The 230,686-nt window shown below is 32.0% G+C and carries 184 protein-coding genes, 23 tRNA genes and 3 riboswitches (2 of these 210 running past the window's edge); of the genes, 178 read left to right on the plus strand and 29 right to left on the minus strand.

Annotated features, from left to right (window positions below; all coding sequences use genetic code 11):
* On the plus strand, positions 1–221 hold the 3' end of the coding sequence (locus CLMAG_RS01710; protein WP_066617043.1) for an ECF transporter S component. 346 nt of this gene lie to the left of the window's left edge; 221 of the gene's 567 nt are visible here — the last part of the coding sequence; the start codon falls outside the window, past its left edge; the stop codon is at positions 219–221.
* A gap of 33 nt (positions 222–254) precedes the next feature.
* Here CLMAG_RS01710 and CLMAG_RS01715 read toward each other — a convergent pair whose 3' ends face one another.
* A complete protein-coding gene (locus tag CLMAG_RS01715) occupies positions 255–419 on the minus strand; it encodes a zinc-ribbon domain-containing protein (RefSeq protein ID WP_066617045.1) in 165 nt (54 codons plus the stop codon).
* Positions 420–857: 438 nt separating this feature from the next.
* Here CLMAG_RS01715 and CLMAG_RS01720 point away from each other — a divergent pair, with 438 nt between their 5' ends.
* The 3 genes from CLMAG_RS01720 (at position 858) to tyrS (ending at position 4,098) form a co-directional block, all read left to right on the plus strand.
* Complete coding sequence (locus tag CLMAG_RS01720; RefSeq protein WP_066617052.1) at positions 858–2,003, plus strand: AlbA family DNA-binding domain-containing protein; 1,146 nt, start codon at positions 858–860, stop codon at positions 2,001–2,003.
* Positions 2,004–2,174: 171 nt separating this feature from the next.
* Entirely contained in the window at positions 2,175–2,582 is a 408-nt protein-coding gene (locus CLMAG_RS01725) for a hypothetical protein (protein ID WP_066617053.1), read from the plus strand.
* Between the two features lie 295 nt (positions 2,583–2,877).
* Positions 2,878–4,098, plus strand: a complete 1,221-nt coding sequence (gene tyrS, locus CLMAG_RS01730; RefSeq protein ID WP_066617058.1) for a tyrosine--tRNA ligase — start codon at positions 2,878–2,880, stop codon at positions 4,096–4,098.
* 33 nt (positions 4,099–4,131) lie between these two features.
* Here the strand turns inward: tyrS and rimI are convergent, their stop codons facing one another.
* Genes rimI through tsaE form a run of 3 tightly spaced genes read right to left on the minus strand, consistent with a single transcriptional unit; the run spans position 4,132 to position 5,746 of the window.
* Positions 4,132–4,581, minus strand: a complete 450-nt coding sequence (gene rimI / locus CLMAG_RS01735; protein ID WP_066617061.1) for a ribosomal protein S18-alanine N-acetyltransferase — start codon at positions 4,579–4,581, stop codon at positions 4,132–4,134.
* Positions 4,574–5,287 (minus strand): tRNA (adenosine(37)-N6)-threonylcarbamoyltransferase complex dimerization subunit type 1 TsaB, encoded by a 714-nt coding sequence (gene tsaB / locus CLMAG_RS01740; RefSeq protein ID WP_066617065.1) that lies wholly within the window; start codon positions 5,285–5,287, stop codon positions 4,574–4,576. Before tsaB ends, rimI begins: the two co-directional genes overlap by 8 nt.
* A 3-nt stretch (positions 5,288–5,290) precedes the next feature.
* The gene (tsaE, locus tag CLMAG_RS01745; protein ID WP_066617068.1) at positions 5,291–5,746 is read right to left on the minus strand and encodes a tRNA (adenosine(37)-N6)-threonylcarbamoyltransferase complex ATPase subunit type 1 TsaE; all 456 of its coding nucleotides are present in this window, start codon (positions 5,744–5,746) and stop codon (positions 5,291–5,293) included.
* 142 nt (positions 5,747–5,888) lie between these two features.
* Between tsaE and CLMAG_RS01750 the strand changes: the two genes are divergently transcribed.
* The 25 genes from CLMAG_RS01750 to CLMAG_RS01870 all read left to right on the plus strand — a co-directional run bounded on the left by CLMAG_RS01750 (position 5,889) and on the right by CLMAG_RS01870 (position 32,844).
* Complete coding sequence (locus tag CLMAG_RS01750) at positions 5,889–6,845, plus strand: metal ABC transporter substrate-binding protein (protein WP_066617069.1); 957 nt, start codon at positions 5,889–5,891, stop codon at positions 6,843–6,845.
* Between the two features lie 69 nt (positions 6,846–6,914).
* Positions 6,915–6,989, plus strand: a tRNA-Trp gene (locus tag CLMAG_RS01755).
* 835 nt (positions 6,990–7,824) lie between these two features.
* On the plus strand, positions 7,825–9,720 hold the full coding sequence (gene cooS / locus CLMAG_RS01760) for an anaerobic carbon-monoxide dehydrogenase catalytic subunit (RefSeq protein ID WP_066617070.1): 1,896 nt from the start codon (positions 7,825–7,827) through the stop codon (positions 9,718–9,720).
* Between the two features lie 241 nt (positions 9,721–9,961).
* A complete protein-coding gene (locus tag CLMAG_RS01765) occupies positions 9,962–10,738 on the plus strand; it encodes an ATP-binding protein (RefSeq protein WP_175562191.1) in 777 nt (258 codons plus the stop codon).
* A 1-nt stretch (position 10,739) separates the two neighbouring features.
* Positions 10,740–12,416 carry a formate--tetrahydrofolate ligase gene (locus CLMAG_RS01770; protein ID WP_066617075.1) on the plus strand — a complete coding sequence of 559 codons (1,677 nt, stop codon included), beginning with the start codon at positions 10,740–10,742 and terminating at the stop codon, positions 12,414–12,416.
* A 22-nt stretch (positions 12,417–12,438) separates the two neighbouring features.
* Entirely contained in the window at positions 12,439–13,071 is a 633-nt protein-coding gene (locus tag CLMAG_RS01775; protein ID WP_066617077.1) for a cyclodeaminase/cyclohydrolase family protein, read from the plus strand.
* A 107-nt stretch (positions 13,072–13,178) separates the two neighbouring features.
* Positions 13,179–14,033 (plus strand): bifunctional 5,10-methylenetetrahydrofolate dehydrogenase/5,10-methenyltetrahydrofolate cyclohydrolase, encoded by an 855-nt coding sequence (locus CLMAG_RS01780; protein WP_066617079.1) that lies wholly within the window; start codon positions 13,179–13,181, stop codon positions 14,031–14,033.
* 25 nt (positions 14,034–14,058) lie between these two features.
* Positions 14,059–14,712 carry a methylenetetrahydrofolate reductase C-terminal domain-containing protein gene (locus CLMAG_RS01785; protein ID WP_066617084.1) on the plus strand — a complete coding sequence of 218 codons (654 nt, stop codon included), beginning with the start codon at positions 14,059–14,061 and terminating at the stop codon, positions 14,710–14,712.
* A gap of 18 nt (positions 14,713–14,730) precedes the next feature.
* Entirely contained in the window at positions 14,731–15,606 is an 876-nt protein-coding gene (locus CLMAG_RS01790; protein WP_066617085.1) for a methylenetetrahydrofolate reductase, read from the plus strand.
* 19 nt (positions 15,607–15,625) lie between these two features.
* Positions 15,626–17,005 (plus strand): dihydrolipoyl dehydrogenase, encoded by a 1,380-nt coding sequence (gene lpdA / locus CLMAG_RS01795; protein ID WP_066617087.1) that lies wholly within the window; start codon positions 15,626–15,628, stop codon positions 17,003–17,005.
* 48 nt (positions 17,006–17,053) lie between these two features.
* On the plus strand, positions 17,054–17,830 hold the full coding sequence (locus CLMAG_RS01800) for an ATP-binding protein (protein WP_066617090.1): 777 nt from the start codon (positions 17,054–17,056) through the stop codon (positions 17,828–17,830).
* Positions 17,831–17,849: 19 nt separating this feature from the next.
* Positions 17,850–18,794, plus strand: coding sequence for an acetyl-CoA decarbonylase/synthase complex subunit delta (gene acsD / locus CLMAG_RS01805; RefSeq protein WP_066617092.1), 945 nt, complete (start codon positions 17,850–17,852; stop codon positions 18,792–18,794).
* A 45-nt stretch (positions 18,795–18,839) separates the two neighbouring features.
* Entirely contained in the window at positions 18,840–20,192 is a 1,353-nt protein-coding gene (gene acsC / locus CLMAG_RS01810) for an acetyl-CoA decarbonylase/synthase complex subunit gamma (RefSeq protein WP_066617095.1), read from the plus strand.
* Between the two features lie 122 nt (positions 20,193–20,314).
* Positions 20,315–21,100 (plus strand): carbon monoxide dehydrogenase/acetyl-CoA synthase methytransferase subunit, encoded by a 786-nt coding sequence (gene acsE / locus CLMAG_RS01815; RefSeq protein ID WP_066617097.1) that lies wholly within the window; start codon positions 20,315–20,317, stop codon positions 21,098–21,100.
* 48 nt (positions 21,101–21,148) lie between these two features.
* Complete coding sequence (gene acsB, locus CLMAG_RS01820) at positions 21,149–23,275, plus strand: acetyl-CoA decarbonylase/synthase complex subunit alpha/beta (protein WP_066617099.1); 2,127 nt, start codon at positions 21,149–21,151, stop codon at positions 23,273–23,275.
* 109 nt (positions 23,276–23,384) lie between these two features.
* The gene (gcvH, locus tag CLMAG_RS01825; protein WP_066617102.1) at positions 23,385–23,759 is read left to right on the plus strand and encodes a glycine cleavage system protein GcvH; all 375 of its coding nucleotides are present in this window, start codon (positions 23,385–23,387) and stop codon (positions 23,757–23,759) included.
* A gap of 58 nt (positions 23,760–23,817) precedes the next feature.
* Positions 23,818–25,749 (plus strand): corrinoid activation/regeneration protein AcsV, encoded by a 1,932-nt coding sequence (gene acsV, locus CLMAG_RS01830; RefSeq protein WP_066617110.1) that lies wholly within the window; start codon positions 23,818–23,820, stop codon positions 25,747–25,749.
* A 195-nt stretch (positions 25,750–25,944) separates the two neighbouring features.
* Positions 25,945–26,139 carry a CooT family nickel-binding protein gene (locus CLMAG_RS01835; RefSeq protein WP_066617112.1) on the plus strand — a complete coding sequence of 65 codons (195 nt, stop codon included), beginning with the start codon at positions 25,945–25,947 and terminating at the stop codon, positions 26,137–26,139.
* A 30-nt stretch (positions 26,140–26,169) separates the two neighbouring features.
* Positions 26,170–26,622 (plus strand): DUF8180 domain-containing protein, encoded by a 453-nt coding sequence (locus CLMAG_RS01840; protein ID WP_066617115.1) that lies wholly within the window; start codon positions 26,170–26,172, stop codon positions 26,620–26,622.
* A 326-nt stretch (positions 26,623–26,948) separates the two neighbouring features.
* On the plus strand, positions 26,949–27,584 hold the full coding sequence (locus CLMAG_RS01845) for a DUF3786 domain-containing protein (RefSeq protein WP_066617120.1): 636 nt from the start codon (positions 26,949–26,951) through the stop codon (positions 27,582–27,584).
* Between the two features lie 251 nt (positions 27,585–27,835).
* Entirely contained in the window at positions 27,836–28,699 is an 864-nt protein-coding gene (locus CLMAG_RS01850; protein ID WP_066617125.1) for a formate/nitrite transporter family protein, read from the plus strand.
* Between the two features lie 244 nt (positions 28,700–28,943).
* Positions 28,944–30,380: an NAD(P)/FAD-dependent oxidoreductase gene (locus CLMAG_RS01855; RefSeq protein WP_066617127.1), complete on the plus strand. Its 1,437-nt coding sequence runs from the start codon at positions 28,944–28,946 to the stop codon at positions 30,378–30,380.
* A 42-nt stretch (positions 30,381–30,422) separates the two neighbouring features.
* Positions 30,423–31,682 carry an NAD(P)/FAD-dependent oxidoreductase gene (locus CLMAG_RS01860; RefSeq protein ID WP_066617130.1) on the plus strand — a complete coding sequence of 420 codons (1,260 nt, stop codon included), beginning with the start codon at positions 30,423–30,425 and terminating at the stop codon, positions 31,680–31,682.
* 3 nt (positions 31,683–31,685) lie between these two features.
* On the plus strand, positions 31,686–32,075 hold the full coding sequence (locus CLMAG_RS01865) for a DUF1667 domain-containing protein (RefSeq protein WP_066617134.1): 390 nt from the start codon (positions 31,686–31,688) through the stop codon (positions 32,073–32,075).
* A gap of 172 nt (positions 32,076–32,247) precedes the next feature.
* The gene (locus CLMAG_RS01870) at positions 32,248–32,844 is read left to right on the plus strand and encodes a DUF1836 domain-containing protein (RefSeq protein WP_066617138.1); all 597 of its coding nucleotides are present in this window, start codon (positions 32,248–32,250) and stop codon (positions 32,842–32,844) included.
* 31 nt (positions 32,845–32,875) lie between these two features.
* On the opposite strand, the gene CLMAG_RS01875 is transcribed toward CLMAG_RS01870, so the two are convergent.
* On the minus strand, positions 32,876–33,505 hold the full coding sequence (locus tag CLMAG_RS01875; protein ID WP_066617141.1) for a RusA family crossover junction endodeoxyribonuclease: 630 nt from the start codon (positions 33,503–33,505) through the stop codon (positions 32,876–32,878).
* A 317-nt stretch (positions 33,506–33,822) separates the two neighbouring features.
* On the opposite strand from CLMAG_RS01875, the gene tsaD reads away from it, so the two are divergent.
* The 11 genes from tsaD (at position 33,823) to CLMAG_RS01930 (ending at position 51,944) form a co-directional block, all read left to right on the plus strand.
* Entirely contained in the window at positions 33,823–34,848 is a 1,026-nt protein-coding gene (gene tsaD, locus CLMAG_RS01880; protein WP_066617144.1) for a tRNA (adenosine(37)-N6)-threonylcarbamoyltransferase complex transferase subunit TsaD, read from the plus strand.
* A 645-nt stretch (positions 34,849–35,493) separates the two neighbouring features.
* On the plus strand, positions 35,494–38,931 hold the full coding sequence (locus CLMAG_RS01885) for a pyruvate carboxylase (protein ID WP_066617146.1): 3,438 nt from the start codon (positions 35,494–35,496) through the stop codon (positions 38,929–38,931).
* Between the two features lie 177 nt (positions 38,932–39,108).
* Complete coding sequence (locus CLMAG_RS01890; protein WP_066617151.1) at positions 39,109–40,317, plus strand: response regulator transcription factor; 1,209 nt, start codon at positions 39,109–39,111, stop codon at positions 40,315–40,317.
* On the plus strand, positions 40,314–41,291 hold the full coding sequence (locus tag CLMAG_RS01895; RefSeq protein WP_082831762.1) for a substrate-binding domain-containing protein: 978 nt from the start codon (positions 40,314–40,316) through the stop codon (positions 41,289–41,291). The genes CLMAG_RS01890 and CLMAG_RS01895 overlap by 4 nt, the downstream gene beginning before the upstream one ends.
* Before the next feature lie 155 nt (positions 41,292–41,446).
* Positions 41,447–42,451 carry an ABC transporter substrate-binding protein gene (locus CLMAG_RS01900; protein ID WP_066617155.1) on the plus strand — a complete coding sequence of 335 codons (1,005 nt, stop codon included), beginning with the start codon at positions 41,447–41,449 and terminating at the stop codon, positions 42,449–42,451.
* Positions 42,452–42,577: 126 nt separating this feature from the next.
* Positions 42,578–44,101 (plus strand): sugar ABC transporter ATP-binding protein, encoded by a 1,524-nt coding sequence (locus CLMAG_RS01905; protein ID WP_066617158.1) that lies wholly within the window; start codon positions 42,578–42,580, stop codon positions 44,099–44,101.
* Positions 44,101–45,144, plus strand: coding sequence for an ABC transporter permease (locus tag CLMAG_RS01910; protein WP_066617165.1), 1,044 nt, complete (start codon positions 44,101–44,103; stop codon positions 45,142–45,144). Before CLMAG_RS01905 ends, CLMAG_RS01910 begins: the two co-directional genes overlap by 1 nt.
* Positions 45,141–46,148, plus strand: a complete 1,008-nt coding sequence (yjfF, locus tag CLMAG_RS01915; protein WP_066617167.1) for a galactofuranose ABC transporter, permease protein YjfF — start codon at positions 45,141–45,143, stop codon at positions 46,146–46,148. Before CLMAG_RS01910 ends, yjfF begins: the two co-directional genes overlap by 4 nt.
* Positions 46,149–46,293: 145 nt before the next feature.
* The gene (locus CLMAG_RS01920) at positions 46,294–48,063 is read left to right on the plus strand and encodes a histidine kinase (RefSeq protein WP_066617169.1); all 1,770 of its coding nucleotides are present in this window, start codon (positions 46,294–46,296) and stop codon (positions 48,061–48,063) included.
* Between the two features lie 74 nt (positions 48,064–48,137).
* Entirely contained in the window at positions 48,138–48,983 is an 846-nt protein-coding gene (locus CLMAG_RS01925; protein WP_066617173.1) for a patatin-like phospholipase family protein, read from the plus strand.
* Positions 48,984–49,019: 36 nt separating this feature from the next.
* Positions 49,020–51,944, plus strand: coding sequence for an insulinase family protein (locus tag CLMAG_RS01930; protein WP_066617180.1), 2,925 nt, complete (start codon positions 49,020–49,022; stop codon positions 51,942–51,944).
* A 109-nt stretch (positions 51,945–52,053) separates the two neighbouring features.
* Here the strand turns inward: CLMAG_RS01930 and CLMAG_RS01935 are convergent, their stop codons facing one another.
* Complete coding sequence (locus tag CLMAG_RS01935; protein ID WP_066617182.1) at positions 52,054–53,835, minus strand: carbon starvation CstA family protein; 1,782 nt, start codon at positions 53,833–53,835, stop codon at positions 52,054–52,056.
* 297 nt (positions 53,836–54,132) lie between these two features.
* Complete coding sequence (locus CLMAG_RS01940) at positions 54,133–55,926, minus strand: carbon starvation CstA family protein (protein WP_066617183.1); 1,794 nt, start codon at positions 55,924–55,926, stop codon at positions 54,133–54,135.
* Between the two features lie 345 nt (positions 55,927–56,271).
* Here CLMAG_RS01940 and CLMAG_RS01945 point away from each other — a divergent pair, with 345 nt between their 5' ends.
* From CLMAG_RS01945 to CLMAG_RS01960, 4 genes are all read left to right on the plus strand, one after another.
* The gene (locus CLMAG_RS01945) at positions 56,272–57,915 is read left to right on the plus strand and encodes a LytS/YhcK type 5TM receptor domain-containing protein (RefSeq protein ID WP_066617184.1); all 1,644 of its coding nucleotides are present in this window, start codon (positions 56,272–56,274) and stop codon (positions 57,913–57,915) included.
* Positions 57,908–58,678, plus strand: coding sequence for a LytR/AlgR family response regulator transcription factor (locus CLMAG_RS01950; RefSeq protein WP_066617186.1), 771 nt, complete (start codon positions 57,908–57,910; stop codon positions 58,676–58,678). Before CLMAG_RS01945 ends, CLMAG_RS01950 begins: the two co-directional genes overlap by 8 nt.
* Positions 58,679–58,761: 83 nt before the next feature.
* Entirely contained in the window at positions 58,762–59,166 is a 405-nt protein-coding gene (locus CLMAG_RS01955) for a bacteriohemerythrin (RefSeq protein WP_066617191.1), read from the plus strand.
* Positions 59,167–59,259: 93 nt separating this feature from the next.
* Positions 59,260–59,823 carry a response regulator gene (locus tag CLMAG_RS01960; protein ID WP_066617193.1) on the plus strand — a complete coding sequence of 188 codons (564 nt, stop codon included), beginning with the start codon at positions 59,260–59,262 and terminating at the stop codon, positions 59,821–59,823.
* A gap of 97 nt (positions 59,824–59,920) precedes the next feature.
* Here the strand turns inward: CLMAG_RS01960 and abc-f are convergent, their stop codons facing one another.
* Positions 59,921–61,834, minus strand: coding sequence for a ribosomal protection-like ABC-F family protein (abc-f, locus tag CLMAG_RS01965; RefSeq protein ID WP_066617195.1), 1,914 nt, complete (start codon positions 61,832–61,834; stop codon positions 59,921–59,923).
* 255 nt (positions 61,835–62,089) lie between these two features.
* On the opposite strand from abc-f, the gene CLMAG_RS01970 reads away from it, so the two are divergent.
* The 8 genes from CLMAG_RS01970 to CLMAG_RS02005 all read left to right on the plus strand — a co-directional run bounded on the left by CLMAG_RS01970 (position 62,090) and on the right by CLMAG_RS02005 (position 71,671).
* Positions 62,090–62,719, plus strand: coding sequence for a redox-sensing transcriptional repressor Rex (locus CLMAG_RS01970; RefSeq protein WP_066617196.1), 630 nt, complete (start codon positions 62,090–62,092; stop codon positions 62,717–62,719).
* A 453-nt stretch (positions 62,720–63,172) separates the two neighbouring features.
* On the plus strand, positions 63,173–64,054 hold the full coding sequence (locus tag CLMAG_RS01975; protein ID WP_066617197.1) for a sulfide/dihydroorotate dehydrogenase-like FAD/NAD-binding protein: 882 nt from the start codon (positions 63,173–63,175) through the stop codon (positions 64,052–64,054).
* The gene (gene gltA / locus CLMAG_RS01980) at positions 64,054–65,451 is read left to right on the plus strand and encodes an NADPH-dependent glutamate synthase (RefSeq protein WP_066617199.1); all 1,398 of its coding nucleotides are present in this window, start codon (positions 64,054–64,056) and stop codon (positions 65,449–65,451) included. Before CLMAG_RS01975 ends, gltA begins: the two co-directional genes overlap by 1 nt.
* A 135-nt stretch (positions 65,452–65,586) precedes the next feature.
* Positions 65,587–67,521, plus strand: coding sequence for a sigma-54-dependent Fis family transcriptional regulator (locus CLMAG_RS01985; RefSeq protein WP_066617200.1), 1,935 nt, complete (start codon positions 65,587–65,589; stop codon positions 67,519–67,521).
* A 186-nt stretch (positions 67,522–67,707) separates the two neighbouring features.
* On the plus strand, positions 67,708–68,781 hold the full coding sequence (locus CLMAG_RS01990; RefSeq protein WP_066617201.1) for a 2,3-butanediol dehydrogenase: 1,074 nt from the start codon (positions 67,708–67,710) through the stop codon (positions 68,779–68,781).
* A gap of 508 nt (positions 68,782–69,289) precedes the next feature.
* Positions 69,290–69,703: a C-GCAxxG-C-C family (seleno)protein gene (locus CLMAG_RS01995; RefSeq protein WP_066617202.1), complete on the plus strand. Its 414-nt coding sequence runs from the start codon at positions 69,290–69,292 to the stop codon at positions 69,701–69,703.
* Between the two features lie 15 nt (positions 69,704–69,718).
* A complete protein-coding gene (locus CLMAG_RS02000) occupies positions 69,719–70,630 on the plus strand; it encodes a DNA-3-methyladenine glycosylase family protein (RefSeq protein ID WP_066617203.1) in 912 nt (303 codons plus the stop codon).
* A gap of 318 nt (positions 70,631–70,948) precedes the next feature.
* Entirely contained in the window at positions 70,949–71,671 is a 723-nt protein-coding gene (locus tag CLMAG_RS02005; RefSeq protein ID WP_066617204.1) for a TVP38/TMEM64 family protein, read from the plus strand.
* Here the strand turns inward: CLMAG_RS02005 and CLMAG_RS02010 are convergent.
* Complete coding sequence (locus CLMAG_RS02010) at positions 71,668–72,327, minus strand: TIGR01906 family membrane protein (RefSeq protein ID WP_066617205.1); 660 nt, start codon at positions 72,325–72,327, stop codon at positions 71,668–71,670. The genes CLMAG_RS02005 and CLMAG_RS02010 overlap by 4 nt on opposite strands.
* Positions 72,328–72,669: 342 nt before the next feature.
* On the opposite strand from CLMAG_RS02010, the gene groES reads away from it, so the two are divergent.
* The 34 genes from groES (at position 72,670) to CLMAG_RS02185 (ending at position 129,627) form a co-directional block, all read left to right on the plus strand.
* Positions 72,670–72,954 (plus strand): co-chaperone GroES, encoded by a 285-nt coding sequence (gene groES / locus CLMAG_RS02015; protein WP_066617206.1) that lies wholly within the window; start codon positions 72,670–72,672, stop codon positions 72,952–72,954.
* A gap of 54 nt (positions 72,955–73,008) precedes the next feature.
* The gene (groL, locus tag CLMAG_RS02020; RefSeq protein WP_066617209.1) at positions 73,009–74,637 is read left to right on the plus strand and encodes a chaperonin GroEL; all 1,629 of its coding nucleotides are present in this window, start codon (positions 73,009–73,011) and stop codon (positions 74,635–74,637) included.
* A 140-nt stretch (positions 74,638–74,777) separates the two neighbouring features.
* Positions 74,778–75,275: a prepilin-type N-terminal cleavage/methylation domain-containing protein gene (locus CLMAG_RS02025; protein ID WP_066617212.1), complete on the plus strand. Its 498-nt coding sequence runs from the start codon at positions 74,778–74,780 to the stop codon at positions 75,273–75,275.
* A gap of 206 nt (positions 75,276–75,481) precedes the next feature.
* Positions 75,482–77,161: a GspE/PulE family protein gene (locus CLMAG_RS02030; protein ID WP_066617214.1), complete on the plus strand. Its 1,680-nt coding sequence runs from the start codon at positions 75,482–75,484 to the stop codon at positions 77,159–77,161.
* A 30-nt stretch (positions 77,162–77,191) separates the two neighbouring features.
* Positions 77,192–78,385 (plus strand): type II secretion system F family protein, encoded by a 1,194-nt coding sequence (locus tag CLMAG_RS02035; RefSeq protein ID WP_066617225.1) that lies wholly within the window; start codon positions 77,192–77,194, stop codon positions 78,383–78,385.
* Positions 78,386–78,493: 108 nt separating this feature from the next.
* Complete coding sequence (gene pilM / locus CLMAG_RS02040) at positions 78,494–79,939, plus strand: pilus assembly protein PilM (protein WP_066617228.1); 1,446 nt, start codon at positions 78,494–78,496, stop codon at positions 79,937–79,939.
* Between the two features lie 16 nt (positions 79,940–79,955).
* Positions 79,956–80,675, plus strand: coding sequence for a hypothetical protein (locus CLMAG_RS02045; protein ID WP_066617231.1), 720 nt, complete (start codon positions 79,956–79,958; stop codon positions 80,673–80,675).
* A gap of 104 nt (positions 80,676–80,779) precedes the next feature.
* Positions 80,780–82,210: a prepilin-type N-terminal cleavage/methylation domain-containing protein gene (locus CLMAG_RS02050; RefSeq protein ID WP_066617234.1), complete on the plus strand. Its 1,431-nt coding sequence runs from the start codon at positions 80,780–80,782 to the stop codon at positions 82,208–82,210.
* 84 nt (positions 82,211–82,294) lie between these two features.
* Positions 82,295–82,675, plus strand: coding sequence for a type II secretion system protein (locus CLMAG_RS02055; protein WP_066617241.1), 381 nt, complete (start codon positions 82,295–82,297; stop codon positions 82,673–82,675).
* Positions 82,676–82,685: 10 nt separating this feature from the next.
* Positions 82,686–83,168, plus strand: a complete 483-nt coding sequence (locus tag CLMAG_RS02060; protein ID WP_066617244.1) for a PulJ/GspJ family protein — start codon at positions 82,686–82,688, stop codon at positions 83,166–83,168.
* A gap of 24 nt (positions 83,169–83,192) precedes the next feature.
* The gene (locus CLMAG_RS02065; RefSeq protein WP_066617249.1) at positions 83,193–83,666 is read left to right on the plus strand and encodes a pilus assembly PilX N-terminal domain-containing protein; all 474 of its coding nucleotides are present in this window, start codon (positions 83,193–83,195) and stop codon (positions 83,664–83,666) included.
* Between the two features lie 546 nt (positions 83,667–84,212).
* Positions 84,213–84,878, plus strand: coding sequence for a hypothetical protein (locus tag CLMAG_RS02075; RefSeq protein ID WP_066617261.1), 666 nt, complete (start codon positions 84,213–84,215; stop codon positions 84,876–84,878).
* Between the two features lie 94 nt (positions 84,879–84,972).
* On the plus strand, positions 84,973–86,343 hold the full coding sequence (locus CLMAG_RS02080; protein ID WP_066617263.1) for a VanW family protein: 1,371 nt from the start codon (positions 84,973–84,975) through the stop codon (positions 86,341–86,343).
* A 301-nt stretch (positions 86,344–86,644) separates the two neighbouring features.
* Entirely contained in the window at positions 86,645–87,403 is a 759-nt protein-coding gene (locus CLMAG_RS02085; RefSeq protein WP_066617265.1) for a prepilin peptidase, read from the plus strand.
* A gap of 48 nt (positions 87,404–87,451) precedes the next feature.
* Positions 87,452–88,759, plus strand: coding sequence for an O-antigen ligase family protein (locus tag CLMAG_RS02090; RefSeq protein WP_066617268.1), 1,308 nt, complete (start codon positions 87,452–87,454; stop codon positions 88,757–88,759).
* A 32-nt stretch (positions 88,760–88,791) separates the two neighbouring features.
* A complete protein-coding gene (locus CLMAG_RS02095) occupies positions 88,792–90,483 on the plus strand; it encodes a GspE/PulE family protein (RefSeq protein ID WP_066617275.1) in 1,692 nt (563 codons plus the stop codon).
* Between the two features lie 39 nt (positions 90,484–90,522).
* A complete protein-coding gene (locus CLMAG_RS02100; protein ID WP_066617277.1) occupies positions 90,523–91,728 on the plus strand; it encodes a type II secretion system F family protein in 1,206 nt (401 codons plus the stop codon).
* Positions 91,729–91,757: 29 nt separating this feature from the next.
* Positions 91,758–92,231, plus strand: a complete 474-nt coding sequence (locus tag CLMAG_RS34125; protein ID WP_066617279.1) for a prepilin-type N-terminal cleavage/methylation domain-containing protein — start codon at positions 91,758–91,760, stop codon at positions 92,229–92,231.
* Between the two features lie 151 nt (positions 92,232–92,382).
* A complete protein-coding gene (pilM, locus tag CLMAG_RS02110) occupies positions 92,383–93,450 on the plus strand; it encodes a type IV pilus assembly protein PilM (RefSeq protein ID WP_161486911.1) in 1,068 nt (355 codons plus the stop codon).
* 15 nt (positions 93,451–93,465) lie between these two features.
* A complete protein-coding gene (locus CLMAG_RS02115) occupies positions 93,466–94,170 on the plus strand; it encodes a PilN domain-containing protein (RefSeq protein ID WP_066617280.1) in 705 nt (234 codons plus the stop codon).
* Complete coding sequence (locus tag CLMAG_RS02120; protein ID WP_066617282.1) at positions 94,157–95,398, plus strand: hypothetical protein; 1,242 nt, start codon at positions 94,157–94,159, stop codon at positions 95,396–95,398. The genes CLMAG_RS02115 and CLMAG_RS02120 overlap by 14 nt, the downstream gene beginning before the upstream one ends.
* A gap of 13 nt (positions 95,399–95,411) precedes the next feature.
* Positions 95,412–96,437 carry a type IV pilus modification PilV family protein gene (locus tag CLMAG_RS02125; RefSeq protein WP_066617283.1) on the plus strand — a complete coding sequence of 342 codons (1,026 nt, stop codon included), beginning with the start codon at positions 95,412–95,414 and terminating at the stop codon, positions 96,435–96,437.
* A 12-nt stretch (positions 96,438–96,449) separates the two neighbouring features.
* Positions 96,450–98,828 (plus strand): hypothetical protein, encoded by a 2,379-nt coding sequence (locus CLMAG_RS02130; RefSeq protein ID WP_066617284.1) that lies wholly within the window; start codon positions 96,450–96,452, stop codon positions 98,826–98,828.
* Positions 98,829–98,860: 32 nt separating this feature from the next.
* Entirely contained in the window at positions 98,861–99,448 is a 588-nt protein-coding gene (locus CLMAG_RS02135) for a type II secretion system protein (RefSeq protein WP_066617289.1), read from the plus strand.
* 23 nt (positions 99,449–99,471) lie between these two features.
* Entirely contained in the window at positions 99,472–100,053 is a 582-nt protein-coding gene (locus CLMAG_RS02140; protein ID WP_066617291.1) for a hypothetical protein, read from the plus strand.
* A 79-nt stretch (positions 100,054–100,132) separates the two neighbouring features.
* Positions 100,133–105,301 (plus strand): Ig-like domain-containing protein, encoded by a 5,169-nt coding sequence (locus CLMAG_RS02145; protein ID WP_066617294.1) that lies wholly within the window; start codon positions 100,133–100,135, stop codon positions 105,299–105,301.
* Between the two features lie 211 nt (positions 105,302–105,512).
* Positions 105,513–106,517, plus strand: coding sequence for a winged helix-turn-helix domain-containing protein (locus CLMAG_RS02150; protein ID WP_242872949.1), 1,005 nt, complete (start codon positions 105,513–105,515; stop codon positions 106,515–106,517).
* Between the two features lie 89 nt (positions 106,518–106,606).
* Positions 106,607–106,688: riboswitch (cyclic di-GMP riboswitch) on the plus strand.
* A 58-nt stretch (positions 106,689–106,746) separates the two neighbouring features.
* Positions 106,747–108,378, plus strand: a complete 1,632-nt coding sequence (locus CLMAG_RS02155; protein ID WP_066617298.1) for an Ig-like domain-containing protein — start codon at positions 106,747–106,749, stop codon at positions 108,376–108,378.
* Positions 108,379–108,470: 92 nt separating this feature from the next.
* Positions 108,471–123,026, plus strand: a complete 14,556-nt coding sequence (locus CLMAG_RS31440) for an Ig-like domain-containing protein (RefSeq protein WP_066617300.1) — start codon at positions 108,471–108,473, stop codon at positions 123,024–123,026.
* Between the two features lie 77 nt (positions 123,027–123,103).
* Positions 123,104–123,688, plus strand: coding sequence for a class D sortase (locus CLMAG_RS02165; protein ID WP_066617303.1), 585 nt, complete (start codon positions 123,104–123,106; stop codon positions 123,686–123,688).
* Between the two features lie 136 nt (positions 123,689–123,824).
* Positions 123,825–123,922: riboswitch (purine riboswitch) on the plus strand.
* 175 nt (positions 123,923–124,097) lie between these two features.
* Positions 124,098–125,555 carry an IMP dehydrogenase gene (gene guaB / locus CLMAG_RS02170; protein WP_066617306.1) on the plus strand — a complete coding sequence of 486 codons (1,458 nt, stop codon included), beginning with the start codon at positions 124,098–124,100 and terminating at the stop codon, positions 125,553–125,555.
* A 29-nt stretch (positions 125,556–125,584) separates the two neighbouring features.
* Positions 125,585–127,117 carry a glutamine-hydrolyzing GMP synthase gene (gene guaA, locus CLMAG_RS02175; RefSeq protein WP_066617309.1) on the plus strand — a complete coding sequence of 511 codons (1,533 nt, stop codon included), beginning with the start codon at positions 125,585–125,587 and terminating at the stop codon, positions 127,115–127,117.
* A 570-nt stretch (positions 127,118–127,687) separates the two neighbouring features.
* On the plus strand, positions 127,688–129,043 hold the full coding sequence (locus CLMAG_RS02180; protein ID WP_066617312.1) for a glucose-6-phosphate isomerase: 1,356 nt from the start codon (positions 127,688–127,690) through the stop codon (positions 129,041–129,043).
* A gap of 125 nt (positions 129,044–129,168) precedes the next feature.
* Positions 129,169–129,627, plus strand: coding sequence for a YaiI/YqxD family protein (locus tag CLMAG_RS02185; protein WP_066620284.1), 459 nt, complete (start codon positions 129,169–129,171; stop codon positions 129,625–129,627).
* 102 nt (positions 129,628–129,729) lie between these two features.
* On the opposite strand, the gene pulA is transcribed toward CLMAG_RS02185, so the two are convergent.
* On the minus strand, positions 129,730–131,835 hold the full coding sequence (gene pulA / locus CLMAG_RS02190; protein WP_066617315.1) for a type I pullulanase: 2,106 nt from the start codon (positions 131,833–131,835) through the stop codon (positions 129,730–129,732).
* Between the two features lie 157 nt (positions 131,836–131,992).
* On the opposite strand from pulA, the gene CLMAG_RS02195 reads away from it, so the two are divergent.
* The 7 genes from CLMAG_RS02195 (at position 131,993) to CLMAG_RS02225 (ending at position 141,339) form a co-directional block, all read left to right on the plus strand.
* On the plus strand, positions 131,993–133,996 hold the full coding sequence (locus CLMAG_RS02195) for a triple tyrosine motif-containing protein (RefSeq protein WP_066617318.1): 2,004 nt from the start codon (positions 131,993–131,995) through the stop codon (positions 133,994–133,996).
* Positions 133,997–134,098: 102 nt separating this feature from the next.
* On the plus strand, positions 134,099–134,755 hold the full coding sequence (locus tag CLMAG_RS02200; protein WP_066617321.1) for a lytic transglycosylase domain-containing protein: 657 nt from the start codon (positions 134,099–134,101) through the stop codon (positions 134,753–134,755).
* Positions 134,756–134,839: 84 nt separating this feature from the next.
* Complete coding sequence (locus CLMAG_RS02205) at positions 134,840–135,556, plus strand: 16S rRNA pseudouridine(516) synthase (RefSeq protein WP_066617324.1); 717 nt, start codon at positions 134,840–134,842, stop codon at positions 135,554–135,556.
* A 333-nt stretch (positions 135,557–135,889) separates the two neighbouring features.
* On the plus strand, positions 135,890–136,192 hold the full coding sequence (locus CLMAG_RS02210) for a YerC/YecD family TrpR-related protein (RefSeq protein WP_066617329.1): 303 nt from the start codon (positions 135,890–135,892) through the stop codon (positions 136,190–136,192).
* A gap of 237 nt (positions 136,193–136,429) precedes the next feature.
* Positions 136,430–138,739 carry a DNA helicase PcrA gene (gene pcrA / locus CLMAG_RS02215; RefSeq protein ID WP_066617336.1) on the plus strand — a complete coding sequence of 770 codons (2,310 nt, stop codon included), beginning with the start codon at positions 136,430–136,432 and terminating at the stop codon, positions 138,737–138,739.
* Positions 138,740–138,751: 12 nt separating this feature from the next.
* Positions 138,752–140,758, plus strand: coding sequence for an NAD-dependent DNA ligase LigA (gene ligA, locus CLMAG_RS02220; protein ID WP_066617338.1), 2,007 nt, complete (start codon positions 138,752–138,754; stop codon positions 140,756–140,758).
* Positions 140,759–141,069: 311 nt separating this feature from the next.
* Complete coding sequence (locus tag CLMAG_RS02225) at positions 141,070–141,339, plus strand: hypothetical protein (RefSeq protein WP_066617341.1); 270 nt, start codon at positions 141,070–141,072, stop codon at positions 141,337–141,339.
* Positions 141,340–141,461: 122 nt separating this feature from the next.
* Here CLMAG_RS02225 and CLMAG_RS02230 read toward each other — a convergent pair whose 3' ends face one another.
* On the minus strand, positions 141,462–141,656 hold the full coding sequence (locus tag CLMAG_RS02230; RefSeq protein ID WP_066617345.1) for a hypothetical protein: 195 nt from the start codon (positions 141,654–141,656) through the stop codon (positions 141,462–141,464).
* Between the two features lie 198 nt (positions 141,657–141,854).
* On the opposite strand from CLMAG_RS02230, the gene CLMAG_RS02235 reads away from it, so the two are divergent.
* On the plus strand, positions 141,855–143,450 hold the full coding sequence (locus CLMAG_RS02235) for a peptide ABC transporter substrate-binding protein (protein ID WP_066617349.1): 1,596 nt from the start codon (positions 141,855–141,857) through the stop codon (positions 143,448–143,450).
* Positions 143,451–143,750: 300 nt separating this feature from the next.
* Here CLMAG_RS02235 and CLMAG_RS02245 read toward each other — a convergent pair whose 3' ends face one another.
* The gene (locus CLMAG_RS02245; protein WP_066617354.1) at positions 143,751–145,142 is read right to left on the minus strand and encodes a hypothetical protein; all 1,392 of its coding nucleotides are present in this window, start codon (positions 145,140–145,142) and stop codon (positions 143,751–143,753) included.
* A gap of 373 nt (positions 145,143–145,515) precedes the next feature.
* Between CLMAG_RS02245 and rph the strand changes: the two genes are divergently transcribed.
* From rph to CLMAG_RS02475, 46 genes are all read left to right on the plus strand, one after another.
* Positions 145,516–146,265, plus strand: coding sequence for a ribonuclease PH (gene rph, locus CLMAG_RS02250; RefSeq protein ID WP_066617357.1), 750 nt, complete (start codon positions 145,516–145,518; stop codon positions 146,263–146,265).
* Entirely contained in the window at positions 146,262–146,867 is a 606-nt protein-coding gene (locus tag CLMAG_RS02255) for an XTP/dITP diphosphatase (RefSeq protein ID WP_066617360.1), read from the plus strand. Before rph ends, CLMAG_RS02255 begins: the two co-directional genes overlap by 4 nt.
* A 3-nt stretch (positions 146,868–146,870) precedes the next feature.
* Entirely contained in the window at positions 146,871–147,341 is a 471-nt protein-coding gene (locus tag CLMAG_RS02260) for a metallophosphoesterase (protein ID WP_066617363.1), read from the plus strand.
* 121 nt (positions 147,342–147,462) lie between these two features.
* Positions 147,463–147,538, plus strand: a tRNA-Pro gene (locus CLMAG_RS02265).
* Positions 147,539–147,580: 42 nt separating this feature from the next.
* Positions 147,581–147,656 (plus strand) — tRNA-Pro (locus CLMAG_RS02270).
* Between the two features lie 21 nt (positions 147,657–147,677).
* A tRNA-Gly gene (locus CLMAG_RS02275) sits at positions 147,678–147,751 on the plus strand.
* Positions 147,752–147,757: 6 nt separating this feature from the next.
* Positions 147,758–147,834 (plus strand) — tRNA-Arg (locus CLMAG_RS02280).
* Between the two features lie 4 nt (positions 147,835–147,838).
* Positions 147,839–147,914 (plus strand) — tRNA-His (locus CLMAG_RS02285).
* A 5-nt stretch (positions 147,915–147,919) separates the two neighbouring features.
* A tRNA-Gln gene (locus CLMAG_RS02290) sits at positions 147,920–147,994 on the plus strand.
* A gap of 4 nt (positions 147,995–147,998) precedes the next feature.
* A tRNA-Lys gene (locus CLMAG_RS02295) sits at positions 147,999–148,074 on the plus strand.
* 59 nt (positions 148,075–148,133) lie between these two features.
* Positions 148,134–148,217: transfer RNA gene (locus CLMAG_RS02300), tRNA-Leu, on the plus strand.
* 17 nt (positions 148,218–148,234) lie between these two features.
* Positions 148,235–148,309 (plus strand) — tRNA-Gly (locus CLMAG_RS02305).
* 5 nt (positions 148,310–148,314) lie between these two features.
* Positions 148,315–148,388: transfer RNA gene (locus CLMAG_RS02310), tRNA-Gly, on the plus strand.
* Positions 148,389–148,394: 6 nt separating this feature from the next.
* A tRNA-Arg gene (locus tag CLMAG_RS02315) sits at positions 148,395–148,471 on the plus strand.
* A gap of 7 nt (positions 148,472–148,478) precedes the next feature.
* Positions 148,479–148,554: transfer RNA gene (locus CLMAG_RS02320), tRNA-Lys, on the plus strand.
* A gap of 5 nt (positions 148,555–148,559) precedes the next feature.
* Positions 148,560–148,635: transfer RNA gene (locus tag CLMAG_RS02325), tRNA-Pro, on the plus strand.
* Positions 148,636–148,656: 21 nt separating this feature from the next.
* Positions 148,657–148,730: transfer RNA gene (locus CLMAG_RS02330), tRNA-Gly, on the plus strand.
* A 6-nt stretch (positions 148,731–148,736) separates the two neighbouring features.
* Positions 148,737–148,813, plus strand: a tRNA-Arg gene (locus CLMAG_RS02335).
* A gap of 7 nt (positions 148,814–148,820) precedes the next feature.
* Positions 148,821–148,896 (plus strand) — tRNA-Lys (locus CLMAG_RS02340).
* Between the two features lie 6 nt (positions 148,897–148,902).
* Positions 148,903–148,978: transfer RNA gene (locus CLMAG_RS02345), tRNA-His, on the plus strand.
* A 7-nt stretch (positions 148,979–148,985) separates the two neighbouring features.
* A tRNA-Lys gene (locus CLMAG_RS02350) sits at positions 148,986–149,061 on the plus strand.
* Positions 149,062–149,119: 58 nt separating this feature from the next.
* Positions 149,120–149,203, plus strand: a tRNA-Leu gene (locus CLMAG_RS02355).
* 17 nt (positions 149,204–149,220) lie between these two features.
* A tRNA-Gly gene (locus tag CLMAG_RS02360) sits at positions 149,221–149,295 on the plus strand.
* A gap of 5 nt (positions 149,296–149,300) precedes the next feature.
* Positions 149,301–149,374 (plus strand) — tRNA-Gly (locus CLMAG_RS02365).
* A gap of 79 nt (positions 149,375–149,453) precedes the next feature.
* Positions 149,454–149,530: transfer RNA gene (locus CLMAG_RS02370), tRNA-Arg, on the plus strand.
* A gap of 263 nt (positions 149,531–149,793) precedes the next feature.
* Positions 149,794–149,895, plus strand: a riboswitch (purine riboswitch).
* 120 nt (positions 149,896–150,015) lie between these two features.
* A complete protein-coding gene (locus CLMAG_RS02375) occupies positions 150,016–151,128 on the plus strand; it encodes a BMP family ABC transporter substrate-binding protein (RefSeq protein ID WP_066617366.1) in 1,113 nt (370 codons plus the stop codon).
* A 170-nt stretch (positions 151,129–151,298) separates the two neighbouring features.
* The gene (locus CLMAG_RS02380) at positions 151,299–152,831 is read left to right on the plus strand and encodes an ABC transporter ATP-binding protein (RefSeq protein ID WP_066617371.1); all 1,533 of its coding nucleotides are present in this window, start codon (positions 151,299–151,301) and stop codon (positions 152,829–152,831) included.
* Positions 152,824–153,894, plus strand: coding sequence for an ABC transporter permease (locus tag CLMAG_RS02385; RefSeq protein WP_066617374.1), 1,071 nt, complete (start codon positions 152,824–152,826; stop codon positions 153,892–153,894). The genes CLMAG_RS02380 and CLMAG_RS02385 overlap by 8 nt, the downstream gene beginning before the upstream one ends.
* Entirely contained in the window at positions 153,895–154,830 is a 936-nt protein-coding gene (locus tag CLMAG_RS02390; protein ID WP_066617381.1) for an ABC transporter permease, read from the plus strand.
* A 150-nt stretch (positions 154,831–154,980) separates the two neighbouring features.
* On the plus strand, positions 154,981–156,201 hold the full coding sequence (gene ilvA, locus CLMAG_RS02395) for a threonine ammonia-lyase (protein WP_066617384.1): 1,221 nt from the start codon (positions 154,981–154,983) through the stop codon (positions 156,199–156,201).
* A 398-nt stretch (positions 156,202–156,599) separates the two neighbouring features.
* Positions 156,600–157,520, plus strand: a complete 921-nt coding sequence (gene pyrB, locus CLMAG_RS02400) for an aspartate carbamoyltransferase (RefSeq protein WP_066617387.1) — start codon at positions 156,600–156,602, stop codon at positions 157,518–157,520.
* A gap of 27 nt (positions 157,521–157,547) precedes the next feature.
* Complete coding sequence (locus CLMAG_RS02405; RefSeq protein WP_066617400.1) at positions 157,548–157,988, plus strand: aspartate carbamoyltransferase regulatory subunit; 441 nt, start codon at positions 157,548–157,550, stop codon at positions 157,986–157,988.
* A gap of 30 nt (positions 157,989–158,018) precedes the next feature.
* Positions 158,019–159,209: a dihydroorotase gene (locus tag CLMAG_RS02410; RefSeq protein ID WP_066617403.1), complete on the plus strand. Its 1,191-nt coding sequence runs from the start codon at positions 158,019–158,021 to the stop codon at positions 159,207–159,209.
* A 90-nt stretch (positions 159,210–159,299) separates the two neighbouring features.
* The gene (gene pyrF, locus CLMAG_RS02415) at positions 159,300–160,172 is read left to right on the plus strand and encodes an orotidine-5'-phosphate decarboxylase (protein ID WP_066617406.1); all 873 of its coding nucleotides are present in this window, start codon (positions 159,300–159,302) and stop codon (positions 160,170–160,172) included.
* A 31-nt stretch (positions 160,173–160,203) separates the two neighbouring features.
* Positions 160,204–160,962: a dihydroorotate dehydrogenase electron transfer subunit gene (locus CLMAG_RS02420; protein WP_066617409.1), complete on the plus strand. Its 759-nt coding sequence runs from the start codon at positions 160,204–160,206 to the stop codon at positions 160,960–160,962.
* Positions 160,962–161,858: a dihydroorotate dehydrogenase gene (locus CLMAG_RS02425; protein ID WP_066617412.1), complete on the plus strand. Its 897-nt coding sequence runs from the start codon at positions 160,962–160,964 to the stop codon at positions 161,856–161,858. Before CLMAG_RS02420 ends, CLMAG_RS02425 begins: the two co-directional genes overlap by 1 nt.
* Positions 161,859–161,880: 22 nt before the next feature.
* Positions 161,881–162,462 carry an orotate phosphoribosyltransferase gene (pyrE, locus tag CLMAG_RS02430; protein ID WP_066617415.1) on the plus strand — a complete coding sequence of 194 codons (582 nt, stop codon included), beginning with the start codon at positions 161,881–161,883 and terminating at the stop codon, positions 162,460–162,462.
* A gap of 255 nt (positions 162,463–162,717) precedes the next feature.
* Positions 162,718–163,497 carry a hypothetical protein gene (locus CLMAG_RS33405; protein ID WP_066617418.1) on the plus strand — a complete coding sequence of 260 codons (780 nt, stop codon included), beginning with the start codon at positions 162,718–162,720 and terminating at the stop codon, positions 163,495–163,497.
* Positions 163,498–163,535: 38 nt separating this feature from the next.
* A complete protein-coding gene (locus CLMAG_RS02440; RefSeq protein WP_066617421.1) occupies positions 163,536–164,318 on the plus strand; it encodes a sugar phosphate isomerase/epimerase family protein in 783 nt (260 codons plus the stop codon).
* A gap of 192 nt (positions 164,319–164,510) precedes the next feature.
* On the plus strand, positions 164,511–165,803 hold the full coding sequence (gene tig / locus CLMAG_RS02445) for a trigger factor (RefSeq protein ID WP_066617424.1): 1,293 nt from the start codon (positions 164,511–164,513) through the stop codon (positions 165,801–165,803).
* Positions 165,804–165,953: 150 nt separating this feature from the next.
* Positions 165,954–166,538: an ATP-dependent Clp endopeptidase proteolytic subunit ClpP gene (clpP, locus tag CLMAG_RS02450; protein WP_066617427.1), complete on the plus strand. Its 585-nt coding sequence runs from the start codon at positions 165,954–165,956 to the stop codon at positions 166,536–166,538.
* 19 nt (positions 166,539–166,557) lie between these two features.
* Positions 166,558–167,847 carry an ATP-dependent Clp protease ATP-binding subunit ClpX gene (gene clpX / locus CLMAG_RS02455; protein ID WP_066617430.1) on the plus strand — a complete coding sequence of 430 codons (1,290 nt, stop codon included), beginning with the start codon at positions 166,558–166,560 and terminating at the stop codon, positions 167,845–167,847.
* Between the two features lie 160 nt (positions 167,848–168,007).
* Positions 168,008–169,684, plus strand: a complete 1,677-nt coding sequence (gene lonB, locus CLMAG_RS02460) for an ATP-dependent protease LonB (protein ID WP_066617433.1) — start codon at positions 168,008–168,010, stop codon at positions 169,682–169,684.
* A gap of 373 nt (positions 169,685–170,057) precedes the next feature.
* Positions 170,058–172,376, plus strand: coding sequence for an endopeptidase La (lon, locus tag CLMAG_RS02465; RefSeq protein WP_066617436.1), 2,319 nt, complete (start codon positions 170,058–170,060; stop codon positions 172,374–172,376).
* A 91-nt stretch (positions 172,377–172,467) separates the two neighbouring features.
* Entirely contained in the window at positions 172,468–173,064 is a 597-nt protein-coding gene (gene yihA, locus CLMAG_RS02470) for a ribosome biogenesis GTP-binding protein YihA/YsxC (protein ID WP_066617439.1), read from the plus strand.
* A 31-nt stretch (positions 173,065–173,095) separates the two neighbouring features.
* On the plus strand, positions 173,096–173,896 hold the full coding sequence (locus CLMAG_RS02475; RefSeq protein ID WP_066617445.1) for a CPBP family intramembrane glutamic endopeptidase: 801 nt from the start codon (positions 173,096–173,098) through the stop codon (positions 173,894–173,896).
* Positions 173,897–174,056: 160 nt separating this feature from the next.
* Here the strand turns inward: CLMAG_RS02475 and CLMAG_RS02480 are convergent, their stop codons facing one another.
* The 3 genes from CLMAG_RS02480 to CLMAG_RS02485 all read right to left on the minus strand — a co-directional run bounded on the left by CLMAG_RS02480 (position 174,057) and on the right by CLMAG_RS02485 (position 175,076).
* On the minus strand, positions 174,057–174,509 hold the full coding sequence (locus CLMAG_RS02480; RefSeq protein ID WP_082831767.1) for a hypothetical protein: 453 nt from the start codon (positions 174,507–174,509) through the stop codon (positions 174,057–174,059).
* A 58-nt stretch (positions 174,510–174,567) separates the two neighbouring features.
* Positions 174,568–174,717 (minus strand): hypothetical protein, encoded by a 150-nt coding sequence (locus CLMAG_RS32185; protein WP_161486912.1) that lies wholly within the window; start codon positions 174,715–174,717, stop codon positions 174,568–174,570.
* Positions 174,718–174,893: 176 nt separating this feature from the next.
* Positions 174,894–175,076 carry a hypothetical protein gene (locus CLMAG_RS02485; protein WP_066617451.1) on the minus strand — a complete coding sequence of 61 codons (183 nt, stop codon included), beginning with the start codon at positions 175,074–175,076 and terminating at the stop codon, positions 174,894–174,896.
* A 293-nt stretch (positions 175,077–175,369) separates the two neighbouring features.
* On the opposite strand from CLMAG_RS02485, the gene CLMAG_RS02490 reads away from it, so the two are divergent.
* The gene (locus CLMAG_RS02490) at positions 175,370–176,323 is read left to right on the plus strand and encodes a helix-turn-helix transcriptional regulator (protein WP_066617453.1); all 954 of its coding nucleotides are present in this window, start codon (positions 175,370–175,372) and stop codon (positions 176,321–176,323) included.
* A gap of 164 nt (positions 176,324–176,487) precedes the next feature.
* Here CLMAG_RS02490 and CLMAG_RS02495 read toward each other — a convergent pair whose 3' ends face one another.
* Positions 176,488–177,426, minus strand: a complete 939-nt coding sequence (locus CLMAG_RS02495) for a hypothetical protein (RefSeq protein ID WP_066617465.1) — start codon at positions 177,424–177,426, stop codon at positions 176,488–176,490.
* 131 nt (positions 177,427–177,557) lie between these two features.
* Here CLMAG_RS02495 and CLMAG_RS02500 point away from each other — a divergent pair, with 131 nt between their 5' ends.
* Entirely contained in the window at positions 177,558–178,793 is a 1,236-nt protein-coding gene (locus CLMAG_RS02500; protein WP_066617468.1) for an ABC transporter substrate-binding protein, read from the plus strand.
* A 106-nt stretch (positions 178,794–178,899) separates the two neighbouring features.
* Here CLMAG_RS02500 and perR read toward each other — a convergent pair whose 3' ends face one another.
* Entirely contained in the window at positions 178,900–179,325 is a 426-nt protein-coding gene (gene perR, locus CLMAG_RS02505; RefSeq protein ID WP_066617471.1) for a transcriptional regulator PerR, read from the minus strand.
* A gap of 236 nt (positions 179,326–179,561) precedes the next feature.
* Here perR and CLMAG_RS02510 point away from each other — a divergent pair, with 236 nt between their 5' ends.
* Positions 179,562–180,899, plus strand: coding sequence for an APC family permease (locus CLMAG_RS02510; RefSeq protein WP_066617474.1), 1,338 nt, complete (start codon positions 179,562–179,564; stop codon positions 180,897–180,899).
* 106 nt (positions 180,900–181,005) lie between these two features.
* On the opposite strand, the gene CLMAG_RS02515 is transcribed toward CLMAG_RS02510, so the two are convergent.
* The gene (locus tag CLMAG_RS02515; protein WP_066617477.1) at positions 181,006–183,360 is read right to left on the minus strand and encodes a helix-turn-helix domain-containing protein; all 2,355 of its coding nucleotides are present in this window, start codon (positions 183,358–183,360) and stop codon (positions 181,006–181,008) included.
* A 599-nt stretch (positions 183,361–183,959) separates the two neighbouring features.
* Here CLMAG_RS02515 and CLMAG_RS02520 point away from each other — a divergent pair.
* The 19 genes from CLMAG_RS02520 to CLMAG_RS02610 all read left to right on the plus strand — a co-directional run bounded on the left by CLMAG_RS02520 (position 183,960) and on the right by CLMAG_RS02610 (position 204,198).
* Positions 183,960–184,949, plus strand: coding sequence for a sugar ABC transporter substrate-binding protein (locus CLMAG_RS02520; RefSeq protein WP_066617480.1), 990 nt, complete (start codon positions 183,960–183,962; stop codon positions 184,947–184,949).
* Between the two features lie 141 nt (positions 184,950–185,090).
* Positions 185,091–186,578: a sugar ABC transporter ATP-binding protein gene (locus CLMAG_RS02525; RefSeq protein WP_066617482.1), complete on the plus strand. Its 1,488-nt coding sequence runs from the start codon at positions 185,091–185,093 to the stop codon at positions 186,576–186,578.
* 3 nt (positions 186,579–186,581) lie between these two features.
* Entirely contained in the window at positions 186,582–187,619 is a 1,038-nt protein-coding gene (locus CLMAG_RS02530) for an ABC transporter permease (protein WP_066617487.1), read from the plus strand.
* Between the two features lie 60 nt (positions 187,620–187,679).
* Positions 187,680–188,906 (plus strand): NAD(P)-dependent malic enzyme, encoded by a 1,227-nt coding sequence (locus CLMAG_RS02535; protein WP_066617489.1) that lies wholly within the window; start codon positions 187,680–187,682, stop codon positions 188,904–188,906.
* Between the two features lie 76 nt (positions 188,907–188,982).
* Complete coding sequence (locus CLMAG_RS02540; RefSeq protein WP_201787640.1) at positions 188,983–190,014, plus strand: type II glyceraldehyde-3-phosphate dehydrogenase; 1,032 nt, start codon at positions 188,983–188,985, stop codon at positions 190,012–190,014.
* The gene (locus CLMAG_RS02545; protein ID WP_066617492.1) at positions 189,999–191,261 is read left to right on the plus strand and encodes a phosphoglycerate kinase; all 1,263 of its coding nucleotides are present in this window, start codon (positions 189,999–190,001) and stop codon (positions 191,259–191,261) included. The genes CLMAG_RS02540 and CLMAG_RS02545 overlap by 16 nt, the downstream gene beginning before the upstream one ends.
* A gap of 17 nt (positions 191,262–191,278) precedes the next feature.
* Entirely contained in the window at positions 191,279–192,124 is an 846-nt protein-coding gene (locus tag CLMAG_RS02550; protein WP_066617493.1) for a transketolase, read from the plus strand.
* Positions 192,124–193,095: a transketolase family protein gene (locus CLMAG_RS02555; RefSeq protein WP_066617502.1), complete on the plus strand. Its 972-nt coding sequence runs from the start codon at positions 192,124–192,126 to the stop codon at positions 193,093–193,095. Before CLMAG_RS02550 ends, CLMAG_RS02555 begins: the two co-directional genes overlap by 1 nt.
* 36 nt (positions 193,096–193,131) lie before the next feature.
* Positions 193,132–193,926 carry a 5-deoxy-glucuronate isomerase gene (locus CLMAG_RS02560; protein ID WP_066617505.1) on the plus strand — a complete coding sequence of 265 codons (795 nt, stop codon included), beginning with the start codon at positions 193,132–193,134 and terminating at the stop codon, positions 193,924–193,926.
* A gap of 26 nt (positions 193,927–193,952) precedes the next feature.
* On the plus strand, positions 193,953–195,887 hold the full coding sequence (gene iolD / locus CLMAG_RS02565) for a 3D-(3,5/4)-trihydroxycyclohexane-1,2-dione acylhydrolase (decyclizing) (RefSeq protein ID WP_066617507.1): 1,935 nt from the start codon (positions 193,953–193,955) through the stop codon (positions 195,885–195,887).
* Positions 195,888–195,947: 60 nt separating this feature from the next.
* A complete protein-coding gene (gene iolE, locus CLMAG_RS02570) occupies positions 195,948–196,844 on the plus strand; it encodes a myo-inosose-2 dehydratase (RefSeq protein ID WP_066617510.1) in 897 nt (298 codons plus the stop codon).
* A gap of 110 nt (positions 196,845–196,954) precedes the next feature.
* Complete coding sequence (gene iolG / locus CLMAG_RS02575) at positions 196,955–197,965, plus strand: inositol 2-dehydrogenase (protein ID WP_242872911.1); 1,011 nt, start codon at positions 196,955–196,957, stop codon at positions 197,963–197,965.
* A gap of 121 nt (positions 197,966–198,086) precedes the next feature.
* On the plus strand, positions 198,087–199,337 hold the full coding sequence (gene larAH6, locus CLMAG_RS02580) for a nickel-dependent malate racemase, LarAH6 family (RefSeq protein WP_066617522.1): 1,251 nt from the start codon (positions 198,087–198,089) through the stop codon (positions 199,335–199,337).
* Between the two features lie 90 nt (positions 199,338–199,427).
* Positions 199,428–200,381, plus strand: coding sequence for a 6-phosphofructokinase (gene pfkA / locus CLMAG_RS02585; RefSeq protein WP_066617524.1), 954 nt, complete (start codon positions 199,428–199,430; stop codon positions 200,379–200,381).
* 326 nt (positions 200,382–200,707) lie between these two features.
* Positions 200,708–201,295, plus strand: coding sequence for an alpha-ribazole phosphatase (cobC, locus tag CLMAG_RS02590; protein ID WP_066617525.1), 588 nt, complete (start codon positions 200,708–200,710; stop codon positions 201,293–201,295).
* 25 nt (positions 201,296–201,320) lie between these two features.
* The gene (gene cobS, locus CLMAG_RS02595) at positions 201,321–202,070 is read left to right on the plus strand and encodes an adenosylcobinamide-GDP ribazoletransferase (protein WP_066617527.1); all 750 of its coding nucleotides are present in this window, start codon (positions 201,321–201,323) and stop codon (positions 202,068–202,070) included.
* 71 nt (positions 202,071–202,141) lie between these two features.
* Positions 202,142–202,690: a bifunctional adenosylcobinamide kinase/adenosylcobinamide-phosphate guanylyltransferase gene (gene cobU, locus CLMAG_RS02600; protein ID WP_066617530.1), complete on the plus strand. Its 549-nt coding sequence runs from the start codon at positions 202,142–202,144 to the stop codon at positions 202,688–202,690.
* An 18-nt stretch (positions 202,691–202,708) separates the two neighbouring features.
* Positions 202,709–203,761 (plus strand): FAD:protein FMN transferase, encoded by a 1,053-nt coding sequence (locus CLMAG_RS02605; protein ID WP_423231056.1) that lies wholly within the window; start codon positions 202,709–202,711, stop codon positions 203,759–203,761.
* A 245-nt stretch (positions 203,762–204,006) separates the two neighbouring features.
* Positions 204,007–204,198 (plus strand): DUF1858 domain-containing protein, encoded by a 192-nt coding sequence (locus CLMAG_RS02610; protein WP_066617534.1) that lies wholly within the window; start codon positions 204,007–204,009, stop codon positions 204,196–204,198.
* Between the two features lie 68 nt (positions 204,199–204,266).
* On the opposite strand, the gene CLMAG_RS02615 is transcribed toward CLMAG_RS02610, so the two are convergent.
* Positions 204,267–205,154, minus strand: coding sequence for a cation diffusion facilitator family transporter (locus tag CLMAG_RS02615; RefSeq protein ID WP_066617537.1), 888 nt, complete (start codon positions 205,152–205,154; stop codon positions 204,267–204,269).
* Between the two features lie 353 nt (positions 205,155–205,507).
* Here CLMAG_RS02615 and nifJ point away from each other — a divergent pair, with 353 nt between their 5' ends.
* Positions 205,508–209,035, plus strand: coding sequence for a pyruvate:ferredoxin (flavodoxin) oxidoreductase (gene nifJ / locus CLMAG_RS02620; RefSeq protein ID WP_066617544.1), 3,528 nt, complete (start codon positions 205,508–205,510; stop codon positions 209,033–209,035).
* Positions 209,036–209,185: 150 nt separating this feature from the next.
* On the opposite strand, the gene CLMAG_RS02625 is transcribed toward nifJ, so the two are convergent.
* Positions 209,186–209,353, minus strand: coding sequence for a CDIF630_02480 family spore surface protein (locus CLMAG_RS02625; protein ID WP_066617547.1), 168 nt, complete (start codon positions 209,351–209,353; stop codon positions 209,186–209,188).
* A 243-nt stretch (positions 209,354–209,596) separates the two neighbouring features.
* Here CLMAG_RS02625 and CLMAG_RS02630 point away from each other — a divergent pair, with 243 nt between their 5' ends.
* Both CLMAG_RS02630 and CLMAG_RS02635 read left to right on the plus strand, forming a co-directional pair.
* On the plus strand, positions 209,597–210,076 hold the full coding sequence (locus tag CLMAG_RS02630) for a DUF3189 family protein (RefSeq protein WP_066617550.1): 480 nt from the start codon (positions 209,597–209,599) through the stop codon (positions 210,074–210,076).
* A gap of 247 nt (positions 210,077–210,323) precedes the next feature.
* On the plus strand, positions 210,324–210,677 hold the full coding sequence (locus CLMAG_RS02635; protein ID WP_066617552.1) for a cupin domain-containing protein: 354 nt from the start codon (positions 210,324–210,326) through the stop codon (positions 210,675–210,677).
* Positions 210,678–210,805: 128 nt separating this feature from the next.
* On the opposite strand, the gene CLMAG_RS02640 is transcribed toward CLMAG_RS02635, so the two are convergent.
* Positions 210,806–211,450: an undecaprenyl diphosphate synthase family protein gene (locus CLMAG_RS02640; protein ID WP_066617554.1), complete on the minus strand. Its 645-nt coding sequence runs from the start codon at positions 211,448–211,450 to the stop codon at positions 210,806–210,808.
* A 132-nt stretch (positions 211,451–211,582) separates the two neighbouring features.
* On the opposite strand from CLMAG_RS02640, the gene rd reads away from it, so the two are divergent.
* Both rd and CLMAG_RS02650 read left to right on the plus strand, forming a co-directional pair.
* On the plus strand, positions 211,583–211,744 hold the full coding sequence (gene rd / locus CLMAG_RS02645) for a rubredoxin (protein WP_066617556.1): 162 nt from the start codon (positions 211,583–211,585) through the stop codon (positions 211,742–211,744).
* Positions 211,745–212,043: 299 nt separating this feature from the next.
* Positions 212,044–212,595, plus strand: coding sequence for a hemerythrin domain-containing protein (locus tag CLMAG_RS02650; RefSeq protein WP_066617564.1), 552 nt, complete (start codon positions 212,044–212,046; stop codon positions 212,593–212,595).
* A gap of 62 nt (positions 212,596–212,657) precedes the next feature.
* Here the strand turns inward: CLMAG_RS02650 and CLMAG_RS02655 are convergent, their stop codons facing one another.
* A complete protein-coding gene (locus CLMAG_RS02655) occupies positions 212,658–213,302 on the minus strand; it encodes a hypothetical protein (RefSeq protein WP_066617567.1) in 645 nt (214 codons plus the stop codon).
* A 272-nt stretch (positions 213,303–213,574) separates the two neighbouring features.
* On the opposite strand from CLMAG_RS02655, the gene CLMAG_RS02660 reads away from it, so the two are divergent.
* Positions 213,575–214,126: a nitroreductase family protein gene (locus CLMAG_RS02660; RefSeq protein WP_066617571.1), complete on the plus strand. Its 552-nt coding sequence runs from the start codon at positions 213,575–213,577 to the stop codon at positions 214,124–214,126.
* Between the two features lie 111 nt (positions 214,127–214,237).
* Here the strand turns inward: CLMAG_RS02660 and CLMAG_RS02665 are convergent, their stop codons facing one another.
* The gene (locus CLMAG_RS02665; RefSeq protein ID WP_066617573.1) at positions 214,238–215,086 is read right to left on the minus strand and encodes a YitT family protein; all 849 of its coding nucleotides are present in this window, start codon (positions 215,084–215,086) and stop codon (positions 214,238–214,240) included.
* Between the two features lie 460 nt (positions 215,087–215,546).
* Between CLMAG_RS02665 and CLMAG_RS02670 the strand changes: the two genes are divergently transcribed.
* From CLMAG_RS02670 to CLMAG_RS34135, 5 genes are all read left to right on the plus strand, one after another.
* Complete coding sequence (locus tag CLMAG_RS02670; RefSeq protein WP_066617575.1) at positions 215,547–216,245, plus strand: TetR/AcrR family transcriptional regulator; 699 nt, start codon at positions 215,547–215,549, stop codon at positions 216,243–216,245.
* A gap of 85 nt (positions 216,246–216,330) precedes the next feature.
* Positions 216,331–217,446 (plus strand): HlyD family secretion protein, encoded by a 1,116-nt coding sequence (locus CLMAG_RS02675; RefSeq protein ID WP_242954993.1) that lies wholly within the window; start codon positions 216,331–216,333, stop codon positions 217,444–217,446.
* A gap of 13 nt (positions 217,447–217,459) precedes the next feature.
* On the plus strand, positions 217,460–218,236 hold the full coding sequence (locus CLMAG_RS02680) for an ABC transporter ATP-binding protein (RefSeq protein WP_066617579.1): 777 nt from the start codon (positions 217,460–217,462) through the stop codon (positions 218,234–218,236).
* A gap of 14 nt (positions 218,237–218,250) precedes the next feature.
* A complete protein-coding gene (locus CLMAG_RS34130; RefSeq protein WP_278329748.1) occupies positions 218,251–218,814 on the plus strand; it encodes an ABC transporter permease in 564 nt (187 codons plus the stop codon).
* On the plus strand, positions 218,781–219,383 hold the full coding sequence (locus CLMAG_RS34135; protein ID WP_278329749.1) for an ABC transporter permease: 603 nt from the start codon (positions 218,781–218,783) through the stop codon (positions 219,381–219,383). The genes CLMAG_RS34130 and CLMAG_RS34135 overlap by 34 nt, the downstream gene beginning before the upstream one ends.
* A 75-nt stretch (positions 219,384–219,458) precedes the next feature.
* Here the strand turns inward: CLMAG_RS34135 and greA are convergent, their stop codons facing one another.
* From greA to CLMAG_RS02700, 3 genes are all read right to left on the minus strand, one after another.
* A complete protein-coding gene (gene greA / locus CLMAG_RS02690) occupies positions 219,459–219,926 on the minus strand; it encodes a transcription elongation factor GreA (RefSeq protein ID WP_066617582.1) in 468 nt (155 codons plus the stop codon).
* Between the two features lie 280 nt (positions 219,927–220,206).
* Positions 220,207–220,800, minus strand: a complete 594-nt coding sequence (locus CLMAG_RS02695; RefSeq protein WP_066617584.1) for a flavin reductase family protein — start codon at positions 220,798–220,800, stop codon at positions 220,207–220,209.
* 114 nt (positions 220,801–220,914) lie between these two features.
* Entirely contained in the window at positions 220,915–222,480 is a 1,566-nt protein-coding gene (locus tag CLMAG_RS02700; RefSeq protein WP_066617591.1) for a DEAD/DEAH box helicase, read from the minus strand.
* Between the two features lie 360 nt (positions 222,481–222,840).
* On the opposite strand from CLMAG_RS02700, the gene CLMAG_RS02705 reads away from it, so the two are divergent.
* The 4 genes from CLMAG_RS02705 to CLMAG_RS02720 all read left to right on the plus strand — a co-directional run bounded on the left by CLMAG_RS02705 (position 222,841) and on the right by CLMAG_RS02720 (position 227,205).
* A complete protein-coding gene (locus CLMAG_RS02705; RefSeq protein WP_066617592.1) occupies positions 222,841–224,073 on the plus strand; it encodes a M16 family metallopeptidase in 1,233 nt (410 codons plus the stop codon).
* Between the two features lie 50 nt (positions 224,074–224,123).
* Entirely contained in the window at positions 224,124–224,972 is an 849-nt protein-coding gene (recX, locus tag CLMAG_RS02710; RefSeq protein WP_066617593.1) for a recombination regulator RecX, read from the plus strand.
* Positions 224,973–225,064: 92 nt separating this feature from the next.
* Positions 225,065–226,240 carry a transglutaminase-like domain-containing protein gene (locus CLMAG_RS02715; RefSeq protein WP_139264245.1) on the plus strand — a complete coding sequence of 392 codons (1,176 nt, stop codon included), beginning with the start codon at positions 225,065–225,067 and terminating at the stop codon, positions 226,238–226,240.
* An 83-nt stretch (positions 226,241–226,323) separates the two neighbouring features.
* On the plus strand, positions 226,324–227,205 hold the full coding sequence (locus tag CLMAG_RS02720) for a polysaccharide deacetylase family protein (protein ID WP_066617600.1): 882 nt from the start codon (positions 226,324–226,326) through the stop codon (positions 227,203–227,205).
* Between the two features lie 102 nt (positions 227,206–227,307).
* Here CLMAG_RS02720 and CLMAG_RS02725 read toward each other — a convergent pair whose 3' ends face one another.
* The 3 genes from CLMAG_RS02725 to CLMAG_RS02735 all read right to left on the minus strand — a co-directional run bounded on the left by CLMAG_RS02725 (position 227,308) and on the right by CLMAG_RS02735 (position 229,408).
* On the minus strand, positions 227,308–227,667 hold the full coding sequence (locus CLMAG_RS02725) for a tetratricopeptide repeat protein (RefSeq protein ID WP_066617602.1): 360 nt from the start codon (positions 227,665–227,667) through the stop codon (positions 227,308–227,310).
* A 209-nt stretch (positions 227,668–227,876) separates the two neighbouring features.
* Positions 227,877–228,680, minus strand: coding sequence for an ABC transporter permease (locus CLMAG_RS02730; RefSeq protein WP_066617605.1), 804 nt, complete (start codon positions 228,678–228,680; stop codon positions 227,877–227,879).
* Positions 228,680–229,408, minus strand: coding sequence for an ABC transporter ATP-binding protein (locus tag CLMAG_RS02735; protein ID WP_423231062.1), 729 nt, complete (start codon positions 229,406–229,408; stop codon positions 228,680–228,682). Before CLMAG_RS02735 ends, CLMAG_RS02730 begins: the two co-directional genes overlap by 1 nt.
* Positions 229,409–229,748: 340 nt before the next feature.
* Here CLMAG_RS02735 and CLMAG_RS02740 point away from each other — a divergent pair, with 340 nt between their 5' ends.
* Positions 229,749–230,686, plus strand: partial view of a 2-hydroxyacyl-CoA dehydratase gene (locus CLMAG_RS02740; protein WP_066617608.1) — the beginning only. 3,355 nt of this gene lie beyond the right edge of the window; the window shows 938 of its 4,293 coding nt (coding positions 1–938); the start codon lies at positions 229,749–229,751; the stop codon falls past the right edge of the window.

Here is a 230,686-nt window from a genome sequence, read left to right on the forward strand (position 1 = left end):
ATATTATTGGTTTTGCATTGGGGGGCATATGGATGATAGCTGCATATTATGTAGCAGGTGTACTTATAATGCACTTCGTAATGAATGTAGCTTTAGGTCAAGCGTTGATGCTTTCAATAGGTGAAATTCCTGGCAATATAACACAGGTGGTTGCAGGTATAATTTTAGCAATACCTTTGGGAAGGATATTAAAGAAAGCTAATGTAATAAGAAAATATTAAAAAAAGAGAGGGTAATACCTCTCTTTAACATTCTTATCTGTCTCTCATTCTATTCTTTTCTGCTTTTCTTGCTCTTCTACATTCTGGGCATCTTACTGGATCATTTTCAAATCCTTTTTCTTTGTAAAATTCTTGCTCACCCTCTGTAAATACAAATTCTTTTCCACAGTCTTTACATACAATATTCTTGTCTGCCATTGAAAAAAACCTCCTTAAAAACCATAGGACTAATATTCTTCTTGATAAATTACCTCCTATGACTAAGGAGAATAGAGTACCTTGAAAGAAATTGACCTATTAAAAATTATTTATAGAGTAAAACTCTATAAATATTATACCACGTTTTATCCAAAAAACAATATTCCAAAGGAGTATTCAAAGTAAAATGGTAAAAATGTATAATAAAACATATTAAAAAGTAGTATAAATAGTATTATAATTAAAATAAAAATATTTGCACAAAATGAGAGTATGAAGTGGAAACTTAAATCAGATGGGATTTTAAATCCCACCTGATTCTTAGTTGAACGAATCCAGGGACGTAGCCGATCTTTACTGCCGCTTTGAAGAAGATGGGAGTATTAGAGCGGCTAGTCATCGGATGAATATTTATATAATGAATTTGAGGGTGTTAATATGGATAGGAAAAAGCTTACAAACTTGCTAAAAAAAATAGAAGGCCCAAAGTTAGATTTTAAACAATATATTCAAATTGACACTGATAGTGGAAGAAAGGAACTAGCTAAAGATATATGTGCTATAGCAAATTCAAAAGGGGGAAGAGGATACCTGATAATAGGAATTGAAGATAAGACAAAGAGGATAACTGGTATAGGGGATTTAGAACTCAGTGAAGAAAAGGTTCAACAAATTATAAGCTCGAGAATCGAACCGCCGATACCAATATCTTTAGAATTTATAGAATATGAAAATAAAAAAGTGGCAATTATAAGTATATATGATGGACCACAAAAACCATATCAAATGAGAGATAACGGTGCTTTTTACATAAGAAGAGGATCTACTAATGATACAATGAGAAAGCAAGAAATAATCTCTGCTCTTCACGAAAATTTAAATTTAAATGTGGAGTTATGCCCAATACCTAATAGTGATGTAAAATGTATTGATGATAATATTGTTGATAAGTACTTTTCTAATCAAGGTATTGAAGTGAATGTAGAAAATAGAATAGACCTTATGGAAAATGCTTCAATTATATATATAGATAAAGATACGGGAAAGTATATGGTTACATTAGGTGGACTATTAGTCTTTTGTAGAAATAACAATATATACATACCACATAATATGGTCAAAATAGTTAATAAATTAAATAAAAGTGCTGAGAAAACTGTGATTGTTCAAGGGGATTTGCGTTCTATAATTAGCGAAAGTGAAAATATTCTTAAGAACTTACTACCTAAATCTTATCCTATAGAAGCAGTGTATGAAGGAATTAAGAATGCAGTAATTTACAGGGATTACACAGTGTTTTATAAAGAAATAGAAGTTATAATTGATTATAATAGTATTATTGTTACAAGTCCGGGCATATTAATAAAGAGAAGAAATACAAACTATGTAAATTATGTGAAAAGAAACATGTGGGTTTATGAAAAAGTAATTGCACTAGATAGTAAATCAAAAATTATCAATTCAGGAATGGGTTTTAAAAGAATGCAAAAAGCATTTAGAAACAAAGGTAGAGTAAATTTTATAAACTCTATTAATGATAATGAGTTTAAGGTTATATATCCTGGTGTTAAAGGTTTCAAATAAACTTCAAAATATGGCATAGCGCATATAAAAAGGATATTACATTAAAAGGTAAAAATGATATAATTATGAATATTTTTTAAATGCTTGAAAATGTATTGAAAAAATATTCTGAATATTATATAATCTAATTATAAGGATAGCACCTAAATATTAAAGTAAGGGGTGGTAAACATGATTCACGTATTTTGTAACAAAAGAGGATCAGGAAAAACAAAAGCACTTATTAACCTAGCAAATGAGAAGGCTTTGGATTCAAAAGGACATATTGTCTTTATTAATGATGACAGGAGACACTTATTTCAATTGGACACTAGAATAAGGCTCATTTCTACAAGTGAATTTAGTTTAAGAAAACAAGAAAGCTTCTACGGATTTTTGTGCGGCATACTTTCAGAAGATTATGATATTGAGACAATTTTTGTTGATGGATTGTTTAATATTATAGAAGAGAATCTTCAGAATGCGGCACATTTGTTTTACGCTCTTGAAGGTCTATCAAAGCAATACAATGTTGAGTTTTTCATAAATGTTAATGAAGAACAGGAGATTCCGGAATTTATTAGAAAATATGTAGCTTAAATTATTTGAATATTCAATTACATCGGCTATTTTTTAGAAAATAACATCAGGTTTATATACTAAGGCTGGATTTATAAAATCCAGCCTTAAATTACTTTATCCATAAAAGTAAGAATTCAAATAACCAATCTTGCATAAATTACATCATTTCAGTAAAGTATTATATGTATGTAATAAATTTTACCATAAACATATATTATGTGTATTTAAATATTGATAAAAATATACTTTATATATATACTATAACTTATAACAAGGAATGACAATTTAAAACATTAGAAAGGTAGGGATTGAAGTGGCTAGCATTTATGACACTTTATTAGACCGCGGATACATAAAGCAGGTTACTCATGAAGAGGAGTTAAGAGAGTTATTAGAAAAGGAGAAAATAACATTTTACATAGGGTTTGACCCAACAGCAGATAGTTTACATGTAGGACATTTTGTACAGATGATGGTTATGACACATATGCAAAGAGAAGGACATAGGCCTATAGCTCTATTAGGTGGCGGAACTACAATGGTTGGAGACCCAAGCGGCAAAACTGATATGAGAAAAATGCTTACTAAGGAACAGATACAACATAATGCTGAATGTTTTAAAAAGCAATTTTCTAAGCTTATAGACTTTAGTGATGACAAAGCAATAATGGACAATAATGCAAATTGGTTATTAGGGCTTAACTATGTGGAGTTTTTAAGAGAAGTTGGAGCGCTTTTTTCTGTAAATAGAATGCTTACTGCTGAATGTTATAAGCAAAGACTTGAAAAAGGATTAACTTTTCTTGAGTTTAACTATATGCTAATGCAAAGTTATGATTTCTTAGAGCTTAACAGAAGATATAACTGTGTACTCCAAATGGGCGGGGACGATCAATGGTCTAACATAATATCAGGAGTAGATTTAATAAGAAGAAAAGAGAGTAAGCCAGCATATGGTATGACATTTGCACTATTAACTAATAGTGAAGGTAAGAAAATGGGTAAAACAGAAAAAGGAGCATTATGGTTAGACCCTGAGAAAACATCTCCATATGAATTCTACCAGTACTGGAGAAACATTGCTGATGCAGATGTTGAAAAGTGTTTAGCGCTTTTAACTTTCTTGCCTATGGATGAGGTTAGAAGATTAGGAGCACTTGAAGGTGCTGAAATAAATGAAGCTAAAAAAGTTCTTGCTTATGAAGTCACTAAGCTTATTCATAGTGAGGAAGATGCACAGAATGCCAAGAATGCTGCAGAAGCTTTATTTTCAGGTGGTCAAGATATGAGTGCTGTTCCGACAGTTACTATAGACAAGGATACATTGGGATGTACTATAATAGATTTACTTGTAAGTACAAAAATATTACCATCAAAAAGTGAAGCTAGAAGATTAGTACAGCAGGGTGGACTTACAATACATGATGAAAAGATTACTGATGCAAACATGGTAGTAACAGAAGATAAATTTAAAGATGGAAGTATGTTAATAAGAAGAGGAAAAAAGAACTATAATAGAATAGTCCTTGAATAGAAGACAGTGACTTTATAGAGTCACTGTCTTTCCTTATACATTATGTTTCCACATTATTACTGCATCTTCTTTATTATCTCCATAGTACTCTTTCCTGATACCTTGCTCTAAAAATCCATATTTTTTATAAAGATTCTGAGCTACTAGATTTGACTTTCTTACTTCTAAAGTAAGGCTAGTTATTAACTCTGTATGGCATATTTCTATAAGTGCCTCTAGTAAAAGGTTTCCGGCACCTATTCCTCTGTATTCAGGGTGTACAGCTATATTAGTTATATGACCTTCGTCTAAAATGAGCCACATACCAGCATATCCAATGAGTATTCCATCTTTTTTTGCTACAACATATCGTGCAAATTTATTGATTTCAATTTCTCTCTCGAAAGATTCTCTGCTCCATGGGGTTGGAAAGCTTAAAGCATCTATTTTCAAAACGCTATCAACATGCTCAAGCTTTAATGAAAGTATTTCAATGTTATTCATTCTGGGATGACTCCATCTTTTTATCATACTCCCTTTCGGCCTGAGACTTTCTAAGATAAAATGGAGCGAAGGTATATAAGTCATCATGTATTCCAGAACTGAGGAGATTCAAGCCTAGCTCTCCTAAGGATGATGCTCTTACTAAATTTAAATGAGTAGGGGCAAAACGAACATTTTGAATACTAGAGGAAAGATCATCTTTAAATTTAGGAACTGCATCACCAATAAAACAAATGGATTGATTATGCTTGCTTAGAAGCGAAATTAAATCCTCTATGGAAATAACCATGTGCTCGCTTATCGTGTGTAGCTTGTTATCTACAAATGTATACAAGGCAGTATAAACATTACCTCTAAGAGCATCTAGAATAGGGCATATAATTCCAGAAGTATATGCTAAATTGTAAGCAAGTGCATCTAGAGAAGAAATACCGACAAAGGGCTTCCCAGTGCCTTGACTTAACCCTTTAATAACAGAAGCTCCTATTCTAAGTCCTGTAAATGATCCTGGGCCTTTGGATACCACAAAACCATCTATAGAAGCAATATCTAGTTTCAAATTTTTTAGTAAACTATCAATCATAGACATAAGCACTACTGAATGCTGCTTTTTATAATTAAAGGTTATTTCAGCAAGCAACCTATCATCTTCAAGTACAGCGCAGGTTGCTGATTCTGTAGACGAATCTAAACTTAAAATTTTCATGTTTTATTTTAACTCCTTTATATAACTATATCTGTCACCATAATATTGTATTATAATTTTCCTAAAGTTTATACCAAGTTCCGGTACCTTTTTTATCTCCACCCATATATGTTCTTTTGGAATTAGATCTTCTATGTAATTTGCCCATTCTATAATACTTACAGCATCGCTGAATATATATTCGTCAAAGCCTATAGCTTCAATTTCATCTGGATCATTAACTCTATAAACATCAAAATGATATAACTTTAAACGACCTTCATATTCATTTACAATGGTAAAGGTAGGACTAGTTATTGGGGAGGATATCTCTAATCCCTCAGCAATACCTTTGGTAAAATGAGTTTTTCCTGTTCCAAGATCACCAGTAAGACAGATTATGTCACCAGGATGGACTATATTTCCAAGCTGCTTGCCTAAATTCATAGTGTCTTCTAAGCTATCAACGATAAATTCCATTATAATTCACCTCATAGATATTTTATCCAAAATAGCACAAAAAGAAAAGAAACATTAACTTTTTATTCTTATTTATTTGCAATGTTAAAATACATTATGTAAAATATATATATTATTCATTCAATGTATAGAGGTGAAAAAGGTGCAGAAAAAATTAAGTCTACTTCTAATTATATATATAGTACTTTTAACCGGATGTAGTAAAGAGCCACAAAATACTGCTATAAATAATAATGAAGTCGTAAAAATGGAGACTAGAAAAGATATAGATTTAAATATTATAACTACGGATAAGCTGCTTTATGGCATGGTGAAAAATATAGTAGGGGATAGACATTTAGTTGAATATATGTTCAAAAATAGGGAAAGGGAATTAGGTTTTCAATTTTCAGAGGACAGTTTGAATAATATAGCGAAAAAGGACTTATTTATATATATGGGCGCTGGGCTTGAACCATGGATAAATGATTTTGTAGATAAACTTAATAAAAATAAAGTGGGCGTAATAAATGTTTCAAGGGGAGTTAAGCTTTTATCATATAGTAAGGTAGTAAAATATAAGGACTCTGTGCTTAAAGATAATCCTTATTATCTATCAAATTTAGATAACTATAAAATAGCATTGATGAATATCAAAAACTCTATTCAAGATAAAGATCCTAAAAATAGAGATATATATGAAAAAAATTTTTCTGTAGCACTAAAGAATCTGGAGAATTATCAAAAGGAGTTAAAATCCGCCTGTGATAACTTAACGGAATTTACATTTATAGTTGTTGAAGATGAACTAAGTTATTTTGTAAAATACAATAATTTTAAGATATTAGATATAAATAGAGATAAAGATACAGTTAAAATAATGCCTGTTGATAAAACTGCAAAGCTAGATCTAGAATCTAAGTTGAAAGATAATAAAAAAATAGTTATTTTATATAACAGTGATGAAGTTTTAAAAAGTAATGAAGATATAATAAAAAACTACAATATTAAAGCTATAAATATGAAGACATATAGTATAGATACTAGCTATGAAGATGTCCTTAAAGGTAACATTGAAAGACTAAAGGCCTTTTATGAAAAGGAATCTGCTGTAAAATAATTCTGTGAAAAAAATATAAAAAAATGCTTGCATTTTAAATATATGTAATGTATAATAAATATTGTTCTTAGGGGTATGGCTCAACGGTAGAGTAGTGGTCTCCAAAACCATTGGTTGTGGGTTCAAATCCTACTGCCCCTGCCAAAGAAAAAAGTCTGTGGAAATAATATTCTACAGGCTTTTTTCTTTGGCGATTTTTGTTTTTTGTAAAACCTTTAGATTTTGTCTTAGAATACACAAGATAATATTAAAAATATTTTTAAACAATAGGTATAAAAAGAAAAAAGTTTGCAATCATGTGTCGGAAAAAGAATATTAAAAATGATACTAATTATATTATTTTATAAAAATTATAAAAGTTATTTGAATTTAAATTAAAGTTTACTAAAAATTTAACAATATATAAGACGATATATACAAGTTAGTAACAGTATTTATTTCGCGAGATAAATTTTGGAAAACAAGATAACGATTACAAAGTGATAAAATTTGAAAAATGACAGTGAAATAGTTGGTAGAAAAATAATCTAGAATTATTAAAAAAATCAAAAAAAATTTTGCAATTTAGAATGGAACTATGATAATATAGGAATATAATATAAAATCTTGTAAATAAGCCCCTTTTTAGTAGTGATTTCACAGGTTTTATTACAATATTTACCAGTAAAATTAATAATTCACTGGCGGCTTAAAGTTATAATATAACATTACATGTAATATGTGTAAAATATTAATTTTGCATTGAAAAACCTTAAGCAAATAAAGATATTTTCTCAAAGTTTTGATTTTTTAAAAAATACATGTTTATTTTTTAACATTTTTTCGTTAATTATCTTTTCTTTTTAATATAAAAGCAGTATAATTATAAATGTAACTATACAATTATTCTCAAATAAAAAAAATAATAGGGTTTTAGGCAATATTATGGATTACATCCATTTAGTTCATGGATTAATCCTACAAGGAGGGAATTATTAAAATGAGTGAAGAAAAAGTAATTTCAGTCGATCAAACTACCTTACAAATGTTGGACAAGGCTAAAAATGAAGGCTTGGAAACAGCTTGGGACAGAAAAGTGGCTCAAAAAGCAGCTTGCGGATTTGGTTCTGCTGGTGTGTGCTGTAGAAACTGTACTATGGGACCTTGTAGAGTAAGTCCAGTTCCTGGAAAAGGTGCTGAAAGAGGTATCTGTGGTGCTACTGCAGATGTTATCGTAGCTAGAAACTTTGCTAGAATGGTAGCTGGTGGAGCTGCAGCTCATGCAGACCATGGTAGAAGTATAGTACTTGAATTATTACATGCAAGTCCAAATGGAGCTATACAAGTAAAAGACGAAAAGAAATTAAAGAAAGTTGCTGCAAGATTTGGCATCGAAACTGAAGGAAGAGATGTATACGATGTAGCTCATGAACTTGCTCAAGCAGGATTAAGAGATTTTGGTAGACAAGAAGGACATATTGTTTTACCACCAACAGTTCCAGCAAAAAGAAAAGAAATATGGGAAAAATTAGACATAGTTCCTAGAGGATTTGATAGAGAAGTTGTTGCAATCATGCACTCAACTCATATAGGATGTATGGCAGATGCTGAAGCTATTCTTAAAATGGGATTAAGATGTGGACTAGCAGATGGATGGTTAGGATCATATATGGCTACAGAATTCAGTGATATTATGTTTGGTACTCCTCATTCACGTCCTACTGAAGCAAGCCTAGGAGTTCTAGAACATAACCAAGTAAATATAGTTTTACATGGACATGAACCAGTGCTTTCAGAAATGATAGTTGCAGCTGCAGAAATGCCAGAAATGATTGAATTAGCTAAATCACAAGGAGCAGATGGAATAAACCTTTGCGGTATGTGCTGTACAGCTAATGAAGCTACAATGAGACATGGTGTTAAATTAGCTGGTAACTTTATGCAACAGGAATTAGCAGTTATCACTGGAGCAGTAGATGCTTTAGTAGTTGACGTACAATGTATATTCCCTGCATTAGCTAAATTATCAGAAAGCTATCATACTAAATTCATAACTACTTCACCAAAAGCACGTATTACAGGTGCGACTCATATGGAAATGGATGAAGCAGCACCACTAAAAACAGGTATTGCTGTAGTAAAAGAAGCTATAATGAACTTTAAAAACAGAGATAAGAGCAAGGTTATGATACCTGAGGCTAAGACTAAAGCAGAAGTTGGATATAGTACAGAAGAAATATTAAATAAATTAGATGGAGTTGTTAATTCACACATAGGACCAATGCAATCAACAAAACCTCTAGCAGACGTTATAGTTGCAGGAGTTATAAGAGGAGCAGCTGGTGTAGTTGGATGTAACAATCCTAAAACTGTTCATGATGAAGGTCATTTAGAAGTAATAAAAGGCTTAATCAAGAATGACATAATAGTTGTTACTACTGGTTGTGCAGCTCAAGCAGCAGCTAAAGCAGGTTTATTAACGAAAGAAGCTAAAGAACTTGCTGGTCCAGGACTTAAAAAGGTATGTGAATTAGTAGATATACCACCAGTACTTCACATGGGATCATGTGTAGATATAAGTCGTATCCTAGAATTAGTTGGAATGACAGCTAATCAATTAGGAGTGGATATAAGTGATCTACCAGTAGTTGGTATAGCTCCTGAGTACATGTCAGAAAAAGCTATATCAATAGGAAATTATGTTGTAGCATCAGGTATAGATACATGGCTTGGAGTAGTTCCTCCAGTTACAGGTGGTCCTGAAGTTGTAGACATCCTAACTAATAGAATAGAAGAGTGGGTAGGCGCTAAATTCTTTGTAGAAACAGATCCACATAAGACTGTTGAGCAAATAGTTAATAGAGTTAATGAAAAACGTAAGAAATTAGGAATATAAATTTATCTTTATATGTGATATTCTTATATAAATAGTATTAGCAAATATTATGCCAATATGAAAAAAATGCTATTATAGGTTGCAGTACCATTTAAGAGTATCATAATGAAACTGTTATTAGTCTCAAAGTGATAACGATATCACGGTCGGTGTCACTTTGAGACAAGATGCAGATAAGCGTATAGCAAATAATATAGATGAAGCAACTATTGTAGCAAAAAAGGAGGGTCTACATATGAAAATGAAAATGGCAATAACAGGAAAAGGTGGCGTAGGAAAAACTACATTTACAGCTATTATAAGTAGAATTTATGCAGAAGAAGGATATAAGGTTTTAGCTGTTGACGCAGATCCTGATCCTAACCTAGCTTTGGCATTAGGTTTCCCAGAAAAATTAATAGATGAAATTGTTCCTATATCAGAGATGAAGAAGTTAGTTGCAGAAAGAACAAGTTCTACTCCAGGATCTTTTGGTAAAATGTTCAAGATAAATCCAAAAGTAGATGACATACCTGAAAGATATTGCAAAGAGTATAATGGTGTGAGACTTTTAACTATGGGTACAGTAGATACTGGTGGGACAGGTTGTATTTGTCCTGAAAATGTTCTTCTAAAAAAGTTAACTTCGCATTTAATGCTTCAAAATAAAGACATTGTAATAATGGATATGGAAGCTGGTATAGAACATTTAGGAAGGGGTACAGCTCAAGGTGTTGACGTTTTCATAGTTGTTGTAGAACCTGGAATAAGAAGTATACAAACTTATAAACATGTAAAAAGACTTGCAGGGGATTTAGGTATTGGTAAGGTTTTCGTAGTGGCAAATAAAATAAAGAATGCAGATGATGAAAAGTACATACTAGAAAATATAGATGAAGGTGCATGCCTTGGCTTCATACATTATAAAGATACAGTAGGAAGCTCTGATAGAGTTAACCAATCTCCTTACGATTCTAATAAAGAAACCGTTGAGGAGGTAAAAAATATAAAACAAAAATTAGAGATGGGGGTATTTTAAAATGGGTTTTAAATCTGATATCGAAATAGCACAGGAGTGTAAACCACAAGACATTAGAGAGATAGCTTCAAAAATAGGTGTTTCCGAGGACGACATAGAGCTTTACGGAAAATACAAGGCTAAAGTAGATTACAACTTATTAAAGAAAACTCCAGGAAAAAATGGTAAACTTATACTTTGCACAGCAATCAATCCAACACCTGCTGGAGAAGGTAAAACTACTACATCAATAGGTGTAGCTGACGCTTTATCAAAATTAGGAAAAAATACAATAGTTGCATTAAGAGAACCATCATTAGGACCAGTATTTGGTGTAAAAGGTGGAGCAGCTGGCGGCGGATATGCACAAGTTGTTCCAATGGAAGACATTAACCTACACTTTACTGGTGATTTCCATGCAATTGGAGCAGCTAACAATTTATTAGCAGCAATGATAGATAACCATATATATCATGGAAATGCTCTAGACATCGATCCAAGAAGAATAGTTTGGAGAAGATGTGTTGACATGAACGACAGACAATTAAGATTTGTTGTTGATGGTATGGGTGGAAAAGCTAATGGAATGCCAAGAGAAGACGGATTTGACATTACAGTTGCTTCAGAAATAATGGCTATATTCTGCTTAGCAAGTGACATAACAGACTTAAAAGCAAGATTAGCTAGAATAGTTATAGGTTATACAAGAGCAGGAGCACCAGTAACAGCTGGACAAATAAATGCTCAAGGTGCTATGGCAGCATTACTTAAAGATGCATTAAAACCAAACTTAGTACAAACTCTAGAAGGAACACCAGCATTTGTACATGGTGGACCATTTGCAAACATAGCTCATGGATGTAACTCAATAATGGCTACAAGAATGGCTACTCATTTTGCAGATTATGTAGTTACAGAGGCAGGCTTCGGTGCTGACCTTGGAGCTGAAAAATTCTTAGACATCAAATGTAGAATGGCTGGATTAAAACCAGATGCAGTAGTTGTAGTTGCTACAGTTAGAGCATTAAAATACAATGGTGGAGTTGCAAAAGCTGACTTAAATAATGAAAACTTAGAAGCTCTTGAAAAAGGACTTCCAAACTTATTAAAACACGTTGAAAACATAACTAAGGTATTTAAATTACCAGCAGTTGTTGCAATAAACGCATTCCCAACTGATACAAAAGCAGAGTTAGATTTAGTTGAAGCTAGATGTAAAGCTCTTGGTGTAAATGTTAAGTTATCAGAAGTTTGGGCAAAAGGCGGAGAAGGCGGAGTAGAAGTTGCTAAAGAAGTAATAAGATTAATCGAAGCAGGAGAAAACAACTTCCAATTTGCTTACGATGCAGAACTTCCAATAAGAGAAAAAATAAGAGCTATAGCTCAAAAAGTTTACGGTGCAGATGATGTTTTATTTGCAGATCAAGCTAACAAAGAAATTGATGAGTTAGAGAAGAATGGGTTTGGAAAAACTCCAGTATGTATGGCAAAAACTCAGTATTCTTTAACTGATGACCAAACTAAACTTGGAAGACCAACAGGATTTACTATAACAGTAAGACAAGTAACAGTTTCAGCAGGAGCAGGTTTCGTTGTTGCTTTAACTGGAGCAATCATGAAAATGCCAGGACTTCCTAAAGTTCCAGCAGCTGAAAAAATTGATGTTGATCAAGATGGCGTAATAGGTGGATTATTCTAAAGAATTTTAGGGGGAAATAATAATGAAACTGGCAGATAAAACTTGTACTGAATTTATAGAAGTTCTTGCTTCTAAAGCAGCAGTTCCAGGTGGTGGTGGTGCAGCAGCTCTAACAGGTGCAATAGGAATGGCACTTGGAAGTATGGTGTGCAACTTAACTATAGGAAAGAAAAAATTTGCTGAGTATGAAGAAAAACTTAATGGTATATTAGAAAATTGTGGAAAGCTTCAAAATGAGCTCCTTAAAATGATAGATGCTGATGCAGAGTGCTTCTTACCTCTTTCAAAAGCTTATGGAATGCCTAAAGATACTGATGAACAGAAAAAGCTAAAGGATGAAACTTTAGAAAAATGCTTAAAGGAAGCTTGTCAAGTTCCAGTATCAATAGTTAAGCTATGCTTCGATTGTATTAAGTTACATGAGGACTTAGTTGATAACTGTTCAGCGCTAGCTATAAGCGACGTTGGAGTAGGAGTACAATGTTTAAGAGCTGCAATTATTAGCGCTCAATTAAATGTAATAATCAACATAAATTCAATTAAAGATACTGAGTATGTTGAGAAAGTAAAAAAAGAAACAGAACCTTTAGTTCAAGATGGAATCAAAATCTCTGATGAAGTTTATGAGAAAGTAGTAAAAGCGCTTTCTAAGTAATAGGTTGTAGTATACCATCGGAAGAAAGTAAATTTTCTTCCGAGGGTGTTTACATAGAAAGTTTTAAATCTTAAAATCTAAATTTTGAATAGAAGGAGATTGTAAGTATGGGTCAGATAATTAAAGGAAAACCAGTTGCAGATGCTATAAGCGCAGCTTTAGCTGAGGAAGTAAAAGGGTTAAAGGTAAAGGGTATTACTCCAAAACTAACAATAGTTAGAGTTGGAGCAAACGGAAGTGACCTTGCTTATGAAAGAGGAGCTTTAAAAAGATGCCAGGAAATAGGCATAGAAACAGAAGTTAAAGAGCTCCCAGTAGACATATCACAGGATGATTTTATCACAGAACTTAAAAAAGTAAACGAAGATAAAGCGACAAACGGTATATTAGTATTTAGACCCTTTCCAAAACAATTAGATGAAAGTGTTATCAAATATGTAATTGCACCAGAAAAGGATGTAGACTGCTTCAGCCCTGTAAATGTGGCTAAGGTTATGGAAAGTGATGTAACAGGTTTTGCACCATGTACTCCATCAGCAGTTATAGAAATATTAAAACATTATGAAGTACCTATGAAAGGTAAAAATGCTGTTGTTGTAGGAAGATCAATGGTAGTAGGAAAGCCTGTATCAATGTTACTTCTAAATGAAAATGCTACAGTTACAATTTGTCACTCTAGAACAGCGGACATGCCTGCAGTATGTTCAGAAGCAGACATTTTAGTTGTTGGTATTGGTAAAGCTAAAATGATTGATTCAAAATATGTTAAAGATGGTGCAGCAGTTATAGATGTAGGTATTAACGTTGATGCTGAAGGCAAGCTATGTGGGGATGTAAATACAGATGATTGTGTAGAAAAGGCTTCAATGATAACACCTGTACCAGCAGGAGTAGGTTCAGTTACTACTTCAATACTTGCGAAACATGTAGTAAAAGCATGCAAGCAACAAAACAACCTATAAGCGTTTTAATAATGGGGGAGTAAGAATGATTATTTCAGAGAAAAAACCTTTTGACGAGATACTTGAATATCTAAAAGATAGTAAAAAAGTAATTATCACAGGTTGTTCCTTATGTGCATCCACTTGTAAAGTTGGTGGGGAAGAAGAAGTTTTAGCAATGAAAGCTAAATTAGAAGAAAACGGAAAAGAAGTTCTAGGATGTAAGATACTTGATCCTTCTTGTAATTTACTAAAAACAAGAAAAGACCTAAAAGGCTTAAAGGACGAGTTAAAGGATGCTGATGCAATTCTATCATTAGCTTGTGGAGATGGAACACAAACAGTTGCAAAACTTGTTAAAAATTCCGTATATCCTGGAAACAATACATTATTCATAGGTGAAGTTGAAAGAGTTGGTCAGTATGCAGAAGCTTGTAGAGCTTGTGGAAGCTGTCAACTTGGATGGACAGCTGGAATATGTCCAGTAACAATATGTGCTAAAGGTCTTTTAAATGGACCTTGCGGCGGTGCAAGAGATGGAAAATGTGAAGTAGATCCAGAAAATGATTGTGCATGGATCTTAATATATGACAAATTGAAAGAACAAGGTAAACTAGATAACCTTTTAGAAATAAGAGAACCAAGAGATTATAAAGTTAGTTACCATCCAAGAAAAATAGATTTAAAAGATAAGGAATAAGACTAAGGGGGATTGAAAATGAGCCTATTAAAAGAAGCTTTAGAAAGAGGAGAGTTTGCAGTTACAGCAGAAATGGCACCTCCAAAAGGTATAGATCTTTCTCATTTAATAGAGTGTGCAAAGATGATAAAGGGAAGAGCCCATGGAATTAACGTTACGGACTTCCAATCTGCAACATTGAAAGCTACCTCCTTAGCAACTTGTAAAGTTTTAAAGGATGCTGGATTTGAGCCTATACTTCAAATAACAGGAAGAGATAGAAATAGAATAGCTATTCAAGGAGAACTTTTATCAGCAGGTGTATTCGGAATAGAGAATGTTTTAGGTCTAACTGGAGATTACACAATGGTAGGGGATCATCCAGGAGCAAAACCTGTTTATGATCTTGATAGCGTAGGAATACTTAAGGTGGCTAGTACAATAGCAAGCGGTAAAGATATGTCTGGTAATGATTTAAGTTCAACACCTAATTTTTACTTGGGAGCATGTGTAACACCAAAGTATGATCCTTTAGAGTTACAAATCATGAAGATGGAAAAGAAGATAAAAGCTGGAGCTAGATATTTCCAAACTCAAGCAGTGTATGATATGGATACACTAAGAATCTTCAGAGAAAAAACAAAACACTTGGATGCAAAACTATTAGTTGGTATTATACCACTTAAATCAGCAGGTATGGCAAAGTACATGAATAAAAATGTACCAGGAATATTTGTGCCAGATGAATTAATTGAGAGAATGAAAAATGCTGAAGATAAAGTTAAAGAAGGAATCCAAATAGCAGGGGAATTTATAAAACAAGCTAAGGAAGAGGGACTTTGTGACGGAGCTCACATAATGGCAATTGGGGCTGAAGAAAATGTGCCATTAGTATTAGATGCTGCAGGATTATAAAAAATAAGGGGAGATCATGATGAAAATAGTAGTTATTGGTGGGGGACCAGGCGGATATGTAGCTGCACTTAAGGCTGCGATGTTAGGTGCAGAGGTTACTATAGTTGAAAAAGGTAAAGTAGGGGGAACTTGCCTAAATGTAGGATGTATACCTACAAAAGCTCTACTTGCTTGTTCAGACGTATTAAATCATGTTAGAGAAGCTAAGAAATTTGGTGTTAACATCGAAGGTGCTATAAGTGCAGATTTTGCAACTATAGTAGAAAGAAAAGAAAAAGTTGTTACTCAGCTTGTAAAAGGAATTGAATACCTATTTGAAAGCAGAGGAGTAAAACTTGTAAGAGGCTTAGGAAGATTAGTAAGCAATAAGGAAGTTGAAGTTACAAAGGAAGATGGAACAAAAGAAAGTATACCAGCAGATAAGATAATACTTGCTACAGGTTCTGTACCGGTAGTTCCAAGATTCCTTCCTTACGATGGTAAGAATGTAATGACTTCTGATGAAGTTTTAAATCTTAAAGAACAGCCAAAATCAGTAACTATTGTTGGTGGTGGTGTAATAGGCTGTGAAATAGGACAGTTCTTAAATAGACTTGGAACTGAAGTTAAAATAGTGGAAATGTTACCACAATTATTACCACTTGAAGATGAAGATACAGCAAAAATACTACAAAGAAGCTTTAAACAAGAAAAGTTAAAGTTCTTTGTAGGTGATGGAATCTCAACTGTAGAAGTTGAAGAGGGTAAAGTAGTTGCAACTTTAGCTAGTGGCAAAAAAGTAGAATCAGAGAAGATGCTTGTAGCTATTGGTAGAAGAGCATATACAGAAGGTCTTGGATTAGAAGAATTAGGAATGCAAATGGATAGAGGTAAAGTAATAGTTAACGAGTATTTAGAAACTAATGTAGAAGGCGTTTATGCTATAGGCGATTTAACTATAAGTCCTGATTTAGCTCATGTAGCTTCAAGACAAGGTATCGTAGCTATAGAAAATGCTGTACTAGATAAAAAGAAGAAAGTTAGTTATAAAGCTATACCAGGTTGTGTATTTACAGAACCAGAAGTTGCTTCTGTTGGTATGAAAGAAAAACAAGCAAAAGATGCTGGAATCAATTATAAAGTAGGAAAATTCGATTTTAGAGGTCTTGGAAAAGCTCAAGCTATGGGTAAAATTCAAGGATTTGTAAAAGTAATTACAGATGAAAAAGATGTAATTATTGGAGCGGCTATAATCGGAGAACGTGCAGCAGATATGCTTGGTGAGTTAACAGTAGCTTGTGAACTTGGTTTAACAGCAGAACAAGTAGGAGAAGTAATTCATCCACATCCAACTTTATGTGAAGGAATTATGGAAGCACTTCATGATGTTCATAAACAATGTGTTCATTCAGTAGAGTAATAGCATAGGGCTTTTGCCCTATGCATAGCAATAAAGGGAGGTTGTACTATGGGATACAAGATAGCCGTAGCAGGTAAAGGTGGCACAGGTAAAACTACATTAACAGGACTTCTAATAGATTACTTAGTTAAAAAATCACAAGGTCCTATTCTTGCAGTTGATGCCGATGCTAATGCAAACTTAAACGAAGTATTAGGTGTAGATATAGAAGAAACTATTGGGGAAATAAGAGAAGATGTAAGTCAAAGATCACTTGCAGGTGACAATAATTTTCCAGGAGGCATGTTAAAGGCAGATTACTTAAAGTATAAATTAAGCGCTGCTATAACTGAAGCAAAAGGTTATGACATGATTGTAATGGGAAGATCTCAAGGTACAGGGTGTTATTGTTATGTAAATGGGGTACTAAAGACCCAAATAGATTCTCTGTCTGGAAATTATGAATACTTAGTTATAGATAATGAAGCCGGAATGGAGCACTTAAGCAGAAAAGTAGTTGAGAATATAGATACTTTATTTTTAATTAGTGACTGCTCAAGAAGAGGAATTCAGGCTGTAGGCAGAATAAGACGTTTAGTTGATGAACTAAAATTAAAAGTTGGACAAATATTTCTTATAGTTAATAGGGCACCAGAAGGTAAGCTAAATGAAGGAACAATGGAAGAAATAAATAACCAAGGGTTAGAATTATTAGGGGTTGTTCCTATGGACCAAATGGTGTATGAATATGATTCTAGTGGAAAACCTCTAGTAGAATTACCAGAGGATTCACTATCAAAAAAAGCATTAAATGATATTTTATCAAAAATTCAATTTAATAAGTAATTTAAGGAGGCAATAAGTTATGTTCAAAAAATCAGTACAGAACTTTTCAGGAAAAATTTGTGAAGTTGAAATTGGAACAGGAGAAAAAGCCATAAAATTAGGTGGTGAAAGTGTACTTCCATTCTATTCTTTTGATGGAAATGTAGGTAATACTCCAAAAGTTGGTATGGAAATTTCAGATATCGTTCCAGAAGATTGGTCAGACGCTTTAAAGGATCTTTATAAAGATGTAATTAGTGATCCAGTTGCGTGGGCAAAATTTGTAGAAGAAAAATACGCTCCTGACTTTATATGCTTAAAGTTAGACAGTGCTGATCCAAACGGATTAGATAAAGCTCCAGAAGAAGTTGCAAAGGGTGCAAAAGCTGTAGCAGAAGCTATAAAAACTCCACTTGTAGTAGCAGGAACTGGAAATCACGATAAAGATGCTAAATTATTTGAAAAAGTAGCTCAAGAATTAGATGGACACAATGTTCTTTTACTAGCAGCAGTAGAAGACAACTACAAAACTGTAGCAGCTGCTGGTGCAATGGCTTATAATCATAAAATTGGAGCTGAGTCTTCAGTTGATATAAACCTTGCAAAACAAATGAATATACTAGTTAACCAATTAGGAGTTGCTAATGACAAAATAGTTGATAATGCAGGTTCTGCTGCTGCAGGATACGGTTATGAATATGTTGTTTCAACTTTAGATAGAATAAGACTTGCTGCTCTTGGACAAAATGACAAAACTCTTCAAGTTCCAATAATTACACCAGTTTCTTTTGATACTTGGAAGGTAAAGGAAACAGTTGAGTTAGAAGCAGATTCACCACAATGGGGATCACAAGAAGATAGAGGAATAGCTATGGAAATAGCAACAGCTACAGGTGTTTTAGCATCTGGGTCTAACGCAGTTATTTTACGTCATCCAAAATCAGTAGAAACTATTAAAAATTTTGTAAATGCATTATTAGGTTAATATAAATTAAAATATATACTGGAATTTAGATAAGGGGGATTCAAAATGGCTTTAACAGGATTAGATATATTTAAATTAACACCAAAAAAGAATTGTAAGGATTGTGGTTTTCCAACTTGTTTGGCTTTCTCAATGAAAGTAGCAGCAGGTGGAGTAGAAATAGGTAAATGTCCACATATGAGCTCAGAAGCTATAGAAAAATTATCAGAAGCAACAGCACCACTAATGAAGACTATAACAGTAGGTACTGGTGATACAGAATATAAATTAGGTGGAGAAACTGTATTATTCCGTCATGAAAAGACTTTTGTAAACAGAAATAGATTTGCAGTATTACTATCAGATAGCATGGATGATGCTGAAGTAGATGCAAAGATTCAACATATGATAGATGTTAATTATGTAAGAATCGGTGAAGAAATGAAAGTTGAATTTGCTGCATTAAAATATGCTGGCAATAAAGACAAGTATATTGCTTTAGTTAATAAAGTAAAAGCTAGTGGATTAAAAGTAGCTTACATATTAATCGTTGAAGATGTAAATGTAGCTAAAGAAGCTTTAGAATTAGTAAAAGCTGAAAATCCAGTAGTATATGGAGCTAACAAAGAAAACTTTAAGGAAATGGTTGAGTTAGTTAAAGCTGATAACATAGCTTTAGGCTTAAAATCTGAAAGCTTAGAAGCATTATATGCTTTAGTTGAAGAAGTTCAAAAATTAGGATACAAGAATTTAGTTCTTGATCCAGGTTCAGCTTCAGTTAAGGAAGCATTTGAAAATACAGTTCAAATAAGAAGAATAAACCTTCAAGGTGGAGATAGAACATTTGGATATCCATCAATCCTATTTGTAGATGAGCTTGCAAAAGGTGATAAATTCATGGAAGTAGCATTATCTACATTATTTACAATGAAATATGGTTCAATAATAGTTTTAAGCGATATGGATTTTGCTAGAGCATTACCATTATATGGTTTAAGACAAAATGTATTCACTGATCCACAAAAACCAATGAGAGTAGAACCAGGTATATATCCAATAAATGGTGCAGATGAAAATGCTCCAATAATATGTACTGTTGACTTTGCTTTAACTTACTTCATAGTAGCAGGTGAAGTTGAAAGATCAAAAGTTCCAGTACAGATGTTAATTCCAGATGCTGGTGGATACTCAGTTCTTACTTCATGGGCAGCTGGTAAGTTTACAGCTAGCAGCATAACTAAGTTCATAAAAGAAAATGGAATAGAAGAAAAAGTTAAGACTAGAAAGCTTATACTTCCAGGAAAAGTTGCAGTTCTAAAAGGTGACTTAGAAGAAAATTTACCAGGATGGGAAATTATAGTTGGAACAGCAGAATCAATGTTCATTCCTAAGTTCTTAAAAGAATTAACAGGTAAATAATAATTCTTATACTATTTAAGTTGAGAATGGGGAATTTTCTCCATTCTCAACTAGAAATATAAAATAATAATGTATTTATGTTATTTTAAAATTTTAATGAAAAAATAGGAGGATATTTAATTATGGATAAGTTTATAGTTATTGGTGAAAGAATTCACTGTATATCACCAGCTGTTAGAAGGGCTATAGAAGAAAGAAACCCTGCAGAAATTATAAAGAGAGCAAAAGAGCAGTTAGAGGCAGGTGCTCACTATATAGATTTTAATATAGGACCAGCAGAAAAAGGTGGAGAAGATTTAATGCAATGGGGTGTTCAATTACTCCAAAAAGAATTTGATAATGTTCCAATTGCATTAGATACAACAAACAGCAAAGCTATAGAAGCAGGACTTAAAGTTTACAACAGATCAAAAGGAAAACCAATTGTAAACTCAGCTGATGCTGGTGAAAGAATTGCTAATATAGATTTAGCAGCAGAATATGATGCTATGGTTATTGCATTATGTGCAAAAGAAGGTATAACTAAAGATAATGATGAAAGAATGGCTTATTGTACAGAAATGCTTGAAAGAGGAATGGGTCTTGGAATGGAACCAACAGATTTATTATTTGACCCATTATTCCTAGTAATAAAAGGAATGCAAGATAAGCAAAAAGAAGTATTAGAAGCAATTAGAATGATAAGCGAAATGGGACTTAGAACTACTTGTGGATTAAGTAACATATCAAATGGAGCTCCAAAGGAAATAAGACCAATCATGGATGCTACATTCTGTGCAATGGCTATGCAATCAGGACTTACTTCAGCGATAATGAATCCATGTGACAAGAGATTAATGGAAACAATAAAAACTTGTGACGTTGTAAATGGAGCTGTATTATACGCTGATTCATATTTAGACTTATAATATTTAAAAAAATAGGTCCATAATTTTATTTTAGGGAGGGGTTTAAAAATGAATTTATTTCAAACTGTATTCACTGGTTCAAAACAGGCTTTAGCAGCTGCAGAAGGTCTTGTAGCAAAGGCAGTAGAAGAAAAAGGTAGAGATTGTAAGGTTGCATTTCCAGATACTGCATATTCATTACCAGTAATTTATGCTGCAACAGGAAAGAAAATCACAACTGTAGCAGAATTAGAAGGTGCTTTAGACATAGTTAGAAGTTTAATAGTTGAAGAGGAAATGCTTGATAAATTATTAAACTCAGGATTAGCTACAGCTGTTGCTGCAGAAATAGTTGAAGCAGCAAAATATGTACTTTCAGATGCTCCATATGCAGCGCCATGTGCTGGATTTGTATCTGACCCAATAATCCGTTCATTAGGAGTACCACTAGTTACAGGAGATATTCCAGGTGTAGCAGTTGTACTTGGAGAATGTCCAGATGCTGAAAGTGCAGCAAAAGTTATAAAAGACTACCAATCAAAAGGATTATTAACATTCTTAGTTGGTAAAGTAATAGATCAAGCTATAGAAGCTAATGTTAAAATGGGTCTTGAATTAAGAGTTATTCCTCTAGGATATGATGTTACTTCAGTAATTCATGTTGTAACTGTTGCTATAAGAGCAGCTTTAATATTCGGAGGAGTTAAGCCAGGTAATTTAGCTGAAGTTCTTCAATACTGTTCAGACAGAGTTCCAGCTTTCGTAAATGCATTTGGTCCATTAAGCGAACTTGTAGTTTCAGCAGGAGCTGGTGCAATAGCACTTGGATTCCCTGTAGTAACTGACCAAACTGTAACAGAAGTTCCTACATTATTATTAACTCAAAAAGATTATGATAAAGTAGTTAAAACTTCTCTTGAAGCTAGAAAGATTAAAATAAAGATAACTGAAATTCCAATACCAGTTGCATTTGCAGCAGCATTCGAAGGTGAAAGAATTAGAAAGAATGACATGTTTGCAGAGTTTGGTGGTAACAAGACTGAAGCTTGGGAATTAGTTATGAGTGCTGAGGTTGGAGAAGTTGAAGACCATAAAATAGAAATTATAGGACCAGACATAGATGTTATAACAGATGCTCCAGGAAAATTACCTCTTGGAATGCTTATAAAAGTAGCTGGTGCTAAAATGCAAAAAGACTTCGAACCAGTTCTAGAAAGAAGACTGCACTACTTCTTAAACTACATTGAAGGTGTAATGCACGTTGGACAAAGAAATATGACTTGGTTAAGAGTAGGTAAAGAAGCTTTTGAAAAGGGCTTTAGATTAAAACATTTTGGTGAAGTAGTATACGCTAAAATGTTAGACGAATTTGGTGAAGTTGTAGATAAATGTGAAATTACATTAATAACTGATCCAGAAAAAGCTGTAGAAATGAAAGAACAATTGGCTATGCCTAGATTTGCTGAAAGAGATGAAAGACTGTTATCATTAACTGATGAAAGTGTTGATACATTCTACACATGTAATCTTTGTCAATCATTTGCTCCAGCTCATATTTGTATAGTTACTCCAGAAAGACTTGGTCTTTGCGGAGCAGTTTCATGGTTAGATGCTAAAGCTACACTTCAATTAAACCCTACAGGTCCATGTCAAGAAGTTCCTAAAGAAGGTGTAATTGATGAAAAATGTGGTATTTGGGAAAAGGTAAATGAAGCTGTAGCAAATGGTTCACAAGGTGCTGTAACAGAAGTTACATTATATAGTATATTAAATAGTCCAATGACTTCTTGTGGATGTTTCGAATGTATAACAGGTATTATGCCAGAAGCAAATGGTGTTGTTATAGTAAACAGAGAATTTGCTTCAACAACTCCACTTGGAATGACATTTGGTGAACTTGCATCTATGACAGGTGGTGGGGTACAAACTCCAGGATTCATGGGTCATGGAAGAGCATTTATTCCATCAAAGAAATTCATGAAGGCAGAAGGCGGAATCGAAAGAATAGTATGGATGCCAAAAGAATTGAAAGACTTTGTAGCAGATAGATTAAATGCTACTGCTAAAGAATTATATGATATAGAAAACTTTGCAGATAGAATCTGTGATGAAACTATAGCTACAGATTCAGATGCAGTTGTAGCGTTCTTAACAGAAAAAGGACATCCAGCACTAAACTTAGATCCAATAATGTAATAATTTAAACTTTATGCCGGTGACAAGTGATTAAATTGTCACTTGTCACTGGTAATCTAAATAAAAATTACAGTGAATTATTTAAATTTATTGAGATGGGGTGTAATATATGAATTTACCAAACGATTTACATTATCATAATGAGCATACATGGGCTAAAGTTGATGGAGATGTAGCTTATGTAGGAATAACTGATTTTGCACAAAATCAACTTGGAGAAATATTATTTGTTGAACTACCAGAAGTTGGAGATGAAGTAACTCAGGGAAAACCTTTTGGAGTAGTTGAATCTTCAAAGAAAGCTTCAGATTTATTTGCTCCAATATCTGGCGAAGTTGTAGAAGTAAATGAAAAATTAGATGATGAGCCAGAATATATAAATGAAGATGCTTATGATGCATGGATAGCAAAAATAAAATTAAGCGATAAAGGTGAACTTGAAAACCTATTAGACGCTGCTGGATATGAAGCAGGCATAAAGTAAAAAGAAACTTCTCGGTGTTTTGCCGAGAAAGTTTTTTTTAAGGAGGTATTCACAAAATATGTTAAAGGTTAAATTTATTCCTCAAAACAAGGAAATTGAAGTTTCTGAAGGAGAAAGTCTATTAGAAGTGGCTAGAAAAGCAGAAGTTTTTATTGATGCGCCATGTAATGGAAATGGAACCTGTGGAAAATGTAAGGTAAAAGTAGTTAAAGGAAAAGTAGATACACAAAAAAGTAGGCACTTAAAGGATGAGGAGTGGAATGAAGGTTATATTTTAGCATGTTGTTCAAAGGTTAAGGAAGATGTTGTTATAGAAGTTCCGTCTAATGCTGGGTCTGCTATGCATGGCATGAAGATAGAAGCTTTATCTGGTGAAAGAGAAGAGAGGATATTTGAAAGAGCAAAGAAGCAGATTTTAGACAATGGAATGGAGTTCAAGACTTACATAAAAAAAGATTACATAGAGCTAGATTTACCAACTTTAGATGATAACATATCAGATTTCGAGAGAATAAAAAGACACTTGAGAAATAATTTAGGATATAACCAGGTGTTTTGCAGACTTCCTATGCTTAGAAAAATGCCTCCTATTTTAAGAGAAAAAGATTTTAAAGTAACTATAACCCACATACCAAGAGGTCAAGGGAAAACAACAATAGTTAATATGGAATCAGGGGATACTACTGATAGATTATACGGCATTGCTTTAGATATTGGAACTACTTCTGTAGCAGCTTGTTTAGTTGATCTACAAGGTGGAAAACTTATAGCGAAAGCATCCTCAGGAAATGCACAGATAAAGTATGGTGCAGATGTTATAAATAGGATAATGTATTCTACAAAGAAAGATGGCCTTAAGGTATTAAATGATGCAATAATAAAGGAAACTATAAATCCTTTGCTTAGAAAGATGTATGAGGATTCTGGTATAGATAAGGATGAAATTGTATCCTTTATAGCTGCAGGAAATACTACTATGTCTCACCTTTTTTTAGGAGTTTATCCTGATTACTTAAGAATGGAACCCTATATACCAGCTTTTGTAAAACCGCCTTTTATTAAGGCTTCTGAATTAGGCTTAGAAGTAAATCAAGAAACTTTTATTTACTTAGTTCCTTCAGTAGCTAGTTACGTAGGTGGAGATATAACTGCAGGAGTTTTGTCTTCAGGTATATGGTCATCAGATGAAAATATTCTTTTCATTGATTTGGGGACTAATGGAGAAATTGTTTTTGGAAATAAGGAATTCTTAATGACATGTGCTTGTTCCGCAGGTCCAGCTTTTGAAGGTGGAGAGATAAGCTGCGGTATGAGAGCTGCTAATGGAGCCATTGAAAAAGTAAAAATTAATAAAGATACATACGAACCGGAGATTAGTTTTATAGGAAATGATAAGCCTTTAGGGGTTTGTGGATCAGGAATTATTGATTTAATATGTGAATTGATGTTTTCAGGAATTACAGACAGAAGAGGAAAATTGATAAAAAATTTAAATACTTCAAGAGTAAGATTTGATGAAAATGGAATTGGAGAATACATAATTGTATTCAAAGAAGAATATGAATTGGAAAAAGATATTACCATAACGGAAGTTGATATAGATAATTTTATTAGAGCGAAAGCAGCAATCTATTCCGGCCTTACTACTTTGTTAACCGGTCTTGGAATGGATTGTACAATGATAGATAAGATTTATATAGCAGGCGGCATAGGAAATAGTTTAGATATTAAAAATTCTATAAAGATAGGTATGCTTCCTGATGTAGATGAAAGTAAAATTTCTTATGTAGGAAATAGTTCTCTGATGGGATGCTACTTAATATTAATGAGTGAGGATGGAAGACATAAGCTTGAAGAACTATCAAATCACATGACTTATGTGGAGCTTAGTGCAGATCCAGGTTATATGGATGAGTTTATATCTGCAAGTTTCCTACCTCATACAGATATAGAGAAATTCCCTACAGTAAAACAGTTACTAGAAAAATAACGTATATATGCTAAGAAGTCAAAATTACAGAAAAATTTATTGATATAGGAATAAAAAAGAGTATACTGAAAGTAATATAAGAAGTAATGCAGGAGGCTAAAAGATTAACAATCTTTTAGTACAGTATAAGGAATACAGGAGACTAAAAGGTTAATAATCTTTTAGGGCTTATAAGGAATACAGGAGGGAATAGTAATGTGTGAATCAACAGCATATTTAATAACAGAAGATGGCGAGCGTAAATTAATGGATTATGTAGTGGACGTAGTCCCAAAAGAAAATGGAAAGTTATCCTTAACTGATATTCTAGGAGAAGAACAGATTATTGAAGGAATCCTTAAAGAGATAAGACTTTTAGAACATAAGATAATAATTGAGAAGACAATATAACAATAGATGAATTAAATGGAGGGATTTTTTATGTGCAAGGAAAATTTACATGACCACAACCATATACACGAACATGACCATCAGCATGAACATACTCATAGTCATAATCATGACCATGATGGACATGAGCATGCTCATGAACACAATCATATTCATGCCCATGAGCACGAACATAAACATGCTCATGAACATACTCATGATGGAAGTCACACCCACTCTCATGGAGAGGGGCATGGACATAAACATGAAGGCAGCTGTGAGGTTGCTGCAGAGAATAATAACCTAAGTAAGGAAGAAAAAACTTTAAAGCTTTTACTAAATCATTGGGTTGAACATAATAAATCCCATGAAGAAGGATTTAAAGATTGGGTTGAAAAATCAAAACAGATGGGAAGAGTGGAAACATCTGACTCTATTAAAAAAGCAATAGAATTTATGGAAAAGGCAGATGAAATGCTGCTAGAAGCTCAGAAACATATATAGGAAATAGAAAGTCAAACTTGACTTAGTAGCCGGTATTTAGATGAGCATCTCTTCTGCACTATTAACAAATTTAAGTTTTCTCTAAGGCTTAACACCAAAGAAAATTAATGAACTTAAATAAACTCGCTATCGCTCAGACAATATTTAAGTCCATTAATTTTCTAAGGTGTTTCGCCAAGAGCTAACTTAAATTTGTTAAATGTGCTGTCAGATATGCTCATCTAAATACCTCTAGTTAAGTCAACTTTCGGACTTCGATACTTATACTTATGAGACAGAGTTAAGCGAGTATTTAATATATTTACGAAATAGGGGGATGAGAGTGTATGGATAGAGTAGCAGTAGAAGAAAAGAGAAAAGATAAATTACCATATGAGCATTATAAGAGTATATTAAAAAACTTTGATCCTGAGGTAATAGTAAAAAATACTGGATGTGTTTATGATAAAGAAAAAGGTGAATTTACTATAAGATTGATGGGTGAAAATGTTATTGTAAAATATCCTAGTGGCGAAGTATTAAAGGAAGATGGAACTGAAATTCAAAAGTATCCTCCTAAAACTTTGATACTGAGATATTTGATAAATGCTAGAGGTGTTGAACCTTTAGATAAGGATATAACCTATAGAGATGTAGATGGAGGAAATGTTTACTATAATAATTTCTATGGAAGATGTCTTTTGAGATTATCAAAGACCTTCGGCAATAATGTAGAGAAGTTTATAAGTGTATTTGAAAAGCTTGGAGCAGAAAGAGTAAATATGGGAGATGCGGCATATAAGTTCGAATTTCTTAATAACATATTTGTAACCTTTGCCTTGTGGAAAGGTGATGAGGAGTTTCCTGCTTCATCTCAGATTTTATTTGATGGAAACGTACCTTTTTATTTTACTGCAGAGGATTTAGCTGTTGTTGGGGATGTATCTATTGGAACAATTACTGGACTAGCTTATTCGAAATAATACTAAAAACTATGTCGTATTTTGTTAAAAAAATATCAAAAAATAATGAAGAAAATTGGGTGGGGAATGAAGCCCCATCTAATTTAAGCTTCAATTCATAAAAGACCTGAAGTTAAGAATATTTTTGGAAACATCACACTTAAATAGGTTTTAAGTTGCCTTTTTAAAAAATTATTAGTGTAGAACAGTTATTGCAACAAGTTTTGTAATAACTATTTTATAAAAAATTATTAGTAAAGGGGAAAAGCTATATGGAAAGTAGAATGTTAAAACCAAACGAATTATGTGATGCATCTATAGGAGCAGGCTGTAACAAAGCTAAGTTAACAGTGCTGCAGACAGTAGTATTAGGTATTATGGCAGGTATGTTTATAGCCTTAGGGGGAGCTGCTTCGGCCGTAGCCTCACACAGCATAGCAGACGCAGGTCTGGCTAAATTTGTCAGTGGTGCAATATTCCCAACGGGGCTTATGCTAGTTGTTATATGCGGTGCTGAATTGTTTACAGGGAATGCTCTTATGATAGTTCCACTTATGGACAAAAAAATAAACATCAAAGATATAATTAGAAACTGGATTATAGTATATTTTGCAAACTTTATTGGATCAGTACTTATAGCGTTTTTAGTTTTTAAAGCAGGGGTATTTGGTATGAGTGCAGGAAAATTAGGAGGAGTTGTAATAAAAGTTGCCTCAACAAAAGCAAGTCTTCCATTTTGGACAGCCTTTTCAAGTGCTATATTATGTAATCTATTAGTTTGTCTCGCAGTTTGGGGGATATCAGCAGCTAAAGATGTTGCTGGAAAAGTTGCTATTGCATGGTTCCCAATAATGGTCTTTGTTGTATGTGGATTCGAACACTGTGTTGCTAATATGTACTTTTTAACAGCAGGTATGTTTGCTAAATCTAATCCTGCTTTTGTTCAAGCGTCAGGTTTATCTCCAGAGAAAATAATAAACGGAGCTGGTATTATTAATAATTTAATTCCTGTAACATTAGGCAATATTGTTGGAGGTGCACTTCTAGTAGGTTTTACTTATTATGTGGCATATAAATATAATCCTTCAACTGCTAAAGAATCTGCAACTAGTGTAGAGGGTTTAAAAGCAAATTAAATGTAATTTTTAGAAAACTGAAGTAAGTTAAATGAAAAATAAGAATAATTGTCATAATAATAAAATGGAAGCGAATTTAAAAGGTTTTCATAGTTGAATAATAGAGTTAAATATGATAAACTTGTCTTAACAATTTGAAAAGCAAATATTAAGGCGGAGTTTAAGAGAGCCAATTTTTAAGGTATTAAGTTAATACCTTAGATTTTGGGTCTCTTTTTGTTTTATTAATTAAGGAGGTATATTAATGTTTGATGTAACAATTATTGGAACAGGAATTGTGGGATGTGCAATAGCTAGGGAACTATCTAGATATAAATTGAGGATATGTGTGGTAGATAAAGATACAGATGTGGCAAATGGAACAACTAAGGCTAATAGTGCGATAGTACATGCTGGTTTTGATGCTAAGACAGGTTCTTTAAAAGGCAAGTTAAATGCAATAGGAAATGCTATGTTTGATAAGTTATCTGAGGATTTAGATTTTCATTTTAAGAGAATAGGTTCTCTAGTGCTTTGCTTTGATGAGAAGGATATGGATAAGCTACAGGAATTGAAGGAGCAGGGTATAAAAAATGGAGTTCCAAACCTTGAAATATTAGATGGTAATAAGTTAAGACAAATGGAACCGAGTATTTCCAAAGACGTAGTTGCTGCTTTATATGCACCAACAGGGGGAATAGTATGTCCTTATGAAATGACTATAGCTTTAGCTGAAAATGCTAATACAAATGGTGTAGAATTTAAATTTGAAACAGAAGTAACTAATGTAGAAAAGACAGAAAACTGCTATATTATAAAGACTAATAAAGGCGATATAGAAACAAAATTAGTAATAAATGCTGCAGGTCTATTTGCAGATGAAATAAATAATATGGTAAGTGCGAATAAAATTGAGATAAAGGCTAGAAAAGGTGAGTACTGTTTATTTGATAAAGCAGTAGGAAATATGGTTTCAAAAACAATATTCCAGTTGCCAACTAAAATGGGAAAAGGGGTTTTAGTTACTCCTACAGTAGATGGAAATCTACTTATAGGACCTAATGCTGTAGATGTAGATGATAAGAAGGACTTAACAACTACAACTGAAGGAATTGATGAAATATTAAGTAAAGCAGCATTAAGTATAAACCCAATACCTATGAGACAGGTTATAACTTCTTTCTCTGGACTAAGAGCTCACAGCACAAATAATGATTTTATAATTGGAGAGCCAGCAGATGCAGAAAACTTCATAAATGCAGCAGGAATCGAATCACCAGGTTTATCAAGTGCACCTGCTATAGCAGAGATGGTAAAAGATATAGTTGTAGGTAAATTACAACCTGAGGAGAATAGCAGTTTTAATCCTATAAGAAAAGGAATACCTAAATTTAGAGAAATGGATAATGAGCAAAGAAAAGAACTTATAAAAAAGGATAGCAGATATGGTAAGATTATATGTAGGTGCGAAACTGTTACAGAGGGAGAAATCATAAGTGCGATAAGACGACCTTTAGGTGCTAAAACACTTGATGGTATAAAGAGAAGAACTAGAGCAGGAATGGGAAGATGTCAATCAGGATTCTGTGCTCCAAAGATAGTTGAAATTTTAGCAAGAGAACTTAGTTTAAAGCCTACAGAAGTAACTAAATTTGGAGGTAATTCTAATATATTAGTAGGAAAAGATAAAGAAACAATCTAAAAAATATGATAGGCTAATTACAATTATTGGAGGTTTAGAGATATGCAAGAATATGATATAGTAATAATCGGCGGAGGGCCTGCAGGTCTTGCAGCGGCAATCTCAGCTAAAGAAGAAGGAATAGATAATATTTTAGTACTAGAAAGAGATAGTCAGTTAGGTGGAATATTAAATCAATGTATTCATAATGGATTTGGGCTTCATACTTTTAAGGAAGAGTTGACAGGACCAGAATATGCACAGAGATTTATAGACAAAGCAAAAGATATGAATATTCCCTGCAAATTGAATACAATGGTATTGGATTTAAGTAGTGATAAAGTTATTACGGCAGTTAATGAAGAAGATGGAATAATTGAAATAAAGGCAAAGTCAATAATTTTAGCGATGGGATGTAGGGAAAGACCAAGGGGAGCAATAAATATACCAGGAAGCAGATGTGCAGGTATATATACAGCAGGAGCAGCTCAAAAGTTTGTAAATGTAGAAGGTTACATGCCAGGTAAAGAAGTAGTTATACTGGGCTCTGGTGATATAGGTCTTATAATGGCAAGAAGAATGACATTGGAAGGGGCGAAGGTTAAAGCAGTTGTAGAACTTATGCCTTATTCTAGTGGTCTTAAGAGAAATATTGTTCAATGTCTTGATGATTTTAATATACCATTAAAATTAAGTTATACTGTTACAAATATAAAGGGAAATGAAAGAGTTGAAGGTGTAACAATTGCTGCTGTGGATGAAAATAGAAAGCCAATAAAGGGAACAGAAGAGTTTATTCCTTGTGATACATTGCTTCTTTCTGTTGGACTTCTTCCTGAAAATGAACTTTCAAGAAATGCAAATGTTACTTTATCAAATATAACAGGTGGTCCAGAAGTAGATGATAGTCTTCAAACAAATGTAGAAGGTATTTTTGCCTGTGGAAACGTACTTCACGTTCATGACTTAGTAGATAATGTTACAGTAGAAAGCTACAGTGCCGGCGAAAATGCAGCAAAATATGTAAAAGGCAGTAGATTCAATGGAACAAAAATAGAAGTGGTTGCTACAAAGGGTGTTAGATATACTGTACCTAAATATATAAATCCTGAAAATGTGGAAAAATCAATAGATGTAAGATTCAGAGTAGGAGACACATACAAGGATAGCTTTATTTCAGTTTACTTTGACGAAAATAGAGAAATACACACAAAGAAAAGAGTGCTTGCTCCAGGTGAAATGGAGACAGTTAAGCTAACAAAAGCAATGTTTGAGAAATATCCAAATTGCAATAAAATAACTATTATGGTGGAAGGGGAATAGAAAATGAGTACTAGAGATTTAATATGTATTGGATGTCCTATTGGATGTCAACTTCAAGCTAAGTTAGAAGGCAATGAAGTTGTTGAAGTTACAGGAAACACATGCAAAAAGGGTGTTGAATATGCTGCTAAGGAATGTACTAACCCTACTAGAATAGTTACTTCTTCTGTATGTGTAAAAGATGGAGAAATTGAAATGGTTGCTGTTAAGACAGACAGTGATATACCTAAAGAGAAAATATTCGACTGTATTAAAGAACTAAAGGATGTAGTAGTAAGCGCACCTGTAAATATAGGAGATATTATAATAGAAAATGTACTTGGTACTGGTGTTAACATCGTTGCAACTAGAAAGATTGCTAAGGTTGATAAAAAGGAAGATAAAATCGCATAGAAAGAATATATTCAATGAATATGTTTATTTGTAAATGGCTATATTTATGATATTATAAGTATAGTCATTTTCTTACTTTATAGGGAATGATAAAACTAAACTGAGGATTACTTGAAAATGTAATCCACGAAATGAACATTTTCATATTCCTAAATAGGAGGTTGCAGCAAAAATGGATGAAAGTGAATTAAAAAAGATTATAGAGGAGCTTAGTTCCTTTGAGCAGTTGAAGTTCGCTGGTATACCAGATATTGATTTATATATGGATCAAGTAACTACATTTATTGATGAAAAACTATCTTATTTAAAAAGAAATAAGGAAGATAGTATACTGACAAAAACAATGATAAATAATTATACTAAAGCAGGTATTTTAATGCCGCCAAAGAAAAAGAAGTACTCTAGGCAGCATATGGTACTAATTATACTAACTTATTATTTAAAGCAAGTGCTGTCTATCGGAGATATTCAAGATTTATTTTCACCGTTTGTTAAAGCTATAAATTCAGGTGAAAGTCATGAGAAGGAATTGGAAAATATATATAATAAATTTTTAGAGATAGAGAAAAATGAAGTTGAAAATTTTAATAAGGATTTTCAACAAATATTAAATATAGAGGCAGAAGACAAAAAAAACATGATCGGGGATTCTGATGAAGACTTTAATGAATTAATAACAATTGTAATTATGCTAATTGTAAAAGCTAATATACAAAAAAGAATGGCAGAAAAAATAATTGATGAGTTTTTTAAAAAAGAAGAAAGATAAGGCTAAACGCATAAAATGCTTGTCTTTAGCCTTAAAACAGTTTTTTAAAACAGGTTTTACATATTATAGTTTTGCCTTTGTTTGCTGAAATTGAATGTTCTTTTTTTATTAACTTTCCACACATCTCGCAATACAGTTTGTTTTCAGAACAAGGGTTTTCAGTTTTTTTTGCTATAGACGTTATATCCTTTTTTCTATTAGGAGGAGGAGAATATTCAATGGGGTTATCTACTGATTCTTTTCTTACTATATTGTATTCCATTGAATAGATGCTTTCGCAAAATAGTTCTAATTCGAATCTAGGATTTTCTTCATCGTAAAATTCCTCTATTATTATTCTTCTAATCTGGGCATCATTAACTATCAATCCGCTTTTTTCAATACCATCAAAAATACTCTTAGTAATATTATTAGTATCGGGATGTCTCTTTCTGCTTTTATAATATACTTTAAGCACCGCTATTAAGGCTTCAGATAGAACTATCCCTGGATTTTGAGAGCGGGTTTCATAAGCTATTTCTTCTTCATATAGAGCATATCTATCATGATATTTACCAGAATTGTACGGCAATATAGCTCTACCATTTACGTTAAAAAGTTTAAAATTTGATTTTGATATCGGAGAGCCTTTTACTATAACTTTTGCATAATTATGTTTCATAATCACTCCTTTTAAGGTGAAAACTTAATTGTTATAAATAATTTTAGTTTATCCGATGACTACCCGCTCTAATACTCCCATCTTCTTCAAAGTGGGAGTAAAGAGCGGCTACATCCCTGGATTCGTTCAACTAAGAATCAGGTGGAGTTGAAACTCCATCTGATTCAAGTTTCACTTCATAATAATTATATCACAAACACCAGTTTGTTAAAATGGAACTTAAAAATTGTGCTATATTTTGAAATCGTTGATTATAATTTTTGTATAAAGTATAATAATTGTTGATATTTGTAATTATAGTGAAGTGAGGTTAAACTATGGATAAAGATATAAAAATACTTGCAATAGAGAGCAGTTGTGATGAAACTTCAGCAGCAGTAGTGGTTAATGGCAGAGAAGTTTTATCAAATGTAATAGCATCTCAAATTGATATACATACTAAGTTTGGTGGAGTAGTTCCAGAAGTGGCATCAAGAAAGCATGTAGAGGTTATAGCAGTTGTAGTGCAGGAAGCTTTAGATAAGGCTGGAGTAACATTGCAAGACATAGATGCTGTAGGTGTTACATATGGACCAGGATTGGTTGGGGCACTTTTAGTTGGATTACAATATGCCAAGGGATTAGCATATTCTCTGGGAAAACCTTTAATAGGTGTAAATCATATAGAAGGTCATATAAGTGCTAATTTCATACAATACAAGGATTTAAAGCCACCTTTTGTATGTCTTGTAGTGTCAGGAGGACATACTTTCATAGTACATATGAAAGATTATGGTGAATTTGAAGTTTTAGGACAGACAAGAGATGATGCTGCAGGTGAAGCTTATGATAAAGTTGCTAGAGCAATAGGACTTGGTTATCCTGGTGGTCCCAAAATCGATAAAATATCAAAAGAAGGAAATCCAGATGCAATAAAGTTTCCTAGAGCTAAATTTCATGAGAATAATTCTTTAGACTTTTCCTTTAGCGGTGTTAAATCTGCAGTATTAAATTATTTAAATCAAATGGAAATGAAGAGGGAAGAAGTAAATAGAGCTGACGTAGCAGCATCCTTTCAAAAGGCAGTAGTAAGCTTTTTAGTAGATAACTCTGTAAAAGCATGTAAACTAAAGAGAGTTAATAAAATGGCTGTAGCTGGTGGAGTTGCCTCCAATAGCTCTCTAAGGGAAACGCTAATAAAAGAAGGTAAGAAAAATGATATAGAAGTGTTATTTCCGGAATTTATATTATGCACAGATAATGCTGCAATGATAGGAAGTGCTGCTTATTTTGAATATATTAAGGGAAATATAGCACCACTGACATTGAATGCAGTACCTAATTTAAAATTAGGGGAAAGATGAAGTGAAATTGAAGCAAGATCTTAATTCATATGGAGATTCTTTTACTCCATGTGAATTTTAGAACTGCGAATGCATGGCTTACTTGGCGTTGGACTGCCACTTGAAGAAGTGGGAGTCTTACGCCAAGTTATTCAGGTTAAAATTAGAGATACCAGATACTAATATAAGAAAAGAATCTATTGGAGTTTAACTACTTGAATAGATTCTTTTTTTTTTCTTATACTAATTACATAAGGGACAAAACACTCCATATGTAGTCAAGTTTCCCTACGTAATTATGCTAGTATAATTGAAAAATATATGTGTTATACTAATACTTCATATAGCATACTATTTACAACATAAGTAATATACTATATAATAATGTACATGAAGTTATGATTTTAAACTCTGTGAAAAAATTCATTGTAATATAATGGATAAAATCATGTTGATAAATAAACACTTATTTATCAACAATTTTACGGAATTAATAATTTTTATATGAAAAGCATTTAAATAAAAATGAAAGTTGATAATATTTGATAATGCAATTGAAATAATTTTAATAGTTATATATAATATTATTATCGTTTTAAAATTTGCAGTAGATAAACTAATAAATATGCAAAAAATATAATTTTTATAAAAAAGGAGCTGGGGGATTTGGTTAAAAAATTTAAAAGAGTTCTTGTAGCAAACAGAGGCGAAATTGCTATAAGAATTTTTAGAGCATGTCAAGAATTGGGAATAAGAACAGTGGCTATATACTCTGATGAAGATAAACGTTCTTTGTTTAGAGCTAAAGCTGATGAAGCTTATTTGATAGGAAAAAATAAAGGTCCAGTAGAGGCTTATTTAAATATTGATGAAATAATAAGTCTTGCAATAAAGAAAGGTGTAGATGCTATACATCCTGGTTATGGTTTTTTGTCAGAAAATGCTGAATTTGCGAGAAAATGTCAAGAGGCTGGTATTGAGTTTATAGGACCGACATCTGAAATGATGGAGAAACTTGGGGATAAAATCAAATCTAAGATTGTAGCACATAATGCAGGGGTTGCAACTATTCCAGGTGTAGAGAAACCAATAAAATCAGAGGAAGAAGCTTTAGAGTTTGCTAGATTTTGTGGTTATCCAGTAATGGTAAAAGCAGCTGCCGGTGGTGGTGGTAGAGGTATGAGAATTGTAACAGAAGAAAGTGAACTTATACCATCCTATAGAAGCGCTAAAAATGAAGCTAAAAAAGCTTTCGGTATAGATGATATATTTATTGAGAAATATCTTGAAAAACCCAAACATATTGAAGTTCAAATAATTGGTGATAAACATGGGAATATAGTTCATTTATTTGAAAGAGATTGCTCCATACAAAGAAGACATCAGAAAGTTATAGAAATTACGCCGGCTATATCTCTATCAGATGAAAAGAGAAATGCAATATGTCAGGATGCATTAAAGATAGCTAAATCTGTAGGATATAGAAGTGCAGGAACATTAGAGTTTCTTGTAGATAAAAATGGAGATCATTATTTTATTGAAATGAACCCTAGAATACAGGTTGAACATACAGTAACTGAAATGGTTACAGGCATAGATATTGTTCAAAGCCAAATTTTAATTGCAGAAGGATATGAGTTAGGTTCTAAAGAAGTTGGAATATACTCACAAGATGAAATACAACCAAGAGGATATGCAATTCAATGCAGAGTTACAACTGAAGATCCTTCAAATAATTTTGCACCAGATACAGGAAAGATTGATGTATATAGAACAGGTTCTGGTTTTGGTATAAGACTTGATGGTGGAAATGGATTTGCAGGTGCGGTTATAAGTCCTTACTACGACAGTCTCCTTGTTAAAACTACTTCTTGGTCAAGAACATTCCAAGATGCTATAAGAAAGTCTATTAGATCAATAAAAGAAACTAATATTTCAGGTGTTAAAACAAATATTGACTTTTTAATAAATGTTTTAAATCACGAAAAGTTCCTAAAAGGTGAATGCGATACTAATTTTATAGCAGATAACCCTGAGTTATTTGATATTTCACCAAGAGCAGATGAAGAATTAAGAGTTCTTAAGTTTATCGGAGAAAAAGTTGTAAATGAAACTCGTGGACAGAAAACAGAATTTGATGTTCCAGTAGTTCCTAAAGTTAGCATCACTGAACCTCTAAGAGGTACAAAACAAATATTAGATGAACAAGGTCCAGAAGGTTTAGTTAAATGGATTAAAGAGCAAAATAAACTATTGTTAACTGATACAACAATGAGAGACGCTCATCAATCTCTTATGGCTACTAGATTAAGAACAAAAGATATGCTTAAAATAGCTAAGGCACAATCAGTAATCGGAAAAGACTTGTTTTCTATGGAAATGTGGGGAGGAGCAACTTTTGATGTTGCTTATAGATTCCTAAAAGAATCACCATGGGAAAGAGTCGCTGAATTAAGAAAAAGAGTACCTAATGTATTATTCCAGATGCTTATTAGAGGAGCAAATGCAGTAGGATACAAAAATTACCCTGATAATGTAATAAGAAAATTCATAAAGGAATCAGCAACAGCAGGAATAGATGTATTTAGAATATTTGATTCTTTAAACTGGTTAAAAGGAATGGAAGTTGCTATAGATGAAACATTAAATCAAGGTAAAGTTGCAGAAGCTTGTATGTGTTATACAGGAGATATCTTGGACACAGATAGAGATAAATATACTTTAGAGTATTATGTAAATTTAGCAAAAGAAATAGAAAAAACAGGAGCTCATATTCTTGGAATAAAAGATATGTCAGCATTATTAAAACCATATGCAGCACTTAAGCTTATAAGAGCGTTAAAAGATGAAATATCAATTCCAATTCATCTTCATACACATGACACTACAGGAAATGGGGTTGCAACAGTTCTTATGGCTGCTCATGCTGGAGTAGATATAGTAGATACTGCTTTCAACAGTTTATCAGGACTTACAAGTCAGCCAGCATTAAACTCTGTAGTTGCAGCATTAACAAATACAGAAAGAGATACAGGTATGGACGTAGATGGCCTTCAGAAGCTATCTGATTATTGGAGTGCTGTAAGACCAGTTTACAGTCAGTTTGAATCAGGATTAAAAACAGGTTCTGCAGAAATATACAAATATGAAATACCTGGAGGTCAGTATTCAAATCTTAAACCTCAAGTTGAAAGCTTTGGCTTAGGACACAGATTTGATGATATAAAAGAAACTTTCAAAAAGGTAAATGATATGGTTGGAGATATAGTAAAAGTTACTCCATCATCAAAAATGGTTGGTGACTTAGCTATATTCATGGTTAGAAATGATTTGACTCCTGAAAATATATATGAAAAGGCTCAAAATATGGCATTCCCAGATTCAGCTGTAGCTTATTTTAAAGGAATGATGGGTCAGCCAATGGGAGGGTTCCCAGAAAAGCTTCAAAAATTAGTTCTTAAAGGTGAAGAGCCTATTACTTGCAGACCAGGTGAAATGCTTCCGCCAGAAGACTTTGATAAAATAAAGAATCATTTAATAGAGAATTGCAAAATTAATCCTTCAGAGCAAGATATAATAAGTTATGCATTATATCCAGACGTATTTGAAGCATATTTAAAATATGTTAAGGAAAATGGTGACTTAAGCAGAATGGGAAGTGATATATTCTTCCATGGTCTAGCAGAAGGTGAAACATGCGAGGTAGAAATAGCAGAAGGAAAAACATTAATTGTTCAACTTCTTGAAATAGGTAAGCTTGATTCTCAAGGAAATAGAACTCTTGTATTTGAAGTTGATGGCAATAGAAGAGATATCAAAATAAAAGATAAGAGCAGTAATGCAGGAGCTGGTAGTTATGAAGAAGAAACAGTTATGGCAGATCCTGACAATAAGCTTGAAATAGGAGCTAGTATCCCAGGAACTATATTGAAGGTACTAGTAAAAGAAGGAGATACAGTAAAAGAAGGAGATAGCTTGGTTGTAATTGAAGCTATGAAGATGGAAACTAATATTGTAGCAACTTCTAATGGAGCTGTTGAATCTATATTTATTAAAGAAGCTCAACAGGTTAAAACAGGACAGTTACTAATTAAATTAAAATAGCATATAATAATTGCAAAAATACCTCTTCCTTATTATTTAGGGAAGAGGTATTTTTATACAAAAAGTTCCACTTAATTAGAATATTTAACCATTAATTAATATGTGATAGAATATATTATGAAGTGAAAGTTGAATCAGATGATAATTTTCTTCAATCTTCTATAGAGGAGGAGTTTTATGTATAAGCTTATAATTGCTGATGATGAAGCAAGAATACGTAGAGGACTAAGAAATTCAATGAACTGGAATGAATTGAATATTGAAATAATAGGTGAAGCAGAAGATGGAGAGATAGCACTTAACCTTGCTAAGGAGAAAATGCCTAATATAATGCTAGTAGATATATGCATGCCTTTTGTAAACGGTTTAGACCTTATAAAGCAGCTAAAGGATATCACCGAAAACTGTATAATTATAATAATTACAGGTTTTGATGAATTTGAATACATACATGAAGCATTAAAACTAAAGGTTTTCGACTATATTTTAAAGCCAGTAAATAGAGATAACTTAAAGGAAACAATTTTAAAGGCTGTAAATGAGTTAAACAAAATAGAAGAAAAGAAAAATTATTTAGAGTGGGCAAATAGACACTTAGATGACAACTTAAGTGCTTTAAAAGCATCTTTTTTGAGTAAGTGGTTAAATGGAAATTTGCAGCACGAAGATGTAGTAAAGGAGCTAAGTTTTTTTAATATTAAATTAGGAAAAAATATTGGAATGATAGCAATAAAGGTAATTGAAAGATTAAATTTAGATGTCTATTCAAATGGTTGGGATAAAGAATTAATTAATTTTGCAATAATAAATATAGCTGGGGACTTATTGGGTGACCCTGAATCTATTGTTTCCTTTGTTGATGAAGACAATAATATTATAATAATTACCAACATTGAAAATATTGAAGAATGGTTGAAGATTGGGAGCGAAATTGGAGACAAAGTAAATTCCTATATTCATTACACTGTATCTATAGAGCAAAAGAAGATATTAAATGATATTTTGGGTGTAAAGAATGCTTATAAAGATATAATTCATGATATAAGTAAGAAGCGTAATTATAAGCCAGTAGTGAATTTAGCAGTAAAATATATTGATAGAAATTATTTTTTAAATCATTTGAGTCTAGATAGTGTGTCGGAAAACTTAAATCTAAGTCCGTCATATTTAAGCAAGCTCCTAAAACAGGAGACAGGCCTTTCTTTTATAGATTATCTCACAAGTGTAAGGATTAAGAGAGCTATAGATATAATGAGTGATCCTACGGTGAAAATTTATCAGATAGCAGAATTAGTGGGATATAATAATCAACATTATTTTTGCAAGGCATTTAAGAAGATTACGGGCTTTTCCCCAAAGGAATATAGAGGAGGTAATAACAATTGATAATTGGATTTAAATCAAAAAGAGTTATGGCTGCATCTATATTAATTATTTTTACTATTGTAATTATATTTATTACTATAAAAACTGATATGAAAAAAAGGTCTGATGGTATAGAATTTGTTATTGGAATGTCCCAAGCAAACTTGTCTGAACCATGGCGAATTTCTATGAATAAAGAAATAATGAACGAAGCAAAAAAATATAAAAATATAAAAATTGTTTATAGAGATGCCGGTGGAGATACAGATAAGCAGAAAAAGGATATAGATGAGTTATTAAGCAGCGGAATTGATCTGTTGATTGTATCAATAAATGATTCTCAACAGCTAACACCAGTAGTAAGTAGAGCCTATAAATCAATACCAGTAATAGTTTTAGATAGAGCAGTAGAAGGATATGATTATACTTTATATATTGGAACAGATAATGAATCAATAGGTAGACAAGCGGGGACCCTTGTTGCAGATCTAATAGGTAAAAAGGAAGGAAATGTTATAGAGGTCCAGGGAGTATTAGATTCGCCGCCAGTTATAGGTAGAAGTAAAGGTTTTAGGGATATTATAAAAGAGCATAAAAATATTAAAATATCTAGAACTATAATAAGTGAATGGCAGAGGGATGAAGCAGAGGATAAAATTAAAGAAGTGCTGAAGGAAGATAAAAATATAGATGTAATTTTTGCACATAGCGATTATATGGCTTTGGGAGCATATAGAGCAGCAAATAGTCTAGGAATTAAGTATATCAAAATTGTTGGAGTTGATGGACTTGATGGTGAAGATGGAGGTCTAGACTTAGTTTCCCGTGGTGTTTTGCAAGGAACTTTTACATCTCCAACAGGAGGCAAAGAAGCAGTAAACTATGCTATAGACATTTTAAATAAAAAGAAAGGAATACCCAAAAAAATAATTTTGAGTAGTGATAGAATTACTGCAAGTAATGTAGGAGCGTATTTAAACAATTGGGTAAAGTAAATACTGTAAAGTAGTAAAGGAAGGTTAATAAAATGGGTAAACTTTGATTTAAAAGTGTAAATAATTGCTGATTAATACAAATACATACAAGACCAATGGGTATATAATAATAAATGTAAACGGTTTTAACATAATGTAAGAGGGGGATTTAAGAAATGAAATTTAAAAAACTAGCTGCAATTGCAGCAACAGTAGTTCTAGCAACGGGTATATTTGCTGGATGTGGAAGTCAGTCTACTTCTTCAAATTCATCATCATCTAGTTCAAGTTCATCAAGTAAGAAAAAGGTAATAGGATATGCTCAAGTTGGGGCAGAAAGTGGTTGGAGAACTGCAGAAACTGCTTCAATTAAAGAGATTCCTAAGTTAGATCCAAACTTTGATTTGAAATTCTCTGATGGACAACAAAAACAAGAAAATCAAATAAAAGCTATTAGATCATTTATTGCTCAAAAAGTAGATATTATTGCTCTTGCTCCAGTAGTAGAAACTGGTTGGGATACAGTATTAAAAGAAGCGAAAGATGCTAAAATACCAGTTATTATAGTTGACAGAAATGTAAAAGTAGCTGATGAATCTCTTGTTACAGCATTCCTAGGTTCAGATATGGAAGAGGAAGGTAGAAGAGCTGCTAAACTTGTAATAGATCACTTTGGTAAGGATGCAAAACTTAATATAGCTGAACTACAGGGGACTGTTGGGTCAACAGCTATGATAGGTCGTCAAAAAGGCTTTAATGAAGCTATAAAAGATTGTCCAAACTACAAAATTGTAAAATCACAAACAGGTGACTTTACTCGTGCAAAAGGTAAAGAAGTTATGGAAGCTTTCTTAAAATCAGATGGAGATAAGATCAATGTTTTATGGGCACATAACGATGACATGGCTGTTGGAGCTATACAAGCTATAGAGGAATATGGTAAAAAACCAGGAAAAGATATATTCATAGTTTCAGTTGATGGTATTAAAGATATGTTCCAATTAATGGCTGATGGAAAATCTAATGGTATAGTTGAATGTAACCCACTTTTAGGACCACAATTATTGGAGACATCAAAACAAGTATTAGAAGGTAAACTTAAATATAAAAAGGTAATATCAAAAGAGGGAGTATTTACTCAAGAGCAAGCTAAAGCAGAATTGCCTAATAGAAAATACTAAAATTATAATTTTATAACATAAGAGCGGGAATTAGTTCCAGCTCTTATGTTATAAATATCACATTTATTCATTTGGTAAATAGAATATGATATTTCTATTTTTATATGAAAAGGAGGGAGAAATTTAATGTCTGATAGCAATGTAGTTTTAAAAATGCAAGGTATATCTAAGTCATTCCCTGGAGTTAAGGCTCTTTCAAATGTTGAGTTTGAACTTAGAAAAGGTGAAATACACACTCTTATGGGACAAAATGGAGCGGGAAAATCAACTTTAATTAAAGTTCTCACAGGAGTATATGAAATAGATGAAGGCACTATAATTTTAAATGATAAAGAAGTTAAAATTACTTCTACTCACGATGCTCAAGAGAGTGGAATAAGTACTGTTTACCAAGAGGTTAATTTATGTCCAAATTTAACTGTAGCAGAAAATATCTATATAGGTCGTGAGCCTATGAAAAATAGAAGTATTGATTGGAATACAATGAATAAAAATGCTGAAAAGTTATTGGAAGAAAGGCTTAATTTAAAGGTAGATGTAAAAAAATTATTGTCAAGTTACTCTGTTGCTATTCAACAAATGATTGCAATAGCAAGAGCTGTTGATATATCCAAAGGTATATTAATATTAGATGAACCTACTTCTAGTTTAGATAGTAATGAAGTTAAACAATTGTTTAAGGTAATGAGAAAGTTAAAGTCAGAAGGCATGTCAATGGTGTTTGTAACCCACTTCATGGATCAAGTCTATGAAATCTCTGATAGAATAACTGTACTTAGAAATGGAGGTTATGTTGGAACTTATGAAGCGGATAACTTACCTGAGATGGAGCTTATTTCTAAGATGATAGGAAAAAACTATGAGGAGATGAAAAAGTCTAGTAATGTAATACGTGAATATAATATAAAAAATAGAAGTGAAGTTTTAGCGGAGACTGAAGAGTTTGGAAGAAAAGGCACTATAGAAGCTTTAAATATTGACATAAGAAAGGGCGAAGTTTTAGGATTAGCAGGATTGCTAGGATCAGGAAGAAGCGAATGTGCAAGATTGTTATTTGGTATAGATAAATCAGATCATGGAGTACTTAATATCAATGGAAAAGAATATTCCTATATTTATCCTCAAAAAGCTATACAAGAGGGATTAGCTTTTTGTCCAGAAGATAGAAAAGTTGAAGGCGTAGTTGGTCAATTAACTATAAGAGAGAATATAGTATTATCTCTTCAATCAAATAGAGGTATTTTTAAATATATTCCTATGAAAAAACAACAGGAGATAGCAAAGAAGTATATAGAATTATTGAGTATTAAAACACCTAGTACAGAGCAAAGAATTGATAACTTAAGTGGCGGTAATCAACAAAAAGTTATACTTGCCAGATGGCTAGCGACAAATCCACAACTATTAATTCTTGATGAACCTACAAGAGGTATTGATATAGGAGCTAAGGATGAAATAAAGAAACTGGTTAAAAAGCTTGCTCAGGAAGGTATGACAATTATATTTATATCTTCTGAGCTTCAGGAAATGGTTAGCTGTTGTGATAGGGTAATTATACTAAGGGATAGAAAGGTTATAGGAGAATTAGTGGGAAAAGATATAGAAGAAGCTAGTATATTACAGATAATTGCGGAAGGAGGAGTTAACTAATGGATAATACAAAATCCCAAAGTATATTTCAAAAGCTTTATAATACGCAAATATTTTGGCCTTTAGTAGCCTTAATTTTATTGCTTCTACTAAATTTTTTCGTAAGACCAAGCTTTATGAGCATAACTATCAAAGATGGACACTTGTTTGGAAATTTAATAGATATACTTAATCGTGCAGCGCCACTTATATTAATTTCTTTAGGCATGACTATAGTAATTGCTACTCAAGGTATCGATATTTCTGTTGGTTCTATAATTGCAATAAGTGCAGCTATTTCTGCCACTGTTATAGTAGGTGGAGGATCAGTTCCGGTAGCCGTATTAACTGGAATAGTAGTAGGTTTAATTTGTGGAATATGGAATGGGTTTTTGGTTGCATACATAGGAGTTCAGCCTATGGTTGGTACACTGATACTATATATTGTAGGAAGAGGTATTGCACAGCTAGTTACAGGTGGCCAAATATTAACCTTTACCAATAAGGACTTTATTTTCATTGGTACCGGATATTGGTTTTTACCAGTTGCTATATATATAGCTGCTGTAGTTACTTTTGTAATGTATTGGTTAATTAGAAAAACAGCCTTAGGGTTATTTATCGAATCTATAGGAGTTAATAATACAGCTAGTAGATATTCAGGTATAAATTCGAAAAAAGTAATTTTTTCACTTTATGTTATTTGTGGTATTCTTGCAGGAATTGCAGGTATAATACTGTGTTCTAACATTAAGAGTGCAGATGCTAATAATGTTGGTCTATGGCTTGAGTTAGATGCAATTCTAGCTACTGTTATTGGGGGAACCTCTATGGCTGGTGGTAGATTTTATTTAGGAGGAACTGTAGTAGGTGCTCTATTTATACAAACTTTAACTACTACTATTTATAGTATGGGGGTACCTCCAGAAATTACACTGGTGGTTAAGGCTATAGTAGTTATAGTAGTGTGTATTATACAGTCTGCTGAATTTAGAAAGATGTTAAAGGGTAAAAAGTCAATAAATAATAAAAAATATAAGGCAAAAGAGGTGGCTGAGATATGAGTGAAGCATTAGATCATAAAAAGAAAGGTTTTAAATTAAATTCAGCTTATATTTCAATTTATGCTACAGTTGCATTGTTCGCGTTGTTGTTCTTAATTGGTTCGGTTATGTATAGTGGATTTTTCTCAGGCCAGGTTGTATCTAATCTTTTCATTGATAATGCATATTTAATTGTAATAGCTATTGGTGAGACGCTGACTATTCTCACAGGTGGCATAGATCTTTCTGTAGGTGCTATGGTAGCTTTTGTAAGTATGATTACTGCAAGTATGCTAAAGCATGGAGCTAATCCTTTTGTAGTCATAGCTTTCGTCTTAATTGTTGGAATTGTTTTTGGAGCAGTTCAAGGAGTATTAATAGAAAAGTTTAAACTTCATCCATGGATTGTAACTTTGGCAGGCATGTTCTTTGCGAGAGGAGCAAGTTATATTATAAGTATAGATACTATTACTATTGAAAATCTAGTATTTACAAAGATATCTGCATTTAGAATACCTGTTGCACCAGATACTTTTATATCAATTAATGTAATCATAAGTTTAATAGTAGTAGCAGCATCAGTATATGTATTAAAGTATACCAAGTTTGGAAGAACAGTATATGCAATTGGTGGTAATGAAAATTCAGCCATGTTGATGGGACTTAATGTAAGAAAAACAAAAGTACTTGTTTATACATTATCAGGTTTTTGCTCTGCTCTAGGTGGATTATTATTCACTATATATACACTTTCAGGCTATGGATTACACTGTAATGGTATGGAGATGGATGCTATTGCAGCCTGTGTAATCGGAGGTATACTTTTAACAGGGGGATCGGGTTACCCTATAGGCCCAATGTTTGGTGTTTTAACTACAGGTATAATCCAAAGTATTATAATGTTTGATGGAACACTTAATTCATGGTGGACTAAGATTGCTGTAGGTATGCTCTTATTTATATTCATTGTTCTCCAGAGAATTATTGTTATTAGAGATGAAAAGAAAAAGGTTGTTATAAGTTGATAAGGCAATATATAGTTTGCCGATAATATGTTAGAAAGGTGATCATGCGGAGTATTGATCGCCTTTTTGATAATCTCATGCCTAAATGATATTATATTTAAAGATAACAATGTATATCATAACGTATGTAATTGGGGGGATAAAATTGAAGAGAGTTATCTATTATCTATTAAATAGCAGTATAGGAGTCAAGTTGATTTTTTACTTCTTCTTAGTAATTTTAATTCCAACAATTACAATAACTACCCTGGGGAACTTAATATATAAAAACTCAATGATTAATGCACAGAATGCCAACACTCAACAAATGGCAAAACAAATCAGTAACAATATTGATTTTTATATGAAGGATACAGAGAATATAATTACATATCTATCACAGGACTTACGAGTATTAAACTTTCTGAACAACAATGATGTAAAACAAAGCGATAATAGTGTACAGGATGATGTATGCAAGGCAATAACAAGTTTTACATCTGTGCATCCTGAGATAGCTGGAATAATGATAGTTAATGACAGGGATATATATGTAAGTGATGTTATGTATAGGACATCTAGAGACCTGTTTACAAATGAAAACTGGTATTATAAAGCATATCATGACCCTAAAAATATACAACTTCTTAGTAAACCTATAGGGCGTAATATTAATAATATTTTTAAGTATTCTGCAGATGATGTGGTTTCTATGTCTAAAGCAGTTATAGATAACAAAACTGGAAATGTTATTGGGGTAATCCTTATTGATATGAAATTAGATATTATTAAAAATGTTATAGAGAATGTTAAGCCTGGAAAGAATGGATTTGTATATATTGTGGACTCTACTGGGGATATAGTTTATTCACCAGTTAATAATGTAGTTTATAGAATAAAGGAAGAGTGGCTGGAAGGCTACAATGACAACGTGATGATTAAAAGATTAGAAGATAACGATTATGAAATAATGCACATGGATTCAACTTATACCGGATGGAAAACTGTAGTAGTAGCACCCCTTGAAGAAAGTTTAAAAGTTGTAACTTATATAAAATATTATTCACTTACTATTGCGGTAATAACCCTTGTATTTGCAGTAATATTAGCTGTATTTTTTACAAGATCAATAGTAAATCCAATTACAAAATTAAGAAGGCTTATGAAAAGAACAGAAGAGGGAAAGCTAGATTGTTACTTTAATAGTAAGTATAAAGATGAGATTGGTGAACTTGGCAACTCTTTCAATAATATGCTTAGAGAAATCAAGAATCTTATAAACCTGGTTCAGATTGAAGAAAAGAATAAAAGAAAAGCGGAAATAAATACTTTACAGGCACAAATTAAACCTCATTTTCTTTATAATACATTAGACACTATTCAGTGGATGGCACAGGAGCATAATGCAGAAGATATAGTGGACATGGTTGGCAATCTAACAAATCTTTTAAGGATTGGTCTAAATAATGGTAATGAGATTATAAAACTTAAAAAGGAAATAGAGTATGTTGAAAGTTATTTAATTATACAAAAAACAAGATATGAAGATAAACTTAACTATGAGATTAATATAGATGATAATATTCTGGAGTATGATGTAATAAAGCTGATATTGCAGCCTTTAGTTGAAAATGCTATTTATCATGGTATAAAAGAAAAAAGAGGCAAGGGAAAAATAACCATTACCGGAGAAATAGAAGATAATAAGATTCATATTCAGATAATTGATAATGGAATAGGAATTAAAGAAGACAAGTTAAAGGAAATCAACAAGGTGTTAAAGGAAGGACATTCTTCAAACACCAAAATTGGATATGGTATCTTTAATGTAAATGAAAGAATTAAATTAAATTATGGAGAAGAATTTACTCTTTCATACAGCAGCGAATATGGACAAGGAACCTCAGTGGATATATGGCATCCCATATTAAGCTAAAATAACATAAACATAACAATAATATGATATAATAATTAACATCGAATTATATAGAGATAGAGGTGTGAAACTAAATGGAAGATATAGGATTGGTTCTGGAAGGTGGAGGTATGAGGGGGCTTTATACTTCTGGAGTATTAGATTTTTTTATGGAAAAAAATTTATATTTTCCATACGTAATAGGAGTTTCAATGGGAGCTTGTAATGGGGCCTCATATATTTCAAGACAAAAGGGAAGAAATAAGAGAATAAACCTGAATTATATTAATGATCCAAGATACTTAAGCTATAGAAATTTAATAAGAAGAAAAGGACTTTTTAGTACTGATTTTGCATATGACGAAGTTCCAAATAAACTTGAAATTTTTGATACTAAAACCTTTCATGAGGCTAAAGAAAAATTTATTATTGGAACTACGGATTGTGATAATGGGAAACCAGTGTACTTTGAAAAGACAGATTGTCGTGATAGCATACTAGATATTATAAGAGCTTCTAGTAGTTTACCCTTTCTAGCACCTATTGTTAGGCATAAAGGATTAAGTTTATTAGATGGAGGAGTAATAGATCCTGTTCCTATAAAGAAATCTATAGAAGATGGGAATAATAAAAATGTAATAGTTTTAACTAGAAATAAAGGTTATGTAAAAAAACCTTTTAAAATGAAGTTCTTAGCTAAAACAATATATCCTAAATATAAGGGATTAGTAGAAGCTATGGTTAACCGTTATAGAATATATAATGAAACCATAAAATATATAGAGGAACTTGAGAATGAGGGAAAGGTCTTTGTAATCCGACCAAGTGAAATACTAGAAGTGAGAAGAATTGAAAAGGATACGAAAAAGCTATTAAATCTATATAACCAAGGATACGAGGAAGCTAAGCAGTGTTATGATAAGCTGAAAAAATGGATTTAACAGTAAAGTAAAATTTCTGAAAGGGGAATAAAAGTAATGAAAGTCGAATTAGGCAGTGTTTATAATGGATTTAAGTTATTGGAAATAAGAGAGATTGATGAAATTAATTCTGAGGGTATGTTATTTGAACATGAAAAAAGTGGTGCAAAATTATTTTATCTAAAAAATGATGATGATAATAAGGTTTTTTCAGTAAGCTTTAGAACTCCTCCAAAAGACAGTACAGGAGTACCACATATATTAGAACATTCAGTACTATGTGGCTCAAGAAAGTTTCCTGTAAAGGAGCCTTTTGTAGAACTGGTAAAGGGTTCATTGAACACCTTTTTAAATGCATTTACATTTCCAGATAAGACAATGTATCCTGTGGCAAGTACAAATGAAAAAGACTTTTGTAACTTAATGGATGTTTATTTAGATGCGGTTTTTTATCCCAATATATATAAATATCCTGAAATTATGATGCAAGAAGGATGGCATTATGAGTTAGATAATAAAGATGCAGAGATCATATATAAGGGTGTTGTGTACAATGAAATGAAAGGTGCATTCTCATCACCTGAATCTATACTTTTTAGAAAGATTTCTGAATCTCTTTTTCCAGATACCCAATATGGGGTTGAATCAGGAGGAGATCCAGATGTAATACCTGAATTAACTCAGCAGCAATTTGAAGCTTTTCATAAGAAATACTATCATCCTTCTAATAGTTATATATATTTATATGGTGATATGGATATAGAAGAAAAGCTAAGATTTTTAGATGAAGAATATCTCAAAGATTTTGATAGGATTGAAGTAGACTCAGAAATATTAGCTCAGAAACCTTTTGATAAACAAAATGAAGTACTTATAAAATACCCAATATCAAACACTGAAAAAGAAGAAGATAAAACATTTTTGAGTATGAATTTTGCAATTGGTAAAGCAACAGATGTTGAGGTTTATCTGGCTTTTGATATTCTTGAGCATTTACTTCTAGAAACACCATCATCACCGTTAAAAAAAGCTCTAATTGACGGAAAAATAGGTAAGGATGTTTTTGGATCCTTTGAAGCTAGTATGCTTCAACCAATGTTTAGCATAGTGGCTAAAAACTCTAATGAGAGTGAAAAGGAAAGATTCAAAGATTTAATTATACAAACTTTAACTAAGCTTGTTAAGGAAGGCATTGATAAGAAGCTAATAGAAGCATCTATCAATATAAAAGAGTTTCAATTAAGAGAAGCGGACTACCATGGTTATCCAAAGGGACTTATATATAGTATGAAGGCTATGGATAGTTGGCTTTATAATGAAAAGCCATGGATACACTTAGAATATGAGAGTGTTTTCCGAAAGATAAAAACTGCCTTAAACAGCAGATACTTTGAAGATATGATAGAAAAATATATTCTTAATAATAATCATAGTTCAGTGCTAATTGTAAAACCAGTTAAGGGACTATCAGAAGAAAAGGAAGCTTTAATTAAGAAAAAGTTAGCAGACTTGAAAAAAAGTCTTACAGATGAGCAAATAGAAAAAATAATACAGGATACTGTTAAGCTAAAAGAAAGACAAGTGACCCATGATTCACCAGAAGATTTAAAGAAAATACCATTGTTATCTATAAATGATGTTGATCCTAAGGCTAAAAAGCTTCCATTGGTAGAAAAAGAAGAAGGTATTAAAACACTTTTTCATCCGGTGTTTACAAATGGAATTGCATATGTGAATATGTATTTCACCACTGAAGGAGTTAAAGAAGAGCTTATACCTTATATATCAATACTTAGTACTGTATTAGGTAAGGTTAGTACAGAAAAATACTACTATGAAGACTTGGCAAAGGAAATCAATATCAACACAGGAGGTATTAGATATATAGCGCAAGCTTATGCTGAAAAGGGTAATTCTGAAAAGTTTTATCCTAAGTTCATAGTAAAATCTAAAGTTATCATTGATAGTGTGGATAAGTTGTCTAACTTATTGTGTGAAATTATTGGTCATACAAAGTTTGATGATCACAAGCGTTTAAAGGAAATAATCCAAGAAACTAAATCACGCATGGAAATGATAATTTTTGATAAGGGACACATAGTGGCTGCAAACCACCTATTTTCCTATTTTTCTAATATTGGTAAGTACGAAGATATATTAAGTGGTTTATCATTTTATAAATTTATTGCAGAACTAGAGAAAAATTTTGATAATAAAGCCGAAGAAATTAGCAGTAAGCTTAAAGAGGTTTCTAGCTTAATTTTTAATAAGAGTAATTTACTGCTTAGTGTTACTTTAGAAGAAAAGGATTATGACAAATTCAAGAAAAACTTTAACCCAGTTTACAATGAACTGGGAGATAAGCCTGCAGCAGTTGAAGAATACAAATTTGAATTTGGACCTAAAAATGAAGGATTAATGACATCAGCCAAGGTTCAGTATGTTGCTAAAGCCTACAATTTCATAAAGTTAGGATATTCATATAGTGGAAGTTTACAAGTATTAAAGGCTATAATAAATTACGACTATTTATGGAATCAAGTTCGTGTTCAGGGTGGAGCATATGGAAGCTTTTCTGCCTTCCAAAGAAACGGTAATATGTTCTTTACATCTTATCGTGATCCAAATTTAGATAGAACACTAAAGGTTTATGATGAGGCAGGAAGCTATTTTAAGAGCTTTAAGGTTGATGATAGACAGATGACTAAATATATTATAGGAACTGTATCTGATTTAGATTTTCCTCTAACTCCTTCAATGAAGGGTGAACGTGCAGTTGAGAATTATATTAAAAAAGTTACTTATGAGGATATTCAAAGGGAAAGAGAAGAAGTTTTAAATACAAAGGTTGAAGATATTCAGAAATACAGTGATTTAATCTCTGATTCAATGAAGCAAAATTATTTATGTGTGCTAGGAAACGAAGAAAAGATAAAAGAAAATCAAGGCATATTTAATGAAATTGTAAATATATTTGAATAATAAATAATCCACAGTGTGAACCTTTATAGATTCACACTGTGGATTTAATTTTTAAATCAAAACAAGATCTTAATTAAGATTAGGATTCTTTTACCCCAATTTAGTCAGGTTAAACTGATTCACTATGAGATTCTTTTATAGCTTTTAAGTCTTTCATCCATACTCGTACACTTTCAACTATTATAATTAATACAAGTATTATAAGAATAAAGGATACACCAGCTAACAGTATTTTCTTGTTAGGTATATAGTTACCAAAGATATTTTGAATAGCGGCAGTTAAGGTTATTATAGTTATAACTACCATTGGTATTGCAGTAATCAGTGCATACTTTGCTTTGCCAGACTTTATAATTATTGTTGTTCCAACAGCAAAGGCTATAGCTGCAAGCATCTGGTTTGCGGTACCAAACATAGGCCATATTGTAGATACATTACCTGTGTACAATAAATACCCCCAGCTAAGTGATATCAATGCACTAAAGAATACCATGTTAAATACTGAATTCTTGTCTTCAAAAGGTTTATAGAACTTTCCGCACAAGTCTTGAAGTAAGTATCTTCCTATTCTTGTTCCTGCATCAATTGTAGTTAAAATAAACAATGCTTCGAACATTATACAGAAATGATACCAGTAGGACATTAAGTGTTCAAGACCAGGAATCTTATAGAATATATAGGACATACCTACAGCTAAGGATACAGCTCCACCTGGTCTTCCTGCTAAGTTTTCACCAACCATTTGTGAGAGCATTGGAAGTTCTTCTGGAATCATTCCTAGCTTAGCAAATACTGCAGGAGCTGAGTTTATAGCAAAGTAATCTGCAGTTGGAAGGCAAGTTGCCGCAATTAAAGCCGTTAGAGCAACGAAGCATTCTAAAAGCATAGCACCAAATCCTATTGGTAGAATATCTTTTTCGCTAGATATAAGCTTAGGTGTTGTACCTGAACTTACTAGTGCATGGAAGCCTGACAAGGCTCCGCAAGCTATTGTTATAAATAAGAATGGGAACACCTTACCTGGAACTACTGGACCGCCCCCGTGAACAAATTGTGTTATGGCAGGCATTTGAACAGTTGGTCTAACTATTATTATACCAATGGCTAATAAACCGATAACTCCAAGTTTCATATATGTGCTTAAGTAATCTCTAGGAAGTAATAATAACCATACAGGAAGAGCTGCTGCGCAGAATCCATAAACAGCAAGTATTATTGACATCTGTTTTACATTAAATGTTAAATAAGGTGCTAAAGCTGTGTGTTGAATAGTTGGTCCTAATATAACCCCCAATAATACTAGAGCCATACCTATAATAGTAGCTTCACCAATTTTGCCAGGTCTTACAAATTTTAAATATAGACCTATCAATATGGCAACCGGTATAGTGAATCCAACTGTAAAAGTACCCCAAGGGCTGTTATAAAGTGAGTTAACAACAGGTAATCCTAGACCAGCCATTGCTATTATTAATATAAATAATACCGCTATAGAAGTAACAAATCCCATTCTTGTACCGAGATTTGTTCTAGCAATTTCAGCTATGGATTGACCATCATGTCTAACTGATGCAAATAACAACACCATGTCGTGTACAGCGCCAGCAAATACACCACCGATTAAAATCCAAAGAGTTCCTGGAAGATAACCGAATTGTGCCGCTAGTACCGGCCCTATAAGTGGTCCAGCACCTGCAATTGCTGCAAAATGGTGACCTAATAGTACCCACTTATTAGTAGGCATATAGTCATGTCCATCTTCATGGACTTTTGATGGAACTTCTCTGGTTTCATCAACAACTAGTACTTTTGCTGCTATAAATGCGCCATAAGTTCTGTAGGCAATAATTAAAACAAGAGCAGCGATAATGACAAGGACTATTGAATTCATAAAAAAACCCCCCTTAATTTATTTGTGTAGATGTTTACAGTAAATGTAAAAATTCATCTACTTAGTAAAAATTTAGATAATTATTAACATTAATAGTATTATGTTTAGCGTGAATAGGATATATTTAAACTGCGAATGGTCAAAAAACGGGGGTGAATGGTAGAAAAGCAAGGGTGAATGGTAGAAAATGAAAGGTCAACATACTTGCCTAATACAATTAAAATTGGAAAAAATTACACTAAAAATAAAGAGTAAGTATAAAGTTAATATACCTACTCTTCATTAAAATTTTATTTTTTAAATAGCATGGGTACTATTTTCAGCATTACTTGAAGATTGCTTTTTCCATTCCTTAATCCACACTTTAACGCTTTCAGCAAGAATTATAACCATCATTACAATTAATACAGTAGAAAGACCTGCTAATAAGTTTTGGTGTTTTGGTAAATAGTTTGAGAATATATTAGTTATAATAGCAGTTAAGGTTATTATCGCTGTTATAGTCATAGGAATTATAGTTATAGGAGCATATTTTTGCTTGCCCATTTTGATTATAACTGTTGTACCTACTGCAAAAGCTATAGTTGCAAGGGTTTGATTTGCAGTACCAAACAGCGGCCATATTGTAGATATATTTCCTGTGTATAACAGATATCCCCAAGTGAAGGACATAAGTGCACTGAAGAATATTATGTTAGCCCAAGAATCTTTTTTAGCCAGTGGTTTATATGCTTGACCAAACAGATCTTGTAGTAGATATCTTCCTATTCTTGTACCAGCATCTATAGTAGTTAAAATAAATAGTGCTTCAAACATTATACAGAAGTGATACCAGTATGCCATTAAGTGTTCGAAGCCTGGTATTTTATAAAATACGTAAGACATACCTACTGCGAGAGATACAGAACCACCAGGTCTTCCTGCAAGTTCTTCACCAACCATCTTTGAAAGCATTGGAAGCTCATTTGGAGTCATTCCCAGTTTAGCAAATACAGCTGGAGCTGAGTTTATAGCAAAATAATCTGCTGTTGGAAGACAAGTTGCAGCAATTAATGCCATTAAAGCTATAAAGGATTCTATAACCATTGAGCCATAACCTATTGGAAGTATATCTTTTTCGTTTGCAATAAGCTTTGGAGTTGTACCAGAACTTATAAGAGCATGGAACCCAGATAAAGCACCACAAGCTATTGTTATAAATAGGAATGGGAATACTTTACCAGGAATAATTGGACCACCACCATGTACAAACTGAGTAATAGCTGGCATTTGAATAACAGGTCTAACTATTAGTATACCAACTACAAGAGCTCCAATAACACCAAGTTTCATGTAGGTACTTAGGTAGTCTCTTGGAAGTAGTAGTAGCCATACAGGAAGTGCTGCAGCGCAGAAACCATATGCTGCAAGTATAAGTGACATTTGTTTAGCATTAAACGTAAAGTATGGGGCAAGTGCTGTATGTTGAATGTATGGTCCTGCAATAACACCAACCATAATAAGTGCCATACCAATAATTGTAGCTTCGCCTATTTTTCCTGGACGTATAAATTTTAAATAAACGCCTATAAGCATCGCAACAGGAATTGTAAATCCAACAGTGAAAGTACCCCAAGGGCTGTCATAAAGTGAGTTAACAACTGGTATTCCAAGGCCAGCCATAGTTATTATAAGTATGAAAATAACAGCCAGAGAAGTAATAAAACCCATTCTTTTACCTAAGTTAGCCTTAGCAACTTCAGCAATAGATTGTCCATCATGTCTAACAGAAGAAAAAAGTATTACCATGTCGTGGACAGCACCAGCAACTACACCACCGATCAAAATCCAAAGTGTTCCTGGAAGATAACCGAATTGAGCTGCTAGTACAGGCCCTATAAGTGGTCCAGCACCTGCAATTGCTGCAAAATGATGTCCGAGTAATACCCATTTGTTTGTAGGAACATAGTCACGACCATCTTCGTGAACCTTGGAAGGTACTGCTCTAGTTTCATCAAGAGCTAAAACTTTCGCTGCTATAAATGCGCCGTAGAATCTGTAACCTAAAGTTAATACAAGAGCAGCAATAATAACTAAAACAATAGAGTTCATATAAAGATCCCCTTCATATATGATTAATAAATTTAGCAAATGAAAACTGATATATTGATTATGCATTAAAAGAATGATTGCAAACGTTTCCTTTGCTATGCTTATATAATAATACTTTACTTTAAATTTACATATATAATTATCTTGAAGAGATAAAAATCGGCAATGAATAGCAGAATTTCAACCTTAATTGACATGGTAGTAATAAAGTTATTTAAATATTTTCATTTTACTATATAATATAGTATAGAGAGAATATTATAGTAATCTGAATTGATCAAATAAAACTTCAATTTATATGGAGCTGATCCAGCTGTGCTAATTACTGTTGAGAGGAGGGATAGTTTGCTTTATGTACAGTTATTAGAACGAATGGCCTTAATCGCTTTGGCTGCATATATATATAATCAATCTCATATTTTTAAAAATCTGATAAAAGATGAGCTAAAGATTACAGATAAGATTGGTATGATTGTGTTCTTTAGTGTTGTGGCTATTATAGGTACATATACTGGTGTAAACTTAGAACCGTATGCTATTGCCAATACAAGACCTATAGGCGCCATAGCTGCTGGATATGTAGGAGGACCTGTTGTAGGAATTGCTGTAGGTCTTATTTCAGGAACTCATAGATATTTTATTGGAGGTTTTACAGCATTTGCCTGCGGTATAGCTGCAATAGTAGAAGGGATAACAGGAGCTCTGGCTAGAAGATACTCTAAAGATGGAGCCTTTAGTGTGAGAAGTGGATTTATTGGAGCTGTAGTAGCAGAATGTCTTCAAATGCTTATTTTATTGATTTTCTCAAGACCATTAGATGATGCAGTAAATTTGGTAACAATCATAGGGTTACCGATGATTCTTATAAATTCTTTTGGAGTAGTTATTTTTATAAATATAATACAGAATGCTAGAAATGAATATAACATACTAAGTGCTATGCAGTCACAAAAGGCTCTTAATATTGCAAAAAGAACTATAGGGCATATGAGAAAAGGTTTAAATAAAGATACTGCAAAAAGTGTGGCTGAGATTATACATGAAATGTCCAATAATTCAGGAGTATTTATAGGAGGAAAAGATGGCTTTCTCACTTATTGTGGAGATGAAATAGATCAAGAAACTCTAAGTAAAAGTGTACAGGCTTATTATAAATCACCGAAATATGTAGTAATTAAATTTATAAGCAATAATAAAGAAATATTTTTTATATGTGCGCCTCTTTTTACATCTACAAATAGTTTTGAAGGGGTAATTGGGTTAAAGGTGAAGTCAGAAAAAAATATTAATTCTTACTTTTGGGAATTTGCAAAAGACTTAAGCGAATTTTTATCTACTCAAATAGAGTTGTACAGGTTGAATAATCTAGCACAAGAAGCATTCACTGCGGAATTTAGAGCCTTAAGAGCTCAAATAGAACCTCACTTTCTGTTCAATGCTTTAAATACTATATCATCCTTTTGTAGAACAAACCCTATTAGAGCAAGAGAACTTATCATCGATCTTTCAAATTATTTTAGACAAACATTAAAAAGACAAGAAGATTTTCTCTCTTTAAAGGATGAACTTGATTTTTTACAATCTTATTTATCCATTGAAGAAGCCAGATTTGGCGATAGACTTAAATTCATAGTTGATATACCACAGAATATGCTGAATATGAAAGTACCTGCTTTTATACTTCAACCAATAGTAGAAAATTCTATCAAACACGGCATACTTCCCAAGTTATCTGGAGGTAGTGTATTGCTTAAAGCATCTTGTTCTCAGGGAGGAATATTATTTAGCGTAGAGGATACAGGAGTAGGTATGAAAGAGGAGAGATTTAAGGAAGTTGTAAATAAGTGGCCGGGAATAGGGCTTAAAAATGTAAGTGAAAGACTAAAGTTATTATATGGAGATCAGTATAAATTAAACATAACAACTTCTTTTAACGAAGGTACTAGGGTAAGTTTTCTAATACCAAAGGGAGGACTAATAAATGAATAAATTAAGATGTATTATTGTAGAAGATGAAATACCAGCATCTGAAGAGCTTAGTTATATAATATCAAAGTATGACTCTATAAAAGTAGAAGGAATAGCTCATGATGGTGAAAGTGGCATGGAGCTTATTAAACACAAAAAGCCTGATGCTGTATTTATGGATATAAATATGCCACTTGAAAATGGTATAAAGCTTGCAAGTAAAGTTAAAGAATTAGATAGCTCTATAGAAATAATTTTTGTTACCGCATATGAGGAGTATGCAATAAAAGCATTTGAAGTTAATGCTTTGGACTATATTCTAAAGCCTTTTGATGAGAAAAGAATTAGTATAACCATAAGTAGATTAGAGGCTAAGTGGAAAAGCAAAAAAATGGATAACAAGGAACTGCCAAATATAATAAATGAAATAATAAATAAAATTGATAAAGAAGAAAAATTAGTTAAGAAACTACCTTGTGAGAGAAATGGAAAAATTATATTAGTAGATATCAAAGATATATATTTTTGCTATATAGAAGATGAAAAAACATATATTAAGACTAAGGATGATAGTTATTTAGTGGGGTATACCCTACATCAAATAGAGGGAAAAACTAATTTTTTTAGAGCCCATAGAAGTTATCTTGTGAATATGGATAATATAAAAGAGCTTTACTCCTGGTTTAATGGAACTTATAAACTAGTAATGAATGATTTGCAAAAGACAGAGGTGCCTATAAGTCGTAATAATGTAAGAAAGTTAAAAGAATTACTCGGAATTTAAATATATATGCATTGACATAGAATTTTAATAAAGATATTATATTTCATATCGACGGCTTTTCAATTAGGAGGATTAATAAGGTTATGTTAAATTTGTTCACTGATAGGTTACTAGTACAGGTTGAGAAGATTGACGAGCAGCATAAAATCATCTTCAGCATAATCGAAGAATTTTATAATGTCTCTATGAACGGAGGTAGTAAGGAAAATATAGTACAAGTCTTTAATAATTTAAAAAATCACCTTGAACAACATTTTGCAGATGAAGAAGGTTATATGATTAAATATAACTTCGAAAATTATGAAGAACATAAAGAAAAGCATAATATTTTTATGCGTAAGGTTTATACGTTAGAAAATGCATTTAAATGTGAACATATACCCCTTACTAAATTAGCAGAGGCAAATGAATTTTTTTCAGAAGGGCTTCTGACACATATAAGTGAGGTAGATGATAAATTAGGGGTGTTCTTAAGGGACAAGTTTTAAGCAAGTAAATTAAATATATATAAAATTGGTTGAAAAACAGTAACTTATGGGTTAAAATCAGATTAGATTAGATTGTTATATGGTGGTGAAACCATGAAAAAAATACTTTTAGTTAATGATTGTAAATTTGAAAGTCTTGTAATGAAAGATTATTTGAATGACATAGGATATAGTGTACAAGTAGCAAATGAATATGATGTGTTTGTACAAGTAAGAAAGTGTCAACCAGATATAGTTATAGCTAACCTAATCATGAGAGACACTACAGGAGATAAACTTATAGAATATATTAAGAGCACTAATCCTGGAATTATATGCTTACTCTCTTCATGTGACTTAATAAAACTAGAAGATTTTATTGAAAATAAGGTAGATGAAGTTATTCATACTCCAATTAATAAGCTAGGATTATTAGAGATTTTAAATAAAGCTTTATCTAAGACAGGAAATAGTAATGTAAAGGTAATTAAAGATAGTGTTGAAAGAGGGCTTAGTGATATAAGCTATAAACATACCGAGGTGAATCTCTTAAGTAACCCGAATGTAAGTGAAAAGAAAAGTAATTTTTCTTTTTGTCCATATTGTGGTCAGAAGCTTGCTGTATCAGACCAGAAATTTTTGTTTTGTCCATATTGTGGACAAAAGATGAAAAATTAAGTTATTAATAGGCCAGGAGCAAATATTGTAATATTTAAAGCTTAAGGAATACTTTAAGTATTATAATATCTGCCCCTAGTTCAAGGTTTACACTTTATTAAATAAGACGTTCCCATTCACCATAAAGGGCATCTAAATTATTTTGAGCCTCTAATAATTGTTTGTTTATGTTCTCGCTTTTTTTAGCGTCAGAGTAAATCTCTTCTAGACAAAGTTGGTTTTGTAGATCAACTATAAGCTTTTCTAAATTTGAAATTTCACCTTCAATATTTTTTACTTTTAGTTTTTCAGCTTTTTCAGCTTTTTCTAAATCCCTTTTTTTCTTCTTTTCATTTTGTATTTGGGTTTTAGTTTTTCCTATGATTTCTTCTTCCTCTTGAAATCTTAATGGATTTTTCTTTTTTTCTGAATAATAACTATAGTTTCCTAGGTATTCCTTAACGCCATTTTCAGCTAATTCATATATTTTGTTAATAACCTTATTTAGAAAGTATCTATCATGGGATATAACAAGCACTGTTCCATCATATCCTAAAATTGCATTTTCTAAAGCTTCACGTGACATTATATCTAAATGATTTGTAGGTTCATCTAGTAGTAGGAAATTAGATTTAGAAAGAATAAGCTTCAAAAGATTAATTCTACATTTCTCGCCTCCACTTAGTAATGAAATCTTTTTAAATACGTCATCTCCTGTAAATAAAAAGGACGCTAAAGCATTTCTAATTTCCGTAGTAGTTAATTCAGGGAAGTCATCCCATACTTCATCAATTATTGTTTTTTCAAAATTAAGGTTAGATTGTTCTTGATCATAATAACCTATAAAAACATTTTTTCCAAGAACTGAAATACCACTGTCAGGTTCTAGGTCATTCATTATTATTTTCAATAGAGTTGTTTTGCCTCTGCCATTTTCACCTATTAAGGCTATTTTCTCTTCTCTTTTAATATCAATATTTAAATTGTTGAATAGAACTTTTTCGCCAAAGGATTTACTTAGGTTTTCAACATGAAGTACATCATTTCCGCTTTTAATTTGTGTTTCAAAAGTAACCTTGCCTAATTTTTGTTCTTTATCAGGTGCCTTTATTCTATCAATCTTATCTAAAGCCTTTTGTCTGCTCTCAGCAGCCTTTACGCTTTTTTCTCTATTGAAAGATCGATATCTTTCAATTATATCTTCCTGTCTTTTGATTTCTGATTGCTGAAGATTATATGCCTTTAACTGAACTTCATAATTTTTCTCCTTTAAGTCTAAAAATTTACTATAGTTACCATTATACGTGTTAACATGACCATTTATAAGCTCAAGTGTAGTTGAAGTAATTGCATCTAAAAAATATCTATCATGAGATATAATTACAATGGACCCTTTATAGGATTTTAGATAGTCCTCAAGCCATTCTATGGCTTCTAAATCTAAGTGATTAGTAGGCTCATCTAATAGAAGAATATCTGGTTTTGTTAAAAGAAGCTTACAAAGAGCAACTCTGGTTTTCTGACCACCACTTAAAATATCAATTGGCTTAGAGTAATCTTCTTCAGTAAAACCAAGCCCCTTAAGAACTCTACTTATTTCAGCCTTGTAAGTATAACCACCTCTATTTGTATAAAGCTCAGTACAGGTAGTGTAATCTTTAATTATTTTATTGTGATAATCCTCATTATTAGGGTCATAAGGTTCATTCATTAATATTTCTAATTTAGCTAATTTATTTTCTAAGTCTACTAAATCTTGAAAAACAGTTATTAATTCTTCGTATATTGTATTTGCCGAATTTAAAGATAAATGTTGAGCTAAGTATCCTATAGATTTATTTTTATCTATATATAAATCTCCACTATCGTATTCCAGCTGGTGGGTAATAATCTTAAAAAGAGTAGATTTGCCAGCGCCATTAGGTCCTATTAGTCCTACTTTTTCACCATCATTTATATTAAAAGTTACATTCTCTAATATAACATCTATTCCATAGCTTTTTTCAATATCCTTACAACTTAAAATTATCATAGTATTCACCTTCCTTAATCATTAATATTTTACTATGTATATGGTGTTTTTTGTAGTATAATTTATTGTCAAAACAAAAAATTACAAAAATAATAAAAAAATTAAAATACATATAAAAGCATAAAAAATATGTTATTGACATATTATACACTTAAATAATACTATAAAAAGTAGGACAAAATTCAGTTAAAGTGATAAAATATAAACAAAGCTATAATATAAACATTATATTAATATATTAATAAGAGGTGCAGTATGGAAAAGAAAAAGAATATATCAATGGCCGTCATAAAGAGATTACCTAAATATCATAGATATTTAAAAGAATTAATGAAAAATGATGTAGATAGAATATCCTCAAAGGAATTAAGTGAGAAAATTGGGTTCACGGCATCACAGATAAGACAGGATTTGAATTGTTTTGGGGATTTTGGTCAGCAAGGGTATGGTTATAATGTAAATGAATTATATAATCAAATCAGCAATATACTAGGACTTACAAAACCATATAAGACAATAATAATAGGCGCAGGTAATATTGGGCAAGCCATTGCGAATTACACAGACTTTGAAAAAATTGGGTTCAACTTGGAGGCTATGTTTGATATTAATCCTAAACTCATAGGTATTAGAATAAGAGACATAGAAATAATGGATATAGATTATTTAGGTGACTATTTAAGAGAAAACCAAGTTGATATTGGGGTAATATGTACTCCAAATAATAACGGACAAAAAGTTTGTGACATTTTAGTAAGAAACGGTGTAAAGGGAATATGGAATTTTGCTCCAGTAGATCTTGTAGTACCAGAAGATGTAAAAGTTGAAAATGTTCATTTAAGTGACAGTTTACTAACACTAACTTGCTTATTAAATGATGACTAAATAGCAAAATCCTTCATTTGTTTGTAAATTTGTATGTTTATAAATTTTCACCTGTGTTAACTACTTAATGAAAAGTAAGGCATTATTTTTCAAATTTTGCCTTGAATTTCTACAATGATTAAATATCATTGTGAAAAATATATCATTTCAAACGAGAATTATGTTGTTTGGAATGATATATTTTTTTATTTTTATTTTTTATTTTCATTCACGTAAACTTTATATTCATTAATTTAAATTGTTTTAATTGCGTGAAATTTGCGGAAATATGTTAATTCCAGATTTTAAATGTTAATTTAGTATCGAATATTGCGATAGATATGATATAATATTAGCTATATTTAAAATTAATAGACAAATTACAAATTATAAACTAACAATTTTTTAAATAGTTTATATATATAAAATAAGTGTGAAAACTAATATGTTAGATGTTATTTGGAGGGGAAAAAATTGTATAAAATAGTTGAGAAAAAAGAGATAGCACCAAATATTTTTTTGATGGATATAGAGGCTCCAAGAGTTGCTAAATCAGCAAAACCAGGTCAGTTCATTATAATAAGAATAGATGAGAAGGGTGAAAGAGTCCCTCTTACTATTTGTGATTATGATTTGGAAAAAGGAACTGTAACTATAGTATTCGCAACTATAGGAAGTTCAACTAATAAATTGGCTACTTACAAAGCAGGAGACTCTGTTGCAGACTTTGTAGGACCTCTTGGACAACCTTCAGAGTTTATACATGAAGACTTAGAAGAACTAAAGAAGCAGAAAATAGTATTTGTTGCAGGGGGTGTTGGCGCAGCTCCAGTATATCCTCAAGTTAAATGGTTAAGACAAAATGGCGTAGATGTAGATGTTATTGTTGGAGGAAAGACAAAAGAATTCTTACTTCTTATTGATGAAATGAAGGAATTAGGAGCCAGTGTTTATCCTTGTACAGATGATGGATCAGCTGGCTTCAAGGGATTAGTAACAAATCAATTAAAAGAACTTATTGATAGTGGAAATAAGTATGATGTTGCAATAGCTATAGGCCCTATGATTATGATGAAATTTGTAGCTAAGCTTACAGCGGAATATAACCTAAAAACTATAGTAAGTCTAAATACATTGATGGTAGATGGAACCGGAATGTGTGGAGCTTGTAGAGTTACTGTAGGGGAGGAAACTAAATTTGCCTGTGTCGATGGTCCGGAATTTGATGGTCATTTAGTAAATTTCGATGAGGCAATGAGAAGACAAACTCTTTATAAGAGTGAAGAAGGTAGAAAACTTGTTGCTAAAGAAAAAGCGGAAGGTCATAAATGTAGTTGTATGGGGGGACAAAAGTAATGGAAACAACAGTAACAAATAGAATGAAACGAATAGCAATAAAAGAACAGGAACCAGAAGTAAGAGCAACTAATTTTGATGAAGTTTGCTTAGGATATACAGAAGAAGAGGCTATGGCAGAAGCTTCAAGATGTTTAAATTGCAAAAATCCTAAATGTGTAGGAGATTGTCCTGTAGCTATAAACATACCGGATTTTATAGGTAAAGTTAAAGAGGGAGACTTCGAAGAAGCAGCAAAAATTATAGCAAAATCCAGTGCATTGCCAGCAGTCTGTGGAAGAGTATGCCCACAGGAAAACCAATGTGAAGGTAAGTGCATATTAGGAATAAAAGGAGAAGCTGTAGCTATAGGTAAACTAGAAAGATTTGTAGCTGATTGGTCAAGAGAAAATGATATAGATCTATCAGAAAGAAAGCCAAGCAATGGCAAAAAAGTAGCAGTTATAGGAAGTGGTCCTGCAGGACTTACTTGTGCAGGAGATTTAGCTAAAGAGGGATATGATGTTACTATCTTTGAAGCACTACATGAAGCTGGAGGAGTTTTAGTTTATGGAATACCAGAATTCAGACTTCCAAAGGATACAGTAGTTAAGCATGAAGTAGAAAATGTTAAAAAGCTTGGAGTTAAGATAGAAACTAACGTAATCGTAGGAAGAACTGTTAAGATAGACGAGCTTATAGAAGAAGAAGGCTTTGATGCTGTATTTATAGGTTCTGGTGCTGGACTTCCTAAGTTTATGGGAATATCAGGAGAAAACCTAAATGGAGTGTTCTCAGCAAATGAATTCCTTACAAGAAATAATTTAATGAAAGCTTTTAAAGAAGATTTCGATACACCAATTAAAGCAGGAAAGAAGGTTGCTGTAGTAGGTGGAGGAAATGTTGCTATGGATGCGGCAAGAACTGCACTTAGACTTGGAGCAGAGGTTCACATAGTTTACAGAAGATCAGAAGCAGAGCTTCCTGCAAGAGTAGAAGAAGTACATCATGCAAAAGAAGAAGGTGTAATTCTTGATGTACTAACAAACCCAATAGAAATTATCGGAGACGAAAAGGGTTGGGTTACAGGAATGAAATGCGTAAGAATGGAACTAGGAGAACCGGATGCATCTGGCAGAAGAAAACCTGTTGTAGTAGAAGGTTCAGAATTTGTAATGGAAGTAGACACTGTGATAATGTCGCTTGGAACTTCACCAAACCCATTAATCGCATCAACTACTAAAGGATTAGAAATAAACAATCGTAAATGTATAGTGGCACAGGAAGAAACAGGTCTTACTTCAAGAGAAAGAGTATATGCTGGAGGAGATGCTGTAACAGGGGCTGCTACAGTTATACTAGCTATGGGGGCTGGAAAGAAAGCTGCTGCAGCTATTCATGAATTCTTAAGCAAATAGAGACATGCTGTTATAGTCTAAAACATAAAGAAAACCTAAGAAATTGGATAAACTTGATAGAATTCAAGCATATGAAGATTCTTAAGGTTTTCTTTATGTTTATATATTAAATGGATTAGTATGAGGGTGAAAAACGTGAAAAATTATGTAGATTTTATATCCGATGCTTGGAATGAATTTATTAAAGATGGACGTATAAATCCTGAGGTAAGAAATGAAATTGCAGAGTCTTGGCGAAGATGTAAAGGTTATAAAGTTGATCCTATGGATGGAAAAGGAAACTTTAACTATAGAGCTTCGGAAAAACTAAAAATTGAAGAAAATGCACAATTAATTTCGGTAGCACGTCCTGTAATGGAAAATGTATATAGTATTGTTGAAGGTTCTGGATTTGCTATAATGTTGGCAGATAAAGATGGATATATTATGGACATAATTGGTGATGATGATATTATGAGGATGGCAGATGAGTTAAATTTCGTAAAAGGACAACTTTGGACGGAAAACATTGTAGGAACTAATGCCATTGGGACGGCGCTATTTTTAGATAAGCCTATGCAAACTATAGGAGCAGAGCATTATGGAATAAATCAACATGGATGGACCTGTTCTGCTTCACCTATTCATGATGAAGATGGAAATATAATAGGATGTATTAATATGTCTGGAAAGTCTTCCAGTGCGCATTCTCACACACTTGGTATGGTTACCTCTGCTGCTCAGCTAATACAAAAACAAATGGCGCTAACTATCTCTAATAAGCTTATGAATATTACTTTTGACTCTATATGTGAGGGTATGATTGTTCTAGATGAGAAACTAAATATTAAAAGGGTAAATGATAGAGCAATTGAAATTCTAGAAGTAATGCACAAAGAAATAGTGAAAATGAATATTAAACAGTTAATGAATAATTTTAACTTTAGTGAAATAATAAATGGGGATAATATATCTTACAACAATATAGAGTGTGATTTTTATATAAACATGAAAAGAGTAAAATGTATAATAAATGCTGTACCAATGAAAGTAACTGATAAAGTTATAGGGATAGTTATAACCTTTAGAGAGGTACAGGATGTTCATAAACTAGTAAGTAAAGTAATTGGATATAATGCTTCTTATAGGTTTCAGGATATCATAACTGAAAATGAAAGAATGAAAGATATAATTAAGTTCGGTAAAAAGATAGCAAAAAGTCATAGTAATGTTCTTATTGAAGGGCAAAGCGGCACAGGTAAAGAACTTATTGCTCAATCTATACACAATTATAGTAAAAGAAAAGAGGGGCCTTTTGTTGCAGTAAATTGTGCATCTATACCTAGAGAATTAGTAGAAAGTGAGCTCTTTGGATATGAAAAAGGAGCCTTTACTGGAGCTTCTAAGGAAGGACATCCTGGAAAATTTGAACTTGCAAATGGTGGCACAATATTTCTAGATGAGATCGGAGAATTGCCTTTAGATATACAAAGCAAGTTATTAAGAGTATTAGATAATAATAAGATTATAAGAATTGGCGGAACCTATGAAAAACAATTGAATATAAGAGTTATATGTGCTACAAATAGAGACTTAAAGGAAGAGATAAAAAGAAAAAATTTTAGGGAAGATCTCTATTATAGACTAAATGTAATGAGCATAAAAACCATACCTTTAAATAATAGAAAAGAAGATATAGATGTATTAGTTAAGCATTTCGTAGAAATTTTAAATGCTAAAAGTGGAGAGCAGCATAAGAAAGTAGGTAAAAACTATTTAGATAAATTAAAGCAATATAATTGGCCGGGAAATGTAAGAGAGCTTAGAAATGTAGTGGAGAGAGATTATTATTTAAGTGATGAAGATTTTGTTTCCTCATATGATGAAGACACAATGATAACTATTAAGGACAAACTTACAAGTGATGAAAATGAATTAAATATTATTCCGATGCAAAGATTAGAAAAAGAAACTATTCAAAATGCACTTAAAGCTTGCGAAGGAAATATAATGAAAGTCACAAAATATTTAAATATAAGCAGATCTACCTTATACAGGAAAATAAAAAAATATAACATTAACAATAAATAGATAGAAATGTGTCAAAATGAGAAAGATATTTCTTATTGTGTCAAAATGACACAGTTAAAAGTGTATCATATTGACACCTTAGAAACAAAAAGAACCTATTGATAGGTTCTTTTTATTTTGGCATAACACTTGCTAATATATGTATGTGAATAGATTAACAACTATGTTAAATTTGGAGGGATAATTATGAAAGCAGCATTATGGTATGGTAAAAATGATGTTAGAGTTGAAGAAATTGAAGAACCAAAGGCAGTAAAGGGCACGGTAAAAATTAAAGTTGAATGGTGCGGAATTTGTGGTTCAGATTTACATGAATACTTAGGAGGACCTATATTCATTCCGGTAGGCCAACCTCATCCACTAAGTGGAAATACAGCACCTGTAGTTTTAGGGCATGAATTTTCAGGTGAGATAGTTGAAATCGGTGAAGGTGTAACTAAATTTAATGTTGGAGATAGAGTAGCTGTTGAACCAATTGTAGCTTGCGGTAAGTGTGCTGCATGTAGAGAAGGAAAGTATAATCTCTGTTCGTCTCTAGGTTTCCATGGACTTTGTGGAAGTGGCGGTGGATTTGCAGAATACACTGTGTTCCCGGAAGAATTTGTTCATAAAATTCCAGACAATATGTCCTATGAACAGGCAGCATTAATAGAACCTATGGCAGTAGCACTTCATTCAATAAGAATGGCTAATTTTAAAACTGGAGATACAGCCATAGTATTAGGTTCAGGTCCAATAGGTCTTGCAACTATAGAATGCTTAAAAGCAGCTGGTGCAAAACTTGTAGTAGTTTTACAAAGAAAATCAATAAGACAGGAGTATGCAAAAAAAGCTGGTGCAGACGTAGTACTTGATCCAAATGAGGTTAACATAATTGAAGAAGTTAAAAAGCTTACAGATGGAGTTGGTGTTGATGCAGCATTTGAAACTACAGGCGCTAAAATAGGCTTTAATACTGGGCTTGAGTGTTTAAAGTTTGAAGGAACTATGGTAGTAACAAGTATTTGGGAAGGGGAAACAAGCTTTAATCCTAATGTTTTAGTATTCACAGAAAAGAAAATAGTTGGAACAATAGCTTATAGACATGAGTTCCCGGCAACAATTGCTCAAATGAGTGATGGAAGAATTAAAGCAGAAGGATATATTACAAAAAGAATATCCTTAGATGATATAGTAGAAGAAGGATTCGGTGCTTTAACTGGACCAGAAAAGAAATCACACGTAAAAATACTTGTAACTCCAAATAAATCACTTCTATAATTATAGATAAATTTGTTCAGTTGTTGACTTATTCATTATCCAGAAACATTGAGATATAAGGCTTTTGATAAGAGAATAAGTCAACTTTTAAGCACATCTATCTATATAGGACTCCAAGTCGGAACTTTAACTTATACTTCGGAATATGTAACCAAACCTCAGCACTGTTAAAAACTTTTAATCAATCTAAAGTTCGTGTTTCGTAAAATCTAACAATATTCGACAAACTCGCTTACGCTCAGACAATCGAATATTCTAAGATTTTATGAAACACTTCACTAAGACTGATAAAAAAGTTTTTAAATGTGCTTCAGTTTTGGTGACATATACCTACGCATAAGTTAAAGTTCAAGTTAGAAGCCCTATAATCAAAATAACCTTAATAGGCTACTAATGTAAGCGAACACGTTAATAGCCTATTAAGGTTATTTTCTATTAGCTAAATTAAGTGGAAAAAAATAGCATTATGGTGTATAATTGAAAAAAATAATGATAAGAGGTGGAGATTATGTTATTAGATAATGTGAAAAAGTATTATGGTAAGGAATATGATTTTAATTGTGCTGAAACTATGCTTTATGCTGCAAATGAAGAATATAACTTAAACTTAGATAAGAATGCATTAAAGACAATGGCAGCTTTTGGAGGCGGAATGGCAATTGAAAGCATATGTGGTGCTGTAACTGGTTCTTTAGCTGTTTTAGGAATTATGTTTACAAAGGAAAGAGCTCACGAAAGTGAAAAAATGAAACAACTTTCACAGGAATTTTTTAAAGGGTTCGAGGACAAACTAAATACAAGCAACTGTAAGGAGTTAAAGGAAAAGTATAGAAATGATGAGATAAGATGTAGTTCAATACTTTATGCTGCTGCAGAGGTTTTAGAAGATATTGTTGTAAAGGAAAGAAATAGTGTGGACTAAGAGGAGTGAACTGTAATGGACTTTAGCCATGTAGAAGGTTTTGCAGATCATGTAGTAATAAGAGATGTTAGAAACTTTGAATTAGCACATATTTTCGAATGTGGTCAATGCTTCAGATGGAATAAGCAGGAGAATGGAAATTATATTGGAGTAGCCTTTGGAAAGGTAATAGAAGTAGAAAAAAGAGAAAATGATGTGATAATCTACAATACAACAGAAGAAGACTTTAAAAATATATGGGCTGATTATTTTGACTTATATAGAGACTATGGTGACATTAAAAATATATTAAGCAAAGATCCTCTTCTAGAAAAGTCAGTGCTGTTTGGAAATGGAATAAGATTATTAAGACAGGACCCGTTCGAATTAATTGTATCTTTTATAGTATCTGCTAATAATAGAATACCTATGATAAAGAGGGCCATTGATAAGATAAGTGTTAAATGGGGAGAGGTTATTGAATATAAAGGTAAGGAATATTATGCATTCCCAAGTATTGAACAGTTAAGTGCGGCATCACAAGAAGAAATTGAAAAGTGCGGTACTGGTTTTAGGGCTAAATATATAAAAGACACAGTAAATAAGATTTATTTAAATAAAATAGAACCTAGCGGTGAGTATGACGAAAAGTACAGCATAGAGTGGATTAAAGAACAGAATGACGATGAATGCCATAAGGAATTACAAAAGTTCATGGGAATAGGACCTAAAGTAGCTGATTGTATAATGCTTTTTTCAATGCAAAAGTATTCAGCCTTTCCTGTAGATGTATGGGTAAAAAGAGCAATGCAGCATTTCTATTTGGCACCAGACGTATCTCTGAAAAAGATAAGAGAATTTGCAGTAAATAAATTTGGTGAATTATCAGGATTTGCACAGCAATATTTATTTTACTATGCTAGAGAAAATAACATAAATGTGGAATAATTCATCTAAGAATCAAGCAGAGTTTGAAACTCCATCTGATTCAAGTTTTTACTTCATAATATGTTTTTCAAGTCTAGTACAAAAAAGGATTTAGTACTGAAAACAAATTTAATTTCAGTATTAAATCCTTTTTATTATAATTTATAAAAATGTACATAATAAGATAGACGAACTGAAAATTCAATTGTATTAATAGTAGAAGTAGTAAATGTAGCACTAATCGACCACTATATTAATTATATATTGAATATTACAAGATTTGACTTATAATTAGAGATAACTTTTAAAATATACATTTTTAAGGATTAGGGTGGATATATGTACAAAAAGTTTCATAAAGAAAGTTTAAACAAACTGTCGAAAAACAAATCATACATAATTCTTGGCTTGATTTTTATCTTTTTAATTTTTATAGCCTATGAGTACTATCATAGATATTTTTTGCTATTTAAAGATCCAGCTAAATTGAAAAAAATAATAATGTCCTATGGTAAATACAGCGTACTTGCTTTTTTTATTCTTCAAGTTATTCAAGTAGTTGCATTCTTTATTCCTGGAGAAATTGTTCAAATTGCAGGTGGATATATATATGGTACCACTTTTGGAAGTGGATTATCACTTTTAGGAATAACAACAGGAAGCATGATGGTTTATTTTATTTCTAATTTTTATGGAAAACCATTAATTGATAAGATAATATCCGATAAGGATTTAAAGTTTTTTCAAAGGGTTTTAAATCTGGGAAAAATAAATTCTATAGTTTTTTTATTGTATCTGATACCAGGTATACCTAAGGATGTATTAGCATATATATGTGGGGTATCGAATATAACATTTAAGAATTTTATATTTTATTCTACTTTAGGAAGAATACCTGGCATCTTTATATCTGCTTATTTTGGAGCAAAAATTAATTCGGGAAACCGTATTACTTTAGTTGCTATAGGAATTGTAGCTGTAGTTTTATTTTTAATAGGCATATTTAAAGGAGAAAAAATAATATCAAGTATAGTTAGAAGTAATTCCTCTAAGGAAAGTTAGGAATATCCTTTAGAGGAATTAATTTTTTTATATATTACTCTCAATATTACACTCCAGCATAATACTAAGATTAATATAAGAATAGAACAGTGGAGAAAATATTCTTCAGGTAAAATATTAATTACAGGATCTGTTTGTGGACTAAGAAGCCAATAATCATTATTAAAAAATATCTCATGAAACCTATCGAAAGACTTATTAAAGTTTATGAAAAATGCTGTTAATATAAGCAAGCAGCAGAAAAAAAGAAGATTTGAGCACCACTTTAAAGGTGAAAAGTCTCTATTTTTTTTCATGAAATATGCTCCAAGTGCAATAAATAAAGTAGATATAAGGAGTATATAATCAAGGTTGGTAAATAGTTTTTTTACTTCTTCAAAGTGAATTATTCCTTCTCTGGATGAGATTAAAAGAGGAATTTTGAAGCCAGTAGGTTTAGGAGTATTGATATAGTTTATTAAATAATCATAAGTGGATTTAATTTGCTCTATATTTAAATTAGTATATTTTTCGATATTTAAATATTTTATATCGAAGTAATAAAGAGGTTTAAAGTTTAATGTAACCTTTACTGAAAATATAAAAACAAACAGAAAAAGAAAAATAGTTAATAATAGCTTGGAAAAATAATAGATGTAAGTATGTGTAGTTCTCATATATCTTTAAAATCTCCCATAAATTTTGATTTTTTTATATTATTTGTATTATATCCATATAAATAGATAATAATATAGAAGTATGCTTTTGTGTGTGAAAATTTTATGTATAAACAGTATAGTAATGTAATCAATAGAAATAAGGAGAAATATTTACTAATTTTATTATAAATCGGCCTATTTGACAATAAACAATTTAATAAGTATGAAATTGGAGTTTGAAAATATAAAAACTATTGATTATTATAATAATTGTATTAGCACTCAATCATGACGAGTGCTAACAAGATAAGTTAATAAATTATTTAAAATAAATTCTACTATTTTAAGGAGGGGTTTATAATGAATATCAGACCACTTGGAGACAGAGTTGTTATTAAAAGAATTGAAGCTGAGGAAACTACAAAAAGCGGAATAGTTTTACCAGGAACAGCAAAAGAAAAACCACAGGAAGCTGAAATTGTAGCAGTAGGTCCTGGCGGAGTAGTTGATGGAAAAGAAGTAAGAATGGAAGTTAAGGTTGGGGATAGAGTATTATTCTCAAAATACGCTGGAAATGAAATTAAAGTTGAGGGTGTAGAATACACTATACTAAGACAAGACGATATACTAGCAGTAGTTGAGTAATTAAATTCTAAGCGTGTTAAATAGAAGATAGAAGTTATAGGGAGGTTTTTTAAAATGGCAAAAAGCATTTTATTTAGTGAAGAAGCTAGAAGATCTATGCAAGCAGGTGTAGATAAGCTTGCTAATACTGTTAAAATTACACTTGGACCAAAAGGAAGAAACGTTGTTCTTGATAAGAAATTTGGTGCACCACTTATAACAAATGATGGTGTTACTATAGCAAGAGAAATAGAATTAGAAGATCCATATGAAAATATGGGAGCTCAACTTGTTAAAGAAGTTGCTACAAAGACAAACGATGTAGCAGGAGATGGAACAACTACAGCTACATTATTAGCTCAAGCTATAATAAGAGAAGGATTAAAAAATGTTACAGCTGGTAGCAATCCAATGCTTATAAGACAAGGTATAAAAATAGCTGTAGAAAAAGCTGTTGAAGAAATCAAGAAGATTTCAAGACCAGTTGAAGGAAAAGAAGACATAGCAAGAGTTGCTGCAATATCAGCTGCTGATCCAGAAATCGGTAAGCTTATAGCGGATGCTATGGAAAAAGTAGGTAACGAAGGTGTTATCACTGTAGAAGAATCAAAATCTATGGGAACTGAGCTAGATGTAGTTGAAGGTATGCAGTTCGATAGAGGATATTTAAGTCCATACATGGTAACTGATACAGAAAAAATGGAAGCTTCAATTGATGATGCGTATATCCTAATAACAGATAAGAAAATATCAAACATTCAAGATATATTACCAGTACTTGAGCAGATAGTTCAACAAGGTAAGAAATTATTAATAATCTCTGAAGATATAGAAGGAGAAGCATTAGCTACTCTAGTTGTTAACAAATTAAGAGGAACATTTACTTGCATAGGAGTAAAAGCTCCAGGATTTGGTGACAGAAGAAAAGAAATGCTTCAAGATATAGCTATACTTACTGGCGGAGAAGTAATTTCAGAAGAATTAGGAAGAGATTTAAAAGAAGCTACAATAGAAATGCTTGGAAGAGCAGAATCTGTTAAAGTTTCAAAAGAAAATACTACTATAGTAAATGGAAAAGGCGACAAAACAGCTATCCATAACAGAGTAGCACAAATAAGAAAGCAAGTTGAAGAAACTACTTCAGATTTCGATAGAGAAAAATTACAAGAAAGACTTGCAAAGCTTGCAGGTGGAGTAGCTGTAATCAAAGTTGGTGCTGCAACTGAAACAGAATTAAAAGAAAGAAAATTAAGAATAGAAGATGCTTTAGCAGCTACAAAAGCAGCTGTTGAAGAAGGAATCGTTGCTGGTGGTGGAACTGCTTATGTTAATGCAATTAATGAAGTTGCAAAATTAACTTCAGATGTTGTAGACGTTAAAGTTGGTATAGACATAATCAAAAAAGCTCTTGAAGAACCAGTAAGACAAATAGCAACTAATGCTGGAGTTGAAGGTTCAGTAATAATTGAAAAAGTTAGAAATAGTGAAGCTGGAATAGGGTACGATGCTTTACATGATACTTATGTAAACATGTTAAAGGATGGTATAGTTGACCCAACTAAGGTTACAAGATCAGCACTTCAAAATGCTGCATCTGTAGCAGCAACATTCTTAACTACTGAAGCTGCAGTAGTTGATATTCCAGAAAAAAATGCACCTGCAATGCCAGGAGCACCAGGAATGGGTATGGACGGAATGTACTAAGATTAAAATGAAACGTCATGTGTTTTCACATGGCGTTTTGTTTTTACAAAAATTATTTATATAAGAGGAATAAGATAACTTTATGTGGATAAGATAACTTTAAAGGATGGCAGCTTTAGCTTTAAGGAGGACAGTGTCTTATGAAAAGAAAGGGATTTACTCTAATCGAACTCATGATAGTAATTGCTATTATTGCAATACTTGCAGTAGTACTAATACCAAAATCTCAGCTTTTTAAGAATCAATCTAAGAATGCAGGAGTAACTACAAATGTTAATACGGTAAGAGGATACTTAGAAACAAAGGTTTCAATTAATGGCTCAGCTAATTCATATTTAAGTGGCTCTGAGTTAAATAGTGCAATGACTACAGCATTCATTTCAAATACTGATAATTCACAAAAATTAATTAATCCAATTAGCAGTAGTAGTGATGCTTTTACAGTCATTGTAGATGGAGCTACCTTTACAGGAACAGGAATTCCGACAACAAGCATTTCATCTTCATATTCTGTTCCAAGTGTAGTGAAATCAACTACTTATGCAGGACAAGTGATTGTAGATGTTCATACAGATGGGTATGTGGTATATGGCATAGATAATGCTGGATTGCCAACACAAGTATTTATAGTGAAGTAATACGGATAAAGGGGTTGTTACACTAAAAATAAATACTACAATATACTGTGCTAATTTTAAACTTGCAAAACAATATATTGTATGTAAAGTTCTTAATATAACAGCCTCTTTATCTATTTATACATGAATATTATATTAAAAAAGTATAAACTGGACTTCGATGATAGAAATTATAATTAATAATGATTTGAAGAGAGGTCTAAGATATGGCAAAGATAAAAAAGCGTTTAGGAGAAATACTTATAGATGCAGGTGTTATAACTGAAGATGTATTACAAAAGGCTCTTATTATACAAAGAGATAGCGGTGGAAAGCTTGGCGAAGTACTTGTAGATAGAGGATTCACAACAAATGAACAAATAGTAAATGCAATAAAGCATCAATTAGAAATCCCCCTAATTGATTTAGATAGTATCAACATAAAACAGGACATTATAGATATTATATCTGTAAATATTGCAAAGAAGTATGAGGTAATTCCAATAGATATTTTAAATGGATCTTTATTAATTGCAATGAGTGATCCCCTAAATTATTTTGCTATTGCAGATATTAAATTAGCCACAGGATATAATGTGAAGATAGCAATTGCACTCAGAAATAGCGTACTCGAGAATATAGAAAAGTATTATGGAAGAAGTAGAGCTCAGGAAGCAGCACATAGTTATAGTAAAAATTATATTAATAAAAATGAGGATAAGGATAATGAGATAGTAGATGAAGCTTCTACACCTATAATAAAATTTTTGAATACAATAATCGAGAATGCCACATTATATAATGCTTCTGATATCCATATAGAACCAGATGAAAGAGAAATGAGAGTCAGATTTAGAGTGGATGGGATTTTAAGAGAAATTATGAAGGCAGATATAAATATGCTTGCCGCTGTAATAAGTAGAGTTAAAATAATGGCTAACTTAAATATAGCAGAAAATAGAATTCCTCAAGACGGTAGAATTATTTATAAATCAAGGAATAGAAGTATTGATATAAGAATCTCTACTGTGCCAACAATTTCAGGAGAAAAAATTGTTATGAGATTGCTGGATAAAAATAATTTTTCAATGGATTTAGAAAAACTTCAATTAGGGCAAGTTGACTTAATTAAATTAAAGAGAATGATATCAAAGCCATATGGAATCATACTAGTAGCTGGACCAACTGGCAGTGGCAAAACAACTACAGTGTATTCAATTCTAAATGTTTTAAATGAGGTATCTAAGAATATAATAACAATCGAGGATCCAGTTGAATATAAATTAAAGAGCATAAATCAGATGCAGGTAAATACAAAAATAGGTTTTGATTTTTCAAGTGGATTAAGAAGTATACTTAGGCAGGATCCAGATATAATTTTTGTAGGAGAAATAAGAGACGGTGAAACAGCAGAAATATCTATAAGATCATCGCTTACAGGACATATGGTCCTATCTACAGTGCATACGAATAGCTCAATATCTACTATTACCAGACTTTTAGATATTGGCATAAAGCCATTTTTAATATCAGCTACTTTAATAGGAGTTATATCCCAAAGATTAGTAAGAAAAATATGTCCTAATTGTATTGAAAAATATATAAGTGATGAAAGTGAAATGAGGGTTTTAGGAATAGGTGAACCTGTTACTTTAAGTAGAGGAAAGGGTTGCAGCTTTTGTAATAATAGTGGGTACAAAGGAAGGATAGGTATATTTGAAATACTGGAAATAGATAAGGAGATAAAAAATCTTATAGATAATAATACTTCCGTTAGTATAATTGAAGAACTGGCTATAGAAAAGGGAATGAATGTTCTAAGAAAATCCTGCGTTAGTAAAGTTCTTCAAGGATTAACTACAGTTGAAGAGTTGCTTAGAGCAACCTATGGAGAAACAAGTCAATAGTAGAGTAAATAAATTTTGAAGGATGATTCTATGAAGAAATTTATATATAAGGCTTGGGATCAACAGTTCAATATAGTAAAAGGAATTGAAGAAGGGGCTGATATTGAAAGAGTTATAGAAAATATAAAAATGAGAGATTTGAAAATAATATATGTTAAAGAAAAAAATACTTTATTAAAGTTGGCACTTTTAAAGAGAACTTTGAATGATGAAGCCTTGGCTAATTTCTGTGGACAAATAGCAATGATTATAAACTCAGGTGTAAATATTTTAAATGGATTAGAGATTATGGAGCAGCAAGCTAAAAATAATAACATGAAAAAGATACTAAGTTCATTAATTGAAAGCATTAAAGGAGGAAATAGCCTGTCAGCAGCAATACAACAGACAGGAAGTTTTCCAACATTACTTATAGATATGCTTATAACAGGAGAGGTTAGTGGTAATTTGGACACAATACTTTTTAATATGGAAGGATTCTACATAATGGAGGCTAACATAAAAAGTAAGATTAAAAGTGCATCTATATATCCATTATTAATTTTAATAGTATCAATTGGCATGGTGGTTTTTTTTGATTTTTTTATATTTCCAGATTTAAAGGATATGTTTACAGATGTAAGATTACCTCTAATTACTACATGGCTGTTGCAAATAATGAATTATATAAATAGCAATTATTTATTTATTATTATATTTGTAGTTTTAATAGTTATACTTATAAAATATGCTATAACTATACCTCAAGTTAAGTATATTATTGATAAAGCTAAGTTAAATATTCCTAGTATAGGACTATTAAATAAAAATATTATTACCTCAAGATTTACAAGAAGTATGGGTATATTTCTAAAATCAGCAGTATCAATTGTAACAATAATGGACAATATGAAGGCCGTTATAAGTAATGAATTTATTTCTACAAAGATAGAGAATGCTAAGATTAAGCTTGAGGGTGGTATGAATTTTTCAGAAGCAATAGAAGATGAAAATGTTTTTGATCCTCTTGTAATACAGATGATGAAAGTTGGAGAGGAGACAGGAAGACTTGATGATATGATGCTAAAATTAGCTGATAAGTATGATGAGCGAGTAGATCTGCAGATTACCAGAATTATGGCTTTAATCGAGCCTGTTTTAACCTTAGTGATTGGAAGTATTGTAGGTATAGTAATAGTTGCAATGGCACTACCTATAATGCAAATGACTCAAAACATGAAATAATGTAAGTCTTAAAGTACCTATAGATAAGTTGCTAAAAGTTTAATAATCTAGGGTATAGTCTCTGTTGTTAAATTATTAAGTTAACTATCTGTAATAGGAGGTAGACATATGTTTTATAGAATAGTATTCAGCTTTAAAGAGAATTATGCAGATATTGCAGTTATACGGAGAGGGATTAATTCAATAAAAATAAAAAAAGCAATTAAAATACATGAGCATAGTGAAACTAATATATCATCTCCGAGCTATGCTTTTGAAGAAAGTCTAAATAAAATAAAGGAACTTAGGGAAAAAACTAAGATAAGAAACAAAGATGTAAATATAATATTAAATTGGGATAATATTATAACAAGAGTTATAGAAACCCCAATAATGAATAAAAAAGAATTAAAAAAGTTTATTGATAATAACATAGAGGACTATTTCGCAGTCAGTATGAATGATTATTGCTATGATTATGAAGTTATATGTTTAGCCAAGAAAGGTGAAAAGGGAAAAATGTCAATAATGCTAGCTGCAGTTCCTCGAAGCAAAGTGAAGGAAATATTAGATTTTATTAAATTATGTGGGCTAAGCCCTAAATCAATTGGAATATATCCTAATTATATATCAAATCTTTTTGATGATGAAAAAGATAAAAGCATAGCCGTATTAGATGTTAACAATAAGAAAAGTACTTTAACAATACTTGATAAAGGAGAAGTATTTCTTTATTCTAATATTCCTAATGAAAGCTATGATTCTGATAGGGAACAGTTTGTTGAGTTGTATGAGAATCTGGAGTATTTTTTAAATTTTTATTCTACAAGACACTTTGGAAACAGAGTTGATAGGATATATATTCTTGGTGAATTATATAATAATGAAAAACTTTTAAATTTAATAAATAGTCAAGTTTCCATGGAAGTTGTCAGTGGTCTAAGTGGTAGATTACTGGAACTAATTAAAAAGAGTCCTGTTAACGGAAATATATACTCCGATATTATAGGATCATATACTTCAATAAAAAATATATATAATAAGAAAATTGATTTTGCGGATAAATTATTCAGAAGAGATAAAAAAGAAAGGTCTGTTAATAGATTAATACTATTAGAAATAGAGGTATTTTCTATAATAACAATATTTGTTACTCTGCTATTTTTTATATATTCTAAAATAAGTATTCAAAGATATGATACAACCAGTATAGATAGAAAGATAAATCTTATTAGCAGCATAGAAAATGAAGCTAAGGAATTGGAAAGTGAAAAACAGCTTTATGAGAATAAAATTGAAAATATGAAAAAAATTCAAAAGGATGAATTTGATTATATTACAATATTTGATAGTTTAAGAAGAGGAATGCCTCAGGATATATTAATTAAAAGCATTACTGTAGATAAAGAAAATGTAAATATAACAGTTAGTATAAATAATAGTACCTTAGATGGTGCTAAGACAATCATTGCTCTAAATAAAATAAATATATTTGAACCTGTTGAACTCCCACAAATAAAACTTAATGATGATTTAAAGGAACTTAGAGTTAGTCTCAAAATTAAGAAAACTTAGAGGGATGTGAATCCAAGTGGATAAAAACAAAAAAGATTTGATGATTTTAATAGGAATAATATTTATGGGAATTAATTATTCTATATACACATATTTCATAGCAAATCAGTTAGATAGTTTGGAGAAAGCTAAAAGTAAATATTTACAAAAGCAACAAAAGTTAAATGAGCTTAACAGCAAAAAGGAAGCTATAAAGAATGAGAAAAATGAAGTAGAAAAGCTAAAAAATCAAACATCAGATTTTAATAATAAAGTACCTTCACAAATTAATACTCCCCAGCTAATATACGATTTTTATACAGGATGTAAAATTTATGATATTTCTGGAGAAAGTGTATCCTTTCAATTGTTGAATCAAGAGGAAGTTCCTAATAATCAGAACAAGGTAACCACTGGAGATGTAAATAAAAATACAAGTGAGAGCTTTTTTACACTTACAATAGAACTAAACGTAATAGGTGAGAAAGAAAAAATAGAAAATTTTATAAAAAATTTAGCTAACTTGACTACTAGACAATTAAATGTAAAAAGCATAGCTATAGCTACTGTTGAAGAAAATTTAGCAAATCAAAGTTTGATAGAAGATCTATTAACTAAAAGCAAACTTTCCGCTGATATAGTTTTTTGTCAATATATTCAAAAAAATAAAAAATATAACACGAAGGAGGATTATAACTATGAATTTTATGACAGCAAAAAGGAAGGGTTTAAAAATATTTCAGATATGTTTAAGTAAATGAGAAAGGTAAGTAATTGAGTTGGAAAACTACTTTTTCAACTTTTAATTCTATAAGATCATATTTTGTAAATATCCATATTGGACTGCAAGGTGGGATAAAGATGAGGCGAAAGAACGGGTTTACATTAATAGAAATTATGATAGTTATATCAATTATAGGATTACTTTCTATGATTATAGTACCTAAAGCAGCAGCTATAAAACAGCAATTAAAAGACACTAGTGTGGGCACTAATGTGTTACTAACCAGAAGCTATCTAGAAAATAGATCAGGTAAGGATGGAATTTCTTATCAAGTATCCATTGACTCAAATCAAACTAGCTCACAGGCGCTGGCTACTATATTAAGCAATATTGCTGCAGATATGGCATCTAGCTTTTCAGGCAGCAATAATTTAATTAATCCTTTCAATAGCAGCGCTACTATATATTCAAAGGGTAATATAGCCAATATCACAGCTTCTTCCATCTCATCAGTTTTGATATATTATAATATTGATAATTTACCTTCGGATAACAATACAGTAAATAACAGCGGTAATTTACCAAAGGGAATAGGATTAAAGGGTAATGTAGTTATTATTATTTATAGTACGGGATATGTGTTATATGGTGTTGATAGTAGTGGACAGATGAGTAATATGTATATTATTAAATTTCCACCTACTCCTCCTAGTGCCCAAAGTGGGGTGATTCCTGGAGGTAGTGACAATGGCGGAAATCAAGGCGGGAATGACACAAATCTCACGAAGAATATTGGTGATGTAGTTAGTTACATTAAAAGTATTTCTATAGAAAATATAATAAAAGGAGTGCCAAATGGGCAAATGTGGAATATAATTCAAGGACCTTTATATGATAGTTTGATGAACAAATTTACACCAGGTAATTCGGCTAAACATATTGTAAATCCGTATTTTCTAAATATTGATACAATAGGCAATGAAAATTCATGGGTGAATCCCAATTTAAATTATTCTATTATTTCAGTGCCACAACCTACGTCAGATATAGATACTAAATATTCTAACAGACCAGGAACTGTAATAGTCTATGTAAAAACCTCAAATCCTGTTGGATATATAGTATACGGAGTAGAGCAAAAGGGTAATAACGTTGGATATACTACAATTAATTTATCTACTGAAGTGACTTCACAAATGACACAAACCTTAGCAAATAATGTTTCAGCTGTATATAATGCTTTAGTAAGCCATGTTAACGCTAATGTTGCCGCTTCACCATATAATAATCAGGATACTATGAGTAGTCTGGCCCTTCAGCAGCTTCAAGGCTTAACAATAAATAATGCGTATATAACCAGCTGGAATAGTAAAAAGATAGTTAGCAGCACCACTTTTAGCAGCGGCTATGGAGTAGTAATTGGTAAATATATTACAGGAGGAGATTTCAAGGACTACAAAGGCACTGTAATTGTAGATGTATTGGATGACGGCAGTGGATATGAAATATACGGTGTGGATTATGGTGGCAATAAATATGCTTATATGAGATTAGTTAGTGGCAAATAATAATCTTAGAGCTTATTAGGGTTTGATGTATATAACAATTATAGAATTACAAAATAAAAATTTTAGGGATATAGAGGTTTAACAATGAAGAAAAAAGCCTTTACTTATATAGAAGTTATGATTGCCATTACCATATTTTTGATAATGTCTATTTTTGTAATTAGACTTAATATTGCAGCAAATAAAAAAATTAATATGCAAGTTGATAGACAAAATATGATGATGGAAGCACAAAAGCTTTTGGAAAAGTTTAAAACTACTACAACAGGCATTGGTATCTATGTAGATGATAATTATTTGCATAATAAGTATGAAAAAATCGATGGATATAATGTTATAGTTCAAGTAAAAAATCTTAATAATCAAGGTCTGCCAGAACTATTAGAAGTTACTGTAAGAATACGTAAAGATATAGCTGATAAAAATAATGAAGTTGTATTAACATCTCATTTTTTAAAAAATTAAGAGGAGTTATATGAAGAAAAAAGGATTTACTTTAATTGAATTAATGATAACTATAGCAGTATTTAGTGTTTTTTCTATGTATCTTTATCAAGTTTTTTTTTCACAGATAAGAGAGTCCTTTAGTTTTAACAATAATATTAATGTTCAATATAATGCAAACAAAGCTTTAAATATGCTCACAGATGAAATTAGAAATTACAGTTTTACCAACTTGATTTTTCAAGGCTCAAGTAGCATAGGGGTAACTCAGGTAAGCTCAAATGGCAAGGTTTTAATTGATTTGAATTCAAGCACATCTAATCCTGATATATATTATAATAGTTTAAGCAAGAGTTTAAGTGATAATAATGGTAATCAATGCTTTAATATAAATTCTATTCAGCTTGTGAAAGGAACGTCAAATGATGAGAATGAACTAATATTAATTGTTGTATCAGCTTCAAAGGGAAAAACTCAGATAACCAGTTCTACTGCAGTAAATATAAAAAGATAATGTAAAAAGTAAAGGAGGGATTTTTTGAAAAAAAAAGGTTCTGCTCTTTTAAGTGTTGTTATTATTATGATGATAACTTTTATAATGGCTTCATTTATGGTGGAGGTTAGTATTAAAAATAATAGAATAGCGATGGATAGACTTAATAAAACAAAGGCCTATTATAGTGCAGAAACAGGTATTTATGATTTTATAGATTATATTAATAAGAATAATTGCAATGTAGCTAGTGGAACTATAATAACAAATCTCTATAGTAATGGAGGACTTTATGGTGATAACCTGGCAGTGTATAAAGCAAATCTTATGAGCTCAATTACTAGAAATGATGTAGGTAATTCAAAAATCTATAATTTTTCTATTTATTCTAATGGAAGCTGTAGTTCTCAGGGATATGTTATTGTTGCCAGTGTGTCTATAGTATATACAGATAACGAAACGGGAATTTATAATTATTCATCTTATTCTATAAACTCCAAGAAGGTTTATAGGACCTAAGTTAGGTATAGATAATTAATTTTACTAAAGTGACAAATTATAATAGCGGGAAATTGAATTGATAATGGTATTATATCTTTCTATAATTACTTATGGTAGAGACATATAATTAATTGATGTAGACTATTATCAGAGGGCTAGCATAAGCTTGAATTAGACAATATAATAGTATATAATTAACTACAAATGAGAAAAAATGTTTATTGTTAGATATTTTAACAAAGTATGAAGCTAAGTAATAAGTGGATGTGATTATTTATGATGTGGAAATTATTGGCCATTCAGTTGATATCTTTTATTATATCCTTATTTTTTTATCAAGCTATTCTCAAACTGCTGAAAAGATTTATGTTTTTAAAAAATTATAAAATTACGCAGAAGTTTTCTTGTATAATAGTATGTTTTGTTATGTTTGTAGTGGGGATAGTTTTTGGGAAAGATATTATATATAATATATTATAATTGGATTTAGAAGTAACACCTTAAATTATGCTAAAAATATAAATTTTAAGTTTAAGGAGATTTATGATTAGGAGAGAGAAGAATATGTCGAAACTTATGGATGTGTTTGAAAAACTTAATTTAGTTGAAAAAGTTAACGATGAAGCAAACAATGAGGTAAATGATGAGGTAAACGACGAAGCAAATGATAATTCCAAGATAGATGATGAAATAATAGAAAAGAAAGTTGAACCTAAAGACATCGAAATAGATGTGGAAGAAAGTTATACTGAATCTTTTCAAAGTAATACTGAAAAAAAGCAAAAAAATTCAAAATTAGATTCAAACCATGAGAGGAATATGCACATTCATGAGATTTATGACTTATATGGTATAGAAAATAGTAATGTTAATACAGTTTTTATGTTAGGAAACTTTATTAACGCTCTTCCTGAAAGTTTGCCATATGAAGTAAAAAAGCAATCATTAATGGGTATTATTGCAGCTTCAAATACAAATTTGCGGAATCTTCTTTCAGATGGTGAAAAAAGGTTAAATGCACTAAGTAAGTATACAAAGGAATATAACACTTCAATTAATAATATAATAAAAGAATATAATGAAGAAATAACAAAATTAAATAATCTAATAAATACTTATAACGAGGAAATACATGTAAAAGAAGCAATGTTACAAGAACAGAGTAATACAGTACAATACGAAATAGAAAAGATAAATAGCATCATAAATTTCTTTAAAAAGGGTGATTAATCACACTATGATTTTTACATAGACAAATTCTTATGCAGTTTATAATAGTCAATGCTATATTTTATTAGCTGTTGCAGAATTAAGAGGTACATTTATGAGAAAAAGAAAATATCGTATTACTAACACTGCAAAAATTTTAATTTTAGAGTTTTTGCTCAGTTCAGTTGGTATGCTATGTGGTTTTACATGGAGAATACAAAGTGAAAGTAAAAAGTGGGACAACTTAATATATCCCGGTATAAAAGTAGCTAATATAGACTTAAGTGGTAAGACAAAAGCAGAAGCCAAAAAATTAATTCAATCACAGTACATTGATCCGCTATTAAAAAATAACACAAATGTATTAATTAATGATAAAGTTTATGTGTTAGAGAATTCGAAATTAATTACAAACTATGATATGGATAAGGTTCTTAATGCAGCTTTTAACTTGGGAAAAAATCTTAATTCATATAAAAAATGTGAGCTTTTAAAAAGAAGCACCACACATCAGTACAATGTATTCTTTGAGTATAATGAAAACTATATTAAGGCTTTTATAAATAAAGTTGAAGAAAGCGTTAACAAGGAACCACAAAATGCTACTGCTCGAAAGATAAATGATGGTACTATAAAGATTACAGACGATATCAAAGGAGAGAAGATAGAAGAAGAAAAACTTGAAGAAAATATTAAGAAAGAAATAAATAGCAGATATAGTGAAAATATAAAAATCCAAGTTCCAATTGAAAAAGTCGCAGCATCTATTTTATCAAGTGAACTTTCCAGTATAGATACTAATATTTCATCTTTTAGTACAAGCTTTGAACTATCGACAGATGAGAGAGCTCACAATATTGAATTGGCAACAAGTCTGATTAATGGCAAGATACTAATGCCGCAGGAAACCTTTAGCTTTAATGATTGTGTAGGAGAAAGAACAAAGGATAGAGGATTTGTTGAGGTACCGATTCTAGAAGGTAATGTTAGTGAATCGGGATTTAATGGAGGGATATCACAAGTATCTTCCACTCTATACAATGCTGTATTGAAAGCTGGAATAAAACCAGTGGAAAGAACACATAACATTATGCCCTTTTCATATGTGCAGCTAGGGCTAGATGCCATTGTAGATTGGAATAATATTGACTTTAAATTTAAAAATACATTGAAATATCCAATATATATAGATGCGTACACACAAAAAAAGAGTTTATATGTTAACATTTATTCTAATTCCAGCTTAACAAAAAGAAAATATGACATTATAAGTGATGTGTATGAAACAATAAAACCAGATACAAAAACTATCAATGATTCTGATTTGCCTGAAGGTCAAGTTTCTGTTGTGCAAACTGGATATTCAGGACATAAGGTAAAAGTAAAAAGAGATACATATGAGAATGGAATAGTCACTAGTTCAGACGTTATTTCCTATGACTTATATCCACCAATATCTAGTATAGTTAGACAAGGTGCAAATTAAATAATAGATTAATTAATAAAAGTGTAGTAATTTTAAAAACTGTTTAATATGCAGTTTTTTTCTTTTGTCAGAGTTTTGTAAGAGGAAGGTAATAAAATATAAATGTGATAAAAAAGTTTATTGAGTATGTTTATATAATATGCTAAAATAATAGTAATAAAAGTAAATTAGGGATACTGAGAAATACATAGCCAAAATTGGGCATCAATGGCGTGTATGGAGTGAATGATGCAACCGACCCTGTATTCATAGATATATTTATGAGTATGGGGTTTTGTTTAAAATAAAATAAGGAGTCAATATGATTATTTTATTTGGAATTATTTTTATATTTGGTGCTATAATTGGAAGTTTTCTTAATGTATGTATATATAGAATACCAAGAGAAGAATCCATTGTTTATCCGCCATCAAGTTGTACAACCTGTAAAAATGTGATTAAGGGGTATGATTTAGTTCCTATAATTAGTTATTTGTTTTTAAAAGGAAAATGTAGATACTGTGGCGAAAAGGTATCGATAAGATATCCAATTATAGAATTTACTACAGGAATATTATTTGTAATTACATTTATTAAATTTGGAATAAGTTTAGATTTCGCTAAGTATATAGTATTAATAAGTTTATTAGTAGTCGTATCAATGATTGATTTAGATACTACAGATGTTTATTTTTCAACGACTCTAACAGGTATAATTTCTTCGGCAATATTTCTAGGTATATATCTTTATATGGATATACCAATAGGTAGTTATATATATGGAGGAGTTATAGGTGGAGGACTATTGTCTTTAATAATATTGATAACAAAAGGCGGTATGGGTTGGGGAGATGCAGAGATTTGTCTTGTATGTGGATTATTCCTAGGTTTAAAGCTTACTATTATAATGTTATTTTTATCTTTTATTATAGGATCAGTAATAGGTTTGTTGCTTATATTATCAGGGAAGAAATCTAAGAAAGACTATATTCCTTTTGGGCCTTTTATAGCTATAGCTGCAATTGTAACTATATTTGTTGGAGAAAGAATTTGGGTATTATATACTTCTTTAATTTTTTAATAATAGAGAACTAGATATTGATATGACAGAGGAGGAAATAAATTCGTTATGACTGATACTAAGGTGTTTAATTTATATACTCTGCTAATAATTTGTGGGGTTCCCTTGATTATAAATCCATTTTCATCAGATTTGTATAGTCATCCAAAAATTCTCTTTGTATATGTAATAAGCGGTATATTAGCAATATTTCATTTTATTAAATACAGAAACAGAGGAATTCAAGGACAACTAGGAGAATATGCTTTAGTTACATATATATTGTTAGCAGGAATATCTACAGTATTGTCTGTAGATCCGTATCAATCAGTTTTAGGAGCACCAAAAAGGGAAGAGGGTTTTGCGGCTATATGTTGCTACATATTTATATACTTTATTTGTTCCAGATACTACAAGTTTTCAAAGGAACATCTAAAATATTTAGTGGTTTCATCCTTTATAATATCTATATATGGTATATGTCAATATTATGGATTTGAACCTTTAAGAAAAGTTCTAGGACATACAGAAGCTATTGCTACAATAGGTCATAGAAACTTTATGGGTAGTTATATAACTCTTATTATGCCTATAAGCATTTTTGCATTTGTATACAGTAAAAAATATATATACTTGTTATTAAGTTGTCTTTTGTACCTATGTATGTTATGTGGATATACTAGAAGTGCTTGGTTAGCATTTGTATTTTATGTATGTCTATTATTTTACTTTTTTTATAAGTATAAGATGAGTCTTAAAAGATTTGTTACTATAATTATAATATTTTTTGTTATTACTATAGGATTTAATTCTATAAATAATAATGCGACTCTAAATAGAATGTTAACTATAAAATCAGATGGATGGTCTATTCTGACTAATTCAAGGGATAAAGAAAGTGCAGGATCACATAGATTTTTTATATGGGAAAGAGGTGTCCAGCTACTTAAAGATAGACCACTTATAGGAAGTGGTCCAGATACATTTGGTATAGTTTTTATGGAAAAATTTACAGAGGATGTAGTGACACCAGGCAGCGGATTTATCCATATAAAGAAGGATGAGAAGGGTAATGTTAAAAGCATTAATGTAGAAAAGATTGATAAAGCACATAATGAGTACTTGCATACTGCTGTTACTATGGGCATACCTTCACTTATTTGTTATTTAATATTCATTGGAGGGATAATTTTAAAGGCAAAGAATAATATAAAAAATAATATATTTATAATCCCTATATTTTGCAGTATACTAGGGTATTTACTACAGGCATTCTTTAATATTAGTGTAGTAGGGGTTGCCCCAGTTTATTGGGCTATCTTGGGGATAACTATAAACTTTTTAAAGAATAATAGTAGTTTACAAGAGATTTCTTAAAGCTAATTAAGATATTAAAGAGGGAATGTAATATGGATCATGCTACAAAAAAAAGACTAGGAGATATGTTAGTTGAAGAAGGAAAGATAACTACAGAGCAACTTTCAGAAGCTCTAAAAAAACAAAGGGAGCAAGGGAAGCGTCTTGGAGAAATACTAATAAGTCAAGGAATTGTTTCAGAAAATGAAATTATTAATGTGCTTGAACAGCAGTTGAAAATCAAAAGAATAAAATTAGACATGATAAATGTGGATAAAAAAGCTGTAATGAGCATACCGGCGAACTTAGCATCTAAACATACTCTAATACCGGTAGCTTTTATGGAAGATAAAATACTTGTTGCAATGTGGGATCCTTTAAATATATTTGCTATAGATGATGTGAAAATTGCAACAGCATACGACGTTCAGGTGCTTATTGCTACTAAAGGGGAAATAAATAGAGCTATAGAGAGATACTATTCAGATCAATATGTTCAAAAAGCCGCTGAAGAATTATCTAAAGAGAAAAAACAGGAAGCAAAGTTAAACCAGCAGAATGAAATGGAGTTTGAGGATATAAAAAATGCTCCAGCAGTAAAAATGGTAGATCATATAATTAAAAGTGGAGTTGAAGTAAAAGCCAGTGACATACACATAGAACCCTTTGAAGAAGATGTGAGAATAAGATACAGAGTAGATGGTCAACTTCAGCAGGCATTAAAAATTCCCAAGGATACTCAGGCAGCGCTGGTTACAAGAATAAAGATTTTATCTAATTTAAATATAGCAGAAAAGAGAATTCCACAGGATGGAAGAATCATCACAAAAGTAGATGACAAAGAAATAGATTTAAGAATATCAATATTGCCTACTGTATTTGGTGAAAAAGTAGTTATTAGAATACTAAATAGGGATAATTACACTATAGGTAGACAAAAGCTTGGTATGGCAGAAAGTGAGAAGGAACAGCTAGACAGAATAATTAAAAATCCCCATGGTATTGTTCTTGTTACAGGGCCTACAGGTAGTGGTAAATCTACTACTTTATATACTATTTTAAATGATCTAAACAAAGTGGAATGCAATATAGTTACTGTAGAAGATCCAGTAGAATATATGCTTCCAGGAATAAATCAGGTTAATGTTAATGCTAAGGCAGGGCTTACCTTTGCCAGCGGTCTTCGTTCAATATTAAGACAAGACCCTGATATTGTAATGATAGGGGAGATACGAGATAGTGAGACAGCTGAAATAGCTGTAAGGGCAGCTATAACAGGGCACTTGGTTTTAAGTACAATTCATACAAATGATGCACCTTCCTCTATTGCAAGACTTATAGATATGGGAACAGAACCTTATTTAGTAGCTACTTCAGTTTGCGGGATAATATCTCAAAGATTGGTAAGGAAGATATGTCCCTATTGTAAAGTGAAATATGAAGCTAATGAATCTGAGAAAAAAATAATGGGCTTTGAAAAAGAAAAAAAATTAATTCTGCATAAAGGGAAAGGCTGTGGATATTGTAAAAATACAGGCTATTCCGGAAGAACAGGAGTCTATGAGATTATGGAGATAACTAGAAAACATAGAGAGCTTATTGCCAGTAATGCAAATAGTGATATTATAAAGGATTTGTCTGTGGAATATGGTATGAGAACTCTAAATATGGCCTGTAAAGAACTTGTACTTAAAGGAGTAACTACGGTAGATGAACTTGTAAAAGTAGCTTTTTTAAACGAATAGCTAGAATTTTCATATTAAGAAAGCAGGTGCATTTATAATATGCCTAGTTTTAAATATAAAGCAATAGGTAAAAATGGAGAAAAAATTGAGAATGTTTATACCGCTAATACCAAGGAAGATGTTGTAGCAATGATGAGAGGTAATAACTATTACCCTCTGAAGATTGAAGAAATTGTTGAAGGTACAAATATAGACTCTAAGTTATTTGTAAGGGTAAAAACAAAGGACATAGCTATTTTCTGTAGACAGTTTTATACTATGCTAAATGCAGGTGCCACCATAAGTATGTGCTTAAATATACTCGGTCAGCAGATTACAAATAAAAAGTTAAAAGATAGCATAGTATCTGTAGATGAGCAGGTAAGAAAAGGACTAACATTTTCAGAGGCATTAAAAAAACAAGGAACTATATTTCCTGATTTATTTATAAATATGGTGAACTCTGGAGAAGTCAGTGGTACTCTAGATACAGTAATGAGAAGAATGGCAGAACATTATGAAAAAGAAAGTAAAATAAATAACAAGGTGAAAGCAGCTATGGTTTATCCTACAGTACTAGGTATAATCTCCGTAGGGGTAGTTATTGCAATGTTGACCTTTGTAATGCCTATTTTTGTTGGTATGTTTAAGGATAATGGTGTAATACTCCCAGCACCAACGAAAATGCTTTTAGCAACAAGCAGCTTTCTAAAAAGTTTTTGGTACTTATTTATTGTTATAATACTTGGGATAGGTTTTGTACTAAAGTATTATTTTAAGACGGAAAATGGACAGATTTTTTCAAGTAAAATGAAGTTAACACTGCCTATATTTAAAAATATAAATGAAAAAATTATAATTTCTAGGTTTACAAGAACTTTATCAACAGTTCTCACCAGTGGAGTAAACTTAATCCAAGCACTTCAAGTTGTATCAAAGGTACTTGGAAATAAAATAATTGAAAACAAAGTGATGGAAGTGAGAGAACAGATGATGAAAGGAGGTGTACTTTCAGAGCCTTTAGCAAAAGCAGGCTTTTTTCCACCTATGCTTTGCTCCATGATTAAAATAGGGGAAGAGTCTGGTTCACTAGATGAAATATTGGACAAAACTGCTGACTTTTATGATGATGAACTGGATACTGCAATACAACAATTTACTTCCATACTAGAACCACTTATGATTTTGATCATGGGTGTAGTTATAGGGTTTATGGTAGTAGCAATGCTATTACCGATGTTTGATATGTATAATAACATACAATAAAATTTTTAAAATTGAAGGAGGAATTAAAAATGACAGAGACTTTAACAAAGAAAGTTAAAAAGAAGAAAGGTTTTACGCTTATTGAGCTTATTATAGTAGTTGCCATTATAGCAATACTAGCAGCTTTGGCTATTCCAAAGTTAATGGGGACACAGGATAATGCAAAGAAGAAGGCAGATATTGCCAATGGTAAACTAATTCATGATGCAGTGGCTACTTTAATAACTGAAGATAAAATAACATTATCAGGGACTACAGGTAGTACTACAATTGAAATAAGCTCTAGCGTAGCATCTGGAACAGATAATGATGATTTAGTAAAAAATAAATTGCAAACTATACCGGTTCCAAAATATAATCATACATCAAGTGTTAATACTCAATTTTGTGCAGTTATAGATAATGCTGATAAGAGTATAACTGTTTACGTAGATGCTGGTTCCACACATGCTTCATCAGATAAACAGGTGTATCCTACACCACATAACGATTATGCTAATTAAGAGCACTTAATTAGCATATAGTATATGAATAGGTCTTGGGACAATTAAACTAAAGTGTAAAGTTAAAATATTTTTTAACCTTACACTTAGTTTGTAGAATAAAAGAAAAAGTTATAAAAGAGTAAATCAGAACCTTAGAGAGGTGATTTTAGTGTTTCTAAAAAAAATCCTATCAATAGACATAGGAAGCCAAAACATAAAAATAGCATATGGAAAATACAACAAAAACAAAATTTATATAGATAAATTAATAATTACGTATACTCCACTTCACTGTATAGAGGACGGAAATATAACAGATAAAATAAAGCTAACAGAGGCAATAGGCCAAGTATTAGCTATCAATGGAATTAAAACAAAGGATGTCATTTTTACAACGAATAGTACTGATATTATAAGCAGAGAAGTGTTAGTACCAGATGTTGAGGATGAAGAACTAGATACTGTAGTACAATTTGAAATTCAACAGTACCTTCCTATAATTATGGAAGACTACATAGTTCAATATAACGTCTTAGAACATGTGAAAGATGAATCATCTGGGGGTATTGTAAATAAATTAAATGCCTTAACAGTTACATATCCCAAACATATGGCGGAACAATACCTTAAATTAGCAGAAGAACTTCAATTAAAGCCAGAGGCACTAGATGTAAACTTTAATGCAGTAAGTAAGCTGTTTAAAAATAGCTTTGATATAAATGGAGAAATATTCGTAAAGGAACAAACCACAGCAGTTATAGACATGGGTGCAGAAAAAATAAGTATAAATATATTTTCTGATGGGAAAATGGTTTTTAATAGAATCATATCTTCCGGTGGAAATGTTATAGATAGAAACATAGCTAGAAGCTTTGATGTTAACTTAGAAGAAGCTGAAAAAAGAAAGAAAGAGTTTTGTGATTTGTTAGGTGAAAAAGGAATAGCCCATATGGAAGAGGCTAATGCAGTAATAAGAGAAACTGTAGATAGTTGGATTGACGAAATAAGAAGAGTTCTTCAATTTTACACTAATAAAAAGGTTGGAAATAAAATAGACAAAATATTCATACATGGAGGAACGTCAAGGCTAAAAGATTTGGCAGGTTATATGGAAAATAATCTAAATATTCCTGTGTCAAATATTAATTCTATCAGTAATGTAGTGTTAGGAAAAGATGTAGTTAAGGAAAACATGGATTATTTTTTAAATGGTATAGGTGCATTAATAAGACTTTAGGTTGGGGGTAAACTTATGAAAAAAGACGAACTACTGAATAAGTTGAAAAAACTTAGTAACACAAAAATTGATTTACCCAAAAAAGAGAAAAAAAATAAACAAGATTTTAATTTCTTTGAACCATATAATGGTAAAAATAAACAAGAGAAAAATAAGCTATTACGAGCTTCTGTCGTTGTAGTATTTTTATGTGTAATTTTTATATCTAGTTTTATTTGGAATACAATTCAAATAAAGAATTCTCAAAGAGAGCTTGAGGCAATAAAAAAGGAATTAGAATCTCCACAAATCAAAGATAAATTAAGTGAAATAGATAAGCTTGATGGAAAATACAATATATTAAATAAATATTATGGTCAAGTATATATTATAAATGGTGCTCTCGAAAATAAGGATTTAGTTAATAGTGAATTAATGGGAAAAATCTGCTCATCCCTTCCAGGAAAAGTATCCTTTAAAAGTTTTTCTGTTACCCTTGGCGAGAATGGAAGTGGTGGGAGCATTGATATACAGGGGACTGCGGAGAGTAGAGTTAACGCTGCAGAACTTCAATACAATCTAAAATCTTTAGATAATATTAAAGATGTACAGGTTACCAATATTACTGACGCTGTAGGAAACATTGTTGTAGGTAACGATACTACAGGAGCTAATGTTTCAAAATATACTTTTTCTATAAAATGTACGTTAAAGGAAGCTGATGAAGATGAAGCTAAGTAAAAGAGGAAAAACACTTTTGGCAGTACTGATTTTTCTTTTAGTAACGGAAGGATATTATAACTTTGTATTTTCTCTACAAAGAGATAAACTCAATGATATTTTAAATCAAAAAGCAGAGTATGATAAAAAATTGCAGGATATACGTAGTAAGATTGCTTCTAAAAAGAAGAAAGAAGAAGACATAAAAATAATTTATGCTAAAGCAACAAGCATGACCTCAAGACTTTTTCCAGAGATAAGAGAAGAAAATTTGATTGTAGATATAGATAAGCTGTTAACTGACAACAACTTGAAGGCACTTTCTATTGCATTTTCTGATATAAAGGCTGTCACTGTACAAAAAACACAAAAAGAAACCAAAGATGATAAAGAAAGCAATATGAAGAGTATTGTGGATGAATATAATGGTATTCCAGTTAAAAAAAATAGTGATAGCAAGAATAATAGCACTAAGAATAGTAATAACAACAATAATAAAGATATGCCTTCTGTGGAAAATATGTCTGTAAGCATAAATTTTATTGGCACTTATAAAAACTTAATGGAATTTATAAAAAGTACAGAGGCTTACAGTAAGAGAATTGTTGTTTCAAATTTAAAAATATCTCAAGGGGCAACAGATCAAGTTACAGGAACTATGCAATTAGAACTTTATGCTATACCTAAAATTTCAGATGAAGATAAGGATTTCTTTAAGTGGGAGTTTAATAACGCTTATGGGAAGGTCAATCCTTTTGATGGAGCTGTGGAAGGAAATACTATATTATCAAGTATTGAAGATATTGGAAAAATTATAAAGGAACCAATATATGACTTTGTAATGTCTGTAAGGTCTGTAAGTTCAGATTTACCAACAGTTATGTTAGGAAGAGCAAAAGATAGTACTAAGAGTACATATGTTTATGCTGATAATCCACAAGTAGAAAGTGTAGAGTTACATTTAACTAAAAAAGATAACAAGTACTATTATAAATATAAAACCAGTAGAGATAAATATCCAGCTCAGTATGATGGGGATGGCGTGGAATTTACACCTAAAGAAAGTGGTATAGATTTCAAAATATATTCAAATAAAAGATCAGATGCTACAGATACTTCAGGTGTTAATATAAAAATTTATAACAAAACTGATAAAACAGTAAGTGTAAATATTGAAAGAGATGATGATGTAAAGCCAAGAGTGAGTATCTCAGGGGAAGGCGGTAATGTACAAATAACAAGAAATTAAAAGGTGAAACAAAATGTTTAATATAAAGAAAAAAGGATTAACGCTTATAGAGACACTTATAGCCTTTACTATTTTAACTTTCGTGTTAACACCTATGATGATGATCATAAATTCCAGCGTTAAAACAAACAAGTCTGGAGAAGATAAACAGCAAACCTTATATATAGCACAAAAATATGCAGAGGATTTTAAAAGTAAAGGTATAGATAAAAATAAATTAGGACAGATACAGACCTTTAAGAATAAGGACGTACCTGATGGAAATAAAGATTTAGATATACCAGATGGATATTTTGTAAATGTATTAGTAGAGCCTTTAACGGAATATAAATTTTCAGATGTAGCTACAGGAACAGCTACACAAGTAGCATCACCAAATCCTGATGAAAATACAGGTGATACCAATTATAATGGTTATGACAGCATTCAGTATGATGGGAAAATAGTAATTAGTAAGGACATGACAAACTTAGATATAGCAGCACATATGGAATTGGACATTAAGGATGGAAGCCAACATACTTATGATTTAAAGGATAGTTACACAGTAGAAATAAGTAATGGTAAAGATGATGGTAGCAACGTTTTAATAATAAATGTTAAAGATGATCATAACAACAATATTAATAAAGAGCCATGGGTAGTTAACAAAAATCCAAGTACTAGCAAAGATTCAAATGTTATTATACAAGTTGATGCTAATGAAAAAAATGAACCAACTGCAAAGTTGTATATAAATTGTTACAATAAAATAAGTGAAAGTAGTATGTGTGTGTACTTAGTAAAATCGAAGAATACTACTTTATCAGAGGAGTACAATAATGATGTTATAAATTCTTTATTAACAAATCAGCAAGGAAAAGTTAATATTTATTCTAATATTTATAATAAAACTGATACTACAAATGCTTATAGTAATACTGATACAAGAGTGTATAAAATAACTATAAAACTATTTAAAGATGGGCAAAATACTGATCCTCAAAGTGGGGATAAGCCTATAAGTCAGGTGGTAACTTATAAAACTGTTCAGCAGTAGGGAGGGATAGTTTTGAAAAAGAAAAAGGGTTCTTCTTTAATATTTGTAGTAGTAACCTTTGCTGTAATCGCTACTTTTGGATTTTCTATACTTTCCTTAACCCTTGTTTCCTATAAAAAAAGATTTGTTGAAACTACTGAAAAAAGAAATCAATATTTTTCTGAATCAGGTTTAGATATAGCCTATGGTATAATTGGTAATATTGTTGATGAAGGTATTAAGGAAGGAAATACTGCAGTAGATGTTTATATGAATACTTTAAATGGAGAGGATGGTATACTTCAACAAGAAAAAGAAAAGCTAAAAAACGGTGAGATACCAGCTTATCCTCGTCCTAATAATAATACTAAAAGTTTATATATAGAGGATGATGGAGTTACTGTAAATGAAGGTTATGTAAAAGAACAACAGAATATAACATTTAAACAAGCTTATATGGATTACGTAGAAAATAATATAAAGGATAACTGGAACTCAGAAGATAATAATTTAACTCGAACTATTCCTATGAAGGATGAAGACTATAGTTCTACAAATATTGTCAATAAACCAAGTGTAAAAATATATAATAAGGATGATGAAAATCGACCAGTTGAAGTTGAATTTAAAGATATTAATAATTACAGAAATACAAATAAGAGGCAAAGTGTATTAGCACTATATCTTAAATCTAATTTTACAGATCAAAACGTGAAAAAAATTATAAATGTAGGTTATGATATACTAACACCGGATTATAATGCCATTTATTATACTTCTACTAATAATTTTAAATTACCTATTATATCTGTTTGGAATAATAAAGCTATTTGTATAGATGGTGATCTTAAAATCGGAGGAACATTTAATGTAACTGGAGACATATATGTCAAGGGGACTGATACAGATGATGGAGGTATAAATATAAATAATAGCAATTCTGTTGTAACGTTAACAGGAAATGCTTCTACATCTCAAAATTTCAAAATTTCAAAACCTAACAATACTGTGACCGTAAATGGTAGTGGCAATGTATATGCTTCAAATGTAGAAATAGCAGAAGGGGCGGATAGTTCAAATCTTACAGTTCAAAATAGCGTATATACAAATAACGATTTAGCACTGAATGCAACCACATCGCATATAGATATAGCAAATTTTTATGGAATAAATGATATAAGTAAGTTTCAGAGCATAATTCAAACAAAGGTTTCTAGTTGTATTAGAGTTAATTCAGAGGATCTTGGGTCAGGCTCATCAATTAAAATAAGCAATGATGCGATATTGATGGGAACAGCATATATTAAAATAAGCGATGATTCGACATTAACGGAAACAACACATATCAATACTGATGATAATAGTAAATCCTTTTATCAAACTGGTGAATCTGTTGCTGTAAAAGGAAATTATAGAGCTTATACTGAGGGGTTAACCTCTGAGGAAGCTGCAAGACAGGATCAGTATTATGGGGGAGATAAAAATAAACCGAAGCAAAGTTTAAAAGAAGATAATGTTGTTTTTGATTATTTAGATCCTCTTCGACTTGTTACAAGGTTTAGAGATACTGATAATACTGATTTAAATTGGCAGGACAAAAGTGATTATTTTAGTATTTATGTGGATGAGCATAAGAATGATACTAATAATGAATTAAATTTAGGAGATGGAATAACACTTCCTATGGCTGCTGACCTCCAACCAGGAGAAAGAGCAGATAAGAATATCATTCATACAGGTGCCATAATTGCGAATGGAAATGTTTATAACGGAAATTATTATGGTGATAACGATGGTAAAGTTGCTGATAAGCAGAATAGTTTTGCTAGTATGGTTTATGAAATGGGGGATGTTAAAGATTTAGCAAATGTATATGCACAGGGAAAAGTAAAAAAAGCTGTATACTCCTCAGATCCTGAAGTTGAGAATCAAGTTGATTTTGGTGAAATTAGTAATACCCCAGGAGATGAAGTAACTAAAAATTCAAATAATGATATTATATATTTGAATAATGATAACAGTAAAGATTGTGTAATAGTCGGAAAAGATGCGACAAATATACCAAGTGGTACTCAAATAAAGTTAGATGATAATGGTGTTGGACGAGGTATTATTATAACTAAAGGAAATGTGTATTTATGTGGAAGTATTAATTTTACTGGAGTTATAATAGCAGCAGGTAATGTGGAAGTAAAAGACAGTAGTAGGAAAGAGTTTGTAAATAATAATAGTTATATACAAAAGTTAATTGCATATAATTATGAGCAATATTTTAAGGATGTATTTACAGGTACGCCTGAAACAACTCAAAATATTGAAACTAATGTACAGATTAATACAGACAATAATGTTAAAGGGGATCTTGTAAGAAAAAACTTTATTATCATGAGAAACTGGAAAATTGAAAAATGATTAAGTTAATAATGCACAATAAGAGGTATAAGGTGTTAAGTTTTAAAAAGTTTAAAATAAAAAGGGGATTTACTTTAATTGAGATAATAGTGACTATGCTAATATTGTTTATAACCTTGGCAATGGTTTCACCCTTGCTTAATTATAATTTAAAGTCTTTATATATCACAGAAAATAAAAATGATCTTCAGAGAGAAGCTAATTATTCTTTAGAAAATTTCATTAACAAGGCTATGCAAGCAACGAAAATTGAAGAAATAAGTGAAAGTAACACTGACCCTGATGATACTGGTTTTATATCTTGCAAAAGTGATAGTACCGTTAAAAGTATAAAATATATAAAATTTTGTAGAGTAGATCAAATAGCAACTGGAACAGGAGGAAACTATAACTATATTTTTATATATGACTCTAATAGTAAAACTTTAAAGTATGGCGAAACAGATGACAATGTAAATATGCAAGTAGCTCAGGATATTGATGACATAAAAGTAGAGCCATTGCCTTTAGGAAAAAGTTTTGATAAGTGTAGTGGAATTAAAGTTCAAGTTAAATTTTCAAAGCATTTAGTTGATTCATATGTGTTAACAAGTCAGGTTAAGTTTAGAAATTATCCATAGAGTGAAAAGTAAGGAGGTATAAGTTGAAAAAGAAAAAAGGTTTCTCCTTAATATTTGTATTAGTAGGGCTTGTTTTAATTATTATTTTTGGAGTGTATGTGTCTTCTTTAATATCAAAAACTTATAAAAAAACATATAATAGTGCTAAATACGATATAAAGATGATAATTCAGAAGAATACCAGTGGAAATAGTAATGAAGTAGCCACAGTGGAAGTTGTAGATAAAAATAAAAATTCAATTGCATCTACAGAAAATCCTAAATCAGAGACTAAGGTATTGTTAAAAGGTGAAAAGTATAATATTGAGGTGATTAATAAGGATAGTAATATACAATTAAATCTTAAGGACAGTTTTAATAAATTGATTGATAGTTGGCAGATTGAAAATAATATGAATACAAGTGATAGAACAATAATTTTGCAAATGGATGCTGATGTAGATGTAAATTTATATGTAAAAGGCACCAATGAAATTAGTGATAAGATTTTATATATTTATTTTACAAAGATTAAAGGTAATATGAGTACAGATGAACTTTTAAAATATTCTTTCCAGAATGAGGGTGGAGTGATTCAAACTTATTCTAATGTTTATAAAAGGTAGGGAAAGAAGTGTTTATGTGCTTAATATCTATTGATATAGATATATATTTATGTAATATCAATAAAAAGGAGGGATAAAGGTGAATGTAAACAAAAAAAATAATAACAAAATTATAAGTTGTATAACAGTATTTATGTTTCTTTTAACTCAAATTTTTTTACTGGCAATTCCAGTAAAAGCTCAAATCATAGCTAAAGCTCCTATAACATTAACAAAAACTGCAGATAAATCACAAGCAAGAGTAGGTGATGAAATTACTTTAAATTATACTATTCAGCCTAATGATGTTTCAGTGTCTGCTTCTGATGCTCCAGATAAAGAAATTGTAATGGTTATGGATACCTCTGGCAGTATGAATCAATCTTTAGGAAGCAGCAGTAGGCTTAGTGTAGCTAAAGCAGCGGCAAAAAGATTTGTAGACAAATTTAGCACAGACAGTAACACTAAAATAGGATTAATCCAATATTCAAATATAGCTAGTAAGAAGAGTAATGGGCTTGTTAGTAATACTTCTTTTGATACAATTAAAAATAGCATAGATGGGTTTCAGCCAGATGGGGGGACTAATACTGGTGATGGTCTTAGGTTGGCATATTATATGCTCACACAATCAACAAATACTAATGCAAAAAAATATATTGTATTGTTTACGGATGGCGAACCGACTTTCTATAGCTATACAAGTCGTATCTGGAGTAATTCAGCAGGAAAATATGTTTATAATTACTATACAGATAGTCAGGAAGGTTCAGGATATAGCATAAATTCATCTAATGATAGTACTAATGGATTAGCCTATGCAGATAAAATAGCAGCAATTATTCCAGCTAACTCTAATATAAACTCTTTTATGATTGGTTGTACTATGAGCGATTATGGGGAAAATACTCTACAAGAAATATCAGAAAAAGCAGAAGGAACTTGTTCCTTTGTACAAACAGCAGCAGATATTGATACAGTATATGACCAATTAGCCAATAAAATACAAAGTGAATTACCGGTAAACTCTATAAAATTTCAAGAAACATTGCCAGTAGGCATGCAAATACAAGAGGTGCCAGCAGGATTCACTGTTTCGGGACAAACTATAACAGGAGATCTTGGCAATATAACTTATAAATATTCATCTAGTACAAATAAGTACTCGTCTAGTTCAATAAATTTTCAAATAAAAGTAAAAGCTATTCAAGATGGAACTTATTCTTTAAGTAAAGATACAAATGGAGGAAGTAATTCTTTTATTACCTATAAAGATATTGATAACGCAGATGGGAAATTATTATTTCCAGTAAATGATATTAGTGTTACTAATGTTACTGCCTCAATAAAGCTTGGTAAAACTGTGGATAAACCTAATGTTACAGCAAATCAGCCCTTTAATCTTACGTATACCATACAACCAGATAAAATACCAGTTGAGGATGTGGATCCTTCTTATCAGAAAGGAAGCGATATTGTATTAGTATTAGATAATTCAGGAAGTATGGATGAGAGTCTTTCAAATAGCAATGGAAAGACTAAAATGCAGGTAGTTAAAGATACAGCTACAGATTTTATAAATAAATTTAAAGGAGATAGTAATATCAATATTGCTATTGTAAAGTTCAGTACAAAGGCTAATGTAGTAAGTTTAGATGGTTCTTCTTTAAATTTTGGTAATTTAGCCAATAGCACTCAGTATAATTGTTTAATTAATAAGGTTAATGATTCGAGTATCTTTAATACTGATGGAGGAACTAATATAGGAGATGGCTTAAGAACTGCGTATTGGTTATTAAAAAATCAGGGGAATACAGGTAGAAAAAAATATGTTATTTTACTAACGGATGGTGTACCAACAGTTTCTACAGTCAAAGATAATAGTAATTTGGTATACAATCAAGGTAGTAGAAGCTACTACACAGGCTGGATATATGATAGAAATGCACAATTTGATTATTATTTTAAAAGTATATCAAAATATGACTATAGTACAGATAATATTAATAGCAGTGTTAAGTATGTTGTAAATCCTGGAGATAATGATTATAATCAATTAGCATTGAATTATGCTTATAATATATCTGATATAATGAAGAGTGATACAGATTTAAATATTAAACCAATAATGATTGCTTTTAGTAATGGTGCAGATCCAAGTAAGCTTTCACAGATTGCAGGACGTGCTGGAGGAGAATATAAGGTAGCACTTTCTCAGTCAGATATGAGTAGTGTTTATGACGGTATTGCTGGTCAGATACAGAGTGATTTTACTATAACTGGTGTTCAGTTTGAAGAAACTTTACCACAAGGAATAAGCCTTCAACAGGCAGTACTTCCAACAGGATTTATAGTATCAGGTCAGAAAATAACTGGTGTTTTAAGTAGTATAAGCTATAAGTTAGACTCAACAGGAAAATATTACGAACCATTACCTGTTACAGGATTTACTATTGAAAAATTATGGGGATCAGTTGGGGCGAATAATACAGCGGCACAGTACGTTTTAGGTAGTAATCAAACCTCATTTATATCTTATAAAGATATAAATGGATCTATAACTAAAAATCCTTTTCCGGAAGCTACTATTAATGTTTTCCCAAATTCACCAGCAGATATTTCGGCTACATTAGTACCCAAAACAGGTCAAGCTGATGTGTATACTTTAACTATTACTTCTAATACTAATTCGCCTAATACAATTAAAAGCTTTAATATAGGTGGCACTGAGAAAGCTGTTGATTTATGGACTGATACAACAGGATTATTAAACTTAAATAGTAGCAAATCACATGATTTAAATCAAAGTGTTCTAATAGGAAATACTAGTCTATGTGTAAATGCAAAAGATAAAGACAATAATACTGTGAATGAAACAGTCCCTTTGATTTCAGTATCTAATGTAGAATTAAAGGATATTGAACAGAATAATAAGGTAAGACCAGGAGATATAACTTTTGCTACAGAACCTAATGCTACAATTACTTCTCTTAAAGTGAATGGTGAAATTATTGCTACTAACCAGAATACAGGTACAGGTATTTATAAATGTTTGGGTGTTAATTTAAAGGATGGAGACAATGTAATTGAAGTAAATTTAACAAATAAATTTAATAATACTAGTAATATGGTATTACATCAAGCAATAGATGCAACGGCACCTACCATTACTGCAAATTACACTTACAGCAATAAGAAAATAGATGCTACCTTTAGTGAGAATGTAAATTTAGTATGGTTAGAATGCGATTTGAATAATGATGGTAAAATTTCTTCTGATGAAAAAGTAACAGTTTCTACAGATACTAAAAACCAATTAAAAGATATACAGGTTCCGGATAATTTCATTAGGAAAAATATAGTAATTAAAGCAAGAGATTTATCGGGAAATATTGGCTCCGGAGTGCCGGTAGACAAAAATCCACCACAAGTACAGCCTGTTTATACAGATAACACATATAAAATTATAGATGTTACTGTAGATGAATTGGTAAATTCAATTTGGTTAGAATGCGATGTGAACAAAGATGGCAGTATTTCTTCTAATGAAAAAGTAGTAATTTCAAATACTATAGGTACTGAAGTAAGAGGAGTACAAATACCAGATGCTTTTTATGGTAAGGATATAACGGTTTGGGCCACTGACTTAGCAGGTAATTCAGGCAGTGAGGTGTTGTTGAAACCACTATTACCACCAATCATAGAAACACCAACAGATGGAACAAAGACAAGTAACACTAAACCAACCATTAGTGGAACAGGAGTGGCAGGAGCAACAGTAACAGTATATGATGGAGAAACATTAATAGGAACAGCAGTGGTAGGCAGTGATGGAAAATGGAGTTTAATACCAGAGACAGCATTAGCAAATGGAGATCATGTACTAACAGCAATGCAAAGTGATGAGGCAGGCAATGTAAGTGATAAGTCCGGTGCAGTAAATTTAAAAATAGTGCCAGGTGCTCCAGAGATAACATCACCAGTGAATGGAACAAAAACAAGTGATAATACACCAACTATCAGTGGAACAGGAATAGCAGGATTAACCGTAACAGTATATGATGGAGAAACATCAATAGGAACAGCAGTAGTAGGCAGTGATGGAAAATGGAGTTTAATACCAGAGACAGCATTAGCAAATGGAGATCATGTACTAACAGCAATGCAAAGTGATGAGGCAGGCAATGTAAGTGATAAGTCCGGTGCAGTAAATTTAAAAATAGTGCCAGGTGCTCCAGAGATAACATCACCAGTGAATGGAACAAAAACAAGTGATAATACACCAACTATCAGTGGAACAGGAATAGCAGGATTAACAGTAACAGTATATGATGGAGAAACATCAATAGGAACAGCAGTAGTAGGCAGTGACGGAAAGTGGAGTTTAACCCCATCATCAGATCTAGCAAGAGGAGCACATGTACTAACAGCAACACAAAAAGATGCCGCAGGAAATGAAAGTGACAAATCAAATATAGTAAACTTAACAATAGTGCCAGCAGCACCAGTAATAACGTCACCAGAGAATGGAATGAGAACAAGCGATAACACACCAGTTATCAGTGGAACAGGAATAGCAGGATTAACAGTGACAGTATATGATGGTACAACAGTAATAGGAACAGCAGTGGTTGGCAGTGATGGAAAGTGGAGTTTGACACCAGGAACAGCATTAACAAATGAAGCACATGCAATAACAGCAACACAAAGAGATGGAGCAGGTAATGTAAGTGACAAGTCAAATACAGTAAACTTAACAATAGACACTACTTCAGTGGTAAAAAAAGGAATATTCTTAAATGGCAAGTTGTTAGATGTAGATATTAACATAGTAAGAAGCTTAAATGTTGACATTGGTATAGGTATAAAAACAGTATTTAATGGTCAAGATGTAAAGTTACAAATTAATAAGGATAACAATAATATAAACATTGTTAATAATGCATTTGACTTATATGAAGTTACTGATGAGAATAGTTTTACACTTAATAAAATAAACACAACTCCTATTACCGGTACTGTAGTAACAAGTGGAAATGGACAGGAATTTACAATACCAATGGATACTAAAACTGTATCTACAGGATATAAATACTATTTACTTGTATTTAAAATGAAAGTAAATAGAAATGCATCACTAGGAAAAGTAACAGATAATACAATAAAAATTAATTCACAGCAACCTTTAAGTTTAGAGGTGGATAGTAATGGACACAAGAAGCCGTTTACGTTTGATTTTAATATAGTAGATTTACCACCTTTGAAATAGTATAAATACTCCAAGGAGGTCCTTGGAGTATTTATTGAAAAATTTCATTTATATTACTAAACTTTAAACAAGATAATTTAGTTTAGTAATATTAAATTCTAAGCGGAGGCTATTAAAGTATGATTAGTGCAATTGTAATAGATAATGATATTGAGGAAGGTGTAAAAATTTCCAAAATATTGGAAGAAAATTTAATGAGCAGGTAAAGGGAATATTTACAACTAATTTTGATGCTTTAGAGTTTTTAAAAAGTACAGAAGTAGATGCTGTATTTTTTAATAGTAATATTTCTAATATCAATGGAATGAAATTTGTAAGTGAAATGTTGAACCTTCATCCTGAATTAGTGGTTTTATTTGTTACTGATTATACTGAATATGAAGTAAAGGCACATGTATTGAGTGGATTTAAAATGAATGCATCAGAGTACCTTTCAAAAACTCCTTTAAAAGATAGAATTATAAACAAGTATTCTGTTTTTAGTGAAATAGAAAAGTTAAATGTATTTTGTTTTGGAAAATTTAGAGTTATGACAGATGATAAAGCAGAAATAAAATGGCGCACTGCAAAAACAGAGGAACTTTTTGCTTATTTTATAGCTAGTGAAGGAAGAACAGTTACTAAAGAAGAATTAATTGAAAATGTATTTGGGAAATTTGATGCCAATAAGGCAAGTAACAATTTGAAGGTATGTATTCATTACTTAAAAAAAAATCTTGAAGCTTTTGGAATAAGTGGTTTGATACAGAACTATAATAGAGGCTATAAATTGAATGTAGATAAAATTTATTGTGATTATTATGAGTTACAATCATTGGCTTTAAAGAATGAAAAAATAGATACTTCAAATATTGAAAAATACGAAAAAATTTCACAGCTTTATTGTGGAAATTATCTTGAGGGTAATTATTATGATTGGTCTGAACATAAAATGGATTATTTACAACATTTATATATTAAAACAATTCTCCTGATAAGTGAATTTTATTTAAATAATAAAATACATATGAAGGCATTAGAAATAATGAAAAAAGGACTAAATACAGATTTTTTAAACAAAGAAATTAATGAAAAAATTATAGAAATGTATATAAAATCTGGCGATAAAGTTTCTGCTAAGAGGCATTTTTGTGAATACAAATTAGATTATAGAAAAGAGTTCGGTGTTGAATTAGAAGAAGATTTAAGTTCATCATTTACAAAAGGAAATTTATAGTACATGTTAATAATTAGTTAAATTGTTAACTGATTGTTAACTGTTTATGATGTATAATTAGACAAGTACAAATGAAAACTAATATGTTTTACTATAGGGAAACCGTGATCCATATGCTTAATTGGGCACTTTGTATATGGTGAGTTAGTAGTGCAACCGACCTTTATTTTTATAAAGGTCGGTTTTTTATACAAAAAAATAAATTTTAAACCTAAAGGGGGAGATTTTTTTGAAAAGAAATAAGATTATTTTATCTTTAATTACAATGGCTTTTGTTAACTTTAATGTAATGCAGGTATTAGCTTGTGATGTGTCAAGTTCACGTACAGAAAAGGTAAAAACATCATGTTCAGGTACTTCTAGGTGTAACCAACCAAATAAATGTGGAACAGACTGGGATAGATATAATAGGTGTGGGTCAGACAGTGATAGATGCGGGTCAAATGAATGTAGACAAAAGAGTTGCGAATTAACAGTGCCAAATTATTGCAAAACAACAGCTTACAATACACCTATATCGGGTACTGTAGTAGCAGTAGATAAAAGTAAGCATACGTTAACCTATACAAAAGCATGTGATCCATGTCACGGGACTGTAACTGTGAATTCTGATGGAACTTGGACTTATGTACCAAGGTCTGGGTTTAGTGGATGTGACAGTTTTAAGGTAAAAGTGAGCGATGGAAGAGGAGCAACAGCAGTATCAACAGTAGGAATAACAGTAGCAAAACCAATGCCAACGGTACCGAATTATAATGTTACAACAAATGTGGACACTAAAGTAACGGGTAAGGTAGTAGGATCAAATTTTAGTGGATGTAGATTATGTTATACAGTAACAACATCACCAGCAAATGGTACAGTAAAAATAAGTTCATGCACAGGTGCTTGGGAGTATACGCCAAAGTCTGGTTTTGTAGGAGATGATAGCTTTAAGGTAACAGTAAAGGATGGATGTTGTAATAAGGCTGTATCTACTGTAAATATAACAGTAGTAAAACCAACTTCAGCAAATAATGCACCAACGATACCAGATTACAGTAAAACAATAAATGAAAATGAAGTAATAAATGATAGCGTAAAAGGAAGCGATGTTGATACAGGAGATACATTAACTTATGCAAAAGCAAGTGATCCAAGCCACGGAAGTGTAACAGTGAAAGCAGATGGAAGCTACACATACACACCAGCAACAGACTATGCTGGAACAGATAGTTTCACAGTGATAGTATCAGATGGAAAAGGTGGAAGCGCAACAGGAACAGTAAATGTAACAGTAAATTCAGTAAACCATGCACCAACAATACCAGATTATAATAAGACAACAGACAAAAATGTAGCAATAAATGATAAAGTAGTAGGCACAGATGTTGATGGAGATACATTAACTTATGTAAAAGCAAGTGGTCCAAGTAATGGAACAGTAACAGTAAATACAGACGGAAGCTACGTATATACACCAAACTCAGATTATGTAGGAAGTGACAGCTTTACAGTAACAGTATCAGATGGAAAAGGCGGAAGTGCAACAGGAACAGTAAATATAACAGTAAATTCAGTAGCCCCAGTAAATCATGCACCAGTAGTGTCAGATTACAATGAAACAACAACTACAGCGACTTTATTATCAGATAAAGTAGTTGCAACAGATTTAGATGGAGATACATTAACTTATACAGTAACAACATCACCAGCGAATGGAACTGTAAAAATAGACAGTGCAACAGGTATTTGGAAGTATAAATCTAAGACCGGTTTTAGCGGTGAAGATAGTTTTATAGTAACTGTAAGTGATGGAAAAGGTGGAACAGCAGTATCTACTATAAAGATAACAGTAAATCCTGCATCATCAGGGCTTTAATAATTAAGCTAGGAAACTAGGATGATATCCTAGTTTCTATTAATATACGGGTATTAAATATTAAACTTAATAATGAAGAGAGGATGAAAAATGTGGCTAGAAAAAAAATTATTGCCTTGTCTACACTTAGTTTAGTATTGTATGGCAGTTACGCTAATACTTCTATAGTTAAAGCAGAAGGTAGTAGGGATTTAGTGAAAAATGGAGGGTATAGGCCTTACCTGCGTTCATCAGCTATGGAACAGGCAGGAATATCTGGACGAACTATATTTAAAGTATATGTAAAGGCAGGAGAAACAATTTATTTGGGGTCAAGTGCTTATGGATATGATGAATTGGGATACGAAGTAGGAAATCAAGATATATGGGTAAAAGCTCCCGATGGAAACGGACAGTATTATGATGTTAATAGTAGCACTGGAGTCGGTTTTATTGATACAGTTCCAAAAGAATCAACAGGTCCCTCAATTTTAGGATCTGGAGGATACACACCTATAAGTATAACTGCAACGGAAACTGGGATTTATGAGGTAGAGTTTATTGGGTATGGTCGAGATAACTCAACTGATAATTTAGATCCGAAATTTAAACCAGTAGATTATGAGTTTGATCCTACTTTTGAAAACACACAAAATGGCCAGATAGCAGCTTGGGATATAACAGTAGTAGATTCATCAGGTATTGAGAAAAAAGGCAGGGTATTTACTTCTTATATTTCTTTATATATGGGAGGGAATTCTACAGATTCAAGTCATAATGAGAAAGTTCTTAATTCAGATTTTTATGTGTTAACAAAGGATGGATACCAATATAAAACTTCTATGAATGGAGTAGATCCTAATGGGTTTATGTTTTTTTCAAATAATCGGGGATTTATTGATAAAACTAATAATATGACTTTATACCATACAGTTAGTGGTGATGATGATAATCTAACAAATATACAAGGAAACGTGGCACCTCAATTACCTACTGCAGCAGATACAGCTACAGATATAACTCATAACGTTTTTTTAAACGTGCCAAGCAGCGATTTACCTCAAGATACTTTGCCAACCAATGCGATCGCACCTGCTACAGCTTCTAATTTTGTATTTAATGGAACTACTGCAGGAAATTTAAAGACTTTAATCGGAGAAGGTGGAACTTTTACTTTTGACTCAGATAAATTTTGTAGCTATAAATTAATTATTGATACAGATAAAGATGGAAAATTTGATGCATCAAAAGATAGAGTTATAGAAAACATAGCAACAGTAGGCGCTAATACAGTTTCTTGGGATGGAAAAGATGCTAGTGGAAATATAGTTGGAGCAGGTAATTATTCTGCACAGATTGTAATGAAGGGTGGAGAGTATCATTTTCCAATTATAGATGCAGAGTATAACCCGTTTGGTATAAAAGTTGACTTGATAAATGCACCTAGTTCATTTCCAAGTGGACTTAATGAACATACAGTTTATTACGATGAAAGTAATTATAAAACAGCAAATGGAACATCTGTTAATCTTGGCGCAACAGATTCTGGGAATAATATCGATCCTGTCAGCGGGCTATCAGGAATTGATAGTTCAGCTGGTGCACATTCTTTTTTTGGAAATACTTCTAATGGTGGATATGGAAATCATAAGGGAATAGACACTTGGACTTATTTTCCAGGAAATGCGGTTACTTTATCTTTTAGAATAGATACAGCACCAACAGTAGAAGATATAAGTAAAAGTGGAGCAGAAGACAAAGATATAACCTTTGAAGCAACAGATTTCACAGGAGCGTATAAAGATGCAGATACAGGAGATAGCTTAACAAAAATCAAAATAACAAACTTACCATCGGTAGCAAATGGAACATTAAGTCTAAACGGAACATCAGTAACAGTAGACCAAGAAATATCAGATTCAGACTTAGCACAATTAAAGTTTACCCCGGCTGCAAACTGGAATGGAACTACAAGCTTTGGCTGGAATGGAAGTGACGGAACAGCATATGCAACAACACCAGCGACAGCAACTATTACATTGGATGCGGTAAATGATAATCCAACGGCAGTAGAAGATACAGCAATAACAGATGAAGATAAACCAGTAATAATTTCAGTTTTAGGAAATGATAGTGATATAGATGGAGACAGTATAAGTGTAGATTCAGTAACACAACCAGAAAATGGAACAGTAGCAATAAATGGAGATGGAAAAGTAACATATATACCAAAGGCTAATTTCAATGGAACAGATACATTTACTTACACAGTAAGTGATGGCAAAGGAGGAACAAGCACAGCTACAGTAACTGTTACAGTAAACCCAGTAAAAGATAATCCAACGATATCAGAAGTAGACAGGATGGGAAATGAAGATGAAGTTATATCATTTACAGCAGGGAATTTTGAAAGTCAGTTTACAGATCCTGATGGGGATAAATTAACACAAATTAAAATAGAAAGTTTGCCAGCTAATGGAATATTAAAGCTAAATGGATTAGAGGTAAAAGTGGGACAAGAAATCTCAGCAGCAGATTTAGCAAACTTGACTTTTACCCCAAGTGAAAATTGGAATGGAACAACAAGTTTTAACTGGAAGGGAAGCGACGGAACAGCATACTCTGAAACAACAACAGTTGATATAACTGTATTACCAGTAAATGATGCACCGATAGTAGAAAATATAACTGTTCCCGCTAGACCAGAGGATGTAGCTGTAACTTTTACAGCAGAAGATTTTAGTGATAAATTTACAGATGTAGATGGGAATAGCTTGGCAAAAACCCAAGTAACCAGTTTACCGGAAAACGGAATATTAAGTCTAAATGGAGTACCAGTAAAAATAAGCCAAGAAATATCAGTAACGGAGTTAGTACATCTGACATTTACTCCTATTGCAAACTGGAATGGAAGTACAAGCTTTGGTTGGAATGGAAGTGACGGAACAGCATATTCTGCAGAACCAGCTACAGTTGGTATAACAATATCATCAGTAAATGATGCTCCAACAGCAGTAGCAGATACAGCAACAACAGAAGAAGACGCGCCAGTAAAAATATCAGTATTAGCTAATGACAGTGATATAGATGGGGATTCATTAGCAGTATCAGGTGTAGGTACACCAACAAACGGAACAGTAGTAATAAATGAAGATGGAACTGTAACTTATACACCAAATACAAACTTTAATGGAACCGATACATTTACTTATACAGTAAGTGACGGAAAAGGTGGAACGAGCACAGAAACAGTAACGGTGACAGTAAACCCAGGAAATGATGTTCCAACAGTTGCAGCAGATACAGCGACAACAGAAGAAGACGCGCCAGTAAAAATATCAGTATTAGCTAATGACAGTGATATAGATGGGGATTCATTAACAGTATCAGGTGTAGGTACACCAACAAACGGAACAGTAGTAATAAATGAAGATGGAACTGTAACTTATACACCAAATACAAACTTTAATGGAACCGATACATTTACTTATACAGTAAGTGACGGAAAAGGTGGAACGAGCACAGAAACAGTAACAGTGACAGTAAATCCAGGAAACGATGCACCAACGGTTGCAGCAGATACAGCAACAACAGAAGAAGACGCGCCAGTAAAAATATCAGTATTAGCTAATGACAGTGATATAGATGGGGATTCATTAATAGTATCAGGTGTAGGTACACCAACAAACGGAACAGTAGCAGTAAATGAAGATGGAACTGTAACTTATACACCAAATACAAACTTTAATGGAACCGATACATTTACTTATACAGTAAGTGACGGAAAAGGTGGAACGAGCACAGAAACAGTAACAGTGACAGTAAATCCAGGAAACGATGCACCAACGGTTGCAGCAGATACAGCAACAACAGAAGAAGACGCGCCAGTAAAAATATCAGTATTAGCTAATGACAGTGATATAGATGGGGATTCATTAACAGTATCAGGTGTAGGTACACCAACAAACGGAACAGTAGTAATAAATGAAGATGGAACTGTAACTTATACACCAAATACAAACTTTAATGGAACCGATACATTTACTTATACAGTAAGTGACGGAAAAGGTGGAACGAGCACAGAAACAGTAACGGTGACAGTAAACCCAGGAAATGATGTTCCAACAGTTGCAGCAGATACAGCGACAACAGAAGAAGACGCGCCAGTAAAAATATCAGTATTAGCTAATGACAGTGATATAGATGGGGATTCATTAACAGTATCAGGTGTAGGTACACCAACAAACGGAACAGTAGTAATAAATGAAGATGGAACTGTAACTTATACACCAAATACAAACTTTAATGGAACCGATACATTTACTTATACAGTAAGTGACGGAAAAGGTGGAACGAGCACAGAAACAGTAACAGTGACAGTAAATCCAGGAAACGATGCACCAACGGTTGCAGCAGATACAGCAACAACAGAAGAAGACGCGCCAGTAAAAATATCAGTATTAGCTAATGACAGTGATATAGATGGGGATTCATTAATAGTATCAGGTGTAGGTACACCAACAAACGGAACAGTAGCAGTAAATGAAGATGGAACTGTAACTTATACACCGAATGCAAACTTTAATGGAACAGATACATTTACTTATACAGTAAGTGACGGAAAAGGTGGAACGAGCACAGAAACAGTAACGGTGACAGTAAACCCAGGAAATGATGTTCCAACAGTTGCAGCAGATACAGCGACAACAGAAGAAGACGCGCCAGTAAAAATATCAGTATTAGCTAATGACAGTGATATAGATGGGGATTCATTAACAGTATCAGGTGTAGGTACACCAACAAACGGAACAGTAGTAATAAATGAAGATGGAACTGTAACTTATACACCAAATACAAACTTTAATGGAACCGATACATTTACTTATACAGTAAGTGACGGAAAAGGTGGAACGAGCACAGAAACAGTAACGGTGACAGTAAACCCAGGAAATGATGCACCAACGGTTGCAGCAGATACAGCAACAACAGAAGAAGACGCGCCAGTAAAAATATCAGTATTAGCTAATGACAGTGATATAGATGGAGATACATTAGCTGTGGATTCAGTAACAAATGGAACTAATGGAACAGTAGCAGTAAATGAAGATGGAACTGTAACTTATACACCAAATACAAACTTTAATGGAACCGATACATTTACTTATACAGTAAGTGACGGAAAAGGTGGAACGAGCACAGAAACAGTAACAGTGACAGTAAACTCAGGAAATGATAACCCAACAGCAGTGACAGATACAGCAACAACAGAAGAAGATACACCAGTAAAAATATCAGTATTAGCTAATGACAGTGATATAGATGGAGATACATTAGCTGTGGATTCAGTAACAAATGGAACTAATGGAACAGTAGTAATAAATGAAGATGGAACTGTAACTTATACACCGAATGCAAACTTTAATGGAACCGATACATTTACTTATACAGTAAATGACGGAAAAGGTGGAACGAGCACAGAAACAGTAACAGTGACAGTAAATCCAGGAAATGATGCTCCAGCAGTTGCAGCAGATACAGCAACAACAGAAGAAGATACACCGATAAAAATATCAGTATTAGCTAACGACAGTGATATAGATGGAGATACATTAGCTGTGGATTCAGTAACAAATGGAACTAATGGAACTAATGGAACAGTAGTAATAAATGAAGATGGAACTGTAACTTATACACCGAATGCAAACTTTAATGGAGTAGATACATTTACTTATACAGTAAGTGACGGAAAAGGCGGAACGAGCACAGAAACAGTAACAGTGACAGTAAATCCAGGAAACGATGCACCAACGGTTGCAGCAGATACAGCAACAACAGAAGAAGACGCGCCAGTAAAAATATCAGTATTAGCTAATGACAGTGATATAGATGGAGATACATTAGCTGTGGATTCAGTAACAAATGGAACTAATGGAACAGTAGTAATAAATGAAGATGGAACTGTAACTTATACACCGAATGCAAACTTTAATGGAACCGATACATTTACTTATACAGTAAGTGACGGAAAAGTTGGAACGAGCACAGAAACAGTAACGGTGACAGTAAACCCAGGAAATGATGTTCCAACAGTTGCAGCAGATACAGCGACAACAGAAGAAGACGCGCCAGTAAAAATATCAGTATTAGCTAATGACAGTGATATAGATGGGGATTCATTAATAGTATCAGGTGTAGGTACACCAACAAACGGAACAGTAGTAATAAATGAAGATGGAACTGTAACTTATACACCGAATGCAAACTTTAATGGAACAGATACATTTACTTATACAGTAAATGACGGAAAAGGTGGAACGAGCACAGAAACAGTAACAGTGACAGTAAATCCAGGAAATGATGTTCCAACAGTTGCAGCAGATACAGCGACAACAGAAGAAGACGCGCCAGTAAAAATATCAGTATTAGCTAATGACAGTGATATAGATGGGGATTCATTAATAGTATCAGGTGTAGGTACACCAACAAACGGAACAGTAGTAATAAATGAAGATGGAACTGTAACTTATACACCGAATGCAAACTTTAATGGAACCGATACATTTACTTATACAGTAAATGACGGAAAAGGTGGAACGAGCACAGAAACAGTAACAGTGACAGTAAATCCAGGAAATGATGCTCCAGCAGTTGCAGCAGATACAGCAACAACAGAAGAAGATACACCGATAAAAATATCAGTATTAGCTAATGACAGTGATATAGATGGGGATTCATTAACAGTATCAGGTGTAGGTACACCAACAAACGGAACAGTAGCAGTAAATGAAGATGGAACTGTAACTTATACACCGAATGCAAACTTTAATGGAACCGATACATTTACTTATACAGTAAGTGACGGAAAAGGTGGAACGAGCACAGAAACAGTAACGGTGACAGTAAACCCAGGAAATGATGCTCCAGCAGTTGCAGCAGATACAGCAACAACAGAAGAAGATACACCGATAAAAATATCAGTATTAGCTAACGACAGTGATATAGATGGAGATACGTTAGCTGTGGATTCAGTAACAAATGGAACTAATGGAACAGTAGCAGTAAATGAAGATGGAACTGTAACTTATACACCAAATGCAAACTTTAATGGAACCGATACATTTACTTATACAGTAAGTGACGGAAAAGGTGGAACGAGCACAGAAACAGTAATGGTGACAGTAAATCCAGGAAATGATGTTCCAACAGTTGCAGCAGATACAGCGACAACAGAAGAAGACGCGCCAGTAAAAATATCAGTATTAGCTAATGACAGTGATATAGATGGGGATTCATTAACAGTATCAGGTGTAGGTACACCAACAAACGGAACAGTAGTAATAAATGAAGATGGAACTGTAACTTATACACCAAATACAAACTTTAATGGAACCGATACATTTACTTATACAGTAAGTGACGGAAAAGGTGGGACGAGCACAGAAACAGTAACAGTGACAGTAAACTCAGGAAATGATAACCCAACAGTTGCAGCAGATACACAAAATATAACAACATCATATGGAATGCCAGCAACAGGAAGCTTAGGAGTAACAGATCCAGATGGAGACCCATTAACATACGAAGTAAAAGATGGGGATGAACCAGCGCATGGAACAGTAATAGTAGATGGAAGCGGAAATTATACTTATACACCAAAAACAGGATTTAGTGGAACAGACAGCTTTAAAGTAACAGTGAGTGATGGAAAAGGTGGAACTGCAGAAGTAACAGTAAATGTAACAGTAGGAAATGCAGTACCAACGGTAGGGAACTACGAAAATAACACAACAAAGAATACAGCAGTAAGTGGAAAAGTAGAAGGGACAGATGCAAACGGAGATGCATTAACTTATACCAAAGGAACAGATTCAGCACACGGAAGTGTAGAAGTAAATGCAGATGGTAGCTATACTTATACACCAGCGGCAGATTATGTAGGAGATGACAGTTTTACAGTAACAGTGTCCGATGGAAAAGGCGGAACAACAGAAGCAACTGTAACAATACATGTAGAATTAGGAAATGTGGCACCAACAGTAGGAAACTATGAAAATAACACAACAAAGAATACAGCAGTAAGTGGAAAAGTAGAAGGAACAGATGCAAATGGAGATGGACTAACTTATACAAAAGGAAGTGACCCAGTCCACGGAAGCGTAACAGTAAATGCATACGGTACCTATACCTACACACCAGAAACAAACTATGTAGGAGATGATAGCTTTAAGGTAACAGTGTCAGATGGAAAAGGCGGAATAGCAGAATCAATAGTAACAATACATGTAGAATTAGGAAATGTAGCTCCAACAGTAGGAAACTACGAAAATAGCACAACAAAGAATACTGCAGTAAGTGGAAAAGTAGAAGGAACAGATGCAAACGGAGATGAATTAACTTATACAAAAGGAACAGAACCATCACATGGAAGTGTAGAAGTAAATACAGACGGAAGCTATACTTATACGCCAGCAACAGATTATGTAGGAAGCGATAGCTTTACGGTAACTGTAAGTGACAATAATGGAGGAACAACAAGCTCGGCAATAACAATCCATGTAGTAGAAGGAAATGCGGCACCAACGATAGATAACTCAGAAAACAATACAACAAAGAATACAGCAGTAAATGGAACAGTAAAAGGAATGGATGCAAATGGAGATGCATTAACTTATACCAAAGGAACAGATCCAGCACACGGAAGTGTAGAAGTAAATACAGATGGTAGCTATACTTATACACCAGCGACAGATTATGTAGGAGATGACAGTTTTACAGTAACAGTGTCCGATGGAAAAGGCGGAACAACAGAAGCAACTGTAACAATACATGTATCAGCAGTAAATGGAGCACCAACAGCAGCAACAGATACACAAAATATAACAACATCATATGGAACACCAGCAGCAGGAGACTTAGGAGTAACAGATCCAGATGGAGATTCATTAACATACGAAGTAAAAGATGGCGAAAAGCCAGCGCATGGAACAGTAACAGTAGATGGAAGCGGAAATTATACTTATACGCCAGACCCAGGATTCAGCGGACCAGACAGCTTTAAAGTAAAAGTGAGCGATGGAAAAGGTGGAACTGCAGAAGTAACAGTAAATATAACAGTAGGAAATGCAGCACCAACAGTAGGAAACTACGAAAATAGCACAACAAAGAATACTGCAGTAAGTGGAAAAGTAGAAGGAACAGATGCAAACGGAGATGAATTAACTTATACAAAAGGAACAGAACCATCACATGGAAGTGTGGAAGTAAATGCAGATGGAGGTTATACTTATACGCCAGCAACAGATTATGTAGGAAGCGATAGCTTTACGGTAACTGTAAGTGACAATAATGGAGGAACAACAAGCTCGGCAATAACAATCCATGTAGTAGAAGGAAATGCGGCACCAACGATAGATAACTCAGAAAACAATACAACAAGGAATACGGCGGTAAATGGACAAGTAACAGGAACGGATGCAAATGGAGATGGACTAACTTATACAAAAGGAAGTGACCCAGTCCACGGAAGCGTAACAGTAAATGCAGACGGTACCTATACCTACACACCAGAAACAAACTATGTAGGAGACGACAGCTTTAAAGTAACAGTGTCCGATGGAAAAGGCGGAACAACAGAAGCAACTGTAACAATACATGTATCAGCAGTAAATGGAGCACCAACAGCAGCAACAGATACACAAAATATAACAACATCATATGGAACACCAGCAGCAGGAGACTTAGGAGTAACAGATCCAGATGGAGATTCATTAACATACGAAGTAAAAGATGGCGAAAAGCCAGCGCATGGAACAGTAACAGTAGATGGAAGCGGAAATTATACTTATACGCCAGACCCAGGATTCAGCGGACCAGACAGCTTTAAAGTAAAAGTGAGCGATGGAAAAGGTGGAACTGCAGAAGTAACAGTAAATATAACAGTAGGAAATGCAGCACCAACAGTAGGAAACTACGAAAATAGCACAACAAAGAATACTGCAGTAAGTGGAAAAGTAGAAGGAACAGATGCAAACGGAGATGAATTAACTTATACAAAAGGAACAGAACCATCACATGGAAGTGTGGAAGTAAATGCAGATGGAGGTTATACTTATACGCCAGCAACAGATTATGTAGGAAGCGATAGCTTTACGGTAACTGTAAGTGACAATAATGGAGGAACAACAAGCTCGGCAATAACAATCCATGTAGTAGAAGGAAATGCGGCACCAACGATAGATAACTCAGAAAACAATACAACAAAGAATACAGCAGTAAATGGAACAGTAAAAGGAATGGATGCAAATGGAGATGCATTAACTTATACCAAAGGAACAGATCCAGCACACGGAAGTGTAGAAGTAAATACAGATGGTAGCTATACTTATACACCAGCGACAGATTATGTAGGAGATGACAGTTTTACAGTAACAGTGTCCGATGGAAAAGGCGGAACAACAGAAGCAACTGTAACAATACATGTATCAGCAGTAAATGGAGCACCAACAGCAGCAACAGATACACAAAATATAACAACATCATATGGAACACCAGCAGCAGGAGACTTAGGAGTAACAGATCCAGATGGAGATTCATTAACATACGAAGTAAAAGATGGCGAAAAGCCAGCGCATGGAACAGTAACAGTAGATGGAAGCGGAAATTATACTTATACGCCAGACCCAGGATTCAGCGGACCAGACAGCTTTAAAGTAAAAGTGAGCGATGGAAAAGGTGGAACTGCAGAAGTAACAGTAAATATAACAGTAGGAAATGCAGCACCAACAGTAGGAAACTACGAAAATAGCACAACAAAGAATACTGCAGTAAGTGGAAAAGTAGAAGGAACAGATGCAAACGGAGATGAATTAACTTATACAAAAGGAACAGAACCATCACATGGAAGTGTGGAAGTAAATGCAGATGGAGGTTATACTTATACGCCAGCAACAGATTATGTAGGAAGCGATAGCTTTACGGTAACTGTAAGTGACAATAATGGAGGAACAACAAGCTCGGCAATAACAATCCATGTAGTAGAAGGAAATGCGGCACCAACGATAGATAACTCAGAAAACAATACAACAAGGAATACGGCGGTAAATGGACAAGTAACAGGAACGGATGCAAATGGAGATGGACTAACTTATACAAAAGGAAGTGACCCAGTCCACGGAAGCGTAACAGTAAATGCAGACGGTACCTATACCTACACACCAGAAACAAACTATGTAGGAGACGACAGCTTTAAAGTAACAGTGTCCGATGGAAAAGGCGGAACAACAGAAGCAACTGTAACAATACATGTATCAGCAGTAAATGGAGCACCAACAGCAGCAACAGATACACAAAATATAACAACATCATATGGAACACCAGCAGCAGGAGACTTAGGAGTAACAGATCCAGATGGAGATTCATTAACATACGAAGTAAAAGATGGCGAAAAGCCAGCGCATGGAACAGTAACAGTAGATGGAAGCGGAAATTATACTTATACGCCAGACCCAGGATTCAGCGGACCAGACAGCTTTAAAGTAAAAGTGAGCGATGGAAAAGGTGGAACTGCAGAAGTAACAGTAAATATAACAGTAGGAAATGCAGCACCAACAGTAGGAAACTACGAAAATAGCACAACAAAGAATACTGCAGTAAGTGGAAAAGTAGAAGGAACAGATGCAAACGGAGATGAATTAACTTATACAAAAGGAACAGAACCATCACATGGAAGTGTGGAAGTAAATGCAGATGGAGGTTATACTTATACGCCAGCAACAGATTATGTAGGAAGCGATAGCTTTACGGTAACTGTAAGTGACAATAATGGAGGAACAACAAGCTCGGCAATAACAATCCATGTAGTAGAAGGAAATGCGGCACCAACGATAGATAACTCAGAAAACAATACAACAAGGAATACGGCGGTAAATGGACAAGTAACAGGAACGGATGCAAATGGAGATGGACTAACTTATACAAAAGGAAGTGACCCAGTCCACGGAAGCGTAACAGTAAATGCAGACGGTACCTATACCTACACACCAGAAACAAACTATGTAGGAGACGACAGCTTTAAAGTAACGGTGTCAGATGGAAAAGGCGGAACAGCAGAATCAATAGTAACAATACATGTAGAATTAGGAAATGTGGCCCCAACAGTAGGAAACTATCAAAATAACACAACAAAGAATACAGCAGTAAGTGGAAAAGTAGAAGGAACAGATGCAAATGGAGATACGTTAACTTATGTAAAAGGAACAGATCCAGCGCACGGAAGTGTAACAGTAAATGCAGATGGTACCTATAATTATACATCAGAAACAGACTATGTAGGAGAAGACAGCTTTACAGTAACAATAAGTGATGGAAAAGGTGGAAGTGCAATATCTATAGTAAAAATATTAGTAAATCCACAAACTATTGGTGTAGTTGGTACAGTTACAGATCAAGAAACTGGCAATGTAATTCCAGGATGTACTGTAATAATGAATGATCTAAGTGGCAAATTAATTAAACAAACAACTACAGATAATAGTGGGAAATATGCCTTTGATAATGTAATTATCGGTAAATACGTATTAGTTGTTGAAAATACTAAGTATGCGACAAAAAACATTGAATTTAATGCACAAGTTGTAACTCCTAGTGATTCAACAATTACAGAAGATGTAAAGTTAGTTAGTTACAAAATTGGTTTAGTTGCAAACCCAAGTACAATTGTTGGAGACGGAAAATCAAAAACTGATTTAACAGCAACAGTTTTAGATAAAAACGGAGTACCGGTTGAAGGTGTTACTGTAAATTTTAGTGCTGATAATGGGATACCAGACAGTAATTTTAGCAGCAAAACAGCTATTACAGATAAAGATGGAAAAGCTACAGTAATGCTTACATCAGAGGATGTAAGTGGAGTTGATTCAAAAGTTATTACTATTAAAGCAGAGGTAGATGACTCTGTTAGAGATCTTCATGCACAATCTCAAATTTTAGTAATTTTTGAACCAGGAAGTATTACGGGTATTGTAACAGATAATCTTGGAAATCCAATTGAAGGGGCTGAAATAGTAGTATCAAAAGATTTTAATAATGATGGGATTACAGATTTCTATGATAAAGTAGTGACAGGTGCAGATGGTACGTATACTATAGCTGTTCCAAAGGGAAATGAAAAATATGATCTGATCATTAGCAAGCCTGTTGAAATTGGAGATAGTACTGTAATAAAAACTTTTGAACAGACTGCTTCGGTAGGAAATATAGCTGGTACAGGAACTGAGAACTTTAACTCGGATAAGGTTGCAACTGGATTGATTTTAGCAGAAGGATCAGATGGAAAGATGAATATACTTGATGACTATTTAGGATATAGCATGGATGTTTACTATGGGGATAGTTTAGGAAATATTGTTTCAGCACAGGTAGTCAATGGTATAAGTGCAAGCATTGATGATGAGGGGGACAACAAAGGAATTTTTAAAGTAGATGGGCTTGAAAATGGAAAAACATATGCATTGGCCGTAACTTATACGTTTCCTAATAACCAAAAAATAATTGTAGGAACATTACCTGTAACAGTAAACAGTGAAGGTCAGATTAATATAGGTACTGCACTTATAGACCCTTATGGAGTAGTTTATGATGCGTTTACCAAGCAGCCGTTAAGTGGAGCTAATGCAACTTTATATTATGCAAAAACAAATACACCAGTAACAGAACTGCCTCTTATACCAGGATTTGCGCCAAATGATAACAAATATTCTCAAAATACAAACGATAATGGAGAATATGCTTTTATGGTTTATCCTAATACAGATTACTATATAGTAGTCACAAAATCAGGATATAATTCATATAAAACAGATAATATTCACGTAGGAACAACACTTGTACACAATGATCCTATATATTTAGTTCCTATCGCACAAAGTGGAGGTGGAGGAGGAGGTACTGTAAGTGGAACAGTTAATCATAAGCCTACTACCAAAGATTATAATGTAGCATTACAAAAAGATACCTCTTTATCAGGTAAAATTGAGGCTAAGGATATCGATAATGATAAGTTAACATTTGTACAGCTATCTTCACCAAGTCATGGGTCAGTTTTAGTAAAGAGTGATGGAACATGGATATATGTTCCAAATAAAAAATATGTAGGAACAGATGGTTTCATGATTAAGGTTAATGATGGTAAAGGTGGTAGTGCTATATCTGTAGTAGATATAGTGATTAAGGATACTATTACATCAATTAATACTCCTACAGAAGTACCTAATTATAATGTGAATACAAATATTAATGAAGCTGTAAATGGCAAAGTTGATCCTAAGGGAAACAGTGCAGGGGACCTAAGCTATACTGTTGGTAGTGAACCTATTCATGGTACTGTAAAATTGAATGGAGATGGAACTTGGGATTACAAACCAAACCTTGATTATACGGGCTCAGATAGCTTTACTATTAACGTAAGTGATAGTAAAGGTCAGGTAGGAGAATCTACTATAAAGGTTGATGTAAAAGGAGATCAAAAACCAATTGTTAAAAATGCTGGAAAAGCAGAATATCAGCTTCCTAAAACAGGAGAGGTTCTAGATTCTAAAGCACTTAGTACTTTAGGTGGAGCATTAATAGGAGTAGGATATCTTTTGACAGGCAGAAGAAAAAGAAAGAAATAGATATATTAAGAATATTAAGGTTAGCTTAGCTAGCCTTAATATTTTTAGTAAATTAGGCGTTAAACCAAGGAGTATTTATGAAAAAAATCATAGGAATAATTATGATATTAGCAGGAATTTCTTTAATAGCATTTTCAGGCTTTGCAAAGTATAAAGTATATAAAAATCAGAAAGATATGATAAATGCTTTTGAAAATACTATTAAAGATGTAGATAAAGAAAAAACATATACAGATGATTCTGAAATTAAAAGTAAAGATTTAGATAATATTAAAGGTGCTATAGGTATAATAACTATTCCTAAAATTAATCTTAAAGCTGCTATTTGTGAGGGAATAGAAAGTGAAAACTTAAAGTATGCAGTTGGACATTTTCCAGGAACACCTTTACCAGGAGAAATGGGTAACTTTTGCATAGCCGGTCATAGAAGCTATACGTATGGAGAGTTTTTTAATAGATTAGACGAATTACAAGTTGATGACGAAATTATTGTAAAAACCAATATAAATGAATACAAATATAAGGTATATGAAAAAAAAGTAGTAGAACCATCTGAAATTTCTGTATTAGATAATACAAAAGAACCTATTATTACATTAGTAACTTGTACACCTATAAGAATAGCTACCCATAGATTGATAATTAAAGGAAAGTTAGAGTAGAATAACTGTAGCTTTGGAGAGAAAGTCAAACACCGTTGAAAAAAGTAATATTACAACAAATTCATTGACAAAACCGTGAAAATTGAATAAAATAGTGTAAATAGTCAATTTGATAGGAAGAAAAAAATCATAAACTGAATAATTTCTTAATTTAACTCGTATATCCCCTGAATATGGCAGGGAGTTTCTACCGGGAACCGCAAAGTCCTGACTATGAGTGAAGTTATTGTGGCACCACCATACTAATTTCACACACAGTGCAATTGGGTATGGTTCTTTGTTTTAAGCTGTGAAAATTAAAACACTCCCGGTAGATATAGATAGACGAATTTTTTGTTTTATTTATGTAGAAAATACTCAATAAATGAGCTTTTATGAATAATTAATTTTTTAAAGGGAGTGTGTGTTGATGGCAAAAATTATAAAACAAGCATATACATTTGATGACGTTCTTCTAGTGCCAAACAAATCAGAAGTTCTACCAAAAGAGGTTACCTTAGCTACAAATCTAACTAAAAAAATAAAACTAAATATTCCTCTTATGAGTGCAGGGATGGATACTGTTACTGAGTCTAAAATGGCTATAGCTATGGCTAGAGAAGGCGGAATAGGTATCATACATAAAAATATGAGCATAGAGCAGCAGGCTAATGAAGTTGACAGAGTAAAAAGACAGGAAAATGGAGTAATAACAGATCCTTTTTATCTTTCACCAGATCATACTATAAATGATGCTAATGCAGTTATGAGTAAGTATAGAATATCAGGAGTACCTATAACAGTTGATGGAAAATTAGTTGGAATAATAACAAATAGAGACATATTATTTGAAACAAATTACGACAGAAAAATATCAGAACTTATGACAAGTAAGAACTTGATAACGGCTCCAGAAAATACTACTATAGAAGAAGCAAAAGAACTGCTTAAAAATCACAAGATAGAAAAACTTCCCTTAGTAGACAAAGACAATAATCTAAAAGGACTTATAACTATTAAGGATATTGAAAAGGTGAAGATATTCCCTAACAGTGCAAAGGATGAAAAAGGCAGATTGTTATGTGGAGCTGCAGTAGGCGTTACTGGAAATATGATGGAACGTGTAGATGCTTTAGTTAAAGCAGGAGTAGATGTAATTACTTTAGATACAGCTCATGGACACTCACAAGGGGTTATGGAAGCAGTTAAGACTATTAAAGCAAAATACCCTCAACTACAAATTATTGCAGGAAATGTTGCTACAGCTGAAGCTACGAGAGACTTAATCTTTGCAGGAGCAGATTGCGTAAAGGTTGGTATAGGACCTGGATCAATTTGTACTACAAGAGTAGTAGCTGGTGTAGGTGTGCCACAGCTTACAGCAGTAATGGATTGTGTAGAAGAAGCAGAAAAATATGGAATCCCAGTAATTGCTGATGGTGGTATAAAGTATTCTGGCGATGTAGTAAAAGCTTTAGCAGCGGGAGCTAAGGTTGCAATGATGGGTTCAATGTTAGCAGGTTGTGAAGAATCACCAGGTGAATCAGAAATATATCAAGGTAGAAGTTATAAAGTTTATAGAGGAATGGGTTCCTTAGCAGCTATGGCTTGTGGAAGTAAAGACAGATACTTCCAAGAAGGAAACAAGAAGTTAGTTCCAGAAGGTATCGAAGGAAGAGTGCCTTATAAAGGATATGTAGCAGATACAATATTCCAACTTGTTGGTGGAATACGTTCAGGCATGGGATATCTTGGAGCAAGAACTTTAGTAGACCTTTATAACACAGCTAATTTTGTAGTTCAAACATCAGCTGGACTTAGAGAAAGCCATCCACATGATATATCAATGACTAAAGAAGCACCAAATTACAGTGTAAGTGCACAGTAGAAATTAAAATAAAAGTTTTGGAGGATAGAATGGAAAGAGAATTAGTTCTAGTAGTAGACTTCGGAGGGCAATACAATCAGTTAATAGCAAGAAGAGTCAGAGAAAATAATGTATACTGCGAAATAGTACCATACACATACTCAATAGATAAAATAAAAGCAAAGAATCCTAAGGGAATAATCTTTACTGGAGGACCTAACAGTGTTTATGGAGAAGGTGCTCCAAGAATAGATAAAGAAATATTTGAACTAGGTGTTCCTGTACTTGGAATATGTTACGGTGAGCAACTTATTGCCCATACTCTTGGCGGAAATGTTAAAAGTCCTGAAGTAAGAGAATATGGTAAAACTGATGTAAAATTAGATAACTCATGTCCATTATTTGATGGAGTTGAAGAAAATGAAAGCTGCTGGATGAGTCACACAGACTATGTGGAAACAGCACCAGCTGGATTTAGAATAGTTGGAACAACAAGCCAAACTCCTGTAGCTGCTATGGAAGATGCGGAAAGAAGAATATATGGAGTTCAGTTCCATCCAGAAGTTGAACATACACCTTTTGGAAAGAAAATGCTTTCAAACTTCTTGTTTAAGGTTTGCGAATTAAAAGGCGATTGGTCTATGTCTTCTTTTGCAGAAGAGCAGATTGCAGCTATAAAGAAGACTGTTGGAGATAAAAAAGTAATCTGTGCATTATCTGGTGGAGTTGATTCATCTGTTGCTGCAGTACTTGTTCATAAAGCTATTGGCAAGCAGTTAACATGTATATTTGTAGATCATGGTTTACTTAGAAAAGATGAAGGAGACCAGGTTGAAAAAATATTTAAAGAGCAGTTTGATATGAACTTGATAAGAGTAAATGCTAAAGATAGATTCTTAGGAAAGCTTGCAGGAGTATCAGACCCTGAAAGAAAGAGAAAAATAATAGGTGAAGAATTTATTAGAGTATTTGAAGCGGAATCCAATAAGCTTGGAGAAATAAGCTTTTTAGTTCAAGGAACAATATATCCTGACATAGTTGAAAGTGGTACGGACACTTCAGCTACAATAAAGAGTCATCATAACGTTGGTGGACTTCCAGAAGACATTCAATTTAAGCTTATAGAGCCTTTAAGAGAGTTATTTAAAGATGAAGTTAGAGCTGTAGGAGAAGAGCTTGGAATTCCTCACAAATTAGTTTGGAGACAGCCATTCCCAGGACCAGGACTTGCAATAAGAGTACTTGGTGAGATAAATGAAGAAAAATTAGAAATAACAAGAGAAGCAGATGCTATATTTAGAGAAGAAATAGCTAATGCTGGTCTTGATGAAGCTATATGGCAGTATTTTGCATGCCTTCCTAATATACAATCAGTAGGAGTTATGGGAGATGAAAGAACTTATTGTCACACTATAGCTTTAAGAGCAGTAACATCTTCAGATGCAATGACTTCTGATTGGGCTAGAATACCATATGAAGTTTTAGACAAAGTAAGTAGAAGAATAGTTAACGAAGTTAAAGGAGTAAATAGAATAGTTTACGATGTAACTTCAAAACCTCCTGCTACTATTGAGTGGGAATAAACCTGAAGCATTGAAAACTATTGTGATGTGTAAACTTGAATCAGCTGGAGTTTCAAACTCCAGCTGATTCTTAGTTGAACGAATCCAGGGGCGTACCCGCTCGCAACGTACACTTTGGAGAAGATGGGAGTATTAGAGCGGGTAGTCATCGGATAAATCAATGACGTAGATAATATAAAAAGTGTTTTTGATATTAATTTCTAAATAGAAATAATCAAAAACACTTTTTTGTTTTTGGATTATTCTTATGAGATGTTTTATAGTTATCCACAATTGGCTGTGGACAAATTGTGAATAATGTGTTGAAAGGTATATCCATAAAAATGGAGTAAAGTTATATAAGTGTAATATTTTTAAATTTTTTATGTTTTAAAATATTATTATATGCAAATACTAATACTTGATACAATTTTATCAATGTAAAAGATTAAATTTCAAAATAATCTTAATGTAAAAGGTTTCAACTGTTAATTTGTGTAAAAAATGTATATTAACATCTTGATTTATATGAATTAATAGAATAAAATTTCACTGAGGGCTAATTTAATATGAATGCGGAGGGTATAAAGAATGTCTAAAAAAAGTTTAACATTAGATTTAAGTAATGCTATGCCTTATTTACAGGAGCATGAAATTACAAACCTACAACCATTTGTTAACGAAGCACACAAGATGTTACATGAAGGAACTGGTGCAGGAAGCGATTTTTTAGGATGGGTAGACCTACCTGTTAACTATAATAAAGAAGAATTCACTAGAATACAAAAAGCTGCTGAAAAAATTAGAAGTAACTCAGATGCACTTATAGTTATAGGAATAGGTGGGTCATATTTAGGAGCTAGAGCTGCAATAGAAATGCTAACTCATACATTCTATGGTAGCTTATCAAAGGATAAGAGAAAAGGTCCAGCTATTTTCTATGTAGGAAATAATATAAGTTCAACTTATATGGCAGATTTATTAGAAACTATCGAGGGTATGGATATATCAGTTAATGTTATATCAAAATCAGGTACAACTACAGAGCCTGCTATAGCCTTTAGAATATTTAAAGACTTAATGGAAAAGAAATATGGAAAAGATGGAGCAAAAGAAAGAATATTTGCTACAACTGATAAAGCAAAGGGTGCATTAAAATCTTTAGCTGATGCAGAAGGATATGAAACTTTTGTAATTCCAGATAACGTTGGCGGAAGATTTTCAGTTTTAACTCCAGTAGGACTTCTTCCAATAGCAGCAGCAGGTGTTAATATAGAAGAAATGATGCAGGGTGCAGCAGATGCAAGAGAAGCATATAATAACACTGAGATTGCAAAGAATGATGCTTATAAGTATGCAGCAGCAAGAAATGCACTATATAGAAAAGGCAAGACTACAGAAATGTTAGTTAATTTTGAGCCTTGCTTACACTATTTCGGAGAGTGGTGGAAGCAATTATACGGAGAAAGTGAAGGAAAAGATAACAAGGGAATATTCCCAGCAGCAGCAGATTTTTCAACAGATCTACACTCAATGGGACAATACATACAAGAAGGTTTGAGAGTGTTATTTGAAACATTTATAAATGTTGAAAAACCAAGAAAAGATTTAACTATAGAAGCAGAAAAAGAAAATCTAGATGGATTAAATTTCTTGGCAGAAAAAACTATGGATTTTGTAAATCATCAAGCTTTAAGAGGAACTGTTTTAGCTCATAGTGATGGAAACGTTCCTTCAATAATTATAAGTATACCAGAATTAACTGCATATTATTTTGGTTACACAGTATACTTCTTTGAAAAAGCTTGTGGATTAAGTGGATACTTAATGGGATTAAATCCATTTGATCAACCAGGTGTAGAAGCATACAAGAAAAATATGTTTGCTCTTCTTGGAAAGCCAGGATTTGAAGATTTAAAGGCTGATTTAGAAGCAAGACTTAAGTAATTAACAGTTGACAGCAAAGGTTAATTTTTCTTTATTCAGAAAAGATAGGCCTTCACTGTCAACTATTAATTTATAGTAGGAAAAATTAATTACAACAAATATAAAGATGAGAGTAGGTGTTTAGTATTAAGATAATAGTAGATGCAGATGCATGCCCAGGTAAAGATTTAATAGAAAAGGCTGCTAAGGAAAATGATGTGCCAGTTATTATGTTTTGTGATATAAGCCATATACTAAATAGCAACTACAGTACTATTAAATACATGGATAAAGGATTTCAAAGTGTGGACATGGCTGTGGCTAATGAGGCGAAAAAAGGGGATATAGTTATTAGCCAGGATTTTGGTGTAGCGGCTATGGTACTTGGAAAAAAGGCTTATGCAATAAGTCCTAAAGGATATATTTATGATGATAGCAATATAGATAAGCTTCTATTTGAAAGACATATATCTGCTAAGGTTCGACGGGGTGGTGGTAAAACATCTAATCCTAAAAAAAGAAGTAAGGAAGATGATGAAAGATTATATAACAATCTACTAAAGTTAATAAAAAAGCAGAAAGAAATAGAACCTAACAAAGAGTAATGTTTTGATAGGTTCTTATTTTCGTATAACTAATGTCATATACGATAACTCCATTGAAGGCTATGAAACGGATTTGTATAAAATTACAAGTTCTGTTTTTCTTTAAAGTTTAAATAGTATATATGAAGAAATTCTATTTATAAACATAGTTGATCCTGAGATTATTTGATTATTTGTATATGAATTGCTATCCAGAGCCATTTCCCAAGGACCTTCTGGTATATTTATGTGTACGGCTTCTTTATTGGCATTAAAAATTACCAATATATCCTTCCATGTATCATTGTTAGCATGATCTTTTATAATGAATGCAACAATATTATTAGGTGTATTTTCTATAAAAATTAAATTGTTTTGTATGTCTTCAATATTTAACATTCTAAAGGCACCATGATTTTTTCTTACATGAATAAGCTTTTTGTAATAATGAAAAACATCCATGAACTCAGATTTTCTATCCCAATCTAGCCAATTTACAGAATCAGGCTTATTATAACTGTTGTGATCTCCATTTTTAGTTCTGCAAAACTCTTCTCCAGAATATATAAATGGTATTCCTTGAGAAGTTAATATAATTGAAGCACATAGTTTTACCATACTCTTTTTATCCTCAAAGCTTTCGCTAGTACAACTTAAGTCAATTTTATCCCACAATGTATAATTGTCATGACAGGACACATAATTTATAGATTGATATGGATCTAGGTAGTAGCTTGATATACACTTCTTTAGCATGTTTTCTAAGAAAAATTTTCCTGTAGCAAAACCTTTGTCCAGAGCATTAAATACACTGCCCTTTATACAGTCTCTTATTTTATCATTAAAGAAACCTATAGGGCGTAATTTTTTAGAGTTTAAATCAGTTGCTTTTATGTTTTTACCCAAAGGCGTATTTAGGTCCCAACCTTCACCATATACCATTATAGGTCTTTTAAATTCATCAAGCTTTTTTCTTACTAAATTCATTGTGTCTATATCATGTAATCCCATTAAATCAAATCTAAAACCATCAATGTGATATTCTTTGGCCCAGTACATAACAGAATCAACAATAAATTTTCTCATCATTGAATGTTCAGAAGCAGTGTCATTACCGCATCCACTTCCATTTGATAGAGTATTATCATCTGAAAATCTAAAATAATATTCAGGAAAGACCTTTTTCAAGCTGCTGCTTATGGTGTCTTCAACATGATTAAATACCACATCCATGTTCACAGAGAGATTATTTTTATGAATATAGAAAATCATTTTCTTTAGTTCATATATTCTATAGTATGGGTCATAGGGATTTGTTGAATAGCTTCCCTCTGGAACATTATAATTTTGAGGATCATAACCCCAGTTATATCTATCAGGGTTCCTTTCATCAACGCTTGTGTAGCTAAAATCGAAAATAGGCATAAATTGTATGTGTGTAACCCCTAATTCTCTTATATGATTTAAGCATGTAGATATTTGTTTATTTGATACGGTATTTTCTTCAGTCAGTGCTAAAAACTTACCTTTATAGATTGCACCGCTATTTGGGTGGATTGATATATCCCGTATGCTTGTTTCATAAATTATAGCATCTGTGTAGTTTTTTAGTTCTGGAGATTTATCATTTTTCCAACCTTCAGGATTAGTTTTTTCTATATCAATTATTGCGCCTCTCATACCATTGATACCTACAGCTTTTACATAAGGATCAACTATTTCACTTACATTATTGTATACGGTGACTTCATAGTTGTAGTAGGAACCTTGTAAATCTCCTTTTATCAGAGTAGACCATAAGCCGTTATTCTCTTTCAAAGCAAACCGTCTTACATTTTCAGAATTGGAGCTTTCTGCTGTATCATAAAGAAGTAAGTTAATACTAGATGCAGCAGGAGACCATGTTCTAAATATTGTATAGTTTTTACTGTATATAGCGCCTAGCGCTAGATCGTGATAAAACCTGTCATCAAATTCTTTTGTGGAAAATAGAGGGTAAAACCAAACTTTTTCCAATAAATATTCATAACTAAGAAAGCAGTTGTTTTTTATATTTACTTCTTCATTTAGTGTTATTACTATATCATTTTCTATAATAGAGTAGTTTTTTATAGATAACTGAGAATTACCATTTTGAACTTGAAATATATAAGGTCTAAATTGGGTAAAATCATCAACTGAAGCCTTTAATTTATTAAATTTTTCTAGAACCACTTTAAAAATCTTCATTAGATGGCCTCCGATAAAATTATCATAATATTTTAAGCTATATAATAACTATATTATAAAATTATAATATAAATGTTAATAAAAGCCTATTACAAAATATGGGATTATAGTATAATATAGTTCATGGGATATTTTAAACAGAGGATGTGTAGTACAAATGAATGAATTAGCTATAAATTTTAATTTAGAAAGTCCGCAAGAAAAAAATTCAAAGATAGTAATAAGTATAGAAGATACATTAGAGGAAGATTTGCTTTACAAATACATGATAGGCTCCAATGGAACTTGGACTACATTAAAGGATTTTACTAATGACAGATCTGTAGAATGGACTCCTAAAGAAGAGGGGAAATATATAATCATGGTTGAAGGCAAAAAAAAAGATGGCCATAGAAGCTTTGATTATATATCAAGGATAGATTACATAATAGGCAAAGTAGAAGAAAAGCTAATAAATAATCTCTCACTAGATCAATATGAGTTAAATTTAGGTGAAAAACTTAATTTATTTGTAGATGCTAATAAGGTTCCTCTTATGTTTAGATATTGGATTAGAGTAAAAGATAAATGGGAAATTATAAAAGATTATTCAGCTGATAACACTTTGACTTGGGTGGTAAAATCAGAAGGAAAAGGACAAATACTAGTTGAATGTAAAAATATAGATTCAAAGAATAGCTATGACGATTTTGAAACCATAGAATTTGAAGTTATACCTCTTAAAGAAATTCAAATTACTGACTTTAAATGCTTAAACTCTGAATTGATAGAGGATACAGAACTTATATTTAAAGTAGAATCTTCCCATAAAGAAGGAAGAACAATATTGTATAAATTCATAAAAATAAATCCTAGTGGTGAAGCTGAATGTGTACAAGATTATTCTACAAAAAAAGTTGTTAACTACGTGGAGGCCAAAAGTGGGGAATATAAGCTGTTGTGCCTAGCAAAAGATATGTATTCTACTAGTATTTTTGATACTAGAGTAGTTATAAATTTTAGAGTAAAAAAATATAACGAATTGATAATAAGAAATTTCACATCAAATTTAAATTCCCCACAGTTGACTGGAACAGAGATCGATTTGATTGCTGAAGTTATAGGAGGAAAAAAAGTTATATACAGATATATTATTACCGGAAGTTGTAGTGAAGATTCCGGATATATAAGAAATAATTCTTATGTTTGGAAGAGCAAGATCCCCGGTAACTATAAGATAACTCTTTGGGTGAAAGACAAATCCTTCGAGGGAGATTATGAGACTTCCGAGTCATTTGATTATGTTGTTGATGAGAGAAGTGAGGAACCTGTAAAGATAGATGATATATTAGTTGATAAAAAGGATAAAATTTTAATAGATGAAAAAGTACAAGCTATTGTACATGCTTCTGGAGGAACAGACTTAAGGTATTCTTTTATCATACGGAAAGATAAAGAGGAATTGGAAAGGATAGATTACGGCACATGTAATTGGATAAATTTCATACCGAAAGAACAGGGAGAATATGAGTTAGATATAAGGGTAAAGGATAAGTATTCTGATAGGGAATTTGATTCTCATTCTGTTATAACTCTAAAAGTCCTAAGATATATTCCGGCCAATATTGATTATGTTCTTTTTCCAATAAGAGAATATTACATGGTGGGAGAGAAAATTGCACTAAATGTAGTAGCGCAAAATACAAAAAATATTTTAATGAAGTATGAATTAAAAATAAATAACCATAAAGTTGAAGAGACAGATTTTGTTGATGAAAAGGGTTATGTATTTACTCCTAAGTGCAGCGGAGTCTATACTGTTGAGATCTTTGGAAAAAACATAGAAAGTGATAAGCCCTTTGATTGTAAGAGAGAAGTTAGAATAGAAGTTCATGAGACCCTTCCGGTAACTAATACTAAGATAACCTGTGATAAGGTAAAGTTTACTTGTAATGACCCGATTAATTTTACTGTTAGAAGCGAAGGAGGGAATGATGTAGTATATGAATTTTTCTTAATGGAGAAGGATGAATGGAATTTAGTTCAGAATTATAGTAAGAAGAATTATTATACTTTTATGCCATTCAGCAAGGATAAGTACAAAATATTAGTATTAGCCAAGAGTCAATATAACAAAGTTTCCTATGAAGACTACGATACTTTTATCTTTAATGTAGAATGAAAGGATTAGTAGCCACCAATTAACTTAAACAATTATATTAAAGTATTTAGAGAAAAGTACGATAACATATGAGTGTAAAGAATATAGAGGTTGGTGAAAAAAATGCAAGTAGATAATAACAAGAATGCTGAAAAACTTTTGCAGTTTCAGTTAATGACTCAAATATTCAAAGAAGCCGTAGGAAACTCAGATTCTTTTTCACTTATGATGGAAAGTTTAACTAAAGCTATGACTGATAGTGATGGAAATATAGATTTAAATATGCTTGGATTAGGAGATCAGGACTTAAGTAATCTTGGATATGGTGCAGGACAAAGATTAAGTTCCATATACAAAGATGTAAATAGTGATGTGAATAGTGGTAATACAAGTATAGATGATGCAGTGGATAGAGCATCTAGAAAATATGGAGTAGATAAAGCTCTTATAATGGCTGTTATAAAGCAGGAATCAAGCTTTAATCCAAAAGCTACTTCTGGTGCAGGGGCTATGGGATTAATGCAGCTTATGCCTGGCACTGCTAAAGAACTAGGAGTTTCTGATGCTTATAACGTAGAACAAAATGTTGATGGAGGTACCAAGTATCTAAAGGGACTGCTTGATATGTATAGTAATACTAAGGAACTAGCCTTAGCAGCATACAATGCTGGACCAGGAACACTTCAACGTAGAGGAGTAAAGGGCACAAGTGATATTACTAGATTGCCTTATGAAACGAGAGACTATGTGCAGAAAGTAATGAAATATTATGGCAAATAAGAACAGTCTTTGATTAGACTGTTTTTATTTTTTTGCTTAAAGGTTATAATACTTAATAGATTAAGATATGTAGGAGGATTTTTCATGGAAAGATTAGATAAAGTTTTGGCCAATCTTGGATATGGAACAAGAAAAGAGGTAAAGGCTATTGTAAAAGATGGAATAGTGGAAGTAGATGATGTAGTAGTTAATGATAGCGGTATGAAGATAGATCCGGAAAAGAGCAAAATTAAAGTTTTTGGTAAATTAATAAACTACAAAAAGTTTATTTATTTGTTGATGAATAAGCCAGATGGAGTAGTTTCTGCTACCTTTGATAATTATGATGAAACTGTAATAGATTTATTGGAACCAGAGCATCAGGTATTTGAACCTTTTCCAGTAGGAAGATTGGACAAAGATACCGTTGGGCTACTATTAATAACAAATGATGGAGAGTTAAATCATAGACTTATATCACCTAAGTGGCATGTAGATAAGGTATACTATGCTGAAATAGATAAAGCAGTAACTGATGAGGATGTTAAAGCTTTTGCAGAAGGTATAGTTTTAGATGATGGGTATAAGTGTTTACCAGCAAAATTAGAAATTTTAGAAGCTGATGAAAATGGTTCAAGAGTTAACGTTACTATTCAGGAGGGAAAGTTTCACCAAGTAAAAAGAATGTTTATTAGCAGGGATAAAAATGTAGTTTATTTACAACGAATAAAATTTGGACCTATTGAATTAGATAATGAACTAGAAGAGGGAACCTATAGAGAATTATCCGAAGAAGAAGTGAAAATTCTCAAGGAAATTTAGTTTAATTTTACTGAAATACAAGAATACATGTAAATTAGTAAAATATGATTTAAAACTATCAATTTAAAATATTTTTTACAATTTAATTTGCAAAAAAACTTGAAATTTCATATCATCTCTACTATAATAGTCATGCAAGGATAAATAAAAGGATAAATAGCCCCCTTTTTATTTATTGACAAGCAGCCCATGCCCCAATGGGCTGTTTTTTTATGCGTTAATACTTTAATACTTGATAGAAGTAAATTTTTATAGATTAATACTTTAATACGTGATAAAATTAAAGAATAAAAGATAATAACAAATACGTAGATTAAATAAGGAGTTGAGCTCATGGAAGAATATAAATCCAAGTTGGAAAGTGAAGCGATGGATTTTTTATGTGAGGCTATACTATCTTTAAAAACTAAAGAGGAGTGCTATAGACTTTTTGATGATATTTGCACTATAAATGAGATAAAGGCATTAGAACAAAGACTTCAAGTAGCAAAAATGCTAAAGAGTAAAAAAACATATCTTGATATCGCAGCTGCTACAGGAGCAAGTACTGCTACAATAAGCAGAGTAAATAGGTGTCTAAATTATGGTAGTGACGGTTATAAGATAATATTAGAAAGATTAAAAGATAAGAAATAGACTAAAAATATATAGAGCAGTTTGTATGGTAAAATTAAAATATTATGTGTTGGTACCACTTATAACCAGTGGATGAATCAGCACATTTTTTTATTTTTTAATGATTAAACTTATGTTGAAATGTTATAATATGAAGTGAAACTTCAATTAGATTGAGGTTAATTTAGAGATCAACGTATTAGAGAGAACAGTCATGAAATAAACATGGCAAAGTAAAAAAGCCAAGGAGTGAATACTATGGATTTGAAGAAACTTTTAAATAAGGAACAGTATGAGGCGGCTGTAACAGTAAACGGACCGCTATTAATTTTGGCTGGAGCAGGTTCAGGTAAAACAAGAGTATTAACTTATAGAATAGCACATATGATAGAGGATTTAGATATATATCCTTCTAAAATTTTGGCTATAACTTTTACAAATAAAGCAGCAGAGGAAATGAGAGAAAGAATAAGAGTTCTAGTTGGTGACCAGGTAGACTCTATGTGGGTTTCAACATTTCACTCAAGCTGTGTAAGGATTTTAAGAAGAGAAATAGATAAATTGGGATACAATAAAAACTTTGCAATATATGACAGCTATGATCAGAAAGTTCTTATGAAACAGTGTATGGAAGAGTTGAATATAAATGATAAAGATATAACAGATAGAGAGATAATAAATAAGATAGGTGAACAAAAGGATAATCTAATATCACCGGAGAAGTTTAAGAAAGAAAATGGGAATAATTTTAGATTAAATAAAATTGCGGATACGTATCTTTTATATCAGAAAAAGTTAAAAAATAACAATGCATTAGATTTTGATGATCTAATTTATAAAACTGTAGAGTTATTTAAAAAGAATCCTGATGTACTTGAATTTTATCAGAGAAAGTTTCAGTACATAATGGTAGATGAGTACCAAGATACCAATAAATCCCAATATGAGTTAGTTAGACTTTTAGCAGTAGCCCATAAAAATATTTGTGTCGTTGGAGATGATGATCAGTGTATATATGCATGGAGAGGTGCAGATATAACTAATATTTTAGATTTTGAAAAGGACTATCCTCAAGCTAAAGTTGTAAAACTAGAGCAAAATTACAGATCTAAAGCTAATATACTAAAGGCTGCAAATGATGTTATAAAAAATAATGCCCAAAGAAAAAATAAAATGCTTAGAACAGATAGTGATAGTGGGCAAAAGATAAAAATATATAGATCTCATTCAGACATTGATGAAGGTATGTATGTTTCCTCTCAAATAAAAAAAATTAAGCAGGAACAGAATAAATCTTTTAAAGATTTTACAGTACTATATAGAACTAATGCACAGTCACGTATTTTTGAAGATGTTTTTATGAAATCTAATATACCTTACAGAATTATTGGAGGATTAAAATTCTATGATAGAAAAGAAATCAAGGATATAATGGCTTACTTGAAATTTATAAATAATCCTCTTGATGATATAAGTTTAAGAAGAATAATAAATGTACCAAAAAGAAGTATAGGAGATTCCACTGTACAAAAAGTTCAAGAGTTTGCAAGCTCAATGGATGAATGCATGTATAGTGTCTTGTTAGATGTGGAACAGGTACTGAATCTTCCAACTAGAGCTGTGTCTTCTATCAAAAAATTTGTAAGCTTAATAAATAGTTTTATAAGAAGTAGAGATCAAATTTCTGTTTCTACTTTAATAAAGGAAATACTAGACAGTACTGGATACTTACAAGAGCTGAAAAGCTCAAAGGATATAGATGATCTTAGTAGAGTTGAAAATCTAAAGGAGCTTGTATCTGCAGCGGCTGAATTTGAAAGTTCATCTGAAGATAAATCATTGTCTGCCTTCTTAGAAAAGGTTACTTTAGTTTCAGATATAGATAACTTTAATGAAGATGCAGATACGGTTGTGATGATGACAGTACATAGTGCTAAAGGACTGGAGTTTCCTGTAGTATTTATGGTTGGTATGGAGAATGGTATTTTCCCAGGAAGTCAATCTTTAAATGATTTTAGCGAAATGGAAGAGTCAAGAAGACTTTGTTATGTTGGAATAACTAGAGCTAAGGAACAGCTTTATATGACTTCTGCAGAAACTAGAAGAGTGTTTGGAAGAACTGTATCCTATTCTCAATCAGATTTTATTGATGAAATATCAGTAGATTTAAAGGAATATGAAGGGGCTATAAGAAGAAGCTTTCCTAGCTTCGGAGGTAGCAATAATGTCGGCATAAATAGCAATTTAAATAGAGGAATAAGTAGTAATCAAAGTAGGGGTATAAGTGGTAATGGACCTAGAAGTAGTTTTAATTCCATAAAACCTCCAATAACTGTTCCTAGTAGTATGTCTTATACTGCCACTGATCGTAATGATAAAGAAAGTAGCACTAATTCTTTAAAACCTGAAAATGTTAAGGCTGGGGTAAAAGTAAAACATAGCAAATTTGGAGTAGGTACAATTGTAAGTGTTTCTAAGAGCGGTAGTGATATTAGATTGACTATAGCCTTCGATAAAATGGGAATAAAAAATTTAATGTATGGAGTTGCTCCACTAGAAGCAGTATAGGGAGGCTAAAGCGTGAGTGAAAATAATGATAAGTTAAAAGTAATTAAAGAGCTTATTGACGAATTAAATAGATATTCATATGAATATTATGTGTTGGACAGTGCTAGTATTTCTGATAAAGAATATGATAAAAAATATGATGAACTAGTTAAGCTAGAGAAGGAAACAAATATAGTAATGCCCTATTCGCCTACACAAAGAGTTGGAGATGTTACACTATCCGAGTTTAAAAAATATACCCATAAGGGTAGGTTGTGGAGTTTGGATAAATCCCAAAGCCTTGAAGGTATAAGAGAATGGGATACGAGAAATAGGAGGATTTTGGAGGAATATAATTCGACTCATGAAGATAAGCTTCCAAAACTTAAGTATGTATTAACTAAAAAGTTTGATGGTCTTACTGTAAACTGTACCTATGACGAAAATGGTGTACTTATTAAAGCAGCAACTAGAGGTACAGGTGTAGTTGGAGAAGACATAACAGCTCAAGCTAAAACAATAAAAACATTACCTCTAAAAATAGATAATGACTATACTATAGAAGTCCATGGTGAAGCAATAATGACCCGCACTGCTTTCGAGGAATATAATAAGAAGTCAGAAACGACCCTTAAAAATTTAAGAAACGGTGCCGCTGGAGCGTTAAGAAATTTAAACGTAAAAGAAACCGCAAAAAGAAATTTATCTGCGTTCTTTTATGATGTAGGGTATAATGAAGGACCTTCTTTCAAAACATATATAGAGATGATGGATTTTATCAGGGAAATGGGACTTCCTATAGATGATTACATAAAGGTGTGCGAAACTGTAGAGGAAATTGAAAAAGAATTAAAGTTTATTGAAAGTATAAGAAGCAATCTTGACTATGACATAGACGGAGTAGTAATTGCAGTTGATGATATTGCAACTAGGGATTTATTAGGATACACTGTAAAGTTTCCTAAGTGGGCTATAGCTTATAAATTTGAAGCTGAAGAAGTTACTACAAGACTTTTAGATGTAGAATGGAATGTTGGCAGAAGCGGAAGAGTAACTCCTACAGCTTTACTAGAACCAGTAGAACTTGCTGGGGTTACTGTTAAAAGAGCTACCCTAAATAATATGGATGATATACATAGAAAAGGTGTTAGAATAGGTTGTGATGTATTTGTTCGCCGATCTAACGATGTTATCCCTGAAATAATGGGTGTAGTGGAGCAAACCATAGAGAATAGTAGAGAAATAGAGGCACCTACAAGTTGTCCTTATTGTGGTAGTGAATTAGTTCAAGAGGGCGTACACTATTTTTGTGATAACACATTATCTTGCAAACCTCAAATGGTTAAGAGTATAGTACATTTTGGAAGTAGAGAAGCTATGAATATAGCAGGATTTAGTGAAAAGACAGCAGAGCAATTATTTGAAAAACTGCAAATAAAGTCTATAGCTGATTTGTATAGAATAGTAAAAGATGATCTCTTAGGTTTAGATAAATTTGCAGAAAAGAAAGCACAAAATCTTATAGATGCTATAGAAAATAGCAAAAATTGCGATTTACCATCCTTTATTTATTCTCTAGGTATTCCTAATGTAGGTAAAAAAACAGCAACAGATTTAGTTAAAACATTTAAAACATTAAATAATATACAAAAGGCTAAAGAAGAAGAGCTTATAGCAGTCCCGGATATAGGTGGCATTGTTGCAAAAAGCATACTAGAGTTTTTTAAAGAGGAAAAGATAATAAGCAGTATAAATGAACTTTTAGAATTAGGAGTAAAGCCTTATTATGAGGAAGAAGAAGTGTCGGAAAGTCCTCTTAGTGGAAAAACTGTAGTTGTGACAGGAACATTAAAAAATTACACCAGAACTGGAATAAAGGAAAAATTAGAATCCCTTGGAGCAAAGGTATCAGGAAGTGTAAGTAAAAAAACAGATTACCTTTTAGCAGGAGAAGCAGCCGGTTCGAAGCATGATAAAGCTTTAGAATTAGGAGTAAGAATAATAAATGAAGAAGAATTTGAAGAAATTCTAAGAAATTAACTATTATGCAAAATTACCTATGAAAAACAGACATTTACAAAATTTCGAAAAGGGTTTATCATGAAGTGGAAACTTGAATTAGATGGGTTTGCAAACCCGTCTAATTCTTAGTTGAACGAATCCAGGGACGTAGCCGCTCTTTACTCACAGTTAAGCAGAGAACCAAAATCTATGATTTTGTGTGAATCGCTTACTCCTCTGACCTGAGGAAGAGGAGTTTCATATAAAGATGGGAGTATTAGAGCGGATAGTCATCGGGTGAAAATGATTTTGTTTGTATAAAATAAAGCACTAATGGGTGGAGGAAAAAAATGAGAAGGGCTATTAATTGCTTAGGCTGGATAGGAGTTTCATTAACTATTTTTACGTTAATATTAACACTCCTTACTACATATCAATTTATATATGTAAAATATTTTAACAGCTATAACACTCTACAATGGTGTATATTTTTTACCATGGTTTTTTTAGCTGCTAGAATGTTTGACTTAAAGGCTAGTCTTAAAAATATAGTATATCCTATAACTTGCATGATAATTGCAGTGGGAACAATATTTTTCATGTATATGAATGTAAGATGAAGTGAAGTTTGAAGATATTTAGGTCTGTTTATAATAATGGACAGCATGCTCGTTAAATACATTTTATGTATTTAACGAGCATTTTTTGAAATAAGTCTTTGATAAGCTATAGATAAGTAATTTTAATTACTATCCTGTTGCAGCAAGGCATCATACTTTTGTACAAGAGTATGCACATGTTGTGTGAGTTTTTCCATGAGATAATTTTTATATTTCAATTGTCTTAATATTTGATTTAGAGTTATAAATCCCCATATTAAAATAAATATTATAGTACACATAGTTAATATACCTAATATTTCTATGGTAAGTATCATTTTAGTTTCCTCCATTTTATTCAGTTTATTTTTACTAATTTACATATGTTGAATTGGAAATGTTTCAAAATATGTAAATATTATATCATAATTCGTACCGATTTAATTTTAAGTTAGAAAATAATACTTGTTTATTTTTCAAAATAAGTGTTAATAATTTAGATAGTGTACTAAGTGAGGGAATTAATGGAGGGAACTATGAAAAGGTTCATTTGTTGTATATTAATTTTAAGTATAATGTTTTCTAGTGGATGTGTTGAAAAAAGTGTGCAGGGAAATAAAAATGAAGAACTAAAAGATTATATGGTCTATAATTTGGGAAAAGCACCAGAAGATTTAATTATGCTTGAAAGTTACGATTTAAGACAGCAGGACTTGTTAGTTAATTTGTTTGAAGGCCTTGTTAGCGAAGATGATAAGGGAAAAATAAATCCTGCAATTGCTGAGAGTTGGGTTTTAAGTAATGATGATACTTGTTATACTTTTAAAATAAGAGAAAATGCAAAGTGGAGTGATGGAAGTGATATTAATGCCGAGGACTTTGTTACATTTTTTTCTGAACTTTTAAGTAAGGATATAGATAATAGATATGCTGAGCAGCTTTATTATATATTTGGAGCAGAAGATTATAGGAAAGGGAAGTGTGACTTTAATGATGTAGCAGTTAGAGCAATTGATAAAAAAAATCTTGAAATAAGATTAAACTATCCTTGTAACTATTTTTTAAATATACTTTCTCAGCCTATATATTCTTTAAGAAAATTAAATGATAGTTTAAAGACATGGAAGAAAGACTACAAGGATATATTATATTCAGGTAGTTTTATTATAGATGACCTTTCGTATAATAATGATATAACTCTAAAGAAGAATATTAACTATTGGAATGAAGATTCAATAAAAAGTAATGAGATTTTGCTTACTTGCATTGATGGTAGTGAGGCAACCCTTGCAGCTTTTGAAAATAATAAAATTGATTTATTTACAAACCCTCCAATCAGTGAATTTAAAGATCTTGTCAATTCAGGAAAAGCACAAACAGCATCCTCCAGTGATTCTAGTTTACTAATATTTAATTTAAAGAAGGAAGGTATAGTCAGGGACATAAATCTTAGAAAAGCGATTTCTATAGGAATAGATAGAAGTAATATAGCTAATGAAATACTTAATGGCACAGTAAAAGAGGCCTTGTCATATATACCCTCTAATATTAGTGACGGTATGAGCGGTAAATTTATAAATAAGGTGTTTTTCAAGAAAGATTTAGAAAAAGAGACTGCCCAAAGTTTAATAAGTAACAGTGAATATGAAAAAAATAAGCAAACTCTAAAATTAATTTATTTAGACACATTAGAGAATAAGAAAACATGTGAAGGTATAGCAAAAAAATTAAATGAAAACTTAAAGATAAAAATAGAATGCCAAGGTTATGAACAAGAAGAATTTTCCGAGGAAATAAAGAAAAAAGATTATGATATGGCTAAGATTGATTGTGAAGGTAATTATGATTATCCATTATCTTTCTTGGAACAGTGGATATCTAGTTCAGATATTAATTTTTATGGATATAAAAATATACAATTTGATGAAAAAGTTATAAAGGCTAAAATGGAAAAAGATAAAATTAAAAAAATAGAGTTATCAAAAGAAGCAGAAAATATATTAATGGAGGATGTACCAGTAGTTCCACTATATTTTTATAATAATATAATTTGTAAAAAAGATAGTATCGAGGGGATATATACAACTAATAAAGGTAATATAAAATTAGATAAGGTATCTGAAAGAAAATAACAAGTCAAAGATGCCTAAAGTATGTGCTAAGTAAAAAACTCCCTATTTTAAGGGAGTTTTTTTGGTAGATTGCTTAGGAATAAAATAAGCACAGCCTGCTTCCAAGCTAAAAACACTTGAAAGTGGAGTAACGTGGTTAAATGTACACTTACCGTTTTTTGAATGCATACAGTTCTCAGAACAACTTATGTCCATCATAAATTTACGTACCTCCTTATCAAGCAGGTTGAAGTCTATTTGCTATAAGGTGCTTGTACTGTGGGTTATATTATTATATCCATAAACTTTAAAAATTATTTTTTAAAGTTTATTAGGAGTTAAGACTTGTATAATGAAGAAGAATATTAGCATATTTTTATAACTATCAAAGGAAAGCCTTGGGTCTTTAAAGATTTCTTTCTTTTTATTATAAGTAACATGTTTTGCAAATACAGGAGCTAATTCATAACTTTCTGGTGTTGGTATTGAGGGCATTCTAAAATGCTGTTCTTCCATCAAATCATCAGGTTTCAAAGAGTAATTTCTATATCTCTCCACATTAGTTAAATCAGGTGCATCAGGCCAGCTTAGAATAATTCCTGAATCTATAATTTGGCGCTTAAATATATCTATAATAATTTCATTACTCTTGTTTTCTTGTTCATTTATATCCGAGTTTATTATGCAAACTAAAAGATATAATATAATTTCAGTACAAGAGAAAGTAATGTCTTTACCTTCAGTATACTTTGTAAAGATTCCTTTTTCAGGGTCATATAAGTCTAAAAGTTTAGAAACTAATTTGTCTGCTTTATCTTTAAATTTAATGATACCAGTGTTCTTATAGAATAGTATATAGTTTATATATTTTAAGCAGTTAAGTTCTATATCTTTAGTTGTAAAAGAAAGCTTAGTATCAATTGAATCTTCGAATAAAAATTCAGATAAATCTAAAAGTAGAAGTTTACATTCTTCATTCTTAGAATACTTATAAAAAGTATTTAATCCTATGCATAATTTAACAAGTTCATCAGCGGGGAGATCATATAATTCTTCTCTATATTCTAAAAACATATTTAAAATGTCTAGAGAAAAATTTTTGTAACTTTCTTTTTCTTCACCTTCCATTAAGTCTGAGCATTTATAAAATGCAGCCATAAGGAGTGCTTGGGATGCAAAACTAAATTTTTTGTCTTTTTCCTCAAACTTTAATTCTTCATCATATAAGTTACCCTGAAACTTTTTATCTATAAATACGCCTTCTTGATTCCTAAAATAAGAAGCATAAAACTCTAATTGCTTATTAGATAATGAACGATAAAGCTCGCTTAAATTGTAGTTATTTGTATCTATGTCCTTAAAATTCTTATAGTAATCTGAAAGATCAAGTAAGCATAATGTCATTAAAGAATTACTATCTATGTTTATTTCCTTTTTAAATTTATCTTCGTTCCAAGTAAGCTTATTATCTAGGTTTATAAGCTTAGGACTCGCCTTTCTATATATACATAAAAGTGGAGAAAGGTCTTTAAATGTGTTAATATCAAAGTTAGAAGTATTTCTCATTTTAAGTTCTTTTGGTGAGCTATATACTCCGCATTTAGAATATAGTACAATTTGATTTAAGGATTCCTTTGCTAAATAAAAGAGTTGATGATTAATATTTTCTTTGTTTAATTTGTTGATTCTTAAAAAGGGACCGATATATTTCAAAACACATACACCACCATAAATTAATCCTTATATTAATAATATGATGGAAACTATAAAATGGTGCTAGTTTATTTTTTAGAAGAGAAAAAATTTTATTTATGTTATTCAAAAGTTTCCTTGTTAAAGCTAGAGGTGGTTAATCATTACTAAAAATACTGCAAAAAGAGAGTATTAAAGCTTTAGTTATAGGTAAAATTATTAAAGGAAAAAGTCTCTTAGTAAATAGTGACATGGAAATAGAACTAATGTATTTTCAGAGAAGTAAACCATTTCTTTTGAAAAAAAATATTTAATATGAAAATAAAAATTAAATATCGTATAATAATTTAGTGAAAAATGATAAGATTTGATATTATATCGAGGAGGTAAAAAAATGAGGGTTGACGGTAGAAAAAATGATCAAACTAGACATATAAAAATAACAAGGAATTATACAAAATATGCTGAAGGTTCAGTTTTAATAGAAACAGGGGATACAAAGGTAATTTGCACTGCATCAATAGAGGATAAAGTGCCTCCATTTTTAAAGGGTAAGGGTGAAGGATGGATAACTTGTGAATATAATATGATACCAAGAGCTACACATATCAGAAAAGTCAGAGATATAACTAAAGGCAAAATGGATGGAAGAACTATGGAAATACAAAGGTTAATAGGCAGGGCTTTAAGATCTGTAGTTGATTTAAAAGCTATTGGCGAAAAGACCATATGGATAGATTGTGATGTAATACAGGCAGACGGTGGAACAAGAACAGCATCTATTTCTGGTGCTTTTATAGCATTAGTAGATGCAGTTAATAAACTGCATAAACATTCACCATTTACTGTGTATCCAATAAGATCCTTTGTAAGTGCTGTAAGTGTTGGAATTGTAAATAATATAAAAATGCTGGATTTATGCTATGAAGAAGATTCTCATGCAAAGGTTGATATGAATATAGTAATGACTGACGCTGGAGAATTTATAGAACTACAGGGTACAGGAGAGGAAAGTCCTTTCTCAAGAAACGATTTAAATGAATTGTTAGCATTAGGAGAAAAGGGCATAAAACAAATGATTCAAGCTCAAAAGGATAGTCTGAAAATGGATTCTTTATGGATTGGAACAGGTGAGAGTAAATGAGAAAGTTAATTGTAGCAAGTAATAATTCCAAAAAAATTAAAGAAATTAAAGAGATACTATCTAAATATCCTGTAGAAGTAGTATCTCTTAAAGAAGCAGGAATAGATGTAGAAGTAGAAGAAGATGGTAATACATTTGTAGAAAATGCGTATAAGAAGGCTATAGAAATATATAAAATTATTCCTGAATGTATGGTTTTAGCAGATGACTCAGGGCTTATGGTAGATTGCCTAGGCGGGGCCCCTGGAGTTTATTCTGCCAGATTTGCAGGAGAACATGGCAATGATAAGAAGAATAATGAAAAGTTATTAAGTTTGTTAGAGAATAAAGAAGAGCATGAAAAGACAGCTAAATTTGTATGCGCTATTGTTTTAGTGTCAGATTATGATAACCTTATAAAGGTTGAAGGGGAATTAGAAGGAGTAATTTTAGACAGAGAAAGAGGTGAAAATGGGTTCGGATATGATCCAATATTTTATGTGCCTAAATATGAAATGACTTGTGCAGAGATGAATTCGGATTTAAAGAACGTTATTAGTCATAGAGCAAAAGCTTTTGAGAAGCTGGAGGAACAAATTAAGAAACATATAATGGAGGGTTAAAAATTGATAATAGGGGTAATAAGTGATACGCATAGACATACATGGGTAGTTGAAAATGCTATAAAAAAGTTAGAAGGATCGGATGTAATTATTCATTTGGGGGATAATGTTCAAGATGTTAAGGAAATATCCAAATATTATAAGGGTCCGATTATAAATGTCAAAGGTAACTGTGATTTTGCGGTAGATACCCCAAGTGAGAGAATAGAGATTATAGCAGGAAAAAAAGTCTTTATTACTCATGGACATAGATATGATGTTAAATATGATCTGTCAAGATTAAGATATAGAGCTTTAGAAGTAGAAGCTGACATTGTGTTGTTTGGACATTCACATGTATCGAAAATAGTATATGAAGATGGGATATGGTTTGTGAATCCTGGAAGCCCAGCTTTATCAAGGGATGGCTTCAATAGTGTAGCTTCTATTGAAATAGAAAAGGACAAGATAAACCCTAGTATAAAGGGGGTTTAGAGAAAAAAATAAAAAAAGTTTAAAATAAGTATTGACGAATATAAATATATCGTGTAGAATAATCTATGTCGTCGGGAGTTAGTAACAACGACGAAACGAATTCAGGAAAGTTCCTGAATGCCGGGGTGTGGCGCAGATGGGAGCGCGCGTGGTTTGGGACCATGAGGTCGCAGGTTCAATCCCTGTCACCCCGACCATAATTTAAAATACAAAATATGACATAAAGGTATATTAAATATCGGGGTGTGGCGCAGATGGGAGCGCGCGTGGTTTGGGACCATGAGGTCGCAGGTTCAATCCCTGTCACCCCGACCACTAATAAAAATATACAAACATGCGGGTGTAACTCAATGGTAGAGTGCTAGCCTTCCAAGCTAGTTACGAGGGTTCGATTCCCTTCACCCGCTCCAAAACATGCGTCTTTAGCTCAGCTGGATAGAGCAACGCCCTTCTAAGGCGTGGGCCAGGGGTTCGAATCCCTTAAGACGCACCATATGGTGGGCGTAGTTCAGTTGGTAGAGCGCCAGATTGTGATTCTGGTTGTCGTGGGTTCAAGTCCCATCGTTCACCCCATACATTGGGATATCGCCAAGCGGTAAGGCACTAGACTTTGACTCTAGTATTCGTAGGTTCAAATCCTGCTATCCCAGCCATTATGGTTTACTAGCTCAGTCGGTAGAGCACTTGACTTTTAATCAAGTTGTCCGGGGTTCGATTCCCCGGTAAGCCACCAAAATAACTTTCTCTATTATTTAAATAGATGAAAGTTAGAATAAAATATGTTTTAATTATGCAGGTGTGGCGGAATTGGCAGACGCACTAGACTTAGGATCTAGCGCCTTAGGCATGGGGGTTCGACTCCCTTCACCTGCACCATTTAAACAACAAAGTTTGCGGGAGTGGCTCAGTGGTAGAGCGTCACCTTGCCAAGGTGAACGTCGCGGGTTCGAATCCCGTCTTCCGCTCCAAACATGCGGGTGTAACTCAATGGTAGAGTGCTAGCCTTCCAAGCTAGTTACGAGGGTTCGATTCCCTTCACCCGCTCCAAAATATGCGTCTTTAGCTCAGCTGGATAGAGCAACGCCCTTCTAAGGCGTGGGCCAGGGGTTCGAATCCCTTAAGACGCACCAAATATGTGGGTTATTAGCTCAGCTGGTAGAGCACCTGACTCTTAATCAGGGTGTCCGGGGTTCGAGCCCCCGATGACCCACCAAATACCGGGGTGTGGCGCAGATGGGAGCGCGCGTGGTTTGGGACCATGAGGTCGCAGGTTCAATCCCTGTCACCCCGACCACTAATAAAAATATACAAACATGCGGGTGTAACTCAATGGTAGAGTGCTAGCCTTCCAAGCTAGTTACGAGGGTTCGATTCCCTTCACCCGCTCCAAAACATGCGTCTTTAGCTCAGCTGGATAGAGCAACGCCCTTCTAAGGCGTGGGCCAGGGGTTCGAATCCCTTAAGACGCACCAAATATATGGGTTATTAGCTCAGTTGGTAGAGCACCTGACTCTTAATCAGGGTGTCCGGGGTTCGAGCCCCCGATGACCCACCAAAAATGGTGGACGTAGTTCAGTCGGTAGAGCGCCAGATTGTGATTCTGGTTGTCGTGGGTTCAAGTCCCATCGTTCACCCCATTATTATGGTTTACTAGCTCAGTCGGTAGAGCACTTGACTTTTAATCAAGTTGTCCGGGGTTCGATTCCCCGGTAAGCCACCAAAATAATTTTCTCTATTACTTGATAGATGAAAGTTAAAATAAAATATGTTTTAATTATGCAGGTGTGGCGGAATTGGCAGACGCACTAGACTTAGGATCTAGCGCCTTAGGCATGGGGGTTCGACTCCCTTCACCTGCACCATTTAAACAACAAAGTTTGCGGGAGTGGCTCAGTGGTAGAGCGTCACCTTGCCAAGGTGAACGTCGTGGGTTCGAATCCCATCTTCCGCTCCAAACATGCGGGTGTAACTCAATGGTAGAGTGCTAGCCTTCCAAGCTAGTTACGAGGGTTCGATTCCCTTCACCCGCTCCAAAATATAGTTTTTAATGATCTTTAGGAAAGTATATATTAAGTTAACTGGAGCGAATAAAAGCGCACTGTTATCCTGTGAGCGCCCATAGCTCAGTTGGATAGAGTGATGGACTTCGAATCCAGAGGCCGCAGGTTCGAATCCTGCTGGGCGCACCAATGTATATAAAATTATAAAGAATAGTATGTAACATTGAGGAATAAAATTCTTCAGTGTTTTTTTGCTTTTAAGGCAAAAAGAAGTGAAACTTGAATCAAGTGAGTGTAAAGACAGAATAGTCATCGGATATAGTTTTCATTGTGAAGTAAAATGTAAAAAAAGCTACTAGGAAGTTTTATAGCTTTATCGACTACAACTAATTAAAAATATATTGATTTCTTGTTGAAATTAGTTTATAATAAAAACGAATATTAGATAAAAAAAAACAAATATTATTCGCACTCATATAAGTTTAGTAATAAGGACTAAACGTCTCTACCAGTTAACCGTAAATTGTCTGACTATGGGTGTTTATATTTAAGTTTATTTTTTGTATGAATTATAGGCTAAAGTATAGACTCTCAATTTTTTTGAGAGTCTATTTTTTTGAAACATAGGAAAATAAATTTAAATATGTAACAAATTATTAATGGAGGTAATAAAAATGAAAAAAATTGCTAGTTTATTTTTAGTGCTAATTTTGGCATTCGGTACATTGCTTACAGGTTGCCAAAGCTCAAGTAATCAGACAAAAAGTACTGACAAAAGTTCTGACAGTAAAAAATTAAAAATTGGTTTTTTATATGTTGGGCCGGTAGGAGATGGTGGTTGGACTTATTCCCACGATGCAGGAAGAAAATACCTAGAAAAAGAATTAGGTGTTACCACAATATATAAAGAATCAGTTAAAGAAGATACTGCTGAGGTACAAAAAGTTATCGAAGATATGATTAACCAAGGTGTTAATGTTGTAATTGGTACAAGCTTCGGTTTTATGGATGGTATGGAAAAAGCAGCAAAGAAACATCCAGATGTTAAGTTTATGCATTGCTCTGGATATAAGACAGCAGAAAATATGTCTACTTATTTCGGAAGAATGTATGAGGCAAGATACCTTTCTGGTATAGTTGCTGGAATGAAAACTAAGACAAATAAAATTGGTTTTGTTGCAGCTTATGAAATACCTGAAGTTATAGGTGGAATAGATTCTTTTGCGTTAGGAGTTCAATCTGTTAATCCTAATGCGGTAGTAAAAGTTGCATGGACTCATACTTGGTATGATCCAGCTAAAGAAAAGGAAGCTGCTAAAGCTTTATTAGATCAAGGTGCAGACGTAATAACACAGCATCAAGATACTGCTGGTCCACAACAGGCGGCAGAAGAAAGAGGTGCTTTTTCAATAGGATATAATACTGATATGAGAGATAAGGCTCCGAAAGCTTATATGACAGCACCAGTTTGGAATTGGGGACCTTACTATGTTAAGCAAATAAAAGCAATTCAAGATGGAACATGGAAATCTGAAAGTTATTTTGGAGAAATGAAGGACGGAATATTTGATCTTGCTGAGCTTACAGCTAATGCTCCTGAAGGCGCAAAAGAAGCTGTAGAAAAGGCTAAAGCAGACATATTATCAGGTAAAAATAAAGTATTCCAAGGAGAAATAAAAGATCAAACTGGAGCTGTAAAAGTACCAGCTGGTCAGGTAATGACAGATAAAGAAATATTAAACATAGATTGGCTTGTTCAAGGTGTTGAAGGACAAATAAAAAAATAACTAGAGAATAGATATAATGAAAATTGAGGATGAGTGTTCATTCTCAATTTTCATCTTATAGAGTAATTTTCAATGGCTAACTATCCGTAATATTCCATTTAGTATAAGTGTAGGTATAAGGATAGTTAGTCTTTAGCTTGATTTAAGAAAATAAATCTAGAGGTGATGGTATGAATAACAATATACCTTATATAGAGATGAAAAATATAAGGAAGGTTTTCGGTAAAGTAACAGCAAATGAAAATGTAAACTTATTGGTTAACGGTGGAGAAATTCATGCCTTGCTTGGAGAAAATGGTGCAGGAAAAAGTACACTTATGAATATGTTATCAGGGGTATACACTCCTGATGGTGGAAGTATATTTATTCACGGAAAAGAAGTAAATTTTTCATCTCCAAGTGATGCAATTAGAGCAGGTGTTGGTATGATATATCAGCATTTTAAATTAGTAGAAAATATGACAGCTGAAGAGAATGTTATGCTCGGTCAAAAGCAAGGCTTGTTTTTAAGCAGAAAAAAAGTAAGACAAAAGATAGAGGATATATGTAAAAAATTTGATTTAGATGTTCAAATTGATAAAATGGTGTATGATATGTCAGTTGGTGAAAAACAGGTTTTAGAAATATTGAAGGTTTTATATAGAGGTGCAGATATACTCATATTAGATGAACCGACTACAGTATTTACACCACAAGAGTCAGAGAAATTATTTAAGATAATGAATAAAATGAAGGAAAATGGCTGTGCCGTAATTTTTATAACTCATAAAATGGATGAAGTAATGAGTGTATCTGACAAAATAAGCGTTTTAAGAAAGGGAGAAACTGCAGGGACATTAAACAAGACAGAAACCTCTCCAGTAGAACTTGCAGAATTGATGGTAGGTCATTCTGTAGATTTATTTATAAAACGAACTAATTACGATATGAAGAAACCGGTATTAGAAATAAATAATCTTAGAGTATTAAATGAAGAAGGTATAGAAGCTATAAAAGGTGTTAACTTTACGCTAAATAAGGGTGAGATACTTGGGGTAGCTGGAATAGCTAATAGTGGACAAAAAGAGTTATGTGAGGCTATCGCAGGTATTGCGAAGATTAAGTCTGGAGAAGTTATCTTTGACGGAGAAAATCTTGTTGGAAAAAATCCAAGAGATATAATAAAAAAAGGTATAAGTATGAGCTTTATACCAGAAGATAGATTAGGTATGGGACTTGTTGGTTCTATGGATATGGTGGATAACTTACTTCTTAAATCATATCATAATCAGAAGGGTTTTATTATAAATAAGCAGCCGGTTATAGATTCTGCAAAAGAGCTGAAGGAAAAATTACAAATAAAGACGCCAGATATATTTTATCCTATTAAGAATCTATCAGGTGGAAATATACAGAAAATATTGTTAGGCAGAGAGCTTCAAGCAGGACCGCAGGTTCTTATAATGGCTTATCCAGTAAGGGGATTAGATATAAATACATGCTACACAATCTATGACTTAGTTAATGAACAAAAGAAAAAAGGTGTAGGTGTACTGTTTATTGGGGAAGACCTGGATGTATTGATACAATTATGCGATAGAATAATGGTAGTTTGTGATGGAACTATAACTGGAGTAGTTGATGCTGCTTCCGTAACAAAAGAAAAACTAGGACTTTTAATGTCCGGTAATAATATTGAAAGTGAGGGAACAGAAATTGCTTAGAATTGTAAAAAGAAGTGAAATAAGCAATAGACAAAGCATAGTTATTAGAAGTATAGCCATTATTTTAGCACTTGTTTTATCCGCTATATTTTTAACTGTAATAAAACTTAACCCTATTGATGTATATGGATCTATGCTGAAGGGTGCGTTTGGTTCAACTTATAGTGTTAAAGAAACAATAATTAAAGCTATTCCACTAATTATAACCTCACTTGGAATTGCAGTTGCTTTTAGAATGCAGTTTTGGAATATTGGTGGAGAAGGACAAATACTTATGGGAGCTTTCTTATGTTCATTCTTTGCATTAAAATTCCCGGATATGCCAAAACCATTATTACTAAGCACAATGATTCTGGCAGGAATAGTTGGTGGTGCCATTTGGGCTTTAATTCCTGCTATTTTTAAAGCTAAATGGGGAACTAATGAAACCATAGTTACACTTATGATGAATTATATTGCCATAAAGTGGATTACTTTTCTTCAATATGGCCCATGGAAAGATAAAAATGCTCAAGGATTCCCTAAGATACCCAACTTTAGTGATAACGCTATATTACCTGACATATTCGGAATACATGTAGGCTTCATAATTGCTATTATACTGGTAGTTTTTATGTATATATTTATGAAGAAAACTAAAGTAGGGTATGAAATAACCGTACTTGGCGAAAGTGAAAAAACAGCACTATATGCCGGTATCAACATTAATAAAACTATACTAAGTGCAATGGTATTAAGTGGTGGTTTATGCGGTTTAACAGGTATGATACAGGCATCTGCTATAAGTAATACTTTATCTGTAGAAGTATCAGGAGGCGTGGGTTTTACCGCTATTATAATAACATGGTTGTCATCTCTCAGTGCTCCATTTATTTTAGTTACATCTATTCTATTTGCAGCACTTGTAGAAGGTGGACAATTTATTCAAACTGCATATGGAATACCGGATGCTGCGGCACTTATGCTTCAATCAATGATACTATTTTTTGTACTTGGAAGCGAATTTTTTATAAAATATAAGATAACTAAAAAAGAGTTATCGACAACAAAGGAGGCAGCATAAATGCAAGATATAGTATCTTTTTTATCAGCAGCTATTGTTGCAGGAACGCCTTTAATTTTTGCTACTTTAGGAGAGATAATTACTGAAAGAGCAGGAAACCTGAATCTAGGTGTTGAAGGCATGATGCTTATGGGTGCAGTAATAGGGTTTATGGCTGGATTGAACACGGGAAATCCAACTATAGCTTTGGTTTCAGCTATGGCAGCAGGAGGCTTCGGGGGAGCTATTTTTGCATTTTTAACTGTAAGTCTAAGAGCTAACCAGGTAGTATCTGGCTTGACGTTAACTATTTTTGGGTCAGGATTTTCTAGTTTAGTTGGAAAAAAGCTTGTAGGACAAGTTACTCCAGACAGTATTAAGGCTTTTTTTGCTCCAAAGGATATTCCGGGATTAAGCAATATACCAGTACTAGGAGATATACTATTTAAGCATGATATGTTTGTTTATATTGGATATATAACAGCTATAATTCTTGGTATTTATCTATATAATACGTCAAAGGGTCTAAACTTAAGGGCAGTTGGTGAAAATCCAGCGGCTGCAGATGCTGCTAGTATTAATATAAATCTATATAAGTATATTCATATAATCATAGGAGGAGCTCTTTGTGGTCTTGGTGGTGCCTATTTATCATTAGTTTATGTACCAGCATGGCAAGAAAACGTGACATCTGGAAGAGGATGGATTGCTGTAGCTTTAGTAATATTTGCAGCATGGAATCCTTACAAGGCTATGGCTGGAGCATACCTTTTTGGAGGACTTGATATAATAGGATTTAGAATTCAAAATACGTCAATTCAAATATCACAATATCTTATAGATATGTTACCTTATTTAGTTACTATTATTATTTTGGTTGTTATATCATTGAAAAAAAGCAGAAAAAATAATGCTCCAAAAGGATTGAGTATTCCTTATTTCAGAGAGGATAGATAAAAATATTCCTATATTATATTTAAACAATAGCCCAAAACACCAAATGTATAGTTTGATGTTTTGGGCTATTAAAATTAAAATAAATAAAGCGGGAATAACTGATTATACTAAAATATAATGAATTATAATAAAGTGTAGGGAGAAATGGATATGGAATTAAATTTGGAAAGAATTAAAAATGCTCAAGAAAATATTAAGGAAGTATCAAGAAGAACTCCTATGTTTCATACAAGTACTTTCTCAAGATTATGTGGTTGTAACTTATATTTAAAATGCGAAAACAAACAAAAGACAGGAGCTTTTAAATTAAGAGGAGCCTATAATAAACTAGTTAACTTAACAGAAGAAGAAAAGAAAAAAGGAGTTGTAGCTTCTTCAGCAGGAAATCATGCTCAGGGTGTTGCCTATGCTGCAACAGCATTTGGAGTAAAGGCTAGAATAGTAATGCCAGTAACTGCACCACAGGCTAAGGTAAATGCCACAAAGGAATATGGTGCGGAGGTTATTCAATTTGGCCAGGTATATGATGAATGTTATGCAAAGGCTGTGGAGATACAAAAAGAAACTGGAGCAACATTCTTACATCCTTTTAATGACTTAGATGTTATGGCAGGTCAAGGAACAATAGGGATTGAAATACTAGAGGACTTACCAGAGATGGATGTAATTGTAATCCCAATTGGAGGAGGGGGGCTAATATCAGGAATAGCAACTGCAGCTAAAGCTATAAAACCTTCAATTAGAATAATTGGAGTTCAGCCAGAAATAATAGCATCAACAAAAGCTTCTATGGAAAAGGGAGAAGTGGTAACACTACCTGGTGCAAAATCACTAGCAGATGGAATATCTGTTAGTACACCAGGAACTGAATGCTTTAAATATATACAAAAGTACGTTGATGAAGTTGTTACGGTAAGCGAAGATGAAATAGCTTATGGGATGTTTTCATTAATGGAAAGAAATAAGCTAATAGTAGAAGGTGCCGGAGCTTCTGCAATAGCTGCGCTATTAGCAAAAAAGGTAAATGGAATACAAGGTAAAAATGTAGTAGCCATAGTAAGTGGTGGTAATGTAGATATAGCTACAGTGTCCAAAATAATTGAAAGAGAATTAGTACTTCAAAAAAGAAGAATAAAATTTGTAGTAGAACTTCAGGATAAGGCAGGCACATTAGGTATCCTAATAACCGAAGTAGGAGCTATGGGAGGAAATGTTGTTACAGTTAGACAAAATGATAACTGGAATGAAAAAGGATTGGATTATGCAGATGTTCAGTTAGTAGTTACTGCTCAATCAAAAGAGCATGGTGAAGAGATAGTAAAGAAACTGAGAGAAAAAGGTTATTTGGTTCAGATTTCTAAACCTGTATGATGGAAACATATTGTAACAACATAAATTTGTTAATAATAAACAGAATTATATGAGTTATTGACTTTATAATTAATTCGTGGTAATATGAGAGCAATGAAAGTGAAACTTGAATCAGTTGGGGTTTACCCCCCATCTGATTCTTAGTTGAACGAATCCAGGGACGTATCTGCTCTTTACTCCCACTTTGAAGAAGATGGGAGTATTAGAGCGGGTGGTCATCGGATAAAAATAAAATAAATTTAAAACGTAACCTTTAAATTGGTCCTGTGAGGCCGGGAAGGTAGCAAGAATATGTCGTTCCTGTTGTAAGTTTTAGTATATTCATGCCTTCCTTTAGGGGAAGGCATTTTTTATACCTTTAAATTTAGCACAGAGAGGCTAAGAAGGAGGAGTTAAGTATGTTAAAAGGAAGAAGCTTAATAGATACTATGGATTTTTCCATAGAAGAAGTAGAGGAAGTTTTAGAACTAGCAAATCAGATCATATCAAATCCAGAGGAATTTTCACATCTCTGCAAAGGTAAATTACTAGCTACATTATTTTATGAACCAAGTACAAGAACAAGACTTAGCTTTGAAGCTGCAATGCTAAGACTTGGAGGAGAAGTCCTAGGTTTTTCAGAACCAAATTCCAGCTCTGTTTCAAAGGGTGAAAGTATAGCAGATACTGTAAAAACAATAGGTTGTTATGCAGATATTATGGCTATGAGACACCCAAAGGAAGGTGCACCTCAGGTTGCAGCAGAGCATTCTCCAGTACCAGTCATTAATGCTGGTGACGGTGGTCATCAACATCCTACTCAAACACTTACAGATCTTTTAACTATAAAAGCTGCAAAGGGCAGATTGTCAAATTTAACAATAGGCTTGTGTGGAGATTTAAAATTTGGAAGAACTGTTCATTCTCTAATAAAGGCTATGTCAAGATATGAAAATAATAAATTCATACTAATATCCCCACAGGAACTTAAGATTCCAGAGTATTTAAAGAAAAAATTAGAAAAAGAACAAATATATTTTAGCGAGATAGAAAAATTGGATGAAGTCATAGGTGAGTTGGATATACTATACATGACTAGAGTTCAGAAAGAAAGATTTTTTAATGAAGAGGATTATATAAGGCTTAAAGATAGTTATATATTAGATGAAGAAAAAATGGAAAAGGCATCTAAGGACATGATAGTTCTTCACCCACTGCCAAGAGTTAATGAGATATCTTATGAAGTAGATAATGACCCGAGAGCATACTATTTTAAGCAGGTTAAATACGGAATGTATGTAAGAATGGCTTTAATTGCTAAGCTTTTAGGGGTTAAATAGCTTTAGGTGAAGGGAGAATGATGAAGAATGTTAACAATAAACAGTATTAAGAATGGAATAGTAATTGACCATATAAAATCTGGCCAAGGAATAAAAATATTTAATTATTTAGGACTTGATAAAGCTGATTATTCAGTTGCACTTATAATGAATGTAGAAAGTAATAAACTAGGAAGAAAAGACATAATAAAGATAGAAAATAATTTAGAATTGGACTTTACTGTACTAGGATTTTTAGATCCTAATATTACAATAGATAAAATACAAAATGAAACTATAATAGGAAAAGTAAAATTAAGACTTCCAGATAAGGTTGAAAATGTAGTGAATTGTAATAATCCAAGATGTATAACATCCATAGAAAGAAATATACAGCATACATTTTATCTTGTTGATGAAAAAACAGGAGAATATAGATGTAAGTATTGTGATGAAATATATAAAGTTTCAGATATACAAATTAAATAGTTTTAAAACTGAAACGAAAGGATGATATAAGTGGAATTATTAGTAAAGGGCGTAAGAATAGTTGATTGGTCACAGGATTTTATTGGTGACATTTATATAAATAAAGGTGTAATTTGTGAAATAGGTAAGGATCTACATAAGGAGTGTCAATGGATAGATGCTAAAGGGCTTACTCTTATGCCATCCTTTATAGATTTGCATGTTCATTTTAGAGATCCAGGTCTAACTTATAAGGAAGATATAGAAAGTGGAAGTTATGCTGCTGTTAGAGGTGGATATACAATGGTGAATCTTATGGCTAATACAAATCCGGTATGTAGCACTATGGACACTGTAAATTATGTTTTAAATAGAACTAAGGAAGTAGGACTTATAGATGTACATCAAGTTGTTTCGATTACAAATAATTTTGATGGGAATGATATAAGTCATTTAGATAAATTGGACTCCACTGTGAAGATGATATCAGAAGACGGAAAAGATGTTATGGATAGTAAGGTAATGATTAAGGCTATGCTTAAAGCTAAAGAAAGTGGAAGAATAGTTATGTGCCACTGTGAAGAACATACTCTTACAGATATAGATACAAGATTATCTGAAAATACTATGACATGGAGAAACATAACCTTAGCTCAATTTACAGGTTGTGCAGCTCATATGGCTCATGTAAGTACTAGGGAAGCTATGGAATATGTTATTGATGCTAAAAGAAAAGGAATTAATGTAACTTGTGAAGTTGGACCACACCATATAGCGCTTACGGATAATGATTATAGAGTTAATCCACCAATCAGATCAAAAGAAGATGTAGACTTTATAATAAAAGCAATAAAAGATGGCTATGTAGATGCTATAGCTACAGATCATGCACCACATACTGCAGAAGATAAGAAAAATGGTGCTCCAGGAATTTCAGGTATAGAAACTGCCTTTGGAATATGCTATACGAAACTAGTAAAAGAGGAAAATATAGCTTTGAGCAAGCTTTCAGAAATAATGTCTAAAAACCCTGCAGATATTTTGGGAGTTAAGAAGGGGCAAATCAAAATAGGATATGATGGAGATTTGGTTCTTATAGATATCTCCAAAGAATATGAGATAGTATCAGAGAATTTTAAATCAAAAGGAAAGAACACTCCTTTTAATGGTATGAAAGTATATGGAGAAGTATTGAAGACAATAAAAGGCGGAAAAGTTGTTTTTACTCACGAGCAAATCTAGGCTTTAATTCTAATATAGATTTATAAATTTATACAATATTTAAATGTAGTAGAATAGAAAGCGGTATTAAAGAATGGAGTGGAATTTAAAATGATTATAGATAAACTATATGAAAGTATTAATAAAAATGGACACGTATGTGTAGGATTAGATACTGGAGTTGAATATATACCTAAAGAGGTTTTAGATAAACATACATCAATAGAAGATGCTATAGTTGAATATAATAGAACAATAATTGATGCTACATTAGATGTATCATCATCTTATAAGGTTCAAATAGCATACTATGAAGCTTTGGGATTGGCTGGACTTAGCGCATATAAAAGAACGCTGCAATATATAAGAGAAAAAGAATCAATAATAATCGCAGATATAAAAAGAGGGGATATAGCTAAAACTGCTGAAATGTATGCAAAAGCACATTTTGAAGGAGATTTTGAAAGTGATTTTGTAACATTAAGTCCTTATATGGGGCTAGACGGATTAGAACCTTATTTACCATATGTAGAAAATAAGGAGAAAGGACTATTTGTTTTAGTAAGAACTTCAAATAAGGGAGCAGAAGACATACAGTATATAGATACAGATAAAAATGAAAAAGTTTATTCTGTAGTAGGAGAAAAAATACAACAACTAGGAAATGATTATTTGGGAACTTGTGGTTATAGTTCTATAGGTGGAGTAGTTGGATGTACTCATGTAGATGAAGGGATTAAGCTTAGAAAAGATTTAGATAAAATGTTCTTCTTAATACCAGGTTATGGAGCTCAAGGGGGAACTGCAGAGGATGTAGCCCTCTATCTAAAGAATGGCAATGGCGGAGTTGTTAACTCTTCAAGAGGTATACTTCTTGCATATAAAAAGCATGAAGATGGAGCAAAATGCTTTGGTGATTATGCAAGAAAAGAAGCTATAAGAATGAAAGAAGATATACTTAGTGCAGTTAGAAAACAGGGATAGTAATGATATATTAAGAAACGGAGAATGATTGATGGAGAGAGTTAAGATAAATTACAGCACTGAAAAAGTTTATGAAAATGTTCAAATAGCGAATGGAGTATTTAAGTTAACTATAAAAGGTAAGTTTGCAGGAAAGCCTGGACAATTTTATATGCTTAAGGCATGGAACAGAGAACCTCTCTTAGGTAGACCTATAAGTATACACCATCTAGATGAGGAAAAAATAGTTTTCTTGTACCAATTAGTTAGAGAAGGTACTGAAATTTTAAGTAAACTTAAAACTGGTGATGAAATAGAGCTTACAGGACCATTAGGAAATGGCTTTGATATAGATAAGATACAAGGAAAAGTAGCATTAGTAGCAGGTGGTATAGGTACTGCTCCTATGTTCTATGTAGCGGAGAGTTTGAAAAGTTGCCAAGTAGATCTTTATGCTGGATTTAGAGATGAAGCTTACATTATTGAAAAGTTTACGGATTGTGTAAAAAATGTGAATGTATCCACTGAGAGCGGAATAGTAGGGCACAAGGGATATGTAACAGAATTATTTAAGCCAGAACTTTATGATATGGTTTTATGTTGTGGCCCTGAGATAATGATGGAAAAGGTAGTTAAAATGTGTAGAGAAAAGAAGGTACCAATATATGTTTCTATGGAGAAACATATGGCTTGCGGTGTAGGTGCTTGTCTTGTCTGCACATGTAAAACTAAAAATGGCAATAAAAGAACTTGTAAAGATGGCCCGGTATTTTGGGGAGATGACATAGTAATTGAGGAGGATAGTATCTAATGCTTGATGTTAATATATGCGGTGTAAAATTAAAGAATCCAGTTATTGCTGCATCTGGTACTTTTGGATTTGGTGAAGAATATGCACAATTTTATGATGTATCAAAGCTTGGCGGTATATGTTCCAAAGGACTTACATTAAATCAAAAAGAAGGAAATGATGGGATAAGGGTTTTTGAAACAAGAGGTGGAATGTTAAACAGTGTAGGACTTCAAAACCCTGGAGTTGAGCATTTTATAAAATATGAGCTTACTGAAATGAAAAAAATAGACACTGCAATAATAGCTAATCTGGGCGGTGGAACTATTGAAGATTATATAAAGGGTGTAGAACTGCTTAATGACACAGATATAGATATGATAGAGTTAAATATATCATGTCCAAATGTTAAGCATGGTGGTATGGCTTTAGGTATAAAGTCAGAAATAGCTTATGAGGCAGTAAAGGAAGTAAAAGGTGTATGTAAAAAGCCACTCATGGTTAAACTGTCACCTAATGCAGAAGATATTGTAGATATGGCACATAAGTGTTGTGAGGCTGGAGCTGATGCACTTTCTCTAGTGAACACTTTTAAAGGAATGGCTATAGATATAAAAAAGAAAAAACCTGTATTCAATAATATTAGTGCAGGCCTTTCAGGACCAGCAATAAAACCAATAGCTCTTAGAATGGTTTATGAAGTGTCAAAAGCTGTTAACATTCCAGTAGTAGGCTTAGGAGGAATATGCTCCTGGCAGGATGCCATAGAGTTTATAATGGCAGGTGCATATGCAATTCAAGTTGGTACGGCGAATTTTATCAAACCAGATATTTGCATAGATATTATCAATGGTATTGAGGATTACATGAAAGCTGAAAATATAAAGAGTTTAGATGAAATAAGAGGAATAATATAAAAATACTAAGGAGGAATTAGATATGGAAAATACAGATATGATGGTTATAGATACATTAAAAGAAGTAGGGGCATTATTAGAAGGACACTTTTTACTTTCATCAGGAAGACACAGCGATAGATATTGCCAGTGTGCTAAGCTTCTACAGTACCCAGATAAGGCAGAGAAGGTTTTAAAAGTAGTGGCTGATAAACTTAAAGATGTTGATTTCGATATGGTAGTTGGACCAGCTATGGGTGGAGTAGTAGTATCCTATGAATTAGCAAGACAAACAGGAAAACCAGGAATATTTGCTGAAAGACAAGATGGAACTATGACAATAAGAAGAGGATTCGAAATAAAAAAGGGCCAGAAGATTATAATATCAGAAGATGTTATAACTACAGGTAAGTCTTTTCTTGAAGTTGCAGATATTATAAAGGCTCAAGGGGGAGAAATAGTAGGTATTTGCTGCATAGTTGATAGAAGAGCTGAGGGGGTAGAGATTGAGTACCCTTTATATAGTGCAGTTAAACTTGAGGTAAAAAGTTATGAAAATGAAAATTGTCCTCTTTGTAAAGAAGGAATTCCTTACGTAAAACCAGGTAGCAGAAATATCAAATAATAGAAGCTAGAACTATTTAACTTACTTTATTCATCCCAAGTCTTAAACTTAAATTCAAGACTTGGGATTATTTTTATTCATTATTATTAAGAGATAGGGATTCTGAACTCTAACAAATGAAAGAATCTTTACTTAAATTATTATTATTTTTTTCGTTTTGAGTTATAATAAGTAATGGATTAAAAGTGAATTAATGATTTGCAATGTATAGTTGCTTTTAAATGAATATAATAGTTTTGGTGGGAGGAATTATTAGTGGCAAAACCAAGTATATTTAGTAAAGACTATGAAAAACAAATGAAGAAGAGGAAAAAAAGAATAACTTTCGCAATTTTTATAGCTATTATAGCAGGTGTTTTTATAACTATATCTATATCTATGAAGGGGTTAGTAAAAAATTTAAGTACAGATCTAGAGAAATCCAAAAGTAGTAGTACTAATGATAAGAATAATACAAAAAGTACAGAAAGTAAAAAAATAGAAGTAATTGAACAGAAAGTGAAAAAAATAGAGGCGTATGATATACAATTAAGTAATGGAAAAACTATAAGTATAGCTTATGAAACAAAGGATAATGACAAAATATTTAAACCTGTGTCAACAACTGATGGTAGTTCATTATATAGTATTAGCCCTTCAGGGAAAAATGCTATATTGTTTGATGATAAATCTCAGAGTATCATATTGGTGGATATAAATGGTAACAAACAAGATGTGACAAATCCACAGTATACTGCAACAAATGGTACTGTAATAGAAAAAAATGCACAACTTTCAGCACAACCTGATTATATTTGGTGTTCATCTCCAAGATTTATAGATGACAATAATATTGCATATATAAGTCAACTACCTTGGATTGGAAAAACAACTAAATACGTATGGATAGAAAGCTTAGGTGATAGAAGTAATGTTATGGTTCAGGAAATACAAGGAGAAGAATTAAAACTTGGGGAGTTAACGGATAAAGGACTAACTGTCACTGAGGATGGAAAAACAATTTTCTTGAAATCAGATGGTAGTATTAGTGAATAGATAATATGTTTATTTATATATAGTTAGTGGAGGTTTTAATGGAGATAGGGTTATCATCAGCTAGTTTTTATCCTAATGTGAAAACAGAAGATAGTATAGGATTAATGAAAAGCTTAGGCTTTGAAGGAGGGGAAATATTTTTAAATAGTCCTAGTGAATATGAAGAGAGTTTTATAGAAGAACTTTTAGAAGAAAAGAATAAAAATAACTTCAGAATACATTCCGTACATGGCTTTTCATCTTCCTTTGAACCTTTCCTTTTTGATAGTTATCAAAGAAGAAGAGATGATATGTTTGTATACTTTAAAAAGATATGTAAAGCAGCTAAAGTGTTAGGGGCTGATTGTTATACATTTCATGGTATGAGACATCAGGGAGCAGGTTTTATCACAAACGAGCTTATATTAGAGGTATATAACAAATTAGCATATGTTGCACTAGAAGAGGGAATAAAGCTTGCACAAGAGAATGTATCATGGTGTATGTCCTCTGATATTAATTTTTTACGTATGATAAAAGAAAATTGTAAATATCCAGTGTTTTTTACTTTAGATATAAAACAAGCCTATAAAGCGGGTGTAGATCCAGAAAAATACATAGATATTATGGGAGAAAATATAATCAACTTTCATATAAACGATAGAGATAAGAATAATATTTGCCTATTACCAGGCAAGGGAGATGTAAATTACAAAAAAATATTTTGTAAATTAAAGGAAATGGGTTATAATAAAGTTGGAATTATAGAAGTTTACAGTAATAATTATACAGAATTAAAGGAAATCTCTGATTCAAAAAAATTTTTATTAAGGCAACAGTGAAATTAAAAAAATAATTGTAAAATTTATGTTTTTTGGTATATAATTATTAATACAGAAATTTCATCTATACTAAATGAAATTTTGGTATAATATAAAGGATCATATAAGATTAAGTAACATATGTTAATACTTTTAAATATATGTTATAATAATGAGGTTAATATAAGCACGGTTATTAGGAGGAAAAGTATAATGAACGCTAAAATGGAAAAGATAGAAAATAATGTAGTAAAGTTAGAAATAACAGTAGAGGTAGAGAAATTCAATGAAGCAATGAAAAAGGCATTTACAAAGAATGCTAAGCAATTTAATATACCAGGATTCAGAAAAGGTAAAGCTCCAATGAATATAATAAAGAAATATTATGGCGAAGGAGTATTCTATGAAGATGCTATAAATTTCTGTTGTGATGATACATATCCAGAAGCTTTAAAAGAACATAACATAAAGCCAGTTGATTATCCACAAATAGACATAGTTCAAGTTGGAGAAGGAAAAGATTTCATTTACACTGCAGCAGTAGTTGTTGTTCCAGAAGTAGAACTTGGAGAATATAAAGGATTAGAAGTAACTAAACCTGTATATGAAGTTAAAGAAGAAGAAGTAGAAAATGAATTAAAATCAATGCAACAAAAAAATGCTAGAGTTGAAACAAAAGAAGAAGGAACTGTGGCAAAGGGAGATATTGCTGTTATAGATTTTAAAGGATTTGTTGACGAGGTAGCTTTTGAAGGTGGAGAAGGAACAAATTATGAATTGGAAATCGGTTCAGGTTCTTTCATAGATACTTTTGAAGACCAATTAATAGGATTAAATAAAGGTGATTCAAAGGATGTTAAAGTAACTTTCCCAGCAGAGTATGGCAGAGAGGAATTAAATGGCAAAGAAGCTACTTTCAAAGTTACAGTTAATGATATAAAAATAAAAGAATTACCAGCATTAGATGATGAATTTGCAAAAGAAGTTTCAGAATTTGATACTTTAGATGAATTAAAGGCTGATGTAAGAAAGAAAATGGAAGGTGTAAATGAAGTAAGAGCTAAGAGAGAATATGAAGAAGCAGTTCTTGAAGCTGTTTGCGCAAATGCTAAAGTTGACATTCCAAGCGTTATGATAGATAAAGAAATAGATAATATGCTTAAAGACTTAGAAATGAGATTACAATATCAAGGATTAGATCTTCAAACATATTATCAATACACAAATAATACTGAAGAAAAAGTTAGAGAGTACATGAAAGAAACTGCAGATAAGAGAGTAAAGACAGATTTAGTAATTGAAGAAATAGCTAAGGTTGAAAATATAGATGCAACTGAAGAAGAACTTTTAGCTAAAGCTACAGAAATGGCAAAACAATACGGAAGCAAGGATTTAGAAAAAACAGCTAAATTAGTTCTTGATTCTCAAAAGAGCTACTTAAAATTAGATGTAGTTAATGAAAAAGTAGTAAAAATGTTAGTTGATAATAGTAAAGCAACAGCATAAGATATAAAAAAGGGTTAATTGCCAGGAGTTTTTCTGGCAATTAATTTTAAACTGAAAATATGCTGGGTTTTCATCCTTATATAGGTTGATATAAATAAATTTCAAATGGGTAAAATCACTTATATGGTGATTAAAAAGGAGGAGAGGATTATGAGTTTAGTACCAGTAGTCGTTGAGCAAACTAACAGAGGAGAAAGATCATATGATATTTATTCTAGACTTTTAAAGGACAGAATAATAATGTTAAGTGAGGAAGTTAACGATGTTACTGCTAGTCTTGTAGTAGCTCAGTTATTATTCTTAGAGGCAGAAGACCCTGATAAAGATATACATTTATACATAAATAGCCCAGGCGGATCTATAACTGCTGGAATGGCAATTTATGATACTATGCAGCATATTAAACCAGATGTGTCAACTATATGTGTAGGTATGGCAGCTTCAATGGGTGCATTTTTGCTTACCGCGGGAGCAAAAGGAAAGAGATTTGCTTTGCCAAATGCTGAAGTAATGATACATCAACCTCTTGGAGGATTTCAAGGTCAAGCGACAGATATAGGAATTCATGCAGATAGAATACTTAAAATAAAGAAAAAATTGAATACTATATTAAGTGAAAGAACAGGTCAGCCACTAGAAACAATTGAGAGGGATACAGAAAGAGACAACTTCATGTCAGCAGAGGATGCTAAAAACTATGGATTAATAGATGAAGTAATTGTAAAAAAGAAATAACCTTTAGAGAGGTGTTATAATGGCCAAAATTGATGAAAAGAAACAATTGAAATGTTCATTTTGCGGCAAAACTCAAGATCAAGTTAGAAGATTGATAGCGGGGCCAGGTGTATATATTTGTGATGAATGTATAGAACTTTGTTCTGAGATAATAAGCGATGAATTTGAAGAAGACGTTCAGGTAGATATGAGCTCTCTTCCTAAGCCTATAGATATAAAGGGTTATCTTGATCAATATGTAATTGGTCAAGATGGTGCAAAAAAATCTTTAGCAGTAGCAGTTTATAATCATTACAAAAGAATTAACTCAAATATTAATAATGATGATGTTGAATTGCAAAAAAGTAATATTCTTCTATTAGGACCTACAGGATCAGGAAAAACTCTTTTAGCTCAGACCTTAGCAAAATTTTTAAATGTACCTTTTGCTATAGCTGATGCTACTACTTTAACTGAAGCTGGTTACGTTGGAGAAGATGTTGAAAATATACTATTAAAGCTTATTCAAAATGCTGATTATGATATAGAAAGAGCTGAAAGAGGAATAGTATATATAGATGAAATAGACAAAATAGCTAGAAAATCAGAAAATCCATCTATAACTAGGGATGTATCAGGAGAAGGTGTACAGCAAGCTTTATTAAAGATACTTGAAGGTACAGTGGCATCCGTACCACCTCAGGGTGGGAGAAAACATCCTCACCAAGAATTTATACAAATAAATACATCTAATATATTATTTATTTGTGGTGGTGCTTTTGATGGAATAGATAAAATTATTGAAAATAGAACAAGAACCAGCACATTAGGTTTTGGTGCCGAAATTCAATCTAAAAAGGAAAAGGATCTTGGAACACTTTTACAGGATATAATGCCAGGGGACTTATTGAAATTTGGTCTTATTCCTGAATTTGTAGGAAGACTTCCAATAGTGGTAACACTTGATGCTTTAGATAAAAAAGCATTGATTAGCATTTTAAAGGAACCTAAAAATGCCCTTGTCAAACAGTATAAAAAGCTTTTCGAAATAGACAATGTTGAGCTTGAGTTTACTGATGAGGCTTTAGAAGCAATTGCTGATGAAGCAATGAAAAGAAGTACAGGAGCGAGAGGTCTTAGAGCAATAATAGAAGATACCATGAAGGATATAATGTTTGATATTCCTTCAAGGGAAGAAATAGCCAAAGTAATTGTGAATCAAGAAACTATTACTACAAAGCAACCTGAACTTGTTAATGCAGAGGGTGAAAAGAGAACTCCAATAAAAGTTAAAAAGTCAAGAACTAGAAAAGGTTCAGAAACAGCATAGAGAATTGAGAGTACTGTGAAAAACGGTACTCTTTTCTGTTTTTAATCCTCAATTCACCATTTTAAATTAATATTAGAATATCCTCCATAAAAGATGAGCATAATAATTACAGAGATTATTTTACAGGTAATATAGGGAATTCTGGAGGGATGTTTTAAAAATGATGTATTCTTTAATGATTATTGAATTAATAGTTACTGTTGTCATGGGAGCTTACTTTTTTAACGCACTAAAAAATCAGCAATCTAGAAAGGTAATCATAGATAGAGAGAATAAAAAGGAAATGGAGAAACTTAAAAAATTAAGAGAGATAAAGCTAACAGAACCTCTCACAGAAAAAAGTAGACCATCTTCTTTTAGTGAGATAACAGGTCAAGAAAAGGGAATAAAAGCTCTTCAAGCAGCTTTATGTGGAGCCAATCCCCAGCATGTTATAATATATGGACCACCTGGAATTGGTAAGACTGCAGCAGCTAGATTAGTGCTGGAACATGCAAAGAAAAAAGAATATTCACCTTTTGCCGAGAATGCAAAGTTTATCGAAATTGATGCCACTACGATAAGGTTTGATGATAGGGGAATAGCAGATCCCCTTATAGGATCGGTACATGACCCTATATATCAGGGAGCAGGATCCTTGGGAGTAGCTGGTATACCGCAACCTAAGGCAGGAGCCGTTACGAAAGCACATGGAGGGATACTTTTTATAGATGAAATAGGAGAATTACATCCTATTGAAATGAACAAATTATTAAAGGTTTTAGAAGATAGAAAAGTTTTTTTAGATAGTTCTTATTATAATTCATCTGATGATAATATGCCCACATATATAAAGGATATTTTTGAAAATGGTCTTCCTGCAGATTTTAGATTAGTTGGAGCTACTACAAGAAATCCGGAGGAAATTACTCCAGCATTAAGATCAAGATGTGTAGAAATATTTTTTAGGCCTCTTTTACCAGATGAAATTCAAGTTATAGCTAAAAACTCAGTTAATAAGATAGGATTTACTATAGGGGAAAAGGCATGTGATTTAGTAGGAAGATATTCGCAAAATGGAAGGGATGTTGTAAATTTAATTCAACTTGCATCAGGTATAGCATTAGATGAAGCAAGAAAGGAAATTACAGTAAGTGATGTAGAATGGGTAATAGAGAATGGTCAATATTCTCCAAGACCTGAAAAGAAAATAAGAGAATTTCCAGCAGTAGGATATGTCAATGGATTAGCAGTTTATGGAGCAAACATGGGGGCTGTAATGGAAGTAGAGGCTACAGCTAAGAAGGTAACCCTTAGAAAGGGCAATATAAGAATAACAGGCATAATAGAAGAAGAAGAGATAAGTAATCAAAACAGAAAAATGAGAAGAAAAAGCACGGCAAGATGCTCAGTAGAAAATGTAATAACTGTAATAGAAAAAATATTTAACCTAAATTGTGATGAATATGATATACATATAAACTTTTCAGGAGGAGCACCTGTAGATGGACCTTCAGCAGGCATAAGTATAGCTACAGCTATTTATAGTGCTATAAATAATATACCAATAAATAATGAAGTAGCAATGACTGGTGAAATATCTATACATGGAGATGTCAAACCTATAGGTGGAGTAAATGCAAAGATTCAAGCAGCTAAAAAAGCAGGTGCAAAGATTGTAATAATACCAATTGAAAATTGGCAGGATAGTTTTTCTCAATTAGAAGGAATAAAGGTTATTTCTGTGAAAAATATTAATGAAGTACTTGATATTTCTATATTAAAAGAAGATAAAGACAGTTCAACTGTTCAAATAGAAACAAATGTAGATGTCCTCTCTGCTGAATCAGCTACATAGAATGAGGACTTTAATCAGGTGGGCTTTTAAGCCCATCTGGCTAATAAGTTATTGAAGCAAGATCTTAATTCAGATGGGGATTCTTTTCCCCATCTGAATTTTAGAGCTGGGAATGCATGGCTTACTTGGCGTTGAACTCCCACTTAAACAGAGAACTAAAATCTATGATTTTGTGTGAATAGCTTACTCCTCTGACGTTAGGAAGAGGAGTTTCATATAAAGTGGGAGACTTACGCCAAGTTAGTCAGGTGAAAAATAGGCAAGCTTAATACAATAATTGAAAAAAAACTATTTTATGGTTATAATATATTAGTCTAACTATATATTAATTTATTAGTAGGTTATACTAAAATAAAAAAACGGGGGGAGAAATATGGATAAAGATATGAAGGTTATTCCTCTGATTCCCTTAAGAGGCATTACTATATTTCCATACATGGTTTTACATTTTGATGTAGGTAGGGAGAAATCTATACTTGCACTGGAAGAAGCAATGCTTTCAGATCAAAAAATATTTTTAGCTGCACAAAAGGAAGCTAAAATTGAAGAACCGGATGAAGATGATATTTTTAACATAGGTACAATTTGTAACATAAAACAAATATTAAAATTACCAGGAGATACTGTACGTGTACTAGTTGAAGGTGAAAGCAGAGGAAGATTAAAAGAATATATTGAGAAAGAACCTTTTTTAAAAGTTAAAATTGAAGTGCTAGAGGACAAAGAATGTGTTGAAAGTCAGAAATGTGAAGCACTTGTTCGTTCTGTTAAAAAGAGTTTTGAGCAATATACGAAGTTATCAGGAAGTATACCTGTAGAAACAGTAATTACAGATGATTTAGATAGTCCTGGAAGACTTTCAGATGTAGTAAGTTCTTATTTAATGCTAAAGCAAGAAAGTAAACAAGAGCTTCTGGAGGCCTATGATGTTGAGGAAAGACTTGAAAAACTTCTTGAGATATTAACTAATGAAGTTGATATATTAAAATTAGAAAGAAATATTGGAGCAAAAGTAAAAAATAAAATAGATAAAGTTCAAAAAGAATACTACTTAAGAGAGCAATTAAAAGCTATACAGGAAGAGCTTGGCGAAGAAGATGAAGATAAAAAAGAGATAGCGAAGTATAAAAATAAAATAAATAAGGCAAGGCTTCCAAAGCCAGTTAAAGAGAAAGCGTTATATGAATTAGATAGATTAAAGAATAGTGGAAGTTACTCAGCTGAGGGTGGAGTGATAAGAACATATTTAGATTGGATTCTTGATCTACCTTGGAATACTGAAACAAAAGATAACCTAGATATAAAGACTGCTAGAGCAGTACTAGAAAAAGAGCATTATGGTCTTGAAGATGTAAAGGACAGAATAATCGAATATTTGGCAGTTAGAAAAATGAGTAACTCACTAAGAGGTCCTATACTTTGCCTTGTTGGACCACCAGGAGTAGGTAAAACTTCTATAGCTAGATCTATAGCAAATGCATTAAATAGAAAGTTTGTAAGAATGTCTTTAGGTGGAGTAAGAGATGAGGCTGAAATAAGAGGTCATAGAAAAACTTATGTTGGAGCTATACCTGGAAGAATTATATATGGAATGAAGCAAGCAAAATCGAAAAATCCACTATTTCTATTAGATGAGATAGATAAAATGAGTAATGATTTTAGAGGAAATCCAGCAGATGCACTTTTAGAAATACTGGATGCAGAACAGAATAATACATATAGGGATCATTATCTTGAACTTGACTTTGATTTATCTAATGTTTTATTTATAACTACAGCCAATAGTCTAGAGACTATACCAAGGCCTTTGCTTGATAGAATGGAGATTATAGAAGTTTCTGGCTACACTAGTGAAGAGAAATTTCATATATGTAAAGATCATTTAATAACTAAAAAGCTAAAAGAGCATGAAATAGATGAAGAAAAAATCAAGTTCTCCGATGCATCTATTTATTATTTGATTGATCACTATACAAGAGAATCAGGCGTTAGAAGTCTTGAAAGAAAGACATCTTCTGTTATAAGAAAAGCAGTAGCAGAAATGCTAGAAAAAGATAAGAAAAATATTATTATAACAGTGAACAAAGTTAAAAGCTATCTTGGTCCTGAGATATATATTTATGATAAAGCTGATAAAGAAGATAAAGTTGGAGTTGTAATGGGAATGGCGTGGACTGGATACGGAGGAGATACCCTTCCTATAGAAGTAACTGTTATGCCTGGAACAGGAAAATTAGAGCTGACAGGACAGCTTGGTGATGTAATGAAGGAATCTGCGAAAGCAGGATATAGCTATGTTAGAGCTAATGCTTATAAATATGGAATAGATAAAGAGTTCTATAAGAATAAAGACCTTCATATACATGTTCCAGAGGGAGCTGTACCGAAGGATGGACCATCAGCAGGTGTGACAATGATTACTGCTATGGTATCTGCTTTAAGTGAAAAGAAAGTAAAACATAATGTAGCTATGACTGGGGAGATAACTTTAACTGGTAGAGTTTTACCTATAGGTGGATTAAAAGAAAAAAGTCTTGCTGCTTATAGAGCCGGTATTGATACTGTAATAATACCTAAAGATAATGAAAAAGATTTATTTAAAATACCTAAGACAATTAAAAGTAAGTTGAATTATATAATAGCAGATAATATAGATATTGTACTAAAAAGTGCTATTGTAAAAAATGACTAAACTTATTTCAACTAAGAATCAGATGGTGGTTAAAATTCTATCTGATTCAAGTTTCACTTCATGAGAAAAAAGAATATACGGAGATGAATATATGGAAATAAAACAAGCAGAATTTACGACCTCAGCGGTACTTAGATCTCAATATCCTACAGATAATAGAGTGGAGATAGCTTTTGTAGGAAGATCTAATGTGGGTAAGTCTTCTCTCATAAATACTCTGACTAATAGAAGAAAGTTAGTTAAAGTTAGTGGTACTCCTGGTAAAACTAAGTTAGTAAACTTTTTTCTAATAAATAATGAATTTTATTTTGTTGATTTACCTGGATACGGATATGCTAAAGTTTCAAAAGTAGAAAAAGAAAGCTGGGGAAAAGTAATTGAAACCTATTTGCTTAAGAGAGAGCAGTTAAAAAAGATAGTGCTTCTGGTAGATTGCAGGCATAAACCAACCGAAGATGACATAATTATGTACAAATGGATAAAATATTATAATTATGATACTGTTGTGGTTGCGACAAAAATTGATAAATTAAAAAAGTCTGAAATCCAAAGGAACTTAAAAGTAATAAAAGATACCTTAGGATTACAGCAAGATGATCAATTATTAACTTTTTCTTCTCTTAAAAAATTAGGCAAAGAGGAACTTCTACAAGTTATGGAAGAAACCTTGACTGAAGCTAAGGATTAGCTAGTGGAGAAATAAGCAGGGAGAAAATATAATGATTAAAATTGATATTATTAAAGATGCCCTTGTATTTTTGTTTGTTTATATGCCTCCATTTATACTGTTCGCAAATTTTTGGAGAGAAAAACATAAAGGAAAAGTGCCTTTGGTATTAATGGGATTTTTGTATATTATAATTTCGTTTTTTACTCAAAACCTGCTCCCTTTTATTTTTGTAATTTTAAATATTAAATACTTAAAGTCTGCTGAGAATGCTCATGATACCTTTACAAGTGAATATGTTTCATTTTACAGTATGTATTATAGTAAGAAGAGTCTAAGCAGTAAGTTTAAAGGGGATTATGAAAGGTTTAAATTTAGCTTAAAAAGTTTTAATCTTATGGTAGGGATAAAAGTAACCTTTATCTCCTATTTAATGACTATTCTTATATCAGCATTGGAAACAATTTTACTTTCTAATTTTAAGGTTGAAGCAGAACAACAAGAAATAGTTACTTGGATGACAGATATGCCCTTAGATAAATTTTTGATTATGATACCTATAGTTACAATATTTGCGCCAGTACTTGAAGAGTTTGTATTCAGGTGGATATTATTTCAAAAAACTTTTAGACCAAGAATAGGAATATATCTTGCATCTATATTAAGTAGTTTAATTTTTGCATTTATACACTTTAATTTAAGAGCATTTCCAGTGCTAGTGTGGATAGGATTATATAATTGTTATCTAATTAATAAAAAAGGTTATTGGTATTCAGTATTTAATCATTTTATGTTTAATTCGGTAACAACTACAATATTATTATTAGAAAAGTTAGGAACAATAAAACTTTAATAGAGCACCTTTTTGAAGATGCCCTGTAGACGTACATAATAAGCTATACTATGTACGTCCATTTTATTTATTATAGAGTTTAACTATATTTATAAATAAAATATTTGTACATGATACATATATTCACTTAAACTGGTAATCATACGTACTAATTTTGTCTTTATTTTCTATTCCTTTTGTTAGTGTCTTCATCAGCGCCGCTAAGATTTGATTTTATAAAATCGAGTATTGCGTCAGTGCCGCCAGGTGTATTTTGAAGATTATTCACAGCGTTTAATAACTCATCATGAACATTAGCACCTTTACCGCCGTCTACTTGGTCAAGTCTATCTGCTAAAAGTGAAAGTTGAGACTGTAGTTTATTCATATCTATTTTAGATGAACTAGTTTCTTTACTTACATCATTTAAGTCAAGATTACGAATCATGGAGCTTAATTGATCCGTATTCATATTTTTTGCGCCTACAAATGAAGAAAGTAATGAAATAACTTGATTTATATCTATATTTTTTAGCAAATCACCTATATTAAAGCCACCAAAACTACCTAATCCACTAGAGTTACTAGAAACGCTAGTTGAATTTTTAGGGGCTTTGTGATGATGTTTACCCATTATATCACTCCCTTATAGAAAGGAGAGCTGTTAAGCTCTCCCTATTTAATATTTGATTCTAGTGACGGCAGCTGCATCCACAAACTATCAATACTGCTAGAGTAATTAATACAGCGTAACGAGCACCTTTCCTTCTGTTAAATCCTAGAAGTAATAATGCTATTATAGCTGCTAGAGCTAATAATCTATTACCTTGAAAAACTTCCATATTTAGACCCCCCTTTCTGGGCTGTGGTTTTATTTAATTCTTATCACTTTATGTCTTTTGTTTTATCCATATATTACCTTGATGTTTTTAATACTTAGTTGCCATCAGTTGTTTTATAAGACATATCGTACACTTTTGTATTATTGACACAGATTAATTAATATCTTGACCTAAAATTAGCATTTAGTTTTCATGCCGCATCCACAAACTATTAGAACAGAAAGAATAACTAGCACTGCATAAATAGTACCTCTGCATCTACCAAAAGCTAGCAATATTAATCCTATTAAAGCTGCTAGCGGTAATAAGAAATTACCTCTATCTTCATGATCGTGACAACAACAATGTCTATGACTCATATTCAGACCCCCCTTTCTGGGCTATGGTTTTATTTTAATCTTATTACTTTACTTCTTTTGATTTAATTAATTTTCATCTAATGGTTACTTAATTAGCTTTTCTTTTAATTTGTTTTATAGTATATACTATTCATTCCTATACCATTTGACACAAAAAAATGTACATATTACTAAAAAATAAATATAACTATTAATATATATTTTAGGTTTATTTATAAACCCACTAAAATAAATGAATAATAAGACGATATAAATAGAGATTAGTTATAAATTTATATCGGGGGTAAAAGGTTATGTCTAAGATATCTCATTTACTTGAAATGATAATTACATTACAATACAAGGGACTTACTACTGCATCGGAACTAGCTGAAACTTTAGATGTTGACAAAAAAACTATATATAGATATATAAGTAGCTTAAATAAGGCAAGTATACCTGTACACACAAAAAAGGGCAGATATGGCGGATTTTATATAGACGAGGAATTTTATATGAAGCCATCCAAGCTTAGTGAAGATGAGATACAATCTTTGCTTATGGCAACACAAATACTTACAGAAGAAAATGGGTTTATACATCAAAAGCATTTAGAAAGTGCTGTATCTAAAATAAAGAGCTTTTCTGTGAATGACAATATGGAATTAAAGTCTTTGAATGATAATGGTGATTTTAAAATAAACGAAATAGGATCTCTACAAAATTTAGAAGATAAGATATCAAAAATTAATTATTCAATGAATAGGGGAAGAGCATTGAGTTTAAATTACTTCTCTATAAATAAGAATAGTTTAACTATAAGAAAAGTGGATCCCTATAATCTAATATTTAAATCAGGAGCATGGTATATAATTGGTTATTGTCATATGAAGGAGAAGGTAGAGACTTTTAAAGTATCGAGAATCAAGAGTTTAAAAGTAACTGATGAAATATATATGAGACCTCATAATTTTCAATTAAAAGATTACCTAGAAAATTGTTGGGGGCTATTTACAGGAGAAAAAACTAAAGTTATAATAAAATTTGATAAGGATATTCAATCCTTTATAAAAGATACAAAATGGCATGTAAATCAGGAAATAAAAAGTCTAGAAGATGGATCAGTATTATTTAGCGTTTATGTAGATGAAACCGATGGTGTTAAAAATTGGGTAATGAGCTTTGGTAAAAATGCAGAAGTAATAGAACCTTCGGAGCTTAGAGATGAAATAAAGCAGGAAGTTCAAGAAATGTATAAAAAATATTAAATATTTTTTAAAAATGGTGAATAAAATTTACGGGATGGGTTAATATAATAAATGTAATTCGGAGATATAATCTCCTAAAGCACTAAGTGATAACAAACTTTCACTTAGTGTAATAACCCCCCATCCCCCTTGGGACCGTTAAAAGCGGTCCCTTTTTGTTTCATCTATTTTAAATACATAGAATAAATCTTGAAATAGTAATTCTCTTTACTATCTGTGTCAGGAGTTAATAAAAGATTCAAAGTATAATTTTTTACTATGCTACTATCTGTATTAGAGGTACCTCTAAAATTTAAGGTCCAAAGTACTTCAGAGACGTCACCATCTTTATTACATTTATTTTCTACGAATAATCCATCTTGAAACACATAAGTATTATTCTCACTGGCTAATTTATTTACTGCAGATAAACCAGAGGTTACTATGTCTGGAGAAAATATGTCTTTAGGCATATAGGCTTGGCTATGAGGAAGGCCTTGTATAAACTTAACAAAAGTACAGACTGTATCTTTCCCCATAAATATGTTATTACTATCATAATTATAATTTTTAAATTTGTAATTCAAAAACATATAGTTTGACAATAATATGTTATCATTCTGTAATTTTCCTGAGATAACCTTTGGAGTTTTATTGTTTTTACAATCTATAAACCCCAAAATATTATTTGAATTGGAAAAAATATTTTCAAACTTACCATCGTTCCAAATAAAAAAATGCTGAACAGAGTTCTCATTGTTGGAAGACTGAATAAATATTTCGGGAATTTTATCTCTAGATACATCCATAAGAGTTACTCTCATTGGCCAGTAAGGAGAGTGTGAGCCAATTGGTGGAGCATTTTTATCCGTTTCAATAGCGTAGCTCTTATCTTTAGTTTTAACTTCAATGCTATACTTGTCTCCATCTCTTTTTACAGACATTAGCTCATCTTTTCCATCCCCATTAAAATCTGCTTTTATTGTTTTATCATCATTGATATTGCTAAAGGTTGGAGAAGGTTTCTTTGATATCATTAAAATTATTAATAATATAAATAATACTAATGCTAAAATTAAAAAATAGATAAATTTTTTCTTTAGAAATATTACCCTAAACTTCATATATTTCACCTCCATTTAATTATATGAAGTTATTATATATTTAATTATTATGTACAAAATAAGCTTATAATGCTTTTATAAGTAAAATAAATTATTAAATAGATAAACTACTGAAGTGAAAGGAGGAAACTATGTTTAATAAGAGAAAAACATTAATAATTTTCTTATTGATGGCACTGATTATTAATATAAGTGGCTGTGGTAATTCAAACAACGAGACCTCAAAAGAAAAACAGTTGAACATATATCTAGACGTTAAAGATAAGGAGTCTTTAAATATAATAAAATTTGTTACAGAAGAATATAAAAAAGCAAATCCCAAGGTTAAGGTTAGCTTAAATAACGCCATAGGAGAAAAAATAGAAGAAGATATAAGCAAGGGAAATGAAGCGGATATTGTTATTACATCAAGAAATAACATGTTAACACTAAGTAGAAAAGGACTCTTAAGTGATATGGGGAATTACTACGATGAAAACAAAATAAATGATAGATATTACAATGTAGTTAAAGCATATGGAAGATATGAGGATAAGTATTATGGAATAGGGTTAATTCCATACACAATGGAGGTTTTATATAATAAAGATACCTTTGATAAATTAGGGTTAAAAGCACCTACAACTCTAGGTGATTTAAAAGATACGCTAAAAAAACTTGGTGAAGGGTCTAAACGAATACCAGTAGTAATTTCAGAAGACTTAGATATAAATAGTGGCTTGTTTTCTATCATAGTAAACAATAGAGTTAGTATGAGAAAGTTAGAAAGCAAGTATGATAGCGGAGCTAATTCTTATAAAACTATAACTGAAATGCAGCAAGCTTTTGATACTTTAAATGATTTGATTAAATATGGAAGCATAACCAAAAATACCTTTGAAATTGGCAATGAAAGTACGGTGAATAAATTTGAAAAAGGAGATATACCAGTTATAATATGTTCATCTTACTATGCTAATACTTTTAAAGATGACAATATAAAGGCAATTGGCGAAAATATAAATGACTCCTCAGTTAAATTTAATGTACCCGTCGTATTAAATTCTATTATTTGTGTAGCTGTAAATAATAAAAATGGTGAAGAGGTAGGTAATTTTATAAAATTTGTACTAAATGATGATGCTCAAAAGAAACTAAAGGAAAAAGGATTTGTAACTGGAAATAAGAAAGTAAATGGCGATAAAGAGAAAGGTGTTAAAGGAATAGTTATACAGCATCTTTCAACTAGTACAGAGGATAGTGTAGCTTATGTTTATAATATACCACAAAAGTTAAAAAATAATATATCTTCTAAGATAGATGAAATGCTTTCTGGCAAAGAGACTAAAAAGGAATGGGAAGAAGTAGTAGATGAAGCCTATAAGTAATTTAAGAAAAAATAAGCACTAATTAAAATTAAGAATTTAAAAAGTAAAATAGAACAGCAGTTACTAAATAATTGTAACTGCTGTTAATGTTTATACTTAATAAGAGCTAGTTTTCTTTAATGCTATTCTTACAAGATTTACATATACCATAAAAGTATATTTGGTTTGCTAAAACTTCGTAATCAGTAAAGTCCTTAACTTTGTCATTTAAGTCTGAAAAACAAACACCATGGACATCATCTACTTTACTACAATTTAAACATTGTATGTGAGGATGCGGTGAGGTATTACCGTCATATCTAAAATTACCTTCACCTACATTAAGTTCTTGAACAAGATTTACTTCAACTAATGTTTTTAAAGCCTTGTAAACTGTTGCTAAGCTCATTGTAGGATACTCTGTTTGAAGTGCTTTATATATTGTCTCGGCAGATGGATGTTCATTTGTAGATTGTAAAAATTTATAAACAGCAATACGTTGAGGAGTAAGCTTTAATTTCTTTTCCCTAAAAATGTTAGCTAAATTATTCATATACACCATCCTAGTTATATAATTACTTATACTATATAATAAAAATTATTAATTGTCAAAAGCAATTTTTGAAATTAATAGTACGTTTTACCTTAAGTTCAGAAATTTAAGTTTCTAAAAACAAACTTTTATGATATATGAATAATTTTATGCAAATATTGTAAAAATATGCTTAAACTAAAATATGCGTGATGTTATTATCTTATCGAATAAACTTATAGGGAGGTAAGCAGAAAATGAGTAAGGACGAATTAAAAAAGGAAATTGGTCTTATACCCGCTCTGGCAATCGTTATTGGTATGGTTATCGGTTCTGGAGTATTTTTTAAACCTAGGGCAGTATTTAGTGCCACAGGAGCTCCGGGCTTAGGGATATCAGCATGGATTTTAGGCGGAATTATATCTATAGCAGGTGGTCTTACAGCTGCTGAGATATCTGCAGCTATACCAAGAACTGGTGGTATGGTAGCTTACTTAGAAGAAACTTATGGTGATATTTGGGGATATCTTTTAGGATGGGCTCAAATAGTCATATATTTTCCAGCAAATGTAGCTGCTCTTGCAATAATATTTGCGACTCAAGTGGTTTCATTGCTAGGTTTAGGTGATGCAATATTAATTCCAATAGCAATAATATCAACTATTTTTTTATTATTTATGAATTCGTTAGGATCAAAAACAGGGGCAGTTATTCAGACTGTTTCTACCTTTGGTAAGTTAATACCACTAGTTGCAATCATAGTTGTGGGACTTATGAATGGGGATGGTGGTGTAGTTAGATTATTTCCTATGACAGCTGCGGATCATCCAATCGGTACAAGTTTAGGTTCAGCTCTCGTAGCTACAATGTTTGCTTATGAAGGGTGGATAAACGTTGGAGCTATAGCGGGAGAAATGAAAAACCCAGCCAAAGACTTACCTAGAGCAATAGTTGGTGGTTTATCATTAGTTATGGCCGTTTACATATTGATAAATATAGCTTATTTATTTGTATTACCAGCAAGTGTCCTTGCTGCAACAAAAACACCAGCTGCTGATGTTGCAAATGTAATCTTTGGACCATCAGGTGGAAAGATTATTACAATAGGTATACTAGTATCAATATTTGGTGCATTAAATGGATATATACTAACTGGAATGAGAATTCCATATGCTATGGCAATAGAGAATAAACTACCAGGAAGTAAATGGTTAGCGAAGTTACATCCAACCTTTAAAACTCCAATAAACAGCGGTATATTAATCACAGTTATATCAATATTGTTGATATTTTCAGGTAAGTTTGATCAGTTAACTGATTTATTGGTATTTGTAATATGGATATTCTACTGTATGACGTTCTATGCAGTAATAGTACTTAGAAAGAATCAACCTAATCTACATAGACCATACAAAGTTCCTTTATACCCTATAATGCCGGCTATAGCTATAATTGGGGGATTATATATAATACTAAATACTTTATTTACTCAGCCGTTAAATGCAGGTTTAGGAATAGTTCTTACACTAATAGGTTATCCTATTTATAAAGCGAGAAAAGATAAGTTTACAAAATCAGAAGATAATATTGCTTAGAAAGTCTAAGAATGGTATTAGTCTGTTGTGTTAGGTGCTTTTACTAGTACCTAACACAACAGATTTTTTACATTAATATCCAAATACGGTTGCGGTAGCTTAATTCTTAGCTAATGATAGAGTTATTTTTATAATTAGTTCTATACTGATTTGGTGAAATACCATAGTTTTTTTTGAAAGCAGTATAAAAATAATTGCTATTACTAAATCCTACAGCTGTAGATATATCAGACACGGTAAGATCTGTTGTTTCAAGCAAAGCCTTGGATTTATTAAATCTAAATTCTGATATATAGTTAGAAAGTGATTTATTTACTGTATTTTTAAATATAGTTCTTAAATAATTAGGTGAAATATCTACGTAATCTGCAATAGATTCCGCTGATAAGCATGGATTACTATAGTTTTCCTCAATGTATTTTAATGTTGTAGTCACAATAGTGTCAGATTTATTTGATTTTTTCTCATTAAGTTGATTAATGAAATCAGTATAGAAACTCATAAACCAGAACTTAACTTCATCTAAGGTTTCTAGCTTATCTAAATTATTTAAGAAACTTTTTAAGCTCATATCTGAAGGTTCATTATTTATAAAATGTAGAGAATCTACTAATTTTTTCGAGTGTAATGCCAAATGAGATATGCTAAGTAGCATATTACTATAAGAATATGTACTGATAGTAGCTAGTATCTTATCAAGTTGAGTTTCTACACTCTTAATGTTTCCTAATTTAATAGAGTTAAAAAGTAAGGTTTCCATACCCTCGTCATAATGATAATCATTATTTATATGTTTATTTATTTCTTTATAATAAAGAATAGAATTTATTCCAAATTTTAATGTATATTTTAAACAATTTATAGCAACTTTATAGGATATCGACAATTGATTTATGTCACAAATATAGCACCCAATTCCAGCAGAAAGAGAAATTTTATAATATAGTGATACATATTCTTGAATTTCTTTTATAAGGTTAAAAATTAGGTCTAAGTTTTCCATTGAATTTTCATCTGATATATTCAAAATAAGCGCCATATAGGTACTGTTTATAAAAATACATTCATTATTATAATATTTCGATGATACATCGTGACATATATTACAAATGCCAAATCTTAATAAGTTCCTGCCGTCATGATCATATTTAGAATAAAAATCCTTAAGTCTATCTACTTTAAATACTACCACTAAATTGCCTTCATCAGGTAATTTGATATCTAGTTCATTGAGTTTTGTCCTTATATTTTTAATAGCTACACCATCATTTAATAAAAGACCTTCTAGTAACCGTTTTCTTATGAAGCTTGTATCTTCGTTAGTAAGGTTTTTTAATGTTACTGGTTCATTAAGTATATTATCAATAGCTAAAGATAACAGATCTAGTTCATTAGAATCAATGGTGTTTTCAGAATCAGAAATTATAGGTAACTTACTCTTAACTTGTTTTACTATTTTATCAATAGGAGAATAGATCTTTTTAGATACAATGTATGAGAAAATTATTCCTACAATAAATAAAAGAATAAACATTGCTATCAGCAGTTTTGTCATGACATTAATACTTTGAAGTAAGGTTTTATATGGAGTTATAGATACAAACTTTAACCCTAATCTACTAGAAGAAGAATATGTAACGACACAAGGAGTACCATCAATAGTAGATAAAAAACTACCTTTTGAGTTTTTTGATTTAAATATGTTTTGTATATAGCTATTTTCAGAAATATTTCTTAAAAACATATTTGAATTAGAATGCATAACTATATTTCCTTTTTCATCAACGGCAAATAAATCACATCCATCTTCAGATATAGTTTTAAAGTATTTTTGAATTTCTACTGCATCTAAGTTTACAATTATGGCACCATCAGGTAAAGAGTTTTTTGGATTTTTACTATTGCATAATGCAATAGTAAGAACATCTTTATCATACTTCAAATTGTTTTTTAATACTGTATTTATTTTTCTTGGAACTAGTTTTGAAGTAAATGTTTCTGAAGAATCTTTTAAAAAACTCAATATTTCATGGTCATAAAAATCTTTAATGTCTATGGAATTAGATATAGAGCTATAAATTTTGCCGTTATTATTATTATAGATATAAACAGATTGAATAGATGGAGGTAAAGAATTCAAGTACATAACTTTTGAGCTCTCATCAATTGCACTTAGTTTATCTTGTTCACCATACATAAGGTTAGAAATATCTTGGCTAAGATACAGTTGATAAGTAAAAAGCTTGGCCCAATTTAAGCTATAGTCAATATAATAACTTGCTTGGTTTAATATTTTTTCAGATGAATTAGTAGAATTTTTTATTATTTGCCGCTTATAGCCATTATATAAAATTGTAGTTGATATAAATAAAATTATGGATGTAAGTATTATATAAGATGAAAGAAGTTTTATAAAAGTGCTTTTAAAGTTGATTTTTATATTGTTTTTTAAATAGTTCATATATATCTCCCCTCAATTTTAAAACTTAGTTTTAAAAATATAACCTTATTGAAGTTAATTTTTAAATAGAAAGTTAAAAATTAAAGCTATATTTTTACTTGACTTAGAAATTTACTTTAAAACTCAGCAAATAAGTTATAGATAAATACAAAATTAACACTATTATTAAACAAAGTATTCACAATTATTCGAAGTATAATTGTGTGAAAAAAACAAAGGAATAATTAAAAATTAAAGTTTGGAATTTTTCGAATATACAGTATTATCTTAATAGAGCAACACATAAAGTGCAAGAATCACAAGACAAAAACTATGAATAATAAAAATATGGAATAAAATAGAAGGCGTATGTATAATTAATTCTATCATATTGATCCATATAAATATAGTATCAAATGCTTTCATATTAATTCATGTAAATACATAACTGATTATATTTACATAAATATAATCCATACAAATACGGAACTCAATATTTTTACATAAATATAATCTGTATCTAAATAGCTGAAAGGGGGATATTAGTAATTTTATTAAAGTAGGAAAGTATTTAAAAAAGTAAGAGAATACTTAAGAATTAAAATTGAGGGGGAAATTATATGAAAAGGTATGGAAAATTACTAAGTATATTAGCTGTAACAGCGGTAGTATCATCAGCACTTGTAGGATGTGGAAGCAAATCCACTAGCCAAAATCAACAAACATCAGATAAAAAGGATGGAAAAGCTAATGTTGCTGTTGTATTGAAAGCTGTAAATAGTGACTACTGGAAAACAGTTCAAGCTGGAGCTATGGATGCTGGCAAAGAATTAGGTGTAGATGTAAAGGTACTTGGACCTAATGATGAAACCGATATCGCTGGACAAACTTCACTAATGGAAGATCAAATAGTAAAGAAAGTATCAGTATTAGTTGTAGCGCCATCACAGCCAAGTGCTGCTTTAGCAACTTTTGACAAAGCAGATCAAGCAAGCATTCCTGTTGTATTAATAGATACAGACGCAAAATGGGATAAGAAAAAATCTTTCGTTGGAACAGGAAACTTAGCAGGTGGTAAGCTTGGCGGTAAATATTTAGCTGAAAAGGTTGGAAAAGGATCAGAGGTTGTTATTATAAGAGGCGCACTAGGAGATGCAACCCATGATGAACGTGTAAACGGTGCCAAAGAGGAGTTAGAAGCTGCTGGTGTTAAAATTGTAGAAATTCAACCAGCAAATAGCGATAGAAATAAAGCTATGTCAGTAATGGAGAATTTATTACAAACTCATCCAAATGTAAAAGGTGTTTTCTGCTCAAACGACGAGATGGCTTTAGGTGCAGAAAGAGCACTTAAACAATCAAACAAAACAGGTGTAGCTGTTGTAGGATTTGACGGTTCAGCAGATGCATTGAAATCAATAAAGGCTGGGGAACTTACAGCATCAGTTGCACAAAGTCCATATAATATTGGAAAACTAGGTGTAGAAACTGCTGTTAAGATTGCTAAAGGGGAAAAAGTTGAAAATAGAGTTGATACTGGTACAAAAGTAATAAGTAAAGAAAATGTAGATGCAGCTCAAGCTGAGTTAGATAAAATACTTAAAAAATAATTAGCATAAGAACAAAAATATGAGCCCAACAAGCCGATATAGCAATTCTTATATAAAATAATTATTCTTGTTGGGCATCATAAACTACAGAATTAATAGTGAGTGTAAGAACTTATTTTAAAAGTTGGGGTGATTTAAGTAATGAAACAGCCATTTATTGAATTAAAAGGCGTTTCCAAGATATTTCCTGGGGTTAGAGCATTAAATCAAATAGATTTGGATGTTTATCCAGGAGAGGTTCTGGGATTAGTTGGAGAAAACGGAGCAGGTAAATCTACATTAATTAAAATTCTAACAGGTGCACATAGAAATGATGAAGGAAAAATAAATATTGAAGGTAAAGAGACAGTTATATATGGACCTAAACATGCTATGGAGCTAGGAATAACAGCTATATACCAAGAATTAAATATAGTTAAACAACTTACTGTAGCAGAAAATGTTTTTTTAGGTAGAGAAGTAAAAAAAGGTACACTTCTTGATAGAGCATATATGATTCAGAAATCCTCAGAATTATTAAAAGATTTAGGACAAGAAATTAATCCAAAGTTGCCTATAAGTATGTTAGGAGTTGGGCAACAACAGATGGTTGAAATAGCAAAGGCTTTAAGTGTAAAAACTAAAGTATTAATAATGGATGAACCTACAGCTAGTTTAAGTAATAGAGAAGTTAAAGAGTTATTAAGAACTGTAAAGAGTTTAAGGGAGAAGGGAATAGGAATAGTTTATATTTCCCATAGACTTGAAGAGATAATAGAGATTTGTGACAGAGTTACAATTATGAGGGATGGAGAAAAGGTTAAAACTTTACAAAAAAATGAGATTACAACAGATACTCTAATAAAATTAATGGTTGGAAGAAATCTAGAAGAACAGTTTCCAAAAGTAGAAACTAAAAAAGGTGAGGAAGTACTAAGAGTTGAAGGATTAAGTAGAAATGGTGTGTTTGAAAATGTAACTTTTGGTGTAAAAAAAGGTGAGATTCTTGGAGTAGCAGGCCTTGTAGGGGCTGGAAGAACAGAAGTTATGAGAGTTGTTTTTGGGGCAGACTCAAAAGATGCTGGTGATGTTTACATACACGGTAAAAAAGTTAAAATAACATGTCCTAGAGATGCCATGAGAAATAAAATAGCTTTTTTGACTGAGGATAGAAAAGGACAAGGATTAATTCTAGATAATACTGTGGCATTTAATATGAATATTTCATCTTTTAATAAAATAACGAAGGGTTTTTTACTGGATAGAAAAAAATCAAAACAAAGATGTGCAGAGAATATTAAGAAATTAAATATAAATCCACCACTTGACAGTTTTATAGTAAGACAGTTTAGTGGAGGAAATCAGCAAAAAGTTGTTATAGCAAAATGGTTAAATACAGATGCAGATATATACATTTTTGATGAACCAACAAGAGGGATAGATGTAGGCGCCAAAGTTGAGGTTTATAATGTTATGAATGAGTTGGTAAGCAAGGGCGCCGCGATAATAATGATTTCATCAGAAATGCCAGAGGTGCTAGGCATGAGTGACAGAATTATTGTTATGCATGAAGGAAAGCTTACAGGAGAATTTGATAGAAAAGAGGCTAATCAAGAAAATATTATGAAAGCCGCTTCGGGAGGTATGTAATAAATGGAACAGACAACTAAAAAAGCAAGATTCGATTTGAGCACGGATAAATCTTTAAAAAGTATGTTATCCAAGTTTGGTTCTTTATTAGGTTTGTTAATACTTTGTGTCATTTTAAGTTTTGCATCAGATCAGTTTTTAACTTTTAAAAATATAATGAATATAGCAAACCAATCAGCTTTAAATAGCATAATTTCAGTAGGTATGTTGCTTACAATAATAACGGCAGGTATTGACCTTTCTGTTGGAGCAATGCTAGCGTTGTCTATATGTGTAATGGGAGTTTTAACATCAAAATATCATGTAAATCCGTTTTTAGCACTATTAATATGTTTATCAGTGGGCGCTTTTTTAGGCTTCTTGAACGGTATTATGTTAACTAAAATGAAATTGCCTCATCCATTTATATCCACATTAGCTATGAAAAATGTAGCAAGAGGATTAGCTCTTATAGTTACAGCAGCTTCTCCAATATCAGGTTTTTCTAAATCAGTCCAATTTTTAGGATCAGAGAAAATAGGATCAGTACCAGTAAGTTTCATATTAGTTATAGTGGTATTCATAGGTTTTCACATATTTTTAACTAGAACAGCTCAAGGTAGATATATATATGCAGTTGGAGGTAATCCAGAAGCAGCAAAGTTATCTGGTGTTAACGTACCAAGAACATTAGTAATGGTTTATACAATATCTGGAATAATGTCAGCGTTATGCGGAATAGTGCTAGTAGGAAGAGTTAACGCAGCATTCCCATTAGCAGGTCTAGATTATGATGCAGACGCCATTGCAGCTTGTATAATAGGTGGAGCATCCTTTATGGGGGGATCTGGTACAGTATGGGGAACATTGATAGGTGCTATGATTATGGCTGTACTTAGAAATGGATTAAATCTTCTAAGTGTACCAGCAGATTATCAAACAGTTGCAATAGGTTTAGTTATAATTGGTGCTGTTTATGTAGACGTTCTAAGAAATCAGGCTCAAAAGAAAGCCAAAGCAGTTCCAACTTCAAATACAAGTGCACAAACTACAAGTGCATAAGTTAAGTCCAGAATATTCAAAAAGTTAATTTTACGATAAAGAATAACGGAGGAAATTACATTGGAGTTAAGGGAAAAAACATTAAAATTTCATAAAGAAAATGAAGGTAAAATTGCACTAAAGTGCAAAGTGCCAGTTAGAAATAAAGAGGATATGACACTTGCATATACACCAGGAGTTGCAGAACCTTGTCTAGAAATTGAAAAGAGTCTAGAAACTATCTATGATTACACGTCAAAAGGAAATTGGGTAGCAGTTGTGACTAATGGTACAGCGGTACTAGGCCTAGGAGATATAGGAGCAGCAGCAGGCCTTCCAGTTATGGAAGGAAAAGCAGTATTATTTAAAGCTTTTGCAGGAGTAGATGCTTTTCCAATATGCTTAGAAACAAAGGATATAGATAAGATAGTAGAGACTGTAAAGCTTATGGAACCTACTTTTGGAGGGATAAATTTAGAGGATATCAAAGCTCCAGAATGTTTTGAGATAGAATCTAAGCTTAAAGAAATAAGTAATATACCAATTTTCCATGATGATCAACATGGAACCGCAGTAGTATCTTCAGCATGTCTTATAAACGCATTAAAATTAGTAAATAAAAAATTTGAAGACATAACAATTGTTATAAATGGAGCAGGAGCAGCAGGAACAGCTATTACGAAATTACTTATAAAAATGGGTGCTAAAGATGTTATCTTATGTGATACCAAAGGACCTATATACAAAGGTAGACCAGCAGGTATGAATAAATACAAAGATGAAATAGCAGAAGTAACAAATAAGAAATTAGTAAAAGGAACTCTAGCTGATGCACTAAAAGGAGCAGATGTATTCTTAGGGGTATCTGTAGCAAATTGTGTGACTCAGGAAATGGTTAAGTCTATGAATAGGGATTCAATAATAATGGCTATGGCAAATCCAAATCCAGAAATAGTTCCAGAATTGGCTTTAGAGGCAGGAGCTAAGGTAGTATGTACAGGAAGATCAGATTACCCAAATCAAGTTAATAATGTATTAGCTTTTCCAGGAATATTTAGAGGGGCTTTAGATGTAAGAGCAAGCGATATAAACGATGAAATGAAAATAGCAGCAGCGTATGCTATAGCCGAACTTGTAAGTGAAGATGAATTAAAGCCAGAGTATGTTATACCACAGGCTTTTGATTTAAGAATAGCTCCAAAGGTTGCATACTATGTGGCTAAAGCAGCCATAGAAACAGGTATTGCAAGAAGAGAAAATATTACACCTGAAATGGTCGAAAAACATACAAAAGAATTACTTAAGTAGAAGTTCACATTAAAACATAAATATAATGACTTTAATGAAAATAAATAAAATTAAACTCAAAATTTAGGAGGAATGAATGATGATAAAAGTAGGAGTTGCCGGATATGGAGTTATAGGACAAAGATTGGCAGATGGAGTTGCTGCTCAAAAGGATATGGAGTTAGTGGGAGTTGCAGACGTTGCACCTACTCTTTCAGTAAGAGCGTTAAAAGAAAAAGGAATGCCTTATGCTTTATATAATTCACTACCAGATAATCAAAAATTATTTGATGAAGCTGGAATACCAATAAGCGGAACACTTGAGGACTTGGTACAAAAAGTAGATGTAATGCTTGATGCAAGTCCTGGTGGAATAGGAGCAAAAAATAAAGTAATTTATGAAAAATACAATAAAAAAGCAATATTCCAAGGAGGAGAAAGTAATGATGTTGCTGATGTATTTTTCCATGGGTATGCAAACTATGAAAAAGGTCTTGGAAAGCAATTCTTAAAATTAACTTCCTGTAATACTACTGGATTAATAAGAGCTGTTGACTGCCTAGATAGAGAAGTTGGTATTGAAAAAGTTGCCATTACAATAATAAGACGTGTTGCTGACCCAGGTGATTACCATAGAGGACTTACAAATGCATTACAAGTTGACAAAGCACCTAGCCATCAAGCATTAGACCTTATGACAATAATGCCACATGTAGATGCAACAGGAATACTAGTTCATACACCAGTAACTCATGGACATATAATTACTGTTCTAGCTACACCTAAACAGGATATATCAAAAGAACAATTAATAGAGCTATTCAGTAAACATCCAAGAATAAGAGTTGTAAAACTTGCTGATGGGTTCCAAGGAAATGCTTCTTTATTTAGATATGCAAGAGATCTTGGAAATCCAAGAGGAGATATGTACGAAATAGCATTATTTGAAGAGTCTATTGTTAAGTCTGGCAAGGATATAATGTTTGCAATAAATATTCCACAAGAAGCTGTAGTTATACCAGAAAATATGGATGCTGTAAGAGCAGCAATGCAAATGCAAACAGACAGATTAGAAGCAGTTGCAGAAACAAATAAATATTTGGGGTTGGGAAAATGGATGGAAAAATAGAAACAGGAATAAGGTCTATGGAAGAATTTAACTATAAAGATAAGACAGTATTACTAAGACTTGATGTAAACTCACCAATTGATCCTGAAACTAAAAAGATAGTAAGTGAAAATAGAATAAATAAGAGTATCCCTACATTAACATACCTAATAGAGCAGGGAGCAAAGATTGCTATAATAGCACATCAAGGAGATACACTTGACTATCATAATCTTATATCAATGAAAGAACACGCAGAAAAATTATCACAAAGATTAGGTAGAGAAGTTAAATATATTGATGATGTTTGCGGCCTAGCAGCTCAAGAGGCAGTGAAGAATTTGAAAAGTGGTGAATTAGTTCTTTTAGGTAATCTTAGATATTTATCAGAAGAAATATCCACTTTCGAGGATGCCGTAAAACTTGAGGCTCATGAAATGCTAAACACCTACTTGGTAAGGAGTCTTGCTCCAATAGTAGATTGTTATGTAAATGACGCATTTGCAGCAGCTCACAGAAATGCTCCATCTATGGTAGCTTTTCAAGAATTGCTTCCAACTGCAGCAGGCTCACTTATGTTTAAAGAGATAAGTGCACTTACAAAAGTTATGGAAACACCAGACAAACCTTCAGTGTTTGTACTAGGAGGGCTTAAAATATCAGATGCCTTTGGAATGATGAAGCAGGTATTAGAAAATGGTTCTGCAGACAAAATATTATGCGCTGGTATAACAGGACATATAATGCTTATGGCACAAGGATATGATTTAGGAGAGGCTAATATAAAGTTCATAAAGGATAGAAAACTTGATGTATTTATAGAACCTGCAAAAGACTATCTTCAAAAGTATGGTGAGAAAATAGTGTATCCAGTGGACATAGCATATGAAGAGGATGGGGTTAGAAAAGAAGTTTGTATAGAAGACCTTCCTACAAGTCGCATGTGTATGGATATAGGACATAAAACTATAGAGATACTTGAAGAAGAACTTGCAAAAGCAGGTACTATATTTGTAAATGGACCTGCGGGAGTATATGAAAATAAAATATTTGAAGATGGTACAAAGGCTATATGGAATTCAATAGCAGAAGCTAAAGGGTATTCTGTTATCGGCGGAGGGGATACAGTTAGTGCAGCACAGCGGTTTATTGATACATCAAAAATAAACTATGTATGTACAGCTGGAGGTGCAATGGTAAGATTCCTTTCTGGAGTGAAATTGCCTTTAATAGAGGCAATGAAAAAGGCTTATAATAAAACTTTTTAAGTAATTGGAGGCGCAGTATGTTGAATTTAGATAAGAAAAAAGAGTTTGAGGAATTGGCTCTTAAGATAAGAATAGAAACTGTAAGGGCTATTGGTACCTTAGGATTTGGACATGTTGGCGGTGCTATGTCAGTAGCTGATACAATTGCAGTGCTCTACGGAGGAGTAATGAACATAGATCCTAAAAATCCTAGATGGGAAGATAGGGATTGGCTTGTATGCTCAAAAGGGCATGCAGGTCCATCCATATATTCAGCACTAGCTCTTAAAGGATATTTTGATAAAGAAGAATTACTTACTTTAAACAAACCTGGAACTCATTTCCCAAGTCACTGTGACAGAAATCTTACTACAGGTATTGATATGACTACTGGTTCACTTGGACAAGGTGCATCAACAGCATTAGGAGTAGCACTGGGAAATCGCTTAAAGGGAAAGAACAGCTATACTTATTTAATACTTGGTGATGGAGAAATACAAGAAGGACAAGTATGGGAAAGCGTCTTATGTGCAGCACAACAAAAAATAGATCATCTAATAGTTTTCGTTGATTATAATAAACAACAGCTTGATGGATATACAAAGGATATCAATGATGTAGGAGACGTTAAAGCAAAATTTGAAAGCTTTGGATGGTATGCACAAGATATTGATGGTCATGATGTAGAAGAAATATACAATGCTATAGAAAAGGCTAAGGCTAATAAGGGTACACCTTCAGTTATAGTTTTAAACACAATAAAAGGTAAAGGCTGTACTTTTGCTGAAGGTATTCTAAGTAACCACCATGTAACAGTAAATGAAATTCAGATGAATGAAGCATTAAGTGTTCTAGAAAGTAAATTAGAAGAGGTGGTGAAATAATGAATATAAAATTAGCAGAAAAAAGAGAAAAAGAATCAATGGAAATGAGAAATGTGTACTGCAAAACTCTTATGGAGCTTGCAGAAAAGAATGAAAATATAGTTGCTCTAGATGCAGATTTAATGAGCTCTATGGGAATGAAGTCCTTTGAAAAGGCTTATCCTGAAAGAACTTTTAATGTTGGAATTCAAGAAGCAAATATGATTGGTACAGCAGCAGGTATGTCAGCTACAGGGTTAATTCCATTTGCTCACAGCTTTGGACCTTTTGCTACAAGAAGATGCTATGATCAAATATTCTTATCCTGTGCTTATGCAAAGTTAAATGTAAAGATTACAGGTAGTGATCCAGGTGTAACTGCTGCATTCAATGGAGGAACTCATATGCCTTTTGAGGATATGGGGATACTTAGAAACATTCCAGAAATAACAATCATAGAACCAGTTGACAGCGTAATGCTTAAGAATATTACAGAACAAATTGCAGATAAATATGGAGTTTTCTATACAAGACTTTTAAGAAAAAATGCAGTGAAAATTTATGAAGAAGGCTCAACTTTTGAAATTGGAAAGGCAGTTCCATTAGTTGAAGGTAAGGATTTAACAATATTTGCTACAGGGATTATGGTAGAAGAAGCATTAAAGGCAGCGGAAGAGTTAACAAAGGAAGGTATTTCAGCTAGAGTTCAAAATATATTTACCCTAAAACCAATAGACAAGGAAGCAATAATGAAATGTGCAAAAGAAACTGGAGCTATTGTAACAGCTGAAAACCATAGTATTGTAAATGGTTTAGGCTCAGCGGTAGCAGAAGTAATTACTGAAAATGAACTTGTGCCACTTGAAAGGGTTGGAGTTGAAGATAGATTTGGTCAAGTTGGACCTGTAGACTATCTAAAAGAACAGTATGGACTTACTTATAAAGATATAATATCAAAGGCTAAGAGAGTATTGGAAAGAAAAAGCATGTAAATAAAAATAATTTTAATTTTATGAGAGGTGACTAAAATGTTAAGAATTAGGCAGGATGAAGCTTTCAAATATGGCTACAATTCTATAACAACTATTGATGAAGATGAACATAATACTATGATGGATTTTGGCATACTAAGACTTGCTAAGGATCAGGTTGAAATAGATAAAGACAGTAAAGAAAGGGCGTTTCTTTTAATAAAAGGTGAAGTGGTTTTTGAGTATGAAGGTAAAAAAGAAACTGCTGTAAGAAAATCATGTTTTGATGAGGAACCATGGGTACTTCATGTACCAAAAGATGTTGAAGTTAAAATTACAGGCCTTTCTGAGGACACTGAAATTTCTGTGACAAAAACAACAAATGACACTTTATTTGAATCAAAATTATATACAAATAAAGAGTGCAGAAGTGAAAATCGTGGAGCGGGCACAATGAAAGAAGCTTCCACAAGAATTGTACGAACTGTATTTGATTATTCAAATGCTAGGTATTCAAATCTAGTTGTAGGAGAAGTTATAGATTACCCAGGCAAGTGGTCAAGTTATCCACCTCACTATCATCCACAACCAGAAATATACTTCTATAAGTTTAACCCAGAACAGGGATATGGCTTTTCAGAACTAGGTGAAGATGCAGTTAAATTAAGAAACAATGATACTGTAAAAATATTAGACAATGCTACACACCCACAAGCTACAGCACCAGGGTATGCAATGTACTACATTTGGGTTATAAGACATATAGATGGAAACCCATATATAACACCAACCTTTGTTCCAGAGCATTTATGGGTTACTGAAAAGGATGCTAAAATTTGGCCAGACAAATAAAATTTTGATTTGTAAGAGGTGAAAATATGAAGACTATAAGACTTACAGTAGCTCAGGCTCTTGTTAAGTTTCTTGATAATCAATATGTTGAGTTTGATGGAACTGTAAATAAGTTTGTTAAAGGTGTATTTACAATCTTTGGACACGGAAATGTACTTGGACTAGGCCAAGCTTTAGAACAGCATCCTGGGGAGCTAGTAGTTCATCAAGGAAGAAATGAGCAGGGAATGGCTCATGCAGCTATGGGTTTCGCAAAGCAAATGCATAGAAAGCAAATATATGCCTGCACCTCATCTGTAGGACCTGGAGCAGCAAATATGGTAACAGCAGCAGCTACTGCCACTGCAAACAGAATCCCTGTGCTATTCCTGCCAGGAGATGTATATGCAACTAGACAGCCAGATCCAGTACTTCAGCAAATAGAGCAGTTCCACAATTTAAGCATAAGTACAAATGATACTTTTAAAGCTGTAAGTAAGTATTGGGATAGAATAACTAGACCAGAACAACTAATGTCAGCTGCTATTAGTGCTATGAGAGTATTAACAAATCCTGCTGATACAGGAGCGGTTACTTTGGCATTACCACAGGATGTCCAAGGAGAAGCTTATGATTATCCAGAGTATTTCTTTAAGAAAAGAATCCATAGAATAGAGAGAAGACCTGCAACACAAGAAATGATTAAAGATGCAGTAGAGTTAATCTCTAAAAAGAAAAAACCTATATTAATTTGTGGTGGAGGAGTAAGATACTCTGAAGCAGCTGAAGCCTTCAAAAATTTTGCTGAAAAATTTAACATTCCTTTTGGAGAAACACAAGCAGGCAAAAGTGCTATCGTATGGAATCATGAATTAAATTTAGGCGGAATAGGAACAACAGGTAACTTAACAGCAAATATTATTGCTAAGGAAGCGGATCTTGTAATAGGAGTAGGAACTAGATACACCGACTTCACAACATCATCAAAATGGCTATTCCAAAATTCAGAGGTTGAATTTTTAAATATAAATGTAGCTGAGTTCGATTCTTATAAATTAGATGCAGTTAAAGTTGTAGCAGATGGTAAAGCAGCTTTAGAAGCTATAGGTAATGAACTAGAGAAAATAGAATATAAGTCTGCCTATGCAGGGGAAATAAAAGAAGCTAAATCTAAGTGGGAAGCAGAGTTAGATAGATTATTTAAACTAGAATATACTGGGGAAGAATTTAAACCAGAAGTAGCTGGACACTTAGATCATGTATTGGGGGAGTTTGGAAAACAAACAGGCGCATACCTAACTCAAACAAGAGCATTAGGAATATTAGATGAAATGTTAGATCATAATGCAATAGTTGTTGGAGCATCAGGAAGCTTACCTGGAGACTTGCAAAGAGTTTGGAGACCAAAGGAAGCTAACACATATCACATGGAATATGGATATTCATGTATGGGATATGAGGTAAATGCAGCTTTAGGAGCTAAGCTTGCAGCACCTGATAGAGAAGTATATACACTATTGGGGGATGGATCTTACATGATGTTGCATTCGGAGTTACCAACATCTATCCAAGAAAGAAAGAAAATAAATGTTTTAGTATTTGATAATATGGCATTTGGATGTATAAACAATTTACAAATGGGTAATGGAATGGGCAGTTTTGGAACTGAATTTAGATTTAGAAATGAAGAAACAGGTAAGTTAGATGGCGGACTAGTTCCAATAGACTTTGCAATGAGTGCAGCTGCATATGGATGTAAGACATATACTGTAAAAACAGTAGAGGAACTAAAAGCTGCTATTGAAGATTCTAAAAAGCAATCAGTATCTACACTAATTGATATAAAAATACTTCCAAAGACAATGACTCATGATTATGAATCTTGGTGGCGTGTTGGACTTGCTGAGATATCAGATAAAGAATCTATAAAAGAGGCTCATAAAGAACTAAAAGAAAATATAGCGAAGGCTAGAGAGTACTAAATAAAATCAAATTGTTTATTCATGGCGGAAGCTAATATCACATTTATTGGAGGAATAATTATGTTGGATAAAGAGAAAGTAAAACTTGGTATAGCACCAATAGCATGGACCAATGATGATATGCCTGAGCTTGGAAAAGAAAATACTTTCGAGCAATGTGTTAGTGAAATGGCTCTTGCTGGTTTTACAGGCAGTGAGGTAGGCAATAAGTATCCTAGAAATGTTGAAGTGCTTAAAAGAGCTTTAGAGATAAGAGGAGTAAAAATTGCAGCTGCTTGGTTTAGTTCATTTTTAACTACTAAGCCTTTTGAAGAAACAGCAAGTGCTTTTGTAGAACATAGAGATTTTCTACATGCAATGGGAGCAGAGATAATAGTTGTATCAGAACAGGGACATAGTGTTCAAGGAATGATGGATACACCTGTTTTAAGCAAAAAACCACATTTTACTGAAGAAGAATGGGGTAAACTTGCAAAAGGCTTAGAGGAACTTGGCAAACTTGCAGCTGAAAAGAGTATGAAGATTGTTTACCACCACCACATGGGTACAGGGGTTCAGACCTTTGAGGAGATAGATAAGTTAATGGAAATGACTGATCCTAAATTAGTATATTTACTATTTGATACAGGACATCTTACCTTTTCTGATGTAGATCCAGATGCAGTTTTAAGAAAGTACATAGGTAGAATAAAACATGTACATTTAAAAGATATAAGACAGGAAAAGTTAGCTAAAGTAAAAAAAGAAGATATGAGTTTCTTGAATGCAGTTAAGTCTGGAGTCTTTACTGTTCCGGGAGATGGAATGATAAACTATGACCCACTATTTAAGATTTTAGATGAAAATAATTATGAAGGTTGGTTTATCGTAGAAGCAGAACAGGATCCAGCTGAGGCTAATCCATTAGAATATGCAATTAAAGCTAGGAACTTCATAAAAGAAAAGACAGGACTATAAGCATATCAGGTTAATACACTTTATTTAACATTGCTTTTGAAATATAGAAATTTATAGGGCGTGTTATAATCATAACTTACCAAATTTTATATTAGATGGGAGAGATTGTTGTGTCAAATAAAATTGTACTAGGAATAATAGGTGCTGGAAGAATAGGAAAGTTACATGCAGAAAATGTTGTGAATAATTTTGTAGATGTAAAAGTTAAGGCAATTGCGGACATGTATGCGGATAAAATTAAAGATTGGGCAACTGATCTTGGAATAGAAAATGTATATGCAGATTATCATGATATATTAAATGATCCAGAAATAGACACTGTACTTATTTGTTCATCAACTAATACACATTCACCTATATCAATTGAGGCTGCCAATGCAGGAAAAAATATTTTCTGTGAAAAGCCTATAGATTATGATCTTGAAAGAATATCAGCTGCATTAGATGCAGTTAAAAAAGCAGGAGTTAAATATCAAGTAGGATTTAATAGACGCTTTGATCACAACTTTAGCAAGGTATGTGATTTGGTTAAAGAAGGAAAAATTGGAGACCCACATATTATCAAGGTAACTTCAAGAGATCCAGAACCACCATCACCTGAATATGCTAAGGTATCAGGAGGAATGTTCCTTGATATGACTATTCATGATTTTGATATGGTAAGATACCTATCTGGAAGTGAAGTAGTTGAAGTTTATGCAAATGCTGCAGTACTTGTAGATCCAGCAATTGGAGAAGCTGGAGATGTAGACACAGCTTTAATAACATTAAAGTTTGCAAATGGAGCTATAGGAGTTATAGATAATAGCAGAAGAGCAGCTTACGGATATGATCAAAGAGTTGAAGTATTTGGATCAAAGGGAGGGGTAACTGTTAGCAATGATACTCCTTCTTCAGCAATACTTAGTACAGCAGATGGTGTATTTGCTGAGAAACCTAAGTACTTCTTCTTAGAAAGATATAAAGACTCTTTTGTAGAGGAATTAAGACAATTCTTCCAAGCAATAAAAGATGATACTCCAACACCAGTTCAAGGGATAGACGGTTTGAAACCAGTAATAATTGCTATTGCTGCAAAGAAATCTTATGAAGAAGGAAGACCAGTAAAAATAACTGAGTAAAATATCCTGACAAAGAATTAGTTTTTCTAAAACTTAAATAAAAACAGTAGATTTAGACATTGGTGACAATGAAGTCTGACTCTACTGTTTATTTTTAAACAGATATAGGGGGAAATTAAAGATGGAGTATAGTTTTGGATTTGCAAAGGGAAAAATGAACTTTCAAATAGATGATAAAAATGTTTTAGCTGTGTTGGCTCCTAATGAAGTGAAGATAGGTTTAACAGGTGTAGAAGAAGTAAAAAGAGCTATGGTAAATCCTATTGGCACAGATGTATTAAAGAATATTGTTAAACCAGGGGAAAAGATTGTAATAGTTACTAGCGATATAACTAGACCTATGCCAAGTAAAGTAGTTTTACCTGTGGTTATAGAGGAATTAAACAATGCAGGAGTTAAAGATGAGGATATCACTATTGTGTTTGCCCTTGGAAGTCACAGAGCACACACAGAAGATGAGAAGAAATACTTAGTTGGTGAAGAGGTTTTTAACAAAATAAAATGTATAGACAGTAACTCAACAGAATTTGTACATCTTGGGGTAACTGCAAATGGAACACCTATAGATATCAATAAGGTTGTAGCACAGGCAGACAGAAGAATTTGTCTAGGAAATATTGAATACCACTATTTTGCTGGGTATAGTGGTGGTGCTAAAGCTATAATGCCGGGGGTTTCCACAAGAGCAGCTATTCAAGCAAACCACAGCAGAATGGTAGAAGAGGATGCAAGAACTGGAAACATTAAGACTAATCCAGTAAGGTTAGATATAGAAGCAGTTGAAAAATTTGTACCGATAGATTTTATAGTTAATGTGGTATTGGATAGTAGTAAACAAATAATTAAAGCTGTAACAGGTCATTACATAGAAGCTCATAGAGAGGGTTGCAAGTTTTTAGATGATTTTTATAAGATTCATATAGAAGAAAAAGCTGATATTGTTATGACTACTCCAGGTGGATATCCAAAGGATTTAAATTTATATCAAGCACAAAAGGCACTAGATAATTCTAAGCATGCAGTAAAAGATGGGGGAATTATAATATTGGTGGCTTCTTGTAAAGAAGGATTAGGAGAAAAGACTTTTGAGAATTGGATGTTAAATGCAAAGAGATCCGAAGACATGATTGAAGAAATAAAAAAGAATTTTCAGCTTGGAGGACACAAAGCAGCTGCTATAGCAATGATATTACAAAAGGCTAAGATATATTTAGTTTCAGAGTTAGAACCAGACTTTGTAAGAAGTATATTCATGGAACCCTTTAGTGATGTGCAAAGTGCAGTAGATGCTGCTTTCAAAGAAAAAGGAAATGATTCGAAAATAGTATTGATGCCTTTTGGTGGGTCAACTTTACCTAGTTTAGATTCTTAAAAATATTAAATTTCCTACTTTGAATACAAATATCTTCATAAGACATGGCAGTACAAATTAATAACATATATGAAATGGAGGTTAATATTGATGGGATTAGGTGTCTTAACAAGTGGAGGGGATGCTCCAGGAATGAATGCTGCTATAAGGGCAGTAGTAAAAACAGCAAATTATAATAATATTGAAGTAGTGGGAATAAGACGTGGATACCAAGGTTTGATGGACGGTGATATTCAAAGATTAACTTCTCTAGATGTAGAGAATATATCAGGCAGGGGTGGAACCATTTTGAAAACTGCTAGATGTTTGCAGTTCATGGAGGAAGAAGGGAGAGAAAAAGCTTTAGAGATACTAAAAAAGTTTGATATAAATGCTTTAGTTGTAATTGGTGGTGAAGGATCATTTAAAGGAGCAGATAAACTACATAAATTAGGTGTTAAGGTTGTGGGGATACCTGGAACTATAGATAATGATTTAACATATACGGATTATTCAATAGGCTTTGATACTACCTTAAATACCGTACTGGATTGTATTGCTAAAATAAAAGATACAGATTTTTCGCATGACAAAACTACTATTGTTGAAGTTATGGGAAGATATTGTGGTGATTTAGCTCTATATTCAGCATTAGCTGGTGGTGGAGATATAATATCAATTCCAGAAAAAAGATTGGATTTTGATACTATATGTTCAAAACTAAAACTAAGAATGAGTGCTGAAAAAAATGACAATATAGTTATAATTACAGAAAGAATGTATGATTTACAGGAACTAAAAAAATACATTGAAGGAAAATTAGGAGTTGATGTGAGAACTACTGTGCTAGGGTTTATACAAAGAGGTGGGAATCCTTCAGCATTTGATAGAGTATTGGCAAGTAAGATGGGGGTTGCTGCAGTAAACTTATTAATTAATGATTACTCAGGGCGAGCTGTTGGAATTAAGAAGAATGAAATGATAGACACAGAATTTAAAAATGTTAACACTAAAATCAATAATAAGAAGGATGACCATAATATATTAAATATGCTTATATACTAGACAATAGGTTGATATAAAATTACTGTCAATCATATTTATATCTTCATGAACCTGACAATTTACAGGGCTAAATCATAAGTGAAAAAGTGAGTGGATAAACCTAAATATAGGAGGCTAATCCACTCTTTGTTTTTATATAAAATAGTATATAATTAGTTTGTATGACATTTTATGTAAGTATTAACGAAGAAGAAATAAACTAATGAGTAATTTAAGTCAAATCCTCGAACTGAAAGATGGTGTAGCAGGTATTTTGAAATATTTGAGTATTTTACATTTTTTTATATAATTAGATAGAAGTATGTGATGATTTGGGGGAATTTTAATTGAATTTATATTTTGTAAGACATGGGGAAACAGAGCATAATAAAAAGGGATGTTATTATGGAAGTATCGATGTGAGTATTACAGAAAAAGGTGTTTTACAGGCTGAAAAAGGGTCAGAAAAATTGAAAGACGTAAATTTTGGAAAAGTATATGTTAGTGAACTGAAAAGAGCAGTACAAACAGCTAATATTTTATTGAAAGACAAGCAATTTGAACTAATAAAGGATAAAAGAATAAATGAAACAAATTTTGGGGTATTTGAAGGAAAAAGCCATGAAGAAATAAAAGCCCTTTATGCGAATGAGTGGAAGCATTGGTGCAATGATTGGAAAGGTTTTACTCCGCCAGAAGGAGAGAGCTACATACAGTTTTATAACAGAGTAAAAAGTTTTATGGATGACATTTTGAAGCTCAATGAAGATAATGTTCTAATTGTAACTCATGGTGGGGTTATAAGATCTGTATATTGCTACTTGTTAGGGGGAAATTTAGATTTTTTCTGGAGCTTTGGATCTAGAAACTGTGATATAACTATTATAAAATATGAATATGAAAACTTATACATAGATAGTATAACTCATGTATAATTAGCAAGGGGGAGAAGAGAATATTATGAAAGAAACTATATGTAATTTATTATTATTTATTCAATTTTTCACAAGGATTCCTATAAATTTAAGTTTACCTTGTGAAAGTAAGAATTTTAGAAGAGGCTCTGTGTTTTTGCCGATTGTTGGATTAATAATAGGTGGAATTCAATGGGGGGCATATAAACTTTTTATACAAATTTTACCCTTAGAGCCAACGGTAGTTATTGTATTGTTAATAGGAGTACTGTTAACAGGAGGACTGCATATCGATGGCCTTGGAGATACCTGTGATGGTTTTTTTGCATTTAAGGGCAGTGATAGAATAATTGAAATAATGAAAGATAGTAGAATAGGAACTTATTCCTGTATAGCTACTATATTTGATTTCCTTTTTAAATATACACTAATAGTAGCTATAGCTCCTAAGTTTTCTATAGCAATAATAGTAGCTCCTATGATATCAAGATTTACTACAGTATTCTTGTCAGCTATGGGTAATACCGCTAAAAATACAGGTACAGGGAATTTATTTATAGGCAACATTGGCAAGATGCAGTTGGTTATTACCGTTTTAATAACAACAGGAATTCTCATATTAGTCATGAATCCTAAATATGTAATAATACTATTAGTTTCAGGTATAATTTTATCAGTTGTACTTAATGAATTTTGTAAAAGTAAGATAGGTGGAATAACAGGAGATATTCTTGGAGCAAATAATGAATTAGTAGAAATATTAACTCTAATTTTGATTGCTATAATTATGAAATAAATTAAAATCTTAATCAAATGGCAATATTAAAGCGGATAGTTATCGTATGAAAGTGAAGAGGAGAGAGTAAAATGGGAAAAGTGATATTAGTTACTGGAGGAAGTAGGAGTGGAAAAAGTACTTTTGCAGAAAAATTATTAGAGGATAAAGATGATGTACTTTATATTGCCACTGCAATGGTAACAGATAAAGAAATGGAAAAAAGAGTTCAAAAGCATAAAGAGAGAAGAAACTCTAAATGGGGTACTCACGAAGGATATAAGGAATTAGATAAGGTAATTAAAGAAGATTGTCATAAATATATAATGCTAGAGTGCATAGGTACTATGGTTACAAACTTAATGTTTGATAAAAATTATGATTTTGATACTATGTCACAACAGGATATAATAAAACTTAGCCAGCATATAAAATCAGAAGTGGAAAAAGTGATTGTAATTGCAAAGGAAAATAATAAAGAACTAATTATCGTCACAAATGAAGTAGGTTGGAGTTTAGTTTCTGAGCATAGGTTGGGAAGAATCTTTAGTGATATTTTAGGAAACTTAAATCAGTTAATAGCAAATTTAAGTGATGAAGTATATCTCGTAGCTTGTGGACTTCCTTTAAAATTAAAGTAAAAGAAAAGAGGTTATACTATGGGAATGAGGAATGTTACCATAAGAAAAAATGTATTCATTGTGATTGTATTTATAATATTTATGTCTTTTTTTACTGGATGCAAGAAAACAGTAGAACCAGTTGAAAAAACGGAGTATATGCTTGGAACTATTTGTACGATAAAGGTTTACGATGCTGACAAAGAGGAGGCAATAACTAAGGCGTTTACTAGAATAAAAAATATAGAGGATAAAATGAGCGTTAATAAGGATGGAACTGAGCTGGATGCAGTAGGTGATGCTTCAGGAAAAAATCCTGTTAAAGTATCTGATGATACCTTTTATGTATTAAAAAAGGGAAGATATTATTCAGAACAGGCGAATGGTGCATTTGATATTACAGTAGGGCCGTTGGTTAAGTTATGGGGAATAGGTACAGACAAAGCAAGAGTTCCATCAAAAGAAGAAATAGAGGTAAAAAAGTCTTTAATTAATTATAAGGATTTAATTTTAGATGAACAAAATAAGACTGCTTTTCTAAAAATACCTGAAATGTCTTTAGATTTGGGTGGTATAGCAAAAGGCTATGCTGCAGATGAAGCAGCTAGAATACTAAAAGAAAATGGTGTACAGCATGGAATTGTAAATCTTGGAGGCAATATACTTGCCATTAATAGTAACCCAGATGGAAGCCCGTGGAGGGTGGGAATTCAAAATCCATTTGAGGCTAGAGGTGGTGTTTTAGGATCAGTAGAGATTACTAATAAAACAGTAGTAACTTCAGGAATATATGAAAGATATCTTGAGCAAAACGGTAAGAAATACCACCATATATTGAATCCATTTACAGGATACCCTATGGAGGATTCCCTCGCTAGTGTAACAATAATTACAGATACATCTATAGATGCAGATGCTATGACAAAAAATATATTCTATAAGGGAATAGATAAAGGCTTAGAATATGTTAAAACTTTGAAAGGCATAGAGGCTATTTTTGTAACTAAAGATAAAGAAGTTTATATTACAGATGGATTAAAAGGAAATTTAAAAATATCGAATTCAGAATTTACATTGAAAAATAATAAATAGTTTTAAAAAATAATGTTATAGATATTATTAGCAATATAAAAATAAATAATAAGTCTTGATACGTTGATTAGTTAATATTACAATTATATTATAAGTCAGTTATACTTTAGTAGGTTACTATTAAGTTACTATTGAACTGAAAAGTGCTTTCTTGAATTTTTCATAAAATAAAAATATAATAAACTTATGGTAAGCGTACATAATAATACTGGTATAACAAATATAAATGAAGAGAGGTATATAATATGGAAAAAGTAACAAAGGATATGACAATAGGCGAGATAATTAGAATGAATCCTAGATATGCAGAAGTTTTAATGACTTTTGGTATGGGATGTGTTGGATGCCCATCAGCACAAGGTGAAACAATAGAAGAAGCATCTCAAGTACATGGTTTAGATATCGATAATTTATTAAGAGCTTTAAATGCACTATAATTATTAATTTACAATAAAAAAATTTAAACTCCCGTTTTTCAACAGGGAGTTTTTTTATCTCTATATAATCAACATTTATGATTGCAGCAAGTGCACTGATGAGTACAGGATTCCAGATGTATCATAACATCAGTATTTTTTAATAAACTTTCAAGTTCATCCTCTATAATATCACATATGTCATGTGCACTCTTTATAGACATATCTTCAGGAAAAACGAGGTGCAAGTCGATATACTTAGTAGATCCGGATTTTCTTGTCTTTAAATCATGGAAATCGCAGTATACAGAGCTATGCTTAGATATAGCATTAGTTATTATACTAATTTCTTCTTCTGATAGACTAACATCCAGCAGAGGATTAAAAGCAGTTTTAAGAAGATAATATGCTTCCTTCAAAATAAATATTGCAACTAGGATAGCAACTATAGGATCTAAAAAGTTTAACTTTGTAATCCAAATCAATAACAATCCAAATCCAACACCAAGAGATGTATATACGTCTGCTTTCAAGTGGAGTGCATCTGCCTCTAAAGCTATTGAATCCTCTTCTTTAGCCACTTTATATAATTTTTTAGATACGATAAAGTTAATTCCAGCAGAAACAAACATGACAATAAAACCTATACCTAAAGACTCTATATGCTCTGGATTAATTATCTTTTTTAATGCTTCAACTATTATCCAAACTGAGGCTGAAAAAATTAGAAGTGCTTCTATAACTCCGGAAATATTCTCAATTTTACCATGTCCATAAGGGTGATGTGCATCAGCAGGTTTGTCTGATATTCTAACGGAAAAAAAGGCTATTATGGCAGCCACTAAGTCCATGGTTGAATGGATGGCCTCAGAAATTATACTTACCGAACCTGTAAAAATGCCTACAATAAGTTTAATGATTATAAGAATTGTATTAGAAAGCACTGAAAGTCTTGCTATTTTAATTTTAGCATTCATTATAAAATTACCCCCATGTATTCTTTTTGTACGTAATAATTATCAATTATTACGCCTATAAAGATCTGATTCATTATCACTTGATAATGAAATATAAATAATATAATAAGGCACAATTGGTAAAAAGTCAATGGTTTTTGAGGTGAAATAAATTATCAATTGATAAAGTATATTAGCTACAATATTAGTATATGACCAATATATGCTGAATGTTAATGTTTGATCATCTAATTATATTATAAAAAATAGCAAAATTTTTAAATTTTATGTATGAGAATCCTTCTAAATCAAATAATAAGTTGGAGAAAAAAATATAAATACTAAATTTATTAAGTGTCAGGAGGATTAGTCTTATGGCTAAAAGTATGAAAACTATGGATGGAAATGAGGCTGCAACTTATGCATCTTATGCTTTTACAGACGTTGCGGCTATATTTCCAATTACCCCATCAACGCCTATGGCAGAACTTGCTGATGAATGGGCTGCCCATGGCAAGAAGAACTTATTTGGTCAAACGGTTAGGGTCTCAGAACTGCAGTCGGAAGCAGGGGCTGCTGGAGCAGTTCATGGTTCACTTGCCGCAGGAGCATTAACCACTACTTATACAGCTTCACAAGGCTTATTGTTAATGATTCCTAACATGTATAAAATGGCTGGAGAGCAATTGCCTTGTGTTTTCCATGTAAGTGCTCGTGCTATTGCTACACATGCTTTGTCTATATTTGGTGACCATCAAGATGTAATGGCTACAAGGCAAACAGGATTTGCTCTTTTAGCTTCGACTAGTGTTCAAGAAGTAATGGATCTTGGCTCAGTAGCTCACCTATGCGCTATTAAATCAAAGGTTCCATTTCTACATTTTTTTGATGGATTTAGAACCTCACATGAATATCAAAAGATAGAAACCATAGATTATGAGGATTTAGGAAAATTAGTAGATTATAATGCTATAAAAGAGTTTAGAGATAGGTCGCTAAATCCAGAGCATCCTTCCGTAATAGGAACTGCTCAAAATCCAGATATATACTTCCAAGGAAGAGAGGCTGCAAATAGATTTTATGATTCTGTTCCTGATATAGTGGAAAATTATATGAGAGAAATTGAAAAGATAACAGGAAGAGTATATCATCCATTTGATTATTATGGAGCACAAGATGCAGAGTATATAATCGTTGCAATGGGTTCAATTTGTGATACAATAGATGAAACAATTGATTACCTTATGAAAAAAGGAGAGAAAGTTGGACGTATAAAGGTTCATCTATACAGACCGTTCTCAACAAAATATTTCTTTAACGTATTACCTAATTCCGTAAAAAGAATAGCAGTTTTAGATAGAACAAAAGAGCCAGGTTCATTAGCTGAACCATTGTATCTTGATGTTACTAAGTTATTCTATGAAAATGAAAAGAAGCCTGTAATAGTAGGAGGAAGATATGGATTAGGATCCAAAGATACAAGACCTTCGCAAATATTATCAGTATTTGAAAACTTAAAACAGGATGATCCTAAGAATGGATTTACAATTGGTATAGTAGATGATATAACTAACACTTCATTACCAGAAGGGGATATTATAAATACCACACCAGAAGGAACAATAAGTTGTAAGTTCTGGGGATTAGGTTCTGATGGTACAGTAGGGGCTAATAAGTCTGCTATTAAAATAATAGGAGACAACACAGATCTTTATGCACAAGCATATTTTTCTTATGATAGTAAGAAATCTGGAGGAAGTACTGTTTCTCATTTAAGATTTGGCAAGCAGCCTATAAAATCTCCTTATTTAGTATTTAATGCTGATTACATCGCATGCCATAACAAATCTTACGTATTCCAATATGATTTAGTAAGAGGTCTTAAAAAGAATGGTAACTTTGTATTGAATTGTCCATGGACTGGATCAGAGTTAGAAGAAAAACTTCCAGGAAATCTTAAGAGATATATTGCTGAACATAATATTAATTTCTATACCATAGATGCCGTTGCAATAGCCAGTGAAATTGGTCTAGGTGGAAGAATCAATATGATTATGCAAGCAGCGTTCTTTAAGCTAGCAAATGTAATTCCAATTGAAGATGCTATTAAATACCTAAAAGAATCTATTGAAAAGGCTTATGGTAAAAAGGGTCAAAAAATTGTAGATATGAACAAAGCTGCAGTAGATAGAGGTATAGAAGCACTAGTAAAAGTAAGTGTACCAGATTCATGGAAAAATGCAAAGGATGAAGAAAAGAGTAGTACAATAAGTAATGAATTTGTTAAGAATATACAGATGCCTATGGCGAGACATGAAGGTGATGAACTTCCTGTAAGTGCATTTAAGGGTATGGAAGACGGAAGATATCCAATGGGCACTACTGCATATGAAAAGAGAGGTATTGCAGTGATGTTACCTCAGTGGCAGATAGATAAATGTATCCAATGCAATCAATGTGCATATGTATGTCCACATGCCACTATAAGGGCTTACTTAGTAGACGAAGAAGAAATGAAGAATGCACCAGCTGGATTTGAAACAAAGAAAGCTGTTGGAAAAGGGCTAGAAGGTTTAGGATTCCGAATCCAAGTTGCTCCATTAGATTGTACTGGATGCGGAAATTGTGCAGATGTATGCCCTGCTCCAGGAAAAGCTATTGTTATGCAAACTGCAGAACAGGAGATTGAGGCACAATCTGAAAATTGGGAGTACGTAACAAATAAGGTTACAAACAAAGATCATCTAATGGATAAGAAAACTTTAAAGGGAAGTCAATTTGCAAGACCTTTATTAGAATTTAATGGAGCATGCCCAGGATGCGGAGAAACTCCATATATAAGGCTTATTACTCAATTATTTGGAGATAGAATGATGATAGCTAATGCTACAGGTTGTTCTTCAATTTGGGGTGCAAGTTCACCATCCATAGCCTATACTGTAAACGCTGAAGGGAAGGGTCCAGCATGGGGTAACTCATTATTTGAGGATAATGCAGAATTTGGATATGGAATGTTCCTAGCTGTAGGTCAGATGAGAAATAGAATAGCAGATTTAATGAAGCAGTATATGGCTGGCCAGACAGATGATAAAGTTAGAGAAGCTTTTGATGAATGGCTTAAGTCTAAAGAAGAAGGGGAGGAGTCTGCATCAGCATCAGCTAAAGTTTTAGAGGCACTAAAAGCTCAGGATTATAATTCTAACCCAATATTGAAAGAAATAATGGAGAAAAAGGATTATTTAATTAAGAAATCACACTGGCTTATTGGTGGAGATGGTTGGGCTTATGATATAGGATATGGTGGATTAGATCATGTTCTTGCAACGGGAGAAGATGTAAATATATTTGTAATGGATACAGAAATATATTCAAATACAGGAGGACAGTCTTCTAAAGCGACTCCAACATCTGCTGTTGCAAAATTCGCAGCAGCTGGTAAAAAGGTAAGAAAGAAAGATTTAGGGTTAATGGCTATGAGTTATGGATATGTATATGTTGCTCAGATTGCGATGGGAGCAAATATGAATCATACAATAAAGGCGATAGTTGAGGCTGAAAAATACAAAGGACCATCTTTAATAATAGCATATGCTCCATGTATAAGCCATGGTATAAAATCCGGTATGGGAACTAGCCAAAAAGAAGAAAAGAAAGCAGTAGAATCAGGATATTGGCACTTATACAGATACAATCCAACATTAAGTGAGCAGGGTAAAAACCCATTTGTAATGGATTCTAAAGAACCGACACAATCATTTAGAGAATTTATAAATGGTGAAATTAGGTATACTTCACTAGCAACAGTATTTCCTGATATTGCTGAAGAATTATTTACAACTGCAGAAAAACATGCAAAAGAAAAATATCAAACTTATAGACGACATGCTGATATGCAGTATTAATTATTGAATTTTAAGATAAGTCTATATTAAATCCATATCTAATAAATTTAATAAGCATCATGTGTAGGGTTATCTCTTATGGTGCTTATTTATGCAATAAAAGAGTCCTCTACAAGAAGAGGACTCTTTTATTATAGTACATCAAATCTATTATTTTTCATTACTATCAACATAATCTTTTGCATTTCGAGTTTCATTTTCACTAGGTATACTTACATTGGAAACAGGTTTTGTTTCTTCAATATTAGCCCATGAAGCAGTCTCATGTTTTTCAATAGGTGTTTCAAAAGAACAGCTTTTAATAGTCTTTTTACTCATTTCTATCCATCCCTTCATATTAATATTTTATGACTCTTTCATATATTAGTATTTTCAAAGTTTATAAAAGCTATAAGTAGAATTATTAATAAAATAAGTAGGTATGTGGAAATAACATAAGAATATATAAGTTAACTCTGTAGAATAATAAGTTATAAATATTAATTTTTTGAAGTAAATCTTGTGATTAAGTTTAATTGAATGAAAAAATATTAAATTTGAGTTAAGAGGTGTTAATTGTCAATGATAATTATTTATCACGATGTAGGAGGAACACATTCTACAGCAGTTGCAGCCAATATTCATATAAACAATCTACCAATAGATAAAGTTCCAGATAAAAATGAAATACTATCTCTCCCGACTTTTGACAAAATACAGAAAAGTCAGCTTGGACACTTATTATACATAGGGGAAGATGAATTTGGGTTTAAGGTATATACACTTGGTCGTAAATATAAGCCTAATTTTGTAATCCCAGCAATGGTAGATTCCTTTAATATTGCTGGAATAAAAGCAGAGGAGCTTTATATAGTTGACACTCATCCTGCGGTAAACATATGGATGAAAATAGGGGGATTTTCATCTCGACGATTAAATCTTGTTACCTTTGGAAGACCTATAGTGACTTATGGAACTTTAAAAACCTATAAAAATATTGCAGCTATAGTAAGAGGTGTTAAAGAAACAATAAAAAAGGGGAGGGTCACTAAGAAAAATTAGAGATAGCTATTAATGTATATTACAACTTTTTAATGAGAAACTATTATAGGAATGTTAAAGTTTGATATTATATTAGTTCTTTAGGAAGCTTATGAAGTGTAAACTTGAATCAGATGGGGGTTCAAACCCCACCTGACTATTAGTTGAACGAATCCAGGGGCGTAGCCGCTCTTTACTCCCACTTTGTAGAAGATGGGAGTATTAGAGCGGGTAGTCGTCGGATAAATTTTGATAGGAGTGAAATTTTATGAGGATCGAAAAAATAGCAGACAAAATGGTTTACTTGGATAATACATTTACCAAGAGAGTTTTATTCAATGAGGAAAAGGTTCTAGCTTTTGTTTTGAATCTCAAAAGTGGTCAAGAATTGCCACCACATCAGCATGAAGAAAGTGACTTAGTTCTTCATGTAATTGCAGGTAAAGGTGAATTGACAATAGATGGAAAAGTGAATAGTATTGAAGTAGGAGATGCTATTCATTGTGCAGGGGAGGAGATGTTTAGTTTAAAGAATAATGGTAATGAAAATATGTCTTGTTTTGTAGTTATAGCACCAAGACCATCACCTAAAGCCTATGCTGATGAATTTGGAGATAAATAAGTAAATTTTAGAAGCTCTATTTATCTTATGACTAACAATCAGATAAATAGAGCTACACTAAATTATCGCACATCTAAAAGATTAATTTAATCTTGTTTAAAATTTAAGTTTCCACTTCATATAATTAACTAACCTCCTAGTGTTATATCCTGCTCATCATACCATTGTAGTGCTTTATACACGTGTGATGGCTTAAAATCAGGCCAATAATCATCTATAATATAAAAATCAGAGTATACAGATTGAACTGGCAAGAAGCCGCTAAGTCTTCGTCTACCACCCCATCTTATTATTAGATCTACCCTACTTATATCAGAGGATTTTAGTGAATTTACTATGTGCTTTCTGTTTGTAGTTTCTAAATCAAGAACGTCACTTAAATCCCATTCCCAACCATAGTTAACTAAAAAGTTAATCTTCATAGTGCCTTTACCAAAAGTTTTTCTTTCGGTAAAGGGCAATAATTCCTTTGGAAACATAGGAGACTTAGTATTACCAACAACTAAAAGAGAAGCATCTTCTTTTGAAAGCATTTTAACAGCATCTATACAGGCTAGAGTAAAGGCTTTAGTCTGTACTGCTGGACGTTTAGTATTGTCAGTAGTAAATCCGTAGTAAGTTAGCTCATTAACACCCAGTTCCTTGCAAATTTTAAACAATTCCAATCCTGGCTTTAGTCCTGGTCCATACCCTTGCTCTTTACTTAAACCATTATTTACTGCCCAACGTCTATTTCCATCAGGTATAATCCCAATATGATTTGGAACTCTCATATGATAACCTCCTCAATATAAAACACTAATCTCATTATTACCATTAGTTGCTAATATTATTCCGATTAGGAAAAGTTTGCTAGATATAATTAGGGTGATTTATCCTAATAATAATTATAGGGAGGTGTTACAATGCAAAAATATGTATGTGTTGTATGTGGGTATATTTATGACCCTGAGACAGGAGACCCAGATAACGGAGTTAATCCAGGAACATCCTTTGAGGATATACCAGAGGATTGGGTATGCCCATTATGTGGAGTAGGAAAAGACCAATTTGAAGTAACAGATTAAACATATAATTTTTTTAGAAAAGATACCTCTACGTTTAGTAAGGTATCTTTTTTACATACAAATTTTTTTATTGCAGATAATAACTTAATGTAATAATTCAAGTTATTTAAAGAATAAAAGGTAAAACTATTGAAGCAAGATCTTAATTCAGATGGGGATTCTTTTACCCCATCTGAATTTTAGAGCTGCGAATGCATGGCTTACTTGGCGTTGAACTCCCACTTGAAGAAGTGGGAGAGTTACGCCAAGTTAGTCAGGTTAAATAGTGAAATATAAGTTAATTAAGGGAGGAATAAAAATTGGATGCTGTAGAGTTGATGAAGGAAGAGCATGAATATATAAAAAGAGGACTAAATGTTATTAGAAAAATGAGTATATCCATACTGGAATCAGGAGAGATTGACTATGAGGATTTCAAAAGTATAATTGAGTTTATAAGGAATTATGCAGACAAACACCATCATAATAAAGAGGAATCTATTCTTTTTAAAAAAATGGAAGAACAAATAGGAGGAATGGTGAAAGCACCGCTTTCAGGAATGTTTATAGAACATGACCTAGGTAGGCTCTTTATCAGCAATTTAGAATTAGCTTTACAAAGAGTTAAAAAAGGAGATAGGGATTCGAGGGTAGATGTTATAGCAAATGCTATAGGTTACACAGATTTACTCACTAGGCATATTGATAAAGAAGATAAAGCTATTTATTCTTTCGCAAAGAGAGCTTTAAGTGTAGAGTCATTAGAAGATGTAAATAATGCATGTAGGGCGGTAGAGGAATCTGCTGCAGAAACTAATATACAAGATACCTATATGAAAATCTTAAAAAGATTAGAAGAAAAGTGGCAGTAAGCTATAGGATAAACTTTAGAGAAAAAGGCACCGGATTATTATTTCATCTCCGGTGCTCAGTATTATTTTTTTAGAATTTCAAAAGTAGCCTCATTACGATTTGCATTGTAAACGAAGTTATTATTTACAGAGTCAACAAATGATTTTACCCAAGCATCTCTTAACTCATAGAATAGAGAGACATTTCCTTGAACTGAATCCCAATAGCCTCTGTGTAAACACATTTCATTTCTCCATTCTACTTTATCATCAGAGTTTTCAGTAATAACATTTACTCTATCACAAGGCATGCCTTCTAAAATATAATTATTTAATGCTTGATAAATTTCAGGGGCATTATTAACTTCATATTTTTGTTTTGCATCTTCTCCGCATTGGGTTCCTTGCTCGGAATAAAGCTTAATAGCAATATTTTTAACTTCGTCTCCATAAGTATTGTATAATTTTGTTATTAAAGCAGCCTGCCTTGTCTCAGCTATAGATATTTTATTTTGTAGCCATCCGTGAATGTTAGTAAGATCAATCAATTCCTCAATAGGTTTAGCTTCTAAAGGGTAGCCAAAATTATCCTTTATATCAGTGTATATTTTTTCAGTATTTTCTCCAAACTTCTCTGTATAGGACTTAACTAAATTTGACTCTAGTTCCTCATACAAACTTATTTTATTGAATAACCATGTGTGAATAGGGGCTAAAAATCTACTCATTTAAATTTCTCCTCTCATTAGTCAAATAAATCATATAGAGTAATGTAATATTACTTTATGTAATTATTAAGTTATTTTTAATAGTGAATTCTATATATTAGTTTATGAATTTTATTATATTATTAAACATACATTTTTTCAGTAACATAAGTTACGGACAATTAAGTTTGTTTTTATCAAAGTCAACTTATTTGTATTTGATATAAATAAAAAGTTAGGTTATACTGAAAAATGCATGGTAAATGCATGTATTTAAGGAGGATTGTTGGAAGATGAATGTAGTGATAGAAAATATAAAAAAGAGAAGAAGTATAAGAAAGTACTTGGCAGAGCAAATAAACGAAACTGAATTAAATGAAATAATAGAAGCAGGTATATATGCTCCAAGTGCTCATAATGAGCAGCCATGGCATTTTACAGTTATACAAAATAAGGAACTGATTGATTTTATAAGTGTTAAAACTAAGGAGGCAATGGCTAACTCAGAGGTTGAATGGATAGCTAAAATGGGTAAAAATGAAAAACTTCATATTTTTTATGATGCACCTACAGTTATTATTGTTTCTGGAAGAGATGAAGGATTTTCTCCAATTGTTGATTGCTCAGCGGCCACGGAAAACATGATGCTTGCAGCAGAAAGTTTAAATATAGGTTCTTGTTGGAATGGGCTTATAAAGTACTTTTTTCAGCAAGAAGATCAAATCAGTAAGTTAAATATACCAGAAGGATATACTCCTTTTTATGCTGTAACCTTTGGTTATAAGCAAGTTACACCAACTAGGGTACTAGAAAGAAAAAAGAATGTTGTAAGTTATATAAAATAAAGGAATAGAACTCACTAAAATGTACCCCATAGAGTAGACACTTAAAAAAGGTCTATACGATAGGGTACATTTTACACGGTTCTATTCTTCTATTTTATATTGCTATTAAAACTACGTAAGTTCTGCGAAACCTTCACCAAGAACTTCATTTACTTCATTTACTGTAATAAAGGCTCTAGTATCAATATCCTTTATATAATCTTTTAATTTTAAGAATTGCTTTCTATCTACTATGGTAGTTATTACTTCTCTTTCATTATCGTGGTAAGCTCCTTTAGCATAATAGATTGTTGCGCTTCTTTCTAATTTATCCACAATATAATTCTTTATTTCCTTACCTTCACTACTTATTATTGCAACTTGTTTATAGGTGTTAAGGCTTGCAATAACTTTATCTATAACAGTAGCAGTTATTATAACACCCAGTATCGCATACAATCCTTTATCTATTCCAAATACAGCTGTAGCAGCTATTGTAATAGTAATATCTGAAGCTAAAAGTGATTTACCAATACTAATTTTAAAATATTTATTTATTATTTTAGCAATGATATCAGTTCCGCCGGTAGAGGCATTTTGATTAAATACTATTCCCATACCTAATCCACAAATTAAGATACCAAATATAAGCTGTACCAAAACATCATTGCCTAGGGGCTTAATATTAGGAAAAATCTTTTCCAATAATAAAACCATACCGGATATTGAAAAACTACAGAATATAGTTCTTCCGCCGAAAATAGGTCCAATTACTATCATACCTATAACAAATAACATAAGTTCCATACCCATCATAAATACACCTATTGGGATATTTTGGAGTATGCTATTTATAATTATAGCAGCTCCGCTTATTCCTCCGGCAGCAATATGGTTTGGTGCAAGAAAAAAGTAAGTTCCAATTGCAACCAACAGACCACCAAAAAAAATTAAAAGAAAACTTCTTAAATTTTTTTTCAAAATAATTCCCCCCCTTTTTGTTCGATAAGAATCAGATGGGTTTTGAAACCCCATCCTGATTCAGGTTTCCACTTCATTTAGCTAAGAATTCGTCAAAAAAGAGCATATGAATCCAAGTAAATAAATACCTCAGATTGATATGCTCTCATTACACACATTAATAATAAATCTCTGTGTGAACGTCTTTTAATTAAATTAAGTATAACTTCAAAGATAATTACATTTTACCATATAGAATACAGTTATGTCAAATAGTTTCAAATATTAACTTGATAATAAAAAGGGCTAGTTTGACAGTTAGGTTTTGCATTAAATCAAATAGGGTACTATAGTTGCATTTGTGAGGTAAAAGTAATAATTGACAAAATTCGGATAACATTATAAAATCTAAAATGAGTACTCACTCATTTTGGGATTGTGGACTCGTAGAGTATTAAGATTAAAAATATAGGAGGTAATTATGAGTTCTAATATACCAGAAGATAAAGATTCATTAGAGAGGTTTTTATTTGATGAAAATTTTTCAGAAGAGGACATAACTAAAAGACAATGGCAAATAATAAATGCTGCAACAAAAATTTTTGCGGAAAAAGGCTTCGAGGGAGCTCGAACCAGTGAAATTGCAAAGGAAGCTGACGTAGCGGAGGGGACAATATTTAGGTACTATAAAACAAAAAAAGATATATTAATGGGACTTGTGCTTCCGTTAATTATAAAGTTTTTTAGACCGTTAATTTTAAAATCTGCAGAACAAATCGTACAAAATGAAGCAGATAAAGCTATTGAAGAAGTATTGCAAAGTTTATTTTTAGATAGATTAGATTTAATAGAAAATAACTTACCATTGGTGAAAACCGTTTTTATAGAGTCTTCATATCACCCAGAACTTCTAAATATAGTTCAAAATGAAATAGGAGCTAAAATTATTCCTTTCATAAGTGCATTTATCGAGGATAATATAAAAAATGATAACTTTAGGGAAATAGATCCTTTAGTAATAACTAGAACTCTAATGAGTTTACTAATGGGATATATAGTATTTACTAACATTTTTCCGGAGACTTTTAAAATAGAAAGCGATGAGGATGAAATTAAAAAAATTATAGATATATTCTTGCATGGAGCCGGAAACAAAAATAGCAGGATTGAAGAGGCTTAATCGTTAAATACCCTAATCACAAGATTTTTATTTGGTGATATAGAATCATTTTTAATATATGAGTTTAATTATGGGAGTGGTGAAGTTGGAAAAAAAGAATAAGGTAAAAGTTATAATGCTTCTATTAGTAATAGGAGTTATAACCTCAGCTTTCTTTTTGTTTAAATCTACAGAGTATAACAAATCAAATGAATTTATCTACTATGGAAATGTAGAAGCGGATAAAATAAATGTGTCTGCTGAGGTATCAGGAAAAGTTAGTGAATTGAAGGTTAAAGAAGGAAGCAAAGTTAAAACTGGGGAGTTGATTGCTACTATTGGGTCTAATGAAAGCTCCTTGAAGCTTCAAAATGCTGAAATTTCTATTAAAAATGCAGAAAATGAGCTGGGAAAAATACAAGATGGTAATAGAGCAGAAGAAATAAAGTCACAACAAGCTTTAGTAAGACAAGCTCAAGCTTTAGTGGAACAAGGAGAATCTGCACTAAAAGTAGCTCAAAATAATGTTTCTGCTGCAAAAACAAATTCTGATTATAAAAAGAAAAAATATGAAGATGCATCAACATTGTATAAAAATGGAGCTGAGGCGAAATCTACAGTAGATGCAGCAAAAAATGAGTTAGACAATGCACAGAGTACTTTAGATAATGCTATGGGTTCTTTAGATAGTACACAAGCACAGCTAAATAATTACAAGGCACAGCTTGATGCTTCTAGCGAAAAATTAAATTTATTAGTTAATGGTGCAACTGAAAGAGATAAAAACAGTGCCGAGTACAACTTAGATAAAGCAAAAAAAGATTATGAGTTATCCAAAATTGCACTGGATAAGAGTAAAATAGTAACGGCTAAAGATGGAGTTATAGAAACTGTAAACTTTAAAGAAGGGGAGTATGTTACTCCAGGAAGTCCTATAGCTACTTTGCTAGATAATCAAAATATGTGGGTAAAGGTTTATGTGCCGGAGAGTATATTGCCTTCTATTAAGTTGAATAAAGAAGTAATACTTAAAAGTGAATTTTTAAAAGATAAAACAATAAAGGGAAAAGTTATTTATATTTCCCCAGAGGCAGAATTTACTCCGATGAATATTGTTACTAAAAAGGATAGAATGAAGCTTGTGTATGAAGTTAAAATAAGAATTTTAGATAACTTGGAGTCTGTAAAGCCAGGTATGCTTATGGATGTAAATTTGAAGTGATGGAGGCTTTAAGATGGAATATGCCATTTCAATAAAAAATCTTACAAAACAGTTTGGTGACTTTACTGCAGTTAATGATTTATCTTTTGATATACCTAAAGGAAAAATCTTTGGTTTTTTAGGACCTAATGGCTCTGGAAAGTCAACAACCATAAGAATGATTTGTGGAGTACTAAGGCCTACCTCAGGAGAAGGAAAAGTACTAGGCTATGATCTTGTAAAGGAGTCCGAAAAGATCAAACAAAATATAGGATATATGTCACAAAAGTTTAGTTTGTATGAGGACTTAACTGTAGAAGAAAACTTGGAGTTTTATGGAAATATTTATATGTTACCTAAAGATAAGTTAGAGCAGAGAAAAAAAGAATTAATTAATATGGCAAATTTAAATGGAAAGGAAAAAAGCTTAGCAGGAACTTTATCCGGTGGTTGGAAACAAAGATTAGCCTTAGGATGTTCACTTATTCATAATCCTAGCCTGTTAGTGCTTGATGAGCCTACTGCAGGAGTTGATCCTGTATCTAGAAGAGAATTTTGGAATACCATTACTGGTTTAGTTAAGGATGGGATAACTGTCTTGGTAACTACTCACTACATGGATGAAGCATCTATTTGCGATATTATTGGTTTTATATATAATAGTAAGCTTATTACTATTGACACCCCTGAAGCTTTATATAAAGAGCACGGCACAGACAATATTGAGGATATATTTATAAATTATGTTAAAGAGCTTTCGAATAGAAATGTTATATCCTCTTTTAATGATTTAAAGATATCGAGAGAGTAAAGGGGGTGTTGAAAATGAGATGGAAAAGAATGCTTACAATTACAAAGAAAGAATTCATACACATAAAAAGGGATAAAGCCAGTTTAGCTATAGCTTTAATGATGCCTATCATGATGCTTTTACTTTTTGGCTTTGCAGTTAATACTGATGTAAATAATGTAAGCCTAGTAGTTTACGACGGAAGTAAGACTTCTGATAGCAGGGAATTGATAAGCAAGTTTACTAATTCTTATTATTTTAAGGTTTATGGGGCTGTGGATTCACCGGAGGATGTAGAAAAATATATAAGCATGGGAAGGGTAAAGGTAGGATTAGTTATACCACCTGATTACGCAAAAAACTTGAGAAGAAACAGCAGTGCTGAAGCTCAGATACTAGTAGATGGCTCGGATCCCACTATAGCAAGAACAGCTATGTCTTACTCTCTATTAATCGGCAATAACTATTCACTAAATTTACGAAAAATCCAAGTAGGTAAGTCTGGAGTGGAAAATAGTTCAAACATAGGTGTAAATTTAAAGCCCTCGTTTTATACAATCCAACTTTGGAGAGCAGTAAGTTTAACATACCGGGAGTAATTGGATTAATTCTTCAAAATATAACTGTTATTCTAACATCTTTCGCTATGGTGCGAGAAAGAGAAAAAGGCACAATAGAACAACTTATTATGACTCCGGTTACAGCATTTGAACTAATAGTTGGCAAGCTAATACCATATACTATTATAGGTTTTTTCGATATGGTTATTGCTCTAATCTTAGGTTATATAATATTTGGAGTATCTGTAAAGGGAAGTATAGTATTACTAATATTATTAGGAACTTTATTTTTAATATGTTCCTTAGCAATGGGAATGCTTATATCTACTGTTGCAAAAACTCAACTTCAGGCTATGCAGGCATCAATTGCATTATTATTGCCAAGTGTACTTCTTTCAGGATTTATCTTTCCTAGAGAGGCTATGCCTCAGCTAGTATACTATCTCAGTTGTGTTTTACCTATGACATATTTCCTTGAAATTTTAAGAGGAATTATTGTTAAAGGAGTAGGAATTTCACATCTAATTAGTCCTATTGTTTCTTTGTTGGCATTAATTTTAATAATCATAGCAGCTACTATGAAAAAATTTAGTAAGACACTTGATTAAACTTAAATAAAACTAACTTCAGCATTAATATGCTTAAGTTAGTTTTATTTAATCTGAAAATATTATTTAAGTATCTTAGTCTAAAAGTTTAATAATCTCTACCTCATAGTCTCCATCAGGTGATGAAACAGTCTTCTTTTCACCTATCTTTGATTTATATAATACTTCACCTAGGGGAGATTCTATACTAATCTTCATATTTTTAGCATCTGCCTCAACTGAACTTACTAAAGTAACTTCTTCTGTTTCGTCAAAATCATAAAACTTTACTAATGCAGTCTTATTAATACCAAATACATCTGCTTCATCAGAATCTTCTATTAGAACTGCATTTTTTAATTGTTCTTCAATTTCCATTATTCTTGTTTCATTTATGGATTGATCATCTTTAGCAGCATCGTAATCTGCATTTTCACTTAAATCTCCTTGTGAACGAGCATGCTTTAAAGCCTCTTTAATTTCTGCTCTTTTAACTGTTTTTAAGTAGTCTAATTCGCCTTCTAATTTTTTCTTTCCTGCTTCTGTCAGCATTACTTTTTTCATATAAAAGTCACCTACTATTCTAAAATTTGTATATATTTACTTTAATTTAAATCTATCTTCTTTACTACAATATTATAATATTACTAATACAATAATACAAGAAGATAAGCTTGAAATTAAGGTATTTCTTAAGTGCTAGTTGTTGATATTTTATATCTTGCGTATATCAATATGATTTCAATCAGTAATATAAAGATTAATGTTAATAATAGCTTTAAAAAGTTTGACATGCAATACCCCTCCTATTGATAATTCTATGTAAGAGGGACATGCTACAGCATTACTTTTTTTTGTTTCTAGTACCTTTTTTCTTTTTTTGAACAGAATATCCAAACTTTCCTATAGCTTTTGGTGTAACAGGAAAATATTCTCCATGAGAATAGCATATAAGATCAGCTTTTTCTAAATGGATTTTACCATTAGTATCGATTAAATTCTCTTCTACATGGATATTTAAAACTTCCGCTAAGAAAAGATCATGGCTTCCTAGTGGAGTTATGCTCCTAACTTTACACTCAAGTGTTACAGGGCACTGTTTTATGCCAGGTACATCTACATTTTCGCTGTCTTCTAATATAAAATTACATTCTTTTATTTTATCTATGTTTTTTCCAGAACGTACTCCACAAAAATCAACACTGCGGACTAAATCTTTTGAGGGTAAATTTACTACAAATTCAGAAGTTTCTTTTATGTATTCATAGGATAATCTTTCGGGGCGTATAGCTACAGTTATCATAGGTGGTTTTGTGCAGGCTGTACCAATCCATCCAACGGTAAATGCATTAACTTTTCCCTCTTTATTTTTAGAAGTTATAAGTACTGCAGGTACCGGATTTAGCATGGCACTTCCTTTAAAAGATACTTTAGTCATATGTTCTGATATCCTCCTTGTACTTTTACAACTACATAAGAAGCTCACAATATTTAATATTGTGAGCTTCTTATGTAACTAATTGTTTGAATTGAAAAGATTATTAAAGATTAATTATTTTTTGCTTTTAGCTATTTCTATATTTAGTCTTCTACCCTGTAGTCTTTTTCCTATACATTCCTTCATAATAGGATTTACAAGTCTTTCTGGTACATCGATAAAAGTAAATTTATCGAATATATCTATATCACCTATTTCTCCAGCATTTACATTAGCGGTTGTTGATATAAAAGTTACTAAAGATTTAGGAGTAATCCTATCAATTCTACCTACAGATAGGAATAATCTAACATTCTCATCTGATTTTATAGAATTCTCAGTATAATCAAAGCTGAGTTCTTTTTCAAATAGCATTTTCATAAGAGCAGCAGCTACATCTACTAGGTTATATTCTTCATCTAATTCAGTGGCAACTTGAATGAAATTCTTAAAGTTATCTTCCTCTAGAGTTTGTTTAATATCTTTAACTATATTTTTATATTTAGTTTCAAAAATTTCATCTATTGTAGGAACATCTTTTCTCTTTATTTTGCTCTTAGTAGACTTTTCTATTTGTTTTAAGAACATATACTCTCTAGGAGTAACAAGTGAATAAGCAGTACCTTCTTTGTTTGCTCTTCCTGTTCTCCCTATTCTATGAACATATGACTCTATGTCTTGAGGTAGTTCATAGTTTATTACGTGAGATACGTCATCAACATCAATACCTCTTGCTGCAACATCTGTAGCAACTAGGAAATCTAAAGTACCTTCCTTAAACTTTCTGAGAGTATTAAGTCTTTGATTTTGATTCATGTCTCCGTGCATACCTTCAACATTATAACCTCTAGCTTGCATAGACTCAACTAGTTCATCTACGCCTCTTTTAGTCTTGCAGAAAATTATAGAACTAGAAGGTTCATCTACATCTAGAATTCTGCATAAAGATTCAAATCTATCCTTAGCTTTTATTTCATAGTAGTGCTGTTTTATTCTTTCAACAGTCAATGCATTTTTAACTATTTTTATGTGCTTTGCATCTTTTTTCATATACTTGGAAGCTAATCTTTTTATTTGATCTGGCATAGTAGCAGAGAAAAGTAAAGTCTGTCTGCTAGTATTTGATGCTTTAATGATTTCTTCTATATCCTCGATAAATCCCATGTTAAGCATTTCATCTGCTTCATCAAGTATTAAGAATTTTATTTCACTTAAATCTATGGTATTTCTTTTTATGTGATCTAAGATTCTTCCAGGAGTACCAACAACAATATCTACACCTTTTCTTAAAGATTTAATTTGTCTATCTATTGGCTGGCCACCATAAACAGGAAGTAATTGAAGTCTTTTGAACTTTCCTACACGAGTTAATTCGTCATTTACCTGAATTGCAAGTTCACGAGTTGGAGCAAGTATTAAAGCTGATATTTTAGTGTTATTTTCTATCATGCTCATCATTGGAGCACCAAAAGCTAAAGTTTTACCAGTACCAGTTTGTGCCTGACCGATTATATCATGGCCTTCTAGGATTACAGGTATAGCTTCCGCTTGTATTTGTGAAGGTTCTTCGAACCCCATTGCATCTATAGACTGAAGTATTTTCTCATCAAGTTTTAAATTATTAAATTTTATATTTTCCATTAAAATTCCTCTTTCTTCTTTTAAATTCCTCTTTCTTCTTTATAATATAAAAACAAACTCTATCATAACATAGTATTTACACATTATCAATTTTTAATTTCAAAATTTGAAAATTTTTAAAATTACTTTCATATAATAGAGATATATTTAATATCAAACTTTTTTAGTCAAGGTATTCATATATATATTACCCAAGAAGCTTTTTATTTCTACTAATATAAATTATAATATAATGTACTAATATTATTTTATAATTTATATTATTTTATAAGTTATATTAAAAATATTAATTGTAAGAAGATAACTATTTAGTAGTTATAGTACATTATCTAATGTACTATGAGGTAAAGGAGATATTGTATGTTTGATGGAAAACAAAAAGTTTTGCCTAATGGAATAAAGTTAATTACCATAAAAAAAGATACACAAATAGCAGCTATACATGCAGGTATAAAGATTGGGTCTATATATGAAAAACCAAATGAAAAGGGAATATCTCATTTCATAGAACATATGCTCTTCAAGGGAAGTAGGAACAGAACAAATGAAGAGCTTAACATGGAACTAGAAGCATTGGGAGGAGAATATAATGCTTATACAGATAATACAAGCACAGTATACAGCATAACTGCACTGAGTGATGAGTTAGAAAAGTCAGTAGAACTACTTTCGGATATGCTGATAAATGCGGCCTTTCCAAATGAGGAAATTGAAAAGGAAAGAGATGTAATACTTGCAGAGATAAGGACAAGTAAAGATGACGTTGAGGACTTCAGCTTCAAAAAAATAAATGAAATAGCATTTAATAAAAGTCCTTTAAAATATGAGACTATAGGGGACGAAAAGAATGTAAAAAAATTTAACAAAGAGAAGTTGATAAATTTTTATGAAAAGTATTATGTACCAAATAACTGTTATATATCCATAGTTTCACCCTTTGATCATGATGAAATATCGGACATGGTATGGAGATATTTTAAAGAGTGGATCTGGAAAGAATTTAAAAGGGAAGAGGTTATTGTTGAGAATAATATACCTTGTAAAAAGGTTTCTTATAAGAAAGATATAGAACAGAGTACGATAATTTATTTATTTACCTTTCATAACGTAAATAAAGAAGAAGAGCTAGCCCTTAGAATATTAAATCATAAATTTGGTGAGAGTGCCAACTCTATATTATTTAGAGAGTTAAGAGAGGAAAGAGGCTTAGCATATGACGTATACAGTGACTTGGACTTAACTAGCAATGTTAAAACTTTATATATATATACTGCAGTTGGTGAAGAAAGTATAGAAGAAACTATTAAAGTTATAGACGAGTGTATTGATAGAATAAAAAATGAGGAGATTATTTTTGATGATAGCACTATAAAACTTATGAAAAAGGTTTTAAAGACTGCAGTTGCATTTACATTAGAAGACTCTACTGATATCGGAAATTATGTACTCCATCAAATTATTGATGATGACGATATTTATAAGTTTGTAAGTGATATGAAGAAGTTGGAACAGGTAAAGAAAAAGGATATATATGATGTGGCTAAGTTGGTGTTAAGAGAACCTACTATACACATACTGAAAAAGCAGAAATAAAAGTTATCTGAATTATTAAGTTTGAAAGTCATATGGATGGAGATTCTAATATGAGTAAAAAGAAAAACATTATAACAAAAATTGAATTACAAAAGAGAAATAAAGACAGAGTAAATGTATATATAAATGAAGAATTTTCATTTGCTTGTAGTGCGGAGCTGATATATACATATAGTTTGTCAAAAGATAAAGAAATAGATATTGATTCTTTAAAAGAAGTAATTGACAAGGATAACTTTATAAAATGTAAAAGTTACGCCCTAAAAATTATAGAGAGAACTTATAAGACAGAAAGGCAAATTTTTGATAAATTAGTTCAAAAAGAATATGATGAAAAAATTATAAATAAAACTATAGATTTTTTAAAAGAGTATAAATTTATTGATGATGTAAAATATGCTGAAGCCTATATAAAAGACAAGTTAAAGTCTCAGGGGAAAAATAGAATAAAATATGCTCTTATAAATAAGGGAATTAATGAAATTTTAGTAAAGGAAAAATTAAGTTGTCTAGATTCGGATATCGAAGAGAATACAGCATTAAAATTAGCAGAGAAGAAGTATAGATTACTAATAAAAAATGAATCGGATAATAGAAAAATTTACAAGAAGCTAGGTGATTATTTAGTAAGAAATGGGTACAATTTAGATATTGTACAAAATATCTTGAATAATATAGTAAAACAAGAGATAAATGATCTAAATATGACTGAAACTCAACAGGAAAGACAAGATGAAGATGTAAGCAAGTTATATGAACTTGCAGAAAAAAGGTATAGTATTATAATGAAATCAGAAGATGACAGCAGAAAGATTTATAAAAAGTTAAGTGACTATCTTATCCGCAGAGGTTATTCTTGGGACAATATAAAATCTGTGCTAAATTCTATTATGAAGTGAAATAATGATATAAATAATAAAAATGTTTTGGGTTTAAGGCTCAAAACTATTTTTAATAATCTCTATTAAATGAGAGGTGAATAATGATGAATATGAAACTTAATCCTGTAACAGCTGCGATAGTAATATTATTCTTCTATCCAATATTAAAAGGTTTTTTATTTAAGTTTTCTTCCCATGATTTAAAATCTGATATAGATGATATAAATAGAAATGTAGCCTTTGTTATTGCACTATTTATAGGAATCTATTATGGTAAAAAGATTTTTATACAACATGATTATGGTATATATATAGATATTTATAGGCTAATACCACAAGATATAGTACAGTATATAGAAAATAATACTCTTATAATTTATGCTATAATAATACCTTTGTTAGTGCTGATATGCTACAAAATTATTAGACTTATGTTTGATCTTATAAACTATTTAACTTTTTATCCCATTTTAGATAGTATAGATAGATTTTTAAGTTCAAAAAGTAATTTTTTTAAAAGGATGATAGGATCACTTTTCCAAATTCCTAAAGCAGTATGCTACGTGCTCATAGTATCATTTATCTTAAATATGTTATCCATATTTAGTACAAACAATAAATTAAATAAATATTTAGAGACATCTGAGCCTTATAGTGTTATTTGTGAAAATATTATTATTCCAGTTACTAATTCGCAAATTGCTAAGAATTTACCCCATATAATAAACAACTCATTTAAGATTGTAATTAGGGAAAATGAACCTAAAGAAACGGCAACCGGTAAGGCTGTTACAAAGGGTAAAACTATAGTTTACTATAATGGAGTTACTCTTGATGAAGGAGTGAAATCTAACAATGATATAAATCAATTTGCTAAAGGTCTTGTTGAAAATGAAAGTAATACTAAAGCAAAGGCAAAAACATTATATAATTGGATAGGAAACAATATATCTTATGACAATGATAAGGCAAATAAGGTTTTAAACAATGATTTTAATGTACAATCCGGGGCAATTACTACCTTTAATTCAAAAAGAGGAATTTGTTTTGACTACTCCTGCTTATATGTCGCAATGTGTAGAGCAAATAATATAAAGGTTAGACTTATAACAGGAGAAGGATTTAATGGAGTAAGCTGGGTAAGCCATGCATGGAATCAAGTGTATTTACCTGAAGAAGACAAGTGGATTAATGTAGATACAACCTTTTACAAGGGAGGAAATTATTTTAATAGCAAAAGGTTTGAACTAGATCACAAAGATGCTCAAATTGCCGGCAAATGGTAGATAAACAAAATTTTAAAATAATATGTTTTTTTAGCAAAAAGTTGTATAATTTATGGTGATAACAATATGGGAGATGGTTGGTTATGGAAAAGTACAAAAACAGAATAAAGAAAAATAAACAGAGGAAAAGAAGAAATTTTATTATTATTGTAGGATCATTATTAATTCTATTTACCATTGGTTTTTATCTAGGTGGAAGAATATCCAATAAAAAAAGCGTTGTAGTAAGTGCAGCTAATAGTACCACAGTTAATACGGAAAAAGATGGACAGAAAAAAAGTACCGAAGATAGTATGAATAAAAGAGAGACTAATATAACGAATAATAATAATAATAATAATAAAGGCGAAGGGGGAATTTTTGACCCATATAAGCCTGATGGGAAAAAAGTAGCATATCTTACTTTTGATGATGGACCGTCAGTTAACAATACCCCTAAGATACTTGACATATTAAAACAAAATAACATAAAAGCAACATTTTTTGTTATTGGAGAAAATGCTGAAAAAAATAGTGATTTAGTAAGAAGAGAGGTTGCAGAAGGACATGTTATAGGAAACCATACTTATTCTCACAACATGAAATATATATATGCAGACACAAATAATTTTATAAGTGATTTGGACAAGAATGACAAGCTTCTTAAATCAATTATAGGTGAGGATTATAACTTAAAGCTTATAAGATTTCCAGGGGGGTCTTTTGGACAAAGATTAGCTCCATATAGAGATGCAGCTAAAAAGGCTGGCTATCACCATATAGACTGGAATGACTTAAATGGCGATGCGGAACATAATAATGTGCCAGTTAGTACACTTATGAGCAAACTAGAGAATTATACCACTGAAGATCATGTAGTAATTTTAATGCATGATGCACCTGCAAAGGTAACAACGGAACAAGCGCTTCCTCAAGCTATAGAATTTTTAAAGTCTAAAGGGTACACTTTTGAAACTTTAAAATAATATAGGACAAGCCCGAAGCTTAATCAAATTTGTTCAACTAAGAATCAGCTGAGATTTAAATGCTTGAAGGGCATCTAAATCTCAGCTGATTCGAGTTTCTCTTCATTTTGATTTTGATAAATAGTTCTTTATTATTATATTTATGGCTTTCTCACAATCAATATCATCATTATCTAAGCACCAAGCAGTATTGAAATATACTAAGGCTTTTCTGTTATCTTGTAACATAGTATAGCAATAGCCAAGGTTAAAGAAATATTTACTTTCTCTTTTTAGATTAATGGCTGATTTTAGAAGAGGGATAGCTTTTTTGTATTCTTTAAGTTTTATAAAACATACTGCGGAATTATATAATGAGGATGCTTCATTTTCTTTTAATTTAATAGCTTGTTGGTACATATCTATAGCTCTCTTATAATCCTTAGAATTATAGTATTCATTAGCTTTCTGAAAGTAGCTCATTTAACTCCTCCTTAAATATTTATCCAAAAATATTCCATCTAAAATGTTATCCATATTGTCATTTTTTATTCATGATATAACTATTCAAGCTAGTATTGTTGCTTTTGTATAAGGAATCCATCTATTTATATGGAGGAGTGAAATACCAAAGTGTAAAACTAAGTTGTGCCAGTGAATAAACATATAGATTTATCCGATTGTAGCTTCGCTTAATGTTGAGATTTAACTTTTACCCTTTTTTCTATAAATTCTACTATTTCATACATTAAATAAGCTAAAATTGACAGTATTATTATGCTTAGCATAACTGTATCTAGTTGAGAAATTTGGCCGCCGAATATTATTAAAAAGCCTAAACCTTCTCTGGCAACTAAAAATTCACCCATTATAACACCGACCCATGAAAGTCCTACATTTATTTTTAATGCTGAAACTAATGTAGGAATGGAAGCAGGAAGTATAAGGTAATATAAAATTTGTAATTTAGAGGCACCTAAAGTTTTAAGAAGCTTTATTTTATCTACATCTACTTCTTTAAATCCAGTCAATACGGTTAGTATGGTGACAACTATAGATATTAACAATGCCACTAAGATTATTGCAGTCATGCCATTACCAACCCAGAATATTATAATAGGAGCAAGGGCTACCTTAGGAAGTGCATTAAGAACAACTATATATGGATCTAAAACCTCTGAAATAAAGTCAGACCACCATAGAATAATAGCAATTAAGGTACCTAAAATAGTTCCTATTACAAAACCAAGTATAGTTTCAAAGCAGGTAATCCATATGTGTTTGAGCAAACTACCTTCAGCATAGAGTTGTATAAGACTTTTTATCATTCTAGAAGGGGTACTAGTTAGAAATGGATCTATCCATTTTAAATCTCCTGCTATTTCCCAAAGAGCAAATATAGATATTAATATAATAAATCTTGTTGCTATAACCTTTGTTTTTGTTCTTTTTACTTTTTTAATGTACAGTTCATGTTCTCTAAATCCTTCTGACATTAAGAGTTCAACTCCTTCCATATGTCGTTGAAGTAAGTTCTAAATTCAGGTTCTTCTCTAGATTTTAAAGGTGAATCATGGGACTGAGCGAATTCTATTTTGAATATTTTATTTACAGTTGCAGGTCTTGAAGACAGTACTAGTACCCTATTTGACATAGAGATTGCCTCAGAAATATCATGAGTAACCATTATAGCAGTTTTGCCTTCTTTTTTAATTATCTTAAAAATTTCATCACTAATATTAAGCCGTGTCTGGTAGTCTAGAGCAGAGAAGGGTTCATCTAAAAGTAGAACTTCAGGGTTTAATGCAAGAGTTCTTATTAGCGCTACCTTTTGCCTCATTCCTCCAGAGAGTTCCTCAGGATAATGAAATCTAAAATCCCATAGACCATAATCGTTGAGAAGACCATTGATCTTTTCCCTATAGTTATCTATAGATTTATGCTGAATTTTAAGGCCTAGTATTATATTATCCCAAACGGTGAGCCATTCAAAAAGTTGATCTCTTTGAAACATATAGCCCATCTTTTTAGAAACAGAAGTCAGCTTTTCACTATCTATATAGACATCTCCAGAAGAAGGGGTTAAAAGTCCTGCTATTATATTAAGAAGTGTTGATTTTCCACAACCAGAAGGTCCAACTATAGTTAAAAATTCACCTTCTTCTACCTCGAAATTTATGTCATCTAATGCTTTTGTCCAAGTTTTTAAGGAGTGATAGTTCATATAAATATGATTTATAGATACTTTGCTCAAAGAATCATCCCCTATCAAATTTTAATTGGCAATAGTATACTTCATTATATGAGCAAAGGCAGTTTATTGTTAAGATAATAGTAAATCAATTGCAAATAAATAATAAGCGCAGAACAGTAAAAATATGTTATAATATTACTGTAGAGGGCATATTACTCAACTAAGGAAATTTAAATATTTTAGATTTAAATTATATATTAACCGTATATTTAGAAGGTATGGTTATTTTTTTGACTATAAATTATATATTTATTAGTAAACATAGATTTTTTATTAAATTTAGATAATTTATAAAAAGGTGATAAGAATTATGAGAAAATTATTTCATATAGGACTTGATGTAGGTTCAACCACGGTAAAAATTATTATTTCTGACAATAAGGACAGCGTAGTATACAGTAGATATCAGAGACATTTTTCAGATATAAGAAGTACTATAGTTAGTATTATAAAGGAGTCATATATAGATTTTAAAGAAGCAAACATAACAATAATGGTTACTGGTTCTGGTGGTCTATCTGTATCAAAATGGTTAAGTATACCTTTTATACAAGAGGTAATAGCCTGTACTAATACTATAGAAAGATTTGTTCCAAATACAGATGTAGCTATAGAACTTGGTGGTGAAGATGCTAAAATAACCTTTTTTGATGATGGAATAGACCAAAGGATGAATGGTACTTGTGCTGGTGGTACAGGGGCATTTATAGACCAAATGGCATCACTTCTTAAGACGGATGCACAGGGATTAAATGAACTTGCAAAGGGTTACAATGTCATTTATCCTATAGCTGCTAGATGTGGCGTTTTTGCTAAGACTGATGTACAACCGCTATTAAATGAAGGAGCGGCTAAAGAAGATGTTGCAGCTTCTATATTCCAAGCGGTAGTAAATCAAACTATAAGTGGACTTGCGTGCGGTAAATCCATAAAAGGTAATGTAGCATTTTTAGGAGGGCCTCTATACTTTTTATCTGAGCTTAGAAAAAGGTTTGTAGAAACCTTAGAGTTAAGTGAAAAAAAAGTTATATTTCCTAAAAATTCGCAGCTGTTTGTAGCCATGGGAGCAGCACTTGCTTCTAAAAAGGAATCTATTATTTCTTTTGATTCTTTAGTTAAAAGATTACACAAGCTAGAAAGAGTATCGACAGCTGATGAGGTTCAATCTTTAAGACCACTTTTTAAAGACGATATAGAGCTGGAGAAATTCAGAGAAAGACATAGTCAATATGTGGTCAAAAAGAAAGA

This window comes from Clostridium magnum DSM 2767 (assembly GCF_001623875.1).
In the GTDB taxonomy this organism is placed as follows: Bacteria; Bacillota; Clostridia; order Clostridiales; family Clostridiaceae; genus Clostridium_AM; species Clostridium_AM magnum.

Excerpts from the sequence above, each read along its gene's own strand:
- clpX (WP_066617430.1), top strand. The coding sequence starts at position 166,558 with ATGGCCAAAATTGATGAAAAGAAACAATTGAAATGTTCATTTTGCGGC.
- CLMAG_RS02495 (WP_066617465.1), bottom strand. The coding sequence starts at position 177,426 with ATGAAGTTTAGGGTAATATTTCTAAAGAAAAAATTTATCTATTTTTTA.
- CLMAG_RS01995 (WP_066617202.1), top strand. The coding sequence starts at position 69,290 with ATGTTATTAGATAATGTGAAAAAGTATTATGGTAAGGAATATGATTTT.
- CLMAG_RS02075 (WP_066617261.1), top strand. The coding sequence starts at position 84,213 with ATGTCGAAACTTATGGATGTGTTTGAAAAACTTAATTTAGTTGAAAAA.
- CLMAG_RS01875 (WP_066617141.1), bottom strand. The coding sequence starts at position 33,505 with ATGAAACATAATTATGCAAAAGTTATAGTAAAAGGCTCTCCGATATCA.
- CLMAG_RS01860 (WP_066617130.1), top strand. The coding sequence starts at position 30,423 with ATGCAAGAATATGATATAGTAATAATCGGCGGAGGGCCTGCAGGTCTT.
- CLMAG_RS02500 (WP_066617468.1), top strand. The coding sequence starts at position 177,558 with ATGTTTAATAAGAGAAAAACATTAATAATTTTCTTATTGATGGCACTG.
- CLMAG_RS02625 (WP_066617547.1), bottom strand. The coding sequence starts at position 209,353 with ATGAGTAAAAAGACTATTAAAAGCTGTTCTTTTGAAACACCTATTGAA.
- CLMAG_RS01905 (WP_066617158.1), top strand. The coding sequence starts at position 42,578 with ATGTCTGATAGCAATGTAGTTTTAAAAATGCAAGGTATATCTAAGTCA.
- cobU (WP_066617530.1), top strand. The coding sequence starts at position 202,142 with ATGGGAAAAGTGATATTAGTTACTGGAGGAAGTAGGAGTGGAAAAAGT.
- CLMAG_RS02230 (WP_066617345.1), bottom strand. The coding sequence starts at position 141,656 with ATGATACTTACCATAGAAATATTAGGTATATTAACTATGTGTACTATA.
- CLMAG_RS01960 (WP_066617193.1), top strand. The coding sequence starts at position 59,260 with ATGAAAAAAATACTTTTAGTTAATGATTGTAAATTTGAAAGTCTTGTA.
- CLMAG_RS01865 (WP_066617134.1), top strand. The coding sequence starts at position 31,686 with ATGAGTACTAGAGATTTAATATGTATTGGATGTCCTATTGGATGTCAA.
- CLMAG_RS01870 (WP_066617138.1), top strand. The coding sequence starts at position 32,248 with ATGGATGAAAGTGAATTAAAAAAGATTATAGAGGAGCTTAGTTCCTTT.
- CLMAG_RS02210 (WP_066617329.1), top strand. The coding sequence starts at position 135,890 with ATGGAAGAATATAAATCCAAGTTGGAAAGTGAAGCGATGGATTTTTTA.
- cooS (WP_066617070.1), top strand. The coding sequence starts at position 7,825 with ATGAGTGAAGAAAAAGTAATTTCAGTCGATCAAACTACCTTACAAATG.
- lonB (WP_066617433.1), top strand. The coding sequence starts at position 168,008 with ATGATGTATTCTTTAATGATTATTGAATTAATAGTTACTGTTGTCATG.
- CLMAG_RS01910 (WP_066617165.1), top strand. The coding sequence starts at position 44,101 with ATGGATAATACAAAATCCCAAAGTATATTTCAAAAGCTTTATAATACG.
- lon (WP_066617436.1), top strand. The coding sequence starts at position 170,058 with ATGGATAAAGATATGAAGGTTATTCCTCTGATTCCCTTAAGAGGCATT.
- CLMAG_RS02090 (WP_066617268.1), top strand. The coding sequence starts at position 87,452 with ATGACTGATACTAAGGTGTTTAATTTATATACTCTGCTAATAATTTGT.
- lpdA (WP_066617087.1), top strand. The coding sequence starts at position 15,626 with ATGAAAATAGTAGTTATTGGTGGGGGACCAGGCGGATATGTAGCTGCA.
- pfkA (WP_066617524.1), top strand. The coding sequence starts at position 199,428 with ATGGGATTAGGTGTCTTAACAAGTGGAGGGGATGCTCCAGGAATGAAT.
- guaB (WP_066617306.1), top strand. The coding sequence starts at position 124,098 with ATGGCAAAAATTATAAAACAAGCATATACATTTGATGACGTTCTTCTA.
- recX (WP_066617593.1), top strand. The coding sequence starts at position 224,124 with ATGAGTAAAAAGAAAAACATTATAACAAAAATTGAATTACAAAAGAGA.
- rph (WP_066617357.1), top strand. The coding sequence starts at position 145,516 with ATGAGGGTTGACGGTAGAAAAAATGATCAAACTAGACATATAAAAATA.
- CLMAG_RS02035 (WP_066617225.1), top strand. The coding sequence starts at position 77,192 with ATGAAGAAATTTATATATAAGGCTTGGGATCAACAGTTCAATATAGTA.
- CLMAG_RS01950 (WP_066617186.1), top strand. The coding sequence starts at position 57,908 with ATGAATAAATTAAGATGTATTATTGTAGAAGATGAAATACCAGCATCT.
- CLMAG_RS02120 (WP_066617282.1), top strand. The coding sequence starts at position 94,157 with ATGAAGCTAAGTAAAAGAGGAAAAACACTTTTGGCAGTACTGATTTTT.
- CLMAG_RS02390 (WP_066617381.1), top strand. The coding sequence starts at position 153,895 with ATGCAAGATATAGTATCTTTTTTATCAGCAGCTATTGTTGCAGGAACG.
- CLMAG_RS02095 (WP_066617275.1), top strand. The coding sequence starts at position 88,792 with ATGGATCATGCTACAAAAAAAAGACTAGGAGATATGTTAGTTGAAGAA.
- CLMAG_RS02545 (WP_066617492.1), top strand. The coding sequence starts at position 189,999 with ATGGATGGAAAAATAGAAACAGGAATAAGGTCTATGGAAGAATTTAAC.
- CLMAG_RS02560 (WP_066617505.1), top strand. The coding sequence starts at position 193,132 with ATGTTAAGAATTAGGCAGGATGAAGCTTTCAAATATGGCTACAATTCT.
- CLMAG_RS01715 (WP_066617045.1), bottom strand. The coding sequence starts at position 419 with ATGGCAGACAAGAATATTGTATGTAAAGACTGTGGAAAAGAATTTGTA.
- CLMAG_RS02405 (WP_066617400.1), top strand. The coding sequence starts at position 157,548 with ATGTTAACAATAAACAGTATTAAGAATGGAATAGTAATTGACCATATA.
- pulA (WP_066617315.1), bottom strand. The coding sequence starts at position 131,835 with ATGAAGATTTTTAAAGTGGTTCTAGAAAAATTTAATAAATTAAAGGCT.
- CLMAG_RS34125 (WP_066617279.1), top strand. The coding sequence starts at position 91,758 with ATGACAGAGACTTTAACAAAGAAAGTTAAAAAGAAGAAAGGTTTTACG.
- tsaB (WP_066617065.1), bottom strand. The coding sequence starts at position 5,287 with ATGAAAATTTTAAGTTTAGATTCGTCTACAGAATCAGCAACCTGCGCT.
- CLMAG_RS01725 (WP_066617053.1), top strand. The coding sequence starts at position 2,175 with ATGATTCACGTATTTTGTAACAAAAGAGGATCAGGAAAAACAAAAGCA.
- CLMAG_RS02720 (WP_066617600.1), top strand. The coding sequence starts at position 226,324 with ATGGAAAAGTACAAAAACAGAATAAAGAAAAATAAACAGAGGAAAAGA.
- CLMAG_RS02610 (WP_066617534.1), top strand. The coding sequence starts at position 204,007 with ATGGAAAAAGTAACAAAGGATATGACAATAGGCGAGATAATTAGAATG.
- tig (WP_066617424.1), top strand. The coding sequence starts at position 164,511 with ATGAACGCTAAAATGGAAAAGATAGAAAATAATGTAGTAAAGTTAGAA.
- pyrE (WP_066617415.1), top strand. The coding sequence starts at position 161,881 with ATGGAAAATACAGATATGATGGTTATAGATACATTAAAAGAAGTAGGG.
- acsV (WP_066617110.1), top strand. The coding sequence starts at position 23,818 with ATGTTAAAGGTTAAATTTATTCCTCAAAACAAGGAAATTGAAGTTTCT.
- pcrA (WP_066617336.1), top strand. The coding sequence starts at position 136,430 with ATGGATTTGAAGAAACTTTTAAATAAGGAACAGTATGAGGCGGCTGTA.
- CLMAG_RS02195 (WP_066617318.1), top strand. The coding sequence starts at position 131,993 with ATGAATGAATTAGCTATAAATTTTAATTTAGAAAGTCCGCAAGAAAAA.
- CLMAG_RS01970 (WP_066617196.1), top strand. The coding sequence starts at position 62,090 with ATGGAAAAGAAAAAGAATATATCAATGGCCGTCATAAAGAGATTACCT.
- CLMAG_RS01855 (WP_066617127.1), top strand. The coding sequence starts at position 28,944 with ATGTTTGATGTAACAATTATTGGAACAGGAATTGTGGGATGTGCAATA.
- CLMAG_RS02540 (WP_201787640.1), top strand. The coding sequence starts at position 188,983 with ATGATGATAAAAGTAGGAGTTGCCGGATATGGAGTTATAGGACAAAGA.
- CLMAG_RS02255 (WP_066617360.1), top strand. The coding sequence starts at position 146,262 with ATGAGAAAGTTAATTGTAGCAAGTAATAATTCCAAAAAAATTAAAGAA.
- CLMAG_RS02615 (WP_066617537.1), bottom strand. The coding sequence starts at position 205,154 with ATGAATGCTAAAATTAAAATAGCAAGACTTTCAGTGCTTTCTAATACA.
- iolD (WP_066617507.1), top strand. The coding sequence starts at position 193,953 with ATGAAGACTATAAGACTTACAGTAGCTCAGGCTCTTGTTAAGTTTCTT.
- yihA (WP_066617439.1), top strand. The coding sequence starts at position 172,468 with ATGGAAATAAAACAAGCAGAATTTACGACCTCAGCGGTACTTAGATCT.
- CLMAG_RS32185 (WP_161486912.1), bottom strand. The coding sequence starts at position 174,717 with ATGGAAGTTTTTCAAGGTAATAGATTATTAGCTCTAGCAGCTATAATA.
- CLMAG_RS02200 (WP_066617321.1), top strand. The coding sequence starts at position 134,099 with ATGCAAGTAGATAATAACAAGAATGCTGAAAAACTTTTGCAGTTTCAG.
- CLMAG_RS01990 (WP_066617201.1), top strand. The coding sequence starts at position 67,708 with ATGAAAGCAGCATTATGGTATGGTAAAAATGATGTTAGAGTTGAAGAA.
- abc-f (WP_066617195.1), bottom strand. The coding sequence starts at position 61,834 with ATGATAATTTTAAGTTGTAAGGATATTGAAAAAAGCTATGGAATAGAT.
- CLMAG_RS01890 (WP_066617151.1), top strand. The coding sequence starts at position 39,109 with ATGTATAAGCTTATAATTGCTGATGATGAAGCAAGAATACGTAGAGGA.
- rd (WP_066617556.1), top strand. The coding sequence starts at position 211,583 with ATGCAAAAATATGTATGTGTTGTATGTGGGTATATTTATGACCCTGAG.
- CLMAG_RS02490 (WP_066617453.1), top strand. The coding sequence starts at position 175,370 with ATGTCTAAGATATCTCATTTACTTGAAATGATAATTACATTACAATAC.
- CLMAG_RS01840 (WP_066617115.1), top strand. The coding sequence starts at position 26,170 with ATGTGCAAGGAAAATTTACATGACCACAACCATATACACGAACATGAC.
- CLMAG_RS02000 (WP_066617203.1), top strand. The coding sequence starts at position 69,719 with ATGGACTTTAGCCATGTAGAAGGTTTTGCAGATCATGTAGTAATAAGA.
- CLMAG_RS02475 (WP_066617445.1), top strand. The coding sequence starts at position 173,096 with ATGATTAAAATTGATATTATTAAAGATGCCCTTGTATTTTTGTTTGTT.
- CLMAG_RS01835 (WP_066617112.1), top strand. The coding sequence starts at position 25,945 with ATGTGTGAATCAACAGCATATTTAATAACAGAAGATGGCGAGCGTAAA.
- pyrF (WP_066617406.1), top strand. The coding sequence starts at position 159,300 with ATGATTATAGATAAACTATATGAAAGTATTAATAAAAATGGACACGTA.
- CLMAG_RS02205 (WP_066617324.1), top strand. The coding sequence starts at position 134,840 with ATGGAAAGATTAGATAAAGTTTTGGCCAATCTTGGATATGGAACAAGA.
- CLMAG_RS02525 (WP_066617482.1), top strand. The coding sequence starts at position 185,091 with ATGAAACAGCCATTTATTGAATTAAAAGGCGTTTCCAAGATATTTCCT.
- CLMAG_RS01775 (WP_066617077.1), top strand. The coding sequence starts at position 12,439 with ATGAAACTGGCAGATAAAACTTGTACTGAATTTATAGAAGTTCTTGCT.
- CLMAG_RS02030 (WP_066617214.1), top strand. The coding sequence starts at position 75,482 with ATGGCAAAGATAAAAAAGCGTTTAGGAGAAATACTTATAGATGCAGGT.
- CLMAG_RS01720 (WP_066617052.1), top strand. The coding sequence starts at position 858 with ATGGATAGGAAAAAGCTTACAAACTTGCTAAAAAAAATAGAAGGCCCA.
- CLMAG_RS02125 (WP_066617283.1), top strand. The coding sequence starts at position 95,412 with ATGTTTAATATAAAGAAAAAAGGATTAACGCTTATAGAGACACTTATA.
- CLMAG_RS02680 (WP_066617579.1), top strand. The coding sequence starts at position 217,460 with ATGGAATATGCCATTTCAATAAAAAATCTTACAAAACAGTTTGGTGAC.
- CLMAG_RS02555 (WP_066617502.1), top strand. The coding sequence starts at position 192,124 with ATGAATATAAAATTAGCAGAAAAAAGAGAAAAAGAATCAATGGAAATG.
- acsE (WP_066617097.1), top strand. The coding sequence starts at position 20,315 with ATGGATAAGTTTATAGTTATTGGTGAAAGAATTCACTGTATATCACCA.
- CLMAG_RS02440 (WP_066617421.1), top strand. The coding sequence starts at position 163,536 with ATGGAGATAGGGTTATCATCAGCTAGTTTTTATCCTAATGTGAAAACA.
- CLMAG_RS02520 (WP_066617480.1), top strand. The coding sequence starts at position 183,960 with ATGAAAAGGTATGGAAAATTACTAAGTATATTAGCTGTAACAGCGGTA.
- CLMAG_RS02380 (WP_066617371.1), top strand. The coding sequence starts at position 151,299 with ATGAATAACAATATACCTTATATAGAGATGAAAAATATAAGGAAGGTT.
- CLMAG_RS02055 (WP_066617241.1), top strand. The coding sequence starts at position 82,295 with ATGAAGAAAAAAGCCTTTACTTATATAGAAGTTATGATTGCCATTACC.
- greA (WP_066617582.1), bottom strand. The coding sequence starts at position 219,926 with ATGAAAAAAGTAATGCTGACAGAAGCAGGAAAGAAAAAATTAGAAGGC.
- CLMAG_RS02715 (WP_139264245.1), top strand. The coding sequence starts at position 225,065 with ATGAAACTTAATCCTGTAACAGCTGCGATAGTAATATTATTCTTCTAT.
- rimI (WP_066617061.1), bottom strand. The coding sequence starts at position 4,581 with ATGAATAACATTGAAATACTTTCATTAAAGCTTGAGCATGTTGATAGC.
- CLMAG_RS01940 (WP_066617183.1), bottom strand. The coding sequence starts at position 55,926 with ATGAACTCTATTGTTTTAGTTATTATTGCTGCTCTTGTATTAACTTTA.
- CLMAG_RS01770 (WP_066617075.1), top strand. The coding sequence starts at position 10,740 with ATGGGTTTTAAATCTGATATCGAAATAGCACAGGAGTGTAAACCACAA.
- CLMAG_RS02630 (WP_066617550.1), top strand. The coding sequence starts at position 209,597 with ATGATAATTATTTATCACGATGTAGGAGGAACACATTCTACAGCAGTT.
- CLMAG_RS01780 (WP_066617079.1), top strand. The coding sequence starts at position 13,179 with ATGGGTCAGATAATTAAAGGAAAACCAGTTGCAGATGCTATAAGCGCA.
- CLMAG_RS02115 (WP_066617280.1), top strand. The coding sequence starts at position 93,466 with ATGAAAAAAGACGAACTACTGAATAAGTTGAAAAAACTTAGTAACACA.
- CLMAG_RS02010 (WP_066617205.1), bottom strand. The coding sequence starts at position 72,327 with ATGAGAACTACACATACTTACATCTATTATTTTTCCAAGCTATTATTA.
- CLMAG_RS02730 (WP_066617605.1), bottom strand. The coding sequence starts at position 228,680 with ATGTCAGAAGGATTTAGAGAACATGAACTGTACATTAAAAAAGTAAAA.
- CLMAG_RS02235 (WP_066617349.1), top strand. The coding sequence starts at position 141,855 with ATGAAAAGGTTCATTTGTTGTATATTAATTTTAAGTATAATGTTTTCT.
- CLMAG_RS02085 (WP_066617265.1), top strand. The coding sequence starts at position 86,645 with ATGATTATTTTATTTGGAATTATTTTTATATTTGGTGCTATAATTGGA.
- CLMAG_RS02080 (WP_066617263.1), top strand. The coding sequence starts at position 84,973 with ATGAGAAAAAGAAAATATCGTATTACTAACACTGCAAAAATTTTAATT.
- CLMAG_RS01800 (WP_066617090.1), top strand. The coding sequence starts at position 17,054 with ATGGGATACAAGATAGCCGTAGCAGGTAAAGGTGGCACAGGTAAAACT.
- pyrB (WP_066617387.1), top strand. The coding sequence starts at position 156,600 with ATGTTAAAAGGAAGAAGCTTAATAGATACTATGGATTTTTCCATAGAA.
- CLMAG_RS01900 (WP_066617155.1), top strand. The coding sequence starts at position 41,447 with ATGAAATTTAAAAAACTAGCTGCAATTGCAGCAACAGTAGTTCTAGCA.
- gcvH (WP_066617102.1), top strand. The coding sequence starts at position 23,385 with ATGAATTTACCAAACGATTTACATTATCATAATGAGCATACATGGGCT.
- CLMAG_RS02660 (WP_066617571.1), top strand. The coding sequence starts at position 213,575 with ATGAATGTAGTGATAGAAAATATAAAAAAGAGAAGAAGTATAAGAAAG.
- larAH6 (WP_066617522.1), top strand. The coding sequence starts at position 198,087 with ATGGAGTATAGTTTTGGATTTGCAAAGGGAAAAATGAACTTTCAAATA.
- acsB (WP_066617099.1), top strand. The coding sequence starts at position 21,149 with ATGAATTTATTTCAAACTGTATTCACTGGTTCAAAACAGGCTTTAGCA.
- CLMAG_RS02060 (WP_066617244.1), top strand. The coding sequence starts at position 82,686 with ATGAAGAAAAAAGGATTTACTTTAATTGAATTAATGATAACTATAGCA.
- gltA (WP_066617199.1), top strand. The coding sequence starts at position 64,054 with ATGGAAACAACAGTAACAAATAGAATGAAACGAATAGCAATAAAAGAA.
- CLMAG_RS02480 (WP_082831767.1), bottom strand. The coding sequence starts at position 174,509 with ATGGGTAAACATCATCACAAAGCCCCTAAAAATTCAACTAGCGTTTCT.
- CLMAG_RS02530 (WP_066617487.1), top strand. The coding sequence starts at position 186,582 with ATGGAACAGACAACTAAAAAAGCAAGATTCGATTTGAGCACGGATAAA.
- CLMAG_RS01955 (WP_066617191.1), top strand. The coding sequence starts at position 58,762 with ATGTTAAATTTGTTCACTGATAGGTTACTAGTACAGGTTGAGAAGATT.
- tsaE (WP_066617068.1), bottom strand. The coding sequence starts at position 5,746 with ATGGAATTTATCGTTGATAGCTTAGAAGACACTATGAATTTAGGCAAG.
- CLMAG_RS02635 (WP_066617552.1), top strand. The coding sequence starts at position 210,324 with ATGAGGATCGAAAAAATAGCAGACAAAATGGTTTACTTGGATAATACA.
- CLMAG_RS01790 (WP_066617085.1), top strand. The coding sequence starts at position 14,731 with ATGAGCCTATTAAAAGAAGCTTTAGAAAGAGGAGAGTTTGCAGTTACA.
- perR (WP_066617471.1), bottom strand. The coding sequence starts at position 179,325 with ATGAATAATTTAGCTAACATTTTTAGGGAAAAGAAATTAAAGCTTACT.
- CLMAG_RS02725 (WP_066617602.1), bottom strand. The coding sequence starts at position 227,667 with ATGAGCTACTTTCAGAAAGCTAATGAATACTATAATTCTAAGGATTAT.
- CLMAG_RS02700 (WP_066617591.1), bottom strand. The coding sequence starts at position 222,480 with ATGGAAAATATAAAATTTAATAATTTAAAACTTGATGAGAAAATACTT.
- CLMAG_RS02050 (WP_066617234.1), top strand. The coding sequence starts at position 80,780 with ATGAGGCGAAAGAACGGGTTTACATTAATAGAAATTATGATAGTTATA.
- CLMAG_RS02375 (WP_066617366.1), top strand. The coding sequence starts at position 150,016 with ATGAAAAAAATTGCTAGTTTATTTTTAGTGCTAATTTTGGCATTCGGT.
- CLMAG_RS01765 (WP_175562191.1), top strand. The coding sequence starts at position 9,962 with ATGAAAATGGCAATAACAGGAAAAGGTGGCGTAGGAAAAACTACATTT.
- groL (WP_066617209.1), top strand. The coding sequence starts at position 73,009 with ATGGCAAAAAGCATTTTATTTAGTGAAGAAGCTAGAAGATCTATGCAA.
- acsD (WP_066617092.1), top strand. The coding sequence starts at position 17,850 with ATGTTCAAAAAATCAGTACAGAACTTTTCAGGAAAAATTTGTGAAGTT.
- clpP (WP_066617427.1), top strand. The coding sequence starts at position 165,954 with ATGAGTTTAGTACCAGTAGTCGTTGAGCAAACTAACAGAGGAGAAAGA.
- CLMAG_RS01850 (WP_066617125.1), top strand. The coding sequence starts at position 27,836 with ATGGAAAGTAGAATGTTAAAACCAAACGAATTATGTGATGCATCTATA.
- CLMAG_RS02005 (WP_066617204.1), top strand. The coding sequence starts at position 70,949 with ATGTACAAAAAGTTTCATAAAGAAAGTTTAAACAAACTGTCGAAAAAC.
- CLMAG_RS02165 (WP_066617303.1), top strand. The coding sequence starts at position 123,104 with ATGAAAAAAATCATAGGAATAATTATGATATTAGCAGGAATTTCTTTA.
- CLMAG_RS02025 (WP_066617212.1), top strand. The coding sequence starts at position 74,778 with ATGAAAAGAAAGGGATTTACTCTAATCGAACTCATGATAGTAATTGCT.
- CLMAG_RS02420 (WP_066617409.1), top strand. The coding sequence starts at position 160,204 with ATGGAGAGAGTTAAGATAAATTACAGCACTGAAAAAGTTTATGAAAAT.
- CLMAG_RS02510 (WP_066617474.1), top strand. The coding sequence starts at position 179,562 with ATGAGTAAGGACGAATTAAAAAAGGAAATTGGTCTTATACCCGCTCTG.
- CLMAG_RS01935 (WP_066617182.1), bottom strand. The coding sequence starts at position 53,835 with ATGAATTCAATAGTCCTTGTCATTATCGCTGCTCTTGTTTTAATTATT.
- ilvA (WP_066617384.1), top strand. The coding sequence starts at position 154,981 with ATGGAATTAAATTTGGAAAGAATTAAAAATGCTCAAGAAAATATTAAG.
- CLMAG_RS02605 (WP_423231056.1), top strand. The coding sequence starts at position 202,709 with ATGGGAATGAGGAATGTTACCATAAGAAAAAATGTATTCATTGTGATT.
- tsaD (WP_066617144.1), top strand. The coding sequence starts at position 33,823 with ATGGATAAAGATATAAAAATACTTGCAATAGAGAGCAGTTGTGATGAA.
- CLMAG_RS02425 (WP_066617412.1), top strand. The coding sequence starts at position 160,962 with ATGCTTGATGTTAATATATGCGGTGTAAAATTAAAGAATCCAGTTATT.
- CLMAG_RS02485 (WP_066617451.1), bottom strand. The coding sequence starts at position 175,076 with ATGAGTCATAGACATTGTTGTTGTCACGATCATGAAGATAGAGGTAAT.
- CLMAG_RS34130 (WP_278329748.1), top strand. The coding sequence starts at position 218,251 with ATGAGATGGAAAAGAATGCTTACAATTACAAAGAAAGAATTCATACAC.
- CLMAG_RS01845 (WP_066617120.1), top strand. The coding sequence starts at position 26,949 with ATGGATAGAGTAGCAGTAGAAGAAAAGAGAAAAGATAAATTACCATAT.
- CLMAG_RS02225 (WP_066617341.1), top strand. The coding sequence starts at position 141,070 with ATGAGAAGGGCTATTAATTGCTTAGGCTGGATAGGAGTTTCATTAACT.
- CLMAG_RS02735 (WP_423231062.1), bottom strand. The coding sequence starts at position 229,408 with ATGAACTATCACTCCTTAAAAACTTGGACAAAAGCATTAGATGACATA.
- CLMAG_RS01785 (WP_066617084.1), top strand. The coding sequence starts at position 14,059 with ATGATTATTTCAGAGAAAAAACCTTTTGACGAGATACTTGAATATCTA.
- groES (WP_066617206.1), top strand. The coding sequence starts at position 72,670 with ATGAATATCAGACCACTTGGAGACAGAGTTGTTATTAAAAGAATTGAA.
- guaA (WP_066617309.1), top strand. The coding sequence starts at position 125,585 with ATGGAAAGAGAATTAGTTCTAGTAGTAGACTTCGGAGGGCAATACAAT.
- nifJ (WP_066617544.1), top strand. The coding sequence starts at position 205,508 with ATGGCTAAAAGTATGAAAACTATGGATGGAAATGAGGCTGCAACTTAT.
- CLMAG_RS02655 (WP_066617567.1), bottom strand. The coding sequence starts at position 213,302 with ATGAGTAGATTTTTAGCCCCTATTCACACATGGTTATTCAATAAAATA.
- CLMAG_RS02695 (WP_066617584.1), bottom strand. The coding sequence starts at position 220,800 with ATGACTAAAGTATCTTTTAAAGGAAGTGCCATGCTAAATCCGGTACCT.
- iolE (WP_066617510.1), top strand. The coding sequence starts at position 195,948 with ATGTTGGATAAAGAGAAAGTAAAACTTGGTATAGCACCAATAGCATGG.
- CLMAG_RS02100 (WP_066617277.1), top strand. The coding sequence starts at position 90,523 with ATGCCTAGTTTTAAATATAAAGCAATAGGTAAAAATGGAGAAAAAATT.
- yjfF (WP_066617167.1), top strand. The coding sequence starts at position 45,141 with ATGAGTGAAGCATTAGATCATAAAAAGAAAGGTTTTAAATTAAATTCA.
- CLMAG_RS01930 (WP_066617180.1), top strand. The coding sequence starts at position 49,020 with ATGAAAGTCGAATTAGGCAGTGTTTATAATGGATTTAAGTTATTGGAA.
- cobS (WP_066617527.1), top strand. The coding sequence starts at position 201,321 with ATGAAAGAAACTATATGTAATTTATTATTATTTATTCAATTTTTCACA.
- CLMAG_RS02515 (WP_066617477.1), bottom strand. The coding sequence starts at position 183,360 with ATGAACTATTTAAAAAACAATATAAAAATCAACTTTAAAAGCACTTTT.
- CLMAG_RS01925 (WP_066617173.1), top strand. The coding sequence starts at position 48,138 with ATGGAAGATATAGGATTGGTTCTGGAAGGTGGAGGTATGAGGGGGCTT.
- acsC (WP_066617095.1), top strand. The coding sequence starts at position 18,840 with ATGGCTTTAACAGGATTAGATATATTTAAATTAACACCAAAAAAGAAT.
- CLMAG_RS02705 (WP_066617592.1), top strand. The coding sequence starts at position 222,841 with ATGTTTGATGGAAAACAAAAAGTTTTGCCTAATGGAATAAAGTTAATT.
- pilM (WP_066617228.1), top strand. The coding sequence starts at position 78,494 with ATGTTTTATAGAATAGTATTCAGCTTTAAAGAGAATTATGCAGATATT.
- CLMAG_RS02180 (WP_066617312.1), top strand. The coding sequence starts at position 127,688 with ATGTCTAAAAAAAGTTTAACATTAGATTTAAGTAATGCTATGCCTTAT.
- CLMAG_RS02550 (WP_066617493.1), top strand. The coding sequence starts at position 191,279 with ATGTTGAATTTAGATAAGAAAAAAGAGTTTGAGGAATTGGCTCTTAAG.
- CLMAG_RS02640 (WP_066617554.1), bottom strand. The coding sequence starts at position 211,450 with ATGAGAGTTCCAAATCATATTGGGATTATACCTGATGGAAATAGACGT.
- CLMAG_RS02670 (WP_066617575.1), top strand. The coding sequence starts at position 215,547 with ATGAGTTCTAATATACCAGAAGATAAAGATTCATTAGAGAGGTTTTTA.